This is a genomic window from Methyloversatilis discipulorum (assembly GCF_018780585.1).
Lineage (GTDB): Bacteria > Pseudomonadota > Gammaproteobacteria > Burkholderiales > Rhodocyclaceae > Methyloversatilis > Methyloversatilis discipulorum_B.
This window is the reverse complement of sequence record NZ_JADMJL010000016.1, coordinates 1-220,665: the sequence shown is the minus strand read 5'-3', so window position 1 is coordinate 220,665 and position 220,665 is coordinate 1. Positions and strand designations below refer to the sequence as shown.

Annotated in this window: 208 protein-coding genes and 3 tRNA genes; 81 read left to right on the top strand and 130 right to left on the bottom strand. The window is 67.0% G+C overall.

Annotated features, from left to right (window positions below; genetic code table 11):
- The 4 genes from IV112_RS07085 to IV112_RS07070 form a co-directional block, all read right to left on the bottom strand.
- Positions 1 to 311, bottom strand: a 311-nt coding sequence (locus IV112_RS07085; protein WP_304002259.1) for a hypothetical protein, incomplete at its 3' end; no start/stop codon positions are given.
- Positions 312 to 1,211: 900 nt separating this feature from the next.
- Entirely contained in the window at positions 1,212 to 3,296 is a 2,085-nt protein-coding gene (locus IV112_RS07080; protein ID WP_304002256.1) for an ATP-dependent helicase, read from the bottom strand.
- 59 nt (positions 3,297 to 3,355) lie between these two features.
- Positions 3,356 to 4,516 (bottom strand): MFS transporter, encoded by a 1,161-nt coding sequence (locus IV112_RS07075; RefSeq protein ID WP_304002254.1) that lies wholly within the window; start codon positions 4,514 to 4,516, stop codon positions 3,356 to 3,358.
- Between the two features lie 106 nt (positions 4,517 to 4,622).
- A complete protein-coding gene (locus tag IV112_RS07070) occupies positions 4,623 to 5,060 on the bottom strand; it encodes a RidA family protein (protein ID WP_304002252.1) in 438 nt (145 codons plus the stop codon).
- Positions 5,061 to 5,134: 74 nt separating this feature from the next.
- Here IV112_RS07070 and soxR point away from each other — a divergent pair, with 74 nt between their 5' ends.
- From soxR to IV112_RS07055, 3 genes are all read left to right on the top strand, one after another.
- Positions 5,135 to 5,602, top strand: coding sequence for a redox-sensitive transcriptional activator SoxR (soxR, locus tag IV112_RS07065; RefSeq protein WP_304002248.1), 468 nt, complete (start codon positions 5,135 to 5,137; stop codon positions 5,600 to 5,602).
- Positions 5,603 to 5,787: 185 nt separating this feature from the next.
- Positions 5,788 to 6,438 (top strand): OmpA family protein, encoded by a 651-nt coding sequence (locus tag IV112_RS07060; RefSeq protein ID WP_304002245.1) that lies wholly within the window; start codon positions 5,788 to 5,790, stop codon positions 6,436 to 6,438.
- Between the two features lie 65 nt (positions 6,439 to 6,503).
- Positions 6,504 to 6,983, top strand: a complete 480-nt coding sequence (locus tag IV112_RS07055) for an LEA type 2 family protein (RefSeq protein WP_296812717.1) — start codon at positions 6,504 to 6,506, stop codon at positions 6,981 to 6,983.
- 27 nt (positions 6,984 to 7,010) lie between these two features.
- On the opposite strand, the gene IV112_RS07050 is transcribed toward IV112_RS07055, so the two are convergent.
- From IV112_RS07050 to IV112_RS07025, 6 genes are all read right to left on the bottom strand, one after another.
- Positions 7,011 to 7,376: a bleomycin resistance protein gene (locus IV112_RS07050; protein ID WP_304002241.1), complete on the bottom strand. Its 366-nt coding sequence runs from the start codon at positions 7,374 to 7,376 to the stop codon at positions 7,011 to 7,013.
- Between the two features lie 46 nt (positions 7,377 to 7,422).
- Positions 7,423 to 7,707, bottom strand: a complete 285-nt coding sequence (locus tag IV112_RS07045; protein WP_304002237.1) for a hypothetical protein — start codon at positions 7,705 to 7,707, stop codon at positions 7,423 to 7,425.
- Between the two features lie 144 nt (positions 7,708 to 7,851).
- Entirely contained in the window at positions 7,852 to 9,624 is a 1,773-nt protein-coding gene (locus IV112_RS07040; protein ID WP_304002234.1) for a PHA/PHB synthase family protein, read from the bottom strand.
- 33 nt (positions 9,625 to 9,657) lie between these two features.
- Positions 9,658 to 10,668: an alpha/beta fold hydrolase gene (locus tag IV112_RS07035; protein ID WP_304002230.1), complete on the bottom strand. Its 1,011-nt coding sequence runs from the start codon at positions 10,666 to 10,668 to the stop codon at positions 9,658 to 9,660.
- Positions 10,669 to 10,768: 100 nt separating this feature from the next.
- Entirely contained in the window at positions 10,769 to 11,026 is a 258-nt protein-coding gene (locus IV112_RS07030) for a MoaD/ThiS family protein (RefSeq protein ID WP_304002228.1), read from the bottom strand.
- The gene (locus IV112_RS07025) at positions 11,023 to 12,162 is read right to left on the bottom strand and encodes a WD40/YVTN/BNR-like repeat-containing protein (protein WP_304002227.1); all 1,140 of its coding nucleotides are present in this window, start codon (positions 12,160 to 12,162) and stop codon (positions 11,023 to 11,025) included. Before IV112_RS07025 ends, IV112_RS07030 begins: the two co-directional genes overlap by 4 nt.
- A 163-nt stretch (positions 12,163 to 12,325) precedes the next feature.
- Here IV112_RS07025 and IV112_RS07020 point away from each other — a divergent pair, with 163 nt between their 5' ends.
- On the top strand, positions 12,326 to 13,978 hold the full coding sequence (locus IV112_RS07020; protein WP_304002225.1) for a phospholipase D-like domain-containing protein: 1,653 nt from the start codon (positions 12,326 to 12,328) through the stop codon (positions 13,976 to 13,978).
- Between the two features lie 10 nt (positions 13,979 to 13,988).
- Here the strand turns inward: IV112_RS07020 and IV112_RS07015 are convergent, their stop codons facing one another.
- Positions 13,989 to 14,831 (bottom strand): class I SAM-dependent methyltransferase, encoded by an 843-nt coding sequence (locus IV112_RS07015; RefSeq protein ID WP_304002222.1) that lies wholly within the window; start codon positions 14,829 to 14,831, stop codon positions 13,989 to 13,991.
- Positions 14,832 to 14,906: 75 nt separating this feature from the next.
- Between IV112_RS07015 and IV112_RS07010 the strand changes: the two genes are divergently transcribed.
- Positions 14,907 to 15,338 (top strand): helix-turn-helix domain-containing protein, encoded by a 432-nt coding sequence (locus tag IV112_RS07010; protein ID WP_304002220.1) that lies wholly within the window; start codon positions 14,907 to 14,909, stop codon positions 15,336 to 15,338.
- A gap of 2 nt (positions 15,339 to 15,340) precedes the next feature.
- On the opposite strand, the gene IV112_RS07005 is transcribed toward IV112_RS07010, so the two are convergent.
- The 3 genes from IV112_RS07005 to asd (IV112_RS06995) form a co-directional block, all read right to left on the bottom strand.
- Complete coding sequence (locus IV112_RS07005) at positions 15,341 to 16,078, bottom strand: RES family NAD+ phosphorylase (RefSeq protein ID WP_304002217.1); 738 nt, start codon at positions 16,076 to 16,078, stop codon at positions 15,341 to 15,343.
- Positions 16,075 to 16,470, bottom strand: a complete 396-nt coding sequence (locus IV112_RS07000; protein WP_020165410.1) for an MbcA/ParS/Xre antitoxin family protein — start codon at positions 16,468 to 16,470, stop codon at positions 16,075 to 16,077. The genes IV112_RS07005 and IV112_RS07000 overlap by 4 nt, the downstream gene beginning before the upstream one ends.
- A gap of 109 nt (positions 16,471 to 16,579) precedes the next feature.
- Complete coding sequence (asd, locus tag IV112_RS06995) at positions 16,580 to 17,443, bottom strand: archaetidylserine decarboxylase (RefSeq protein ID WP_304002214.1); 864 nt, start codon at positions 17,441 to 17,443, stop codon at positions 16,580 to 16,582.
- A 321-nt stretch (positions 17,444 to 17,764) separates the two neighbouring features.
- Between asd (IV112_RS06995) and IV112_RS06990 the strand changes: the two genes are divergently transcribed.
- Together IV112_RS06990 and IV112_RS06985 are read left to right on the top strand one after the other, a co-directional pair.
- Complete coding sequence (locus IV112_RS06990) at positions 17,765 to 18,421, top strand: PEP-CTERM sorting domain-containing protein (RefSeq protein ID WP_304002212.1); 657 nt, start codon at positions 17,765 to 17,767, stop codon at positions 18,419 to 18,421.
- A gap of 231 nt (positions 18,422 to 18,652) precedes the next feature.
- Positions 18,653 to 21,190, top strand: a complete 2,538-nt coding sequence (locus tag IV112_RS06985; RefSeq protein WP_304002210.1) for an excinuclease ABC subunit UvrA — start codon at positions 18,653 to 18,655, stop codon at positions 21,188 to 21,190.
- A gap of 21 nt (positions 21,191 to 21,211) precedes the next feature.
- On the opposite strand, the gene IV112_RS06980 is transcribed toward IV112_RS06985, so the two are convergent.
- From IV112_RS06980 to IV112_RS06960, 5 genes are all read right to left on the bottom strand, one after another.
- Complete coding sequence (locus tag IV112_RS06980) at positions 21,212 to 21,400, bottom strand: YjfB family protein (RefSeq protein ID WP_304002208.1); 189 nt, start codon at positions 21,398 to 21,400, stop codon at positions 21,212 to 21,214.
- Between the two features lie 95 nt (positions 21,401 to 21,495).
- Positions 21,496 to 22,782: a sulfate adenylyltransferase subunit 1 gene (locus IV112_RS06975; RefSeq protein ID WP_304002206.1), complete on the bottom strand. Its 1,287-nt coding sequence runs from the start codon at positions 22,780 to 22,782 to the stop codon at positions 21,496 to 21,498.
- 38 nt (positions 22,783 to 22,820) lie between these two features.
- The gene (cysD, locus tag IV112_RS06970; protein WP_304002204.1) at positions 22,821 to 23,771 is read right to left on the bottom strand and encodes a sulfate adenylyltransferase subunit CysD; all 951 of its coding nucleotides are present in this window, start codon (positions 23,769 to 23,771) and stop codon (positions 22,821 to 22,823) included.
- Between the two features lie 10 nt (positions 23,772 to 23,781).
- Entirely contained in the window at positions 23,782 to 26,382 is a 2,601-nt protein-coding gene (locus IV112_RS06965; protein ID WP_304002202.1) for a YbcC family protein, read from the bottom strand.
- Between the two features lie 18 nt (positions 26,383 to 26,400).
- On the bottom strand, positions 26,401 to 27,969 hold the full coding sequence (locus IV112_RS06960; RefSeq protein ID WP_304002200.1) for an NADH-quinone oxidoreductase subunit L: 1,569 nt from the start codon (positions 27,967 to 27,969) through the stop codon (positions 26,401 to 26,403).
- 97 nt (positions 27,970 to 28,066) lie between these two features.
- Here IV112_RS06960 and IV112_RS06955 point away from each other — a divergent pair, with 97 nt between their 5' ends.
- The 3 genes from IV112_RS06955 to IV112_RS06945 all read left to right on the top strand — a co-directional run bounded on the left by IV112_RS06955 (position 28,067) and on the right by IV112_RS06945 (position 30,237).
- The gene (locus IV112_RS06955; RefSeq protein ID WP_304002198.1) at positions 28,067 to 28,981 is read left to right on the top strand and encodes a LysR family transcriptional regulator; all 915 of its coding nucleotides are present in this window, start codon (positions 28,067 to 28,069) and stop codon (positions 28,979 to 28,981) included.
- Between the two features lie 139 nt (positions 28,982 to 29,120).
- A complete protein-coding gene (locus tag IV112_RS06950; RefSeq protein WP_296812741.1) occupies positions 29,121 to 29,537 on the top strand; it encodes a hypothetical protein in 417 nt (138 codons plus the stop codon).
- A gap of 10 nt (positions 29,538 to 29,547) precedes the next feature.
- Positions 29,548 to 30,237 (top strand): YMGG-like glycine zipper-containing protein, encoded by a 690-nt coding sequence (locus IV112_RS06945; RefSeq protein WP_304002195.1) that lies wholly within the window; start codon positions 29,548 to 29,550, stop codon positions 30,235 to 30,237.
- Between the two features lie 86 nt (positions 30,238 to 30,323).
- Here the strand turns inward: IV112_RS06945 and IV112_RS06940 are convergent, their stop codons facing one another.
- From IV112_RS06940 to flgK, 24 genes are all read right to left on the bottom strand, one after another.
- Positions 30,324 to 30,917 (bottom strand): discoidin domain-containing protein, encoded by a 594-nt coding sequence (locus tag IV112_RS06940; protein WP_304002193.1) that lies wholly within the window; start codon positions 30,915 to 30,917, stop codon positions 30,324 to 30,326.
- A gap of 134 nt (positions 30,918 to 31,051) precedes the next feature.
- Complete coding sequence (ispF, locus tag IV112_RS06935) at positions 31,052 to 31,576, bottom strand: 2-C-methyl-D-erythritol 2,4-cyclodiphosphate synthase (RefSeq protein ID WP_304002191.1); 525 nt, start codon at positions 31,574 to 31,576, stop codon at positions 31,052 to 31,054.
- Positions 31,573 to 32,268 carry a 2-C-methyl-D-erythritol 4-phosphate cytidylyltransferase gene (ispD, locus tag IV112_RS06930; RefSeq protein ID WP_304002188.1) on the bottom strand — a complete coding sequence of 232 codons (696 nt, stop codon included), beginning with the start codon at positions 32,266 to 32,268 and terminating at the stop codon, positions 31,573 to 31,575. The genes ispF and ispD overlap by 4 nt, the downstream gene beginning before the upstream one ends.
- 113 nt (positions 32,269 to 32,381) lie before the next feature.
- A complete protein-coding gene (locus IV112_RS06925) occupies positions 32,382 to 33,590 on the bottom strand; it encodes an O-succinylhomoserine sulfhydrylase (protein ID WP_304002186.1) in 1,209 nt (402 codons plus the stop codon).
- A gap of 257 nt (positions 33,591 to 33,847) precedes the next feature.
- Positions 33,848 to 35,377, bottom strand: a complete 1,530-nt coding sequence (gene purF / locus IV112_RS06920) for an amidophosphoribosyltransferase (RefSeq protein ID WP_304002185.1) — start codon at positions 35,375 to 35,377, stop codon at positions 33,848 to 33,850.
- 5 nt (positions 35,378 to 35,382) lie between these two features.
- The gene (locus tag IV112_RS06915) at positions 35,383 to 35,877 is read right to left on the bottom strand and encodes a CvpA family protein (protein WP_304002183.1); all 495 of its coding nucleotides are present in this window, start codon (positions 35,875 to 35,877) and stop codon (positions 35,383 to 35,385) included.
- Positions 35,874 to 36,560 carry an SPOR domain-containing protein gene (locus IV112_RS06910; RefSeq protein ID WP_304002181.1) on the bottom strand — a complete coding sequence of 229 codons (687 nt, stop codon included), beginning with the start codon at positions 36,558 to 36,560 and terminating at the stop codon, positions 35,874 to 35,876. The genes IV112_RS06915 and IV112_RS06910 overlap by 4 nt, the downstream gene beginning before the upstream one ends.
- 26 nt (positions 36,561 to 36,586) lie before the next feature.
- Positions 36,587 to 37,906, bottom strand: a complete 1,320-nt coding sequence (folC, locus tag IV112_RS06905) for a bifunctional tetrahydrofolate synthase/dihydrofolate synthase (protein ID WP_304002179.1) — start codon at positions 37,904 to 37,906, stop codon at positions 36,587 to 36,589.
- A gap of 55 nt (positions 37,907 to 37,961) precedes the next feature.
- Positions 37,962 to 38,831 (bottom strand): acetyl-CoA carboxylase, carboxyltransferase subunit beta, encoded by an 870-nt coding sequence (gene accD / locus IV112_RS06900; RefSeq protein ID WP_019917332.1) that lies wholly within the window; start codon positions 38,829 to 38,831, stop codon positions 37,962 to 37,964.
- Positions 38,828 to 39,640: a tryptophan synthase subunit alpha gene (trpA, locus tag IV112_RS06895; protein WP_304002176.1), complete on the bottom strand. Its 813-nt coding sequence runs from the start codon at positions 39,638 to 39,640 to the stop codon at positions 38,828 to 38,830. The genes accD and trpA overlap by 4 nt, the downstream gene beginning before the upstream one ends.
- 64 nt (positions 39,641 to 39,704) lie before the next feature.
- Positions 39,705 to 40,937 (bottom strand): tryptophan synthase subunit beta, encoded by a 1,233-nt coding sequence (gene trpB / locus IV112_RS06890; RefSeq protein WP_020165432.1) that lies wholly within the window; start codon positions 40,935 to 40,937, stop codon positions 39,705 to 39,707.
- Positions 40,912 to 41,526, bottom strand: a complete 615-nt coding sequence (locus IV112_RS06885) for a phosphoribosylanthranilate isomerase (RefSeq protein ID WP_304002782.1) — start codon at positions 41,524 to 41,526, stop codon at positions 40,912 to 40,914. The genes trpB and IV112_RS06885 overlap by 26 nt, the downstream gene beginning before the upstream one ends.
- A 38-nt stretch (positions 41,527 to 41,564) precedes the next feature.
- The gene (gene truA, locus IV112_RS06880; protein WP_304002173.1) at positions 41,565 to 42,359 is read right to left on the bottom strand and encodes a tRNA pseudouridine(38-40) synthase TruA; all 795 of its coding nucleotides are present in this window, start codon (positions 42,357 to 42,359) and stop codon (positions 41,565 to 41,567) included.
- Between the two features lie 4 nt (positions 42,360 to 42,363).
- Entirely contained in the window at positions 42,364 to 42,996 is a 633-nt protein-coding gene (locus tag IV112_RS06875) for a hypothetical protein (RefSeq protein WP_304002172.1), read from the bottom strand.
- Positions 42,997 to 43,177: 181 nt separating this feature from the next.
- Positions 43,178 to 46,063 (bottom strand): FimV/HubP family polar landmark protein, encoded by a 2,886-nt coding sequence (locus tag IV112_RS06870; protein WP_304002171.1) that lies wholly within the window; start codon positions 46,061 to 46,063, stop codon positions 43,178 to 43,180.
- A gap of 140 nt (positions 46,064 to 46,203) precedes the next feature.
- Entirely contained in the window at positions 46,204 to 47,319 is a 1,116-nt protein-coding gene (asd, locus tag IV112_RS06865; protein ID WP_304002169.1) for an aspartate-semialdehyde dehydrogenase, read from the bottom strand.
- A 21-nt stretch (positions 47,320 to 47,340) separates the two neighbouring features.
- On the bottom strand, positions 47,341 to 48,414 hold the full coding sequence (leuB, locus tag IV112_RS06860; RefSeq protein WP_304002168.1) for a 3-isopropylmalate dehydrogenase: 1,074 nt from the start codon (positions 48,412 to 48,414) through the stop codon (positions 47,341 to 47,343).
- Between the two features lie 18 nt (positions 48,415 to 48,432).
- A complete protein-coding gene (gene leuD, locus IV112_RS06855; RefSeq protein ID WP_304002166.1) occupies positions 48,433 to 49,071 on the bottom strand; it encodes a 3-isopropylmalate dehydratase small subunit in 639 nt (212 codons plus the stop codon).
- 20 nt (positions 49,072 to 49,091) lie between these two features.
- Positions 49,092 to 49,214, bottom strand: coding sequence for an entericidin A/B family lipoprotein (locus IV112_RS06850; RefSeq protein ID WP_019917319.1), 123 nt, complete (start codon positions 49,212 to 49,214; stop codon positions 49,092 to 49,094).
- A 29-nt stretch (positions 49,215 to 49,243) separates the two neighbouring features.
- A complete protein-coding gene (gene leuC / locus IV112_RS06845; RefSeq protein ID WP_304002163.1) occupies positions 49,244 to 50,650 on the bottom strand; it encodes a 3-isopropylmalate dehydratase large subunit in 1,407 nt (468 codons plus the stop codon).
- 70 nt (positions 50,651 to 50,720) lie between these two features.
- Positions 50,721 to 51,878 carry an MFS transporter gene (locus tag IV112_RS06840; protein WP_304002162.1) on the bottom strand — a complete coding sequence of 386 codons (1,158 nt, stop codon included), beginning with the start codon at positions 51,876 to 51,878 and terminating at the stop codon, positions 50,721 to 50,723.
- Positions 51,879 to 51,920: 42 nt separating this feature from the next.
- Complete coding sequence (locus tag IV112_RS06835; protein ID WP_304002161.1) at positions 51,921 to 52,376, bottom strand: hypothetical protein; 456 nt, start codon at positions 52,374 to 52,376, stop codon at positions 51,921 to 51,923.
- A 2-nt stretch (positions 52,377 to 52,378) separates the two neighbouring features.
- A complete protein-coding gene (gene flgL, locus IV112_RS06830; RefSeq protein ID WP_304002159.1) occupies positions 52,379 to 53,671 on the bottom strand; it encodes a flagellar hook-associated protein FlgL in 1,293 nt (430 codons plus the stop codon).
- Positions 53,672 to 53,682: 11 nt separating this feature from the next.
- On the bottom strand, positions 53,683 to 55,626 hold the full coding sequence (flgK, locus tag IV112_RS06825; RefSeq protein WP_304002158.1) for a flagellar hook-associated protein FlgK: 1,944 nt from the start codon (positions 55,624 to 55,626) through the stop codon (positions 53,683 to 53,685).
- A gap of 133 nt (positions 55,627 to 55,759) precedes the next feature.
- Between flgK and IV112_RS06820 the strand changes: the two genes are divergently transcribed.
- Positions 55,760 to 56,209 carry a hypothetical protein gene (locus IV112_RS06820; RefSeq protein WP_304002157.1) on the top strand — a complete coding sequence of 150 codons (450 nt, stop codon included), beginning with the start codon at positions 55,760 to 55,762 and terminating at the stop codon, positions 56,207 to 56,209.
- Between the two features lie 34 nt (positions 56,210 to 56,243).
- Here IV112_RS06820 and flgJ read toward each other — a convergent pair whose 3' ends face one another.
- The 9 genes from flgJ to flgB form a co-directional block, all read right to left on the bottom strand.
- Entirely contained in the window at positions 56,244 to 57,212 is a 969-nt protein-coding gene (gene flgJ / locus IV112_RS06815) for a flagellar assembly peptidoglycan hydrolase FlgJ (RefSeq protein ID WP_304002155.1), read from the bottom strand.
- On the bottom strand, positions 57,212 to 58,309 hold the full coding sequence (locus IV112_RS06810; protein WP_304002152.1) for a flagellar basal body P-ring protein FlgI: 1,098 nt from the start codon (positions 58,307 to 58,309) through the stop codon (positions 57,212 to 57,214). The genes flgJ and IV112_RS06810 overlap by 1 nt, the downstream gene beginning before the upstream one ends.
- An 88-nt stretch (positions 58,310 to 58,397) precedes the next feature.
- Entirely contained in the window at positions 58,398 to 59,096 is a 699-nt protein-coding gene (locus IV112_RS06805) for a flagellar basal body L-ring protein FlgH (protein WP_304002151.1), read from the bottom strand.
- Positions 59,097 to 59,116: 20 nt separating this feature from the next.
- Positions 59,117 to 59,899, bottom strand: a complete 783-nt coding sequence (gene flgG / locus IV112_RS06800; protein ID WP_024300873.1) for a flagellar basal-body rod protein FlgG — start codon at positions 59,897 to 59,899, stop codon at positions 59,117 to 59,119.
- Positions 59,900 to 59,917: 18 nt separating this feature from the next.
- Complete coding sequence (flgF, locus tag IV112_RS06795) at positions 59,918 to 60,658, bottom strand: flagellar basal-body rod protein FlgF (protein WP_019917305.1); 741 nt, start codon at positions 60,656 to 60,658, stop codon at positions 59,918 to 59,920.
- 19 nt (positions 60,659 to 60,677) lie between these two features.
- On the bottom strand, positions 60,678 to 61,895 hold the full coding sequence (gene flgE, locus IV112_RS06790) for a flagellar hook protein FlgE (RefSeq protein WP_304002147.1): 1,218 nt from the start codon (positions 61,893 to 61,895) through the stop codon (positions 60,678 to 60,680).
- Positions 61,896 to 61,909: 14 nt separating this feature from the next.
- The gene (locus tag IV112_RS06785; RefSeq protein WP_019917302.1) at positions 61,910 to 62,587 is read right to left on the bottom strand and encodes a flagellar hook assembly protein FlgD; all 678 of its coding nucleotides are present in this window, start codon (positions 62,585 to 62,587) and stop codon (positions 61,910 to 61,912) included.
- Positions 62,588 to 62,597: 10 nt separating this feature from the next.
- Positions 62,598 to 62,999 carry a flagellar basal body rod protein FlgC gene (gene flgC / locus IV112_RS06780; protein ID WP_020165452.1) on the bottom strand — a complete coding sequence of 134 codons (402 nt, stop codon included), beginning with the start codon at positions 62,997 to 62,999 and terminating at the stop codon, positions 62,598 to 62,600.
- 24 nt (positions 63,000 to 63,023) lie between these two features.
- Positions 63,024 to 63,431, bottom strand: a complete 408-nt coding sequence (flgB, locus tag IV112_RS06775; protein ID WP_019917300.1) for a flagellar basal body rod protein FlgB — start codon at positions 63,429 to 63,431, stop codon at positions 63,024 to 63,026.
- A gap of 310 nt (positions 63,432 to 63,741) precedes the next feature.
- Between flgB and flgA the strand changes: the two genes are divergently transcribed.
- The 4 genes from flgA to IV112_RS06755 all read left to right on the top strand — a co-directional run bounded on the left by flgA (position 63,742) and on the right by IV112_RS06755 (position 66,311).
- Positions 63,742 to 64,422 (top strand): flagellar basal body P-ring formation chaperone FlgA, encoded by a 681-nt coding sequence (flgA, locus tag IV112_RS06770; RefSeq protein ID WP_304002144.1) that lies wholly within the window; start codon positions 63,742 to 63,744, stop codon positions 64,420 to 64,422.
- A 411-nt stretch (positions 64,423 to 64,833) separates the two neighbouring features.
- On the top strand, positions 64,834 to 65,148 hold the full coding sequence (flgM, locus tag IV112_RS06765) for a flagellar biosynthesis anti-sigma factor FlgM (protein ID WP_019917298.1): 315 nt from the start codon (positions 64,834 to 64,836) through the stop codon (positions 65,146 to 65,148).
- The gene (locus tag IV112_RS06760; RefSeq protein ID WP_304002140.1) at positions 65,148 to 65,642 is read left to right on the top strand and encodes a flagella synthesis protein FlgN; all 495 of its coding nucleotides are present in this window, start codon (positions 65,148 to 65,150) and stop codon (positions 65,640 to 65,642) included. The genes flgM and IV112_RS06760 overlap by 1 nt, the downstream gene beginning before the upstream one ends.
- A gap of 117 nt (positions 65,643 to 65,759) precedes the next feature.
- Positions 65,760 to 66,311 (top strand): Spy/CpxP family protein refolding chaperone, encoded by a 552-nt coding sequence (locus IV112_RS06755; protein ID WP_304002137.1) that lies wholly within the window; start codon positions 65,760 to 65,762, stop codon positions 66,309 to 66,311.
- Here the strand turns inward: IV112_RS06755 and IV112_RS06750 are convergent, their stop codons facing one another.
- From IV112_RS06750 to flhA, 6 genes are read right to left on the bottom strand one after another with little or no spacing between them, the layout of a single operon-like run.
- A complete protein-coding gene (locus tag IV112_RS06750; RefSeq protein WP_304002135.1) occupies positions 66,312 to 67,148 on the bottom strand; it encodes a flagellar motor protein MotB in 837 nt (278 codons plus the stop codon). It lies immediately after the preceding gene.
- A complete protein-coding gene (locus IV112_RS06745) occupies positions 67,145 to 67,903 on the bottom strand; it encodes a flagellar motor protein (protein ID WP_304002133.1) in 759 nt (252 codons plus the stop codon). The genes IV112_RS06750 and IV112_RS06745 overlap by 4 nt, the downstream gene beginning before the upstream one ends.
- Positions 67,904 to 67,914: 11 nt before the next feature.
- The gene (locus tag IV112_RS06740) at positions 67,915 to 68,631 is read right to left on the bottom strand and encodes an RNA polymerase sigma factor FliA (RefSeq protein ID WP_019917293.1); all 717 of its coding nucleotides are present in this window, start codon (positions 68,629 to 68,631) and stop codon (positions 67,915 to 67,917) included.
- 32 nt (positions 68,632 to 68,663) lie between these two features.
- Positions 68,664 to 69,551, bottom strand: a complete 888-nt coding sequence (locus IV112_RS06735) for a MinD/ParA family ATP-binding protein (protein ID WP_020165459.1) — start codon at positions 69,549 to 69,551, stop codon at positions 68,664 to 68,666.
- Entirely contained in the window at positions 69,544 to 71,073 is a 1,530-nt protein-coding gene (gene flhF, locus IV112_RS06730; RefSeq protein WP_304002130.1) for a flagellar biosynthesis protein FlhF, read from the bottom strand. The genes IV112_RS06735 and flhF overlap by 8 nt, the downstream gene beginning before the upstream one ends.
- A complete protein-coding gene (flhA, locus tag IV112_RS06725) occupies positions 71,070 to 73,178 on the bottom strand; it encodes a flagellar biosynthesis protein FlhA (RefSeq protein ID WP_438362229.1) in 2,109 nt (702 codons plus the stop codon). Before flhA ends, flhF begins: the two co-directional genes overlap by 4 nt.
- Before the next feature lie 178 nt (positions 73,179 to 73,356).
- Between flhA and IV112_RS06720 the strand changes: the two genes are divergently transcribed.
- Positions 73,357 to 74,145, top strand: coding sequence for a glycine zipper 2TM domain-containing protein (locus IV112_RS06720; RefSeq protein ID WP_304002128.1), 789 nt, complete (start codon positions 73,357 to 73,359; stop codon positions 74,143 to 74,145).
- A 91-nt stretch (positions 74,146 to 74,236) separates the two neighbouring features.
- Here IV112_RS06720 and IV112_RS06715 read toward each other — a convergent pair whose 3' ends face one another.
- The 27 genes from IV112_RS06715 to IV112_RS06585 form a co-directional block, all read right to left on the bottom strand.
- Positions 74,237 to 75,874: a methyl-accepting chemotaxis protein gene (locus IV112_RS06715; RefSeq protein WP_304002126.1), complete on the bottom strand. Its 1,638-nt coding sequence runs from the start codon at positions 75,872 to 75,874 to the stop codon at positions 74,237 to 74,239.
- 123 nt (positions 75,875 to 75,997) lie between these two features.
- Complete coding sequence (gene flhB / locus IV112_RS06710) at positions 75,998 to 77,134, bottom strand: flagellar biosynthesis protein FlhB (protein WP_304002124.1); 1,137 nt, start codon at positions 77,132 to 77,134, stop codon at positions 75,998 to 76,000.
- 218 nt (positions 77,135 to 77,352) lie between these two features.
- Entirely contained in the window at positions 77,353 to 77,682 is a 330-nt protein-coding gene (locus tag IV112_RS06705; protein ID WP_020165465.1) for a DUF3135 domain-containing protein, read from the bottom strand.
- A 58-nt stretch (positions 77,683 to 77,740) separates the two neighbouring features.
- Positions 77,741 to 78,091: a hypothetical protein gene (locus IV112_RS06700; protein ID WP_304002122.1), complete on the bottom strand. Its 351-nt coding sequence runs from the start codon at positions 78,089 to 78,091 to the stop codon at positions 77,741 to 77,743.
- 187 nt (positions 78,092 to 78,278) lie between these two features.
- The gene (locus IV112_RS06695) at positions 78,279 to 80,159 is read right to left on the bottom strand and encodes a chemotaxis protein CheA (RefSeq protein ID WP_020165467.1); all 1,881 of its coding nucleotides are present in this window, start codon (positions 80,157 to 80,159) and stop codon (positions 78,279 to 78,281) included.
- Between the two features lie 138 nt (positions 80,160 to 80,297).
- Positions 80,298 to 81,125, bottom strand: coding sequence for a protein phosphatase CheZ (cheZ, locus tag IV112_RS06690; RefSeq protein ID WP_304002119.1), 828 nt, complete (start codon positions 81,123 to 81,125; stop codon positions 80,298 to 80,300).
- A 22-nt stretch (positions 81,126 to 81,147) separates the two neighbouring features.
- The gene (gene cheY / locus IV112_RS06685; RefSeq protein ID WP_304002117.1) at positions 81,148 to 81,546 is read right to left on the bottom strand and encodes a chemotaxis response regulator CheY; all 399 of its coding nucleotides are present in this window, start codon (positions 81,544 to 81,546) and stop codon (positions 81,148 to 81,150) included.
- 14 nt (positions 81,547 to 81,560) lie between these two features.
- Positions 81,561 to 82,505 carry a chemotaxis protein gene (locus IV112_RS06680; protein WP_304002115.1) on the bottom strand — a complete coding sequence of 315 codons (945 nt, stop codon included), beginning with the start codon at positions 82,503 to 82,505 and terminating at the stop codon, positions 81,561 to 81,563.
- A gap of 19 nt (positions 82,506 to 82,524) precedes the next feature.
- On the bottom strand, positions 82,525 to 83,496 hold the full coding sequence (locus IV112_RS06675) for a chemotaxis protein (protein WP_019917279.1): 972 nt from the start codon (positions 83,494 to 83,496) through the stop codon (positions 82,525 to 82,527).
- 145 nt (positions 83,497 to 83,641) lie between these two features.
- Positions 83,642 to 84,967, bottom strand: coding sequence for a methyl-accepting chemotaxis protein (locus IV112_RS06670; protein ID WP_304002112.1), 1,326 nt, complete (start codon positions 84,965 to 84,967; stop codon positions 83,642 to 83,644).
- Positions 84,968 to 85,205: 238 nt separating this feature from the next.
- Positions 85,206 to 87,227 (bottom strand): methyl-accepting chemotaxis protein, encoded by a 2,022-nt coding sequence (locus tag IV112_RS06665; RefSeq protein ID WP_304002110.1) that lies wholly within the window; start codon positions 87,225 to 87,227, stop codon positions 85,206 to 85,208.
- Between the two features lie 230 nt (positions 87,228 to 87,457).
- Positions 87,458 to 89,164, bottom strand: coding sequence for a methyl-accepting chemotaxis protein (locus IV112_RS06660; protein ID WP_020165473.1), 1,707 nt, complete (start codon positions 89,162 to 89,164; stop codon positions 87,458 to 87,460).
- Positions 89,165 to 89,338: 174 nt separating this feature from the next.
- Positions 89,339 to 89,644, bottom strand: a complete 306-nt coding sequence (locus tag IV112_RS06655) for an STAS domain-containing protein (RefSeq protein ID WP_020165474.1) — start codon at positions 89,642 to 89,644, stop codon at positions 89,339 to 89,341.
- Positions 89,645 to 89,691: 47 nt separating this feature from the next.
- Positions 89,692 to 90,765 (bottom strand): protein-glutamate methylesterase/protein-glutamine glutaminase, encoded by a 1,074-nt coding sequence (locus IV112_RS06650; protein ID WP_296812816.1) that lies wholly within the window; start codon positions 90,763 to 90,765, stop codon positions 89,692 to 89,694.
- 23 nt (positions 90,766 to 90,788) lie between these two features.
- Positions 90,789 to 91,418 carry a chemoreceptor glutamine deamidase CheD gene (gene cheD / locus IV112_RS06645; RefSeq protein WP_020165476.1) on the bottom strand — a complete coding sequence of 210 codons (630 nt, stop codon included), beginning with the start codon at positions 91,416 to 91,418 and terminating at the stop codon, positions 90,789 to 90,791.
- Positions 91,393 to 92,277: a CheR family methyltransferase gene (locus tag IV112_RS06640; protein ID WP_020165477.1), complete on the bottom strand. Its 885-nt coding sequence runs from the start codon at positions 92,275 to 92,277 to the stop codon at positions 91,393 to 91,395. The genes cheD and IV112_RS06640 overlap by 26 nt, the downstream gene beginning before the upstream one ends.
- A 68-nt stretch (positions 92,278 to 92,345) precedes the next feature.
- The gene (locus tag IV112_RS06635; protein ID WP_304002098.1) at positions 92,346 to 94,733 is read right to left on the bottom strand and encodes a methyl-accepting chemotaxis protein; all 2,388 of its coding nucleotides are present in this window, start codon (positions 94,731 to 94,733) and stop codon (positions 92,346 to 92,348) included.
- A gap of 11 nt (positions 94,734 to 94,744) precedes the next feature.
- Complete coding sequence (locus tag IV112_RS06630; protein ID WP_304002095.1) at positions 94,745 to 95,254, bottom strand: chemotaxis protein CheW; 510 nt, start codon at positions 95,252 to 95,254, stop codon at positions 94,745 to 94,747.
- 158 nt (positions 95,255 to 95,412) lie between these two features.
- A complete protein-coding gene (locus IV112_RS06625; protein ID WP_304002092.1) occupies positions 95,413 to 97,626 on the bottom strand; it encodes a chemotaxis protein CheW in 2,214 nt (737 codons plus the stop codon).
- Positions 97,627 to 97,657: 31 nt separating this feature from the next.
- Positions 97,658 to 98,023 (bottom strand): response regulator, encoded by a 366-nt coding sequence (locus IV112_RS06620; protein WP_019917265.1) that lies wholly within the window; start codon positions 98,021 to 98,023, stop codon positions 97,658 to 97,660.
- 12 nt (positions 98,024 to 98,035) lie between these two features.
- Complete coding sequence (locus tag IV112_RS06615; protein WP_304002087.1) at positions 98,036 to 99,157, bottom strand: methyl-accepting chemotaxis protein; 1,122 nt, start codon at positions 99,155 to 99,157, stop codon at positions 98,036 to 98,038.
- Positions 99,158 to 99,275: 118 nt separating this feature from the next.
- On the bottom strand, positions 99,276 to 100,223 hold the full coding sequence (gene motB, locus IV112_RS06610; protein ID WP_304002083.1) for a flagellar motor protein MotB: 948 nt from the start codon (positions 100,221 to 100,223) through the stop codon (positions 99,276 to 99,278).
- A 50-nt stretch (positions 100,224 to 100,273) separates the two neighbouring features.
- Entirely contained in the window at positions 100,274 to 101,131 is an 858-nt protein-coding gene (gene motA, locus IV112_RS06605; protein ID WP_019917262.1) for a flagellar motor stator protein MotA, read from the bottom strand.
- Positions 101,132 to 101,336: 205 nt separating this feature from the next.
- Positions 101,337 to 101,876, bottom strand: a complete 540-nt coding sequence (gene flhC, locus IV112_RS06600) for a flagellar transcriptional regulator FlhC (RefSeq protein WP_019917261.1) — start codon at positions 101,874 to 101,876, stop codon at positions 101,337 to 101,339.
- Positions 101,877 to 101,893: 17 nt separating this feature from the next.
- Complete coding sequence (gene flhD, locus IV112_RS06595; RefSeq protein WP_019917260.1) at positions 101,894 to 102,211, bottom strand: flagellar transcriptional regulator FlhD; 318 nt, start codon at positions 102,209 to 102,211, stop codon at positions 101,894 to 101,896.
- A gap of 218 nt (positions 102,212 to 102,429) precedes the next feature.
- On the bottom strand, positions 102,430 to 104,175 hold the full coding sequence (locus IV112_RS06590; protein ID WP_304002076.1) for a putative bifunctional diguanylate cyclase/phosphodiesterase: 1,746 nt from the start codon (positions 104,173 to 104,175) through the stop codon (positions 102,430 to 102,432).
- Positions 104,176 to 104,302: 127 nt separating this feature from the next.
- Positions 104,303 to 106,264, bottom strand: coding sequence for a diguanylate cyclase (locus IV112_RS06585; protein WP_304002073.1), 1,962 nt, complete (start codon positions 106,262 to 106,264; stop codon positions 104,303 to 104,305).
- Between the two features lie 204 nt (positions 106,265 to 106,468).
- On the opposite strand from IV112_RS06585, the gene IV112_RS06580 reads away from it, so the two are divergent.
- On the top strand, positions 106,469 to 107,008 hold the full coding sequence (locus IV112_RS06580) for an NUDIX hydrolase (RefSeq protein WP_304002070.1): 540 nt from the start codon (positions 106,469 to 106,471) through the stop codon (positions 107,006 to 107,008).
- 14 nt (positions 107,009 to 107,022) lie between these two features.
- Here IV112_RS06580 and IV112_RS06575 read toward each other — a convergent pair whose 3' ends face one another.
- A complete protein-coding gene (locus IV112_RS06575; RefSeq protein ID WP_304002067.1) occupies positions 107,023 to 109,515 on the bottom strand; it encodes an MASE1 domain-containing protein in 2,493 nt (830 codons plus the stop codon).
- A gap of 86 nt (positions 109,516 to 109,601) precedes the next feature.
- On the opposite strand from IV112_RS06575, the gene IV112_RS06570 reads away from it, so the two are divergent.
- Positions 109,602 to 110,300, top strand: coding sequence for a hypothetical protein (locus tag IV112_RS06570; protein ID WP_304002064.1), 699 nt, complete (start codon positions 109,602 to 109,604; stop codon positions 110,298 to 110,300).
- Positions 110,301 to 110,313: 13 nt separating this feature from the next.
- On the opposite strand, the gene IV112_RS06565 is transcribed toward IV112_RS06570, so the two are convergent.
- Positions 110,314 to 110,937, bottom strand: a complete 624-nt coding sequence (locus IV112_RS06565; protein WP_304002061.1) for a hypothetical protein — start codon at positions 110,935 to 110,937, stop codon at positions 110,314 to 110,316.
- 160 nt (positions 110,938 to 111,097) lie between these two features.
- Here IV112_RS06565 and IV112_RS06560 point away from each other — a divergent pair, with 160 nt between their 5' ends.
- Entirely contained in the window at positions 111,098 to 111,679 is a 582-nt protein-coding gene (locus IV112_RS06560; protein WP_020165490.1) for an HNH endonuclease, read from the top strand.
- Between the two features lie 3 nt (positions 111,680 to 111,682).
- Here IV112_RS06560 and IV112_RS06555 read toward each other — a convergent pair whose 3' ends face one another.
- Complete coding sequence (locus tag IV112_RS06555) at positions 111,683 to 113,803, bottom strand: HDOD domain-containing protein (protein ID WP_304002058.1); 2,121 nt, start codon at positions 113,801 to 113,803, stop codon at positions 111,683 to 111,685.
- A 324-nt stretch (positions 113,804 to 114,127) separates the two neighbouring features.
- Between IV112_RS06555 and IV112_RS06550 the strand changes: the two genes are divergently transcribed.
- Positions 114,128 to 114,700: a Spy/CpxP family protein refolding chaperone gene (locus tag IV112_RS06550; RefSeq protein WP_304002055.1), complete on the top strand. Its 573-nt coding sequence runs from the start codon at positions 114,128 to 114,130 to the stop codon at positions 114,698 to 114,700.
- 6 nt (positions 114,701 to 114,706) lie between these two features.
- Here the strand turns inward: IV112_RS06550 and trpC are convergent, their stop codons facing one another.
- From trpC to IV112_RS06530, 4 genes are all read right to left on the bottom strand, one after another.
- Positions 114,707 to 115,543: an indole-3-glycerol phosphate synthase TrpC gene (trpC, locus tag IV112_RS06545; RefSeq protein ID WP_304002052.1), complete on the bottom strand. Its 837-nt coding sequence runs from the start codon at positions 115,541 to 115,543 to the stop codon at positions 114,707 to 114,709.
- 8 nt (positions 115,544 to 115,551) lie between these two features.
- Positions 115,552 to 116,583: an anthranilate phosphoribosyltransferase gene (trpD, locus tag IV112_RS06540; RefSeq protein WP_304002049.1), complete on the bottom strand. Its 1,032-nt coding sequence runs from the start codon at positions 116,581 to 116,583 to the stop codon at positions 115,552 to 115,554.
- Positions 116,580 to 117,158, bottom strand: a complete 579-nt coding sequence (locus IV112_RS06535) for an aminodeoxychorismate/anthranilate synthase component II (protein ID WP_019917246.1) — start codon at positions 117,156 to 117,158, stop codon at positions 116,580 to 116,582. Before IV112_RS06535 ends, trpD begins: the two co-directional genes overlap by 4 nt.
- A gap of 261 nt (positions 117,159 to 117,419) precedes the next feature.
- Positions 117,420 to 118,100, bottom strand: coding sequence for a GntR family transcriptional regulator (locus tag IV112_RS06530; RefSeq protein WP_304002046.1), 681 nt, complete (start codon positions 118,098 to 118,100; stop codon positions 117,420 to 117,422).
- 197 nt (positions 118,101 to 118,297) lie between these two features.
- Here IV112_RS06530 and dctP point away from each other — a divergent pair, with 197 nt between their 5' ends.
- From dctP to IV112_RS06430, 20 genes are all read left to right on the top strand, one after another.
- On the top strand, positions 118,298 to 119,338 hold the full coding sequence (gene dctP / locus IV112_RS06525) for a TRAP transporter substrate-binding protein DctP (protein WP_304002043.1): 1,041 nt from the start codon (positions 118,298 to 118,300) through the stop codon (positions 119,336 to 119,338).
- A gap of 27 nt (positions 119,339 to 119,365) precedes the next feature.
- A complete protein-coding gene (locus IV112_RS06520) occupies positions 119,366 to 119,848 on the top strand; it encodes a TRAP transporter small permease (RefSeq protein ID WP_304002040.1) in 483 nt (160 codons plus the stop codon).
- Position 119,849: 1 nt separating this feature from the next.
- A complete protein-coding gene (locus tag IV112_RS06515; protein ID WP_020165499.1) occupies positions 119,850 to 121,199 on the top strand; it encodes a TRAP transporter large permease in 1,350 nt (449 codons plus the stop codon).
- A gap of 2 nt (positions 121,200 to 121,201) precedes the next feature.
- Positions 121,202 to 122,845 carry a malonate decarboxylase subunit alpha gene (mdcA, locus tag IV112_RS06510; protein WP_304002036.1) on the top strand — a complete coding sequence of 548 codons (1,644 nt, stop codon included), beginning with the start codon at positions 121,202 to 121,204 and terminating at the stop codon, positions 122,843 to 122,845.
- 13 nt (positions 122,846 to 122,858) lie between these two features.
- Positions 122,859 to 123,173 carry a malonate decarboxylase acyl carrier protein gene (gene mdcC / locus IV112_RS06505; protein WP_296812857.1) on the top strand — a complete coding sequence of 105 codons (315 nt, stop codon included), beginning with the start codon at positions 122,859 to 122,861 and terminating at the stop codon, positions 123,171 to 123,173.
- Complete coding sequence (locus IV112_RS06500; RefSeq protein WP_304002031.1) at positions 123,170 to 124,075, top strand: biotin-independent malonate decarboxylase subunit beta; 906 nt, start codon at positions 123,170 to 123,172, stop codon at positions 124,073 to 124,075. The genes mdcC and IV112_RS06500 overlap by 4 nt, the downstream gene beginning before the upstream one ends.
- Positions 124,072 to 124,794: a biotin-independent malonate decarboxylase subunit gamma gene (gene mdcE / locus IV112_RS06495; protein WP_304002028.1), complete on the top strand. Its 723-nt coding sequence runs from the start codon at positions 124,072 to 124,074 to the stop codon at positions 124,792 to 124,794. The genes IV112_RS06500 and mdcE overlap by 4 nt, the downstream gene beginning before the upstream one ends.
- 2 nt (positions 124,795 to 124,796) lie before the next feature.
- Positions 124,797 to 125,456, top strand: a complete 660-nt coding sequence (mdcG, locus tag IV112_RS06490; protein WP_304002025.1) for a malonate decarboxylase holo-[acyl-carrier-protein] synthase — start codon at positions 124,797 to 124,799, stop codon at positions 125,454 to 125,456.
- The gene (mdcB, locus tag IV112_RS06485) at positions 125,453 to 126,331 is read left to right on the top strand and encodes a triphosphoribosyl-dephospho-CoA synthase MdcB (protein ID WP_304002022.1); all 879 of its coding nucleotides are present in this window, start codon (positions 125,453 to 125,455) and stop codon (positions 126,329 to 126,331) included. Before mdcG ends, mdcB begins: the two co-directional genes overlap by 4 nt.
- A complete protein-coding gene (locus IV112_RS06480; RefSeq protein ID WP_304002018.1) occupies positions 126,328 to 127,215 on the top strand; it encodes an acyltransferase domain-containing protein in 888 nt (295 codons plus the stop codon). Before mdcB ends, IV112_RS06480 begins: the two co-directional genes overlap by 4 nt.
- A 461-nt stretch (positions 127,216 to 127,676) precedes the next feature.
- Positions 127,677 to 128,186 (top strand): sigma-70 family RNA polymerase sigma factor, encoded by a 510-nt coding sequence (locus IV112_RS06475; protein WP_019917232.1) that lies wholly within the window; start codon positions 127,677 to 127,679, stop codon positions 128,184 to 128,186.
- The gene (locus IV112_RS06470; protein WP_304002013.1) at positions 128,183 to 128,947 is read left to right on the top strand and encodes a DUF3379 family protein; all 765 of its coding nucleotides are present in this window, start codon (positions 128,183 to 128,185) and stop codon (positions 128,945 to 128,947) included. The genes IV112_RS06475 and IV112_RS06470 overlap by 4 nt, the downstream gene beginning before the upstream one ends.
- Before the next feature lie 79 nt (positions 128,948 to 129,026).
- Entirely contained in the window at positions 129,027 to 132,353 is a 3,327-nt protein-coding gene (locus IV112_RS06465) for a DEAD/DEAH box helicase (RefSeq protein ID WP_304002011.1), read from the top strand.
- 365 nt (positions 132,354 to 132,718) lie between these two features.
- A complete protein-coding gene (locus IV112_RS06460) occupies positions 132,719 to 133,282 on the top strand; it encodes a hypothetical protein (RefSeq protein ID WP_304002008.1) in 564 nt (187 codons plus the stop codon).
- A 460-nt stretch (positions 133,283 to 133,742) separates the two neighbouring features.
- Complete coding sequence (locus tag IV112_RS06455) at positions 133,743 to 133,895, top strand: hypothetical protein (protein ID WP_304002005.1); 153 nt, start codon at positions 133,743 to 133,745, stop codon at positions 133,893 to 133,895.
- A gap of 109 nt (positions 133,896 to 134,004) precedes the next feature.
- Positions 134,005 to 134,754: a hypothetical protein gene (locus tag IV112_RS06450; RefSeq protein WP_304002001.1), complete on the top strand. Its 750-nt coding sequence runs from the start codon at positions 134,005 to 134,007 to the stop codon at positions 134,752 to 134,754.
- A gap of 8 nt (positions 134,755 to 134,762) precedes the next feature.
- Entirely contained in the window at positions 134,763 to 134,969 is a 207-nt protein-coding gene (locus tag IV112_RS06445) for a hypothetical protein (RefSeq protein WP_304001999.1), read from the top strand.
- A 10-nt stretch (positions 134,970 to 134,979) separates the two neighbouring features.
- The gene (locus IV112_RS06440; RefSeq protein WP_304001997.1) at positions 134,980 to 135,465 is read left to right on the top strand and encodes a DUF2127 domain-containing protein; all 486 of its coding nucleotides are present in this window, start codon (positions 134,980 to 134,982) and stop codon (positions 135,463 to 135,465) included.
- A 25-nt stretch (positions 135,466 to 135,490) separates the two neighbouring features.
- Positions 135,491 to 136,126 (top strand): FMN-dependent NADH-azoreductase, encoded by a 636-nt coding sequence (locus IV112_RS06435; RefSeq protein ID WP_304001995.1) that lies wholly within the window; start codon positions 135,491 to 135,493, stop codon positions 136,124 to 136,126.
- A gap of 31 nt (positions 136,127 to 136,157) precedes the next feature.
- On the top strand, positions 136,158 to 136,961 hold the full coding sequence (locus IV112_RS06430) for an alpha/beta fold hydrolase (RefSeq protein WP_304001992.1): 804 nt from the start codon (positions 136,158 to 136,160) through the stop codon (positions 136,959 to 136,961).
- A gap of 153 nt (positions 136,962 to 137,114) precedes the next feature.
- Here IV112_RS06430 and IV112_RS06425 read toward each other — a convergent pair whose 3' ends face one another.
- A complete protein-coding gene (locus IV112_RS06425; protein WP_304001990.1) occupies positions 137,115 to 137,564 on the bottom strand; it encodes a hypothetical protein in 450 nt (149 codons plus the stop codon).
- Between the two features lie 239 nt (positions 137,565 to 137,803).
- Between IV112_RS06425 and IV112_RS06420 the strand changes: the two genes are divergently transcribed.
- The 7 genes from IV112_RS06420 to IV112_RS06390 all read left to right on the top strand — a co-directional run bounded on the left by IV112_RS06420 (position 137,804) and on the right by IV112_RS06390 (position 140,987).
- A complete protein-coding gene (locus IV112_RS06420) occupies positions 137,804 to 138,043 on the top strand; it encodes a YdeI/OmpD-associated family protein (protein ID WP_304001988.1) in 240 nt (79 codons plus the stop codon).
- A 107-nt stretch (positions 138,044 to 138,150) separates the two neighbouring features.
- A complete protein-coding gene (locus IV112_RS06415; protein WP_304001986.1) occupies positions 138,151 to 138,558 on the top strand; it encodes a VOC family protein in 408 nt (135 codons plus the stop codon).
- 186 nt (positions 138,559 to 138,744) lie between these two features.
- Positions 138,745 to 139,152: a DUF3597 domain-containing protein gene (locus IV112_RS06410; RefSeq protein WP_304001983.1), complete on the top strand. Its 408-nt coding sequence runs from the start codon at positions 138,745 to 138,747 to the stop codon at positions 139,150 to 139,152.
- Positions 139,153 to 139,226: 74 nt separating this feature from the next.
- The gene (locus IV112_RS06405; RefSeq protein ID WP_304001980.1) at positions 139,227 to 139,586 is read left to right on the top strand and encodes a GFA family protein; all 360 of its coding nucleotides are present in this window, start codon (positions 139,227 to 139,229) and stop codon (positions 139,584 to 139,586) included.
- Positions 139,583 to 140,005, top strand: coding sequence for a VOC family protein (locus IV112_RS06400; RefSeq protein ID WP_304001976.1), 423 nt, complete (start codon positions 139,583 to 139,585; stop codon positions 140,003 to 140,005). The genes IV112_RS06405 and IV112_RS06400 overlap by 4 nt, the downstream gene beginning before the upstream one ends.
- Entirely contained in the window at positions 140,002 to 140,580 is a 579-nt protein-coding gene (locus IV112_RS06395; RefSeq protein ID WP_304001973.1) for a peroxiredoxin, read from the top strand. The genes IV112_RS06400 and IV112_RS06395 overlap by 4 nt, the downstream gene beginning before the upstream one ends.
- The gene (locus IV112_RS06390) at positions 140,577 to 140,987 is read left to right on the top strand and encodes a DUF1499 domain-containing protein (protein ID WP_304001970.1); all 411 of its coding nucleotides are present in this window, start codon (positions 140,577 to 140,579) and stop codon (positions 140,985 to 140,987) included. The genes IV112_RS06395 and IV112_RS06390 overlap by 4 nt, the downstream gene beginning before the upstream one ends.
- Here the strand turns inward: IV112_RS06390 and IV112_RS06385 are convergent.
- On the bottom strand, positions 140,971 to 142,710 hold the full coding sequence (locus tag IV112_RS06385) for a sensor histidine kinase (RefSeq protein ID WP_304001967.1): 1,740 nt from the start codon (positions 142,708 to 142,710) through the stop codon (positions 140,971 to 140,973). The two genes, IV112_RS06390 and IV112_RS06385, sit on opposite strands and share 17 nt — an antisense overlap.
- A 245-nt stretch (positions 142,711 to 142,955) precedes the next feature.
- Here IV112_RS06385 and IV112_RS06380 point away from each other — a divergent pair, with 245 nt between their 5' ends.
- Positions 142,956 to 143,672 (top strand): prepilin-type N-terminal cleavage/methylation domain-containing protein, encoded by a 717-nt coding sequence (locus IV112_RS06380; RefSeq protein ID WP_304001963.1) that lies wholly within the window; start codon positions 142,956 to 142,958, stop codon positions 143,670 to 143,672.
- Positions 143,673 to 143,714: 42 nt separating this feature from the next.
- On the opposite strand, the gene IV112_RS06375 is transcribed toward IV112_RS06380, so the two are convergent.
- Entirely contained in the window at positions 143,715 to 145,685 is a 1,971-nt protein-coding gene (locus IV112_RS06375; protein WP_304001960.1) for a monovalent cation:proton antiporter family protein, read from the bottom strand.
- Between the two features lie 143 nt (positions 145,686 to 145,828).
- On the opposite strand from IV112_RS06375, the gene IV112_RS06370 reads away from it, so the two are divergent.
- The 6 genes from IV112_RS06370 to IV112_RS06345 all read left to right on the top strand — a co-directional run bounded on the left by IV112_RS06370 (position 145,829) and on the right by IV112_RS06345 (position 149,971).
- Positions 145,829 to 146,818 (top strand): KpsF/GutQ family sugar-phosphate isomerase, encoded by a 990-nt coding sequence (locus tag IV112_RS06370; RefSeq protein WP_304001957.1) that lies wholly within the window; start codon positions 145,829 to 145,831, stop codon positions 146,816 to 146,818.
- Positions 146,815 to 147,345 carry a KdsC family phosphatase gene (locus IV112_RS06365; RefSeq protein ID WP_304001954.1) on the top strand — a complete coding sequence of 177 codons (531 nt, stop codon included), beginning with the start codon at positions 146,815 to 146,817 and terminating at the stop codon, positions 147,343 to 147,345. Before IV112_RS06370 ends, IV112_RS06365 begins: the two co-directional genes overlap by 4 nt.
- Positions 147,342 to 147,923 carry an LPS export ABC transporter periplasmic protein LptC gene (gene lptC, locus IV112_RS06360; protein ID WP_304001952.1) on the top strand — a complete coding sequence of 194 codons (582 nt, stop codon included), beginning with the start codon at positions 147,342 to 147,344 and terminating at the stop codon, positions 147,921 to 147,923. The genes IV112_RS06365 and lptC overlap by 4 nt, the downstream gene beginning before the upstream one ends.
- Positions 147,920 to 148,477, top strand: coding sequence for a lipopolysaccharide transport periplasmic protein LptA (lptA, locus tag IV112_RS06355; protein ID WP_304001949.1), 558 nt, complete (start codon positions 147,920 to 147,922; stop codon positions 148,475 to 148,477). Before lptC ends, lptA begins: the two co-directional genes overlap by 4 nt.
- 137 nt (positions 148,478 to 148,614) lie before the next feature.
- Complete coding sequence (gene pqqA, locus IV112_RS06350) at positions 148,615 to 148,689, top strand: pyrroloquinoline quinone precursor peptide PqqA (RefSeq protein WP_008060153.1); 75 nt, start codon at positions 148,615 to 148,617, stop codon at positions 148,687 to 148,689.
- Between the two features lie 154 nt (positions 148,690 to 148,843).
- Complete coding sequence (locus IV112_RS06345; protein ID WP_304001946.1) at positions 148,844 to 149,971, top strand: HD domain-containing phosphohydrolase; 1,128 nt, start codon at positions 148,844 to 148,846, stop codon at positions 149,969 to 149,971.
- A gap of 4 nt (positions 149,972 to 149,975) precedes the next feature.
- Here the strand turns inward: IV112_RS06345 and IV112_RS06340 are convergent, their stop codons facing one another.
- Entirely contained in the window at positions 149,976 to 153,998 is a 4,023-nt protein-coding gene (locus IV112_RS06340) for a response regulator (RefSeq protein ID WP_304001943.1), read from the bottom strand.
- Positions 153,999 to 154,277: 279 nt separating this feature from the next.
- On the opposite strand from IV112_RS06340, the gene IV112_RS06335 reads away from it, so the two are divergent.
- A complete protein-coding gene (locus tag IV112_RS06335) occupies positions 154,278 to 155,147 on the top strand; it encodes an MBL fold metallo-hydrolase (RefSeq protein ID WP_304001940.1) in 870 nt (289 codons plus the stop codon).
- A gap of 34 nt (positions 155,148 to 155,181) precedes the next feature.
- Complete coding sequence (locus tag IV112_RS06330; RefSeq protein ID WP_304001937.1) at positions 155,182 to 156,981, top strand: SulP family inorganic anion transporter; 1,800 nt, start codon at positions 155,182 to 155,184, stop codon at positions 156,979 to 156,981.
- Here IV112_RS06330 and IV112_RS06325 read toward each other — a convergent pair.
- Positions 156,941 to 158,017, bottom strand: a complete 1,077-nt coding sequence (locus IV112_RS06325) for an ankyrin repeat domain-containing protein (RefSeq protein ID WP_304001936.1) — start codon at positions 158,015 to 158,017, stop codon at positions 156,941 to 156,943. The genes IV112_RS06330 and IV112_RS06325 overlap by 41 nt on opposite strands.
- Positions 158,018 to 158,100: 83 nt before the next feature.
- Here IV112_RS06325 and IV112_RS06320 point away from each other — a divergent pair, with 83 nt between their 5' ends.
- Positions 158,101 to 158,631 carry an energy transducer TonB gene (locus IV112_RS06320; RefSeq protein ID WP_304001933.1) on the top strand — a complete coding sequence of 177 codons (531 nt, stop codon included), beginning with the start codon at positions 158,101 to 158,103 and terminating at the stop codon, positions 158,629 to 158,631.
- Between the two features lie 128 nt (positions 158,632 to 158,759).
- Here IV112_RS06320 and IV112_RS06315 read toward each other — a convergent pair whose 3' ends face one another.
- The 10 genes from IV112_RS06315 to glnA form a co-directional block, all read right to left on the bottom strand.
- Positions 158,760 to 158,930 (bottom strand): DNA gyrase inhibitor YacG, encoded by a 171-nt coding sequence (locus tag IV112_RS06315; protein ID WP_304002770.1) that lies wholly within the window; start codon positions 158,928 to 158,930, stop codon positions 158,760 to 158,762.
- Positions 158,931 to 158,959: 29 nt separating this feature from the next.
- Positions 158,960 to 159,715 (bottom strand): cell division protein ZapD, encoded by a 756-nt coding sequence (gene zapD, locus IV112_RS06310; RefSeq protein WP_020165536.1) that lies wholly within the window; start codon positions 159,713 to 159,715, stop codon positions 158,960 to 158,962.
- A gap of 61 nt (positions 159,716 to 159,776) precedes the next feature.
- Positions 159,777 to 160,400, bottom strand: coding sequence for a dephospho-CoA kinase (gene coaE, locus IV112_RS06305; RefSeq protein ID WP_304001929.1), 624 nt, complete (start codon positions 160,398 to 160,400; stop codon positions 159,777 to 159,779).
- Entirely contained in the window at positions 160,397 to 161,086 is a 690-nt protein-coding gene (locus IV112_RS06300; RefSeq protein ID WP_304001926.1) for an SPOR domain-containing protein, read from the bottom strand. Before IV112_RS06300 ends, coaE begins: the two co-directional genes overlap by 4 nt.
- A 43-nt stretch (positions 161,087 to 161,129) precedes the next feature.
- On the bottom strand, positions 161,130 to 161,843 hold the full coding sequence (locus IV112_RS06295) for a type III pantothenate kinase (protein ID WP_304001923.1): 714 nt from the start codon (positions 161,841 to 161,843) through the stop codon (positions 161,130 to 161,132).
- A gap of 4 nt (positions 161,844 to 161,847) precedes the next feature.
- The gene (locus IV112_RS06290) at positions 161,848 to 162,651 is read right to left on the bottom strand and encodes a biotin--[acetyl-CoA-carboxylase] ligase (protein WP_304001920.1); all 804 of its coding nucleotides are present in this window, start codon (positions 162,649 to 162,651) and stop codon (positions 161,848 to 161,850) included.
- A 46-nt stretch (positions 162,652 to 162,697) separates the two neighbouring features.
- Positions 162,698 to 164,113 carry a nitrogen regulation protein NR(I) gene (gene ntrC / locus IV112_RS06285; protein WP_019917186.1) on the bottom strand — a complete coding sequence of 472 codons (1,416 nt, stop codon included), beginning with the start codon at positions 164,111 to 164,113 and terminating at the stop codon, positions 162,698 to 162,700.
- Entirely contained in the window at positions 164,110 to 165,201 is a 1,092-nt protein-coding gene (glnL, locus tag IV112_RS06280; RefSeq protein WP_304001916.1) for a nitrogen regulation protein NR(II), read from the bottom strand. The genes ntrC and glnL overlap by 4 nt, the downstream gene beginning before the upstream one ends.
- A gap of 55 nt (positions 165,202 to 165,256) precedes the next feature.
- On the bottom strand, positions 165,257 to 165,736 hold the full coding sequence (locus IV112_RS06275) for a DUF4124 domain-containing protein (protein WP_304001913.1): 480 nt from the start codon (positions 165,734 to 165,736) through the stop codon (positions 165,257 to 165,259).
- Between the two features lie 178 nt (positions 165,737 to 165,914).
- On the bottom strand, positions 165,915 to 167,327 hold the full coding sequence (glnA, locus tag IV112_RS06270) for a type I glutamate--ammonia ligase (protein ID WP_019917181.1): 1,413 nt from the start codon (positions 167,325 to 167,327) through the stop codon (positions 165,915 to 165,917).
- A 38-nt stretch (positions 167,328 to 167,365) separates the two neighbouring features.
- Between glnA and IV112_RS06265 the strand changes: the two genes are divergently transcribed.
- The 11 genes from IV112_RS06265 (at position 167,366) to IV112_RS06215 (ending at position 176,016) form a co-directional block, all read left to right on the top strand.
- Positions 167,366 to 167,518 (top strand): hypothetical protein, encoded by a 153-nt coding sequence (locus IV112_RS06265; protein ID WP_304001912.1) that lies wholly within the window; start codon positions 167,366 to 167,368, stop codon positions 167,516 to 167,518.
- A 162-nt stretch (positions 167,519 to 167,680) separates the two neighbouring features.
- A complete protein-coding gene (locus IV112_RS06260; RefSeq protein WP_304001911.1) occupies positions 167,681 to 168,130 on the top strand; it encodes a rhodanese-like domain-containing protein in 450 nt (149 codons plus the stop codon).
- A 20-nt stretch (positions 168,131 to 168,150) separates the two neighbouring features.
- Positions 168,151 to 169,257: a quinolinate synthase NadA gene (gene nadA / locus IV112_RS06255; protein ID WP_304001910.1), complete on the top strand. Its 1,107-nt coding sequence runs from the start codon at positions 168,151 to 168,153 to the stop codon at positions 169,255 to 169,257.
- A 13-nt stretch (positions 169,258 to 169,270) separates the two neighbouring features.
- The gene (locus tag IV112_RS06250; protein ID WP_304001908.1) at positions 169,271 to 169,756 is read left to right on the top strand and encodes a hypothetical protein; all 486 of its coding nucleotides are present in this window, start codon (positions 169,271 to 169,273) and stop codon (positions 169,754 to 169,756) included.
- Entirely contained in the window at positions 169,753 to 170,505 is a 753-nt protein-coding gene (locus IV112_RS06245) for an endonuclease/exonuclease/phosphatase family protein (RefSeq protein WP_304001907.1), read from the top strand. The genes IV112_RS06250 and IV112_RS06245 overlap by 4 nt, the downstream gene beginning before the upstream one ends.
- Positions 170,502 to 171,677: a cardiolipin synthase ClsB gene (clsB, locus tag IV112_RS06240; protein ID WP_304001906.1), complete on the top strand. Its 1,176-nt coding sequence runs from the start codon at positions 170,502 to 170,504 to the stop codon at positions 171,675 to 171,677. The genes IV112_RS06245 and clsB overlap by 4 nt, the downstream gene beginning before the upstream one ends.
- Positions 171,678 to 171,721: 44 nt before the next feature.
- Complete coding sequence (locus tag IV112_RS06235; protein ID WP_304001904.1) at positions 171,722 to 172,057, top strand: PepSY domain-containing protein; 336 nt, start codon at positions 171,722 to 171,724, stop codon at positions 172,055 to 172,057.
- 1 nt (position 172,058) lies between these two features.
- Positions 172,059 to 172,733: a response regulator transcription factor gene (locus tag IV112_RS06230; RefSeq protein ID WP_304001902.1), complete on the top strand. Its 675-nt coding sequence runs from the start codon at positions 172,059 to 172,061 to the stop codon at positions 172,731 to 172,733.
- Positions 172,730 to 174,100 carry an ATP-binding protein gene (locus tag IV112_RS06225; RefSeq protein ID WP_304001901.1) on the top strand — a complete coding sequence of 457 codons (1,371 nt, stop codon included), beginning with the start codon at positions 172,730 to 172,732 and terminating at the stop codon, positions 174,098 to 174,100. Before IV112_RS06230 ends, IV112_RS06225 begins: the two co-directional genes overlap by 4 nt.
- A complete protein-coding gene (locus IV112_RS06220) occupies positions 174,097 to 174,411 on the top strand; it encodes a PepSY domain-containing protein (RefSeq protein ID WP_304001900.1) in 315 nt (104 codons plus the stop codon). The genes IV112_RS06225 and IV112_RS06220 overlap by 4 nt, the downstream gene beginning before the upstream one ends.
- A 99-nt stretch (positions 174,412 to 174,510) precedes the next feature.
- Positions 174,511 to 176,016 (top strand): CoA-acylating methylmalonate-semialdehyde dehydrogenase, encoded by a 1,506-nt coding sequence (locus IV112_RS06215; RefSeq protein WP_304001899.1) that lies wholly within the window; start codon positions 174,511 to 174,513, stop codon positions 176,014 to 176,016.
- Positions 176,017 to 176,020: 4 nt separating this feature from the next.
- Here the strand turns inward: IV112_RS06215 and IV112_RS06210 are convergent, their stop codons facing one another.
- Both IV112_RS06210 and IV112_RS06205 read right to left on the bottom strand, forming a co-directional pair.
- Entirely contained in the window at positions 176,021 to 178,168 is a 2,148-nt protein-coding gene (locus IV112_RS06210) for a putative bifunctional diguanylate cyclase/phosphodiesterase (RefSeq protein ID WP_304001898.1), read from the bottom strand.
- 98 nt (positions 178,169 to 178,266) lie between these two features.
- A complete protein-coding gene (locus IV112_RS06205) occupies positions 178,267 to 178,833 on the bottom strand; it encodes a hypothetical protein (RefSeq protein WP_304001897.1) in 567 nt (188 codons plus the stop codon).
- A gap of 120 nt (positions 178,834 to 178,953) precedes the next feature.
- Between IV112_RS06205 and IV112_RS06200 the strand changes: the two genes are divergently transcribed.
- Entirely contained in the window at positions 178,954 to 179,520 is a 567-nt protein-coding gene (locus tag IV112_RS06200; RefSeq protein WP_304001896.1) for a histidine phosphatase family protein, read from the top strand.
- A gap of 15 nt (positions 179,521 to 179,535) precedes the next feature.
- On the opposite strand, the gene IV112_RS06195 is transcribed toward IV112_RS06200, so the two are convergent.
- From IV112_RS06195 to IV112_RS06180, 4 genes are all read right to left on the bottom strand, one after another.
- Positions 179,536 to 180,087 (bottom strand): cytochrome P460 family protein, encoded by a 552-nt coding sequence (locus tag IV112_RS06195; protein ID WP_304001895.1) that lies wholly within the window; start codon positions 180,085 to 180,087, stop codon positions 179,536 to 179,538.
- 85 nt (positions 180,088 to 180,172) lie between these two features.
- On the bottom strand, positions 180,173 to 181,108 hold the full coding sequence (locus IV112_RS06190) for a DMT family transporter (protein ID WP_304001894.1): 936 nt from the start codon (positions 181,106 to 181,108) through the stop codon (positions 180,173 to 180,175).
- A gap of 11 nt (positions 181,109 to 181,119) precedes the next feature.
- Entirely contained in the window at positions 181,120 to 181,500 is a 381-nt protein-coding gene (locus IV112_RS06185; RefSeq protein WP_304001893.1) for a YybH family protein, read from the bottom strand.
- Between the two features lie 66 nt (positions 181,501 to 181,566).
- On the bottom strand, positions 181,567 to 182,070 hold the full coding sequence (locus IV112_RS06180) for a MarR family winged helix-turn-helix transcriptional regulator (protein WP_020165562.1): 504 nt from the start codon (positions 182,068 to 182,070) through the stop codon (positions 181,567 to 181,569).
- Positions 182,071 to 182,226: 156 nt separating this feature from the next.
- On the opposite strand from IV112_RS06180, the gene IV112_RS06175 reads away from it, so the two are divergent.
- The 6 genes from IV112_RS06175 to IV112_RS06150 all read left to right on the top strand — a co-directional run bounded on the left by IV112_RS06175 (position 182,227) and on the right by IV112_RS06150 (position 187,475).
- The gene (locus IV112_RS06175) at positions 182,227 to 184,353 is read left to right on the top strand and encodes a TonB-dependent siderophore receptor (protein ID WP_304001892.1); all 2,127 of its coding nucleotides are present in this window, start codon (positions 182,227 to 182,229) and stop codon (positions 184,351 to 184,353) included.
- Between the two features lie 2 nt (positions 184,354 to 184,355).
- A complete protein-coding gene (locus tag IV112_RS06170; RefSeq protein WP_304001891.1) occupies positions 184,356 to 185,477 on the top strand; it encodes a PepSY-associated TM helix domain-containing protein in 1,122 nt (373 codons plus the stop codon).
- Positions 185,470 to 186,192: a hypothetical protein gene (locus tag IV112_RS06165; RefSeq protein ID WP_304001890.1), complete on the top strand. Its 723-nt coding sequence runs from the start codon at positions 185,470 to 185,472 to the stop codon at positions 186,190 to 186,192. The genes IV112_RS06170 and IV112_RS06165 overlap by 8 nt, the downstream gene beginning before the upstream one ends.
- Positions 186,189 to 186,533: a hypothetical protein gene (locus tag IV112_RS06160; protein ID WP_304001888.1), complete on the top strand. Its 345-nt coding sequence runs from the start codon at positions 186,189 to 186,191 to the stop codon at positions 186,531 to 186,533. Before IV112_RS06165 ends, IV112_RS06160 begins: the two co-directional genes overlap by 4 nt.
- 107 nt (positions 186,534 to 186,640) lie before the next feature.
- Positions 186,641 to 187,237, top strand: a complete 597-nt coding sequence (locus IV112_RS06155; protein WP_029143807.1) for a DUF4126 domain-containing protein — start codon at positions 186,641 to 186,643, stop codon at positions 187,235 to 187,237.
- A 67-nt stretch (positions 187,238 to 187,304) separates the two neighbouring features.
- Positions 187,305 to 187,475, top strand: coding sequence for a DUF3149 domain-containing protein (locus IV112_RS06150; RefSeq protein ID WP_019917152.1), 171 nt, complete (start codon positions 187,305 to 187,307; stop codon positions 187,473 to 187,475).
- 12 nt (positions 187,476 to 187,487) lie between these two features.
- Here IV112_RS06150 and IV112_RS06145 read toward each other — a convergent pair whose 3' ends face one another.
- The 4 genes from IV112_RS06145 to IV112_RS06130 all read right to left on the bottom strand — a co-directional run bounded on the left by IV112_RS06145 (position 187,488) and on the right by IV112_RS06130 (position 192,868).
- Complete coding sequence (locus IV112_RS06145) at positions 187,488 to 188,216, bottom strand: zf-TFIIB domain-containing protein (protein WP_304001886.1); 729 nt, start codon at positions 188,214 to 188,216, stop codon at positions 187,488 to 187,490.
- A gap of 94 nt (positions 188,217 to 188,310) precedes the next feature.
- Positions 188,311 to 190,251, bottom strand: coding sequence for a peptidase U32 family protein (locus IV112_RS06140; protein WP_304001884.1), 1,941 nt, complete (start codon positions 190,249 to 190,251; stop codon positions 188,311 to 188,313).
- A gap of 46 nt (positions 190,252 to 190,297) precedes the next feature.
- Positions 190,298 to 191,824: a sensor domain-containing diguanylate cyclase gene (locus IV112_RS06135; protein ID WP_304001882.1), complete on the bottom strand. Its 1,527-nt coding sequence runs from the start codon at positions 191,822 to 191,824 to the stop codon at positions 190,298 to 190,300.
- Positions 191,825 to 191,923: 99 nt separating this feature from the next.
- The gene (locus IV112_RS06130) at positions 191,924 to 192,868 is read right to left on the bottom strand and encodes a PEP-CTERM sorting domain-containing protein (protein ID WP_304001881.1); all 945 of its coding nucleotides are present in this window, start codon (positions 192,866 to 192,868) and stop codon (positions 191,924 to 191,926) included.
- Between the two features lie 416 nt (positions 192,869 to 193,284).
- Between IV112_RS06130 and IV112_RS06125 the strand changes: the two genes are divergently transcribed.
- The gene (locus tag IV112_RS06125) at positions 193,285 to 194,442 is read left to right on the top strand and encodes a GGDEF domain-containing protein (RefSeq protein WP_304001879.1); all 1,158 of its coding nucleotides are present in this window, start codon (positions 193,285 to 193,287) and stop codon (positions 194,440 to 194,442) included.
- Here the strand turns inward: IV112_RS06125 and ettA are convergent.
- The gene (gene ettA, locus IV112_RS06120; RefSeq protein WP_019917146.1) at positions 194,432 to 196,096 is read right to left on the bottom strand and encodes an energy-dependent translational throttle protein EttA; all 1,665 of its coding nucleotides are present in this window, start codon (positions 196,094 to 196,096) and stop codon (positions 194,432 to 194,434) included. The genes IV112_RS06125 and ettA overlap by 11 nt on opposite strands.
- A 457-nt stretch (positions 196,097 to 196,553) precedes the next feature.
- Between ettA and IV112_RS06115 the strand changes: the two genes are divergently transcribed.
- The 3 genes from IV112_RS06115 to IV112_RS06105 all read left to right on the top strand — a co-directional run bounded on the left by IV112_RS06115 (position 196,554) and on the right by IV112_RS06105 (position 200,403).
- Positions 196,554 to 198,515, top strand: coding sequence for a CHASE domain-containing protein (locus IV112_RS06115; protein ID WP_304001875.1), 1,962 nt, complete (start codon positions 196,554 to 196,556; stop codon positions 198,513 to 198,515).
- Entirely contained in the window at positions 198,512 to 198,667 is a 156-nt protein-coding gene (locus IV112_RS06110; protein WP_019917143.1) for a LiaI-LiaF-like domain-containing protein, read from the top strand. Before IV112_RS06115 ends, IV112_RS06110 begins: the two co-directional genes overlap by 4 nt.
- A gap of 83 nt (positions 198,668 to 198,750) precedes the next feature.
- On the top strand, positions 198,751 to 200,403 hold the full coding sequence (locus tag IV112_RS06105; protein WP_304001872.1) for a methyl-accepting chemotaxis protein: 1,653 nt from the start codon (positions 198,751 to 198,753) through the stop codon (positions 200,401 to 200,403).
- Positions 200,404 to 200,439: 36 nt separating this feature from the next.
- Here the strand turns inward: IV112_RS06105 and IV112_RS06100 are convergent, their stop codons facing one another.
- From IV112_RS06100 to gltX, 5 genes are all read right to left on the bottom strand, one after another.
- Positions 200,440 to 201,873, bottom strand: a complete 1,434-nt coding sequence (locus IV112_RS06100; RefSeq protein ID WP_304001870.1) for a mannose-1-phosphate guanylyltransferase/mannose-6-phosphate isomerase — start codon at positions 201,871 to 201,873, stop codon at positions 200,440 to 200,442.
- 97 nt (positions 201,874 to 201,970) lie between these two features.
- Positions 201,971 to 203,116: a hypothetical protein gene (locus IV112_RS06095; RefSeq protein ID WP_304001868.1), complete on the bottom strand. Its 1,146-nt coding sequence runs from the start codon at positions 203,114 to 203,116 to the stop codon at positions 201,971 to 201,973.
- Positions 203,117 to 203,136: 20 nt separating this feature from the next.
- Positions 203,137 to 208,551, bottom strand: a complete 5,415-nt coding sequence (locus tag IV112_RS06090; protein ID WP_304001866.1) for a DUF7379 domain-containing protein — start codon at positions 208,549 to 208,551, stop codon at positions 203,137 to 203,139.
- A 16-nt stretch (positions 208,552 to 208,567) separates the two neighbouring features.
- Complete coding sequence (locus tag IV112_RS06085; protein ID WP_304001864.1) at positions 208,568 to 209,635, bottom strand: toll/interleukin-1 receptor domain-containing protein; 1,068 nt, start codon at positions 209,633 to 209,635, stop codon at positions 208,568 to 208,570.
- Between the two features lie 190 nt (positions 209,636 to 209,825).
- Entirely contained in the window at positions 209,826 to 211,223 is a 1,398-nt protein-coding gene (gene gltX, locus IV112_RS06080; protein ID WP_304001862.1) for a glutamate--tRNA ligase, read from the bottom strand.
- Positions 211,224 to 211,327: 104 nt separating this feature from the next.
- Here gltX and IV112_RS06075 point away from each other — a divergent pair.
- Together IV112_RS06075 and IV112_RS06070 are read left to right on the top strand one after the other, a co-directional pair.
- Positions 211,328 to 211,402 (top strand) — tRNA-Val (locus tag IV112_RS06075).
- Between the two features lie 218 nt (positions 211,403 to 211,620).
- On the top strand, positions 211,621 to 212,256 hold the full coding sequence (locus tag IV112_RS06070) for a TetR family transcriptional regulator (RefSeq protein ID WP_304001859.1): 636 nt from the start codon (positions 211,621 to 211,623) through the stop codon (positions 212,254 to 212,256).
- Positions 212,257 to 212,340: 84 nt separating this feature from the next.
- Here the strand turns inward: IV112_RS06070 and IV112_RS06065 are convergent, their stop codons facing one another.
- The 7 genes from IV112_RS06065 to tig all read right to left on the bottom strand — a co-directional run bounded on the left by IV112_RS06065 (position 212,341) and on the right by tig (position 220,424).
- Entirely contained in the window at positions 212,341 to 214,245 is a 1,905-nt protein-coding gene (locus tag IV112_RS06065) for a SurA N-terminal domain-containing protein (protein WP_304001858.1), read from the bottom strand.
- A 78-nt stretch (positions 214,246 to 214,323) separates the two neighbouring features.
- Positions 214,324 to 214,400: transfer RNA gene (locus tag IV112_RS06060), tRNA-Asp, on the bottom strand.
- A 27-nt stretch (positions 214,401 to 214,427) separates the two neighbouring features.
- Positions 214,428 to 214,503 (bottom strand) — tRNA-Val (locus IV112_RS06055).
- A gap of 80 nt (positions 214,504 to 214,583) precedes the next feature.
- Positions 214,584 to 216,995 (bottom strand): endopeptidase La, encoded by a 2,412-nt coding sequence (gene lon, locus IV112_RS06050; RefSeq protein WP_304001856.1) that lies wholly within the window; start codon positions 216,993 to 216,995, stop codon positions 214,584 to 214,586.
- Positions 216,996 to 217,100: 105 nt separating this feature from the next.
- Positions 217,101 to 218,366 carry an ATP-dependent Clp protease ATP-binding subunit ClpX gene (clpX, locus tag IV112_RS06045; RefSeq protein ID WP_019917134.1) on the bottom strand — a complete coding sequence of 422 codons (1,266 nt, stop codon included), beginning with the start codon at positions 218,364 to 218,366 and terminating at the stop codon, positions 217,101 to 217,103.
- Between the two features lie 53 nt (positions 218,367 to 218,419).
- Positions 218,420 to 219,037, bottom strand: coding sequence for an ATP-dependent Clp endopeptidase proteolytic subunit ClpP (gene clpP / locus IV112_RS06040; protein ID WP_019917133.1), 618 nt, complete (start codon positions 219,035 to 219,037; stop codon positions 218,420 to 218,422).
- Positions 219,038 to 219,122: 85 nt separating this feature from the next.
- On the bottom strand, positions 219,123 to 220,424 hold the full coding sequence (gene tig, locus IV112_RS06035; protein WP_304001855.1) for a trigger factor: 1,302 nt from the start codon (positions 220,422 to 220,424) through the stop codon (positions 219,123 to 219,125).
- Between the last annotated feature and the right edge of the window lie 241 nt (positions 220,425 to 220,665).

Sequence of the window (220,665 nt, the reverse complement as noted above, 5' to 3'; positions counted from 1 at the left end):
GCCGGCTTTGCAGCGGCCTTCGCCGGTGCAGCCTTCTTCGCGGCCGGCTTTGCAGCAGCCTTCGCCGGTGCAGCCTTCTTCGCCGCCGGCTTTGCAGCGGCCTTCGCCGGTGCAGCCTTCTTCGCTGCCGGCTTCGCAGCGGCCTTCGCCGGTGCAGCCTTCTTCGCCGCCGGCTTTGCAGCAGCCTTCGCGGGTGCAGCCTTCTTCGCTACGGGCTTGGCAGCGGCCTTGGCCGGTGCGGCTTTCTTCGCAGCAGGTTTCGCCGGGGCACTCGCCTTCTTCGCCCCCTTCTTAGCTTCAGCTTCAGCCATGACTTCTCTCCTCTCGGATAACAGGATTGGACAGCACCTCAGCCCCTCCGGTGGCGGAAGGTCTGTTCGAGACGACGCACCGATGTGCGCCCGGTCAGGAACACCGCACGACATGCGCGGGCGACCTGCTCCCACGCACACCTCCGGGTCAACGACCCGAACGACACACGGGCGACGCATGCCGCCCGGATGCCGGATTCACACTCGCAAGCCATCGATGGACGCTTACGACATTCAACAGGACTAATGAAGGCTCGCTCGCCCCATACCGTGACATCCGTCGCTGTCGGCTGGCCTGACCGCCGACAGCACACGCGAGCATTCGAAACAGGGAGAGGTCGTACCGGCCATCAATGTGCCGACCACTCCGGAATGATGGACGCACTGACCCACAGAGCGCCGACGGCGACTCGCGAGGTCGAGTGGATTCCATGCGCGCAGCGTGTCGCGACGCATGAGAAACGAAGACGATTTTTCGGGGGAAAGGACTTCCGACGCGCCGACGAAATCGGCAGCAGATGTGAGGCTTGAAGATGACGTCGCAACGGACTGATTCATGGGCCGAAAGTATTGCACAACCATGAGCCGTTAAAGCAACAAACAGCACAAAAGTCCAGAAATATTTTCAACCTCAGCGCCGCGCAACTTATTGTTTTGGAATATTTTATTCAGCAACGAAACAACACCGAGCGTGCTGAAACCGTTATACGAAGCCACTTTCTGAACAATGACACCTGCACGAAAAGACGTCCACATCGTCAGCTGGCTCGAGGTCGGAGTGTTGCGCCGCGCAAACACCTTCTTACGCGTCAACGGCACCCGTAGTGTCCGATCCCGGGTCCGCTACTAGATGCAGTGTGCCGTGCGCGACACTGCGAACCGCCGAAAAACCTCGATCGGTCACTGCCACATCGCACGCATCTTCGCGGCGATATCGACCCGCGCTTCCGCCACCGTCATCGCCGGCACGCCGTCCATGTCGACGCGTGGCCAGCTCGTCTGTTCGAACAGCGAGAGCAGTCGATTCGGAACGAAGCGGGTGCGCCCGGCGTAGACGTGACGATCACCGGTCGACGCCTGACCGGTGATGTAGAAGCGCTGCGGCACCACCAGCTCGAGCTGTTCCTTCGCGCGCGTCATCGCAACGTAGAGCAGGCGTCTTTCCTCCTCGATCTCGGCCTGGCTGCCGGTCGACATCTCCGACGGAATGCCGCCGTCGACCGCGTTGAGCACCGAGACTGCGTTCCACTCGCGACCCTTGGCGGAGTGGATCGTCGACAGGATGAGGTAGTCCTCGTCGAGCAGCGGCGCGCCCGGCTCGTCGCTGGTCACTTCGGGAGGGTCCAGCGTGAGCTCGGTCAGGAAGCGCTCGCGACTCGGGTAGGTCGACGCCAGCCGTGCGAGTTGCTGGATGTCGGCCGCGCGCACGACGGCATCCTCGTAAAGACGATCCATCTGCGCTTCGTACCAGCGCGCCACGTGTTCGGCACTGGCCGGCCATTCGGCGCGTTCGGCACCGGCCGCTTCGACCAGCATCGAGAACTCGGACCAGCCGGCACGCACGCCCTCGGGCACTGGCCGCTCGGCCAGCAGCGCAGCACCCGGCGGCGCAGCCTGGATGTTGTCGAGGATGCGTGCGGCCGTCTTCGGACCGATGCCGGCCAGCAACTGGATTGCGCGGAATCCGGCGACGCGGTCGCGCAGGTTCTGCGCCCAGCGCAGCACCGACAGCAGATCCTTCACGTGCGCCGCTTCAAGAAACTTCAGGCCGCCGAACTTCACGAAGGGAATGTTCCGGCGCGTCAGTTCGATCTCCAGCCGCATGCTGTGACTGGAGGTGCGGAACAGCACCGCCTGCGACTTCAGTTTCATGCCGCCTTCGCGCCGCGCGAGTATCTGCGTGACGACGAACTCCGCTTGAGCAGCGTCGTCGCGCACCGACACCAGCAGCGGCTTCTGCGTGCCGGTGCGCGCGCTCCACAGCTGCTTGGCGAAACGCTCGTCGGCTTCACCGATCACCGCATTCGCCGCGTCAAGCAGCGGCGGTGTCGAGCGGTAGTTCTGCTCCAGCGTGATGCGCCGCGCCGGGGGGTCGAACTGCTGCGGGAAGTCGAGGATGTTGCGTACCGTGGCACCACGGAAGCTGTAGATGGACTGCGCGTCGTCACCGACCACGGTCAGGCCGCGGCCGTCGGGTTTGATCGACAGCAGGATGCTCGACTGCAGGCGGTTGGTGTCCTGGTACTCGTCGACCAGCACATGCGCGAAGCGCGCGCCGAGTTCGCGCGCGATGACCGGCTCGGCCGCCATCTGTGCCCAGTACAGCAGCAGGTCGTCGTAGTCGAGCACCTGCTGCGCCTGCTTGGCCTCGACATAGGCGCGGAACAGCGTTTTCAGATCGGCCTCCCACTCGGCACACCAGGGGAAGGACGACTGCAGCACATCGGCCAGCGGCGACTGCGTGTTCACCGCCGCCGAATAGATCGCCAGGCAGGTACCCTTCAGCGGAAAGCGCTTCGCCTTGCTGGACAGGCCGATGTCGTGCCGCACCAGATTCATCAGATCGGCAGAGTCTTCGCGATCGTGGATGGTGAACGCCGGATCGAGCCCGATGCGTCCGGCGTACTCGCGCAGCAGCCGCGCACCGACACCGTGAAAGGTGCCCGACCACGGGAAGCCGGCACTGGCCAGCGTGGCGAAACGCGGCGACACCTGCGCGACGATGCGCTGCACCCGGCGCGTCATTTCGTCGGCCGCGCGTCGCGAGAAGGTGAGCAGCATGACGGACTCCGGCTGCGCGCCATTGACCAGCAGGTGGGCAACGCGATGCGCCAGCGTATTCGTCTTGCCGGTGCCGGCGCCGGCGATCACCAGCAGCGGTCCGGCAAGAGCGTCGGGCGCAACGCCGAAGGTGGCGGCTTCGCGTTGCGCGTCGTTCAGGGAGGAGAGGTAATCGGGGCGACTGATGGTGCTGGATTCGGACACGGCGGAACACTTTCGATAGCTGTATCCATATACAGTACATCAAACAAAGCGGCGGCCGGTCAGCCTCGCCGCGCGAGGCGCCTGTCGTGCGCGAGCGCGACGGCAGTGAGCAGGCCGAGCCCGCCACCGACCGCGCAGGTGGCCGGCCAGCCGCCGTGTTGCCAGGCGAATGAGCCGAGCGCCGAGCCGCTTGCGGCACCGGCGAAATAGCAGGTCATATACACCGCGTTGAGTCGCGCCCTTGCCTCCGGTGCGAGCCGGAACACGATGTGCTGGTTACTGATGTGCACGCCCTGCAGGGCCATGTCGATCACGACGAAACCGCCGAGGAAGCAAGCCAGGCTGTCCGCACCCCACAGCAGTGCCACCCAGCTCGCGATCAGCAGCAGCACCGCGATCGCGCTTGCACGCATTGCGCCACCACGATCCGCTGCGCGGCCGACGACGTTGGCCATCAGCGCGCCGGCCGCCCCAGCCAGTCCGACCAGGCCGATGGAAACCTCGTCCATGCCGTGCCCCGGTCCGGCCAGCAACAGCGCCATCGTCGAGAACAGCACGCTGACCGAGGCGAAGGACAGCGCCCCGAGCAGCGCACGACTGCGCAGACGCGGCAGGCTGCGGAACAGTGTGCCGAGCGATGCCAGCGTCTGCAGGTAAGGCCGCGGCGACGGATTGCGCGATTGCGGCAGCGCCCTCCACAGCAGCAAGGCAACGACGAGCATGGCGAAGCCGGCGACCCGGTACACGGTCGACCAGCCGCCGAGCGGCGCGAGCAATCCGGCCACGCTGCGCGCCGCGAGGATGCCGGTCAGCAGACCGCTCATGACGACACCGACCGCCTGCCCCCTGCGCTGCGGTTCGGCCAGCGTCGCCGCCATCGGCACCAGTATCTGCGCCGCCACCGAGAACAGGCCGGCCACCGCGATGCCCGTCGACAGCAGCGAAAGCGAATCGGCGAAGCCGCTGATGAACTGGCCCAGTGCAGCGAGCAGCATGAGTCCCACCGCCAGTGCCCGCCGCTCGAGCATGTCGCCCAGCGGCACGAGCAGCAGCAGTCCGCAGGCGTAGGCGACCTGTGCGATGGTCACGGTGAATGCCACCGATGCCTCGTTCGCGTGCAGGTCGCGCGCGATGGCCGGCAGCAAAGGCTGGTTGAAGTAGTTGCCGCCGGCACACAGGCCTGCGGCCACCGCCATCAGCAGCAGAACCGGCGTCGACAAGGTGTCGCGTGCTGCGGACTGCGAAGAAGCGCTCGATCGATGCATGGAATCCTGGATCCGGAAGGTGTAGTCGTCCGCCGCGCGGCGGTGCAGGTCGATGGGCAACTCAGCCGTGGATGACCGCCGTCGCCTCGATCTCGAACAGCATGCCGTCGAGCGCCAGCCGCGGCACCGGTATCAGCGTGCAGGCGGGCGGAGGCGCCGCGCCCCACATCGCACGCAGTGCCTGCACGAACACGCCCAGCCGCTCCTGCGTGTGATCGACCACCAGCACCGTGAGCTTGACCACGTCCGAAGGCTTCGCCTGCGCCGCCTCCAGCGCGGTGGCGAGGTTTTGCAGTGCCTGCGCAACCTGCTGCGCGAAGTCGGGCGACAGTTCGCCGCGCGCGTTCTCGCCGCCCTGCCCTGCAATATATATATGGCGCGCCGGTGCTTCGGCGATCACCAGGTGCGAGTAGCCATTGGCCGTCGCGTCGTAAAGGCCTTGCGGCTGGATGAAGCGGGTGCGTCGGCCGTTCGGGGCGGCGGTGGAAGGCAAAGACATGGTGTGCTCCATTCGATGGAAGGACGCGTAGCATCAGACCTCAAGCAAGGTTGAGGTCAACCCCCGGAGATCGAATGTCAGAACTCGCCAAAGGCAACAAGTCCGTTACGGTCAGCCTGTCGGTCGGTGAAGTCGCCGCACGCAGCGGCGTCGCCGTATCGGCACTGCACTTCTATGAAAGCCGCGGGCTGATACACAGCACGCGCAACGCCGGCAACCAGCGGCGCTATCCGCGTTCGGTGCTGCGCCGCGTCGCGGTGATCAAGGTGGCGCAGCGCATGGGCATTCCGCTGGCCGCGATTGCTGAAGCACTGCAGGCATTGCCGAACCGGCGCACGCCCACCGTTGCCGACTGGCGCCGCCTGTCGGCGCGCTGGCAGCAGGAGCTGGACGCACGCATCCGCACGCTCACGCAGTTGCGCGACCAGCTCGACGGCTGCATCGGCTGCGGTTGCCTGTCGCTGAAGGCCTGCCCGCTGCGCAACGCGCAGGACGCACTGGCCGGCGAAGGCGCAGGACCGCATTTCGACGAAGGACGCTGAAGCGCGACCCGACGTCGGCGCGTGCGTACATCGGGCGTACGCGTTGTCTGACAGGAGTACATCGGGGAATCGCCGAGACTTCAAAGGTGCCGCTGCGACATAAGGCGTCAGCAATGCGCCGCGCAGCGCGCACGAACAACTCGGCGCCGCGTCGGACGCGGCCCGCATACCGGAGAGCACACATCATGAAAAAGACACTCATCCTGCTGACCGCCGGCGCCCTCATCGCCACCGGCTGCGCCAACATGACCGAAACGCAGAAGCGGACCACGATAGGCACCGGCGTGGGTGCCGCAGCGGGCGCGGCACTGGGCAGCGCGGTCGGCGGCAGCGGCGGCGCTACGCGCAGCGGCGCGCTGATCGGCGCCGCGGTCGGCGGCATCGGCACCTATATCTGGTCGCAGAAGATGGAAGAACAGAAGCGGGCGATGGAACAGGCCACCGCCGGCACCGGCGTCGATGTGGTGCAGACCGCCGACAACCAGCTGAAGCTCGAAATCCCGAGCGACATTTCATTCGACGTCGGCCGCGCCGACATCAAACCGAACTTCCGGCCGGTGCTCGACCGCTTCGCGCAGACGCTGAACGCGAATCCGACCACCACGGTGCGCATCATCGGTCACACCGACAGCACCGGCAGTGACGCGGTGAACGATCCGCTGTCAGTCAATCGCGCCGCCAGCGCACGCAACTATCTGGCCGACCGCGGCGTAGCGTCGTCGCGTATCGTGATCGACGGCCGCGGCTCGCACGAACCGCTGGCCGACAACGGCAGCGAAGCCGGCCGAGCCAAGAACCGGCGCGTCGAGATCTTCGTCGGCGAACCGGGCAAGTAAGTCCCGACCGATGAAGGAAGGCCGGGCGGCACCCGCTGCCCGGCCCGACGACTACAGAGGTGACCATGTACCGGAATGCCACACGTCTGCTCCTCGTCCTGTGTGCCCTGCTCGCGCTGTCCGGCTGTGCCGGCCTGAGCACGCGCGACCCGGTGCGCGTCAATCTGGTCGGGCTGGAACCGCTGCAGGGCGAAGGATTCGAATTGCGCTTCGCACTGAAGCTGCGGGTGCAGAACCCGAACGACCATCCGATCGACTACGACGGCCTGGCGCTGCAGCTCGATGTGAACGACCGTACCTTCGCCACCGGTGTCAGCGACGCGCGCGGCAGCGTGCCGCGTTTCGGCGAGGCGGTGGTGAGCGTGCCGGTCACCGTGTCGGCCCTGTCGGCCTTCCGTCAAGCGTTGGAACTGGGCAGCAGCGCCGACCTCGACCGCCTGCCCTACACGCTGAGCGGCAAGCTGGGCGGTGGTCCTTTCGGCGTGCAGCGCTTCAGCGAAAGAGGCACGCTCAGCCTTCCGGCTGCGACCGGCGGAAGTCAGTAATTCGGCGCCCGCGCCGCGATCGCCATGTCAGGTCGCGGCGCGCTCGTGGAAGGTGATCAGATTGCCGTCGCCATCGAGCGCGGCAAACTCGCGCGTGCCCCAGGCGGTGTCATGCAGCGGTGCATTCGGATGGACGATGCCCTGCCGCGTGCAGTGCGCGAACAGTGCATCCACGCCCTCGACGGCGATGCGGCAGCCGGTCGCTTCGGCGATGCGTCGGTCGCTGCAGGCCCAGAAATGGATGTGAAGCCCGTCCAGCGCCACGATGCCGTAGACGCCCTGGTCTGCGTGCACCGCCGTTGCGCCCAGGCGCTTCACGTAGAAATCGACGGTCTGCAGGATGTCGAGCGACGCCAGCACCGGCGTCGCCGCAACGAAGCGGATGTCGCTCATCGGCGGGTCCGGCGCAGCAGCGCCCGATGGAGCGGGCGCTGCACGCTCAGCGCTTCTGTCCGAAGTAGAAGCCGATCACCAGCGTGAGCAGCGGAGGAACGATCTGCTGGCAGGCTTCGAACAGCTTCTGCGCACGGTCGGCGCTACCGGCATCGGCCCAGTAGTACATCGCCATCGCGAGCATGAATACCAGCGCCAGCGCGGTCAGCACGACAGAACCGAAGTAGAGGTGACGGCTGTCCTGATCCTTGCCGTTGAGACGCGCGATCAGCGCCATCATGACGATCACGATGAACAATTCGCCTGCCGCAAAAAGCAGAACGTTATCCATGGAGCCTCCGTTGAGCGTGGCCAGGCTGGGCGAGATGACCATGTCCGCTATTGTTGTTGATCGGATGGCCGGCATCATCACACGGCGACGACATGGATTTCAATCTGCATCTGCACAAGTGCTGCCGGCGCGGCAGCGATCCGCTCAGCGCTCCATCACATAGCCGCCCGGCGCCGGCGCCAGTTCGGGGAAATCCGCGGTCGCCGCCGGGCGGGCCTTCACCAGCTTGCCGGCACGCGGCTTGAGCCAGGCCATCCAGTCTTCCCACCAGCTGCCGGGTTGCGCGTCGTTGTGCGCCAGCCAGCCATCGGCACGGTCGGCGCGATGCACCTCGGCCGCGCGGTAGCTGCGCTTGGGCGGCGTCACGACCGGATTGACGATGCCCAGGATGTGGCCTGAACTGGACAGCACGAAGCGCTTGTCGCCCGCCAGATGTCGATGGATGCGGAAGGCCTGCTGCCACGGCGCGATGTGATCGTCCTCGGCCGCCACCGCATACAGCGGCTGGGCGATGCGGTGCAGGTCGAGCGGCTCGCCGGCCACGGTCAGCGCGTCCGGCTTGATCAGCTTGTTGTGCAGGTAGAGCTCGCGCAGATACCAGCCGTGCATGGCCTGCGGCATGCGCGTTGCGTCCATGTTCCAGTAAAGCACGTCGAAGGGCGGCGGCGTTTCGCCGTACAGCCAGCCATTGACGACGTAGTTCCAGATCAGGCTGTTGGACCGCAGCAGGCGGAAGGAGGCGGCCATTTCCTTGCCGTCGAGATAGCCCTTCTGCGCCATCGCGTCGCACAGCGAACGCACGCTGGACTCATCGATGAACACCTCGATCTCGCCCGGCGCGCGGAAGTCGATCAGCGTGGTGAGCAGGGTCCAGTCGGCGACCGGCACCTCGTCCGGCGCGAAGCGGCGATTGGCCCAGGCCATGTACATCGCCAGCGCGGTGCCACCGATGCAGTAGCCGACCGCGTGCACCTTCGGCGCGCCGGTCAGCGCGCGCGCGGTTTCGACCGCGGCGTGTACGCCTTCGAGCAGGTAGTCGTCGAAGGTGACGTCACGCATCGAGGCATCGGGGTTCTTCCAGCTGGTGATGAACACGTCCAGCCCCTGGTCGAGCAGGTAGCGGATCATGCTTTTCTTCGGCGCCAGATCGAGTATGTAGAACTTGTTGATCCACGGCGTCACGATCACCACCGGTTGCGTATGCACCTTCGCCTGTGTCGGCGCGTAGTGGATCAGTTCCAGCAGGCGGTTGCGCATCACCACCGCACCCGGCGTGGTCGCCAGGTTCTCGCCGACCTTGAAGTCGTCCGGATCGGTCATGCGCACGTCACCGGCTTTCAGGTCGTCGAGGAAGTTGCGGAAACCGCGCACCAGGCTCTCACCGTGTGTTTCCATCGCCTTGCGCAGCGCCACCGGATTGGTGATCAGGTAGTTGGTCGGCGCCACCGCGTTGAGCCAGTTGCGCCACCAGAACGCCGCGCGTTCGCGGTCCTTCTCCGACATGCCCGGCGTGTCGTAAAGCATGTCCTGGGTGTGACGGGTGAAGGCGAGGTACCACTCCTTCATCAGGTCGAAGGTGGGCAGGTCGGTCCACGCCGGATCGGCGAAGCGCGCATCACCCTCGGTGACCAGAATCGGATCGGTGTCGGGCAGGCCGAGCAGCCGGTTCAGCGTGTGCTGCTGCAGCCGCCACAGATCGGACGAAAGGCTGACCAGGCGGTCACTCAGTTCCTTCGGGTGCGCCGCCCACGCCAGCTGCGCGTGCAGGATGGGCGCGGTCATGCCGAAGGGGTCGGTCGAGCGCGCAATGCCGTCGAGCAGTTCGTGAAAGGTCTGATGCCACAGTTCGACCGGCCCGGCGGGGGTGGCCCCGTTCTCGGCGTCGTTCTCGTACGGGCTGCGGGAAGTGTGGTTCATGATGCGGGACTCCTGATGACATCGACCTCGGGGTCACTGTACGCCGATCGCCTGGTCGAATACCTTGCTGAACGCCTCGAAATTCTCGATGTGCGGCATATGGCCCAGGCCCGGCAGTTCGAACAGCACGGCGCCCGGAATCGACGCCGCCGCCGTCCGGCCTAGCCGGTCGTAGCGCCCCAGTTCGTACTCGACGCCAGGACGCATCCAGTTGCGGCCCGGTCCGGTACGGTCGCGCGTGCCGATGATCAGACTGACCGGCACCGACAGATCCCCGAACTCTGTCACAACAGGCTGGGTGAAGATCATGTCGTAGGTCAAGGCATTGACCCAGGCGACCTGATTCCTGTCCGGTCCCTGCATCTGCCCGATCATGAAACGGGTGAGCGCCGCGTAGCGCTCGTTCCACTGACCGTCGTAATAGTTGTCGCGCTGGTACTTGGCGATGCTGTCGGCCGTCTGCTTCCGTTCGATGCCGTAAAAGAAATCGGTGTCCTTGTGCTCGACATACTTCAGGTAGTTCTCCAGCCCGATCGGATTCACCAGCACCAGGCGCTGCACCGCCTGCGGATACATCAGGGCGAAACGGCTGGCCAGCATGCCGCCCATCGAATGGCCGACGACGATGGAGCGCTCGATGCCGAGCGAGGCCATCAGCGCGCGGGTGTGGCGAGCCAGCGCCGGAAAGGAATACTGGTAATGGACCGGTTTGGACGACTTGCCGAAACCGATCTGGTCCGGAATGAGCACGCCGTAGCCCAGCTTCTGCAGATGACGCGCGGTGCCCGCCCAGTAATCGGCGTTGAAGTTCTTGCCATGCAGCAAGGTGACCACCGGCTTGCCGGCTTCGCCCGGAAGATGGATGTAGGCCATTTCGAGCGACTGCCCCTGCGACGACAGCGGGAAGACCTTCACGTCGAAGGCATAGGCATAAGTGCTGAGCCGCGCGTCGTAGGCCAGCGTCGACACGTCTTCGGCGCGGGCCGGGGAAGAAAGCGGCAACAGCGCCGCGAACACGAGGGCGCACAGTCTGGGCAGGAACACTGGATTCTCCGTATCGGCACACCCCCGGTCGACGCGAGGTCGCCGCCGGGGTTCCGGAGCAGTGTAGGCGAGTCGCGTGACGCCGGCGCTGGACCGCCGCTCAGCCTCCGCTAAGTGCCTGCACGATGACCAGTTCGCCGTCGGCATCGGCCGCCTGTGCCAGGTCGCGCACCTGCTGCCCGTCGACGAAGAAGCGGATGTGGCGGCGTATCCGTCCCTGCTCGTCGATCATGCGGAAGGCGATGCCGGGGTACTGCAGGTCGAGCGCGGCCACCACCTCGGCCAGCGTCGCGCCGTCTACTTCAGCGTGCGCGCTGTCGGTGTAGGAACGCAGCGCACTCGGTATCAGCACCTTCATGTGGCCGGCCGCTCCGCCACCTCGACCGCGTAGATGTCGGGCAGGTGGCGCGCGATGCAGTGCCAGTGCGCGCCCTCGTCGCTGCTCGCCCACAGTTCGCCGCTGGTGGTGCCGAAATAGAGTCCGACCGAGGGCTGGGTGTCCGCCGTCATCGCCTGCCGCTTCACCGTCCACCACGCCTGTTCGGCCGGCAGACCGGCGTCCTGACGCTGCCATTGCTCACCACCATCGCGGGTGACGAATACCGCCGGTTTTCCGCCCGGGCTGGTGCGCGGCCACACCGCGGTGCCATCCATCGGGAATACCCAAGCGGTGTCCGGATCGCGCGGGTGCACCACCATCGGGAAACCGATGTCGCCGACCTCCGCCGGCATGCCGCCGCCGATGCGCCGCCAGCGCGTGGCCGGCCGGTCGAGCCGGAAGATGCCGCAGTGGTTCTGCTGGTAGAGCCGATCCGGGTTGGCCGGGCACTGGCGGATGCAGTGCGGATCGTGAAAGGTGGGCTGCGTCACGTCGAAGCCCTCCACCACTTCGAGACCGTCGATCAGCGGCGCGAAGCTGCGTCCGGCGTCGAAGGACTCGTGCACCCCGCCGCCCGACATCGCCATATACATATGCATCGGGTCGCGCGGGTCGACGATGATCGAGTGCAGCTTGGGACCGTCCGGCGTACCGTCCTGCGCCGTACCCATCCACTCCAGATATCGCGGGTCGTCGTTGATCGATGAGCACGGCGCCCATGTATCGCCGCCATCCTCGGAGCGGAACAGGCCCTGCGGACTGGTGCCGGCGTACCAGACGCCGGGCTGGCTGGCGTGGCCCGGCGTGAGCCAGAAGGTGTGATCGACGCTGCGGCCCACGCCGCCTTCGACCTTCGCGAAGGCCGGCGGCCGCGCGGCCTCGCTCCATGTCTGACCGAAGTCGGTCGAGCGGAACATGGTCGGCCCGAGGTGGCCGGTCTTGGCTGCCGCCAGCAGCGTGCGGCCGTCACGCGGATCGAGTACCAGGTGGCTGATGATGTGACCGAGAAAATGCGGGCCATCGACCCGCCAGGTCTTGCGTTCGGCGTCGCCGTGATAGAGCCAGGCGCCCTTGCGGGTGGCGACCAGCAGGGTAACCGCAGATGGGGATGACATGGGCTTTCCTCCTTGTTCCGTGAGGGGCCGCGGCGCAGCACTGTGCCGCGGGACTACTCGGTCGACGAAGCACGCACCGGCATTTCGACATTGCAGCTCGTCATCGTTGCAGCTTTCGGCCCCCGGTCGCAAGATGACGTCATCGCATCGCCCCGGAGTTCCCATGCGTGTACTGGTCACCAATGCCCGCGACGACTTCCGCGTCAAGGCCTACGCCGGCACGAGCGGCGTGCTGCTGGCGATGGACGTCGACGCATCACGACGCGCCGGCCTGCTCGGTTTTGCGATCGAGCAGAAGGAAGGCACGAAGAAGTGGCAGTGGCTGCTGAACAGCCTCACCTTCCCGGGCCGCGCGCACACGCTGGAAAAATGGGCGGCCACCCCGAGCAATCTGGCACCGATACAGAAATTCCGCTGGGCCGATTACAGCATCGCGCCCGGCACGCGCTGCCGCTACCGCGTGCATCTGGTGTACGGCAGCGCCGAGCAGCCGGAACTGGGCGAATCACTGGAACTGGCGGTCACGACCGACGACGGCAAGCCCAGGGGCCACGACGTCGTGTTCAACCGGGCGGTCGCCGCCAGCCAGGCCTTCGGCCGCAGGTTTCCCGAACTCGATGCGCTGCTGAGCCGTCCCGAGAACAGGAACCTGCCGATCGAGGAATGGCCGGCCGCGCCGCGCGACTGGCTGCAGAACGGCCTGCTCGATCAGGTGCTCGCCTTCGTCGCCCGTGCGAAGGACTCGACCTGGGCGCTGGACATCGCGATCTACGAGTACGAACTGAAGGCCATCGCCAGCGCCGTGCGGGCGGCGCACCGGCGCGGCGCGCAGGTGCGCGTGCTTTATCACGGCAAGGCCGGCGACGAACAGACGGTGCAGAACGAGGCGGCGCTGAAATCGATTCCGAAGGCGAAGAAGCGGGCGCGCATCACTTCGAAAATCTTTCACCACAAATACATCGTGCTGAGCAAGCTCGGCCGCAGCGGCGCCCGCACGCCGCGCGCCGTGCTGTGCGGCAGTACCAATTTCACCGAGAACGGCGTGTACCGGCAGGCCAACGTCGTGCACACCGCCGACGACAAGGCGATGGCGGCCGACTATCTGGCGCTGTTCGAACAGATCTGGGCCACGCCCGGCGACGTTGCCGCCACCCGCGCGTGGATCAACGAACACAACCCGATCGCGCCGACCGGCCGCATCTGGACCGGCTTCTCGCCGCGCTCCGGCGGCGGCGACCTTGCCGCCTTCGCCGACCTGATAAACGGCGCCAAAAGCGACCTGCTGTTCGCCACCGCCTTCGCGCTGCCGGAACCGATACTCGACGCCCTGCTCGGCAAGGCCCACGACCCGGTGCTGCGCTACGGCATCCAGAACAGCGCCAGCCGGATTACCGGCTTCCACGCCGATCGCAGCGCCGAGTTCACAACGCCCGCATTGCTGACAAGCGGACTGGAAGGTTGGGTCAAGGAAGGTCTGCGCGGCCAGCGCGGCAACCTGCTGGTGCACCTGAAAGCCATCGTCACCGACTTCACCACCGACCATCCGGTCATCCTCAGCGGCAGCCACAACCTCAGCGCCTCGGCCAGCAGCGGCAACGACGAGAACGTCCTCGTCATCCGCGGCGACACCGACCTTGCCGACCGCTACGGTCTGGAGGTACTGCGCTTCTACGAGCACTACCGCTTCCGCTACTACGCGAAACTGCTGAAACTGAAGGAGGCGAAGCCGCTGTCGCCGGACGACAGCTGGGCCGACGCCTATTACCGCAAGGGCAATCTGAAGATGCTGTCCAGGCTGCGCTTCTCCGGTCGCTGAAGTGCTGCGCTCATGCGCGAGCCAATATCTCCCAGCACGCCGCCGTAAAGCGCACCATTCCGTCGTCTTTGTAGGGCCGGAAAGCTTCGTGTAGTGCCTCGATCACGCGTGCGCGGGTGTCTGCGTCGGCCTGCTGCAGCGCCACGCCCACCGGGCCGAGCAGGGTGAAGTAGCGTTCGAGCTCGGCGGCAGGCAGCGCGCATTCGATGTCGAGCGGATGGATGTCGATGTCCCGCCAGCCACTGCGCGCCAGCACCTCGCGAACAAGAGTCCGGTCGGCGAAGGCGAACTGGCCCGGAGCCCCCGGGCGACGCGCGGGCAAGTCGGGCAGCAATGGTGCGGCTGCGCGCTCGGCGGTGGTCATGAAGGTGTTCTCGTCGGTGCCGCGCCAGGCGATGGCGTGCAGCGCACCGTCGCTGCGCAGCGCCACGCGCAGGTGGGCAAACGCATCGACCGGACGCTCGAAGAACATGACGCCGAAGCGCGACACGATGAGGTCAGCGGCGCCGGGCGCGAAGGCATGCCGTGCGGCGTCGGCGCAGACGAAGTGCGCGGCCGAAGCGCTGGCCAGCGCGCGGGCACGGGCCGCGGCGATCATCGGCGCCGACACGTCGACACCGATACAGTGCGCCCCGCTGCCCAGCGCCTCGGCCAGCGCCAGCGTGGTGGCGCCGGTGCCGCAGCCGATGTCGATCACGCTGCGCGCGGAGCGCGTCCGTGCCACCTCGACCAGCCGTTCGGAAAAAGGCGCGAACAGCGCATCGAGTAGCGGCTGCGCCTGCACCCAGCCGTCGGCGGCCGGACCGTTCCACAAGGCGATCTGCGCGTCGGCGCGCGTATCTGAAGCATCCATCGTCGTCTCCCGTGACTTGCCCGCAACGTGCGGTGTGAGCACTATGCAAATTCAAGTCGACTTGAGGTCAAGCCCATGAGCGATCTGGATATCGCCGAAGTGGCACAGCGCGCCGGCGTCACCGCGGCGACCCTGCGTTTCTACGAGGAAAAGGGGCTGATACGTTCGATCGGCCGGCGCGGTCTGCGCCGCGTGTTCGGCAATGACGTACTCGAGAGATTGGCGCTGATTTCGCTGGGCCGCGCGGCCGGCTTCTCGCTGGACGAGATCGGCCGCATGTTCGCACCGGGCGGCACGCTGGACATCGACCGCGGCCTGCTCGCCGAGCGCGCGGACGAACTCGACCGTACGATACGCAGACTGGGTGCGCTGCGCGACGGCCTCCGTCACGCCGCCGCCTGCCCGGCACCGAGCCACCTGGAATGTCCGACCTTCCGCCGCATCCTGCGCGCGGCGGAGTCGAAGTCGCTGGCGCGACGCCTTCCTTCGACCCGCAGGTCGCTCTGAACTCAACCCGCAGCGCGCCGCCCGAAATCCGCCGCATCGATGCCGAACCAGGCGACGCCCGGCGTCTTCTCGACGACGATGCACTCGCCGTCGAGCCGGTAAGTCAGTTGCAGGTGGTGGCGCGGGCTCGACAGCACCGCCGGATTGAATACCGCAAAGTTCTCGCCCTCCGGCCGGCGCACCGACTGCACCACCAGGCCCGGGTGACCTTCGCGGTGGATGCGCGCGCCGACCGACTGCGGGAAGCTGTAATCGAGCGGATGCAGCAGATCCGGCCAGTCGGCCGTAAGCGGGCGGAAGTCGAGCAGCGCAGCGGCGCAGCCCACGACATAGACCTTGCGCTCGGCCGCCACCGACTCGCGCTCGAAACCGGCGTCAGCCAGCAGGCCGTTGCGCCAGTGCCAGGCCGACTCATACACCGTCGTATCGACCGACTCCGAGCCGTACCAGACACCGTGGCGACCGTCGGAAAAGCGGCTGGCCTGCCAGTTCTGGAACGGCCAGGCGATGGCGTTGAACCACTCGGCGTCCTCGAACGGACGGTGCAGCACCGGGGCCGGCGAGCGGTAGGGCGGCGGCTTGGCGTCGCCCTCCACCTTCTGCGCCAGCAGCCACTCGGCCGGATCGTCGGTGAGATCGTCGAACAGGTCCTGCGAACTGCGCAGCGACACGATGTTGCGGAACACGTCGCGCTGCACCTCGGCCAGCGCAAGGCGGGCGAACAGATCGCCGAGACTCACTGACCGCGCGCCCGATCCAGGTAGGCGCGCACCATCAGCAGCCCGGCAAAGCCCCACTCCTTCACCACCTCGACCGGGGTGAGGTTGTCGAAAGCACGGTTGCGGGTGCTCATCCAGCGGTAGGCGAGATCGCGGTTCTGGGGAAACAGCAGGCGCAGGTTCTTGTGGATGCCCAGCAGATGACCGACCCGCTCATACTGGTCGCGGCTGGTGCCGATCGGCTCACCGCGCCGGTAGCGCGCCAGCGCCGCCCGGTTGCTGGCGGCGATGCCGAGCAGTGCAGCCTGGTCTTCGGTGCCGAGTTTCCAGTGATCGAGCAGGGTCATGATCATGCGGGCCAGCGCGCCGCGGTCTTCCGAAGCGCTGATTCCCTTGTCTGCGATGGCGCCCATGGGAACAGTCCTGTGTGGAATCGAATCAGATTGAAGCATAGCCCATTTGTTGCGATTCACACCCAACTTGTTCCTATGGAAACAATATCGTCCATCCCCTCTGCGGCAGTCAGCGCGGCAACGCGTCAGCCATGGCCTCGCCCATGCGCACCGTGCGCCCGGGCACCCAGTCGGCGCAGGCCTGCAGCGCCCCCCTGGGGAACAGCATGACGACAGTAGAACCGAGCAGGAAGCGGCCCATCTCCTCGCCGCGGTCGAGCCGGATGTCCTGGTCGTCGTAGCGCCACTCGCGCAGCTTGCCGGTGCGCGGCGGATTGATCAGCCCATGCCACACGGTCTGCATGCTGCCGACCACCATGGCGCCGACCAGTGTCAGCACGAAGGGGCCGAAGTCCGAATCGAACAGGCAGACCACGCGTTCATTGCGCGCGAACAGGCCGGGCACGCCCGCCACCGTCGCCGGATTGACCGAATACAGGCTGCCCGGCACATGGATCATGCGCCGGAGCCGGCCCGCACAGGGCATGTGGATGCGGTGGTAGTCCTTGGGGCTCAGGTAGATCGAGATCGCTTCGCCGCCGTCGAATCGATCGACCAGTGCCGCGTCGCCGCCCACCAGGGCACGCGCGCTGTACGGGTGTCCCTTCACCTGCAGCAAGGTGTCGCCATCGAGCTTCACGCAGTCGATCACGGTGCCATCGACCGGGCTGACGAAGGGCGAGTCGGCCAGCGGACGGGCACCTTCGCGCAGCGCGCGGGTGAAGAAATCGTTGAAGCAGGCATAGTCGGCCGGGTCCGGCCGGGCCGCCTCGCTCATGTCCACGCCGTACTTGCGGATGAACCAGGGAATGATGCCGCGGGTCCAGGGTGCGCGCGAATTCGCCACGAATTCGGCGAAACGCGTCAGTGCCTGCTTGGGCATGCCGTGCTGGGCCAGCACGAAAAAGCGATCACGAAGATCAGGTGACGGCATTGTCGGGTCTCATGTGGGGGTGCCTCCCCGAGCGGATACGCAGGACGGATGGCGACACGGCCGCGAGCTGCTCAAGAGGAAAGCCCCGATTTTCTGGCCCCGCATATTAATTGAAGCATGGGCCACCGGCATGCGCCGCGCCGACCGATAAGCGCACCGTCTTCCCGCCAGCCGGTCGCAGAACGGCATCGCCACCGCCGGTCGGAAGCGCTATCGAAGCCCATGCCCCGATGCTAGGCTCATAACTTCATCCAACCCGACGCCCAAGCTGGCCTGCCGCAGCGTGCAGCCGAACGGATGTCATTGAAAGAGGAGCGGAACATGAAGAGCGCCACTTCGGCATTGCTTTGCCTCAGCCTGATCGCCAGTCCCTGCGCATGGTCCGCCAGCGGACAGATCGACAGCTTCGGCGCCAGCCAGACAACGGTGCAGGCCGGCAGCACGGTGGATTTCTTCGTATCTTTCAGCGTGAACACCTCGTCGCGTAACGACGGCGGGAATGACCCGGTCGAACCCCCACCGGTCGAGGGGTACCAGGAATGGATGATGAACTGGTACTGGTACGAGGCTGAAACGGTGACGGCCGTCTATCTGCAGGCCGCCGGCCAGAACTTCAACGACTATCCCTCGGCGGCGCCCGGCAGTGGTTATTCCAACGGCTGGACCTTCTCGCTGCTGTTCCCGACTGCCGGAACCTTCGAGATCGCCGTCGGCGGCGGCTGGAGCGCGACCAACTCGACCTCGTCGGGCAGCGAGATCGCATCCCGCACCTGCATGAGCGACGAAGGCGGCGGGCTGAGCTGCTCGTCATGGCAGTACAGCTATCCGCAGTACGAAGACTTCTCGTCGACCGACGGTTCATTCGATGGCAAGTCGATCACAATCAACGTGACAGCGGTGCCCGAGCCGATGACGGCCGCACTCTGGCTGGCCGGCCTCGGATGCCTGCTGACCGCCAGCCGCCGCCGGCGCCCCTGAACCAGCCCGCCTCCTCGCCAGCTGGAGGCATCACACCGGAACACGCGAGGCGCCGGGCGCCGGAGCCTGCACGGGACGGCCGGTAACGGCACGCGCCCGGCACAGGGACGGGCACAATGCGACGACATGGCAACACCTTCGCGCAGGCGCAGTCTGCCTGCAGCACAGGTGTCGGCCGCCCTTCCGTACCCTGTGCAGGCCCCGTCTCCGTCCAGCTTCCATCGCACGCGCATGAGCAAGACCCAGCCCTCCAACCGACTCGCCGCCTCCGCCACCATCCGCGTCCGCGGCGCCCGCGAACACAATCTGAAAGACATCGACGTCGATCTGCCGCGCGACGCGCTGGTGGCGTTTTCCGGTGTATCCGGTTCCGGCAAGTCCTCGCTCGCCTTCGGCACGCTGTATGCCGAGGCGCAGCGGCGCTATCTGGAATCGGTGGCGCCATACGCGCGCCGGCTGATCGACCAGGCCGGCGTGCCCGACGTCGAAAGCATCGAAGGCCTGCCGCCGGCGGTGGCCCTGCAGCAGCAGCGCGGAACGCCGGGCGCGCGCTCGTCGGTGGGCAGCGTGACCACGCTGTCCAGCCTGCTGCGCCTGCTGTATTCGCGCGCCGGCCGCTATCCGGCGCGCCAGCCCATGCTGCAGGCCGAGGACTTCTCGCCCAACACGCCACAGGGCGCCTGCCCGAACTGCCACGGTCTGGGCCGCGTGTTCGAGGTAAGCGAAGAGACGCTGGTGCTCGACCCGTCGCTGACCATACGCGACGGCGCAGTCAGCGCGTGGCCGCCGGCCTGGCACGGCCAGAATCTGCGCGACATCCTGGTCAGCCTTGGCATCGACGTCGACACGCCGTGGGCAAAGCTGCCGCGCAAGGTGCGGGACTGGATCCTGTTCACCGACGAACAGCCGGTGGTACCGGTCTATGCCGGCTTCACGCCGGAGGAAACGCGCGTCGCGCTGCGGCGGAAGATGGAGCCGAGCTATCAGGGCACCTTCACCAGCGCACGCCGCTACGTGCTGCACACCTTCGCCAGCACGCAGAGCACGCTGATGCGCAAACGCGTGTCGCGCTACATGCGGGCCGCCGACTGCCCGGTATGCGCCGGCAAGCGGCTCAAGCCGGAAGCGCTGGCGGTTACCTTCGCCGGGCTGGACATCGGTGCGCTGTCGCGCCAGCCGCTATCCGAGGTGGTGCGCCTGCTCGCACCGGCCGTCGCCGGCGAGGCGGATGCCCGGCTGCCGGAAGAAAAGCGCCTCGCCGCACAGAGGCTGGCCGGCGAAGTTGTCGACCGCATCGAGGTGCTGCTGCGGCTGGGTCTGGGCTATCTGACGCTGGAACGCAGCACGCCCACGCTGTCGCCCGGTGAGCTGCAGCGGCTCAGGCTGGCCACCCAGCTGCGCTCTCAGCTTTTCGGCGTCGTCTATGTGCTGGACGAACCGTCCGCCGGTCTGCATCCGGCCGACGGCGAAGCGCTGTTCGACGCGTTGCTGCAGCTGAAGCAGGCCGGCAACAGCGTGTTCGTGGTCGAGCACGACCTCGACATGATCCGCCGCGCCGACTGGGTGGTCGATGTCGGCCCGGGCGCAGGCACCGAGGGCGGACGCATTGTCTACAGCGGCCCGCCCGCCGGTCTGGCCGCGGTAAAGTCGTCGGCGACCGCGCGCTTCCTGAAGTCGGATCTGCCGCCGGTGCGCACACCGCGAACGCCATCAGGCTGGCTGTCGTTGCACGACGTGAGCCGCAACAACCTGGACCGGCTGGACGCGCGCATCCCGCTCGGCGTGCTGTGTGCGGTGACCGGCCTGTCCGGCTCCGGCAAGTCCAGCCTGATCAGCCAGGCACTGGTCGAACTGGTGGCGGAGCACCTGGGTCACGTGGTCGAGGCCGAGCCCGAGCACGACGACGGCGAGCAGCCGCCGGTCGACACCGCGCGGACCGAAGGCCGGCTGGGCGAAGGCGCGGACGCGATCCGCCGGCTGGTGCGTATCGACCAGAAGCCGATCGGCCGCACGCCGCGCTCCAACCTCGCCACCTACACCGGCCTGTTCGACGAGGTGCGCAAGCTGTTCGCGCAGACGCCCGCCGCCCGCAAGCGTGGCTTCGACGCCGGGCGCTTCTCGTTCAACGTGGCCAAGGGTCGCTGCCCGACCTGCGAGGGCGAAGGCTTCGTCAGCGTCGAACTGCTGTTCATGCCCGGCGTGTACGCGCCCTGCGCCGCCTGCCACGGCACCCGCTACAACCCGTCCACGCTGGCCGTGACCTGGCAGGGGCGCACCATCGCCGAGGTGCTGGACCTCACCGTCGATCAGGCCTGCGAGGTATTCACGGCGGAGACCCGGGTGCGCGCCCCGCTCACGCTGCTGAGCCGGCTCGGCCTGGGCTACCTTCGGCTGGGCCAGCCGGCGACCGAACTGTCGGGCGGCGAGGCGCAGCGCATCAAGCTCGCCACCGAACTGCAGCGCAGCGGACGAGGCGGCACGCTGTACGTGCTGGACGAACCGACCACCGGCCTGCATCCGGCCGACGTCGAACGCCTGCTCGCCCAGCTCGAAGTGCTGGTCGATGGCGGCAACAGCGTGGTGCTGGTCGAGCACGACATGCGACTGGTGGCGCGAGCGGACTGGGTGATCGACATGGGGCCGGGCGCTGGCGCCGAGGGTGGGCGCATCGTCGCCGAGGGGCGACCCGCCGACGTGGCGAAGGCGAAAGGCAGCCGCACCGCGCCCTATCTGCGGCGGGCGCTGGACGGCGGACGCGGAAAAGAGTGAGGGGCCCGGAGGGCCCCTGGTTCAGGCGTAGGTGTCGATGATGTTCTGACTGGAGGGCGCGGGCTGCGGTGTCGGCAGCGCCTGCAGCAGTTGCGCCGCGTTCGACGCCTGGATGTCCAGCGCCTTTCTGAGCACCAGGGTGCCGGCAGCGTCGGCCACCTTCTGCTGCGACATCGCGGTGGCGGCACTGGCGATTGCGGAAACGTCCATGTGATTCCTCCTGCGCCGACGACCGGCGCGCAGACAGTCTTAACGACCCGCAGCGCGCCGGCTTGAACGCGGACCGATCGCCGCCGCTCCTCGCATCACTCGGCGGCGTCGGCGTCCGCCACGATCATGCCCGCGGCCACCGTGTTGTAGGTGCTGTCGTCGATGACGACGAAAGCGCCGGTCGAGCGGTTCAGCGCATAGGGATCGGCAAACACCGGCTGCGCCAGCTTGAAGCGCACGCGCGCGATGTCGTTCATGACGAGCCGTTCCGCGGGCATGCGCTCCAGTGTGTTCACGTCCATCCGATGATCGATGCCCACCAGCTTCGCCCTGACTTCACGCGTCGTATGGCGGATCAGGTAGGTGCGGGCGCGGTCCATCGGCAGATCCGACAGCCAGCACAGATCGGCAGTGATCTGGCGCAGCACGCGCGGCGGCTTCTCGGGCGCCACGATCATGTCGCCGCGCGACACGTCGATGTCGTCGTCGAGCACGAGCGCGACCGACTGTTCGGCGCCGGCGTGCAGAAGCGCGTCGCCGCCGATCTCGATGGCCCGAACCGTGGTGCTCAGGCCGGACGGCAGCACGCTCACCGCATCGCCGATCGCGATGCGGCCGGCCTCCACCCGACCCATGAAGCCACGGTAGTCGTGCAGCAGGGGATTCGCCGCGTCCTGCGGCCGGCACACCCACTGCACCGGAAAGCGGAACGGGTGCGCGTGCGGCGCCGCCGCTGCCGGCGCGCTTTCCAGCATCTCCATCAACGTGGGCCCGTCGTACCAGTAGAGGTGCTCGCCACGGTCGACCACCATGTCGCCGCGCAGGGCGGACATCGGCACGAACCGCACCTGCTCGATGCCGGCACCGGCCGCGAACGCGAGGAAGTCGTCGCGGATGCGCTCGAACACCGGCTGTGCGAAGTCGACCAGATCCATCTTGTTCACCGCCACCATCAGCTGCGGAATGCCGAGCAGCGCCGCCAGCTGCGCATGGCGACGGGTCTGCGTCAGCACGCCGCGGCGCGCGTCGATCAGGATGATGGCGAGATCGGCGGTCGAGGCTGCGGTGACCATGTTGCGCGTGTACTGCTCGTGCCCCGGCGCGTCAGCGATGATGAACTTGCGCCGACCCGACGAGAAATAGCGGTAGGCCACATCGATGGTGATGCCCTGCTCGCGCTCGGCCTGCAGGCCGTCGGTCAGCAGCGACAGGTCGATCGCTTCCATGCCGCGCCGTGCCGACGTGCGCTCGATCGCCTGCAGCGTGTCGGCGAGGATGGCCCGGCTGTCGTGCAGCAGGCGGCCGATCAGCGTGCTCTTGCCGTCGTCCACGCTGCCGCAGGTCAGGAAACGCAGCAGGCCCTTGTCTTCAGGTGTACTCATATGCGCTCCTCGATGACCGGTCGCAGCGCGGCCGGTGCTCAGAAATAGCCTTCACGCTTGCGCTGTTCCATCGACGCGTCGCCGGTCTGATCGTCCAGTCGCGTCGCGCCACGTTCGGTCAGGTCGGTACTGGCGGTTTCGATCACGATGCGCGCGACGGTGTCGGCGTCCGATTCGACCGGCGCCGTGCAGGAAATGTCGCCGACGGTGCGGAAACGCACCCGCCGTAAGACGACCTGCTCACCCGGCCGCGGCAGGCTGGTCAGTTCGCCGCTGGCCAGCGGCACGTTCACCGGCACCGGCAGGCCGTTGCGCAGCACCACCTCGCGCTCATGCGCGAAATAGATGGACGGCAAGGCCAGCCGCTCGCGCTCTATGTATTGCCAGACGTCGAGCTCGGTCCAGTTCGAGATCGGAAAAGCGCGCACGTTCTCGCCCACATGGGTGCGGGCGTTGTAGAGGTTCCACAGTTCGGGGCGCTGGTTCTTCGGATCCCACTGCCCGAACTCGTCGCGGAAACTCATGATGCGTTCCTTGGCGCGCGCCTTCTCCTCGTCGCGCCGCGCGCCGCCGATGCAGCCGTCGAAGCCGAACTCCTCGATCGCTTCGAGCAGCGTGACCGACTGGTGCCGGTTGCGCGATTCGTCGGCGTGCTTGAGTACGACCGAACCGCGGTGGATCGAATCCTCGACCGAGCGCACGATGAGCCGCTCACCCAGTTCGGCGGCGCGACGGTCGCGGAACTCGATCACCTCGCGGTAGTTGTGGCCGGTGTCGATGTGCAGCAGCGGGAACGGAAAGCGTCCGGGCCGGAAGGCCTTCTCGGCGATGCGCAGCAGGCAGACCGAGTCCTTGCCGCCGGAGAACAGCAGCGCCGGGCGGGCGCACTGGCCCGCCACCTCCCGCATGATGTGGATGGCTTCGGCCTCCAGCCAGTCCAGATGCGACAGCCGGGCGTCGTCGCGGAGCGTGGGCAGGGGTGCATTCATGACAGGAACCTCACTGGACGGAAACGGCGGACGGTGCGGACGCCTCGGACGCCGCGCCGCACGAGATGAAGGGGAGCGAGTGCCACTGACCGCCTGCGTAGCGCAGCATCCGGGCGCCGTCGAAGCGCCACAGATGCAGCCAGCCGTTGTCGACCAGCTGACGCACCACGGCATGCTTGTCGAGCACGCGTTCGATGGCCGCCGCCGGCGCGTCGATGGCGACGGTCAGGCGCACCGGTTCGTGCACCCAGCGTTCGCCGTCGTGCAGTGACTGCCGCGACAGGCCGATGCGCAGATCGCCGCCGTTGCCTTCGAACACGCCGATGCGCCCGCCAACCACGTTGTGCAGCAGCTTGTTGCCGCTGCCGAAGTGCGCGGGCGCGCAGGTCGAGGCGTGGTACTGCCAGTTGATCCAGTGCGTCACCAGCATCGGCGCCGTCATCAGCAGTTCGAGCAGACTGCCGTCGACATCGCGCGCGCTGTCGTAGTCGTGCAGGAAGGTGCGCCCGCCGAGCACGGTCGCTTCGCTGCGCGCACGCGGCGCAATGATGAAGGCGGCATTGCCGGCGAGACCCCACTCCGGCCGCGTCTGCGCGCCATCGTTGGCACGGCGGCGCAAGCGCTCGAGCAGCACGCCGTGACCGGCGCGCGGATCCAGGCCGAGGCTGGCAGCACGCTCGCGCCTGACCTGGTCGCCGGCCTGAGCGAACACCGGCGCCAGACGTTCCCAGCGCATGCGGGCGTCGGCCGGCAACAGGTCGAGATCGAAACCTTCTATCTCGTCGGTCGTCGTGTTGTGCAGTCCGGCGACGAAAGCCGTGTGCGCTGGAATGTCGATACCGCGCTGCGCCAGTGCCGCACGCAAACCGGCGTCATTGAGCAGGCGTGCCAGCGCACGGGCATTCACCTCGCCGGTCTGTCCGCAGCAGGCGCCGCAATCGAGCGCCGCAGCGTGCGCGTTGTTGGCGCTCTGGCTGCCGTGACCGATCAGCAGCACCAGCGGCGCAAGTTCTCGCTGCAGTCCCATCGCCCGCAGCACGCGCTCCGCCAGCGCAACCCGTGCGTCGGGCTCCAACCCGTCCAGGGTCGGACGGCACAGTGCCCGATAGCGCGACGGCAGACCGTCGAGGTCGTCCCGAAGACGTGCCTCGCGTGACGGATGCAGCCAGCGCGCCAGCTTGCCGACATAGCCGACGCCGGCCGCTTCGACGAAGGAGAAAGCCGCGCCCGGCCAACGACTCGCCGACCGCCAGGAGCGCCGACCCGCGAACTGACGCTGGCGCGCCGCGACCGCCTCGGCGTCGAGCGGATCGCCGTCGCCGCCCCTGTCGATGCGGTCTGTTACCTCGATCACCGGGGCCAGCAGACCGGGCAGTTGCGGACGGCGGGCGGCGGTGGCAAACGGCGTGTAGGCGATGGGCAGACCGAAGAAGCCGGCAAAGCCGAGCGTGCGGATGCCGGGCCATGCCGCTTCGAGCGCCCGACGCATCGGCTCGCTGCGCACGTCGATACAGAAGGCTGCCTGGACTTCAGGCATCGTCGTCGGTGCGGCCAGCGCTTGCGGACTGCTGGCGCTGGCCAGCCGCTGCGCCAGATCGCGCTGGTAGGCGGCGTCGAGCGCCGATTGCCATATTTCATCGATGCGCAGCAGATCGCTGGCGCGGGCGAGGGTCGCCGGCGCCTCGGCCCAGGCCGCCTGCACTGCGACAAAGGAGCGCCCGGCCGACTGGTCGCAGCGGCCTTCGAGCAGCAGCGCGCCCCAGGCCAGCCGGATGGCCAGCAGATCCCGCAGGTGCGGGTCCGCACCGCCACGCTGCGCGGCTTCCCAACCGAGATAGGCACACCACGATGCCCAGCCATTCACCGTCAGCAGCACCGCTTCGAGGTAGTCGGCCCAGACCTGCTCCGGCAGGCCCAGACGCTGCAGCACCCAGCGCTCGGCCTCGACGCGGTCGACCGGCAGCGCGTGCAGCCGCCGGCTCAGATCGGGCAGACCCATCAGCACGCCGATGCCGTGGTCGTGGCTCAGCGTGTCGCGCCAGAAGGCATACAGCCCGCCGCCGCGCTCCGGCTGCCAATCGGCCTGGTGCTCGTCGAAATAGGCGGCGCAGGTCTGGCTGACCTGATGGGTAATGGCCTGCCGCCAGGACAGCCGCTGGTGGCGCGCCGGGTCGTCGTCGAGCACGTCGATCAGCAACGGCAGCCGGGGTAGTTCGGGTGCCAGGTCGAGGGCGGCGACGCAAGTGGCGGCGTCCAGTCCGTCTGTCGTGCCCGGCGGCAGCGAGGCCAATGCAGCCGCCAGGTCGGCGTGGGTAATGCGACCGCTGCGCCAGGCCTGCCTGAGAAGGTCGCGCGACGGGAATACCGGGATACCGGCCAGCACCGCCATCCGTGCCGCGACGGTGCGGACGCTGTGACCGATGCGCGACCAGTGCGGATTGACGGCAATCGCCCGGTCCAGCGGCCAGGCTGGCGCGATCGCCGCACAGGCGGCGGAACAGGCGGCATCGATACGGCGCTGCAGCAGGTCGTCATGCGCTGCATCGATCGTTGCGACGAGGTCGCAGGGCGGCTGCGCGGGGCCGGCTTCGGGGGTGGTGATCTGCATCATCTTCTCCAGGCGATCGAATCAGGGCTGTGTCGGGACCAGGCTGGCGTCGCCGGTGCGCGGTGCGGCGACCGGCGGAATCCAGCGGGTCGGCCACAGCGTCAGCGCGAGGCGGGTATAGAACTCATCGACGTAGAAGCCGGCGTAACTCAGACGGCGCCAGGCGGACAGCCACTGCGGCCGGGTCTGCAGCACCGCCATCCAGCCATACAGCAGCGTCATCCCGGACAGCGTGACGAGGCCGGCGACCTCGTCGGGCCGGTCGTTCAGTCCGAGCGGCAGGCGATGCGCGATACCAGCGGCCAGCGTCAATCCGGCCACGGCGACGAGGCCGGTGATGCCCTGCCAGAACGCACCGCGCGTGCGCTCGGTGGCAGCCGGCAACCACAGCAGCGGCGCCCAGGCCAGTGCCAGCACCAGCGTCCACCACTGCGGCCAGTGCGCACCCACGAGCCACGCTGTCGCCAGTACGGCTGCACCCGTGACGAGCGGCGCCAGCAGCAGGCTGGGCAGCGCGGCACGCTGTTCGCCCAGCATCATGCGCAGCCGCGTATCCCGGACGACGCCGGAGGCGGCGAGAAAGGCGTGCGCCTTGTAGAGCGAGTGGCCGATCAGGTGCAGCGCTGCGAACATGTACAGGCCGAGGCCGCATTCGAGCACCATGAAGCCCATCTGCGCCACGGTGGACCACGCCAGCCTGACCTTGATGCTCACCCGCGTCAGCATGACCATGCCGGCCAGCAGCGCGGTCGCCAGACCGGCGATCACCAGCAGCCAGCGCGCAGCGGGCACCGCATCGAGCAGTGGCGAGAAGCGGATCAGCACGACGCCGCCCAGATTGACGACGCCGGCGTGCAGCAGGGCCGACACCGGGGTCGGCGCCTCCATCACCTGGATGATCCAGCCGTGCGCCGGCAGCAGTGCGGTACGCAGGATGACGGCGATGGCGACGCACAGCGCGCTCGCCTGCAGCGCCATCGATGCGCCGTGCGCGTCCAGATGCCGCCACAGTTCCGACAGCGAACCGCTGCCCACCTCGTTCCAGGCCAGCGCCGCAGCGACGATCAGCAGGACGTCGGCGAGGCGGTCGGCCAGGTTCTTCTTGTGCGCCGCCAGCAGCGCGAACGGGCGGTCACCGTAGAAGCACAGCAGGCGCTGCAGCGCGACACCGACCAGCGTCCAGGCGCCGATCAGCAGAACCCAGTGGTCGGCGATCAGCATCAGGTGCACCGCGACCAGTACGCCCGACAGCGCCGCCACGTAGCGGCGCTGCCCGGCCTCGCCCTGCAGATAGCGCGACGAGAACACGCCGATTACGGTACCCACCGCCTGCACCAGAATGGCCATCGCCGCGGTGAACGGGCCGAGCGCGATCCAGCCGTCGAGGCGCGGCCCGGGCAGACCGGGCGCCAGCCACATCAGCAGCGGCGTCGCCAGCGACGCGAGCAGCGCAACCACGGACAGTTGCGTGAAGCGGCGCCACAAGCGCGCACCGTCGTGAGCGGGCAGACGGCTCAGTAATAGCGGCAGGGACATCAGCAGGGCGGGCAGCAGCGCGCCGGCCCCCGACTTCAGACTGTATGGATCCATTCCACATCTCCTCGATAGCACTGGCATCGATGATGTGGCGCAGCAACCGTTCTGTAAAATACAATGAAAAGAATATTTCGTTATTTATAATAGAACAATGAATCTCGAACAGCTCAACTTCCATCACCTGCTCTACTTCTGGCGCGTCGCCCGGACCGGCCACCTGACGCGCGCGGCGCAGGAACTGCACGTGTCACAGTCGGCGCTGTCGGCGCAGATCCGGCAGCTCGAAGAACGTCTCGGTGAGCCGCTGTTCGAGCGCAGCGGAAGAAGCCTGATACTTACCCACACCGGGCAGATGGTGATGTCCTACGCCGAGGACATCTTCGGATTGGGACAGGAAATGCTGGGCCGGCTGCAGGGCCGCGCCGACGGGATGATCCGGCTGCGGGTCGGCAGCGTCGCCACACTGTCGCGCAACTACCAGGAGAACTGGATACGGCCGCTGCTGACCGATCCGACGGTCGTTCTGACGCTCGAATCGGGCCAGCTCGACGGACTGATCGACCGATTGATCACGCATCAGCTCGACGTCGTACTCGCCAACGAAGCGGTCGCTGCCGACGCGAACCACCCGCTCCACTGCCGCTTCCTCGGCAGCCAGGAAATCTGTCTGGTCGGCCCTGCCGCCCGCGGCCGGACCAAGGCGATGCGCCTGCCGGACGATCTCGACGGCGTTGACGTCGCGCTGCCCGGTCCGCGCCACGCGCTGCGCGCGCAGTTCGACGCCCTGTGCATGGCGGCCGGCGTCCGCCCGCGGCTGCGCGCAGAGGTCGACGACATGGCCATGCTGCGCCTGATCGCCCGCGACAGCGGCTGGCTCACCGTGCTGCCCGAGGTGGTCGTGCAGGACGAACTGCGCACCGGCGCGCTGGTGATGCTGGGCCGCTCGGCCGAACTGCGGGAGCACTTCTACGCCATCACGACCGCCCACCGTCACCGCATCGAGCGGCTGGAAAGCCTTCTCGCGGGATCCAGCCCGCCGCCCGAACAGCCGGCCGGCGGCCGATGAGGTCAGGCGCGCCGCCATCCATTACCATCCTGTTGCAACTGCAACACGCCGCAACGGCTGTCGCACAGACGATTGACACGCCGGCGTGATGATCCGCAATGCACCGTACCGTCTCGCGGTGCCGGAAAGGTGATCGATCATGAATTCGCAGAGGGCAGCGGCCGCCGCACTGGCACTCGGACTGCTCGCGACCAGCAACGCGTGGGCGGACCGCGGCCACCGCCACGGTCATCGTCACGGACGCACCCACGTCGACATCGGCGTGGGCTTCGTCTTCGGGTCGGGCCACTACCGCCCCTGGTACGGCCCGTCGCCCTTCTACTACCCCCCGCCCTACTACTACGGTCCAGCCTACTATCCGCCGGTGGTGATCGAGCGCGCGCCGCCGGTCTATGTCGAACGCGATCCGCAGCCGGTCGCCCCGGCGCCTTCGATGTCGCCCCCGCCTCCGCCGCCGAGCACCTGGTATTACTGCGCATCGGTCGACGGCTACTACCCCTATGTCACGGAATGCCCGGAAGGCTGGCAGAGCGTGGCGGCTCAACCGCCGCGATGAGGTGCGGGCGATGAACAGTCCTCACCGGGCAGCACTTGCCGCACTGACGCTCACCCTGCTTGCCGGCTGCGCGACGACGCCCAGCGGTCCGAGCGTGATGGCACTGCCGGGCAGTGGCAAGAGCTTCGACCAGTTCCGTCACGACGATGCGCTGTGCCGCGAATACGCGCGCGAACAGACCGGCGGAACCGATGCCGACGAAGCGGCCCGCGACGCAGGCGTGCGCAGCGCAGCAGTCGGTACCGCGGTCGGCGCCGCTGCCGGTGCGTTGATCGGAGGCCGTGAAGGTGCCGGCGTCGGAGCCGGCACAGGACTGCTGATGGGTGGCGCGATCGGCAGCGAGGCGGCACAGAGTTCGGCCCGCGGTACGCAGCGCAGCTACGACCAGGCCTACATCCAGTGCATGTACGCCAAGGGCCAGCGCGTACCGACCTCCGGCCGCTTCGCCGACCGCGGCACCGGCGCCTCGAAACCCGCACCGGCGCCCGCGCCAGCACTGCCGGGACGGGCGAATGCGCCCTATCCGCCGCCGCCACCGGGGCATCAGCCGCCCGCAGCGTCGGCACCGCCCACTGCGGCGCAGTCCGGGCGCGGCAACTGGTACTACTGCGCGTCGGCACGCGAGTACTACCCCTATGTCAGAACCTGCCGGGAAGGATGGCAGGTGGTCGAAGCCAGTCCGCCGCCAGCGGCTCGCTGACCGCGTTCAAGCGGCACGACGCTGCGTGCCCGCAATAACGAAAAAGGCCGGCTGAACGCCGGCCTTTTCAATGCGCGCCGAAGAACTTAACGACGGCGTGCGGCGAAACCGACCAGCGCCAGCCCCGCCAGCATCAGTGCGTAGGCTTCCGGCTCCGGCACGACGGCCACGCCGCTGAAGCTCATTTCCGATACCGAGTAGGCGCTGTCGCCACCCATCGCGTAGATGCGCGCGTAGCGGGCGGCCACCGACGGGAAGTCGATGGTGGCCTGATACTCGGCGTTACCGGCGACGCTGGAAATGATTTCGCTGCCGAAATTGGATTGGCCTTCGAAAGCGAGATTGGTGAACAGCGTGTTCCAGTTCAGGCCGTCGGTCGACACCTGCACCTGGTAGAAGTCATTGTGATCGACGCCGAGCAGCACATCGGTCAGCGTGTAGAGCTGGCCGAAATCGAGCGTGAAGGTGGCGCCGGATGCGCCTTCCTGGCCCGACCACGATACGGCGGCGACGGTGTAGAGCGTCAGTTCGGGTGCCACGTAACCGTCGGCGAGGATGGACAGGTCGACGCCGTCGATCGAATAGCTGCCGGTGGCGGAGGCGTTGGTCGGCGTGATCGGGGCGGCGGCCCAGGCAGAAGATGCGGCCAGCAGGGAGGCGGCGACAAGCAGGGACTTCATCGGGGTGTCCTTATCGGTGAATTGCGTCCGCCACCTTGAAGCAAGACATGCACCACGCGAACAAGCCATTGATTCGAATCGGATTCACCACACATCCAGCGCCCTGATGTCAAAACCGCCGACATCGGTGGCGCTCAGCCCATGGCGGGTTCGGGCGGCCGCACCAGCATCGCCACGGCCTGGGCCGCGATGCCTTCGCCGCGACCGGTGTAGCCCAGCTTTTCCGAGGTCTTGCCCTTCACGTTCACCGCATGCGGCGGAATACCGCAGTCGGCCGCGATATTCGCCACCATCTGCGCGGCGTGCGGCGTGATCTTCGGGCGCTCGCAGATGACGGTGGCGTCGATGTTGCCGATCAGCCAGCCGGTGCCGTGCACCTTCTTCACCGCCTCGCGCAGCAGCACCCGGCTGTCGGCGCCGGCATAGGCGGCGTCGGTGTCCGGAAACAGGCGGCCGATGTCGCCCAGACCGGCGGCACCGAGCAGTGCGTCGGTGATGGCGTGCAGCAGCACGTCGGCGTCGGAGTGCCCGAGCAGGCCCTTTTCGTGCGGAATGTCGACGCCACCGATGATGCATCTGCGGCCCTCGACCAGCTTGTGCACGTCGAAGCCCTGGCCGATGCGGAAGGGCAGCGGCGATGCGCCGAGCAGCGGATTCATGCGACGTTCCCCCGTGTCTGCAGGATCAGTTCGGCCAGCTTCATGTCTTCCGGCCAGGTCACTTTCAGATTGGCCGCACCGGCGGCAACCAGGCGCGGCTTGAGGCCGACGGCTTCGATGGCCGACGCTTCGTCGGTCACGTCGGTGCAGCGGTCGAGCGCGTCGTGCAGCGTGGCCAGCCGGAACATCTGCGGCGTCTGCGCCTGCCACATCGCGTCGCGCGGCACCGTCGCCTCGACCCGGTCGGTGGCGTCGGCACGCTTCAGCGTGTCGGCCACCTTCTGCGCCAGCAGGCCGCCGACCGGGTCATCGGCCAGCGTGTCGATCAGCGTATCCAGCATGTTGGCGGACAGACAGGGACGCGCCGCGTCATGCACCAGCACCCAGTCATCCGGCCGCGCCCAGCCGGCGATTTCCCACAGTCCGTTGCGCACCGACACCGCGCGGCTCGGCCCGCCGCAATGCACCGGCATCAGCTTGGGACAGAGCGCCGACCAGTCGAAGCCCTGCCAGTAAAGGTCTTCCGGCGCCAGTACGACCACCACGCGGTCGATGCGCGGGTGAGCGCACAGCGTGGCCAGCGCGTGGCGGATCAGCGGCTGACCGGCCAGCAGCAGGTACTGCTTCGGCATCTGCGCGCCGAAACGGCTGCCGCTGCCAGCGGCCGGGACCAGGGCGATGTGGCGCGGCATAGGGACTCAACTCCTGCACTGACGCGTTTCGAAGCCGCTCGCCGCCCGCCGGGCCGCCCCAAGGGCGAGCGACGCCCCCTTGGGGGGCAGCGAACAAAGTGAGCGTGGGGGCATCACGCCAGCCAGCGACAGAGATCGCGCTTCATGTCCTCCACCGACTCCAGCCCGATGGCCAGCCGGATCAGGCTGTCGCGGATGCCGGAGGCGTCGCGCGCTTCCTGCGAAATGCGGCCGTGCGTGGTCGTTGCCGGGTGGGTGATGGTGGTCTTGGTGTCGCCGAGGTTGGCGGTGATCGACAGCATGCGGGTCGAGTCGATCAGCTTCCACGCCTCTTCGCGACCGCCCTTCACCTCGAAAGCCACCACCGCGCCGCCGCTCTTCTGCTGGCGCATCGCGATTTCGTGCTGCGGGTGCGACGGCAGGCCCGGGTAGAACACGCGCGCCACCCAGGGCTGCGCCTCCAGCCAGCGCGCCAGTTCGAGTGCATTGGCCGACTGCGCCTGCATGCGGATGGACAGCGTTTCCAGCCCCTTCAGGATGACCCACGCGTTGAACGGCGACAGCGTCGGGCCGGCGGTGCGCAGGAAGCGCAGCACCTCGTCCATTTCCGCCTTGCGCCCGCACACCGCGCCGCCGAGCACGCGGCCCTGACCGTCGAGGTATTTGGTCGCCGAGTGGATGACGATGTCGGCACCCAGTTCGATCGGCTTCTGCAGCGCCGGCGAACAGAAACAGTTGTCGACTGCCAGCAGCGCGCCCGCCGAGTGTGCGACTTCGGCCACCGCGGCGATGTCGATCACTTCGGTCAGCGGGTTGGACGGCGTTTCGATGAAGAAGAGCTTGGTATTCGGCTGCACCGCGGCGCGGTAGGCCGCGATATTGGTCGCCTCGACCAGCGTGGTGCTGACGCCGAACTTCTCGAAGTAGGTCGCGAACAGCTGCTGGGTCGAACCGAAGATGCCGCGCGACGCGATGATGTGGTCGCCGCTCTTCAGCAGCGCCATCAGCGTCGACAGGATGGCCGACATGCCGGAACTGGTGGCGATGCAGGCCTCGGCGCCTTCCAGTGCCGCCAGGCGGTCCTGGAACATCGTGACCGTCGGGTTGGTAAAGCGGGCGTAGACATTGCCAGGCGCATTGCCGGAAAAACGGGCGGCAGCCTCGGCCGCCGTGTCGAACACGAAGCTCGAGGTCAGGAACAGGGCTTCGCCGTGTTCGCCGAACTGGCTGCGCTCGATGCCGGCGCGCACGGCGACGGTTTCGGGGTCGTACTGCGCCGGGTCGAAGGGCGCGCGGTCTGTGCTGCTCATGATGTGCTCCATCCGGCCTCGCGGCCGGTCATGCGGAAGTTCGAGAACAAAGCGCGAGGCGGAAACGGAGCACGCAAAAACAAAAAACCCGTTCCGCCTCGGAGGCAAAACGGGTTTCCGCAGATACGTTCGTTTCGCCGCTTTAGCCGTATTTGTCCGGGACCGCCCTCTTTCGACGACGGCCCCGCGCGCCCGCAAGCTGGATTCAAATCGGCGCGTAGTCGGGACATTAGCGCCCGGCCGCTGCAGACGTCAAGCGCCTGCAGCCATCAGGCGTTCTCTTCCGACGCCACCAGATTCAGGTCGAGCTGGCCGCCGTCCTCGTCGGTCTGCTTGGGCGCGCCCTTGCGCTGGCTCTCGACGCCGTCGAGATAGGCGGCGGTCACGTCGCCGGTGATGTAGCAGCCGTCGAAGCAGGACGTTTCGAACTGGTCGATCGACGGGTTGCAGGCGGTGATCGAGGCCTTGAGCATGTCCAGCGTCTGGTAGATCAGTTCGTCGGCACCGATGGCTTCGCGGATTTCGTCGTCGGTGCGGTTCGAGGCGATCAGTTCGTCGCGGGTCGGCATGTCGATGCCGTAGACGTTGGCGAAACGGACCGGGGGTGCGGCGGAGGCGAAGTACACCTTCTGCGCGCCGGCTTCGCGCGCCATCAGCACGATCTCCTGGCTGGTGGTGCCGCGCACGATGGAATCATCGACCAGCAGCACGTTCTTGCCCTTGAATTCCTGGGTGATCGCATTGAGCTTCTGGCGCACCGACTTCCGGCGCACCGCCTGCCCCGGCATGATGAAGGTGCGACCGATATAGCGGTTCTTCACGAAGCCTTCGCGGTAAGGCACGTTCAGCACGCGCGCCAGTTCCATCGCCGACGGGCGGCTGGAATCGGGAATCGGGATGACGGCGTCGATCTGCAGGTCGGCGTGATCGCGCTGTATCTTCTGGGCGAGGAACTCACCCATCTTGACCCGCGACTCGTACACCGACACGCCGTCCATCAGCGAATCCGGCCGCGCCAGATAGACGTACTCGAACAGACAGGGCGCGTAGTTCGGGCGCTCGGCGCACTGCTGCGTCTTGATCGCGCCTTCCGGCGAAATCAGCACCGCTTCGCCCGGCGCGATGTCGCGCAGCAGCTTGAAGCCCAGCGTGTCGAGCGCGACGCTTTCCGAGGCCACCAGCCATTCTGTGCCGTTCGCGGTTTCATGGTTGCCGATCACCAGCGGACGGATGCCGTAGGGGTCGCGGAAAGCCAGCAGGCCGAAGCCGGCAATCATCGCCACCACCGCGTAGGCACCGCGGCAGCGGCGGTGCACGCCGGCCACTGCGCGGAAGATGGTTTCGTGGTCGAAGGTCGGGCGCTCGCGCAGCGCCTGCATCATTTCGTGCGCCAGCACGTTGAGCAGCACTTCCGAATCGCTGGTGGTGTTGATGTGCCGCAGGTCGGTGCGGAACATGTCCAGCTTCAGCTCTTCCGAATTGGTCAGGTTGCCGTTGTGCGCCAGCATGATGCCGAACGGCGAATTCACGTAGAAGGGCTGCGCCTCGGCCGCGTTGTAGGCGGAACCGGCGGTCGGGTAGCGCACGTGGGCGATGCCCCAGTTGCCCTGCAGATTGCGCATGTTGCGCGTGCGGAAGGCGTCGCGCACCAGGCCCGAGCCCTTGTGCATGTGGAACTTCGGCCCCTGCGCGGTGGCGATGCCCGCCGCATCCTGGCCTCGGTGCTGCAGCACGAGCAGACCGTCGTACAGCAGCTGGTTAACGGGAGAGGTGGCTACGACGCCGAGTATTCCGCACATGATGGTCAGGCCTTAAAACGAATCTTTTTCGCCACGGATTCCGGCAGCCAGGGCTTCAACGCGATGGCCGCCGTCTCGAGCGGTGGCGTCAGCGCGGCCGACTTCCACCAGGGCTGCTCAGGTGCCGGGGTGTAGGCCGCGCCGACGACGAGGAACATCAGTATAAGTCCCGCGCGCGCAAGCCCGAACAGCCCGCCCAGCACGCGGTCCGGAATGTCCAGACCGGTGGCATGAATGAGCGAGCGCATGAGCCAGCGCAGCGCGCCGCACAGCAGCAGTACGGCTATGAAGGTGAGGGCGAAACCGGCGACTGCAAGCAGGCCGGGGTCGGAAATGAGACCGGTCAGCCACTGGGCGACGTCGCCGCCGAACTGACGGGCGGCGATGAAGGCGAGCACCCAGGCCGCCAGCGCGATCACTTCGCTCACCAGTCCGCGCATCAGCCCGATCGCCGTGGAGAGGACCACGATGCCGATCAGGCCGTAATCCAGAATCGTCATGAACGCGGCGCGATCATCGACCGCATGCCGGCCGCTTCAAGCTTGCGCTGTGCCGCCTCGGCGGCCGCGCGGCTGGAGAAGGGACCGACCTTGACGCGGGTACGCGTCTGGCCGTCGGCCAGTTGCACGTCCTCGGTAAAGCTGGCGAAGCCCAGTTCCTTGGCACGCGAACGCAGCTTGGCCACATTGGCGGCGTCACTGAACACCCCGAGCTGCAGCGCAAAAGCCGTGCTCTGGCCGTCGAGCAAGGCGGCCGCACGCGCCGCTTCGGTCGGCGTCGGTTCGGGTTTCGCCACCGGTTTGACCGGCTCCGGCTTCGCTTCCGGCTTCGGCGCGGGCTTGGCGGGTTCCGCCGGCGGCGGCTTCGGTGCTTCGGGCTTCACCGCCGGCGCCGGTTTGGGCGCATCGCTTCGGCTGGCCGGCAGCGGCTCGGAATCGGGCGGTGCCGGCGGCGGTGCCGGTTCGGCATCCGGCTGTGCATCGCGCGCCGGCGACGCCAGCGGTGGTGCGGCGTCGCGCGGCGGAATGCGAACCGCGATGTCCTGCGCCGGCGGGCGCGGCTCGTGGTCCATCACGATGGGCAGCACGATGGCCGCGGTCAGCGCCAGCGCGATCGCGCCGAGAAGACGACGGCGCGCACGCTTGCGAAGATCGGTCTGCAGATCTGAATCGGTGGAAGCCACTTCGGGGCGAGTCCTGCGGGTGGGGATCAGCCCTTGGCGGGCGGTGTGGCGGCTTCCGGCAGCGGCGGCCGCGGCGACTGCGCGTACTCGCGCATCACTTCGGCCACGGTCAGGAAGGATCCGAAAACCACGATTCTATCATCGCCCCCCACGCGCTCCCGGGTCGCCCGCCAGGCCTCGACCGGCGACGCAAAGCAATCGACCGAGCCCGAAATGCCGCGTTCCGCGATCATCGCTGCGATATCCGAGGCCGGCGTACCGCGCGGGCCGCCCAGATCGCACAGCATCCAGTGGTCGATGCGTCCCTTCAGGCGGTCGAGCACGCCGGCGATGTCCTTGTCGCGCAGCATCCCCATCACCGCCCAGGTTTCCGGGTAGAAACCCATGCTGGACAGGTTCTCGTTCAGCACCGACGCGGCGTGCGGGTTGTGCGCGACGTCGAAGATGACCGCCGGACGTCCCGGCATGACCTGAAAGCGACCGGGCAGTTCGACGGTCGCCAGGCCGAGGCGAATGTCGCCGACCGTGACCGGCAGCCGGTCCGACATCGAATCGAGCGCGGTGATGACGGCCGACGCGTTCAGCAACTGGTTGGCGCCGCGCAGCGCCGGATAGCCCAGACCGCCGCGCTTGACCAGACGGTCGGGATCACGCCGCCAGTAGCCCCATTGCTGACGGTCACCGCCAAAACCGAAGTCACGGCCGGAAATCTTCAGCACTGCGCCGATGGATTCGGCGTAGTCGATCACGGTCTGTGGCGGCACCGGGTCGCCGACGATGGCCGGGCGACCGGCGCGGAAGATGCCCGCCTTTTCGCGGCCGATCAGTTCGCGCGTGTCGCCCAGGTATTCCATGTGGTCCAGATCGACGCTGGTGACGATGGCGCAGTCGGCGTCGAAGGCATTGACCGCGTCCAGTCGGCCGCCGAGACCGACTTCCATCACGATGGCGTCGAGATTGGCGCGCTCGAACACCTGCCAGGCGCCCAGCGTGCCGAACTCGAAATAGGTCAGCGCGATGTCGCCACGCGCGCGTTCGACTTCGGCGAAACCCTGGCACAGCGCTTCGTCACTGGCGGGCTCGCCGTTGATGCGCACACGTTCGTTGTAAGCCAGCAGGTGCGGCGAGGTGTAGGTGCCGACGCGGTAGCCGGCGCAACGCAGGATGCGCTCCAGCATGGCGCAGGTCGAACCCTTGCCATTGGTGCCACCGACGATGAACACCGGCACCGTCTGCACCACGCCGAGCGCCTTCTTGACGCTGAGCACGCGATCCAGTCCGAGCTGGATCACCTTCGGGTGCAGGCTTTCGAGATGCTGCAGCCACTCGGGCAGGGTCGAATACATGAATGGGCTGGGCAGGCCGGAATCTGGGCGGACGCGGATATTAGGCGAAGCCGGCTCAGCTCGCCAGCGCCGGCATGCGCTGCAGCGCCGCCAGCAGCCCGGCGATGCGGTCCGGCATCTCGCGGCGATCGACGATCATGTCGACAGCGCCCTTCTCCAGCAGAAACTCGGCGCGCTGGAAACCTTCCGGCAGCTTCTCGCGCACCGTCTGCTCGATCACGCGCGGGCCGGCGAAGCCGATCAGTGCGCCCGGCTCGGCGATCACCACGTCGCCCATGAAGGCGAAGCTGGCGGACACACCGCCCATGGTCGGATCGGTCAGCACGGAAATGAAGGGCAGGCGGTTCTGCGACAGCTGGGTCAGCGCAGCCGTGGTCTTGGCCATCTGCATCAGCGAGAACAGGCCTTCCTGCATCCGTGCGCCGCCGCTGGCGGCGATGCAGATGAAGGGCAGGCGCTGTTCGACCGCCAGACGCACGCCACGGACGAAGCGCTCGCCAACGACCGAACCCATCGATCCGCCGAGGAATTCGAACTCGAAACACGCCACGACCACCGGCACAGTCTTGATGGCGCCCTGCATGACGACCAGTGCGTCACCTTCGCCGGTATCGTCGGCCGCGGCGTTCAGGCGGTCCGCGTAGCGCTTGCTGTCGCGGAACTTGAGCGGATCGACCGGCATCACCTCGTTGCCGATCTCGAACCGTCCCTCACGATCGAGCAGGCCGTCGAGACGTGCCCGCGCGCGCATGCGCGAGTGGTGGTTGCACTTCGGGCAGACGTTCTGGTTGGCTGCCAGGTCGGCGGTGTAGAGCACGGCCTCACAGGCGGGGCATTTCGACCACAGGCCCTCCGGCACCGACTTGCGACCGGCGGCCTCACTGCGGTTGATCTTCGGGGGGAGAAGTTTCTGCAACCAGCTCATGCCGTGACCTCCTGGCTGTCCATCGCCTGACGGATGCTGCCGACCAGCGCCTTGACGCGCGGCAGCACCTGGTCTGCCGGGCTGCCTTCGATTTCCTCGATGATGCGGCTGCCGATGACGACACCGTCCGCCACCGCGGACAGGGCCTTCGCCGACGCACCGTCACGGATGCCGAAGCCGACGCCGACCGGCATGCCGACCGACTTGCGGATGGCCGGGATGCGCTTGGCCACCTCGCTCACGTCGATATGTCCGGCGCCGGTCACGCCCTTCAGCGATACGTAATAGATGTAGCCGCTGCCGATCTCGCCCACCGCCTGGATGCGCTTCTCGGTCGAGGTCGGCGCAACCAGGAAGATCACGTCCAGACCCAGCGCACGTATCTTGGCGGCAAAATCGTGCGACTCCTCCGGCGGATAGTCGACCACCAGCACGCCGTCTGCACCCGCTTTCGCGGCTGCCTCGGCAAACGCATCCACACCCATCGCCTCGATCGGGTTCGCATAACCCATCAGCACCACCGGCGTGCTCGCATTGGTCGTACGGAACTCGGCCACCGCGGCGATCACGTTGCGCAGCGACACCTTCTTCAGCAGCGCGCGCTCGGACGAGCGCTGGATGGTCGGGCCGTCGGCCATCGGGTCGGAGAACGGAACGCCGAGCTCGATGATGTCGGCGCCGGCATCGACCAGCGTGTGCATCAGCGGCACGGTCAGCGAAGGATCGGGATCACCCGCGGTGATGAAGGGAATCAGCGCCTTGCGGCCGGCCGATTCGAGTGCGGACAGGGTGGAAGCGATTCGGGACATGTATTGAAACCGCCGGCCGGACCGCTTGCGCGCCCCGACCGGCAACAGGTTGATCGGGAGCGCGTCAGAACTTGATGCCGGATTTCTCGGCCACGGTGTGCATGTCCTTGTCGCCACGACCGGACAGGTTCACCAGGAGGGCGGCGTCCTTCGGCATCGTGGCAGCAAGCTTCATCGCGTAGGCGATCGCGTGCGACGACTCCAGCGCCGGAATGATGCCTTCGGTGCGGCACATGCGGTGGAAGGCTTCGAGCGCCTCGTCGTCGTTGATCGTCACGTACTCGGCACGGCCGGTGTCCTTCAGCCATGCGTGCTCGGGGCCCACACCGGGGTAATCCAGACCGGCCGACACCGAGTGCGTTTCGATGATCTGGCCGTTCTCGTCCTGCAGCAGATAGGTGCGGTTGCCGTGCAGCACGCCCGGACGACCTGCGGTGAGCGAGGCCGAGTGCTGGCCGCTGGCCAGACCGTGGCCGCCCGCCTCCACGCCGATCAGGCGCACGTCCGGGTAGGGAATGTAGGGGTAGAAGATGCCCATCGCGTTGGAGCCACCGCCGACGCAGGCGATCACGGCGTCCGGCTGGCGCTGGATCATTTCCGGCATCTGCCACAGGCACTCTTCGCCGATGATCTTCTGGAAGTCGCGCACCATCATCGGGTAGGGATGCGGGCCGGCGACCGTGCCGATGATGTAGAAGGTGTTGGCGACGTTGGTGACCCAGTCGCGCATCGCCTCGTTCAGCGCGTCCTTCAGCGTCTTGGAGCCGCATTCGACCGGCACCACGGTGGCACCCAGCAGCTTCATGCGGTAGACGTTGGCGGCCTGACGCTTCACGTCCTCGCTGCCCATGTAGACCACGCACTCCATGCCCAGGCGGGCAGCGATGGTCGCGGTGGCGACGCCGTGCTGACCGGCACCGGTCTCGGCGATCACACGCGGCTTGCCCATGTGCTTGGCCACCATGGCCTGGCCGATCACGTTGTTGATCTTGTGTGCGCCGGTGTGATTCAGGTCTTCGCGCTTGAGGTAGATCTGCGCGCCGCCGCAGTGATCGGACAGGCGGCGGGCGTGGTAGACCGGGCTCGGGCGGCCGACGTAGTGCTTCAGCTCGTATTCGTACTCGGCGCGGAAGGCCGGATCGTCCTTGAGCTTGTCGTACTCGACACGCAGTTCGTCGAGCGCGGCAATCAGGGTTTCGGCGACGAACACGCCACCGTAAGGACCGAAATGACCCAGAGCGTCCGGATAGTTGTAGGCCGAGGCAGATACCTCAGCCGGCAGATCTTGCTTCCCCATGCTCCACTCCTGATATGAACGCCGCCACTCTGGCCACGTCCTTGATGCCTTTGGCCGATTCCACGCCACTGCTCACATCGACCGCCGACGGTCGGATGTTGCGGACCGCCTCGGCCACGTTGTCCGGATCGAGACCGCCGGACAGGATGAGGGGCATCGGCAGCGACGGCGGGATAAGGCTCCAGTCGAAGCGCTTTCCCGAACCACCCCATGCGTCCGACCAGGCGTCGAGCAACAACGCCCGCGCGCCGCGGAAACGATCTGCGCATTCTAGCAAATCCGTTTCCGGCCTCACCCGGACCGCTTTGATCCAGGGCAGGCCGAAGCGTTCGCAGTATTCGGCAGTTTCGTCGCCATGAAACTGCAGCAGATCGAGTGCGGCCTCGCGCGCCGCCTGCTCGACCGTGGCCGCGTCCTCATTGACGAACAGGCCCACGCGGGTGACGAAGGGCGGCACACGGCGCGCCAGTTCGGCCGCCCGCGCGACGGTGACCGCGCGTGGGCTCGGCGGGTAGAGCACGAAGCCGACGGCGTCCACGCCCAGCGCGAGCGCGCCGTCCAGATCGGCTTCACGGGTGAAACCGCACACCTTGATGCGAGTCCTGCGCACGTTGATTTCCCGTTTATTCAGTCAGACGGGCCGACCGGCGGCAGGCGGAAGAGGCCCTCTGCCGGCAGACCCCAGTGCGCATCGTAGCCGACACCGACCAGATAGAGGCCGGCGGCGGCAAAGGTTGGCGCGGCCAGCCGGCGGTCGCGCTGTGCCAGCAATGAAGGCATCCAGTCCGGTTCGCGCCGGGCGCAGCCGATCTCGACCAGCGCACCGACGATGTTGCGCACCATGTGATGGAGGAAGGCATTGGCGCTCAGATCGAAAGTGATCCAGTCACCGCGGCGCCGGACATCGAGTGCAGTCATCGTGCGCACCGGGCTCTTCGCCTGGCATTCGGACGAGCGGAAAGCGGAAAAGTCGTGCTCCCCAAGCAGCGCGGCAGCGGCCTCAGCCATGCGCGCCGCGTCCAGCGGGCGGTGGAACCAGCCGGCCAGCGAGGCGGCGATCGCCGGCCGCACCGGGTTGTTGTAGAGACAGTAGCGGTAGCTGCGTGCATGCGCCGAAAAACGCGCGTTGAAATCGTCGGCCACCGGCTGCGCCCATCGCACCGCGACGCCCTTTGGCAGCAGCGCGTTGCAGCCGCGCACCCACGCCGTTTCCGGCCGCTCGACGGCGGCATCGAAATGCACGACCTGGGCCGTCGCGTGGACGCCGGTATCGGTGCGACCGGAGGCCTGCACGCGCACCGGGTGGGCGGCGATGGCACCGAGTGCCGCTTCCAGCGCGTCCTGCACGGTCGGCCCGACCGGCTGCGACTGCCAGCCACGAAAGCCGGCGCCGTCGTACTCGACCCCGAGTGCAATCCTCATCGGCTCACCCCAGCTTCACCCAGGTGACGCATACGGCGAGCGCCAGCGCAATCGCCAGCACGTCGGCAGCACGCAGCGGCGCACAGGGCTCGACCGGCAGCGGCGCCCGTTCGGCCTCCGGCGGACGCAGCCAGCTGCGCCACGCGCCGCGCGCCGGCGGCTGTTCCAGGTCGCGCAGCACCAGTTGCAGGCGCAGCGCAAAGGTATCCGGTCCCGGGCGTTCGGACGACAGCGGGTGCAGCAGCCGGTGCATCGCACCGGCCAGTTGCGGCAGCGTCATGCGGTCGAGCAGCACGGCCACGCAGGCGGCCATCGCCGCGAGATGCAGCGCGGCATGCGCAGCGGCGCGAAGACCTTCGATGGTCGGCCCCGCGGTGAAGTCGTCGATCAGCAGACGCCCGGGCGTGCCGAGCGAAAAGGTGACGGCAATGGCGAGGAACAGCCAGCGCAGGCGACGAAGCAAGTGCAGCGCACGGCGCGGCGCGAGCAGGCTCGCCGCCAGCAGGCTGCACGCCACCCAGATCCCGTGACGGGACGATGCGGCGCCTTGCCCGGCCAGCAGCCACACCAGCCAGATGGCGAGCAGCGTGGCACCGTGCAGCGACAGGAATTTCGCCGCCGGAACGCGCAGCGGCATCGGGGGCCTTTGCATGGACACCGTCGATGAAGAGAGGGCGCCGAGCATACCGCGCCCGGCGGCGGCTGCGCATCAGCGTCAGCGGCGCCGCACGTGCATCAAACGAAAAAGCCGGCACGAGGCCGGCTTTCCGCGACGAAAGGCCGGCGGAACGCAGCGCGTCCCGGCCCGGCCATCCGGATCAGGCGAGGCGGCCGAGCATGTCGTTGGCCTGCGCCTGCTGTTCGGCCGTGCCTTCGCGCACGACCTCCTGCAGCAATTCGCGCGCACCTTCCTTGTCACCCATCTCTTCATAGGCGCGCGCCAGTTCGAGCTTGGTTTCGGCTTCCTCGGCCGCGGTCTGCGGCGGCTCCTCGCCACCCAGCATGTCTTCCGGATTGATCACCGTCGACACCGCAGACGGCGGCAGTTCGTCGGCCGGCGGCGCCGCTTCGGCCAGGGCCTTGCCGACATCGCCCACCACGTCGGTCGCGAGCGTGGACGGGTCGGAGCCGAGGTCGAGATTGATGTCCGACAGGTCGATCACCGGCTCGGCAGGCTGAGCCGGGACCGGCGCGTCGGCCGCGTCGAAGTTGAAATCGATCAGGTTGCCGATGTCGGTACGTTCGAGATCGACCACCGCTGCAGCGTCCTCACTCCCTTCTGCCGCCGGATCGCTCGGCAGGGACAGATCGAGATCGAAGGCGGGTGCGTCCTGCTGGGCCAGCGTCTCTGCGGTGTCGGCGACGTTCTTCTCCAGCACCAGCGTGCTGACGTCCTCGCCTTCCGGCTTGTCCGCAGTGAAGTCGAGACCAAGATCGAAGTCCAGCGACGATTCGCCTTCGGATTCCTCGCCCGGCTTGGTCAGCGTGGTCGCCACCCCGACGGTCGGCGACTGCGGTGCAGCCTCCGCCGGCGGCACGTCGAGATCGAAGTCGAGACCGGCATCGGCCGGCGATGCCGGCACATCGACATCGAGATCGGTCAGCACTGGCGGCGCATCCAGCGCCACGGTTGCCTGATTGTCGTCCGGTGCATCGCCCGAAACCAGCTGGCCGATGTCGCCCGGCAGCGTCCAGGTATCGCGCATCTTGTCGGCACCGGCGACCACCACCGTTGCGGCCATCGCCGCCTGTGCGTCGCTGTCAGGCTCGGCTTCCGGCGAACCGCCATAGAGCGGATTCGTCGGATCGACCGCGCGACCCATCTGCGCGGCCTTTTCCCAGTCGGCGCCTTTGCCGCCGGTCTGCGCATACAGCTCGGTGGCCAGCGTTTCGAACTGCTTCACCGACTTGCGCTGCGCGTAGATCTCGAGCAGCTTCAGATGAATGGCGTGCCGGCTGGGCTCGCTCTTCAATGCTTCGAGCAGAATTTCCTCGGCCTGGGCGTCGCGGCCATAGGCCATGTAAACGTCCGCCTCGGCAACCGGATCAACACCCTCGTCGGCATCGATCGACGACAGCGAGGACTGGCTGAAGTCGGTCTGGATCGAACTGGCACTGGTATCGACGCTCTGGCCACCGCCGGTCGCACCGATGATGGAGGTCGATACCGGCACTGCTTCCATGCCAGCCGTGGTCGACGGCGGCGCCACATCGGGCGCGGGCGCCTTCGCCTTGTACTTGCGGTAGCCGAGGTAGCCGAGCAGCAGTACGAGGATGCCACCCAGGCCGGCGAGCGTACCCGGATCGGACAGCAGCCCGGGCTCCTCGATCGCTGCTTCGGGTTCTTCGTCGGTCGCCGCCGGCGGTGCGGCCGGCGCTTCCTTCGGCGCCTCGGCAGCGGGGGCCGGGGTCGGAGCAGGCTCGGCCTTTGGCGCCTCGGCGGCGGGCTTCTCGTCCGCCAGCGCGATCAGGTCGGGAACCGGCTTGTCCTCCGCCTTCTCTGCGGGCGCTTCCGGCTTCTTGCTGTCGGCGCCGGCAATCAGGTCGGGCACCGGCTTCTCTTCGGCCTTGGGTGCCGGCGCAGGTGCGGGCGCCGGCGCAGGTGCGGGAGCGGCTGCAGGCGGCGTCGCCGCCTTCTGCTGCGCTTCGGCCATCGGCGTGCTCTTGAGCTCGACCAGCTTCTGCAGTTCGCGAACGTTGCGCTCGAGGTCGGCCAGACGACTGTTGGCGTCCTTCAGCGCACGATCCTTGGCGACCACTTCCTCTTCGAGCGCGCTGATCTTGCCGGACTCGGCAGCCGACTTCGACACCCTCACCTGATCGGAGGCGGCAGCGGCGGCCGGCGCCTTGTCTTCGACACGCGCCTCGATCTTGCCGCCGGAACTGCGGCCACCGGCATCGGCGGCCGACGACGGGGTCGCGACGCTGCCCGCCAGGCGGGCGCGGTAGGCGGCGAAATCGGCGGTCTGGGCGGCGACGATGCTACGCGCCTCCTGCGGCGACACGGCTTCGGCGGCCGACTGATCGGGAATGCTGAGGACGCGGCCCGCGCGCAGACGGTTCATGTTGCCGCCGTCGAACGCGTCCGGATTGGCGCGCACCAGCGCAACCAGCATCTGGTCGAGACTGACGCCGGACGGCGCGTTCTCGGTGGCGATACGGCGCAGCGTGTCGCCGCGGCGCACTTCATACGTGCCGTCCGCCGCCGGTGCGCGGGTCGGTGCAGCGGCCGGCGCAGCAGCAACGGCCCTCGAGGCGCTGCTGCCCGGTACGGCCACCGGTTCGACCGGCGCCGGGCGCGGCATGTCGGCTGGATCAAGCAGGAAGGTGTATTCGCGGACGAGTCGACCGGACGCCCAGTTCAACTCGATCAGCATGTCGAGATAGGGCTCGTTGACCACGCGGTCGCTGGTCACCACCAGCACCGGGCGGCCGCCGCGCTTGTCGACGGCGATCCTGACACCGGTGAGGCTGGACGCGAACTCGACGCCGGCCTGCTTGAAGGCGCTCGGCGAGGCGAGTTTGGCGGACATCGAGGAAAGTTCGTCTGCGTTGGCGGCGAGTTCGACTTCGGCGCGCAGCGGCTGGCCGATTGCAGACTGGACGGTGAGTTTGCCGAGACCGGCTGCCCCGACGGACAGCGGCAACGCCGACAGCAGCGCGGTCAGCAGGCGGATCGAATGTTTTTTATCGCTATGACGCACCGCGTTTTCCTCGCGCGCTAAAACCCAAATCTCAAAATAACATCATGGTCTTAGCCCTGCAAGCTAAACAGTCGCTTTATGTTGCGAAACTGTCTGTTACGACACGCTGCTTGCGGTGAAGCAGCGTGTCGGGTGCTACGTCAGGCTTCGACCAGGATACGCAGCATGCGGCGCAGCGGTTCCGCCGCCCCCCACAGCAGCTGGTCGCCGCAGGTGAAGGCACCGAGATAGTCCGGCCCCATGTTGAGCTTGCGCACGCGACCGACCGGAATGGTCAGCGAACCACTGACCGCTGCCGGCGTCAGGTCGCGCATGCTGTCCTCGCGATGGTTGGGCACGAACTTCACCCAGGCGTTGGCTTCGCGGATCATGCTTTCGATCTCGTCCAACGGCACATCGCGCTTCAACTTGATGGTTAGCGCCTGCGAATGGCAGCGCATCGCGCCAACCCGGACACAGATGCCATCAATCGGCGTGAGATCGGCACCGCTGCGACCAAGAATCTTGTTGGTTTCGGCCTGACCCTTCCACTCTTCCTTGCTCTGCCCGCCGTCCAGTTCCTTGTCGATGTAGGGGATCAGCGAGCCGGCCAGCGGCACCCCGAACTGGGCCTTCGGGAAATCGGCGCTGCGCAGGCTGTCGGTGACTGCGCGGTCGATGTCGAGGATGGCCGACGCGTTGTCCTTCAGCATCGGTGCGGCCACGCTGTGCAGCGTGCCCATCTGGCTCAGCAGTTCGCGCATGTTCTGCGCACCGGCGCCCGACGCCGCCTGATAGGTCATGGCGCTCATCCACTCGACCAGACCGGCCGAGAACAGCGCGCCGACGCCCATCAGCATCAGACTGACCGTGCAGTTGCCGCCGATGTAGTCCTTCACGCCACGCGCCAGACCGTCCTTGATCACGCCCATGTTGACCGGGTCGAGAATGATGATGGCGTCGTCCTTCATGCGCAGCGCGGAGGCGGCGTCGATCCAGTAGCCCTTCCAGCCGGCGGCACGCAGCTTTGGATACACCTCGTTGGTGTAGTCGCCGCCCTGGCAGGTGATGATGGCGTCCATCTTCGCCAGCTGGGCGACGTCGGTCGCATCCAGCAGCGGCGCACTGCCCTGCCCCACGTCCGGGCCGGCGGCGCCGACGCTGGACGTCGTGAAGAACACTGGTTCGACCAGTGCGAAATCGTTTTCCTCGCGCATGCGCTGCATGAGCACCGAGCCCACCATGCCGCGCCAACCCACCATACCGAGCTTCAACATGTCCGTTTCCTTGTCCGTCTGTTACAGGGCCGCGAGTACCGCGTCGCCCATCTGCTTCGTTCCGACCCGGGTCGTGCCCGGTTCGAAGATGTCGCCGGTGCGGTAGCCCTGGGCCAGCACCTTGCGTACCGCGTTCTCGATGCGCACGGCCGACGCTTCATCGCCGAAGCTGTAGCGCAGCATCATCGCCGCCGACAGGATGGTGGCCAGCGGATTGGCCACGCCCTTGCCCGCGATGTCCGGCGCCGAACCGTGACTGGGCTCGTACAGGCCCTTGTTGTTCGCGTCCAGCGAAGCCGACGGCAGCATGCCGATGGAACCGGTGAGCATCGAGGCCTCGTCCGACAGGATGTCACCGAACATGTTGCCGGTCACCACGACGTCGAACTGCTTGGGCGCCTTCACCAGCTGCATCGCCGCGTTGTCGACCAGCATGTGACTCAGTTCGACGTCCGGATAGTCCTTCGCCATGTCCGTGATGACCTCGCGCCACAGCTGGGTGCACTCCAGCACGTTCATCTTGTCGACCGAGCACAGACGCTTCGAACGCTTGCGCGCAGCCTCGAAGGCAACCCGGCCGATGCGGCGGATCTCTTCTTCAGCGTAGATCATGGTGTTCCAGCCCACTCGCTGCTCGCCCCACGGCGTGTCGCGCACTTCGATGCCGCGCGGCTGGCCGAAATAGATGTCGCCGGTCAGTTCGCGCACGATCAGGATGTCGAGGCCGGACACGATTTCCGGCTTCAGCGACGAGGCGTTGGCCAGTTCCGGATACAGGATGGCCGGACGCAGATTGGCGAACACGCCCAGTTCGGCGCGGATGCGCAGCAGGCCTCGCTCAGGGCGCTGCTCGCGAGGCAGCGTGTCCCACTTCGGGCCGCCGACCGCGCCAAGCAGGATGGCGTCGGCTTCGCGCGCCAGCTTCGAAGTCGCTTCCGGATAGGGGTCGCCGGTCGCGTCCACCGCGCCGCCGCCAAGCAGCGCGTGCTCGAACTCGATCTTCAGGCCGTCACTGCGCAGCGCCTCCAGCACACGCAGCGCTTCGGCGGTGATTTCGGGACCGATGCCGTCGCCGGCGAGAACACAGACTTTCACGGATTGCTCCAGTAGGGGTCAGGCAAACAGCCAGGGCTGTTCGATGCGACGACGCGCTTCGAACTCGCGGATCTTGTCGGCCTGACGCAGGGTCAGGCCGATGTCGTCGAAACCGTTGATCAGGCAGTACTTGCGGAAGGCATCGACGTCGAACTTGATGGCGTGGCCATCCGGGCGCACCACCACCTGCTTCTCCAGGTCGATGTGCAGGCGGTAGCCCGGCGTGCCAGCGCACTGCAGGAACAGCTGTTCGACTTCCTTCTCCGGCAGGCGGATGGGCAGCAGGCCGTTCTTGAAGCAGTTGCTGTAGAAGATGTCGGCAAAGGTGGTGCCGATGATGGCGCGAAAGCCGTAGTCCTCGATCGCCCACGGCGCGTGCTCGCGCGACGAGCCGCAGCCGAAGTTCTCGCGCACCAGCAGCACGCTGGCGCCCTGGAAGCGCGGCTGGTTCAGCACGAAGTCCGGGTTCAGCGGACGCTTCGAGTGGTCCTGACCCGGCTGGCCGACGTCGAGATAGCGCCATTCGTCGAACAGCGTCGGGCCAAAGCCCGAACGCTTGATCGACTTCAGGTACTGCTTCGGAATGATGGCGTCGGTATCGACGTTGGCGCGGTCCAGCGGCGCGACCAGGCCGTCAAGGGTGGTGAATGCTTTCATGACTGTCCTTGTTTCGCCGCTTACTTCGCGGACTTCTCGATGGCCTCGCCACCCTTCTTGATGTCCTTGCCGATGCCTTCGACGGTGTTGCAGCCGGCCAGCATCAGGGTCATCGCGCTCAGGATCACGGCAATCAGCTTCATGTTCTGCTTTTCCTCGATCAGACAGTCATTCAGACAATTTCACGGACATCGGCGAAACGACCGGCGATCGCCGCAGCCGCCGCCATCTGCGGACTGACCAGATGGGTGCGCCCGCCAGCACCCTGGCGACCTTCGAAATTGCGATTCGAGGTCGACGCGCAACGCTCGCCCGGCTCCAGCCGGTCGGCATTCATCGCCAGGCACATCGAACAGCCGGGCTCGCGCCACTCGAAACCGGCCGCCTTGAACACCTTGTCGAGCCCTTCGGCTTCGGCCTGCGCCTTGACCAGACCGGAACCCGGCACCACCAACGCCAGCTTCACGTTGTCGGCAACGCGGCGCCCCTCGACCACGCGGGCCGCGGCACGCAGGTCCTCGATGCGCGAATTGGTACAGGAGCCGATGAACACCTTGTCGATGCGGATCTGGTCGATCGGCGTACGCGGCGTGAGACCCATGTACTGCAGCGCGCGGGCCACGCCCTCGCGCTTGACCGGGTCGGCGAAATCTTCCGGCGCCGGCACCTGGCCGCGCACGTCGGTCACCATCTCCGGCGATGTGCCCCAGGTCACCTGCGGCAGGATCTTTCGGGCGTCGATGTCGACCACGCGGTCGAACTGCGCGCCCTCGTCAGATTTCAGCGTGCGCCAGTACTCGACCGCGCGATCCCACTGTTCGGCGCGTGGCGAGAACGGCCGGCCGCGCAGATACTCGATGGTGGTGTCGTCGACCGCCACCATGCCGGCGCGGGCACCGCCCTCGATCGCCATATTGCACAGCGTCATGCGGCCTTCCATCGACAGGCCGCGGATGGCCGAACCACCGAACTCGATCGCGTAGCCGGTACCACCGGCCGTGCCGATAACGCCGATGAAGTAGAGCGCGATGTCCTTGGCGCTGACGCCCTTGCCCAGTTCGCCTTCGACGCGGATGAGCATGGACTTCGACTTCTTCTGCAGCAGGCACTGCGTCGCCATGACGTGCTCGACTTCCGACGTGCCGATGCCGTGTGCCAGGCAGCCAAAGGCGCCGTGGGTCGAGGTATGCGAATCGCCGCAGACCACGGTCATGCCGGGCAGCGTGGCGCCGTTCTCAGGGCCGATCACATGCACGATGCCCTGGCGCTTGTCGCGGAAGGGAAAATAGGCCAAGGCGCCGAAGGCGCGGATATTGTCGTCCAGCGTCTCGACCTGGGCACGCGAGGTCGGATCGGCGATGCCCTGCTCCGAGCGGTCGGTCGGCACGTTGTGGTCGGCGGTGGCGACGATGGAGTCGACGCGCCAGGGCTTGCGGTTGGCCAGTCGCAGACCTTCGAAGGCCTGCGGGCTGGTGACTTCATGCACCAGGTGACGGTCGATGTAGAGCAGTGCGGTACCGTCATCCTCGGTATGCACCACGTGACTGGACCACAGCTTGTCGTAAAGCGTTTGCGCCATTGCAACGATTCCGGCTGATCAGCGAAACCGGGGATTATAACCTTGCGGCGCAGCATCCAGCCGGCAGCGATCAGCCGCTCCTGACCACTTCACCCGGTGGCCACATGCGCGCCAGCAGCAGACATCCGGCCAGCGCGAACACCGAACTGAGCACAAAGGCCCAGCCGCCGCCGAGCGGCGCCCACATCCAGCCGCTGATCAGCCCGCCAACCATGCCGCCAGCGCCGAAGGACACGCTGCCGTAGAGCGCCTGCGCCCGGCCCTGCTGGCGGGCGTCGAACCACTGGTTCAGCGCAGCCACCGAACTGGCGTGAAAGGCGCCGAAGGTCAGACCGTGGAGCAGTTGGGCCGCCAGCAGCCAGGGAAGAGAATCGACCAGCCAACCTATCATCGCAAAGCGCAGGACCGCCGCAGCCAGCGCCGCCAGGAGCATGGCGCGCAACGTGAAGCGGCGCATCAGCGAGGGCATCCACAGGAAAACGGCGATCTCGGCCAGTACGCCCAGGGTCCACAGAGCGCCGATCAGGCTCTTGCTGTAGCCATGCTCATCCAGGTGGATCGAGTAGAAGACGTACAGCGCACCGTGCGCGCAGCTCATGAAGAAGGCGGCGCCGAACAGGCCCGCCACCGGGCGGCGACGCAGGATGTCGCGCAGGCCCTCGGTGGCGCGCGGACGGTCGGCGTGTTCCGGCGCCTCAGGCAGGCTGAAGGCGAACAGGCAGATGCCGCCCAGTATCAGGCTGCAGGCCCACAGCACGGCACGCAGGCCGGTGCGGTCCAGCATCTCGCCCAGCGCAAGCACGGTGATGACGAAACCGATCGAGCCCCATACCCGGATGGCGCCGTAGCGGGCCACCTTCGATTTGAGGTGCTCCAGCGTCAGCGCCTCGACCAGCGGCAGCGACGCGCTCCAGAAGAAGGACATGAGCGCCATCGCGATGAACACACCGATGAACTGCTCGGTGCTGAAGAAGATGAGGAAACCTGCCAGGCTGGCCGCGCCTGCACCGCGGATGATGGGCGTGCGCGCGCCGATGCGGTCCGCCAGCCAGCCCCACATGCCGGGCGCGACGATGCGCATCACCTGCATCAGCGACATGACAACGGCAATGTCGGCGGCGGAAAAGCCGATCGAGGACAGGTAGAGCCCGAAGTACGGGGAGAACGCGCCGACGAACGCGAAATAGAAGAGGTAGTAGGCGGACAGTCGCCAGTAGGGGAGCGGCATCGCGCGAAGTGTACCGCAGCCGGCAGCGCGGCCGGCGGCGATTCAGCGCGTGCCGTGGCGCAGCTGTATCACCCCTTCGCCGACGCGCTGCGCGATCAGTTCGGACTGTATGCCCTCGCTGTAGCTGACGATGTCGTAGCCGGCGTAACCGCCGGCGCGCGCCAGCTGTTCCGCTCGACGGCGGAACACCATGCGCGCCTCACCCTCGCCGCCCGGCCGCGTGCGCATCTTCTTCATGCCGAGGTAGTAGGTGTCCTCGGACAGCTGTGCTTCCTCAATGGTCCAGTTCGGCGCCATCGGATCGAGCACGACGTAGGCGAGATAGGCAGCGCCAGCAAAATAGATGAGCTTTTCCGGCGTCGTCGTGTAGCCCGGCGTCAAGCGCAGCTTGGTATCCGGAATGACGGAACTGGTCGCACTTGGCAACGAGCGATCGAGCGACGAACAGGCCGCCGCCAGCGTGGCGGCAAGCAAGACTGCGGACAGGCGTGCCGTCATGATCAGGCTCCGATGAAGTTGAACAGCGACAGGCCGGACACCTTCAGGAAGGACTGCTGGGCCGCCTGCAGATAAGCCTGCTGCTGCGTCAGCTTGCTCAGCGCCTCAGTGTAGTTAAGGTCGCGCAGCGTGGACAGCGAGGACTCGAACTGCAGATTCACCTCTTCGCCCAGCGAATCGAGCGCCGCCAGCTCGGAGCTGCGAGCGCCGATGCGCGCTCGCGTGGTCAGCAGGTTGTCGGTCGACCGATCGATGTTGGAAATCGCCGAACCGATCGCATTGCTCACCTTGGCCAGCGCGTTCGCGTCACCGGAGGCCGGCTGTTCGAGCGCAAGAATCACGTCGCCGATGGTTTCGAACACGCTCTGCGACGTGCTGATCTGCATCGATACGCGATCGCCGTCGGCGGGGGCGCCGGTCATCGAGAAACGGGCACCGAAGTTGAAGGGCGGCTCGGAGCCGCCGTTCGAGCGCAGGTTGATCACGTCGCCCGGCAGGAAGGTACGCGGCAGCGGCGCGCCGCCGGGCGCGGCACCGGTCAGCAGCGAATTGCCGCTCGCGTTGTCGATGATGTCGTAAGTGGTCACGCCGCCGGACACCGCGAATACGACCTCGAAGTCGCCCGAGTTGGCCGGATCGTTCCACGCGCTCATGTCGGTGACACTGCCGGCATCGAGCACGGCGGTGCCACGGTTCGCCGGGTCCGGCGTCAGCGAGAAGTTGCCGTTGCCCGAGGGCACGCGCATGAACACGTTGGCGCCGGAATCGCTGATCGCCAGGCGGCGATTGCTGCCCACCTGTGCTTCGCGCTGACCGTCGTCGCCAGCGTAGCTCACACCGGCCTCGACACTGCCGGAGAAGGGCTGGGTCGTACTCTTGTAGCCGCTGAACAGATAGTCGCCGAACGCATCGCGCGAATTCGCGATACCCATCATTTCGGAGAACATCGCGCGGATGTCGGTGGCAATCGCCTTGCGGTCGGAATCGGCCAGCGTCGCGCTGCGCGACTGGATGAGTCGCTCGCGGATGGTTGCCAGGATGTCGCCAGCGGTGGCGATCTGCGATTCGGCGAAACCGAGCGCGCTGCTGGCGTCGCGACGGTTCACCGCGAACTGGTCGTTCATCGACTTCGATTGCTCGACTTCGAGCGCCCGCGCGGACGCCACCGGATCGTCGGATGGCGCCAGCACGCGGCGGCCGGTGGACAACTGCTGCTGCAACCTGAACAGGTCGCCGCTCTGACGCACGAGGCCGGAGGTACCGGTTTCGTAGATGGTGTTGGTGGAAACGCGCATTACAACTCTCCTCAGCCGCCCAGTTGCAGCACGGTGTCGAACAGCCGACTGGCGATCTCAATCATCTTGCCGGACGCCTGGTATGCCTGTTGATAACGGAGCAGATTGGCCGCTTCTTCATCGAGATTGACGCCCGACAGCGACTGCTGCGACTCGGTGACACGCGACAGCAGCACGTCCTGTGCCTTCTGGTTCACCTGGATTTCGCGTGCCTGCGAACCGATCTCGGCAACCATCTGCGCGTAGGCACCCTGGAAGCCGGTGGTTCCGCCGGCCAGCGTGTCCGCGTCCTGCAGCGCGGCCAGCGCCAGCAGGTTGCGGTTGTCGCCCTGACCGCTGGCATTGGCCTGTATGGTGAAGGTGTCACCGTCGCGCGGAATCCCCGACAGCTGGAAGGTGAAGCCGCCCTGGCCGGCGAAGGTGAAGCTTGCGCCGGCGGAATCGGTGGCCGGGTTGTAGGCGATGGTGCCGCCCGGCCCGCCGGTCACGTTGAACACATTGGTCGCGGCGTCGAAGGTCAGCGTGATCGGGCCGCCCAGCGGCAGGCCGGTGGTCGAGGTAACGGTACCCGCACTGATTGCGCCCGTGCCGGCGTTGGTCAGGCTGGCCGCGGTGCTGATCGGCATCGCCACTGCCAGCATGCGCGGGTCGGACAGCACGGTCCGGATGTCGGATGCGCCATTGCGCGTCGGCTGGATCAGGAAGCTGTCGCCGGCGGCCAGGGTAGTGGCGCCCGAATCCAGCGTGAAGCCCTGCGGGCTGCCGGCAGGCGGCAGACCGCCCAGCGTCGCCGCAGTCCAGCTCACGTTGTCGGACAGGCGGGTGAGCGTGTAGTTGGCGCCGTCGTAGCGCAGGCGATAGTCGCTGGTGGTCAGTTCAGACGAGTCGTTGATCGTCACGTTGACCTGAGCCGCCGCGACTGTGTCGTTGGTGCTCGCCGGCAGCGCGCTGCCCGACAGCGTATTGAAGAAGGCTGTTCCCAGCGCCCCGTTCAGGTCCTGGCCGAGCAGGTGTTGCGCGTTGAACTGCTCCGCCATGCCGATGGCGACGCGGCCGAGTGCGTTCTGCGCCTCGTCCAGCGTTTCGCGGCGGAAGGCCAGCAGGCCACCGAGCTTGCCGCCGCTGAGCGAGGACTCCTGCATGCGCAGCACGGTGCCGCCGGGCGCCGTGTAGGTGACTTCGGTGCGGCTGGCGTCCTCGACCGACGGTCCGGCGGTCAGCAGGAAGGCGCTGCCACCGACGACGACGGGCTGACCGTTGCCGATGAAAAGATTGATCGAGCCATCGCTCTGCTGCAGCTGGGTCACCCGAACCAGGTCGTTCAGCTGGCTGATCAGCCGCTCGCGCATGTCGAGCATGTCGTTGGCCAGACGGGTCGGACCAGTGCTCGCCTCCGCCACGGCAATCTGGTTGTTGTAGCGGGCGATCTGCGTCGCGAGCTGATTGATTTCCTCGACGGTGCCCGAGATTTCGCCATTGAGACCGGTACGGACCTCGTCCAGCCGCAGATCGAGCGCGTTGAAGCGTGCGGTCATGGCCTGTGCCGCCGAAATCACCGACTGCCGGGCGGCGAGCGAGGTGGGCGAGGCCGTCACGCTCTGCAGCGCATCGAAGAAGCCTGACATCGCCGGCGACATGCCCGCGTCGGCGTCGGCAAGCAGGTTGTCGAGGGCACCGATCTGGTCGGCGTAGGCGTTGTACTCGGCGCTCTGCGTACGCGCCTCCATCACCTGGGCCGTCAGGAACTGGCTGTAGATGCGGCGCACGGTTTCGATCCGGGCGCCCTGGCCGAAGAAGCCGGCGCCGGTCTGCTGTGGATCGTTGGTGCCGAAGATGACTTCCTGCCGGGTGTAACCGGTGGTCGCCGCATTCGAAATGTTGTGACCGGTCGTGACCAGTGCGGCCTGCGCCGCATTCAGTCCGGAGATGCCGATGCTGTAGAGCTGCGTTCCCATGATGTGCCGTCTCGTCAGAGTGCTTGGGACACGTCAAAGCAAAAGCTTTGCCAGCTCCGTTTTATGGGCGTCACACTGGACTGGAACAATGTCGGGGATGGTCACTCCCGCTCATCGCATATCGGCCACGGACGTGGCTTTCAAGACATCGGCCGGACGCGCCGAGGTGGTCCGGCGGGCACACCGGCTGACACCGCTCGAACGCGCGGTGCTGATAGTCGCCGACGGGCGGCAGGATTTTGCCGGCCTGCTTGCCGCTCTCGGCCGGGAGGCCAGCGGCGACATCGAGGCGGCGGCCGCGTTGACCCGGCTGATCGAACTCGGACTGCTCGACATCGAGCGACCGGCGCCGGTCGCCTCCGCCGGGCGGAAGTCGCTGGCGCTGGCCCGCCTCTATCTGATCGAAAGTGTGGAGCGCGCCTTGCGCGGACAGACCGACGCGCTGAAACCGCTGCTGCGCGACGCGACCGACGAGGCGGGCGTCCGCCGTGCGTTGCTGGCCTGCGAGAAGGCGCTTCTGGATGCGGGTGCGGCCCGGCAGGCCAGCCTGATCCGCGCGCGCTGTCTGGAACTGCTGCCGTGACCTGCGCGCCGGCGCTACCGCCCCGCCCGCAGGATCAGCCCGACAAGGCAGCGCGCAGCAGCGGCCCCTTGATGATGCGCTCGAGCTTGTCGGCGTAAGCCGGGTCGGTGGCGTAACCCGCCTGCTGCAGCCCGCGGGCGAAACTGCCAGCGTCCTGCGCACCGAGCACGCGGGCGTAGCGCGGTTGGTTCTGCAACAGACGGGCGTAGTCGGCGAAGCTTTCTTCGTAGGAGCCGTAACTGCGGAAGGCATCCGTCTGTTTGGTCCAGCGGCCGTCGATGAACTCGCTGGCCGAAACGGTGACGGTCTGCCCCTGCCAGCTGCTGCCGGCCTTGATATTGAAAAGGTTGTGGCTGGGCGTACCGTCGGCCGACGTCAGTTCGGCCCGGCCCCAGCCGGTTTCGAGCGCGGCCTGGGCAACCAGGAACTGCGCCGGAATGCCCGTCGCGCGACTGGCCGACAGCGCGGCCGGCCATACCCGCTCGACGAAGGCACGCGCGTGCTCCGGCACATCGCGGTTCCTGACCGGCGCAAGTTCGGCCAATGCCGCTTCGAGATCGGCAGCAGCGGCCGCTTCGCCCGGCTGCAGACTCTGCCGCAGGGCGGCAGAGCTTGCCGCCGCCGGCATCCGCGGCAAGCCCTGGAACAGTCCGGCTTCGGACAACGGCTTCAGTTCCGGCCTCACCGAGGTATCGGCACTGTTCGCGTTCGCCGACAGCTGCCGTTCGAGCACGCGCGCCAGCCCGGTACCGCCGCCTTCAGTCATGACCTGGGCCCACTGCTGGTCCAGCATGTCCTGGTACATCTTGCTTTCCTGCCCGCCGAACAGTTCGTCGCCGTGCGAGGCCTCGCGCATCGACTTGATCACCACCTGCAGGAACATCGCCTCGAACTGCTTGGCTGCGGCCTTCAGCGCCTCCGGCGAGTTGTCGCGCGCCGCGCGGCGCAGCACGTCCAGACCGCGCACGTCGGCGGCCAGCGTGTTGAGCGCGGCGTTCTCCATCAGATCACTTCCAGTTCGGCGCGCAGCGCACCGGCCGCCTTCATCGCCTGCAGGATGATGATGAGATCCTGCGGATTGGCCCCCAGCGCGTTGAGCGCACGGACGACTTCAGACAGGTTGGCGCCCTTCTTCACATTGATCAGCGCGCTGCCTTCCTGCTGGATGTCGATCTGGTTGCGCTCCGCCACCACGGTCTGCCCGCCGGACAGCGGTGCGGGCTGGCTGATCACCGGCTCGGAACTGACGGTGACCGACAGGTTGCCGTGTGCGACCGCACAGCTGTCGAGCGTCACGGCCTGATTCATCACCACCGAACCGGTGCGCGAATTGACAATCACCTTGGCAGCCTGCTGCGCCGGCGTGACGTCGAGATTCTCGATGCGGCTCATGAAGGCGACGCGCTGGTTCGGGTCCAGCGGTGCGCGCACCTGGATACGCCGGGCGTCGACCGCCACCGCGGTGCCGGGGCCGGCACTGGCGTTGATCGCATCGACCATGCGCTGCGTGGTGCCGAAATCGGTGGTGTGGGTTTCGAGATTGATGAAATCGCCCTCGCCCACCGCCGTCGGCACCGCGCGCTCGACCGTGGCGCCACCGGCAATACGGCCCACCGACAGATGATTGATGGTGACGGACGAGCCGCCGGCCGAGGCGCCAGCGCCGCCGACCACCACATTGCCCTGGGCCATGCCGTAGATCTGGCCGTCCGCGCCCTTGAGCGGCGTCATCACGAGGGTGCCGCCGCGCAGGCTCTTGGCGTTGCCCATCGACGACACGGTCACGTCCATCGCCTGACCGGGCCGCGCGAAGGGCGGCAGGCTGGCGGTCACCATCACCGCCGCGACGTTCTTCAACTGCAGGTTCTGCCCGGGCGGCAAGGTCACACCCATGTTGCCGAGCATGTTGATCACGCTCTGCACGGTAAATGGCGTCTGCGTCGTCTGGTCACCCGAACCGTCGAGGCCGACCACCAGACCGTAGCCGACAAGCTGGTTGTTGCGCACGCCCGACAGCGACGCGAGATCCTTGATGCGCTCGGCGCTGACCGGCATCGCGGCCAGCAGTGCGAGCAGGAGGAATGTGGTGAAGCGCTTCATTTCGGTTCGCCTTCCGGGCGGCAGTACAGTGCCTTTTATACGCCGGCGACCAGGAACCCGATGGCCGGAAAAGAGGGCTGATTCCTCATCACAGCGGCAGGAAGCTCAGGAAGAAGCGGCCCAGCCAGCCCATCACCTGCGCCTCGTCGATATAGCCGGTGGCGCGGTACTCGATGCGTGCATCGGCCACCTGGGTGGACTGCACCGTGTTCGCCGCGGTCACCTGGGTCGGATTCACGACGCCGGAGAAGCGGATGTACTCGTCGCCCTGATTGATCGCGACCTTCTTTTCGCCGGACACCAGCAGGTTGCCGTTCGGAAGCACCTCGATCACGGTGACGGTGATGGTGCCAGTGAAGTTGTTGTCGGCCGAGGACGCGCCCTTGCCGGCGAACACGTTCTCGCTGTTCGCCTGCACGCCGATGCCCTGTGCGCCCTTGAGCGGCACGCCGGCGATGCGCGGCACGCTGACCTCGATGTCCTGCGAGCGGTCCGCCGAGCTCGACGACTTCTTCGCCGCCTGCGTGCGCTCGCTCAGGTTGATCACCAGCGTGTCGCCGACCATGCGCGCGCGACGATCCTCGAACAGCGGTCGCACGGCGCCCGGCTGGAAGATCGCGCCGGCGTTGGTCTGATACTGCGGACGCGGCTCCGGACGTACCGTCATCGGCTGATGCACCGCGGTCGGCGGCGTCGTCGTGACGCAGCCGGCAAGCATTGCCGCAACGACCAGCACCACGGCAAAACCTGCGCAGCGGGCGGCAAGGTGAAGGCGTTGGGCATTCATGGTGGTCTCCGCCGGATCTCTTAGAGCTGGGTCAGTCGGGCCAGCATCTGGTCCGACGTCTGGATGGCGCGCGAGTTGATTTCGTAGGCGCGCTGGGTCTGGATCATGTTCACCAGTTCCTCGACCACGTTCACGTTCGACGTTTCAACGAAGCCCTGATTGAGCAGGCCGGCGCCATTGGTGCCCGGGGTGTTCGGCGTCGGCACGCCGCTGGAGGCGGTTTCGACGAACAGGTTCTCGCCGACGCTCTGCAGGCCTCCGGTATTCACGAAGGTCGCCAGTTGCAGCTGGCCGATCTGGGTCGGCGCATTCTGGCCGGCCTGCAGCACGCTCACCACGCCATCACGGCCGATGGTGACCGACACCGCGTCAGCCGGAATGGTGATCTGCGGCTGCACTGGGAAGCCGCTGGACGTCACCATGACGCCCTGCGCATCCTTCTGGAAGGCACCGTCACGGGTGTAGGACAATGTGCCGTCCGGCATCTGGATCTGGAAGAAGCCTTCGCCCTGGATAGCCACGTCGAGCGTGCCGCCGGTCTGCTGGATATTGCCTTGCGTGTGGATACGTTCGGTCGCCACCGGACGCACGCCGGTACCGATCTGCAGGCCCGACGGAATGGTGTTCTGCTGCGTGTTCAGCGCGCCCGGCTGACGCATGGTCTGGTACAGCAGATCCTCGAACACGGCGCGGGCACGCTTGAAACCGTTGGTACTGACGTTCGCGAGGTTGTTGGTGATGACATCGAGCTGAGTCTGATGTGCATCCATGCCGGTGCGGGCAATCCACAGCGAGCGAATCATGTTCGGTTACTCCGGTTGTCAGTTGTTGCCCAGAACCTGCGAGGCAGCCTGGTCGTTGCGTTCGGCGGTCTGCAGCATCTTGGTCTGCATCTCGAACTGGCGGGACAGCGAAATCATCGCCACCACCTGATCGACCACATTCACATTGCTGCCTTCGAGGTAGCCACCGACGACACGCACGTTCTGTGCCTGCGGCTGCAGTCCGGGTGCAGTGGAGCGGAACAGGCCGTCGTCGCCGCGCTTGAGTGTGTTCTCGGGCGGATCGACCAGCTTCAGGCGGCCGATCGGGTTGACCTGGTTCACACCGCCGGTGCGCTGCACGGCAGACAGCGTGCCGTCGGCACCCAGCGTCACCTCGGTGTCCGGCGGCACGGTGATCGGACCGGTCTCGCCCTGAAGAGGAATGCCCTCATGGTTCTGCAGGATGCCGGTCGGGCTGACCTGGAAGTGGCCGTTGCGCGTGTAGGCCTCGGTGCCGTCGGGCATGGCCAGCGTGAACCAGCCCTTGCCCTGAATCGCCATGTCGTACGAACGCCCGGTCTGCTGCAGCGCGCCCGGGGTGTAGTCGTTCTTGACGCTGGCGTCGATGACGAAGGCGCGCGACGCGAACGCCTCGGTCTGCACCTGAACGGCACGCAGACGATGTTCCTCCGCGCGATAGCCGGTGGTCGATGCATTGGCGAGATTGTGGGCGACCGAAGCCTGGCGCTCCATCGTCCATTTCGCGCCGGTCATCGCGGTGTAGATCACGCGGTCCATGACAGCTCCTCAGTGCGCGTCAGCGCAGGTTCACCAGCGTCTGCATGATCTGATCCTGCGTCTTGATCGACTGCGCGTTCGCCTGATAGGCGCGCTGCTGCGTGATCATGTTCACCAGTTCGGCGGTGAGATCGACGTTGGAATCCTCGACCGCGCCCGGCTGCAGACCGCCGCGATTGCCGGTGCCGGGTTCACCAACGGCCGGCGGACCGGAGAACGAGGTTTCCGCCCAGGCATTGCTGCCCAGTTGCACCATGCCATCCGGGTTCTGGAACGAGGCGAGCACGACCTGACCCAGCGTGCGCGATTGGCCATTGGTATAGCGGCCCTGGATGATGCCCTCCGGCGACACGCTGAGGCCGGACAGCCGGCCCGAGGTATAGCCATCCTGCGCCACGGCATTCACGCTGAACGTGGTGCCGTACTGGGTCGAGTTGCCGAGGTTGAGATCGAAAGTCAGCGGGCTGGTGGCACCGGTGGTGATTGCGAAGGACTGTGCCACCGTGGACGGCCCGACCAGACCGCCGTTGGAATTGAAAGTGAGGGTGGTCGCCGCCGTCGGCGCGCCACCGTCCAGCGTCGTGTAGAGATCCCACTCGTTCGGCGTGGCCGACTTCACGAAGTACATCGACATCACATGCGGATTGCCGAGCGAATCGTAGGTGGTCATCGAGGTCGAGTACGAGAAGCTCGACGTGTCGGCGGTCGAGAACGGCGCCGTTGCCGGCGGCGACAGTCGTGAATCGAGGTTGACCGCCAGGTCGGCCGCCGTGGTCGACGTCGGCTCGGCGCCGGACAGCGCGGTGTCGATGCGCAGGTCGATCGGCGCCGTCACCACGATGTTGTCGTTGGCGTCGGTGCCGTAGCCAGTGAGCCGGTAACCGGAGCCATTGACGATGTAGCCCTGCTTGTCGACCGAGAACTGGCCGTTGCGCGTGTAGAGCACGTCGCCGTTGTCGCTCATCCGGAAGAAGCCCTCACCGTTGATGGCGATATCCAGCGGATTGCTGGTGACGGTGATGTTGCCCTGCGAGAACTGCTGGGCAACGCCATTCACCCGCGCGCCGATACCGATCTGGGCCGAACCGCCGCCGCCCAGCGTGGTCGCGTAGATGTCGGCAAATTGTGCCTGCGACTGCTTGAAACCCACGGTGGTCGAGTTCGCGACGTTGTTGCTGATCGCGTCGAGCGCCTTGGAGGCGATGTTCAGTCCGGAAAGTCCTTGCTGGAAGGCCATGATTCAACTCCCGATCAGTAGATCTGCTTGATGTCGTTCATCGTGACCAGCCCTTGCTGGCCCACATTCAGGCGGGTAACGCCGCCGGTGCGCTCGACGCTGCCGACCACCGCGAGTTCGAGCGGCGTGCTGGTCAGCGTCTTGCCTCCCTGCACCGCTTTCACGGAGAAGGAGTACGAGCCATCCTGAGCAACTGCCGTGCCAGAGTTGTCCTTGCCGTCCCAGACGAATTGCGTGATGCCGGCCTCCTGATCGCCCAGTGCCATCTCGCGGACGATCACGCCGTTTGCGCCCTTGATGGTGACGACGACGTCGTCGGCAGGTGTGGTCAGCTCCACGCCGCCCATCGACTGTCCTTCGACCAGCTTCAGGTCTGAACCTTCGATCAGCACGGCGTGACCGACCAGCGCCGTCGCCTGCAGGTGCTGTGCATCGCTGGTGCTCTCCATCATCTTTTCCAGCGTGCTGTTGAGTTTGGTGATGCCATCGACGGTGCTGATCTGCGCCAGTTGCGAAGTGACCTGCGCGTTGTCCATCGGGCTGAGCGGATCCTGCATTCTGAGCTGCGTGGTGAGCAGCATCAGGAAGCGGTTCTGTGCCGCGTCGAGTTCGGACGTTGCCTGCTTCTGCGTAGTGTTCAGCGAGCTGTAGAGGTCGGCGGCAGAATTGCCATTGACGGGATTGGTGGCCATGGCGTTGTCCTTACTGTCCGATGGTGAGGGTCTTGAGCATCAGCTGCTTCGCGGTATTCATCATTTCCGCATTGGTCTGATAGGAGCGGGAGGCGGAGATCATGTTGACCATCTCCTCCACGACATTGACGTTGGGCATCTGCACGTAGCCGTCGGCGTTGGCGGCCGGGTTGGTCGGGTCGTAGGTGCTACGAAGCGGCGCCGCGCTCTCGACGATCTGCGTCACGCGCACACCGCTGGCTTCGCTGCCGTCGGCGATCGGCTTCATCTCGAACACCACCTGCTTGGCGCGGTAGGGCTGGCCGTTGGCCGTGGTGACCGAGTCGGCGTTGGCGAGATTGCTGGACGTCGTGTTCAGTCGCACCGACTGCGCGGTCAGTGCGGAACCGGCGATGCCGAACACGTTGAACATGTTTCCTGCCATGGTTCAGCCTCCTTACTGGCCCTGGATCGCCTGCTGCATCGTGCGCAGGCGACCGCTGATGAAGGTGAGCAGCGCTTCGTACTGCACCGAGTTCTCGGCAAATGCCGCGCGCTCGACGTCCATATCGACGGTGTTGCCATCGACGCTGGACTGCGTTTCGGTGCGGTACTTCATCGACTGGTCGAGTGCACCGCTGCCCTTGGCTTCGATGTGCGAGCTGGAAGTACGCGCCAGTTCCACCGGACCACCGAGCTTGCCGCCCAGCGCACTTTCGAGCGCGCTCCTGAATTCGATATCGCGTGCCTTGTAGTGCGGCGTATCCGCGTTGGCGATGTTCGACGCCAGCTGCTGCTGGCGTGCGGCACGCACGCCGAGGGCGGCTTGATGCAGGTTGAGATGTCGGTCGAGAGGTGTCGGCATGATGTGCAGTCCATTGCAGCTATCGTGCCAATGACTTTAAGCGCCGCGGTGCTGCCGGAAACGGCAAAAAAGGACTGTTCGCACCCCGCCTTTCCTCGTCTTCTGCCGCCTCGAAGCGGCAAGGTTTGCCGCGCAAAACCGAGCAACCCGCCTTCAAACCCTTGCCGGGAAAGGAATTTCTCTGCGGCAACGGACGCACGGCTCGCTCCGGGCACCGCGCAGCGGAACAGAACCGTGCTTCACCCGCTATTTCCGGCATCGACCTTGCAAGCAGCGTGATCGAATGCATCCATCGCCAGGAGATCCGCCCATGTTCCGTCGTCCTCTTCTCATGCTGCTGCTTGCCCTGTGCTCCAGCGCGCAGGCACAGACCTCACCGGAGGCGCTGCGCGCTACCGTGAGCCAGTTCCTGACCGCGCAGGCGGCAAGCATGCCGGGCAAGGCTGTGCTCGAAGTCGGTCAGCCGGACGCGCGTATCGCACTGGCTGCCTGCACGGCGCACGACGCCTTCCTGCCGCCGGGCGCCCGCCCCTGGGGTCGCGTCAGCGTCGGCGTGCGCTGCCTCGCCGGCGCCAACTGGACCATCTACATTCCGTCGCGCGTTCGCATCGAAGGTGACTATCTGGTCGCAGCGCGCGCACTGGGCCGTGGCCAGGTGGTGGCCGACGGCGATTACGCCTTCATGCGCGGCGACCTGACGGAACTGCCGCCGAACATGATTACCGATCCGCAGCAGGCCATCGGGCAGTCGGTGAATGTCGCCATCGGTGCCGGCCAGCCGCTGCGCGCCGACTGGCTGCGCGCACCGGTCGCCGTGCAACAGGGGCAGATCGTGAAACTGTTCGCACGCGGCAACGGCTTCTCGGTCAGTCACGATGGCCGTGCGCTGGCCACCGCGCAGTCAGGTCAGACAGTGCAGATCCGCACCGGCAGCGGTCAGGTGGTGAGCGGCGTAGCACGTCCGGGCGGTCTTGTCGAAGTGATCTATTAGGGTCTGTTGCCATTGAATCGCGAACCGCGTTTGCAGCGCGCGAGGCACGGGCAAGGCGTGCGACATAGTCGAGACTGGCCGTCTCGACAAGGAGCGCAACGCGGTCCGTGCCTCGCACGCTGCAAACCCGAAGGGCGCGAGTCCCGATGCGCCCAGCTCCGCGTTGGGCCTCCTGGCCTGACGGCCAGTCAGCCGGCGTCGGCCCGCCTTGATCCGGACGCATCGGGATTCGCGCGCGGCACGCGATTCAATGGCAACAGACCCTATGGGAACTGTTCAACTGCGGGCCGCCTCGGTGCTTGATATAGTGCGAATCAGGCATCGGTGTAAGACGGCTCCCTACAAAAAGTTCTAAAGTTTTGTCGTGTCGTCGTCGTAATACCGATCGAACGTCTTCTGAAAGGGTTCATCGTGAAAATCGACGGAACTGGAAAGCCGCTTGGTCCGACTTCAACTTCGACCACGCGCAACTCGTCGGGCAACACCCCGACCAATTCGACTTCGGCCACGCCTTCCGCGGGTGCCCAGGTCGATGTTTCGAGCACCTCCTCGCGTCTGCGCGAGCTCGAATCGACCATTGCCAATGTGCCGGTGGTCGACAGCGCTCGCGTCGATGAAATCAAGCAGGCCATTGCCGACGGTCGCTTCAAGGTCAACGCCGATCGCGTGGCCGACAGCCTGATCGAAAGCGTGCGTCAGATGCTGAATACGCGCCCGGCGACCTGATGACCCAGAACGAACTGGCCGCGCAGATTTCCGCGCGACTGTCCGTACTGATGACCGAGGAGGTCGCGTCCTTGCGCACCGCCATCGGCCATCTCGATGCCGAGCGCCGCGCGCTCGAATCCGGTGACGTCGATACCCTGCCCGTGCTTGCCGCACGCAAGTCGGAGGTCTACGGCCGCCTCGCGCAGTTGGGCGATGCGCGCACGGCGCTGCTCGCGCGTGCCGGCGTGAAGCCGGCGAAGGCCGACATCGACGCACTGTTCGCCAGCGGACCGGAATGGACCGCCTGCCGCAAACCTTTTGCCGACCTGCTCGAATTGGCCCGCGAAGCGCACGACGCGAATCTGGCGAACGGGTTGATGATCCGGGCGCAGATGAAGTCCAGCCAGCAGGCGCTGGCTGTGCTGATGTCGGCCGCCGAGCAGGCGTCGACCTACGGGCCGGACGGTCAGGCGATGGCACGCACCAGCCGTCGATCCTTCGGCAGCGCCTGAGCACTGCGGGGCGCAACACCCGCTTACACCCGCACGACATGGCTTGACCCGGCGACACAGCGTGTTTGCCGGTGGCTGTCATCGTGGCCGCCTGTTCCACAGCCCCGGCCACATGCCATGCCCGTTTCCCGCACCCTCCCGCTGCTCAGCCTCGTGCTGCTGATGACCGCCTGCGCCTCCGCACCGGACGGCGACTTCGACCGCTCACGACGCGGGCCTCCGGCCGAGGCGCGCAGCGGGGGCAGTGCCGGTGTCGTCGACGATCTGCAGACGCAACTGGCCGAGGTGGAGCAGAGCTTGGCGCTGACACCTCTTCAGCAGCCCCTGTGGGAGCGTTACCGCGAGACGATAGGCGCGTTGATGGCAGACCAGCTGCGGCTCGACCCGCGCCCAGTCACACGCGTCGACGCAGTGAAGCAGATCGGTCGCAAGGTCGATGTGGTCCGCAACCGGCTGGTCGCGATGGAAGACATCGCCGAGGCGGCGGAACTGCTGTACGGCACGCTCGACCCCAGCCAGCGTCGCGTCGCCGACCGGCTGCTGCCGGGCACGGTGCCGGCGCTGTACTCCGGCCTGCCCGGCCGGGGAGCCGAGGACGGGTCGGCGCGCGACCGCGGTGGCGAGCGCGGCGGACCGCCTCCGGGCGGGCGCCGCGAGCGGGCGCAGTGATCAGAGCCTGGGGAAGCTCGAACCGAGGCTGCCCTCGGGCACCTCGACCGGTGCGTTCGCAGGCGCACCATTGAGCGCCGCCCGGTCGGTCGAATAGGTTTCGATGCGGATGGACACACGACGATTCTTCGCCCGTCCCTGTTCGCTGTCGTTGCCGGCAATCGGCCGCTGATCGGCAAGTCCTGCCGCGGTCAGCCTTGCCGGAATGATGCCCTGCTCCTCGAACACCTGGGTCACCGCCGCCGCACGCAGCGCCGACAGCGACCAGTTCGACATGCCGCGCCCGGTGGCCGGCACGTTGTCCGTGTGTCCTTCGATCACCAGCGGAAAATCGCTGTACAGCAGCACGCCCGCCACCGCCGCGATGATGTCGCGCGCCGCCGGTTCCAGCGTCGCGTCGCCGCGGCCGAACAGGAAGGTGGCGTCGAGATCGACGGTAATGCCGAGCGCACCGTCGGTCACCGTGGCCTGGCCGTCCTGCGTCAGCGCCGACAGCGCCTGCGTCAGTTCGGTCATCGTGCGCTGCGCGCGCTCGCGTCTTTCTTTTTCCTTCGCTGCGGCTCGCGCCTGACGGACCTGGTCGAGCTCGATCTGCAGCGCGCTGCGCGGCGGCGCCACCGCAGGCAGCTCGATCAGCTGGACGCCGTCTCGGGCCGAAAACGCGCTGTTCAGCGATGCACTCAGCACCCGGTACTTGCTCTCGCTGACTTGGGAAATCGCGTACATGACGACGAAGAAGGCGAACAGCAAGGTGACCAGATCGGCATAGGAAACCAGCCAGCGGTCGTGATTCTCGTCCGACTCCGGCACGTAGCGACGCTTGCGTGGCGCGCTCACTCCGGCACCTGGGCAACGTAGCCGAGCAGCCGGCCCTCGATGATGCGCGGGTTGTCGCCGTTGGCGATGCCGACCAGGCCATCGACAAAGATTTCGCGCACCGCGATGAGCTGCGACACGTGGGTCTGCAGCTTGCGACCGATAGGCAGGAACACCAGATTGGCCGCACCAACGCCGTAGATGGTGGCGACGAAGGCGGTGGCGATGCCGGCGCCGAGCCGGGTCGGGTCAGCCAGGTTTTCCATCACATGAATCAGGCCCAGCACCGCGCCCATGATGCCTATGGTTGGCGAATAGCCGGCGGCAGAATCCCAGACACGGGCCGCCTGACGCAGGGTGTTCTCGTACGTCGTGATCTCGACTTCCATCACCTCGCGAAGGCGGGTTGCATCGGCGCCATCCACCAGCAGCTGCACGCCCTTGCGGTAGAACGGATCGGATTCGTTGCCCACCTGCTTTTCCAGCGCCAGGATGCCCTCGCGCCGCGACAGCTGCGCCCAGGCGACCAGTCTGCGGATCATGTCGTCCGGCACCTGGGACGGCGCGACGAAGGCCCAGCGCCCCATGCGCATGCCGCGCATGAAGATGGGGAAACGGGTCTGCAGCATGGTCGCGCCGAGCGTGCCACCGAGCACGATGACGAAAGCGGCCGGCTGGAACAGCGACGACAGGCTGCCACCCTCGAGCACCTGCCCGAGCATGATGGCAGCCAGACCGAGCAGCAGGCCGGCGATGCTGATGCGATCGACGCGCACGCGTACTCCGCTCAGCCGCGCGCCGCGATGCGGCTGCGCAGTCGGGCGATGGCCTGGCTGTGCAGCTGGCAGACGCGCGATTCGGATACGCCGAGGATTTCCCCGATCTCGCGCAGGTTCAGGTCTTCTTCGTAATAGAGACCCATCACCGTCTTTTCGCGGTCCGGCAGATCGCCGATGGCGCGTACCAGCACGTCGCGCATGTTCTTGTCGAGCAGTCGTTCGAGCGGATCGAGATCTTCCGTACCGACGCTGTGGCGGTCGAGGTAGTCATCGTCGTCGCCATCGGTGAAGTCCTCGAAATAGACCAGCTGATAGCCGCGCGCTTCCTGCAGCATCTTCTGGTACTCGGGCAGCGGCATGCCGAGCGATTCGGCCAGTTCGCCTTCGGTCGGCTGACGGCCCTTCTGCTGCTCCAGCGTGTGGATGGCGGTTTCGATGCGACGCATGTCGCGGCGCAGGCTGCGCGGCAGCCAGTCGTTCTCGCGCAGGCCGTCGAGCATGGCGCCGCGGATGCGCTGCACGGCATAGGTTTCGAACTGCGCGCCCAGCCCTTCCTCGTAGCGGCTCATCGCGTCGAGCAGGCCCAGCATGCCGTTCTGGATGATGTCCTCGACCTGCACGCTGGCCGGCAACTTGGCCATCAGGTGGTAGGCAATGCGCTTGACCAGCGGCGCGTAGTGCTTGGCAAGCTGGTCACGGTCCAGTGTTCCGGATGCGGTGTACATGTTTCGTCCTCTGCTGCGGGTCGCTTGTGCAGTCAGGCCACTTGGGCCGGGAATCCGTCTGCACGCCCTCCCCGGTCGCTGCGGTCACCCGCGAGCGCGTCGTCCAGGGCCGACAACATACCGGCTTTCTCCGCCTCGCGGGTCACGAAAAGCTTTTCGGCAAGATCGCGCCCGATCTTGAGGGCATCGTCACCCGCCGTGGCGAAAACCGGGCGCTGGTAGCCGCTCGGCAGGCAGCCCAGCCAGTGCAGCGCACTGCCCAGGTGTTCGCTCACCACGCCATTCAGGCTGGCAAAGGCCTGGCGGGCGTCGGCCACCGAGCGCGCGCGGCTGACGCCGACATGCACAGGACGGGCCGCCCCACCGGTCACCGGCGCATTCCCGGCGAGGTGACGCTTGATCAGCGCGTAGGCCGCGGTGATGCTGACGCCGGACGCGGCAGTGATCACCGCCAACCGGTCGGCACGACGGGCCAGCGCCGACAGCTGACCGTCGTCGAGCGCGCAGTCGATCACCAGCAGTTCGGTATCGCGGGTCAGTTCGACCAGCGCTTCGTCCAGCGCCTCGGTCTGCAGGCGGTTCAACTGTTTCGACGCGGCGGCGAGGCGGGCTGCCGGCACCACGGCCACGCCGTGTTGCGAGGCGATGCGCACCGAGGCGAGCGCGACGTCGCGGTTGATCGCCTGCAACAGGTCGATGCGCGAGGTCAGACCCAGCCGCGCGGTGGCCGAGCCGGCGCCCTGGTGTTCGTCGATCAGTGTCACGCGCAGGCCGCTGCGAGCCGCTTCGATGGCGGTCGCCAGCGCGATCGAGGTGCTGCCGACGCCGTCCATCGCGCCGGCGAAGGCGACGCGCTGCGTCGGGTAACGGCGGAACATGGCGCGCAGGCCAGCCGCCTGGTCGTGCATGAAATCAGCCACGGCTCACCTCGCTGCGCATGTCGCGACGCGAGGCAGCCATCAACAGGCCGGCGTCCTGCGGTGAGAGGTGTTGCGACGAGTCCTCGCCGGCGGCACGCAGCGCGCGGTGCATCAGGTAGGCGCGGTTGGGCAGGTGCAGATCTTCCGGCACGCGCTGGCCGTTGGCGACGTAGTACAGCGGCAGTTCGTGGCGCATCAGCACGTCGAGCACCGGGCCCAGCGTGACCGACTCATCGACCTTGCTGATGATGGCGCCAGCCAGATCGGCGCCACCATTCGGCGACGAGTAGGCGCGCACCACGTCGTCCAGCGCGTCGGCGCGGGCGACCGAGTTCAGCAGCAGCAGGCGGCGTACGTCGCCGCTCGACGACAGCATGGCGATCTGCTCGGCGACGGCGCGGTCGCGCTGGCTCATCCCGACGGTGTCGATCAGCACCATGTGCTTGTCGCGCAGTTCGACCAGCATGCGGCGCAGGTCGGAGGCGTCGCGCACCGCATGCACCGGCACGCCGAGGATGCGGCCATAGATGCGCAGCTGTTCGTGAGCGCCGATCCGGTAGCCGTCGGTGGTGAGCAGCGCCACCTTGTCGGCGCCGTGACGAACGACGCAGCGCGCCGCGAGCTTGGCGGTGGTGGTGGTCTTGCCGACGCCGGTCGGACCGACCAGCGCATAGACGCCGCCGCGGTCGATGATGTCGGCGTCGGAATTCAGCGTGATCAGGTCGCGGCCGATCAGCGTGCGCAGTTCATTGCGCGCGGCAGCCAGCGAGTCGGAACTGCTGAGCTGGTCGAGCAGCCGGTAGGTGGTTACCGCGCTGAATCCGGATTCAAGCATTTCGGCAGCCAGCGTGGTCTTGATCGGCGAGCTGCGCGACATTTCGCCCCAGGCGAAACCGGCCAGCTGCTGTTCGAGCATGCGACGGATGCTGCCCAGTTCCTCGCGCAGTGCGGCGTCAAGCTGCGGTGCCGGCTCGGACGCTTGCGCGGCGTGGCGTGGCGCCGCCTCGACAGCCGGTGCGGCACGACGCTGCGGCACTTCGGCGTGCGCTTCGAGGTGCTCGTTGGCCGGCACCTGCTGACGGCTGCGTGCCAGATCGCGCAATTCGCTCGGCGTCGCCGAACGCGGCTTGTACGGCTGCCAGGGCTTCGGCGCCCGCACTTCCTGCGCCGGAGCCGGCGCCAGTGCGACCTTGCGCGCAGCCAGGCTGCTCGACAGCGTCACCTCGAAATCCTCGTCGCCGTAGGGCCGGGACGAGGTCTGAAATGCGGACTGCGCTTCGGCGCGCGCGGCGGGTTGTGCGGCAGCACGCGCCACCGGTGCCACCGGCGCCGGTGCCGGCGCAGCGGCCGGCTTCTTCGTCGGTGCAGTCATGGCCTCCAGCGCATTCGCCGGCAGCGCGAGTATTTCCACGCCGCCCTCGACCGGTCGGTTCGACAACACGATGGCGTCGGGGCCGAGGTCTTCCTTGATGCGGCGCAGGGCGTCGCGGGCGGAGGCAGCGAGATATTTGCGAGGCGTCATGATTTGACTCCGATGACAGAGGTCACCTTGATGGTGCGTGTTTCAGGAACTTCGGAATTGGCGAGCACTTTCAGGCTGGGCACCGCCCGGCGCAGGAAGCGCGACAGCAGCCAGCGCAGCGGCGCCGGCACCAGCAGCACGGCCGGCAGACCCATTTCTTCCTGGTTCTGCGCGGTGCGCGCCACTTCATTCATCAGCGTGTCGGCCAGGCCCGGTTCGATCACCGAACCGTCGCCGCCGCCACCGAGCGCCTGACCGATCAGGCGCTCCAGACCCGGGTCGAGCACCATGACCTGGACGTCGGTATTGCCCGGGAACAGCTGCTGCACGATGGCGCGGCCCAGCGCCACCCGGACGCGTGAGGTCAGTTCGAGCGGGTCCTGCGTACGCGGCGCGTACTCGGCCAGCGTCTCGACGATGGAGCGCATGTCGCGGATCGCCACACCCTCCTCCAGCAGGCTCTGCAGCACGCGCTGCACCACCGCCAGCGGCAGCGCCTTCGGCACCAGATCCTCGACCAGCTTGGGCTGTTCGCGGCCGACGTGTTCAAGCAGCGCCTGCGCTTCCTGACGGCCGAACAGTTCGGCGGCGTGAGTCAGGATGAGATGGTTCAGGTGGGTGGCGATCACGGTGGCCGCATCGACGACGGTGTAGCCCAGCGCGTGCGCCTGTTCGCGCAGGCCTTGTTCGATCCACACCGCCGGCAGGCCGAAAGCCGGATCGCGTGCTTCGCGGCCCGGCAGCGAACCCGCCACGCGGCCCGGGTTGATCGCCATCAGGCTGCCCGGATAGGCCTCGCCACTGCCAACATCGACGCCCTTGAGCGTGATGCGGTAGCCGTTGGGTTTCAGTTCGAGGTTGTCGCGGATGTGCACCGGCGCAGTCAGGAAGCCGATTTCCGCCGCAAACTTCTTGCGCAGGCCACGGATGCGCTTGAGCAGCTCGCCGTCCTGGCCGCGATCGACCAGCGGAATGAGGCGGTAGCCGACTTCGAGGCCCAGCGTGTCGACCGGCACAACGTCGGTCCAGGCAGCTTCCTGCTGCTCGGGCGGCGTGACCGACTGCGCCGCTGCCTGCTCGGCCGCCTTTTTCTCCGCCGCCTCCTTCACCTTGGGCGACGCCGCCTTCTGCACTCCGCGCCAGGCGAGGTATCCGAGGCCGGCGGCGATCAGCAGGAAAACGAAATTGGGCATGCCGGGGATCATGCCCATCAGGCCCATGATGCCGGCGGAAATGCCGAGCACGCGCGGATCGCCGAACAGCTGACCGATCACCTGTCCGCCCACATCGCCGTCGTTGCCGACGCGCGACACCACGAGACCGGCGGCGATCGAAATGACCAGCGCCGGGATCTGCGCGACCAGACCGTCGCCGATGGTGAGCATCACGTAGGCCTTGGCGGCGCCGCCGGCGGTCATGTCGTGCTCCATCACGCCGATCAGCATGCCGCCCACCATATTGATGAGCAGAATGAGGATGCCGGCGATCGCGTCACCACGCACGAACTTGGACGCACCGTCCATCGAACCGTAGAAATCCGCCTCGTCGGCGATTTCCTTGCGCCGCCGGCGCGCTTCGTCCTCACCGATCAGGCCGGCGTTGAGGTCGGCGTCGATCGCCATCTGCTTGCCCGGCATCGCGTCCAGCGTGAAGCGGGCGCCCACCTCGGCGATCCGGCCGGCGCCTTTTGTAACGACGACGAAGTTGATGACGGTCAGGATGATGAAAACGATGATGCCGACCGCGTAGTTGCCGCCGACCAGGAAGTGGCCGAAGGCTTCGATCACCTTGCCGGCCGCATCCGGGCCGGTGTGGCCTTCGAGCAGAACGACCCGGGTGGAGGCCACGTTGAGCGACAGGCGCAGCAGCGTGGTCACCAGCAGGACCGACGGAAATACCGAGAAGTCGAGCGCCCGCGTTGTATACAGCGCCACCAGCATCACCATCACCGACATCGCGATGTTGAACGTGAAAAACACGTCCAGCACGAAGGTGGGCAGCGGCAGCACCATCATCGACAGGATGAGGACGATGAGCAGCGGCGCGGCCATCTGGGCGATGTTCGGGGAACCGATGACCTGACGGAACGAGAGGGACGTAGCCATGACGACATTTCATCGCAGGTGACGTCCATCAAACCGGAGAAAGAAGAGGGGTTTTCCCCGGCTATTGGGTCGACTGGATTGTTACGCAGCGCAAAACGCCCTTACAAACAGGGGGCGCTCCTGTTCACACCGGCGTGCGTTACTTGCACTGTCGCACCCCAGTCCCAGGAGACTACAGATGAACGCCCCGGCCCGTGCCGCTTCAGCCAGCTCGCTTCACCCCGTTCTATGGGTGGCCGCTGTCTCGGTCACCGCCTTCAGCGCAGTCGGCATCGCCAGAATGTCCGGCTTCTTCGAGCCGGCCACGCCGGCACCGGTCATCGCGGCCGCCGCACAGACCGGCACGACGCCGGCTCCGGCGACGCAGGCGCTCGTTGCCGCCCCCGAACCGGCTCACCCGGCCGCCGCCACCGTCGCTGACAAACCCGCCGAGAAGCGCAGCGAGAAGCCGGTCGTCAAGGCCGTGGCAGCGAAGAAGGTGCATGTCGCCGACGCTGGCGAAGCAGGTACGGTCAAGGTCGCGGACCGGACCTACGACTCGGGCATCGATGTCATTCCTGCCCAGCCGCGCACTACCTACGAGCAGACGCTGCCGCGCAGCGAAGCCGAGTATCGCGCTCCGGCGCCGGTTTGCGCCGACTGCGGTCTGGTCGAATCGGTACGCGAGGTGAAGGCGCCGGCCGACCCCAGCGGTCTGGGTGCCGCCGCCGGCGGCGTGGTTGGCGGTCTGCTTGGCAACCAGGTCGGCAAGGGCAGCGGGCGCACGATCGCGACGCTGATCGGCATTGCCGGCGGCGCCTATGCCGGCCATCAGGTCGAGAAGACGCAGCGCACGTCCTCACGCTGGGAAGTCGGTGTGCGCATGGAAAACGGCGAGTACCGCACGGTCACGCTGGACGCGGAACCGGTCTGGCGCACCGGCGACAAGGTCAGGCTGCAGGGCAACCGGCTCGTAATGGCCGACTGAACACAGGTTTCCTCCTTCCTCTCTGAGGACCCCTTTCGGGCACCCGCGTGGTGCCCGTTTTTTTTGCCTGCTCGCCCGCGTGCTGTCCGACTCAGGCCGCCGTGCGGAAGCGGCTGACCTCGCCCTGCAGCTGTTCCGAGAGGCTGGCCAGCTCGCTCGCCGAACTGGCGACCGACGCTGCGGCACTGGCGTTCTCCTCGACCACCTGCACGATCTGCTCGACGCGCCGCGCCAGATCCTGGCTGGCCACGGCCTGCTCCTGCAAGCCGCCGGATACCTCGCCTATCGTGCCGGCGACCTGTCGTGCGTGCGCGTCGATGTCCAGAACCTTGGCCCGTCCCTGTTCGGCCGTCGCCAGACCCGCATGCACCCGCTGAACCGTGCTCTGCATGGTGCTCGACACCTCGGTCGCGCCGCTCTGGATGCGCGTCACCATGTCGGTGATCTCGGTGGCCGAGCGCGCCGACTGTTCGGCCAGTTTGCGCACTTCGTCGGCGACCACCGCAAAACCCCGCCCCATCTCTCCGGCGCGCGCGGCCTCGATCGCCGCATTCAGCGCCAGCAGATTGGTCTGATCGGCGACGTCACGGATCACATGGACGATACGCGTGATGTGCGCCACTTCGCTGCCCAGTTCGAGCGCACGCTGGGCGCTGCTCTCGATGCCCTCGGTCACTTCGCGGATCTGCCCCACCATGCGGCCGATGTCGCCGGCACCGTCCGCGGCGTGCTCACCGGCCACGTGCGAGGCGTCGCGTGCTTCGTTGCTCAGCTCGCTGACGTGGGTGATCGAGGTCGACAGTTCCTCCAGCGACGCGGCCATTGCAGCCGCCAGTTCCGCCTGCGAATCCGAGGCAAGCCGCACCTGCTGGGTGGCGCCCGACAGATGAGCGGCCGAGTCGCCGAGCTTGCCGGTGGCGTCGCCTATCGTGCGCACCATGCCGCGCAGCGACTGCTGCATCGACTGGACCGCGCGCAATACCTGCGCAGGCTCGCTTTCGCCCTCCGGTCGCAGATCGGTGGTCAGGTCACCGTCGGCGATCCGCCGCACCGCGGCCAAGGTGTGGCCGAGCTGGCTGGAAATGCTGCGCGTGATGATGAGCGAGACGATGATCGCCGCCACAATGAACAGGGCACCGGCGATCAGCACGGCACGCGTCAGTGCGTCGGCCGAATCTTCGAGCGCTGCGATGGCGTGGTCGTTGCGCAGTCGGACGCGCTCGCGCAGCGCCATTGACGTCTCGTTCAATGCACTTGCCGCCGGGCCGTGCGTCGAGTGCAGCAGTTCGTTCGCCTCCGTATTGCGATTGACCAGCGCCAGGGCCAGCACCTCCTGCGAAATGCCGCGGAAGGCCTGCAGGCGCTGTTCGAGCTGGGCAAACAGCGCCCGCTCGGCCTCCTCGCTGCCGGGCAAGGCGACCAGTGCACCGAGGCGCTTGACCGCCGCGTCGGTCTTGCCGACATAGTCCTCCAGCTTGACGCGTACCTTCTGGATCGCGGCGTCCTCGGTTTCGATGATGGCGCTGCGCGAATAGACGCGCACCCGCTGTACCGCGTCGTTCAGATCGGCGATCGCATCGACCTTGGGCTGGGTCAGCGCGCGGATTTCGTGCGCGCTGGCACTCATGCGCACCGACTGGATTTCGACGAAAACGGCCACCGCAATGAAGATCAGTGCGATCAAACCGAAGCCGAGCGCAAGACGGGTGGAGATTCTCAGGTTCTTCATGGAGAGTCCCTCAGGAGCTGATTGTGTGCATGAAACTCAATGAGTTAACGGCTTCCGCACACATCGCTTGAGAGAAGAATCCATTCATACGACATGCGACCGGCCAGGACCCTGTACGGCTGCTCAGTCGCTGCCCGGGTCCATGTCGTCCGGCACCGGCAGATCGCCGGGCATCTTCGGAATGTCGCCGCCGCGGGCAAAGGCGTCGTTCAGCTGGTACACGTAGGCCAGCACCTCGGCCACCGCGCGGAACAGTCGTGCCGGCACCTCCTGCTCCAGTTCGCAGTGCTTGTGCAGCGCGCGCGCCAGCGGCGGCGCCTCGACCAGCGGCACGCCATGCTCGCTGGCGACGGTACGGATGCGCAGCGCCACTTCGCCCGCCCCCTTGGCGACCACGCGCGGCGCACCGCCGCGTGCCGCGTCGTAGCGCAGTGCGACCGAGTAGTGGGTCGGGTTGGTCACCACCACGTCGGCCTTCGGCACGTTGGCCATCATCCGGCTGCGCGCCATTTCGCGCTGTTGCTGGCGGATGCGCCCCTTGACGTGCGGATCGCCTTCCTGCTCCTTGAATTCCTGGCGCGCCTCCTCCTTGGTCATCTTCAGTTCGGAGTGGTAGTGCCAGAGCTGGAAGGGCACATCGATGGCGACGATGAGCGCCATGCCGGCGACCAGCAGCAGGGTTGCCGTCATGATGAGGTCGCCGGTGGCGCCGAGCGCGACGTCGACCGGCGCACCGAACAGTGCGAACAGCTTCTCGTGGTCGCGCATGACCACCCAGGCCGCGACGCTGCCCACCAGTGTCGCCTTGCCGATGCTCTTGCCCAGCTCGACCGCCGCCGTGGACGAGAACATGCGCTTCAGACCGGCGGCCGGATTCAGTTTCGAGAATTTCGGTTCGAGTGCCTTCGGCGCGAAATTCCAGCCCGCCATCAGGAAGGGCGACACGAAGGCGGCCAGCATCAGTGCGATGAACAGCGGCGCCAGCATCAGCAGGGCATCGGTAGAGCGCTCGATCAGCAGCGCGAACATCGCCGCCGGGTCGAAGATGGCGCGCCGGTCTATGGTCAGACCGTCGCGCAGCAGATCGGCGCTGCGCGGCCACATCCAGCCGGCGAGCGCAGACATGCCGGCGACCCCGGTGATGGTGACGAGAAAGGTCGCCAGTTCGCGCGAATTGGGCACCTGCCCTTCTTCGCGCGCCTTCTCCAGTCGCCGCTGTGACGCTGGTTCTGTCTTTTCGAGATCGCTTTCTTCTGCCACGTGCGCAGACCCGGTTCGGCAATGCGCAGGATGATGCGCCGCGGCGACCGGCGGCAATCGGCGGAACAGCGGCCGAAGATCACCCCATCTGCGGCCTCGGCCGGGTCAGCCGTGGAAGGAATGGTATGAGAGGTGGACGGCAGGAAATGGCAGCCCGGAGACCGCACAGCCCGCCCTGCAGTGCGCGCCGGACGCAAGGCCCGCCGGCGGCAGCGGACTCAGGTCGAGCCGCGCAAGCCCTGACGCAAGGAGGTCTGCAGCGCCGACGTTTCGCGATGCAGCGCCATCAGGCGCTCGGACAGCGCAAGCAGATAGTCCTCCATCATGCGCGACAGCTCGCGCACCGACTGGTTGGGTGAGCCCGCCATCGCCCGGCTGGCGTCGATGCGCACCTGCAGGTCGCGCAGAACCGCCTGCTTGTCCGGTGGGCAGGTGTTGATGAATTGTTCGATCACGCGCCGTCGCTCCGCGAAATAGGTCTGGGGATCTGAATGGGCCAGTTCCTTCCAGACGTCAAAATCGAAGTCCTGCTCAGGATTTTTCGACACTCGGTGTCCTCGCCTGCATCAATCGTGCTTCGGCGATTGGAACAGACAGTGATCGATCTCAGCGCGGCAGCGTTTCACGCGCCGCAACCAGGCGTGCCGCCTGCTCGACGCCCTGATAGGCGAGCTGACCCGACAGGTCCGGGCACAGCGCGTCGGTATTGACCATGTCGAGCGTGGTCTGCACCCAGGCGCGCACTTCCTGCGCACGCATGAAGAGGCCTCGTGCGTCGGCATCTGCGGCCTCGCCGGCGAGATTCATCGCGGTCACCATCGCCTCGTTGCCGAGCGTTTCGATCGCATCCATCAAACGCATGATTTCCGCGTGATGGGCCTGGATGCTGGCCGCAGGCAGCATCGCGGCGGCGGGGAACGGCGACGAAATCGGCTGGATCAGGGTAGCTTCGGCCATGGTTTGACTCCCTCGGTAGCGATCGGCGAAGTGCCGGGTATGCTTTCTTATCGACCCTCGAACTGAAGTCTTTAGGGGCAGAGAGATTGCGAGGCAGACAGCCCTGAAACCCAGGCTGGAAAAGGAAAAGAGCCCGCCCGGACCAGGCCCGGGCGGGCTTCTTGAAACAGCGTTGAAACAGTGGTCGTCAGGCGGCGCGGGCGACGTGACCGATCAGGCTGGAACGCGACACCCCGCGCGTATCGCCCATCGAGCCCAGCAGCTCCTTCATGTCGAGGATCAGCACGATCTGGCCGTTCGACAGCGTGGTCACACCGGCCACGCCCTTCGGACGGAAGTCGTCCAGGCTCTTGATCACCGCGTCCTCGCGGCCGGCGAAGTTGTCGATCGCCAGGATGAAGGACGACTCGGCAGACTGCATCAGCACGCCGTACTGCGGATGATTCTTCTGCGGCCAGCCGAGCAGGCGGGCCAGCGGCAGCACCGGCATCACTTCGCCGCGCACCACCATGGTGGCGCGACCGCCGACTTCCTGGATGTCTTCGTGCTGGATCGGCAGGATTTCGCGCACCATCGACAGCGGCACCGCGAAGTGCTGTTCGGCCAGACGCACCAGCAGCACCGGCAGTATGGCCAGCGTCAGCGGCAGCGAGATGACGAAGGTCGTGCCCTTGCCCTGCACCGAGCGGATTTCGATCGAACCGTTCAGCTTCTGGATATTGGTCTTCACCACGTCCATGCCGACACCGCGGCCGGACACGTCGGATACCGTCGCTGCGGTCGAGAAGCCGGGCAGGAACACCAGGTTCAGGCTCGAACGCTCGTCCAGCGTGTTCGCTTCCTCGTCGGTGATCAGACCCTTTTCAAGCGCCTTGGCACGCAGGCGCTCGGCGTTCATGCCGCGGCCGTCGTCGGCCACCATGATGACGATGTGATCGCCCTCCTGGCGCGCTTCGAGGCGCACGACCGACTTGCCCGGCTTGCCCTGGGCCATGCGCTCGTCCGGCGTCTCGACGCCGTGATCGACCGCGTTGCGGATCAGGTGGATGATGGGATCGGACAGATCCTCGATCATCGTCTTGTCGATTTCGGTCTCTTCGCCGACCAGCGCCAGTTCGACGTCCTTGCCCAGATTGCGGGCGAGATCGCGGGCGATGCGCGGGTACTTCTGGAACAGGCGGCCGATCGGCTGCATGCGGGTCTTCATCACCGCGTTCTGCAGGTCCGACACCAGCAGGTCGAGCTGGCTCACCGCGGCGTCGAGTGCGTGCAGCGTGTCGCTGTCGCTCTTGCCGGCCAGGATGTCGGCGCGCAGCGAGGTCAGGCGGTTCTTGGTCAGGCCGATCTCGCCCGACAGGTTCAGCACCTGGTCCAGACGCGAGGTATCGACGCGGATCGAGTTGTCGCGGCCCTTCTCGGCGTCGCGGCGGCCGCTCGGGGCGGGTGCGCCCGGACGGTCGCCGGCGCGGCGACCGAAAGCGGCGTTGACCACGGCGGCCACTTCACCGTCGTTGGCAGAACGGGCTGCAGCCGGTTCGGGCACCGCCTGCGGGGCGGACGGCACGACGCCGGTCACGGCCTGATGCAGCGCCACCCAGTCCGGCTCGGCGCCCACCGGGGCCGGCGCAGCAGTTGCGACCGGCTTCGCCACCGGTGCGGCCGGTGCGGCAGCCTTGGCCGGCTCGGCGGTCAGTTCGCCGGCCAGCGCGGCGCGCAGGCGGGCCATCAGGTCGGGATCGGCTGCAGTGGGCTGCATGCCGCGTTCCAGCGCGCCGAACATGTCGCGCACGATGCCGGTGGCGTCGAGAATGACGTCCATCAGCACCGGCGTCACGTTCATTTCGCCGTTGCGCAGCTTGTCGAAAAGATTCTCGGTCAGGTGACAGAGGGCGACCAGTTCGGCGGCGTTCAGGAAGCCGGCACCGCCCTTGATGGTGTGGAAACCGCGGAAGATCTCGTTCAGCAGGCCGCGGTCGCCCGGGGTCTTTTCGAGATCGACCAGCTTGTTGTCCACGCCGGACAGCAGGTCGGTTGCCTCGACCAGAAAGTCCTGCAGCAGATCTTCCATTCCCTGAAAGTCACTCATCTTTCGCTCCTGTGGCGACCGGATCGTCGATCCGTCCGCCCAACTGCACCTGTTGTCACGGTCCGGCAGAAACGGCGTTCTGCCTCACCGACCTTGTTGTGCGTCCATCCTTCGCCAGTCTCAGAAGCCGAGGCTTTCGAGCAGGTCGTCGACCTGTTCCTGGCTGGTCACCACGTCGCCGCGGCCTTCCGAATTGATGACCGGTCCGTTGAGCAGGCCTTCCGGCGCTGCGGCGCGCTTCTCCGCCGGCATGGCTTCGATCAGCACCTGCAGCAGACCGCTCTCCAGCTGTTGCGACATTTCTACGATTTTCTTGATGACCTGACCGGTCAGATCCTGAAAATCCTGGGCCATCATGATTTCGTTCAACTGTGCGCGCGTGTCGCGGGCGAAGCCCGGCACGTCGCCGAGGAAGCCGCGGGTTTCGGTCGCCAGCGCCTTGAACTCATCCACCGACAGTTCGTTGCGGTACAGCTTTTCCCAGCGATCGTGCAGCGCACTGGAGCGCTTCTCGACGTCGTCCTGCAGCGGGATCGCCACGTCGGTCGCGTTGAGCACGCGGCTCGCCGCGTTCTCGGTCATCTGGGCGACGTAGTTCAGGCGGCTGCGGGCATCCGGCATCTGCTGCGCCACATCCTCCAGCGCATGGTCGTAGCCGAGCTGGCGCAGCGTGTCGTGCAGCTGGCGGGCGAGATGTCCGACCTTGTTGAACACGTTCTCGCAGCTGTGTTCGAGTTCATGGGACTCGTCGACACCGTGCGAGGTGGTGTATTCGGTCGCTACGGTGTCGAACAGCGCCTCCAGGTCGGCAGAGTCGCCGCCGACGCTGTTCACCGCCTCGGGTACGACTTCGAGACGCACCTTCTGCGGCGTCTCGCTGGCAATGCTGTCGAACAGGGCCTGCAGATCGTCGGAATCGCCAGTTTCGTCAAGCTTCAGCTTCTTCACGGTTTCCTCTCCCGATGCAGGCTCAAGCGGCCTTCTGGTTCATCTTCTCGAAAATCTTGTTCAGCTTTTCGCTCATCGTGCCGGCGGTGAAGGGCTTCACGATGTAGCCCGACGCGCCGGCCTGGGCGGCCTCGATGATGTTTTCCTTCTTCGCCTCGGCCGTGATCATGAGCACCGGCAGGGCCTTCAGCGCGGCATCGGCGCGGATGGCACGCAGCAACTCGATGCCGGTCATGTTCGGCATGTTCCAGTCGGTCACCACGAAGTCGAATTCGCTGGCCTTGAGCTTCTGCAGCGCAATCACGCCGTCCTCGGCCTCGTCGACATTGGTGAACCCGAGTTCCTTCAGCAGGTTGCGCACAATGCGGCGCATGGTCGAGAAGTCATCGACAACGAGAAATTTCATCTTGGGATCAGACATGGGGCCTACCTCTCTCAGGCTTTATGTGTTGCCAGCAGCGGACGCAGCGTGTCGGCCAGCACTTCGGCATCGAACTTCGCCACGTATGCGTCCACCCCGACGCTCTTGCCCATCGCACGGTTGGCTTCCGACGACAGCGACGAGTGCATTACTACCGGTATGTCGGCAAAACGAGGGTCATTCTTGATATTGCGGGTCAGCACGTAGCCGTCCATCTCGGGCATTTCGGCGTCGACCAGGATGAGGTCGATCTCGTCGGTCAGCGGGATGCCGGTGGCCGACGAATGCGCGGCCATGCCCTGCAACCGGGACCAGGCCTCGGCGCCGTTGGTGGCGTGCTTGTGACGGATGTTCAGCTTGTCCAGCACTTCGGCGATCTTCTTGCGGGCGACCGCCGAGTCATCGACGAAGAACACGTTCGGTTCGTAATTGCCGCCCAGCGGCGGAATGTCGGAAATCGCCGCTTCGCCGAAGGTGCCGGCCATGATGCTTTCGACGTCCAGGATGGACACCAGGCGACCGTCGTCCAGTTCGGTGATGGCGGTGATGTAGAGCTGTTCGCTGGTCACCACGGACTCAGGCGCGCGTACGCGGTCCCAGTCGACGCGGATGATGCGATCGACCTCGTGCACCAGGAAGCCCAGCGTGCGCTTGCTGTACTCGGTCACCATCATGGCGCCGCCCATGCCTTCGGGTGCTCCGTCCAGATTCATGATGCGCGCCAGCGACAGCACCGGAATCACGTTGCCGCGCAGCGAAATGAGGCCCTCGACGCCGCCCGGCATATTGGGTGTCGGCGTTACGGTCGGGGTGCGGCTGACTTCACGCACCTTGAACACATTGATGCCGAACAGCTCGTGCGTGCCGAGCGAGAACAGCAGGATTTCCATCTTGTTCGAACCTGCCAGCTTGGTGCGGGCATCGACTTGTTCGAGCAGGTTCTGATCGGTTCTGTCCATCGTCTGTCTCCAGTCTCGTTCAGGCGGCGGCACGGTCGCCACCGTTGCCGCGGCGGATCAGGCGGCTGATCGTTTCCGCCAGACGCTGCGCCTCGAACTTCGATACGTATTCGTCGACGCCGACCGAGCGGCCCAGCTGCTGGTTGGAACCGGAGGACAGCGAGGAATGCATCACGACCGGGATGCCGGCGAAGCGCGGATCGGCCTTGATGTGCTTGGTCAGGATGTAGCCGTCCATTTCCGGCATCTCGACGTCGGTCAGGATCATGCTCACCAGATCACCGACCTTGCGGCCGCTGGCATCGGCGTAGGAGGCAATCTTCTTCAGTTCGGTCCACATCTGCGCGCCGTTGATCGCGCTGACGTAGCGCACGCCCATCAGGTCCAGCGTGCGCGTGATCTGGTTGCGGGCGACCGGGGAATCGTCGCAGAAGAAAACGGTGGCGCCTTCGATACCCAGCGGCTCGATGTCCTTGAACGCCAGGTCGTTGTCGATGTCCGCGGTTTCCGACAGGATCTTCTCGACGTCCAGCATCATCACCAGACGGCCGTCGGCCAGTTCGGTGACGGCGGTCACCAGGCCACCGAGATTGGCGGTCAGCATGGCCGGCGGCACGCGCATCTGCGACCAGTCCAGGCGCAGGATGGTATCGACCGATTCGACCAGGAAGCCCTGGGTGTGACCGTTGTATTCGGTCACGATCATCACGTCGCGCGGCGTTTCGCTGGGGAACTGGGCGAACTTGGCCAGATCGACCACCGGCACCAGCGCGCCACGCAGGCTCACCATGCCTTCGACGGCCGGCGGCATTTCAGGCGCCGCGGTCACCCCCGGCGTACGCATGACCTCGCGCACCTTGAACACATTGATGCCGAAGGTTTCGCGCTTGCCCGTTCGCGTATCGACGCCGAGCGAGAACATCAGGATTTCGAGCTTGTTGGTACCCGCGAGCTTGGTGCGGGCATCGATATTCTTGAGCAACTCTGACATGTCGGCCTCGTCTGTCTGGTCAGTGGCACGAAAAAAGCGGGGGTGATGCTGGGTTTACGGCAGGGGTCGGAAAGTCTTGAACGCAAGGTGACGATGCGGTGACGGGCACGCCGACGGTCAATCCCAGTCGGCGCGCAGCCCTGCCTCACCCATCGACGACCGACGAGAACTTGCTGACCGCCTGTACGACCTCACGCGCACCGTTGCTGATGCGTTTGATCGCCTGTCCGGCGCTACCCGCCAGTTCGACGCCGCTGCCGGCTTTCACCAGGCTGGATTCCATGCTCACGATGGCGCTGCGCGTGCCATCCTGTATGCGCTGCACCATGCCGCCAATTTCGGCCGTGGACAGGCTGGTCCGCTCGGCCAGCTTGCGCACCTCGTCAGCCACCACGGCAAAGCCGCGGCCCTGCTCGCCGGCGCGAGCCGCTTCGATGGCGGCGTTGAGCGCCAGCAGATTGGTCTGGTCGGCGATCTCGCGGATGGTCTTGACGATGCTGGTGATCTGGTCCGATTGCTTGCCCAGTTCCCCCACCCGCTCTGAAGTGAGCTGTACAGTTTCCGCAATGGCCTGCATTTCGGAGGATGCCCGCTCGATGATGGCCGCGCCCTCGGTCGCGATGGCATCGGTTTCGGTGGACACACGCCAGGCAACGCGCGCGCTCTCCTGCTCCGCCAGTTGCTGCACCTTCTTTTCGGTAACGTCGACAGCGAATTTCACCACCTTGTAAAGCTTGCCGTTCGGATCGAACACCGGGTTGTAGCTGGCCTCCAGCCATACTTCACGACCATCACGCGTGACACGCCTGAAGTCGCCTGCGACGAACTCGCCGGCGTTCAGACGCTGCCAGAAGGCCGCGTACTCGGGTGATTCCGTCAGCTCTGCCGCGCAGAAAATGCGGTGGTGGCGGCCGACGATCTCCTCCTTGGTGTACCCGACGGTCTTGAGGAAGTTGGCATTGGCGTCGAGGATGGTGCCGTCGGGGGTGAAAGAAATGACTGCCATCGAACGATTGATCGCGTTGAGCAAGGCAGTGGCTTCGCTCTCGGCCCGCACCTTGTCGGTGATGTCGCTGGCCACCTTGACCACCTTCACCACCCGGCCGTCGGCGCCCAGCACGGGGTTGTAGCTGGCTTCCAGCCAGATTTCACGACCGTCGCGGGCGACCCGCGGAAAGCGGCCGGACACGAAATCACCTCGCGCCAGGCGGGCCCACATGTCGGAATAGGACTTCGACGAGGCATAAGAGGGCTGACAGAAGCTCCGGTGGTGCATGCCCGGAAGCTCGGACGCTGCATAGCCCATCACACGGGCGAAGTTGGCGTTCGCTCCGATCACCTTGCCGTCCGGTTCGAACTCGATGATGGCCATCGAGCGGTCAATGGCGTCGATCAGTGCTTTCGCCGCAGCCGCCCGTATTTCACATTCACCGAGACGCGCTTCAAGTTGCCTGCCTTTGTTCCCGAACATGTTCTTTTCTCCCCTGTCGTCTCCAGCATGCTGGACGTATGAAGTTGCCCGGGCTCACCGGACACGGTCGGCGCAGAGCTGCGATCGCAAGGGAATAACGCCCTCAGGGTGTAAGACTTAAGTTATATCCCTGCTCGAAGTAAGGAAATTTCACGGTACCTGTCGGGCACGCACCTCGGAAAGCAGAAAAGCCCGTACCGGCAAGCCGGCACGGGCTTTTCGCGATGTTGCGATGCGCTCAGACGCGGAAGCGTGCGCCCGCCTCTTCGAGCCCCATCGCCAGTGCGCGCAGGTGCTGCGCCTCGCTGGCCATGGCGGTGATGGCCGAGCTGTTCTCTTCGCTCATCTGCGCGATCTGCTCGACCGAGCGCGCCACGTCGTGGCTGGCGATGGTCTGTTCGCTGACCGATTCGGCGATGCCGGAAATGCCCTGCGAAGTCGAGGCCGCCGCGTCGGCCGCACGACCGAGCGCGCCGACGACCTGCGACAGCTGGTTACGGGAATTGTCGATCGCCTGCACGCCACGGCGCACCACGCTCTCGACGCCGCCGGCGCGGGCGTCGAGCGCGCGCGTCACTTCGTCGATCTGCTGTGCCGACACCGCCGACTTCTCGGCCAGCTTGCGCACCTCGTCGGCCACGACCGCGAAGCCGCGGCCCTGCTCGCCGGCCCGCGCCGCCTCGATGGCCGCGTTCAACGCCAGCAGATTGGTCTGTTCGGCGATGTCCTTCACCTGACGGGTCATGTCGCCGATGGCACGGGTGCTTTCGATGAAGGCGCCGGCCGCCTGCGAAATCTCGCCCACCACGTGGCCGACCGCATCCAGTTCATGACTTACAGCGTCGATCGCATGGTGGCCCTGGGCCGCTTCTTCGCGGCTCGATTCGGCGTGGCGGCGCATTTCCGCCGCACTGTCGGACACGCTGTTGATCGACACCGACAGTTCCTCGATCGTGGCTGCCATGGCGGACGCCGACTGGCTCTGGCCGGCCGAGGCCTCGCTGATCTGCTGGGTTGCACTGGCCAGCGCCATCGTGACCTGGCTGACCTCACCGGCCGACGACTTCACGCGGGCGATCAGACCGGACAGGCTGTCGGCCATGCTGTTGAAACTGTTGGCGATGTCGCCGAACTCGTCCTGGCTGGCGACCCGGATGCGCGCCGTCAGATCGCCTTCGGCCAGACGACGGCCACCGTCTATCGTGTGGCCGATCGCATCCTTCAGCGACGCGTACAAGCCGAGCGCCAGATAGACCGACAGCAGCAGGCCGGCGGCGAGCAGCACGCAGGTGAGCACCAGTTCGCGCATCAGGTTCGCCGCATGCTGCGAGATGCCCTTGTCGGCAGCGTCGAGCAGGACCGTCATGGCCCTGACCGAGGCCTCCACCGGCACCGACGCGCGGGCGAACACCTCGGACGGCGGCAGATCGAAGCGCTGCGCCTTGACCGCGTCATCGATCATCGACGACGTCGTCTCGAAGGCGGCGCGCAGCTTGTCATATTCGGCCGAGAACGCCGGCGCCTCACTTGCGGCGAAGGCCTGCACCCGTTCGCTCACCCGCTGCATGGCATGGATGCGTCCGGCCGCAAGCTGGCGCAGCGAAGCGAGTTCGACCACCTCGTCCGGCGTCACCGTGGTGCGCGCACTGATCGACGCGGCGCGCCCGCGCAGCTTGCCGAGGTACTCGATGGTGTACGGGGCAACGTTCACGGCTGCTTCCAGCAGCGTGTAGGTGTCGGAGTAGGGGTCGAAGCTCAGACCTGAACGGTCAGCCACGGTGCGGAAGTCATTCAGCAGCGTGTCAACCAGGGCGGAATGCCGATTGAAATTATCGCGCCCGGTCGAACCGGTCATCTGCTGACGCACCTTCCCCCACTCAGCCGAGAGGCGCTCGATGCTCTCCCGCTGCCCGAGTGCGTCGGGGTGCGCCGTATCGAGCGCCTTCAGCGCGTCGATGCCCCGCGCAACATCGGCTGCCTTGGCCTCGACCTTGGCGGCCTGCGACGCATCCCCGTTCAGCATCGCCGACGAGAGGCCACGGTGCTGCTGGATGGCGCTCATCGTGGTCAACAGCGCACGCACGTACTGCGCGCCCACATGTTCGCGCTCCATCCTGCGCAGACTGTCGAGCCGGGACATCGCCACAGTGGTGGCCAGCGCTGCCAACGTGGCAAGCAGGATGCCCATCACGAGCATCATCTTCGGAGCGAACCGCAGGCGCGACATCAGGGCGCGGGCGGGGAAAAGCAGGGCGTTCATGGTTTCTCCTCGGTCGGCCGGGGCGCGCGGCACTGCGTGCATTGGCCGGATACGGTGTCGAGGCGGGCTCCCCGGGGTCGACACCCCTTCACGACCCGCCTGAGTCAGTTACGGCAGCGTGATACCCGGGTTGAGGGGACTTTCTGCAATGCAGCATTCATTTGACGTGAATCAAATGCAACGGGGCGCCCGCAGGCGCCCCGTCGTCCTTACCGCGTGCCGGCGGCGGTTCAGGCCGCGTAGCCGATGCGGAAGCCGCCCCATTGCCGACCGCCGACGAAGATCGGAGCCGAAATGTCGTGCACCACCTCGCCGGTGTCGCGGCGATAGGTCTGGATCAGGAAAGGCTGGCTGTGCGCACCGCAGCGACGTCCGACCGGGTCGTCGAAGATGCGCTTGGTGCGGTTGCCGGCGATGTCCTTCTTCTCGTCGCCGGTCAGCGGCTGCGAGAAGCGCTTGTTGTGCGTCGGGAAATAGCCCTTGCGGTCGACCGCACCGGCGTAGATCAGGCCGGCGTGCCGATCGAGCAGCGGTTCCTGGATCGCCGGGAAGAGTCGGTCCGTCAGCGCGTCGAACTTGGTGCTGTACTTGGTCGGCTTGGTACCGGCGATGGGCTGGTAGTTCTCGTCGAACAGGTCTTCCATCCTGATTTCGCCGCGCTTGACCGCCGCCTCCAGACAGGCACCGATCCGCTGCGCCGCATCGGCCACGATGTCCGGCATGCGGGCATGCGCAGCCACAGCCTGTTCGCCGTAGCTGCCGAGACGGAACACCTGCGACAGCTCGGCCAGATTGCTCGACAGCACGTCCAGCCGCGACGCCTCAGCGGCGGTCGAACTGGACACCTCGCGATTCGATTCCGCCATCGCGAAAATGCGCTGCACGTGCTGCTCGACCTGTTCGCCCAGCGCCCGGTTCTGACGCATGGCTTCGACCGTACCGCCCACGCGCTCCAGCGTCGCGTCGGCACATTCGCGGATGCTTTCCAGCGTGGCCACCGCCTCGCTGGTCAGGTCGGCGCCGGTGCGCGCCTCGACCGCGCTGGCGCGGATGACCGACGCAGCGTCGGCGGTTTCGCGCTGCACGGCGGAAATCATCGAATGGATCTGACCGGTGGACGCCGCCGTGCGCTCGGCCAGCTTGCGCACCTCGTCGGCCACGACCGCGAAGCCGCGGCCCTGTTCGCCGGCACGTGCCGCCTCAATGGCCGCGTTCAGCGCCAGCAGATTGGTCTGGTCGGCGATCTCGCGGATCACCTGCACGACCGAGCCGATCTCCTCCGAGCGCTTGCCCAGATGTTCGATCTGGCGCGCGCTTTCGGACACGCTGCCGGCAACGCGCGCCATCTCCTCGGCGACGCGACTGACCACCTGCGCGCCCTTCTGCGACAGCTCGCGCGATCGGGTCGCATCGTCGACGGTGCCGGCGGCCGCTTCGGTCGCCGTCTCCATGCTCATCTTCATGTTGCCGACGTCGCCGCTGGCGGCCTGCGAGGCAGCGCATTGCTGCTCGGCCGAGCCGGCGACGCGCTCCGCCCCCTTGCCGAGGCCGCTGCAGGTGTCCTGCAGGCGCTGCGAGGTGAACAGCATCTTGGCCATCGCCGCGCTGAACTCGGTGACCAGGCGGTTGTAGCTCTCTGCCAGTCGCGGCAGCGCACCGCCGCCACGCGCGTCGAGACGATAGGTGAGATCGCCCGACATGCGGGCTTGTTCGAGACCGGCGACCATGGTTTCGAGCGGACGCTCGAACATCAGGACGGCCGTTGTGCGTGCAATGAAAGCCCCCGTCGCGGCCAGGGCCGCGGCAATCAGTGCGCCGCTCAGGGTGAAGGCCGATGCGCTGTACGCGTAAAGGCCGAGGTGGGTGATCAGCAGTGCGGAAAAAAGGCCCAGCCAGGGCAAAATGCTGCGCGTCGCTGCGCGCTTGCTTGTTGTCATCGTTCCTCTCCTGTCCGGTAAGGGTCTTTCCGCGTCGCGCAAGCCCCATCGCCCGCGCGGCATGGTCGGACCCTGGGCATCGTGTGCCTGTCCGTGGTGAAGAGAGTTACGACCTGAAGCGTCCGAACTTGAGACGCTTGGCGTGGCAAGGCCTCGGCTAAGGTCCGGCCAGCCTCAGGTGATGGTGAACAGCTTCTGGAAATTGGCGACCTCGATGACCTGGCGTACCGGCGCACTGCAGTTCACGAGCCGCACCACGCAATGGGCGGCGCGTGCCTTGTCGCGCAGCATCAGCAGCATGCCCAGGGCCGAGCTGTCGAGATAGGTCACCGCAGAGAGGTCGATTTCCAGCGTGTCGATGGCGTCGCCCGCCATCATGCGCTCGGTGGTTTCACGGAATGCGCGATGCGAAGAGAAGTCGAAGCGGCCACCCAGCGAGATGCGGGCAAGTCGGTCGATGACGGAGGTGCGGATTTCCATGCGTGGTCTTGATCAGTGAGTGGTTGAATGAACGACGCGGCGACGGCTCATCCGTGAGCCGCGAGCCGGCGCCCGCCCTGCAATGCGGCGACGATGCGCTCGGCCACCTGGGTCAGTGGCGCCACCTCGCAGCAGGCGCCGATCTGCGCTGCCTCGCGCGGCATGCCATATACGACGCAGCTTTCCTGGTCCTGCCCTATGGTCCATGCGCCAGCGCGGCGCATGGCCAGCATGCCCTGCGCGCCGTCCTTGCCCATGCCGGTCAGCAAGGCGGCGACCGCACTGCCGCGAGCGTGCTGGGCAGCCGAATTGAACAGCACGTCCACCGCCGGCCGGTGCCTGTTGTAGGGCGGCGTCTGCAGCAGTTCGCAGACATAGCCGGTGCCACTGCGGCGGATTTCCAGATGCGAATGCCCGGGCGCCAGATAGGCATGGCCGGGCAGGATGCGCTCGCCCTGCTCCGCCTCCTTGACGCGGACACGGGCCAGCGAATCGAGGCGGCGGGCGAAGCTCGCGGTAAACATTTCAGGCATGTGCTGCACCATCACGATGCCCGGCATGTTCGCCGGCAGGCGGCACAGCACTTCCTTGATCGCTTCGGTGCCACCGGTGGAGGCGCCGATGCAGACGATGCGGTCGCCCCAGGCCGAGGTCGCGGCGGGCGCTGGCCGGGCAGCAGCAGCGGGCGCGGGCTCGGCCGGCGCGGCACGCAGCACTTTCAGTCGCGCGCCGTAGGCCGCGCGGATCTTTTCGTGTATTTCCTGCGCGTAGCTGACCGGCAGCCCGGCAAGCGATCCGCGCGGTTTGGCCACGTAGTCGACGGCGCCCAGTTCAAGCGCCTGCAGCGTCGTTTCCGATCCCTGCGCGGTCTGGCTCGAAATCATGATGACCGGCATCGGGCGCAGCCGCATCACCTTGTCGAGGAATTCCAGCCCGTTCATGTTCGGCATTTCGACGTCCAGCGTGAGCACGTCGGGCGACGTTTCCTTCACCTTCTGCCGGGCCACCGCCGCGTCGGGCGCCGTGCCGACGACTTCCATGTCGGGCGCCTGATTGATGATCTCGGTCAGCACCGCCCGCATCACCGCGGAATCGTCGACCACCAGAACCCTGATCTTCATTCCATGCTCCTCCATGCCCCCGATCAGGAGAACAGCTCGATGTCGCCCGAGGCGTCGTCGCGGGCGAGTCTTTCCTGGTACTCGCGTTCGCGGCGCGCCAGCGTATCGTTGTTCACGCGGGCAAGCTTCTTCATCAGCACACGCCCGGCGTGCGGGAAGAAGTAGATCTTCCGGGCATGACTGTCCAGCAGATCCTGCGCCAGCACCGGAATGCCCTCGTTGGCCAGATAGTCGAGCACGAAATCGGCATTGCGCTCGCCGACGTTGGCATTGGCCAGCGTTGCCATCACGCGCCCGCCACCGAACACCTTGGCCTGCAACGCCGAGCGACGTGCTCCGGCCTTGATCAGTTCGTTTACCAGCAGTTCCATCGCGTAAGCACCGTAGCGTGCCGAGCGGCTCATCACGCCGCTGCCGGCATCCGGCAGCATGAAATGATTCATGCCGCCGATGCCGCGCTCGGGATCGCGTATGCAGGCGGCGACGCAGGAGCCGAGCACCGTCACCAGCAGCATGTCACGGGTGGTGACGAAGAATTCGCCCGGCAGGATCTTGACCGCCTCGCGCGAGAAGTTGCGGTCGTAGTAGCGCTGCGCCGCCTGATGCTCGATCAGGCCGGGGCCATGGCTATCGACCGCCGTCAGCGCGCGCATATACCGTCCTACCCAGATTGCGGAACAGGTCGACCGCGTGCGAGAAGCTCTCCGAGTGGCCGGCAAACAGCAGCCCGTCGGGTCGCAGCAGCGGTACGTAACGCTTGAGGATGCCGTACTGCGTGGGCTTGTCGAAATAGATCATGACGTTGCGGCAGAAGATGGCTTCCAGCGGCCCGCGCACCGGCCAGTTCGGTTCGAGCAGGTTCACCCGGGTGAAGCGGATCAGCCGCTGCAGTTCCGGACGCACCCTCACCTCGCCGGAACGGCTGCCGGTGCCGCGCAGGAAGTATTTGCGCACCAGTTCCGGTGACAGCTTCTCGATGCGCTCTTCGCCATAGACGCCCGCCTGGCCCTGCGCCAGCACCTGGGTGTCGATGTCGGAGGCGATGATTTCGACTGGCGGCGTCATCGAGCCGTACAGCTCGCAGCAGGTGATGGCGATCGAATACGGTTCTTCGCCGGTCGAGGCGGCGCTGCACCAGATGCGCGCGTTGGGCTTGCCCAGCTTGGTCAGGTGCTGCTTCAGCAGATCGAAGTGGTGGGCCTCACGGAAGAAGGAGGTGAGGTTGGTCGTCAGCGAATTGACGAAGGTTTCCCATTCGGTGCGGTCGTTGCGCTCCAGCCGGCGGATGTAGTCGGCAAAGGTTGCGTCGCCGGTGGCGCGCAGCCGGCGGGCCAGCCGGCTGTACACCATGTCGAACTTGATCGGCGACAGCGAAATGCCGGCGTACTGGTGAATCATCTTCGCGATGCGATCGAAGTCCTCACGCGTGAAGCTGAACTCGCGCGTGCTGCCGGTCAGTGTCTTCACTTCGGACAGCTGGCGCGTGATCTGCGCTGCCGAGTGCGTGGTCATGCTTGCCTTGCTGCCTGTGTTCACGATGCAGATTCCATGTGGAACGACGATTCAGTGACTGCCTGCGTTCAGAACTCTTCCCAGTCCTCTTCGGCGAAGGCCGGCTGCGCCGTCGGCGCAATGCGCTTGACCTTGCCCAGCGCACCGCCGCGCGAACGCGGCAGCACCGGCTCGCTGTTCGCCGCCTCGCGCGCCGCCTCGAACGACGCGGTCACACGACCACCCTCGTCCAGCTTGAACTGACCCACCGCGCGCATCAGCGAACGCGCCTGCTCTTCCAGACTTTCCGCCGCCGCCGCCGCCTGTTCCACCAGTGCCGCGTTCTGCTGCGTCACCCCGTCCATCTGGCTCACCGCCTGCGTCACCTGCGCAATCCCCGTCGACTGTTCCTGGCTCGCAGACGCAATGTCGGTCACCAGACCCGTCACTTGACGGAAGCTGTCGACCACCTGTTCCATCGTCGCGCCCGCCTCCGCCACCAGGCGCGCGCCGCCATCGACACGCTCCACCGAGTCGGCGATCAGCCCCTTGATCTCCTTCGCCGCCTGCGCACTGCGCTGCGCGAGGTTGCGAACCTCGCTCGCCACCACCGCAAAGCCCCGGCCCTGCTCGCCCGCGCGCGCCGCTTCCACCGCCGCGTTCAGCGCAAGGATGTTGGTCTGGAACGCGATCGAGTCGATCACGCCGATGATGTCCGCGATCTTCCGGCTCGAGTCCTGGATGTCCGACATCGTCGACACCACCCGCTTCACCGTCTCCGCGCCGCGCATCACCGCTTCGTTGCTCTGACGACCCAGCTCGTTCGCCTTCTGCGCACTTTCCGCGTTTTGCTTCACCGTCGCGTTCAGCTCTTCCATCGAACTCGCCGTCTCTTCCAGCGAGCTCGCCTGCTCTTCGGTGCGCGAACTCAGGTCACTGTTGCCCGCCGCGATCTCCCGTGCCGCCGTGTTGATCGCTTCCGTCGAATCCTTGATCCGGCCAACCACTTCGCGCAGCTTCTCGACCGTCGTGTTCGTGTCGTCCTTGAGTTGCCCGAACAGGCCGCTGTAGTTGCGATCGATGCGCCGAGTCAGATCGCCGCCCGATACACCGCTCAGTACCGTCGCCACGTCTGACAGGCTGACCGACACCTGTTCGACCAGGCCGTTGAGCCCTTCGGCCAGTTGGCGGAAGAAGCCCTGCTTGTCGTCGACCGACAGCCGCTGCGTGAAATCACCCTGTCCGGCGGCCGCGACCACGTCGGTCACCTGCTGCTCGATCGCCACCTCTTCGGTGCGGTCTATCCATTCGCCAACCGTACCGATGCGTTCGCCCGATTCGCCGATGATCGGCGTCGATACCAGCTCGAACACGTTGCGGCCAATGACGAGTTCAGCGCGATAGCCGTCCGCTGTCGTCCTCGACTTGCGCACGAAGTCCGGATTGGTGCAGATCGCCGAAATATTGCAACCGATGAAGTTCTCCAGCGAGAAGCCGGGGATGTGACGACGCAGTTCGTCAGCGATGCGGGTCACCGTGCCGTGCATCGCGCGGTTGGCGTACAGCACCTTGCCGTCGTTGTCGGCGATGCGCACATTGGTGGTGACGAAGTCGAGCGCGGTGCGCGCGCGCAGGTTCTCCTCGGCGATTACCCGCTCGCGCTCCGCGCGCGCCTGCAGATCGGTGCGCATGCGCTCCAGCGCCGACATCAGCTGACCGACTTCATCCTGCGCTCCCGCATCGATGCGGCGGTCGAGCACGCCTGACGCAATCTCGTTGGCGTGGCCGCCGGCGATGCGCAGGCGGCCGGCGATGCTGCGACCGAGTCGCACGCCGATCACACCGATCACCGCGGCGATCAGCAGCGCGATCAGCGCGACACGGACCGCTTCCTTCAGCACCAGCGCATTCACGTCATCGACATAGATGCCGGAACCGACGATCCAGCCCCAGGGCTCGAACTGGCGCACATAGGACACCTTGTCCACCGGCTTGTCGGCGCCCGGCCGCGGCCACTGGTAATCGACGAAGCCGGCGCCGCTCGCCTTGGCCACGGCGACGAATTCGACGAACAGCGCCTTGCCGTTCGGGTCCTTCGAACCGCTGAGATCCTTGCCGTCGAGCTCCGGCTTGGTCGGGTGCATGACCATGCGCGGACCGAAATCGTTGATCCAGAAATAGTCCTCGCCGTTGTAGCGCATCGTGCGCAGCGTGTTCATCGCCTGCTTGCGCGCCTCCTCCTGCGTCAGTTCGCCGGACAATGCGCGCTTGTGGAAGGCATCGACGACGCCCCAGGCCGATTCGACCGCGAAGCGCGCGGCGTTCTTGCGGTCCTCGATCATGGTGCTGCGCATGCCGGCCAGCAGTACCGCGGCCAGCAGCAGGATGCCGGCCAGACTGGCGGCAACGATGACCATCAGCCGCTGCTGGACGGTCAGGCCGCGCGCGGCGGCCGGGGATGCGTTGGAAGAATCCATGTGTGCCACCTTCAGTGAACCTGATCGTCGACCAACGCCATGTCGGCCGACAGCATGAGCTTTTCGATATCGACGACGATGAGCATCCGCTCGTCGATGGAACCCAGACCATGGATGTAGCGGGTGTCTAGGCTGGACGAGAATTCCGGTGCCGGCAGGATCTTCGACGATTCGAGCGCAAGCACGTCGGACACCGAATCGACCACCATGCCGACGACACGACCGCCGACATTCAGGATGATGGTGACCGTGAACGGTGTGTATTCGACGACGCCGACACCGAACTTGATGCGCAGGTCGACAATGGGAACGATGGTGCCGCGCAGATTGATCACACCCTTGATAAAGGGGGGTGCGTGCGCAATGCTGGTGACCGCGTCGTAGCCGCGGATCTCCTGCACCTTGAGAATATCGATTGCGTACTCCTCCTCACCCAGCGTGAAGGTGAGGTACTCCTGGGCGTAACTACCCTCCGCGCCGTCGTCCGGCCGGTGCGACACCGCCTGCGCCGCCTGCATCATCTTCTGCTCCCTCGCTGCGATTACTGAAGTTGTAACGGCATGCAAGGCGGGCGCCTTGAGGCTGGGAAGCACCTAATTTTGCGGGTACGCAAGACGGGAGAACGACGAGGATGTCCCCACCCGATCGCTGGCAGGTGGGGCATCCAGCAGGACGCGGATCAGGCGGCGGCGGCCAGCCTGCCGCGTGCCGATTCGACCAGCGACGGCACGTCGAGAATGAGCCCGACGTGGCCATCGCCCATGATGGTGGCGCCGGAAATGCCAACCACCTTGCGATAGTTCGCCTCCAGGCTCTTGATCACCACCTGGTGCTGACCGACCAGTTCATCGACGAACAGCGCGATCTTGCCGCCATCCGCCTCGAGCACGACCAGGATGCCGCGTTCGAGATCCGTGGTGCCGCCGGCGAGGCCGAGCGCGCCCCTCAGCGTCAGGATGTTCAGGTACTCGTTGCGTACCTGCACCAGCCGCGGCTCGCCGCCGACGCTCTTGATCATGGCCGCGGTCGGCTGCAGCGATTCGACCACGTAGTTCAGCGGCACGATGTAGGTGTCAGCGCCAACGGCGACGGACATGCCGTCGAGGATGGCCAGCGTCAGCGGCAGGCGCACCGTCATGCGGGTGCCGACGCCGGTCATCGATTCGATGTCGACGCGGCCGCCCATCGCGGTGATGTTCTTCTTCACGACGTCCATGCCGACGCCGCGGCCGGACACCTCGGTCACCTGATCAGCGGTCGAGAAGCCGGCTTCGAAGATGAGTCCCCAGACCTCCTGGTCGCTCATGCCGTCGCTGACCGGCAGGCCGCGCTCGCGTGCCTTGGACAGGATGCGCTCGCGGTTCAGGCCGGCGCCGTCGTCACCGACCTCGATGACGATGTTGCCGCTCTGGTGCGAAGCCTTCAGCGTGATCGTGCCCTCGCGCGGCTTGCCGCGCGCTTCGCGCACGTCCGGCGTTTCGATGCCGTGATCCAGGCTGTTGCGTACCAGGTGGGTGAGTGGATCGGCGATGCGCTCGATCAGGCCCTTGTCCAGTTCGGTCGATTCGCCGGCGAGCACCAGACGTACCTGCTTGCCCAGCTTCTGCGACAGGTCGCGCACCACGCGCGGAAAGCGCGAGAACACGGTGGACATCGGCAGCATGCGGATGGACATGACCGATTCCTGCAGATCGCGCGTATTGCGTTCGAGTTGCTGCACGCCATTCATCAGGCGCTCGAACTCGACCGGGTCAAGCTTGGATGCAGCCGACGCCAGCATGGCCTGCGTGATCACCAGCTCGCCGACCAGATTGATGATCTGGTCCACCTTGTCGACGCCGACACGGATGGAGGTGTCGCCGCCCGTCGTCTTGGCGGTCCGCGTTGCTGCTGCGGGCTTTGCCGGCTCCGGCGCACTGTCGGCAGCCGGTGCGCCCGACTTGGCTACCGGCTGCGCCGCCAGCGGCAGCACCGCGGCAGATTCAACCGGCAGCGGCTCGAACAGCCCGAAACTGTCGTCCACCGCAGCCGTTTGCGGCACGGCCGTGGTCGGCACACCGGGTGCGGCGTCGAAGAAGCCGAAGCTGTCGTCCTGCGCATCCGCGGCAACGGGTGCCGGAGCATCGAAGAAGCCGTAACTGCCGTCGCCGGCGTCGTCTTGCGTGGCTGGCGTCGCGTCGAACAACCCCCACGCGTCGTCGGCAGCAGCAGCCGGTGCGGATGCCGCTTCGCCCTCGGCGTAGCTGCCGGGGCTGGCGATGAACTCGACGATGTCGCGCACTGCGGCGGCGTCGACACGGCCGCCCAGCAGGCACTGCCAGCGACCGGCGGCATCGATCGACACGTCCACGACGCGGCTGCCGAGCGCTTCGAGCTCGGCACTCATGTTCTCCATCACGCCAGCCGCATCGGCGCAGCTCTGCGGCAGCATGAAACTGAAACGGAAACTGCACGGCAGCGCCGCCGCCGACACCGGCTGCGGGTCCTCGTCGGCAACCGATACCGGATCGCTATACAGGCGCTTGATCGACGCACACACCTCGGCCACGCGTGCCATGTCGGCCGCGCCCTCGCCACGATGCGCCGCCACCAGGTCGCGCAGCAGGTCGCCTGCTTCGAGCGAGGCGTCGACCATCGCCGCCGTCATGACGACCTCGTGCTTGCGCACGCGGTCGAGCAGGGTTTCGAGTTCGTGCGTGACCTGGGCGAGGTCGTGAAAGCCGAAAGTGCCCGCACTGCCCTTGATCGAATGGGCGGCGCGGAAGATCGCGTTCATTTCTTCGTCATCGATGCTCTGCAGATCGATGTCGAGCAGCATCTGCTCCATGTTCGCCAGATGCTCCGCCGCTTCCTCGAAGAACACCTGGTAGAACTGGCTCATGTCCACCGTCATGGACTGTCTCCCCGCGCCAGGTAAGGGTGGATCAGCCGATGACTTTCTTCACCACCTCGACCAGCTTCTGCGGGTCGAAGGGTTTGACCAGCCAGCCGGTCGCGCCGGCGGCGCGCCCCTGGGCCTTCATCGCATCGGACGATTCGGTGGTCAGCATCAGGATGGGCGTGGCCTTGTATTGCGCCATGCTGCGCAGGTTGCGGATCAGCGTCAGGCCATCCATGCGCGGCATGTTCTGGTCGGTCAGCACCAGGTTGACCGACTTGGCCTTGGCCTTGTCCAGACCGTCCTGACCGTCGACGGCCTCGATCACCTCGTATCCCGAGCTCTTCAGCGTGAATGCCACCATCTGGCGGATCGACGCGGAATCGTCGATCGCAAGCACGGTCTTTGCCATGGTACTTCTCCTTCAGAACAGTTCTATTTCGCCTTCTTGGTAGGCCTTTTGGGCCACCGGATTCGTGCTGTCTACAACCGCCAGATGCGCCAGCGCGTCATCGACACGCTGTGCAAGTTCGGGTGATGCGTTGCCCAGCGCCGCCGCACGCGACAGTTCGCGCACGCTGGCGCACACGCCGTCGATCGCGCCGATGCGCTTCTGTACGTGGCCGATCAGCTGCGCGGTCATGTCCTGGAACTGCAGCGAGGTCACGGCGTGTGCCACCGCCTGATCCACACGTTCGACCGACGCGCCGAGATCGACGATGGACTGCTGGCGGCGCTGATGCAGCATTTCGAGGCCGCGCACGACGGTTTCGACGCGCGTCTTCGACTCCAGCGCGAAGGTCATGTCCTGGCCGGCCATGTTGGCGAGCGCCGATTCGGTCATCTTCACATTGGCCTGGACCCGATCGACCAGGGTGACGATCTGCTGGCTGAAGTCGCTGGTGCGCGCCGAGAGGTCGCGCACCTCATCAGCCACCACCGCAAAGCCGCGGCCCGCCTCGCCGGCGCGCGCTGCTTCGATCGCCGCATTCAGTGCGAGCAGATTGGTCTGTTTGGAAATGCCGCCGATCTCGCCGAGCAATGCGCGCACGCTCTCGGTTTCGCGGGCGATGCCCTCGGTCAGCTCGACCAGTTCCATTCCCAGCTTGCTGTTGTGAACCACGCTATCGACGACGCGCTGCATGGTGCCGGAGGTTTCATCGACGAAGCGCGCGAAGTCGAACTGCTGGCTGCCGTCGCCGCCGGTCAGCGCCATCGCCGTCTCGCGCTGGCTCGTGGTTTCGCCATGCATGTTGTGGAAGCTCTGGGTCAGACCGGTGATCGCTTCATGCAGCAGCTGCTGCACGCGCGTCAGCTCCTCGTTCATCCGGCTGCACTGGTCATGAACCGAGTCGGAGCTGCCCACCACCCGCTGATGCGCAGCGTCGGGTTCGGCCCCGACGCCGTGTGCCTCATCCGGTGTTTCCAGTGCCGGACGACCGGACAGCAGCATCGTCAGCGTCCACAGCATCGCGGCAGCGGCAACGGCCGCCAGCACGGGCAGCATGGACTGCGGCGCCAGCAGGGCGGCGGTACCGGCACACACTGCGGATCCGGTCCAGGCGGCAACAAGAGCGATCGGTTTTATTTTCATGACATCGGGCATCGATGGGCAACGATACGGACTGACTTCGATCTTTACGGCGATACGGGGTGAAACTTGATCAGGGCGGCGCGACCGCGCCCGCCGCTCCGGCCACGTCCTCGACGTTGACCGAACGTCCGTCCGACAGCATCGCCTGCTCGGTGTCGCGGTTCAGCACGATGATGCTGATGCGACGGTTGATCGGGTTGAACGGGTCGTCCTTGTCGAATGGAATGATGGAACTCATGCCGACCACCCGCAGCACCTTGTCCGGGTCCATGCCGCCGGCGATCAGTTCGCGCCGCGACGCGTTGGCGCGGTTGGACGACAGCTCCCAGTTGGAAAAGCCGCCGATGCCGCCGGCAAATGGCTTGGCGTCGGTATGCCCGGACAGGAAGACGCGGTTGTCGACCTGGTTCAGGATGAGGCCGATCTCGCGCAGGATGACCTGGGTATAAGGCTGCAGCCGGTCACTGGCCGAGGCGAACATCGGCCGGTTCTGCTCGTCGACGATCTGGATGCGCAGCCCTTCGGACGTCACGTCCAGCATGAGCTGGTTGCGGAAGGGGCGCAGGTCGGGATTGGCTTCGATGCGCGCCTCTATCTGGCTCTTCAGCTCGATCAGCTTGACGCGTTCCTGGCGCTGCTGCTCGCGCTTCATCTCCTCGGACTTCTGGTCTTCGCTGCTGGCGCTGAGATTGATCGACCGCTGCTTGGTCTCGACCGCGCCGTACTTCACCTGACCGGCCTGCCGCGTCAGGTCGCGTCCACCGCCCTGGATGACGCTCGAACTGTCGCCCGATCCGGAGCCGCCCTGCTGCGCCACCTTCAGCGGGTTCTCGAAGTACTCGGCAATCCCTTCGAGGTCGCCCTGCGCGGTCGAACCGAGCAGCCACATCAGCAGGAAGAAGGCCATCATCGCGGTCACGAAGTCGGCGTAGGCGATCTTCCATGCGCCGCCGTGCGCACCGCCGCCGCCCTTCTTGATCTTCTTGACGATGATTGGCTGCTGGGTATCGTCGGACATGATTCAACCGATGGTGGATGAGGAGGTCAGGAGATGAGCGATGCGCCCGCTCACTTGCCCTTGCGGCTCTTCACTTCGTCCTCCAGCTCCTTGAAGCTGGGGCGGTCCGGCGAGTACAGCACCTTGCGGCCGAACTCGATCGCCACCTGCGGCGCGTAGCCGTTCATGCTGGCCAGCAGCACCACCTTCATGCACTCGTAGATCTTGCCGCCCTCTTCCATCTTCTGTTCGAGCTGGGAGGCGATCGGCGCGACGAAACCGTAGGAGAGCAGGATGCCGAGGAAGGTGCCGACCAGCGCGCCGCCGATCATCTTGCCCAGCACGGCCGGCGGCTGACCGACCGAGCCCATCACGTTCACCACACCCATCACCGCGACGACGATGCCGAAGGCCGGCACACCGTCGGCCATCTTCGACACGCAATGCACGGCGACATGCTGTTCGGAGTGGTGGGTTTCGATCTCGGCGTCCATCAGGTCGGCGATCTCGAAGGCGTTCAGGTTGCCGCCCACCATCATGCGGAGGTAGTCGGTCAGGAAGTCCACCGCGTGGTGGTCGGCGAGAAAGTTGGGGTACTTGGAGAAGATGGGGCTGGATTCGGGATTCTCGACGTCGGCTTCGATCGACATCAGCCCTTCCTTGCGCACCTTGGCCAGGATTTCGTACAGCATGGCCAGCACGTCCACGTAGAAGGCCTTGTTGTAGGACGAACCCTTGAATACCGACGGCAGCGCGGCCACCGTCGCCTTGATTGCAGCCATGCCGTTGCCAGCCACGAAGCCACCGATCATCAGACCGAAGATGGCGACGTACTCGGCGGGCACCCACAGCGCGGCCAGACTGCCGTGCAGTGCGTAGGTGCCGACCGAAGCGGCAAGGATGATCACGTAGCCGATGATCAGAAACATGGAATTTCCCTGTGTATGACGGATGTTCGGGGCATCAATCACTGCGTGCCTGCTGGTCTAACGGCACCACCTCAGGAAACTTGACCAAGTCTGCTGCGCAGGTGAACAGCACCCGACGCACAAAAAAATGCCGCTGCGGGTTGCCCCGCAGCGGCGAGCTCCTTGCTCGCGCAAGGAGGAGGTCAGACAGGAGAGAGAAAACGGATCAGGCGGCGATCAGCGCCTCGCGGGCACGGCGCGTCTTGCCGGCGCGTGCGGGAATGTTGCACAGGCCGCAGACATAGCTGGCCTTCGGGTCGTAGGCGTGCGCCACGAAGTGGCCGCCGCAGCAGGTGCACTTCGTGTGCTGCAGCAGCTTGGCGTCGAAGAAGCGCACCAGCGTCCAGGCGCGGGTGAGACTCAGCACCTCTTCCATGTCGTGCGTCTGCACGTGTTCCTGGTAGAGCTTGAATGCCTTGACGATGCAGTCCAGCTGGTTGAGACCGGTGTTCTGCTTGAAGAAACTGAAGAAGGACATGAACAGCGAAGCGTGAATGTTCGGCTGCCAGGTCATGAACCAGTCGGTCGAGAAAGGCAGCATGCCCTTCGGCGGCGACACGCCCTTCACTTCCTTGTACAGCTTGAGCAGACGCTCACGCGACAGATGGGTTTCGGCTTCCAGCAGCTGCAGGCGGGCGCCCAGCTGGATCAGGTTCACCGCCAGCGCGATTTCGCGACCTTCGGAAACGATGCTCTTGTTTTTCATGACCTTGACTCCCTGACTCAGGAAACCGCTTCGACCGGCTGCGCGCAGGCCAGGATGGTCGCGTGCAGGTGGGAGGTCGATGCGTCACGACCGTGGCTGGACAACAGGCCGAGCAGGACGCGGTCGTCGAAACGCAGGCGGCACAGCATCATGTTGGCGCTGGCCATCTTCAGGACCTGTGCCGGGGAGAGCGACTCGATCATGCCGGCGACTTCCTCGCTGACACCGAGGCGGAACATCGCTGCATCGCGGTCCTCGCGGATCATCTGCTGAGCGAGCATCAGATAGGCAAGATTCAGTTCGCGAATCTCGTTGAGCAAGCCGGTCGTCTTCATGCCTCGATCCCTCCTTGGAGCAGGTGCAGAGTGCGCCTGTGTGTGGGATGCATTCTGCCGAGAGGGGCGCCGATGCCCAATCAGGGGCTGGCGAAACTTGCTGTACGAAGGGGCGAACGAAATCCTGTAAGAAAAATTCTTACATTTCGCGCGTGTACGGGGAGTGCCACCCTGAAAATCGGGCGGACAGGGCAGGTAACGGCAGCGCCGGGAAAAACTTAAATCAGAAGTGAGCCGTCCAGGATGCGGGCGCAGAGCACGTCTGCGTCCACCGGTCGCGAGAAGAAATAGCCCTGGAAGCGGTCGCACTGCTCGCGCATCAGGAAGCCCAGCTGTTCCGGCGTTTCCACGCCCTCCGCCACCGTGGTCAGGCGCAGGCTGCGGGCCAGCGCGATGATGACGCGGATGATGGCGGCGTCGTCCTCGTCCTCGTTGATGTCGCGGACGAAGGACTTGTCGATCTTGACGATGTCGATCGGGAAGCGCTTCAGGTAGGACAGCGATGAATAGCCGGTGCCGAAGTCGTCCATCGAGATTCGGACGCCCATGTTCTTCAGCGCCTTCAGCATGCCGATGGTCGTTTCGGCGTCCTTCATCAGCACCGATTCGGTGATTTCGAGCACCAGCTTGTCCGGCGGAAAACCGGTGTCTTCCAGCGTGGTACGCACGGTTTCCAGCAGCCGTGGCTGGGCGAACTGCACTGCGGACACGTTCACCGACATCGACAGGTCGGTCATGCCCTGTTCGTGCCACAGCCTGCCCTGGCTGCAGGCTTCGCGCATGACCCAGGCGCCGATCTCGACGATGAGTCCGGATTCGTCGGCCAGCGGAATGAAACGGTCCGGCGACACGACGCCGCGCTGCGGATGCTTCCAGCGCAGCAGCGCCTCCACGCCGGAAGGGCGGCCGGTCACGCCATTCAGGATGGGCTGGTAGTTCAGGAACAGTTCGCCGCGTTGCACCGCGTGCCGCAGGTGCGTTTCCAGCACCAGCTTCTCGGCCGAGCTGGCGCTCATCTCACGCGCGTAGAAGCTCATGCCGTTGCCGCCGGAGCGCTTCGCGCTGGCCATTGCCGCTTCGGCATTCATGATCAGGGACTGCGCATCGTCGCCATCGTCCGGCGTCATCGCCACGCCGACCGAAGCGGTCAGGAACAGTTCGAGGCCGTCCTTGATGATCGGGGTGGAAAAGGCGTCCATCAGCCGTTGCGCAAGTGCCGACGCCAGCGCACGCGTGGTGCAGGCCGGCGCGAACACGCAGAAACGATCGCCGCTGAGGCGGGCGATCATCGCGCCGTCGCCGGCGCGCTCGATCAGCCGGCGCACCGCTTCGCGCAGCACCGCGTTGCCCGCCTCGTAACCGAAGCTGGTGTTGATGCGCAGGAAGCGGTCGATGTCCACCACCATCAGCGTGGCGTGGCTGGCTTCGACGCTGCGGCGGGCGGTGTCGAGCCAGTCGTCGATCTGCGCGCGCAGCAGGGTCTGGTTGGGCAGTGCCGACAGCGTGTCGAAGAAGGCCAGCGCATGGATGCGCGCGTCCGCCGTCTGCACTGCGCGCCGCGTTTCGACGCCGCGCAGTTCGCGTTCGATCACCGGCACCAGGCGGGCGATATTGCCCTTCTGGACGTAGTCGGCGACGCCATTACGCATGGCCGAGAAGGCCATGTGGTCGGAAATCTTGCCCGAGTAGATGATGAAGGGAATGTCGCGCCCGCTGCGGCGCACGACCTCGAGCGCGGACGCCGAGTCGAAGCCGGGCATGGCGTGGTCGGAAATGACCAGATCCCATTCACGCTCTTCCAGCGCGCGGGCGAGATCGCCGGCGCTGTCCACGCGCTCCGAATACGTGTCCAGCCCGCGTGCGCTCAGTTGAGCGTTCAGCAGGAAGACATCGTCTTCATTGTCCTCGACCATCAATACCTTGATGGTTCTGAACCCTCCCATCTTGTCAGAGTGACGGTCCATCCACTTCATTCCGGGTCGTGAGCACGATCAACGGGATCAATGGACGGCAAGATCTGCCGAAACTTGAGCAACGACTTTTGCCGGATGCGGGCAAAAGTCTCTCTTTACCCTTTCGGTTGAGGGGGGATTAGGACCTGTTCACCGCCCATTCCGCCGCGTGCGCCCGGTTGCGCCCGGCACTCTTGGCCGCGACCAGCGCCTGGTCGGCGAAAGTGAGCAGCGCGTCGGCGTCCGGCATGGCCGGCAGGCGCTCGGCCACGCCGATGCTGATCGAACTGGTCAGGCGCAGGCGACCGGCCTGCACCGGTGCCGCGGCGACGCCGGCGCACACGCGCTGCGCGCAGGCCATCGCCTGTTCGAGATCGGTGTCCGGGCAGATGATCAGGAACTCGTCGCCGCCGGTGCGGCACACCACGTCCTGCGCGCGCATGCACTCGCGGATCGCCCGGGCGGTCTGTTCCAGCACCTGATCGGCGACGTCCCGACCGTAGGTTTCATTGATCTGACGGAAGTGATCGATGTCGATCAGAAGGCAGGACAGCGGGCGCTCACTGCGTTGCGCGATCGCCCATTCCTGAGCGATGCGGCTCATCGCGTAGCGGCGGTTCGGGAAACCGGTCAGCGCGTCGGTCAGCGCGACCTCCTGCAGCCGGCGGTTGCTCACACCCAGCTCAGCTGCGTAGCGGCGGATTTCCTCGCGCTCGCTCTCCAGTTCGCGCTGCATGCGCACCAGACGCTGACCTGCACGCAGCCGCGCTTCGAGCACGCGCGGCCGCAGCGGCTTGACCATGTAGTCATCGACGCCCGATTCGAAGGCCTCGATCAAGCGCTGATCCTCTTCGTGACTGGTGAGCAGGATGATGTAGATGTTGCGGCCCATCCGGGTCTGGCGCAGCGTGCGCGTCAGTTCGAGGCCGTTCATCTGCGGCATCACCCAGTCGACCACCATGATGTGCGGCTGGAACTCGAGCGCCAGATCCATGCCGCGTACGCCGTCCTCGGCCACCGCGACCTGATAGCCGCCGCGTACCAGCAAGGTCTGCAGTGTCAGCCGGGTGGCCGCGTCGTCCTCCACCACCAGCACGCGCAAGCCTTCGCTGCCCGGCGCGTCGTTGGCCGCCTGCTGCGCTGCCGGCGCTGGCGGCGCGGCCGGGACGGGCGGCGGAGCCGGCACCAGCGTGTCGGCCAGTCCGTCCAGGCTGGGCAAGGCATAGGCATCGACCGGCAGCATCTGCGACCAGTCCTTCCAGTCCAGGGCGACTTCCTCGCACAGCGCGGACACCTGTTCCGGCACCCACTCCATGCGCGCCGCCAGCGCGCGCGCGGCGTCCAGACTTTGCGCCCGGCTGGCTTCATCAGCCATGCAGGCGCTCTCGATGGCGCGGGCCAGGCCCAGTGCCATCGTCAGACCGTATTCGCGCGAGCCCGGATCAACCGGCGTGCTCAGTGCCGACTCGTGGCCCAGCACCGCGGCGACGAAGAAGCGCGGCATGCCCCAGTCGAGCAGCATCGCCGCACTCAGTTCGACGTGGGTCATCGCGAACGCCTGGCGCTCCTGTTCGAGCAGGCAGGCCGGGTCGCCGCGCGCTTCGTCGAGCACGCGCGAATACTGCACCGGAAACACGCTGGCCAGACCGAGGGCGCCGACCCCCGACAGCAGGCCGACGCTGAAGCTCTCCTCGACACCGGCGCTGCGCAGTCGCATGACGATCTTCTGCATCGCGATGGCGCGGATGACCGACCCGGTCCAGAAGCGTGTGTAGGGGAAGCTGCGGCAAAGACCCTCGCCGTTGCTCGAAATCAGCGAGAAGCCCAGCGCCAGGTTGCGCACCGCCGCCATACCAAGCACCGCCAGCGCATCGCGCAGCGCGACCACCGGGCGCGAGCCCTGCGGCAGCGTGCCGTTGGCGGCACGTACCAGACGCCCGACCAGTGCCGGATCACCCTGGATCAGCCGGGCCAGTTCAGCCAGCGAGGCGTCACCGCGCTGGCTCATGCGGGCGATCGACAAGGCGATGCCCTTGGGCGACGGCAATTCGCCCGCGGCCTTTATTTCCTGGAAGCGGCGTGTATCGATCAGGTCATTCATTCGTGAATCCGGGCTGTGCAGCAACCGTTGCAACGAGGCGGCGCGCGCGTGACCGCCCCGAATCAATCGGCATTGGCTTTCCTTACGGCCGGGGAGTCTCCCGACTTGAGGGCAGCAGCAAAAAACCGGCCACCCCATGCGCATCCGCCGGGGGCGGCGCTACACTCGTGGCCTGCTCAGCAACACGGCTTTGCCACCCGACACATGAAGTACTGCGCCCATTGCGGCAGCGAGGTCGAACTGCGCGTTCCGGCCGGCGACAACCGCCCGCGCCACGTCTGCCCGGCCTGCGGCAGCATTCATTATCAGAACCCGCGCATGGTGGTCGGTACGCTGCCGGTGTGGGAAGACAAGGTGATGCTGTGCCGGCGGGCGATCGAGCCGCGCCATGGCTACTGGACGCTGCCTGCCGGCTTCATGGAGAACGGAGAGAGCGCCGCCGAGGGCGCGATGCGCGAGACGCGCGAAGAGGCCTGCGCGCGGGTCGAACTGCTGGCGCCCTACACGATGGTCAGCGTGCCCTTCATCGACCAGATCCACCTGCTGTTCCGCGCGCGGCTGCTCGACCTCGATTTCGCGCCGGGCACCGAATCACTGGAGGTGAAGCTGTTCGGCGAGGCCGACATCCCGTGGGACGAACTGGCCTTCCGCAGCGTGTCGCTCACCTTGCGCACCTTTTTCGAGGAGCGCCGGCAAGGCAGCTTCGGCGTTCATCACTTCACGCTGCCGGCAGCGGCCGGCTGAGCGACTGCGCCGGCTCAGGCCTCGACCGCTTCGGCGGCGGCGCCGAAGCTGAAGCTGAAGGTCGCCCCCTGCCCTGGCACGCCCTCGGCCGCGACGCGGCCGCCATGCAGCCGGATGATGCGCTGCACGATGGCCAGACCGATGCCGCTGCCGTCGTATTCGCGATTGTTGTGCAGGCGCTGGAAGGGCGCGAACAGGCGCCCGACGTACGCCATGTCGAAGCCGGCGCCGTTGTCGCGCACGTAATAGGCGGTCTGTTCGCCCAGCCGGGACTGTCCGATCTCGATGCGCGGCTGCGGCTGCAGTCGGGTGAACTTCCACGCGTTGCGCAGCAGGTTTTCCAGCACGATGCGGGCGAGGCCGGGATCGGCGTCCACCCACAGGCCTTCCGGAATCACCCACTGCACCTGTCGTGACGGCGCCTCGGCATCGAGTTCGCGCGCGATGTCGCGGGCGACGTCCGACAGATTGGTCAGCGTGCGGCGCACCTCGGCGCGCGACACGCGCGACAGTTCGAGCAGGTCGTCGATCAGTTCGCCCATGCGCTGGCTGTTGCGACGGATGCGCGCGAGGTATTCGCGCCCCTGCTCGTCCAGCAGATCGCCGTAGTCCTCGACCAGCAGTCGCGAAAAACCGTCGAGCGCACGCAGCGGTGCGCGCAGGTCGTGCGACACCGAATAGCTGAAGGCCTCCAGCTCTTTGACCGCCGCTTCCAGCGCCGCGGTGCGCGCGCCGACACGTCGTTCCAGTTCGTCGTTCTGCGACTGCACACTTTGCACGTGCTCGGTCTGTATGCGCGCCGCCTCGCGCTGCGCGGTCACGTCGCGGCGTACCGACACCAGACCATTGAAGGCACCGTCGTCGTCGACCAGCGGAATGATGCTGACGTCGTAGACGCGCGGATCGTTGCCGGCCAGGTCGACCACCTGTTCCTCGAAATGCGGCTTGCAGGTGCGGGCGACCTCCTGCGCGATGGCGTGGTTGTGCAGCAGCACGTCGGACAGCGACGGCAGATGCGCTGCCAGTTCCTCGCTGGTCGCCCCCAGCCAGGCCGTCTTCTTCAGGCAACGCGTGTCGAGCAGCGCGCGGTTGGCCAGGCGCCAGCGCAGGTGCCTGTCCTTCAGCACGATCAGGTCGGGCAGCGCATCGACCAGCGCGCGCAGGCGGAACTCCTCTTCGCGCAGCGCCTCGCGCGCCTGCATTTCGGCGGTGATGTCGCGGCTGACGCCGCGATAGCCGGAAAAGGCGCCGGACGCATCGAACACCGGTTCACCGGACGAGGCGAGGTAGCGCCAGCGCGAACCGTCACGGCGGCGCGACAGGAAATCGCGGAAGGCTTCGTGCCGTTCCAGTGTCTGCCGCAGCAGGCCCCAGGGCTGGGTCAGCGCTTCCTCGCCGGAAATCTCCCACGGCGCGCAGCCATCCAGTTCGGTGTCACCGAAGTGTGCGTCGGTCAGTTCGTCCGGCAGCCGGTGATAGCGCAGTTCGGCGTCCAGTTCCCAGTGCCAGTCGGCCGACAGCAGGGTCAGCGCGCGGAAATGCGATTCGCGCTCGCGCAGCGCGCGTCGGGCCGCCTGCTTCTCCGACATCGCGGCGCCGATGAACAGCGCGGTCGCTGCGGTCAGCATGATCAGCCCATGCAGCACCAGCAGCTGCACCTGCATCGGGTGCGGGCTGAACGGCGACGTGCCGTTGGCGGTGCCGGCCAGCGCCATCATCGAAGTGATCAGGAAAGCGGTCCAGCCGACGCGCGGCGGGAAACGCAGCGCCACCCACACGACCAGCGGCAGCGCGACGTAGAGCTGCAGCATCGGATCCGGCAGCAGCGCGACACCGGCGAAGGTGACGCTGAGCAGGGCCATCAGCGCGCCGACGACAACGATCTGCTCGGGCAGGCGGCGCGTGAGCTGCTGCAGCGGCCGGCGCGCGCCCCAGGCCAGCAGCGGCAGCACGGTGACGATGGCGCCGAGCGCGTCACCGAGCCAGGCGGTGGAGCCGATCTCCAGCCAGCGCTCGGGCGGCACGCCGTGCGTCAGCACGCTGCCGGTCAGTGTCGCCACGGCACTGGGCACCGCCATCAGATAGATCACGGCCATCAGCTTGAGCGCGCCATCGGTGCGTTCGAGCAGATCGGTCGGTTGCACGGTCAGGCGGCGCAGCAGCACCGCACCGGCCCACGGCGCAAGGATCTGGCCGGCGGAGAAGAGCACGATCATCGCCGCGCCCTGACGCGCCAGCACCGCCGACGCAAGCACGCCGACGACCACGCCGGGCAGCCAGCGCGTGCCGCCCTGCAGCAGCGCGAACAGGGCGAGCCCCATCGGCGCCCACATCGGCATCTGACCCGACGCAACGTCGCGCAGCCGGAAGCTGAGAGCGGCGAGCAGGCAGTAGGCGACGGCGATCAGCAGATTGACCACAAACCCGTGCCCCGGCGCGCGAGCGCGCCCGGCCGACGGATCGGCCGGCTCCGACGGCGACGGCAGCGACTGCGGCGGCGTGCTCAATTCTGTCTCCGGCCGGCTTGACTACCGCGGCGGCACTTTCTAGTTTTCAACGACTGCCGCACGAATGTTTCCTGTGGAGCGTGATGATGGAAAGACGCAGCTTTGTCGCCGCGTGCAGCGCCGCCTGCGGACTGGCCGGACTGAACCTGCCCGCGCGCGCCGCCGTGGCGCGGGAATACCCGCGCAGCGTGCTGACCGACAGCGAAGGTCGGCCGCTGAAGGCGTCCTCGCTCAAGCCGGGCGTCAATTATGTATTCCAGTGGCCGTATCCGGCCACGCCCTGTTTCCTGCTGGATCTGGGCAGGAAGGTCGACGGCACGACGAAGCTGCGTACCGCCGACGGGCAACAGTACGACTGGCCCGGCGGCGTCGGCCGGGCCCAGTCCATCGTCGCCTACTCGGCCATATGCTCGCACAAGCTCACGCATCCGACACGGGACATCAGTTTCATCTCCTACCGTGACGAAGCGACTGCACACAGCCGCCGCGCCCGCGTGATCCACTGCTGTTCCGAGCACAGCCAGTTCGATCCGGCCGCTGGCGCGCGCGTACTCGAAGGCCCGGCGCCGCAGCCACTGGCCGGCATCGTGCTCGAATATGCGGCCGAACGTGACGAACTGGTGGCCGTCGCCACGCTGGGCGCCGACGTGTTTGACCGCTTCTTCCAGAGTTTCGGCTTCCGGCTGGCGCTGGATCACGGCGGCGACCGCGCGATGAAGCCGGTCGGCGCGACCACGCGGGTGGTCGCGATGGACAGCTTCTGCCGTCAGCAGGTGCGCTGCTGACGGTGTCGAAGGTTCAACCGGGTAGCGGTGGCTCGGCATCATCGGAACGGGCGGCATCTCCCGCTTCCAGCTCGAGTTCGACGGTAAACCCGTGCGCCGGAAGCGACGCCGGTATTACGGCCCGCCCGGCCGCTGCCTTGAAGGCGGCCAGCACCGCCGCGTCGACCTCGTCACGGCCGCTGCTGCGCGCGAGATCGACGCCGACCACCCGCCGCGCCAGCACGTGCAACTGCACCGACATCGACGCGGCGCGCCCCTCTGTCGTCCATCCATCGGCAACGACCGCCCGCGCCAGCGCGTAGCGCAACGCCCGCAATGCGTCCTCGCCCGGTGCCGGCAGCGCTGGCTCGGCGACCGGCGGCGGCGTGCGCCCAGCCGCGACGGGGGTTCCCGGGGCCGAGACCGGCGCCGGGCGGGGCTCGGCCGCCACCACGCCCGTCCCCACAGTCGCGCTGTCCTCCGCCGGCGAGGCGCTCTGGCCGACCGGCTTCAGCGCCAGCCGTAACACGCTGTAGCTGGGCTGCGGCGCCGCGGACGGCAGCGGCCAGAAAACAAGCAGGTGCAGCAGGGCCGACAGCGCCAGTGCACAGCCGAGGGAACGATGCGTCGCAAACGATTGACGCGGTTGCAAATTCATCTTCCTTTGCTAAAGTGTCCGAGCACCTTGCGCGGCAACGTTTCCCGCGTCGCCGGGCGGATGCGTGACGACACACGTTTCACTTCGACTGACCGATTTCAGACCGAGGACGCGTAAGACGATCATGCTGGAGCACCCACCCCGGAGCATAGTTTACGAAGTGCGACGCCCGTCGCACCCGTGGATACTGACCCTCGACGCCAACGGCGTTCCGCACCGCTGGGTCAGCTGGCAGCATGCCGTGTTCTATCACTCCAAGGATCTGGTGGCCTGGGTGGCCGGCAGTCACGAGTTCGAAATCCGCGGCGGCATCAATCGCGTCACCGGCGAACAGTCCTTCATCCGCACCAACAGCATCATCGCGATCAAGGGACGCAGCCACGCGCACAAGCTGCAGACGGCCGTGCCGCCGCTGAACAACCGCGAACTGTTCCACCGCGACCGCTCGATCTGCGGCTACTGCGGCGGCGAGTTCTCGTACCAGAAGCTTACGCGCGACCACATCGTGCCGGTGTCGCAGGGTGGCCGCGACCTGTGGATGAACGTGGTGACCTGCTGCCGGCCCTGCAACCAGCGCAAGAGCGGCCGCACGCCCGAGCAGGCGCGGATGCAGCTGATGTACGCGCCCTACGTGCCGAACAAGGCCGAGTACCTCATTCTCAGCAACCGCAACATCCTGGCGGACCAGATGGATTTCCTCGCCCAGCATGTGAACGCCAACAGCCGCTGGAAGGCGGCCTGACGGTCAGAGCGGAACGGCCCCCGCCGCTGCCGGGCGACGGGTAGTGCGCGGCAGCAGCAGCTGGAACACGGTGCCCTGACCGACCGCGCTCTTGCACGACAGCGAACCGCCGAGCGAGCGGGCCAGCGCCAGCGCGTGCGCCGGCGTCGCCCGGTTGCCGCCGCTGCCGTCCGGGGCGAACAGCCCCGCCACCCGTCCGGCGTCCATGCCGCGGCCGAAATCGCGTACCCGGACCTCGACGAACAGCGCGCCATTGAGGTTCAGACCTTCGGCCGTGCTGACCGCAATGCGACCGGAGGTGCCGACCTGTTCGGCGCTGATCGCCAGCAGCGCGTGCAGCAGCTCGCGCAGCACGCCGAGCGGCAGGTGCAGCGGCGGCAGCGCCGCGTCGAGATGCAGTTCGGTCGAGATCGAGCGGGCCCGCAGCACGCGCTCCTCGACCTCGGCCACCGTCTGTTCCATCAGCTGATTGAGGTCGATGCGCTGGGCGTCGGCCGACACGTCGGGCGGACGGCCCTCGAACTGACGCAGCACGGTGTCGATGCGCTCGATCTGGTCGCCGAACACCGTCAGTTCGGAATCGACCATTGAATCGGCGCCCATCTTCAGGCGCATCGACTTGATCTGGTGCCGCATCAGGCCGAGCGGCGTGTGCAGGTCAGCGCGCAACTGGCGGGCATGCACGGCGTACTGCTCGGCCATACCCTGGCGCAGTTCGTCCAGTTCGCGCAGACGCAGCTGCTGCTGGTGCAGGGCCCGCCCAGCCCCGTCGGCCAGCGCACGCAGTTCGTCGCTGCGGCGCATCAGCGCGGGCGCGAAACTGGCCGGGAAGTGGTAGAGCGCGAGCGCCTCGACGCCGGCTTCGCTGCACAGCGGCTGGATCAGGCCGGTCTGCCCGGGCGACACGCGCAGCAGGCGCTGCAGGCTGACCGGCAGCGCAGCGGCTTCGCGCGCGTCGCTGCACAGCCAGGCCGCGCCGGACGACAGCTGATGCCACACGCCTTCCAGCCCCGCCTGCGCGAGGTCGATACGCTGAACGTTATCGCCCTGCTCCGCGATGGGCATGAAGGCGCTGCCACCCTGCCCTGCTCGCAGGATCTGCGGCGCCGGCAGGTCGAGCAGCAAGGCCGACGCCAGCTTCAGCATGGTCCACAGCGCGGACTCGTCGCCCCGCGCATACACCTGGCCGAACAGCCCGGCGCGGGCGAAGCTGGTCAGCGCGGCGCTGTCGTCCGGCTGCGCGTCGGCGATGCCGAAGGTCGGACGATAGGGCGCACCGGCCGGAAGCAGCGTGTCGGCAGCGTCCACCTCGACCAGCCGGCAGCGTTCAAACGCCCGGCTGTGCGCCGCCTGCAGCGCGCTGTCGAGCGCATCGGCCGGCAGCCCGGTCAGGCGTTGTGCGAGCGCCCGTTGCTGCGACGTGTCGGTGGCACCGCCACCCGCCAGTTCCTCGGCGGCACGCGCCAGGCGCAGGTGCTCGGGTGCATCGACGAAGAGCGCGCCGTCGGCGTGTGAGAAGCGCAGCGCATCCGCCAGTCCGGCTGACCATTCGGCAGACAGCAGCGCGGCGCCGACCTCGCCGTGATGTTCGCCGCCATAGGCGGTTTCGAACGCGGCCAGTTCGTGTTCGGTCGGCCGCTGCGCGTGCCGCTCGCCACCACCGGGTGCCGCCGCCAGCAGCGGCAACGCGACGTCGAGCAGCAGGCCGGCGATGAAGCTCTCGTCCGGATCGCAGCGACCGCCCGCAGCAGCCAGTTCGCGGGCGATTTCGGCGCTCAGTATGGAGTGCGCCCAGAACGCGTGGTGTCCGGCAAGATCGACGCCGCTGCGCTTGACGCGCGCGCGGCCGTCGAGCAGCGCCACCTGTATCAGCGCATGTCCACAGGCGTCGATCACCGCGTCGATGCGCCGCCCCGCGCCGCCGTCGCCGGTGGGCGTGGCGATCAGCTGCGACGCGCGCAGCAGGCGCAGCACCCAGGCCGGATCGTGGCGCAACAGCGCATTGAGGGACGGAACGCCGGCCGGCAGCGCACGCAGTCCGAGTGCCACGTCCGCGAGAAGCGGCAGCGAAGGCAGACCGGACAGCATGGCACAGTCGATCGCGCGGGCGGCGGGGGCTGTCATGCGGACTGGACGATGTTATTGGACGCCGGGCCTGAGCCCGGCGCTGACCTCTTTGGTTTATCGGCCGTTCTTGAGACGGTATCTGCGATTGATCATACCGCAGCAAATCGACGGAAACCCGCGCCAATACTGGGATGCGGCGTGGGTCACGCCGTCGTTGCAGAGCAACGTCGCCCATTTCGCCCGCAACTCGAACGCCGGTGCCGGAATCACGTTCCGGGCGTCAACCTTTACAAATGGTTACGCCACTCGAAATCGGGGTTCACAGCAGCGGCACAAGCTGGCTTCGCTGCCGGAGCGTTCCGGCGAACGGAGATACCGAACATGAAAACCCCTGAAAAATCATCTGTCCGCGGCCGCTGGTTTGCCGGTCTTGCCACCGCCGGTGCACTGGCCGGACTGGTTGCCGTCAATCTGCCGGCACAGGCCCATCCGGGCGCCGAGGGCGGTGCCCACCCGGTGAAGCACGGTGAGCGCCACCACGGGCCCGAAGCGATGGGCCAGCGCATGGAACAGATGGTCGAGCGCGTGTTCACGAAGGTCGGCGCCAGCGAGGAACAGAAAGCGCGCGCCCGTGAGATCGTCAAGGCGTCCGGCGAGGAAATGAAGAAGCTGCACGCCGGTCACTCGGACGACCGTCAGCAGATGCTGGCGCTGCTGTCGGCCGACACGATAGACCGCGGCCAGATCGAGCAGCAGCGCGCCGCCCGCCATGCGCAGATGGACGAAGCGTCGAAGGTGATGACGCGCACGATGGCCGATCTGGCCGAAGTGCTGACGCCGGCACAACGCAAGGAAGCGGCAAAGTCGCTGGCCAGCATGGGTGGTCGCCACGGCCACCATGGCAAGCACCGCCACGGCGACGGCCCGCGCGCGCCGGAAGCGACGCGCGGCTGAGTCCGCTCAGGCGATGTCGAACAGGCGCGCCAGCTCGGCCCCCGGGTCGGCGGCGCGCATGAATGCCTCGCCCACCAGGAAGGCATGCACGTCGCGGGCCCGCATGGCCGCGACGTGTTCCGTTGCGAGGATGCCGCTTTCGGTGATGACCACGCGGTCGGCCGGAATGCGCTCGAGCTGCGACAGCGTGAAGTCGAGCGATACCTCGAAGGTGCGCAGGCTGCGGTTGTTGATGCCCATCAGCGGCGTATCCAGCTGCAGCGCGAGGTCCAGCTCGCCGGCGTCGTGGCTTTCCACCAGCACCGCCATGCCCAGTTCCGTCGCCAGCGACTCGAGCGCGCGCATGTCGGCGACCGCGCGGGCCTGCTGCGCCGCGTCGGCTTCGCCCGAAGGCGGCAGGAAGGCGGCGACGATCAGCAGGATGCAGTCCGCGCCCATCGCCCGCGCCTCGACCACCTGATACGGGTCGATGATGAAATCCTTGCGCAGCACCGGCAGGCTGCAGGCGGCGCGCGCCTCGACCAGATAGTCCGGACTGCCCTGGAAGTACTGGCGGTCGGTCAGCACCGACAGGCAGGCCGCGCCCCCGGCCTCGTACGAGCGGGCGATGTCGGCCGGCCGGAAGTCGGCGCGCAGCACGCCCTTGGACGGGCTGGCCTTCTTCACTTCGGCAATCACCGCCGGCTTCTTTGCCGCCACGCGCGTCTTCAGTGCGGCGACGAAATCTCGCGTGGGCGTCTGCGCGTCGGCCCGCGCGCGCAGCGCTGCCATCGTTTCCGCGGCAAGACCGCTGGCGATTTCCTCGCGCTTGGTGGCGAGGATTTTCTGCAGGATGTCGGACATGGGCGGCCTCAGTTCGCGAACGAGCGCGACAGCTCGACCAGCTTGTCGAGACCCTGCCGCGCCGCGCCCGATTCGATGGCTTCGCGCGCCCGGTCGACGCCGTCGCGCAGGCTGTCCGCCACACCAGACACGTAGAGGCTGGCGCCGGCATTGAGCAGCACGATGTCGCGCGCCGGCGGGAGCGTGCCGTCGAGTGCGGCCAGCAGCATGTCGCGCGAGGCCTGCACGTCGGCCACGCGCAGCGTGTCGAGCGCGTGCACCGCCAGCCCGAAGTCGGACGGATGTACGGTGTATTCCTTCACCTCGCCGTCGCGCAGTTCGCCGACGAAGGTGTCGCCGCTGATCGACAGCTCGTCCAGCCCGTCTCGACCATGCACCACCATCACGTTGCGCGAGCCCAGTTCCTTCAGCACGCGCGCCAGGATGCCGACCAGATCGGCGTGGAACACACCCATCACCTGGTTGGCCGCCCCGGCCGGATTGGTCAGCGGGCCGAGGATGTTGAACATGGTGCGCACGCCCAGTTCGCGCCGTACCGGCGCCGCGTGCTTCATCGCGCTGTGGTGATTGGGCGCGAACATGAAACCCACGCCCACCTGTTCGATGCAGGTCGAAACCTGGGCCGGCGTCAGGTTCAGATTGACGCCCAGCGCTTCCAGCACGTCGGCCGAACCGCTCTGCGACGAACTGGCGCGCCCGCCGTGCTTGGCCACGCGCGCGCCGGCCGCCGCGGCGACGAACATCGACGCGGTGGATATATTGAAGGTGTGGGCACCGTCGCCGCCGGTGCCGCAGGTGTCGACCAGGGTCTGGGTGTTGTCCACCGGCACCTTCATCGACAGTTCGCGCATCACCATTGCCGCGGCGGCGATCTCGCCCACTGTTTCCTTCTTTACCCGCAGACCGATCAGGATGGCGGCGATCAGCGTCGGCGACACCTCGCCGGTCATGATCTGACGCATCAGTGCGGTCATTTCGTCGCGGAAGATTTCGCGGTGCTCGATCACGCGTTCGAGCGCCTGTTTCGGGGTGAAGCTCATGCGCCGGCCCTCCACTCGTCGAGGAAGTTCTTCAGCATCTGATGACCGTGCTCGGTCAGGATGGATTCCGGATGAAACTGCACGCCCTCGATGGCCAGCGTCTTGTGCCGCATGCCCATGATTTCGCCGTCGTCGGTCCAGGCAGTCACTTCGAGGCAGTCCGGCAGGGTGTCGCGCGACACCGCCAGCGAGTGGTAGCGGATGGCGGTGAACGGGTTGGGCAGACCGCGGAACATGCCCTTGTCCAGATGGTGGATGGCCGCCGTCTTGCCGTGCATCACCACCTTGGCGTGCACGACGTCGCCGCCGAAGGCCGCGCCGATGCTCTGGTGGCCGAGGCAGACGCCGAGGATGGGGTACTTGCCGGCAAAGGCCTTGATCAGCGGCACCGACACCCCCGCCTCGTTCGGCGAACAGGGGCCGGGCGACACCACGATGTGGTCCGGCTTCAGCGCGTCTATCTGTTCCAGCGTGATCTCGTCATTGCGGAACACGCGCACGTCCTCGCCGAGCTCGCCGAAGTATTGGACGAGGTTGTAGGTGAAGGAGTCGTAATTGTCGATCATCAACAGCATGGTGGCTTCTTCCGATGGCCGTGTTTCGGAGCATTCTCAACCTTCGCGGCATCCGGCGCACGGACAGGCACGGCCGGCGACGACGGGCGGATGGTGAAGGGAGGGCTGGGGCGCACGCAGGGCGTGCAGGGGGGGCGGTTCAGGCGGCAGGCTTGCGCCAGCGCAGGCCGGAATACGGGGCGGGAATGATGATCGTCGGGCGCATGCCGCGGATTATGGCGTGCGGCGTGGCCTTGTACAAGGCGGCACCGCAGCTGTGCGTCAGGCGCCCGCCGCGCTCAGCTGCCTGACCGACGCCACCAGATCGGTGAAGCGCTCGCCCTGCACCTGGATGTGGCCGCGGATGCGGTCGGCCGCCAGATCACCCTCACCCGCGACGATGGCATCGACGATGGACTGGTGTTCGGAGTAGGAAACCTTCATCCGGTTGCGCACGCGCAGCTGCAGCCGGCGGTAGGGACGCAGCCGGCGGTGCAGGCTGATCGCCTGTTCGGCGAGAAAGCCGTTGTGGCTCGCCATATATATCTGCCGGTGGAACAGTTCGTTGAGCCAGTAGTAGGCGTCCGGGTTGTCGGCGTCGCGGGCGGCCTCGCAGGCCTGGTGCGCCGCGCGCAGCGACGCGATCTCGTCCTCGGTGATGCGGCGCGCCGCCAGCCGGGCGCACATCGCTTCCAGTTCGGCCATCACGTCGAACATTTCGCACAGGCGGTGTGGCTCGATCTCGGCCACCACCGCGCCCCGCCTCGGGCGCGTATCGACCAGACCGGCCGACGCCAGCTGGATCAGCGCCTCGCGTATCGGCGTGCGCGACACGCCGAATTCAGCCGCCAGCTCCTGCTCGTCGAGCCGGGCGCCGGGGCGCAGCGCGCCCGTGACGATCTGTTCCTCGATCTTTTCGCACAGCTGTTCGGACAGGCGCAGTGGCGCCGGGGCGTGATCCATGTCGGGCTCCTTGCTCATTACAAAAAAGTATAGACAAAGCTTGACTCTGAATACACCGAATCCTATCGTGTATACACGTTTGACTTTTATACATACATGAACTGATCTGACGTATTCGCCGCGTATCAGCCCCCACCGAACAAAACAAGGGGGCGCGGCACCACCACCATGCATCCAATCGACTGGAGGAGACTTGCATGAAATCCCAGCGCCGTTCCGTCCTGCGCGGCTTTGTCGCGACCACCCTTTCCGCATCCCTGCTGGCCCTCGGCCTGGGCGCCGCCCAGCCGGCGTTTGCCCAGACCACCCTGAAGCTTTCGCACCAGTTCCCTGCCGCCACCACACCCGACGGTGACTTCCGCGACCGCCTCGCCAAGCAGTTTGCCGCCGAAGTCGAGAAGCGCACCCAGGGTCAGGTCAAGATCACCGTCTATCCCGGCAATTCGCTGATGAAGACCAACACCCAGTTCGGCGCGCTGCGCAAGGGTGTGCTGGACATGTCGGTCCTTCCGCTGGCCTACGGCGGCGGCGAGGTGCCGGAAGTGAATCTGACGCTGATGCCGGCGCTGATCACCTCCTACGAGCAGGGCCTGCGCTGGCGTACCTCGCCCATCGGCCAGCGGCTCGAAAAGCATCTGGAAGAAAAGGGCATGAAGATCCTGACCTGGGTGTGGCAAGCCGGCGGCATCGCCTCGGCCGGACAGCCCATGGTCGCCCCGGCCGACGTGAAGGGCAGCAAGTTCCGTGGCGGCAGCCGCGAAATGGACGTGATGCTGAAGGAAGCCGGCGCCGCCATCACCAACGTGCCGTCGAACGAGATCTACAGTGGCATGCAGTCAAAGGTGCTCGACGCCGCACTGACCTCCTCCACCTCGCACATCAGCTTCCGCCTGTACGAAACGTCGAAGTCCTTCACCACCGGTCGCGATCACAGCTTCTGGTACATGTTCGAACCGCTGCTCATTTCGATGAACACCTTCAACAAGCTCACGCCCGAACAGCAGAAGGTGCTGGTCGAGGTCGGCCTGAGCCTGGAGAAGTTCGCGATGGAAGAGGCGAAGAAGGACGACGAGCGCGCCGCCGAAGTGTTCGCCAAGGCCGGCATCAAGGTGGTGGACATGGACGAGGCCGCGTTCAACCAGTGGCGCGCGCTCGCCCAGAAGACCGCGTGGAAGGACTTTGCCGAGAAAGTGAAGGACGGCAAGGCCTGGATGGACATGGCCACTTCGGTCAAGTAACGCGACCGGCCTGGGGAGGGTTCCATCATGTTCTCGCTGATTGCCGGCGCGCTGCGCCGGTTCAACCGGCTTGCCGCCTATCTGTCGGGCGTCGTCATCATCGTGGCGGCCGGCATCCTGGTGTGGCAGGTCGCGGTGCGCTACTGGCTCAAGTGGCCCACCGACTGGGAAATCGAGCTGTGCGTCATGCTGCTCATCATTTCCACCTTCATGAGTGCGGCCCACACCCAGGCCGAACGCGGCCACGTGGCGATCGACCTGCTCGACACCATGCTGCCCGCCGGCATCAACCGGCTGCGGCAGAAGCTGGCCGACGTACTCACCTTCGCCTTCTGCGGCTTCGTTGCCTTCAACGCCTGGGAGTTCTTCCATGAAGCCTGGGCCGACGGCAAGACCAGCTCCTCGCTGTGGGGCCCGAAACTGTGGATTCCGTATCTCTTCGTCGCGCTCGGCATGACCACGCTGACACTCGAACTGGCGCTGCAGACACTGCGCCGCAAGGAGGCCTGACATGGACATGCTCACACTGTCTCTGCTGTTCGCCGTCGCCACCTTCGTCGGCCTGTTCTCGGGCATGCCGATCGCCTTCGCGCTCGGTGGCGTGGCCCTGCTGTTCATGCTGTTCTTCATGCCGCTGTCGTCGCTGGCACTGGTGACCGAAACCATCTACGCCGAACTCGACAACTTCACGCTGCTCACCATCCCGCTGTTCGTGCTGATGGGCGCGGCGATCGGCAAGTCGCGCGCCGGCGAAGACCTCTACGCTTCGCTGAATCGCTGGCTCTACCGCGTGCCGGGCGGCCTCGGTGTCGCCAACACCCTGGCCTGTTCGGTTTTCTCGGCAATGTGCGGCTCCAGCCCGGCCACCTGCTCGGCCATCGGCAGCTCGGGCATTCCGCAGATGCGCAGCCGCGGCTACTCCGATGGCCTGTCCACCGGCCTGATCGCCGCCGGCGGCACGCTGGGCATCCTGATCCCGCCCAGCCTGACGCTCATCCTCTACGGCCTGGCCACTGAACAGTCGATCGGCAAGCTGTTCATGGCCGGTGTCGGTCCGGGGCTGCTGCTGACGCTGCTGTTCGCGCTCTACGTCATGTGGCGCTACAAGAAGGAAAAGGCGCAGGCGCGCGCGTCGGCCGACGCCGGTGGCGACGGTTCGCACGCGCTGCTGCAGGAGGAGCATTACAGCTGGGCGGAACGTCTGGAATCGCTGCCGCGCTTCGCGCCCTTCCTCGCCGTCATCGCCATCGTCATGATCGCGCTGTACGGCGGCTGGGCGACGCCGTCGGAAGTGGCCGGCATCGGCGCCTTCTTCTCGCTGCTGATGGTGATGACCATCTACAAGTGCTACCGCTGGGCCGACCTCAAGGTCATCCTGAACGGCACGGTGAAGGAAAGCTGCATGATCATGATGATCATCGGCATGTCCTTCCTCTACACCTGGGTGATGAGCAACCTCAACATCACGCAGGAAGCGGCGCAATGGCTGGTGACGCTGCCGATCGGCAAGTGGGGCTTCTTCCTCGCGGTGTGCGTGCTGCTGCTGGTGCTCGGCTTCTTCCTGCCGCCGGTGGCCATCATCCTGATGGTGACGCCCATCATCCTGCCGGCGCTGAACACGCACGGCTTCGACCTGATCTGGTTCGGCGTCATCATGACCATCATGCTGGAAGCCGGTCTGGTCACGCCGCCGGTTGGCCTGAATCTGTTCGTCATCAACGGCATCGCACCCGACATTCCGCTCAAGGCCATCATGAAGGGCGTGCTGCCCTTCATCTGGCTCATGCTGCTGGCGGTACTGCTGCTGTGCCTGATGCCGGGCATCGCGATGTGGCTGCCCGACCACTACCAGGGGAGCTGAGTATGGGCGCGCCCTGGAATCAACGTGCGGCGCGCCGGGCGCGCCGGCTCGAACGGCTGGCGCCGCTGACCCGCGGCCGCGAAATCGCCGCGGCCGACATCATCGCCGCGCTGGAAGCGGCGATCGAGCCGGGCGACCGCGTCTGCCTCGAAGGCAACAACCAGAAGCAGGCCGACTTCCTCGCCGAATCGCTGGCCGACTGCTCGCCCGAGCGCCTGCACGATCTGCACATGGTGCAGTCGGTGCTGGCGCTGCCGGCGCACATCGACGTGTTCGAGCGCGGCATCGCGAACCGGCTCGACTTCTCCTTCTCCGGCCCGCAGGCGAACCGGCTGGCGCGACTGGTCGAGGAACGGCGCATCGCCATCGGCGCCATCCACACCTACCTCGAACTGTTCGGCCGCTACTTCGTCGATCTGACGCCCGACGTGTGCCTGATCGCCGCGCAGGCGGCGGACGCCGACGGCAACCTCTACCTCGGCCCGAACACCGAGGACACGCCGGCCATCGTCGAGGCGACCGCCTTCCGCCACGGCATCGTCATCGCCCAGGTCAACGAGAGGCTCGAGCGCCTGCCCCGCGTCGACATCCCGGCCGACTGGACCGACGCCTTCGTCGTCGCCCCCCGCCCCAACTACATCGAACCGCTGTTCACCCGCGACCCGGCGCAGATCACCGAAATCCAGGTGCTGATGGCGATGATGGCGATCAAGGGCATCTACGCCGAGTACGGGGTACAGCGCCTGAACCACGGCATCGGCTTCGACACAGCGGCGATCGAACTGCTGCTGCCCACCTATGCCGAATCGCTGGGCCTGCGCGGCAAGATCTGCAGCCACTGGGCACTGAACCCGCACCCGACGCTGATCCCGGCGATCGAGGCGGGCTTCGTCGAATCGGTGCACAGCTTCGGCTCCGAAGTCGGCATGGAGAACTACGTCGCCGCCCGCTCCGACGTGTTCTTCACTGGCCGTGACGGCAGCATGCGGTCCAACCGCGCCTTCTGCCAGACCGCCGGCCTGTACGCCTGCGACATGTTCATCGGCTCGACGCTGCAGATCGATCTTGCCGGCAACAGTTCGACCGCCACGCTGGGGCGCATCGCCGGCTTCGGCGGTGCGCCGAACATGGGCTCGGACGCGCGCGGGCGGCGCCATGCCAGTCCGGCCTGGCTGCGCGCCGGCCGCGAGCGCGCAGGCGACGCCATCGCTACGCGCGGCCAGAAGCTGGTGGTGCAGACGGTGGAAACCTTCCGCGAACACATGGCGCCGGCCTTCGTCGACAGGCTCGACGCCTGGCAGCTGATGGAGGACATGGGCATGGACCTGCCGCCCATCATGATCCACGGCGACGACGTGACCCACATCGTGACCGAAGAAGGCATCGCCAACCTGCTGCTGTGCCGCAGCGCCGCCGAACGCGAACAGGCGATACGCGGGGTGGCCGGCTACACGCCGGTGGGCCGCGCGCGCGATGCGCGAATGGTCGAGAACCTGCGCGACCGCGGCGTGATCCGCCGCCCGGAAGACATCGGCATCGACAAGCGCGGCGCCACGCGCGATCTGCTCGCCGCGCGCAGCATCAAGGACCTGGTGCGCGCCTCCGGCGGCCTGTACGACCCGCCGCGCCGCTTCCGCAACTGGTGAACGGAGACCCGACATGGAACGCTTCACCCTCTCGCTGCCGAGCACGCCCTGCGCGCGCGCCGACGCGGCCGCCGCGCTGTGCGGCGTCGTGTCCTCCGGCAACCTCGAAATCCTGGTCGACCGCGGCAGCATGGCCGACCGCTGCGACATCGAAGTGAACACTTCGGCACACGGCTTCCGCGACACCTGGGAAGCGGTGCTCGCCGACGCGGTCGCCCGCCACGCCGCCGGCGGCCTCGCCCTCGCGATCAACGACGCCGGCGCCACGCCGGCCGTAGTGAGCCTGCGCCTCGACCAGGCGTTGGAAGCGCTGGAGGACCGCGCATGAGCCGCCTGCACAGACACTCCTGGTTCGAAGCGGATGCCCGCGCCCGCATCGCTGGCCTGGTTGACGCCGGCAGCTTCCGCGAACTGTGCGGTCCGCACGAACGGCTCACCAGCCCGCATCTGGCGGTGCTCGACCTGCCGGTCGCCTTCGACGACGGTGTCGTCGTCGGCGAAGCGACGCTCGACGGCCGCCCGGTACTGGTCGGCGCCCAGCAGGGCGAATTCAATGGCGGTGCCGTCGGCGAAATCCACGGCGCCAAGCTGCGCGGTCTGTTCGAGCGTGCGCGTCGCACACGGCCGGCGGCGGTGCTGCTCGCCATCGACTCCGGCGGCGTGCGGCTGCACGAAGCCAATGCCGGCCTGATCGCGATCTCCGAACTGATGCGCGCACTGCTCGCCGCACGCGCCGAAGGCATCCCGGTGTACGGCCTGATCGGCGGATCGTGCGGTGCCTTCGGCGGCATGGGCATCGTCGCCCGGCTGTGCGACGCACTGGTCATGTCGGAAGAAGGCCGGCTCGGCCTGTCCGGCCCGGAAGTGATCGAGACGGTGAAGGGCGTGGACGAATTCGATTCGAAGGACCGCGCACTGGTGTGGCGGGTGACCGGCGGCAAGCTCCGGCGCAGCCTCGGCGACGCCGCACTGCTGGTGGACGACGACGTCGCCGCCTTCCGCGATGCCGCACGCACCTTGCTGGCAAGGCCAGTCCCTGCGCGCGACCTCGCCGCACTCGCCGCCGACCAGCAGGCGCTGACGCAGCGCGCCGCACGCCACGCCGACGCGCGCGACGGACTGGATATCTGGCGCGCGCTCGGCCTGCCCGACCCCGCCGTCATCCCGATGCTGGACGCGGCCGATTTCAACCGCCTGCTCGCACCTCTTTCGCCGACGGAGGCCGCATGAACGCCCTGCTCGACCGCCTGTTTCCGGCCGGCCACACGGTCGCCTTCGACGGCCACAACCTCGCCGGCCACGCCGTATCGGCCACCGGCCGCGTGCACGTGATCGGCACCCGCGACCGTGCCGCCCTCACCACCGACATGGCACTGAAGCTGTCGCAGGCGGTGCTCGACGCAGTGCGCACCGACCAGGCGGGCGGCGATCCGCGCCCCATCGTGTTCATCGCCTCGACCCAGGGTCAGGCGCTGTCGCGCCATGAGGAATTGCTGGGTCTGAACGGCTATTTCGCCCACATGGCGCGCTGCGTCGACCTCGCCCGCCGCAGCGGACACCGGCTGGTGACGCTGATCCACGGCGAAGCGGTCAGCGGCGGCTTCCTCGCCTTCGGCCTGCTGGCCGATCGCATCTGCGCACTGCCCGACGCCCAGGTGAAGGTGATGGATCTGCGCGCGATGGCGCGCGTGACCAAGATCGCGCCGGAGCGGCTGGAAGCGCTGGCGCAGAGTTCGCCGGTGTTCGCGCCCGGTGCGAGCAACTACGCACGCATGGGCGCCATCCACGCGCTGTGGTCCGACGCCGAAGACTGGCCGCAGGCGCTGCAGCAGGCCATCGCCGAAGCGGGCGGCGAGGACCGTCGCGCCGCACTCGGACGCGAACGCGGCGGCCGCACGCTGGCGCAACCGGTGGCCGAGCGCGTCGCCGGCGTCCCGCTCGGCGCCTGACCATGCGCCGCCTGCGCCGTCACGACCTGGTCTGGCTGCGCGCCGGTGCGGTGGTGGATCTCACCGCCTGCAGCGCAGCCGCTGCCGCCGATGTCGAAGCCTGGCGCAAGGCCGGCAGGCCGCTGGTCAGCGCGCGCAGCGACGGCCTGTCCGCCGACCGCCTGCGGCTCGGGCTCACACTGCCCGGCACCGGCGAGCGCCGCCGCGTATCGCTGACCGCGGCGCGCACCGACGTCGAACGCAGCACGCCGCCACCACCGCTCGACACGCTGGTCGACACGCTGCCGGCCGCGCACCGACCGTCGCTGCATGCGTTCGCCGAGCGCTGCACCGCGCTTGGCATCGCGCCGCGCGTCTACGGTTCGTTGCTGTGGCAGTCGCTCAGCGGCGAGCCCTGTCTGCGCGCCGACAGCGACCTCGATCTGCTGTTCGACCTCGAAGGCCCCGCGCCCCTGCCCTCGCTGCTCGAGCTTCTGCGTGACGCCGACGGCGCGCTGCGCCTCGACGGCGAGATCCGCTGCGGCGCGCACGCGGTGGCCTGGCGCGAACTGGCGGCCGCGTTCGATGGCAGCGGCCCGCGTCGCGTGCTGGCGAAATCGGACGACGGCATCGCGCTGATCGACGTCGCAGCGCTGTGGCCGGCACGGAGCCGCGCGGCATGAACGCACCTGCACGGATCACCGCTGCACGCGCCGCAGTCGACTGCGAGCGCATCGGCCGGCTCGCCGTGCGCAGCCTCTACCGCGAGGTCGCGCTGGCGCCGAAGCCGGGCCTGGTCAGCCCGGTCGACAACGGCAGCCACGACGACATGGACATGTCGACCTTCTTCCGCAGCCTGTTTGCGCTGCGCCACTATTTCCGCGACATCGCGCGCGCCGGTGCCGACGGCGCCGGTTTCGCCACGCTGCAGTCGCTCGGGCAAGCCGCCGAGACGCAGATGCTGGCCGCCACCGGCGGCATCAACACCCACCGCGGCGCCATCTTCAACCTCGGCCTGCTGTGCGCCGCCGCCGGGCACGTCGCTGCGCAGGGCGGAACGACCGACACCAGGCACGTCGCGCACACCGTCGCCCGCTGCTGGGGCGCCGACATCCTCGCCGCGCGGCCGGCCGACGGTACGCCACAGGCCGACAGCCACGGCCTGCGCGTCGCCCGCCGCCACGGCACGACCGGCGCACGCGAACAGGCGGCCGCCGGCTTTCCCGACGTGATCGGCGCTGCGCTGCCTGCGATGCGCGAAGTGCTTGCCACATCGGGTGACGACCGCCAGACCCGCGCGGCGGTGCAGGCGCTGTTCGTGCTGATCGCGCGGCTGGACGACAGCAACCTGCTGTGGCGTGGCGGCCGCATCGGTCTCGACTACGCGCAGGGCGCGGCGCTCGCGTTCATCGAAGCCGGCGGCGTGTTCGCTGACGACTGGGCCGCGCAGGCGCGGGCCACGCACGAGGCCTTCGTATCGCGTCGGCTCAGTCCGGGCGGCGCGGCCGATCTGCTGGCGGTAACGCTGTTCCTGCACGAGCTGGAGTGTGCGGAATGAGGCTGATCGTGCTGTTCAGCGGACAGGGCGGGCAGACGGCAGAGCACCTGTCCGAACTGCGCGCCGACGCGGAAACGCGTGCCCGGCTGCCGGCACTCGACGCGCTGCGCGACAACGATCTGGCCAGCAACGTCACCGCACAGGTCGTGATCAGTGCGCTGCACGCGCTGCGCTGGCGCCGCCTCGCGCAGCGGCTGCCGCGGCCGCTGCTGTTCGCCGGTTACTCGCTGGGCGAACTGAGCGCGTTCGCGGTCGCGCGCGGATTGCCGCTGAAGGACTGGTTCGATCTGGCCGCCCGGCGCGCCGCACTGATGGACGCCGCCACGGCACAGCCGTCTGGCCTGCTCGCCGTGCAGGGCCTGACCGAAGCCGCGTTGCGCGCAGCGCTCGACGGCAGCGGCTGCAGCATCGCCATCCACAACGGCGACGCCCACTTCGTCGTTGGCGGCGCACGCACTGCGCTGATCGAGCTCGAACACACTCTGCCCAGGCACGGCGCCCGGCGCTGCGTGCGCCTCGCGGTTCGCACGCCGTCGCACACCCCGCTGCTCGCCGCCGCACAGGCGCCGCTGGCCGAAGCACTCGCGCCGTGGGCCGACGCCCGCCTGTCCGTTCCGGTCATCGCCGGCATCGACGGCCGCGTACAGCGCGACGCCGCCGATGCGGTGCGCGCGCTGACTGCCCAGGTCGCACAGACCATCGCCTGGTCCACCTGCATGGACACCGTGCTCGAATACGCACCCGGGGCCGTGCTCGAAATCGGCCCCTGCAACGCCCTCGCCCGCATGCTGGCCGAGCGTGCGCCGGAGTTGCCGGTGCGCGCCGTCGACGACTTCAGCAGCGATGCCGCGGTGGTCGATTGGCTGGAGCGGATGGCCGGATAGACGCTGCCCGGCTCGCCACGCGCGAACAAGCGCCGCTGTCGGGGTCAGAAGACCCCTCCCACAGAACCCGGGCCCCGGCCACTGGTCGGGGCCCGCTCCCTGAGAGAGCGGCCCCTGTGGGAGCGGCCCCTGTGGGAGCGGCCTTGGCCGCGACTTGGCTGTCGCTGGCCGCCGGCTTCGATCAAGGCCGCAATCGCGAGCAAGCTCGCTCCCACAGCAAGCTCGGTCCCACTGTTTTCGGCGCAGGCCCGAGCAAAGGCCCCCGTGAGAGTTAGGCATTGCTGCCGACGGGGCCGCAAGCCGGCGCCGCGCGCTGCCCACCGCCGCTGTCGGGGTCAGAAGCCCCCTCCCACGCACCCCCGGCCCCCGCCATCGGACGCGCGCGATTCCTGTGGAAGCGATGTAAGGTTGCTCCATGCCTCCCGGTCTTCAGGGTTGTCAGCGCACACACGGACGATGTCGTGATACTCGGATTCAGTAAACGCAAGAGCTTCGAACAGGCGGTGCGGGCCTTCAGCCCGGATCTGTACCGCTTCGCCTGGTGGCTGTGCCGCGACAAGTTCGTCGCCGAGGACCTGGTGCAGGAAACCTTCGCCCGCGCGTGGAAATCGTGGGACGACATCAAGGATTCCGCCGCCACCAAGAGCTGGCTCATCACCATCGTGCGCCGCGAACACGCGCGGCTGTATGAGCGCAAGCAGTTCGACTACGTCGACGTCGAACTGGAAGACCTGCAGATCGCCGCCGACCACGAACCGATAGAGCTTTTTGAAATGGAAAACCTGCTCGGCAGCCTGCCGCTGACGCTGCGCGAACCGCTGGTGCTGCAGGCGCTGGGCGGCTTTTCGTGCGCCGAAATCGCCGACATGCTGGACACCACCGAAGGTGCGGTGATGACCCGTCTGACCCGCGCCCGTCAGGCGCTGCGCAGCGCACTGACCGGCCAGCCGGCGCGGAGGGCCGAATCGTGAGCAGCTTCGACGACAAGAACATGACTTTCAACTGCATCGACTTCCGCCGCGAAAAGCTGGCCGACCCGCGCCGCCTGACCGAGGCGGCCGAGGAACACCTGATCGCCTGCCCGGCCTGCCAGACCTTCTCGCGCCGCGTGAACGCCGGCGAACGCATGCTGCAGCAGACGGTGGCGCTCGACGTGCCGGACGGTCTGGCCGAGCGCATCCTGGTCGGCAGTCGGGCGCGCACCCGTTCTCCGTTCAAGCTGTGGGCACTGGCCGCCAGCGTCGTGTTCAGCCTCGGACTGGGCGTGCAGTACTGGCACGCCGCGCCTGATCGAGAACATGTCGCGCTGGCGGTCGAGCACGTGATGCACGAGCCGGAGGCGCTGATGAGCACCCGCCTGATCGAACCGCAGCGCGTCGCCCAGGTACTGGAAAGCTTCGGCGCCGAGGTGAAGGTGCCGCTCGCCGCCGTGCGCTACGTGAAGCTCTGCCCGGTTCCCGGTGGCACCGGCTGGCACATCGTGTTCGACACGCCGGACGGTCCGGCCACCGTGCTGCTGATGCCGCAGAAGGACAGTCGCGTGCGCACGCTGACCACGCAATACCGCGGCATGGGGGTGCATGTCGAAGCCGGGGGTCAGGGCGTAGTGGCCGTGGTGGCGCGCGACCCCGATCGGGCGCGCGGCGCCGCCGGCCTGCTGCACCAGCACGTCAGCTGGACACCGACGGCGGCACTGACCGCGCACGACCGGGGCATCCGGCCGCGCAGCTGACACCGCAGTTTCATGGCACGACGGGGCGCAGGGTTTACAATCCTGCGTCCATTTTTTTGGCTGCCGTGCCTCGCCCGCGATGGAACTGACCCGCCTGCTGTCCCAGCTCGACAACCGGATGCTCGGAGAAATGTTCTCCGAAGACACCATCGTGCGCGGCAGCCAGTATGTGACACGGGTCGGCGACATCGACGTGCAGGGGCCGACGTTGCGCGCGCTGGTGCGTGGCACCCGGCCGCAGCCCTACCAGGTGACGGTGCGGCTGGAGCGGCGCGAATACTTCGGCGAGCGGACGCTGGAAATCGCCACCCGCTGTTCCTGCCCGGTCGGCAACCGCTGCAAGCACGCGGTCGGCCTGCTGCTGGCGGCGAAGAAGCAGGGCGAACTGATCGAGCGCCCGCGCGCGGAGGTGCTGCGCTGGGCGCAGACGCTGCAGAAGCGCCTGAGCGAAGAACCGACAGGCGCGTCGCGCAAGCGCGCCACACCCAAGGAATCGATCGCCTATCTGATCACGCCGCGCGGCAGCCAGCCGGCCGACCTGCGCCTGCTCAAGGCCAAACTCACCGACCGCGCCGGCCGCGACAGCACACCGGGCGGCGACAGCCAGCCCTGGTTCAACTTCGAGCAGGCGCTGCTAAAGCCGCCCGCCTTCGTGCAGGACAACGATCTGCCGGTGTTCCGCACGCTGCGCGACGCCATCCGTAAACGCGCGACCAGCGTGTTCGTGCCGTTCGAACTGCGCGGCGCCGACGGCCTCGCCGTGCTGCGCGCCGCACTCGACACCGGCCGCTGCTTCGTGCGCGCCGACGAGGGCAGCGACGACGCGCGTCCGCTGAAGCCGGGCGAAGCGCGCGCCGGTCAGCTCGAATGGCAGACCGAAAAGCTCGGCGTGCGCGCCCTGCTCGCCTGCACGCCGCCGGCCGACTGGACGCTGCCGACCGACCCGCCCTGGTATCTCGACGTCGCCCGCGGACGGGCCGGCGAAATCACCCACCCGGCGCGCGAAGCAGTGCAGGCGGTACTCGAACTTCCGCTGCTCACCACCGCCGAACTGCCGCTGGTGGCCGAGGCGCTGGCCCAGGCCGCGCCCGCGCTGCCGTCGCCGCTGGGCCGCGACGCCGCCAGCCTGCCGCTGATCGAAGAGGCGCTGCGCCCGGTACTGAAGTTCGCCAGCCTGCCGGTATGGCACGTGAAGCCGCACCGCCGCTACGACAAGGCGCTCGGCCACGCGCTGTACGACATCGCCACGGTCGCGCTCAGCTACGGCCAGGCGAAGTTCGCCGCTACCGACAGCTCCGACCTGGCGACGCTGCCCAACGGCCGCGCGGTGCGCGTGAAGCGCGACAGCGCGGCCGAACAGGCGGCGCTGGCCTTGCTCGGCGAAGTCGGCTTCGCGCCGGTGCAGGCGCGCTGGCTGCAGATGTACGAATCGCTGCCGGTCGGCGCGCTCGGCCTGGAGAGCGAAGAGGCCTGGGCGCGCTTCTTCGGCGACGCCGCCGGCCGCCTCACCCGCGCCGGCTGGCAGATCGAGTGCCCGCCCGACTTCCGCCACCGCGTGCTGGTGGTCGATGAGTGGCACGCCGAACTGGACGAGAACGAGAACGGCTGGCTCGAACTGTCGCTCGGCATCGACGTCGGTGGCCGCCGGCTCGACCTTGCGCCGCTGCTGCACGCGCTGTTCAAGCGCGACGGCCGCTGGCTGGACCCGATCGCGCTCGACCGCATGCGCGACGAGGACACGACCGATCTGTTCACCGCCGAAGGCGAACGCATCATCGTGCCAGCCGGCCGCATCAAGCCGCTGGCGCGCACGCTGGTGGACCTGTTCGACAGCCCGGCCGGCGGCGCGCTGCAGGTGTCGCGCATGGACGCGCCGCGGCTGGCCGAAGCGCTCGATGCGAAGTGGACGCGCGAAGGCTTCAAGCCGCTCGAACAGTGGGTCGAACGCCTGCGCGGCATGCACGGCGTAGCGCCGGTCGACGCGCCGGAAGGCTTCGGCATCGAACTGCGCCCCTACCAGCGCGAGGGCTTGGCCTGGCTGCAGCACCTGCGCGCGCACGACCTCGGCGGTATCCTCGCCGACGACATGGGCCTGGGCAAGACCGCGCAGACGCTGGCCCACCTGCTGACCGAGAAACGCGCCGGCCGGCTCGACCGCCCAGCGCTTGTCGTGCTGCCGACCTCGCTGGTGTTCAACTGGCAGCGCGAAGCCGCGCGCTTCGCGCCCGAACTGCGCGTGCTCAAGCTGCACGGCCCGGACCGCGGCGAGCGCTTCGCCCAGGTGCCCGAGCACGACGTCTGCCTCACCACCTACCCGCTGCTGTGGCGCGACCACGAAAAGCTGGCCGCGCACGACTACCACCTGCTCATCCTCGACGAAGCGCAGACGGTGAAGAACGCGGGCAGCCAGGCCGCCCGTGCGGTGCGCCTGCTGCGCGCCCGGCACCGGCTGTGCCTGACCGGCACGCCGCTGGAAAACCACCTCGGCGAGCTGTGGGCGCAGTTCGATTTCCTGCTGCCGGGCTTTCTCGGCGAACAGAAGGACTTCACGCGCACCTGGCGTACGCCGATCGAAAAGCACGGCGACCCCATACGGCGCGAGCTGCTGGCGCGTCGCGTCGCCCCCTTCATCCTGCGCCGGCGCAAGGACGACGTCGCCGCGGACCTGCCGCCGAAAACCGAGGTGCTGCGCACGGTCGAACTGACCGGCCGCCAGCGCGACCTGTACGAAACCGTGCGCGCCGCGATGGACAAGCGCGTGCGCGACGAAATCGCCACCCGCGGTTTCGCCCGCGCACGCATCGTCATCCTCGACGCGCTGCTCAAGCTGCGCCAGGTGTGCTGCGACCCGCGCCTGCTGAAGACCGACAGCGCCGCCCGCGTGAAGGAACGGGCCAAGCTCGACCTGCTGATGGACATGCTGGAGAACCTGCTGGCCGAAGGCCGCAAGGTGCTGGTGTTCTCGCAATTCACCGGCATGCTCGACCTGATTCACGAACAGCTGGTCGAGGCCGGCATCGGCTGCGTCATGCTGACCGGCGACACGCAGAACCGCGAGGCGGTGGTGCGCCGCTTCCAGGAGGGCACGGTGCCGGTTTTCCTGATCAGCCTGAAAGCCGGCGGCGTCGGCCTCAACCTCACCGCCGCCGACACGGTGATCCACTACGACCCCTGGTGGAACCCCGCCGCCGAAAACCAGGCCAGCGACCGCGCCCACCGCATCGGCCAGGACAAGCCGGTGTTCGTCTACAAGCTCATCGTCGCCGGCAGCATCGAAGAACGCATCGTCGCTCTGCAAGAGAAGAAGGCCGCCCTGGCCGAAGGCATCCTCGGCAACGACGAAGCGGCGCTGGAGAAATTCGGCGAGAACGATCTGGCGGCGCTGCTGGAGCCGCTGGCGGACTGAGCGCCTCCGGACGTTCAACTCCGCGACCGCCCGGTCCATGCATACAGAGTACGACTGATGGGGACAGGAGGAGGCGCCCATCCCATGAAGCACAGGAAGCGCGGGCCGGGCTTCCAGGCAGACATGGAGGTCGCACGGGTATCCGCGCTGGACCACACCTGCATCGATGCCTTTAGCATGGTAGCTAGGGCAATTGGCTGATTGCGGCAGCCCTGTCGATAGCCGATTATGCGGCGTGATTCATACGGCATACCTGCCGAACGATCTTTGTGCGGATGCAGGAATCCGGAAGTCCTGATCCGTTCCATCGCACCTTGATGTTCGGGCGCAAGCATCCTCCTGTCACGCCCCAGAAAGGATTGAGAATGAAAAAGGCCCTCTATGCCGCTCTCCTGTTCCTGGCCTCATCCAGCGCGAGCGCAGCACCGGTCAGGTGGGAACTCGTGGATTTCCAGTTCAGTGACGCGGCTACCGCCTACGGGTCGTTCACATACGACAGCGACACGGAAACCTTTCACGACATCGACATCCGTACGACCGATGGCCCGACACAGGCAGGGCGTCACTATGTGTCCACTGCAGGCACCTGGGGCATGCATGCGCCCCAGGGAACCTTGGCTTTCAGCGACAGCACCGGGCCGGATTTCACGGACGCAGGCTGGTTCCGAATGGATATCTACGTTCACTTCAACGCGTCCCCAGGGACCATCGCCACACAGTGGTTTCCAGCCAGCGCCGAGAGCTTCTGCATGAACGAGTCATGCTGGACAGCAGCGAGTGAAGACATTGCTCCGGGCAAATCCCGCAGGCTGACGGCGGGCTACCTGATCGCGGCAGCGCCGGTTCCGGAGCCCGCGCCATTCGTACTCGGAACTGCGGGCCTGTTGGTCATCGCCGCGCGTCTCGCTTCACGCCAGCGCCGGATCTAGCCCCAATCCGGCAAGTGGCCTGCCTGTTCTGGACGAAGCGGTATGCCGCTTCATCTAGAACGGAGGGTGGCCAGCGCTTCCTGGAGCAGCCGTACTCGGGTTCCCCTATTGACTGAAATGGAAGGGGACAGACGGCACTTCGTATGGCTCTACGCAATTTGTAGATATGGGGACGGACCACGCTTTCGTTCCGCGAGATGCGCGTTCCAGGCGTCTCAATCTCTTGTTGCCCCGTGTTTCCCTTCTCGCCCTGAATCCTGGCCGCGCTCACGCGCTCATGCGCGGCCGCTTTCCGGTGATCGAAGCGGCGGCTAGCCTGCTATCAGTCACCCTCTCACAAACCGAACCGGAGTGATGGCGGCCCTGGAACGGCACCGTGTCAGGCGCGTCCTACCCGACGTCTGCGCACCGCCCGTCGCGGCTACACTGGCGCGCATCGACACCCCGAAAGACTGAACACATGAAGTCACTGATCGTCCTGTTTGCGCTCACGTCGTCCCTCGTCGGCTGCGCGGTCTACACGCCGTCGGGTGCCGTCATCGTCGATCCGGGTCGCAGCGGCTCGGGCGGCGGCTTCTGTCCGCCGGGTCAGGCGAAGAAGGGCAACTGCTGACCCGTCGTACCGGCTGCGGCGCGCTCATCGGTGTCGCGGCGGTCCGTCCGTCAGCGCCTCGTGTCCGTTCCGGTCAGTCCGATTTCCAGCAGTGAGGAGGAAATTTGCGATGTGGAGTCTGTTCGTCCGCTTCGTGATGGCCTGCGCCCTGCTCCCGGCCAGCGTCTGGGCTGCGGACACCATCGAATCCATTCCGGTGCGTTTCGCGAAGGGTGCTTCGTCGGCCACGCTGACCGGAACGCTCAAGGGTGACCGCATCGTCGACTACCGCCTGCGGGCCCGCGCCGGACGGACGCTGAGCGTCAGGCTCGAGACCGGCCACACGGCGAACTACTTCAATGTGCTGCCACCCGGTTCGCGCGACGAGGCGATCTTCATCGGCTCCACCCAGGGCACGGAATGGACCGGGCAGCTGGCGTCCGATGGCGAGTACACGGTGCGGGTCTATCTGATGCGCAGTGCCGCGCGCCGCAACGAGACGGCGCGCTACGCGCTGACCGTCAGCATCACCGGCAGCGGACAGAGCGCACCCTCGCTGGGCCGTGCGCCGGCGAGCGATGCCCGGGTCGCCGGCACGCCCTACCATGCCACCGGTCAGGTCCCCTGTTCGATGGGTGCGGCGCCCGCTGCGTCCGCCCGGTGCGACTTCGGCGTGATCCGCGGCGCGCCCGGCAACGCCGAAGTGCACGTGACACCGCCCGGCGGCTTCCGGCGCGTGCTCCGCTTCGTCGGTGGCACGGTGAGCGCCGACGGCGATGCCCCCCGCGTGCAGACCGGCAGGGAGGGCGATGCATGGCTGATCGACGTGAATGACTACGAGCACTACCGGATCCCGGACGCGGTGATCAGCGGCGGCTGAGGCGCGACGTGATGCTTTCCCATGTCATGGTCGGCACGTCCGACTTCGAGCGCGCGATGATCTTCCACCGACCGGTCACCGATGCGCTGCGCCAGGGCAGCCGCGGCGACGTCCCGCCTGGCCTGCGCCCGGAGAAACCCGCTCACCACGACGGCGCGCCTTTCCGTAACCGCGATGGCATCACGTTCCGTATCGTCAGCCATCAGCCCGGGTAAGTCGGGCTCGATGCACCCACCCTCCTCGCGAGACCGGCGGGCGCTCGCGGTCGTCGCCACCTTCGAGGCCCTGAAGGGCGTACTGGCGCTGATCGGCGCGTCGGGCCTGCTGCTGTGGGTCCACGCGAGCCTGCACGACGCCGCCCTCCGTCTTCTGGCGCATCTGCACCTGAATCCGGCCTCCACCTATCCGCACATCTTCGTCGACGCGGCCACCCATCTCGACAACACGAACCTCACGCTGCTTGCGGTCGGTGCGGCGGGCTATGCCGCCCTGCGCTTCGCTGAGGCCTGGGGTCTCTATCGCCACGCGGCGTGGGCCGAAGTGCTGGCCGCCGTCAGCGGGGCGATCTACGTACCGTTCGAGATCGTCGGCCTGTGGCACGGCGTGAATGTGCTCGGTGTCGGCGCGCTGGCGCTCAACCTTGTGGTCGTGGCGATCATGGTGGCGGCGCTGTTGCGCCGCCGGCGTCACGCGGCTGAGAATGCCGGCTGAACCCGATCCGTCTCCGGAGCCCCGCATGCCCCACCTCCTCCACATCGAATCCTCCCCCCGCAAACAGCGCTCGGCCTCCATTGAGGTCGCGCGCGCCTTCATCGACGCCTGGCAGGCGGCGCACCCCGACGGCACGGTGGATGTGCTGGACGTGTGGTCCGAGGCTATGCCCGAATTCGACGGCGCGGCGCTGGATGCGAAGTACGCCGGCCTCACCGGTACGCCGCTGACCGACGAACAGGCAACGGCCTGGGCGCAGATCCGGGCGCTGGCGGCGCGCTTCCAGAAGGCGGACCGGCTGGTCATCAGCGCACCGATGTGGAACTACTCCATTCCGTACAAGCTGAAGCACCTGATCGACGTGGTGTCGCAGAAAGACCTGCTGTTCACCTTCGACGAACGCGGCCAGCTCGGTACGCTCGGCCACTGCAAGGCGATGCTGGTGCTGGCGCGCGGCGTGGAGGTGGGTGATGCGCCGGATGCGTTGAAGTCGTCGGAGTGGGATCTGCAGCGCCAGTATCTCGACCTGTGGCTGCGCATGGTCGGCATCACCGAGGTCGGCCACATCGTCGTGCAGAAGACGCTGTACGGCCCGGAGGTCGACGCCGGTTCGCGCGCCGAGGCAGCAGCACGGGCCCGGGCGATGGCGGCGACCTTCTAGCCACGGCTGCGATCCCCCGGCGGAGCGCGCGATGACCACGGCCACCCCGCATGTCCGCACGACCGGCACCGGTCCGGCGGTGATCTGCCTGCATGCGAACGCGAGCACGTCGTCGCAGTGGCGCGACCTGGGCGACGCGCTGTCCGCCCGTCACCGGGTGCTCGCGCCGGACCTGTATGGCGCCGGCCGCAGTCCGGACTGGCCTTCGGACAGCCGGATCGCGCTGCGCGACGAAGTCGATTTCCTCGCGCCGGTGTTCGATCAGGCGGGCGAATCCTTCGTGCTGGTCGGCCACTCCTACGGCGCCGCGGTGGCGCTGATCGCCGCCCTGACCTGGCCGGAGCGCGTGCGCGCGCTGGCGATCTACGAGCCCACACTGTTCGCGGTGGTCGACGCGCAGCAACCGCAGCCGAACGGCACCGAGGGCATACACGCTGCAGTAGCGGCATCGGTGGCTGCGCTGGAAGCCGGCGACCTGCACGAGGCGGCCCGCCATTTTATCGACTACTGGATGGGCGACGGCAGCCTTGCGGCGATGCCCGAGCAGCGCCAACAGCCGGTCGCGGAATCGATGCGCAATGTGCGGCGCTGGGCGCACGCGCTGACCACCGAGCCGACGCCGCTTGATGCGTTCGCCGCGCTGGATATGCCCGTGCTCTACATGCTCGGCGCGTCGTCGCCCGAGTCGGTGCACGCGGTGGCACGAGCGCTGATCCCGCGGCTGCCGAAGGTGAAGGTGGTCGAATTCGCCGGGCTGGGGCACATGGCGCCGGTGACGCATCCGGACATCGTCAATAAGGAAATCGTGCGCTTCGTTGCGGCGATGGCGCCCTGATAGTTGAGGCCGGCGCGGTTTCTCTGCCGGGTCGCGGTCAGAAGACCGCTCCTACAAGAACCCGCCGACGAGTGATCGAGCGCGACCGAAAGCGCCAACACGCACGTGCAGCCGATGGCGACGTTGGTCGCGTGTCGCAACTCGCACCCCAGTTCAGGCTCTGCCGCCGCCCGCGCCGACGATCAGATTGAACACCTCGCGCGCCAGCAGCAGTTCCACCGGCGTGCCGCCGCGCAGCGCGCTGATCGGCCGGAACACGCCGCCGTGCGGTTCGAGTGCGGCCTTGGGCGCCTCGAAGGTGGTGAAGCGCAGCAGATGCACCCTGACCGGGCCGTCTGCAGTCGACACCCAGTGATTGAAATCGCCGGCCCGCACCACTTCGGCCGGGTTCAGGCCCAGCCGTGCGATGGCCGCTGCTTTCACTGCCTCGCCGTCGTCCGCCGCGTCGGCGGCGGGCGCGGACATCATTTCGGCCGACGGCGGAAGCGGTGCCGGCAGCAGCAGCGTATCGTTCCATTTCGCGAACACGAGCGCGGTGCTGTAGCTGTCGAAATGCACCAGCATCACCCGATTGGCGACCAGTACGTCGTCCTGTGACTCCACGGTTCGCTCCCTTGCGGCAGCCACCGTCGGCTGATCCGGCGCGAGGTCTGCTCACCGGTCCGACGGCAACTGCATGGCTTCCTATCGATGGCCGCACGCCTGCGCATGCAGCGTTCATGCGCCGCCTGCGGAACAATCGCTGCACCACACGGCACTCGCTGGGGAGTATGCCCTCGCGGCGAAGCAGTGCAGCGCCGTCGGCACTCATCCGATCAACCCTGCCCGGCGAAGGAGGATGCATGCTGAAGCGCCCGCCCAACCCGATGCCCGATTTCGTCCGCGCAGCGCTCGATGCGCGCGGACTGTGGGCCGCCTACAGGGCGCGACCGCCCTACCAGCAGAACGACTATCTCGGCTGGATCGCCCGCGCCCGGCTCGACGCGACGAAGCGCAAGCGCCTGGCACAGATGCTGGACGAGCTGGAAGGCGACACGCTGTACATGAATATGGCGTGGGCACCGCGCACAACGAAGCCCTGACCATCCGGAGATGAAGGACCGAGAGGCCGGCCTGTCGATTCGCGCGCGCCTGCTTCGTCGACCCTGCAATGCGGCGGATGCCCCGCCGCCCAATCGAGGAGAAGCACATGCCCCAGCACATCTACGTCAATCTGCCGGTCAAGGATCTCGAACGCTCGAAGGCTTTCTTCGCCGCGCTCGGCTTCAACTTCAATCCGCAGTTCTCGGACGACAAGGCCGCCTGCATGGTGGTGTCGGACACCATCTACGTCATGCTGCTGACCGAGCCCTTCTTCGCCGGCTTCACCGACAAGCCGATCGCCGACGCACACAGGAGCACCGAGGTACTGGTCTGCCTGTCGCGCGATAGCCGGGCGGCGGTCGATGAACTGGTGGCAAAGGCGAAAGCCGCGGGCGGCGCGGTGCGACGTGCGCCGCAGGATCTCGGCTTCATGTACGGCCACGGCTTCGAAGACCCGGACGGCCACATCTGGGAACTGTCGTACATGGACATGAGCGCGATGCCCAGCGACTGAAGGCAGGCCTGCACGACGGGCCGCGCTGCAGGGTGACGGTCGACGCGCAAGGCTGTTAGCATGAACCCGCCTGACCCGGCCTCACGCCGGATGCATCGCCCGCCCCCACGCCCGACACCGGGCGCTCCGCCCGGCTTCACGCGCACCTCCGGGGGCTTCACTCACCTGCATAGAGAGGAATCCGTCATGGGCCTGTTCAACACCATTCTGGAAAAGCTCGGTTTCGGCAAGAAGGAGGCAGCACCCGCTGCCGCCGCGCCCTCTGCGCCCGCACCGGCGCCGACACCTGCCAGCGCACCCGCCGCACCGGTCACCCCTGCACCGGTCGCCATTTCGGCGGTCGATGTGGTGTCCAAGCTCGAAGGACTGGCTGCGGCCAACTCGCAGAAACTGAACTGGAAGGTGTCCATCGTCGATCTGATGAAGCTGCTCGACCTGGACAGCAGCCTGGCCGCACGCAAGACGCTGGCGACCGAACTGGGCTGCCCGCAGGACAAGATGGGCGACTCGGCGCAGATGAATATGTGGCTGCACAAGACCGTGCTGCAGAAGCTCGCCGAGAACGGCGGCAACATCCCGAAGGAATTGCTCTAGGGTCTGCTGACATTGAAGCTCATCGGCCCGACGCTTCGATCGCGAACACCGGGCCGCACTGCAAGGAGTCCTGCATGAACTACACCGGAAGCTGCCACTGCGGGCGGATCGCCTTCGAGATCGATCGCGAGCTCGGCGGTGAACTGACGGGCGTCGTCGCCTGCAACTGTTCGATCTGCCGGCGCAAGGGCGCGCTGATGTGGTTCGTGCCACGCGCGGCGCTGAAACTGAAGACGTCCGAATCCGACATGGCGAGCTACTCGTTCAACAAGCACGTGATCAAGCACCGCTTCTGTCCGCACTGCGGCATCCACCCATTCGGCGAGGGTACGCGGCCGGACGGCGTGCAGAGCGCGGCGATCAATGTGCGCTGTCTCGACGACGTCGACATCGAATCGCTGCCGGTGAAGCACTACGACGGGCGCGCACTTTGAAGCCGCGCATCACGCTGATCACGCTGGGCACCGACGACCTGGTGCGCGCCGTCGCCTTTTACCGCGACGGCCTGGGCTGGTCGACCGAGGGCATCGTCGGCGCCGAGCACGAACACGGCGCGGTGGCCTTCTTCGATCTGCAGCCCGGGCTGAAGCTCGCGCTGTGGCCGCGCACCAGCCTCGCCCACGACGCCGGGATCACCGCCGGCGCGGCCGACCCGGCCGGCTTCTCACTGGCGCACAACGTCGCGTCGAAAGCCGAGGTCGATGCGCTGATGGCGGAAGCAAAGGCCGCCGGTGGCCGCATCGTCAAGCCCGCCCGCGACACCTTCTGGGGTGGCTACGCCGGCTACTTCGCCGATCCCGACGGCCATCTGTGGGAGGTGGCCTGGAATCCGCACTGGGAACTGCCGGAATGACCGCCCCGCTGACCGCGCAGCTGACCACACTCCCCGCCGACCTGCCGGTGCCAACCGACGACGGCGCTGCCACCCACCTCGAAGGCCTGCGCCTGCCGGCGCTCGCGCTGCCGGCGACCGACGGCCGCACGGTGCAGCTGTCGACGCTGCCCGGCCTGCAGGTAATCTACATCTACCCGATGACCGGCCGCCCCGGCGTTCCGCTGCCCGAGGGCTGGGACGCGATACCCGGCGCGCGCGGCTGCACGCCGCAGTCCTGCGCCTTCCGTGATCACCACACCGAACTGGCGGCGCTCGGCGCCGGCGTGTTCGGCCTGAGCACGCAGGACAGCGACTATCAGCGCGAGGCGGCCACGCGTCTGCATCTGCCCTTCCCGCTGCTCAGCGACAGCGACCTCGCGCTGCGCGACGCACTGTCACTGCCGGTGTTCGAGGTCGACGGTCGCCTGCTGTACCGCCGGCTCACGCTGATCGCCGACGCGGCGCGCATCGTCAAGGTGTTCTACCCGGTGTTCCCGCCAGACCGCAATGCGGCCGACGTCGTCGACTGGCTGCGCGCACGAGGACAGCCATGAAGGTCACGCCCGCCCTGGTGTTCGCAATGCTTTCGGCCGCGGCGCTCGCCGCGCCGCCCGCGCTGACCCCCTGCCCCGACAAGCCGAACTGCGTGTCGACCGAGGCCTCCGGCAAGGCGCAGATGGCACCGATACCGTTCGCAGGCACGGTGGCCGAGGCACAGGACGCACTGCGCCGAGCGATCGCCGCACAAGCGCGCAGCACGATCACGCGCGAAGAGCCGGGCTTCATCGCCGCGGAGTTCCGCTCGCGCGTGTTCGGCTTCGTGGACGCCGCGGAATTCGTCATCGATGCCGATGCGCGCGTCATCCGCTTCCGCAGCGGCGCGCGCAGCGGTCATTACGACTTCGGCGTGAACCGGGAACGCATTGACGCGCTGCACGCCGCACTCAGCCCGGCGCACTGAGCGGACGCGGCGCCGGCTCAAGCGCGAAGCGCACGCAGCCCTCGTGGTTGTGGTCCAGCCGCAGCGCGAAGCCGGCCGCCTGCGCCTGCTTGGCCGCCTGGTAGAGCCCGACGCCCAGGCCGGCGGCCGAGCTCACCGGCTCGCGCAGCAGCGAATCGGCGAGCGCCGGCGCAATCACGCTGCCGCTGTCCTCGACCGACAGGCGCTCGCCACCCAGCCGCATCACGATGGCGATGCCCGGCTCGGTCTGCCGCTTGTGCAGCGCGTTGGCGATCAGGTTTTCAGCGACCGTCGTATACAGCGCGCCGGGCAGCCACAGGTCGGGTTCGGTGGCGCCCTCGACCGTCACGCCGTGACCGGCGAAACGGGCGGACATCGACTGCAGCCACTCCGGCGCCGGCATCCATTCGCCGTCGGCCGGCTGCGGCCGACGCAGTTTGTCGAGCGTCGCTTCGAGCCGCGCGGTGATCACCGGCAACTGGCGCGCCAGCAGCGCGTTGGCGCGCTCCGCCGCGTCCGGGCCGTCGGCTTCGCGCGCGGCGTAGCACAGCGTGTTCAGCGACTGCAGCAGGTTCTTCACGTCGTGCGTGAGGCGCGCACCGGTGTCATGGATGGCCGACAGGTAGCTCAGGCGGCGCAGTTCCTCGGCGCGCAGGCGGGCCTGATAGAACTGGCCGAGCAGTTGCACCAGCAGATTGAAATGCCACACCAGCCCACCGGACAGCGGCCGCTGCGTGAAGATGGCCAGTTCGAGCAGCGGGTGCTCGAAGTCGTAGCGCTGGGCACCGCGTCGACCGAACTGACCTTCATGCGCACGGCCGCCGCCGCGCGTGCGCCACTCGCCGCCGGCAACCAGCGGCAGTGCCGACAGGCGATTGGCGGCACGGGCGACGAAATCCTCCGGTCGGCCGTCCTCCTCCGCCAGCGCGGCCAGGCTCTCCAGCCATCGTTCATAGGGCAGCGCCAGCGACAGCACGTAGCGGGTGAAGGCCACGCCCAGGCCGCCGAAACCGCCGCGCGGATTCCACGCCCAGCTGAGCAGCATCAGCATCGCGGCCAGTACGGTCAGCGTGCCGAGCAAGGCGCGCAGATAGTCGACGCCAGCGATCAGCATGGCGGCCAGCGTGCCCAGCGCCAGTACCGCCAACAGCAGCAGCACGAACAGGCCGGACACGAAATCCAGCACTTCGCGGTCGCGGTCGGCGCGTTCGTGGCCGGGCACGGCGAGCATGACGGTCAGCGCCAGCGGCGACAGCCACAGGCCCAGGGTGTCGATGCCGGCGGGCAGTGACAGCCCGGGCGGCAGCGCGCGCGGCAGGGCGACGGTAAACAGCGCGGTGATCAGATAGGCGAGCGCACCGAGGTAATAGATGCGCGGCCCGCGCGAGGTCGAAAAGAACACCTTGCCGCCGACCAGGCCGGCCAGCAGCAGCATCCACAGGCTGAGCACCGCCGGCCCATAGAACACGACCATCGCAAGCACCGCGACGGCGAGCAGGATCAGGGCGCGGGCGTTCAGCCTGCTCTGCGCGCCGACCAGAGGCTGCCATATCAGCAGCAGGCCGATGTGCGACAGCAGTGCAACCCGCGCCACCGTCAAGTCATCGCCGATCCACAGCAGGCCGTGCAGACTGGCCAGCACGCACAGCAGCAGCCAGGGCCGTACGCGCGTCAGCCAGTCGGGCAGGCGTGGCGTCTGCGGCGCCGCGTCGCGCGGGCTCACCGCTGCGCCCTGCCCGCGCGTCGACGCTCGACCGGGCCGCCATGCAAGTGACCGGAACATGACGGACCTGTCGAGATACGGTCAGTTCGCGGCGACCGCGCGGCGCGGGCTGACGCATCTGCGCAGCCCGATCGCCCCGACAAGGAAAAAAACTGTATCGGATTCAGCATGATGCACACCGCCGCTGCAGGAAGGCGGCAATGGGCACGGATCGTGCAGTGGTGTGGCTATCAAGGAGAACTTTCATGAGATCCACGCAAAACGGTTTCACACTGGTCGAAATTGCCATCGTTCTGGTCATTATCGGTCTGCTGCTCGGCGGCGTGCTGAAGGGTCAGGAACTGATCAACAGCGCCAAGGCGAAAAGTCTGGTCAATGATTTCCGCACGATATCGACCGCCGTGTATGCCTACCAGGACCGCTTCCGCTTCATGCCGGGCGACGATCCGGCCGCCACCCAGCACGTTGCCGGCGCGAACGCCAGCAGCCCGTCCGGCGAAGCCCGCGGCAACGGCCGCATCGGCGGCAACTGGAACTCGACCACTGCGACCGACGAATCCTTCCTCGTCTGGCAGCACCTGCGCAGGGCCAATCTGCTGACCGGCACCAGCGACACCAGCGATACCAGTGCCACCAGCAATTACTACCCGAGAAACGCCGACAACGGCCGCATCGGCATCACCGGCGCCGTGCCGATCAGCGTCGGTACCACCTCGGCGACCTCCTCCAGTTCCGCCTCGGTAGTAATGACCGGCGCCTTCTTCATCTGCTCGGACGGCATTTCCGCCCGACTTGCCCGCCAGGTCGACTCGACCATGGACGACGGCGCCACCAACACCGGCAATGTGCGCGCGATGGCCCAGGTCAGTGGCGCTGGGGCGGCCACCGGTACCGCGATCGAAATCACGCCGGACCTCGAACGTAACAGCAGCGATCTGTATACGGTCTGCGTCGCCTATTGACCGTCCCGCCGGGCGGCATCCGCCGCCCGTTTCCTGCCTCGACTAACCCTTCAGTAGCTTCGATTCCGCCCGCGCCAGTTCGGCCGGCTCACCGAGCAGCACCACCACGTCGCCATTCTCGAAGGCCAGGTCGGAACTGGGTTCGAGCGCCCGGATGCCGCGCCGGCGTATCGCGCTGACCTCGACCCGCACGTCCTCGAAATGGAATTCGTCGATGCGGTGGCCGATGGCCCAGGCGCCGGGCGCCAGCGCCACCGAGTGCAGCCGCTTGTGCTGCGCCTCGCTGACCGCCTCCTCAGCCAGATGCTCGGCACCGCGATACAGGCCGCGCAGCAGGTGGTAGCGGTCGCCGCGCAACTGGCGGATGCGCTTGAGCACCCGCGCCAGCGGAACGCCCAGCAGCACCAGCGCGTGCGTCGCCAGCATCAGCGACGATTCCAGCGATTCCGGCACCACTTCGGTCGCGCCGGCGGCCGACAGCTTGTCGTAGTCGCGCTCGTCAAAGGTGCGCACGACCACCGGTATGTCGGCGCGCAGCTCGTTAGCCAGGCGGATCACCCGCATCGCCGCGTCAGTGTCGACAAAGGTGACGACGACGATGGATGCCCGAGCGATGCCGGCGGCAATCAGCGTTTCGCGCCGGCCGGCGTCGCCGAACACCACCGTTTCGCCCGCCGCCGCCGCCTCGCGCACGCGCTCGGGGTCGAGGTCGAGCGCGATGAACGAAATACCCTCGTTTTCGAGGAAGCGGCCGAGGTACTGGCCGTTGCGGCCGTAACCGCAGACGATGGCGTGACCATCGGTCGCCAGCGACTGGGCGGCGATGGAGGTCAGCTGCATCGAGCGCAGCAGCCACTCGGACGGCACCAGCCGCAGCACGATGCGGTCGGCGTAATGAGCCAGTATCGGCGCGACGAGCAGGGTGAGCAGCAGCGAGGCGAGCACGATCTGCAGGATGCGGTCGGGAATCAGGTGAGCCGCGTCGGCCAGCGCCATCAGCACGAAGCCGAATTCGCCGCCGGCGCACAGCCACAGGCCGACGCGCAGCGCATTGCCGGGCGACGAACCGAAGAAACGCGAGGCGGCGGCGGCCACCGCGAACTTGCCGATCAGGATGAACAGCACCGTCACCAGAACGAAGAACAGCTCGGAAAACACCAGCGCGAGGTTGAGCTTCATGCCGATGGTGACGAAGAACAGCCCGAGCAGCACGTCGCGGAAGGGCTTGATGTCCTCTTCCACCTGGTAGCGATACTGCGTCTCCGAAATCAGCATGCCGGCCAGGAAGGCGCCCAGCGCCAGCGACAGGCCGGCCACCTCGGTGGCGAAGGCCATGCCCAGCGTCACCAGCAGCACGTTCAACATGAACAGTTCGGGCGACTTGCGCCTGGCCACGATGTGGAACCAGCGCTGCATCAGCCGCGGGCCGAGATAGAGGATGAGGGTCAGCGCCACCGCCGCCTTCACCGCGGCCAGCCCCAGCGCCTCGACGCTTTCCTCGGCGCCCAGCGCCAGCACCGGGATCACCACCAGGAAGGGCACGACCGCCAGATCCTGGAACAGCAGCACGCCCACCACCTGCCGGCCGTGCGCCGAATCGAGCTCCAGCCGCTCGACCAGCAGCTTGATCAGCACTGCCGTCGACGACATCGCGATGGCGCCGCCGACCGCGATCGCGCCCTTGAATCCGAGACCGAACAGCCAGGCGAAGCTGACCACGCCGAGCACGCTGAACGCGACCTGGGCGGCGCCCAGGCCGAACACCAGCCGCTTCATCGAGAACAGCTTGGGCAGCGAGAATTCAAGCCCGATGGAGAACATCAGGAAAACGATGCCGTATTCGGCAAAGTGGCGCGCTTCGTCGGTATCGGGAATGAAGGCCAGTGCGTGCGGGCCGGCCAGCGCCCCCACCAGCAGATAGCCCAGTATCGGCGGCAGGCCGATACTGCGGAAGAGGCCGACCACCAGCACCGAAGCGGTGAGCAGCAGTAGAACCAGCTCGAGGGCAGACATGGTGACGATGTGTTCGGCCGTCAGCGCTTTCCGGGAGCGGCCGCCTGTCGGAGCAGGTTGTTATAATCCGCGCCGATCATAACCGATCGTTCCTGCGCCCGTAGTACGGGCGATTACACGCCTCCGCACACCCCGCCCCGCGCATGACACAGCCTGCCCCACCGAAGAACGAAGACATCCTGGCCTGCGCCCGCCGCGTGCTCGCCATCGAAGGCAGCGCGCTCGAAGCGCTGTCGGCGCGCCTCGGCGACGAATTCGCAGCGGCGGTGCGGCTGATTCTCGACAGCCCGGGGCGCGTCATCGTCAGCGGGCTGGGCAAGTCTGGCCACATCGCGCGCAAGATCGCCGCCACCATGGCCAGCACCGGCACGCCGGCCTATTTCGTCCATGCGGCGGAAGCGCTGCACGGCGACCTCGGCATGATCCACCGCGACGACGTGCTGATCGCGCTGTCCAATTCCGGCGAAACCGCCGAACTGCTGGCCATCGTGCCGCTGGTGCGCCGCCAGGGTGGCCGCACCATCGCGATGACCGGCAAGCCCGCATCGACGCTGGCCACGCTGGCCGACGTGCATCTGGACGCTGGCGTGGCGATCGAAGCCTGTCCGCTCAACCTCGCCCCGACCGCCAGCACCACCTGCGCGCTGGCGCTGGGTGACGCGCTGGCCGTTGCACTGCTGGAGGCACGCGGCTTCCGCGAGGACGACTTCGCGCGCAGCCACCCGGGTGGTGCACTCGGCCGCCGCCTGCTCACCCACGTGCGCGACGTGATGCGCGCCCGCGACGCGGTGCCCAGTGTCGGCGTCGCCGCCACCGTCACCGAAGCGCTGCTGCAGGTGACCCGCGGCGGCATGGGCATGACCGTGGTGCTCGACGACGCTGGCGCTGTCGCCGGCGTGTTTACCGACGGCGACCTGCGCCGCGCCATCGACCGCCTGGGCGACGTGCGCACCGTGCCGGTGGCCGACGTGATGAGCCGCCACCCGCGCACCATTCCGGCCGGCCGGCTGGCGGCCGAAGCGGCCGACCTGATGGAGACGCAGCGCGTGAACCAGCTGCTGGTGCTCGACGAACACGGCGCGCTGGCCGGCGCGCTGACCATGCACGACCTGATGCAGGCCAAGGTGATATGAGCGAAACCTCCGTACTCGATGCCGCCCGCAACGTTCGCCTGATGGGCTTCGACGTCGACGGCGTGATGACCGACGGCACCATCTGGTTCGGCCCGGACGGCGATTCGCTGAAGGGCTTCAACACGCTGGATGGCCACGGTCTGAAGATGCTGGCCAGCGCCGGCGTCGAGGTGGTCATCATTTCCGGGCGTTCTTCGCCCGCGGTACGTCACCGCGCCGCCAACCTCGGCATCACCACCGCGCTGCTCGGCGTCGAGAACAAGCGTGAGGCGATGCGCGAACTGGCGGCCGAACGCGGTATCGCGATGGAGCACTGCGGCTACATGGGCGACGACATCGTCGACCTGCCGGTGCTGCGCGCCTGCGGCTTCTCGGCCGCGCCGGCCAACGCCCACTTCTTCGTACGCCAGCACGTCTCTTGGGTGGCCGAAGCCGACGGCGGCCGCGGCGCCGTGCGCGAAGTCTGCGAATACCTGCTCGACGCCCGCGGCGCGCTCGACGCGCTGCTGCAGGACTGCCTGCGTTGAACCTTCAGCGCAACGTCCAGCAGGCACTGCCGCTGCTGATCCTGATCCTGCTGGTCGGCCTGACCATGTGGCTGGATCGCGCCACGCGCGTCGACGACCGCCCGTCCTCCGGCAAGCTCAGACACGACCCGGACGTGATCGTCGACAACTTCACCGTGCGCCGCTTCGACCCCACCGGCCAGGTGCAGCACACGCTGACCGCGCAGCAGCTGCGTCACTACCCGGACGACGACACCACCGAACTGGACCAGCCCTTGCTGCTCTACCGCGGCAAGCAGTCGCCGACCCGCATCAGCGCCGACCGTGCCCAGCTGATGAAGGATGGCAAGGAAGCCATCCTGCGCGACAATGTGCGCGTGCTGCGCGAGGCCAGTCCCGGCAATCCCGAGATGACGCTGGAAACCAGCGTGCTGAACGTGTACCCGGACGACGAGATCGCCCGCACCGACAAGCCGGTGAAGCTGACGCAGGGCAAATCGGTCGCCCACGGCGTCGGCATGGTCGCCGACCGCGTCAAACAGACCTACATACTCGAATCGCGCGTCAAAGCCACCCTCGAAAGAACCCGCCGCCCATGACTCTGCGCCCTGCCCTCACCGGCCTGATCCTGCTCAACCTCGTGCTGGCCGCCGGCCTGAGCACGCCCGCCCGCGCCGAGCGCGCCGACCGCGAAAAGCCGGTCAATCTGGAAGCGGACAAGGTGACGGTCGATGACCGCACCCGCACGCACACCTTCGAAGGCAACGTGGTGTTCACCCAGGGCACGCTCACCATCAAGGCCAACCGCGTCGTGGTGACCCAGGACGCCACCGGCTACCAGAAGGGTGTGGCCACCGGCGGCGAAGGCGGCCTCGCCCGCTTCCGCCAGAAGCGCGAGGGCCAGGACCTGTGGATGGAGGGCGAGGCGGAGCGCATCGAGCACGACGCCAAGACCGAAATCACCCGCTTCTTCGTGCGCGCCCACGTAAAGAGCGGCGGCGACGAAGTGCGCGGCCAGTACATCGAGTACAACTCGATCAGCGAGAACTACACGGTCACCAATTCGGGCGACGCCAAGTCGGTGCCGTCGGCTGGAGACCAGTCCAAGCGCGTGCGCGCCATCATCCAGCCGAAGTCGGCGCCGAAGGAGTGAGGCGTCACCGGGTCATGAAAATCATGACCCGGTTTTCAGCGGCGGCTGGAGGTCGCACCTTCGCTCCCTGTCCATACTCTGATCCAGACACGGCAACCGCTGTGTTTTTCAAGAAGTACAACATGACGGAGAGAGATATGAACTGGGAAACCCCGAAGGCCACCGACCTGCGTTTCGGCTTCGAGATCACGATGTACGTTGCCAACCGCTGATACGCGGCTGCAACAGGAAAAACGGCGGTGTCCCCGCCGTTTTTTTTCGTCCGTACATCCCGCACAGGGCGGGAACTGCATCGACCGCAGGTGTTCCGATATCAGCGAACCGTGATTAACATGCCGAAGGCTTAGGGCCTGATCACAGGAGACGATGGTGACGGACGCAGATCAGAGCGCGGGGCGGACGACCAGACAGACCATACTGGTTGCCGACGACACGCCGGAAAACATCGACCTGCTGAGCGCCCTGCTGCGCCAGGACTACCGGGTCAAGGTGGCCACCAGCGGCGAGAAGGCGCTGGCCATCGTCAATTCGACCGAGCCGCCCGACCTCATCCTGCTCGACATCATGATGCCCGGCATGAACGGTTACGACGTCTGCCGTCGCATCAAGGCCAACCCGGACCGGCGCGGCATTCCCATCATCTTCGTCACCGCGATGACCTCGATCGAGGACGAACGCCTCGGGCTGGAGGTGGGCGCCGTCGACTACATCACCAAGCCGATCAGCCCGCCCATCGTCAGTGCGCGCGTGCGCACCCATCTGGCGCTGTACGACCAGACGCGGGCGCTGGAAGACCGCGTACGCGAGCGCACCGCCGAACTGTTCGCGTCACGCCAGCAGATCATCCGCCGGCTCGGCCGCGCCGCCGAATTTCGCGACAACGAGACCGGCAATCACGTCATCCGCATGAGCTATTACGCGCGGCTGATCGCGCAGGCGATCGGCCTCGGACCGGAGGCGACCGAACTGCTGTTCAACACGGCGTCGATGCACGACATCGGCAAGATCGGCATTCCCGACGCCGTGCTGCTGAAACCGGGCCCGCTGAACAAGGCCGAATGGGCGGTGATGCGTCAGCACCCGGAGATCGGCGCCGAAATCATCGGCGAGCACGACGACGAACTGCTGCAGACCGCGCGCACCATCGCCCTCACCCACCACGAGCGCTTCGACGGCAGCGGTTATCCGCGCGGCCTGATCGGTGAGGACATTCCGCTGTTCGGCCGCATCGTCGCGATTGCCGACGTGTTCGACGCACTGATGACCGCGCGCCCCTACAAACCGGCGTTGCCCATCGACGAAACGCTGCAGGTGATGGGTCGCAACACCGGCCTGCACTTCGACCCGGCACTGATGGCGGTGCTGCCGTCGGTGCTGCCGGACATGCTGCGCATCAACGCCACCTACGCCGACACGCACGGCCCGATGACCGACGTCGACGTGCCGGTGGCCGAACCGGGCGACAGCGGCGAAGGCGCCGCCCAACCGGCCTGAGACCTCAGGACTGGACGCCGGAGCGCTCGTACAGCGCGGTCAGCCAGGCGTTCGCCTGGTCGAAGTCGTAGCGCTTCAGCGCGTCGCCGAGCGAGGCGGCCAGCGACTCCAGCGATGATCCAGCCAGCAGGCGCTGCAGCTCGAGCGCGCGTGCCACCGCTTCGGCGTCGCTGTCGGCGATCAGTTGCGCCAGTGCGCGCAAGGGCTCCACCAGCTGGCGGGGGTCGGGCGGTGCACCGTCGGCGACGGCCTCGTCGGCCACCCACGGATGTGGCAGCAGTGAGCCGATCAGCGCATCGAGCTCGCGGGTGAGTGCCGTCGCCGCGGCGTCGATGTCGGCGTCGGCCGATTCGCGCGCCAGCAGCCCTTCCAGTTCCGATGCCAGCCCGTGCAGCGTGTGCGCGCCCACGGTGCCGGCCAGGCCGCGCAGCGTGTGCGCCAGCCGCGCCGCCGCCTGCGTGTCCGGTCCACGGCGCGCCTCGTCGAACTGCGCGGCGAAATCGCGCTGTCCGCGCAGGAAGGCGCGCAGCACGCGCCGGTACAGCTGCGGCTTGCCCATGCAGTGCGCCAGCCCGGCCGCGGTGTCGATGCCGGGCAGCGCGGGCACCGCGTCGTCGGGCGCCGCCGGCGCCGCCGCGCCGGACTGCCTGTCGGCACCGGGCTGCGGATGGACCCAGCGCGCCAGCGTGGCGAACATCTGCGGCACGTCGAGCGGCTTGGGAATGCAGTCGTTCATGCCGCAGTCGTACATGCGCGCGCGGTCCGCCTCCAGCACGCTGGCCGTCATCGCGATCACCGGCAGATTCTGCAGACCGGGCAGGCCGCGCAGCGTGCGGGTGGCGGTATAGCCGTCCATCACCGGCATCTGGCAGTCCATCAGCACCGCATCGAAGCGGCTGCCGCCAGCCAGCAGGTCGACCGCCTGCTGACCGTCGCCGGCGATCACCACCTCGACGCCGGCGCGCTCGAGCAGGTCGTGCGCCAGTTCCTGGTTCAGTTCGTTGTCCTCGACCAGCAGCACGCGGGCACCGGCTACCGCCGCCATGCTGGCTTCCAGCCGTTCGTCGCCGGGCGTCGGGGCGTGTGCGTCGGCACGCCGGCCGTAGGCCTGCGACACCGCGTCGAGCAGCGCCGACGGGGTGACCGGCTTGTGCAGCACCGCCTCGAAATGGCGGCCGGCCGACTGTGTAGCGACGTCGTCGCGGCCCAGCGCAGTGACCAGAATGAGCCGCATGCTGCGCTGCGGCCAGCGTCGCCGCAATTCCTCGGCGAGGCGTACGCCGTCCATGCCCGGCATCTTCCAGTCGATCAGCATGAGACCGTGCCGACCTTCGTCGGCGGCCAGCATGTTCAGCGCCTCGTCGCCACCGCTGGCGACGTCGACTTCGAGGCCGATGCCGCGACAGAGTGCCGCCAGTACATCGCGCGCGCCCGGGTGGTCATCGACCACCAGCACGTGCGAGCCGGGCATGGTGTCGGGCAGGCGCTCGGGTACGGCGTCGGCGCTGGCCTGCAGGCCGAAGCGGGCGGTGAAGTGAAAGGTCGAGCCGCGGCCGGGTTCGCTGTCCACCCAGATGCGGCCGCCCATCAGTTCGACCAGCTGGCGCGAAATGGTGAGCCCGAGGCCGGTGCCGCCGTAACGGCGGGTGATCGAGCTGTCGGCCTGGGTGAAGGGCTGGAACAGGCGCGCGATCTGCGCCTCGTCCATGCCGATGCCGGAATCCCGCACCGTGAAGTGCAGTTCGACCGCACGCTCGTCGCGCGCCTTCAGTTCGACGCCGATGATCACGTCGCCGTGCTCGGTGAACTTGATCGCGTTGCTGCCGAGATTGATCAGCACCTGACCGAGTCGCACCGGGTCGCCGATCAGCGCCGTGGGCAGCCCGGGTTCGGCGCTGAACAGCAGTTCCAGCCCCTTCTCCTCCGCCCTGACGCCGATCACGTCCACCATGTGGTTGATCACCGTGTCGAGCCGGAAGTCGATGTGCTCGATGTCGAGGCGGCCGGACTCGATCTTCGACAGATCGAGGATGTCGTTCAGGATGGCCAGCAGGCCGTGCGCCGAGCGGTGTGCCTTCTCGATGTAATTGCGCTGGCGCGGCGACATCTCGTCGCGCAGCGCCAGATGTGTCATGCCGAGGATGGCATTCATCGGCGTGCGGATTTCGTGCGACATGTTGGCGAGGAAGCTGGACTTCAGCTGCGCCGCCGCCTCGGCGGCATCGCGCGCGCGCAGCATCGCGGCCTCGGCTTCCTTCTTCAGCGTCACGTCGTGCGCGATCAGGCAGTACAGCCGGCGCGCGCCCTGCTGGATGGGGATGACCGCCAGTTCGACCGTGAAGACGCGATCGCCGGCGCCGGCAAACTGCCATTCGCGCATCTGCGGTCGCCCCGCCTCGCTGGCGTCCGACAGCAGACGGCGCGCGGCGACGGCGCTCGATTCGCCGTCGGGCTGGCGCTCCGGCGACAGTGGCGTGTTCCACGGCACGCGGCCACGCAGCGCCTCTTCCGACGGCAGGCCGAACAGCGCAAGCGTGGCCGGGTTGCAGCTGATGACGCCATCGTCCTCGTCGTAGAAAAAATAGCTGTCGAAGGAGTGCTCGAACAGCGCGCGGAACTTGGCTTCGCCGAGCTTGCGTTCGGTGATGTCGAGCCAGTAGCCGTTGTAGATCGTACCGCCGCGGCCGTCGGGCATCGGCGTGCTGTCCACGCGCAGCCAGCGCGGACCGGACGGCGTACGCACCTGCAGTTCACGCGAGCGCACCGGCGGGCTGTCGTCGTCGATGCCGCAGGCGCGCCACAGCGCGCCCGGGTCCTCCGCGACTTTCTCCGCCGTCCGCCCGAACAGTGCCTCGACGCCATGACCGAGGAAGGCGAAGCGTCCGCCGCGGCCGAGCGGGCGGTGATAGCGGAACACGGTGAGCGGCAGCGCATTGGCCAGTTCGAGCAGTTCGCGGCGCGTGCGCTGGGTGTCGATATTCTGCCGTTCGCGCCGGAACCACAGCGCGATCAGCGCCAGTCCGAGCAGGCCGACCACGAGGCCGCCGGCGATGTGACGCCGCCACAGGGCCGCCTCCTCGCGCAGCGGGAGCAGCACCCAGACGGTGTAGGGCGAGTCGTCCATCGCGCGTCCGAGCACCAGATGGCGCAGGCCGTCCACCACCTGCAGATGCACCGTCGTCTCGTCGTCCAGCCGGGTTTCGTCGCCCTGCCACGGCAGCACCGGCGGTACCACGCCATAGCGCGCCTTCAGCGTGGCGTCGTCGATCGGATCGTCGATCGCTGGCGCGAAGCGCTTGAGCACCAGCTCGGGCGGCGACCCCAGCACGATCACGCCGTTGTTGTCGGCCATCAGTGCCAGCTGGTCGTAGCCGCCGAACAGATGGCGCATCGTCTCGGCGTCCTGCTTCAGCACGAGTACGCCGGGCGGGCGCCCGACCACGTCCACGCGCGCCGAGAAGTAGAAGCCGGGCACATTCGTCGTGCGCCCCATCAGGTACTGCAGGCCGATCCCGCCGTCGACCGCCTGACGGAAGTACTCGCGATCGGCGTAATTGAGCCCGAGCACCGCGTACGGCAGGTGGAAACCGCTGTCGGCGATGGCATTGCCGTCGGCGTCCAGCAGATAGACCAGCCCGAGATTGAAATCCTGCGCGACGGCGTTGAGCAGGCTGCTCACGCCGAGCGCGTCGCGCCGTTCCATCAGATGCTGCCGGAGCGCCGGACCGGGCGGCAGCGCGCGGATCGCCTGTTCGCCCGCCTGCGCCGCCAGATACTTCTGCAGCGCATCCTGCCGCGCCAGGGTCACCGGCAATGCGGCCAGCTGACGGAAGGTGGAGGACAGCGATTCGTTCAGGCTGTCCAGGCGCAGCGCGCTGCGCGCCTGCGCGTCGAGCAGGTATTCGTGGCTGGCGCTGCGCGCCGCGAACAGCGTAACCAGCGCACAAAGGACGACCCAGATCGCGACCAGCGCGACGAAGCGACGCTGGAAGGCAACGGTGTCCTGTTCGAACGGTGGTTCTTGCATCGGCTGTATTCTCTTTGGCGCGGGGCATCCGGCATCGGATCCGTCGACAGGACGGGGCCGCCGCGTGCGCACCGGTGACCCCTTGTTATCGGCCGGCGGCCGCACATCTTGACCAAGCTGGAGCCTACCCCTTCGGGGCCGTTACCGGGGCACGATGACCCCCGTGGCACGGCGCAGGGTGACCTAGGTTACGGATCAGGAGACGGCAGAGAGGCTATACATCGTCGCGTACCGCAGCGCCGGACGGCATTCCGGCCGCACACGAGGAAGAACCGACCCATGACCCGAGACAGCCTGCAGATCGAGAGCTTCTTCGACGAAGCAACCAACACGGTGAGCTACATCGTGTTCGACCGCGCCACCCTGGCCTGCGCCGTGGTCGACAGCGTGCTCGACTACGACCCCAAGTCCGGGCGCACCTCGACCGCGTCGGCCGACCGCATCGTCGCCCGCGTACGCGAACTGGGCGCGCGGCTGGAATGGATACTGGAAACCCACGTCCATGCCGACCACCTGTCGGCCGCACCGTGGATCAAGCAGCAACTGGGCGGCCGGCTGGGCATCGGCGAACACATCGTCACCGTGCAGCGGGTGTTCGGCAAGCTGTTCAATGCCGGCACCGAATTCGAACGCGACGGCAGCCAGTTCGACCATCTGTTCCGCGATGGCGAAACCTTCAAGATAGGCAGCCTGCAGGCGCGCGCACTGCATACGCCGGGGCACACGCCGGCCTGCATGTCCTACCTGATCGAGGACGCCGCCTTCGTCGGCGACACGCTGTTCATGCCGGACTATGGCACCGCACGCTGCGACTTCCCGGGCGGGGATGCGCGCACGCTGTATCGCTCCATCCGCACGCTGCTGGCGCTGCCGCCGGAAACCCGGCTGTTCATGTGTCACGACTACATGCCGGACGGCCGCGCGCCGCGCTGGGAAACGACGGTGGCCGACGAACGCGCGCACAACATCCACGTGCATGACGGCATATCGGAGGACGACTTCGTCGCCATGCGCACCGCGCGCGACGCGACGCTGGACATGCCGGTGCTCATCCTGCCGTCGGTGCAGGTGAACATGCGCGCCGGCCATCTGCCGCCGCCCGAGGACAATGGCACGCGTTATCTGAAGATTCCGCTCGATGCGCTCTGACGCGAAGGCCAGCGGGCGCGGCACAATCGACGCCGTGAACACCGGAACTTCGCACTCCGACGGCCAGGCCGCACGGAAGGCCACGCACGCACCGGCCCGCCGCGTGCGCGGTCTGGCGCGCTGGCTGCCGGTGCTCGACTGGGCACCGCGCTACGACCGCCCGGCCTTCGGCGCCGACCTGCTGGCTTCGCTCATCGTGACGCTGATGCTGATCCCGCAGAGCCTGGCCTACGCCCAGCTCGCCGGCCTGCCGCCGCACATCGGTCTGTACGCGAGCATCGCACCGCTGTTCGCCTACGCGCTGTTCGGCAGCAGTCACGCGCTGTCGGTCGGCCCGGTCGCGGTGGTGTCGCTGATGACGGCGGCGGCAGTCGGCGGACTGGGCATCGCCGACGAGGCGGCGCGGCTGCAGGCGGCGCTGACGCTGGCCGCGCTGTCCGGCGCCCTGCTCGTCGTGATGGGCGTGCTCCGACTGGGCTTTCTCGCCAGCTTCCTGAGCCACCCCGTGGTGTCGGGCTTCCTCACCGCGTCGTCGCTGCTGATCACGCTGAGCCAGCTCAAGCACCTGCTGGGCATCCGCGCCGACGGCGACACGCTGCCGGAACTGCTGCCGACGCTGCTCGCCGGGCTGCCCGCCACCCATCTGCCGACCGCGGCGCTCGGCGGCGCCGTACTGGCCTTCCTCTACTGGACGCGCACGCGCCTCAAGCCATTGCTCGTGCGACTCGGCGCCGGGGCGCGCACCGCCGATACCTGTGCCAAGGCCGGGCCGGTGCTGGCCGTGCTCGGCAGCACGCTGCTGATGTGGGCGCTGCAACTGGACGAGGCGGGCGTGCGCAAGGTGGGCGACATTCCGGCCGGGCTGCCACCGCTGACGATGCCCTCACTCGATCCGGCGCTGCTGTCGCAGCTGGCGCTGCCGGCGCTGCTGATCAGCATCATCGGTTTCGTCGAATCGGTGTCGGTGGCACAGACCTTCGCCGCCAAGCGCCGGCTGCGCATCGAGCCGGACCAGGAGCTGATCGGCCTCGGCGCGGCCAATCTGGCGGCGGCGGCAACCGGCGGCTATCCGGTAACCGGCGGGCTGTCGCGTTCGGTGGTCAATTTCGACGCCGGTGCGGCGACGCCGGCGGCCGGCGCGTTCACCGCCGTCGGCATCGCGCTGGCGTCGCTGACGCTGACGCCGGCGCTGCACTATCTGCCGCAGGCCACGCTGGCCGCCACCATCGTCGTGGCCATCCTGACCCTGGTCGATACCGACACGCTGCGCAGGACATGGCGCAGTTCCCCTCCCGACTTCCTGGCCGCCGCCACGACGCTGGTCGTCACCCTGCTGTTCGGCGTGGAAGCCGGCGTCAGCGCCGGCGTCGTGCTGACGCTGCTGAATCACCTGTGGCACGCCAGCCGCCCGCACATGGCGGTGGTCGGCCGGGTACCCGGTACCGAGCACTACCGCAACGTCGAGCGCCACGCGGTCGATACCGATCCGTCGCTGATCGGCCTGCGCGTCGACGAAGGTCTGAACTTCATGAACGCACGCCAGGTGGAGGACCGCATCCTGGCGCTGGTGGCCGCGCAACCGTCAGTGCGCAACGTGGTGCTGATGTGTTCGGCAGTCAACGACATCGACGCCAGCGCGCTCGAAATGCTGGAGAGCGTGGTGCACCGTCTGAAGGACATGGGGGTGCTGCTGCACCTGTCGGAAGTGAAGGGGCCGGTGATGGACAAGCTGGAACGCACCGACCTGCTGCCCCATCTGGGCGGCCGGGTGTTCCTGTCGCATCACGCGGCGGTCACTGCGCTGACTGCCGGAGCTTGTCCACCTCGGTCCTGAAGCGGCGGCGCAGTTCTTCGGTCGGCTGCCCTTTCGCCTGCGCCGCCTGGATGGCGCGCAGGATGTCGACCGCGCCAGCGTCCTCGGCCAGGGTCTGTACTGCCGGCGTAGCCCCGCCGGCGACCAGTTCGGCGCGCTCGGCACCGGCCTTGCCACGTTTCGCCGAGATGACCAGCGCCGACGGCGGCGCCTTCACCGTCTGTTTCGCCGACGCCTTGCGATGGCGATCGACTGCCGCCATGAACTGGCGGCGCAATGCTTCGGTCGGCTTGCCCTGGGCCTCGGCCTGACGCAGCTTGTTCAGCAGTTCGCTCACTTCGGGTGGCGCCGGGATCGATGCCTGCGGCGGCGGCGTCGGTGCGGCCACCGGCGGTGCGCTGACCGCCTCGGCCACGTTCTCCTGCGGTGCCACCAGCGTCGCGATCTTCAACCGGTTGTAGCGCAGCGCCCAGGCCAGCGCGTTCTCGCCACGGTCGGACACCGCGGTGGTGCTGGCGCCGGCGTCGACCAGCGCCTTCACGATGCCCTCGTTGCCCTCGCGCACCGCCATCATCAGCGGCGTCGCCAGATTCGGCGCACGCGCGTCCAGCTTCGCGCCGTGACGCAGCAGCAGATCGACGATGCGCGTCTTGCCGGCGAAGGCGGCGTAATGCAGCGCGCTCCAGGTCTTGTCCGGCGGATTGAGCGACGCACCGCGCTCGATCAGCCACTCGACCGCCCGCTGGTGGCCCTTCCACGCCGCCAGCGCGATCGCCTGCTCACCGATGCGGCTGACGTAGTCGATATTGGCGCCGCGCTCGACGAACAGCTCCATCAGCCGGATATTGCCCTCGGCCGCCGCGATCATCAGTCCGCTGCCGGTGACGTCGGCCTCGAAATCGGGCGGCAGCCCTTCGTCCAGCCAGCGGGAGGCGGAACGGATGTCGCCCATTTCCATCGCCCGTCCGAAGCGTGAAGGATCGGGCAGTTCGGCCTGTGCCGATGCCATGAAGAAGGCTGCGCTGACGGTGATCAGCGCGCGTGCGGCTGCATTCAAATCGTGAGTCCTTGTGAGGGCCACAGCCGCGCCGACGCGGCTGCGGCAAAATGGGAAGGAGTTTACCGACCCCGCCTGACGGTTTGTCCCGCCTGAAACTTCCTTTCGCACTTGCACTGTCCGCACTGCTGCACGCCGCTCTGCTGCTCTGGCCCCGCGCGTCCGACGCGCCGGCGGCGCCGACGGTCGAGCGACTGCAGGCCCGCCTGCTCGCGCCGCGTCCGGCCGAAACGCAGCCGGAGCCGCCTGCGGCCACCCCACTGCTGAAGGACACGCGCAGCGAGCGCGCCGACGAGGCGCCGCCGGCGCCGGCGGTCGTGGCCGCGCCGCGCGCGGCTCCGGTCGCCAGCGCACGGGCGCGCGAACGCGCGCAACGGCAGCTGAACACGCACGTGTTCTATCCGCAGGAAGCGATAGACCGCGGGCTCGAAGGCGAAGTGAGACTGCGTCTGGTGCTCGACGACTCGGGCCGCGTGATCGACGCCGCCGTGCTGGCCGGCAGCGGTCACCCGCTGCTCGACCGCGCCGCCCTCGACGCCGCCCGCCAGATCGGCCGCATCGACGCCGGCGGTGCACGCGAACTGCTGCTGCCGGTCGTGTTCAGGCTCGAGTAGTCGGCCTCGACGGCGGATCGAGCGTGCTTTCGTGGGAGCGGCCTTGGCCGCGACACGGCCGCTGCGGTCCGCCGGCTCTGATGCAGGCTGCTCTCGGGGTCAGAAGACCCCTCCCACAGGACCCTGGCTCAGACCGGGTCGTCGTCCTGCGGCAGCTCGGGCGTGGTGTCGGGGACGCGGTATTCCTCGTTCGCCCAGGCACCGAGGTCGATCTGCTTGCAGCGCATGCTGCAGAAGGGTCGCGCCGGGTTGGAGGGTGCGTACAGCGCGGGTTCGCCACAGCGCGGGCAGACCACCATGCGGCCGGCGGGGGGTGTTGCGGACGTACTCACAGATTGCAGAAGGTCAGTTCGAAGCCGACGTCGGTGTCGGTGACGCGCGGACGGGCGTGGCCGCCGTGCGCGATGAAGCGGATGTTCAGCGCGTACTTGTTGGCGCTGATCTCGGGTGTGAAGGGCTCGTTCAGCGGCACGCGCAGGCGCAGCATCTGCGCCGACTTGCCACCCATCATCATCTGGAACGCGCCATTGCCGGCGATCTGCCGCTCCGGCCGCCCGCTGGCACGCAGCAGGCGCAGCACGATGGTGAGACCGTCACGGATGGGCAGCATCGGGTTAAGCCAGCTGGCCAGATCGGCCTGCCGCGCCGACGCCTCGCGATGCCGCCAGTAGTGGTAGGACGGCAGATCGAATTCGCACAGCCCGCCCGGAATCGCGGCGCGGCTCTTGATGCTCATCAGCCACTCGTTCTCGCGCAGGTACTGGCCGATCTTGCCGGCCATCGCGAGCAGCGCGGCACTGGCCTGCTCGATCTCGTACAGCGCGCCGGACAGCGCCTCTTCGGAAATGTCGGGGTTGTTGCGGAAGGACATCAGCGTCTGACGCTGGCGCTCGAGCTCCTGCACCAGATCGACCTTCAGATCGGCCCGCGACGCGACTTCAAGGATTTCGAACAGACTCACCAGTGCGACATGGTGTTCGTGCGCCCCGTCGCTGCGCATGAAATGCTGCGTGCGCTCGAACAGATCCTCCAGGCGCAACAGCGTGCGTATGCGCTCGTTCAGAGGATATTCGTAAGTGATCACAGGGGCTTGTCCGGCACAAGTTCAAGCAAATTCTGATGATTCTGACCGAAAAGCCGCACAGTCACAACGCTCCGGCGGGCTTTTCTGCTGCAGCCAGTGTCAGATAGCGACGATGCAGCGCGTCGACCCGGGCCGGCAGCGTCTGCGCCGGACCGCTGTTGTCGATCACGTCGTCGGCCGCCGCCAGCCGCTGCGCCCGCGTCGCCTGGGCGGCGATGATGCGGTCCGCCTCGTCAGCCGTCAGGCCGCTGCGCGCCATCGCGCGCACGCGCTGCTGCTCGACCGGGCAATCGACGACCAGTACGCGGTCGCAGCGCTCGCGCCAGTTGCCGGCCTCGACCAGCAGCGGTACGGCCAGCACGACATAAGGTGCATCGCTGGCCTCGACCCGGCGGCGCGATTCGGCGCGGATCAGCGGATGCAGCAGCGCCTCGAGCCGGCTGCGGGCGGAGGGGTCGGCGAATACGTGGGCACGCATGCGGACGCGGTCGAGCGCGCCATCGGCAGCGATGAAGTCGTCGCCGAAGGTCGCGCGCAGCGGCTCGATCGCGGCGCCGCCCGGTGCGGTCAGCGCGTGCGCGATGGCATCGGTATCGACCAGTCCGGCTCCGTGCGCGACGAACAGGTCGGCCACCGTCGACTTGCCGCTGCCGATGCCGCCGGTCAGACCCACCACGAAGGTCATGGGCAGTCCGCCGCCTCGACGCCCTCGACGGTCGCCTGCGGCTCGGCCAGCAATGCCGTCAGTTCGGCGTCGTCGCCGCGCAGTTCCAGGCGCAGGCGTCCGGCCTTGCCCTCGCGCATCGCGATGCGCGCGCTGCGCACCCCCTGCCCGTTCAGGCTGGACATCAGTTCCTTCGCCGCCATTTCGGTCTTGAACAGGCCGAGCGAAATGGCGAACTTCTGACCGTCGGCGTCCGGCATCAGCGCCATCTCGCGCACGCCCAGCGCGCGCAGTTCGGCCTGCTTGCGATCGGCCAGCTGGCGTGTCGCGAGATCGGGGATATGCACCCACCACGACGGGCTGCCCGGCTGCTCGCTTTCAGTGACTTGCACCGCCGGGTAGGCCTCGCGCGCGCGGGCGACGAACGGGTCGGCCTGCTCGCGGGTGAAGCCGGCCAGCACGCGACAGACGGCGGCCGGCGCCGCTTCGGCGTCTGTGGCCGCCGGCTCGCTGGCGACGACCGGCGCAATGGCCGCCACCGGCGCCACTGCACCACCATCGACCGGAACGATGCGGATGCGCTCGGGATCGATCTGGCTGGTCAGGCGCAAGGGCTCGGCGCCGTCATTGCCCAGCACCAGCATGCCGGACGCAAAGGGCCACAGCGCGATATTGATCAGCAGCAGGAGGAGAAAGGCGAGACGCATCGGTATCAGCGCAATGACGGACGCAGCGCGAAGCAGTGATCCGTCATTTCATCACATCCGCCGCGACGCGGGCCAGCCCACGCAGCACCAGATTATCGACGCGGCGATGGGCGCAGACCAGATAGGGCGACAGCGCCTCGGCACCGCCGCCCGACAGCAGGATGGTGGCATCGGCGCCAAGCCGCGCCTGCACGCGCTCTATCAACGCCGCCTGGGCGCCGGCGCAGCCGTTGTGGATGGCATCGTCGGTATTGCGCGGCCACTCGACCGGCGCGCCCTGCGCGTGCGGCAGACCGGCCGTGTTGCGCGCCAGCGATTCGAGCATCAGATGCAGGCCAGGCAGGATGTAGCCCCCGAGAAAGCGGTCGTCGGCGTCGAGCACGTCGACTGTGGTGGCGGTACCCGCGGTCGCCACCACGAGCGGACCGCGCTCCAGCGTGCGCGCGCCGATCAGCGCCGCCCAGCGGTCGGCGCCGAGGCGTGACGGCGCCGCATACATATTGGTGATGCCGCAGGCCGCCGACTGCGACTGCACGCGATGCGCCACACAGCCGGACGGCAGCGCGGCGCGCAGCGCGGCATCGACCGCGTCACCGGCGACGCAGGTATAGACCGCGGCCGTCGCGTTGCGCCAGGCCGAGGCGAGCGGCGCGCCATCGATGTCGGCAACGTCGATGCCCGATTCGGTACCCGGCGCGTCGCCCTGCAGCCACGCCCATTTGATCCGGCTGTTGCCGGCATCGATCAGCAGCACCATGGACTCAGTTCCGGACCGGCGCGCGCAGCGACACGTCACCCGCCAGCACGCGCTCGATGCGGTCACCACAGTCGAGCAGCAGCGCGCCGTCGGCGTCGGCACCGACGCACAGGCCGCCCAGCGCGCGCATTTCACCTTCGACCTCGACCGCACAGCCGGCATGCAGATTGAGTCGGTTCCAGCGCTCGGCGAAGGCAGAGAAACCCTGCGCGGCAAATACCGGCAGCGCTGCGGCCAGCGCGTCGAGTGCGGCGGCGGCGATGCGCAGCCAGTCCTGCTGCGGCGGTGTGCCGTCGAACAGCGCGGCCGGTGGCAGCGCATAGTGGCCGGACGGCGGCGGCGCCAGATTGATTCCGACGCCGATTACCGCGTCGGTGTGTGTTGCCGCCGACGCCAGTTCGATCAGTACGCCGCCCAGCTTGCCGGCGCCCTCCCCGGTGGCGCGCATCAGGTCGTTCGGCCACTTCAGTGCCAGCCCGTCGAAACCCTGCGCCGTCAGCGCCTCGGCCAGCGCGACGCCGACCGCCAAGCTGAGGCCGGACAGCCGGTCGGCGCGGCCGTCGAAGCGAACGCGCAGCGAGAAGGTGAGGCTGTCGCCGGGCTGCGCCGTCCAGCTGCGGCCGCGGCGGCCGCGGCCACCGGTCTGTGCCAGCGCGAACAGTGCGCACGGCACGCCGTCGCGGCGCTCCAGCAGGTCGCTGTTGGTGCTTCCGGTGCGCGCACAGACATCGACGCGCCAGTCGGCAGGTACGGAGGGTGCGCGATCGCGCAGTGCTTCGGCGAAAGTGGAGGCGTCGTCGGCAGTCATGCGGCGGATTGTAGCCGCGCCGCCGGGCCGACGCCCGGCTGCGTCCTCACTCGCTGTCGCCGTCGGCGTCGCGCCCGCCTTCGATGTTCAGCTCCTGGATCTTGCGCGTGATGGTGTTGCGACCGATGCCCAGCAGCTGCGCCGACTCGATGCGGCGGCCGCCGGTACTGGCCAGCGCGCGGCGGATCAGCGTGCGCTCGAACTCCTGCACCAGATGGTCGAACAGCGCCGGCTGCTTCAGCGCGATCAGGCGATCGACCTCGGCAGCGAGCGAAGCGACCCAGTCGCCAGTCACTTCGCGCGCCGGCTGGGCGCGCAGTTCGGCCGGCAGATCCTTCACGTCCACCGTCTGGCCGGGCGCCATGACGGTGAGCCAGTGGCACAGGTTCTCCAGCTGGCGCACGTTGCCGGGGAAATCCAGCCCCTGCAGGTAGCGCATCGCCGGCTCGGACAGGCGCTTGGCATCGACGCCCAGTTCCTGCGCGCTCTTCGTCATGAAGTGCTGGGCCAGCAGCACGATGTCCTCGCGCCGCTCGCGCAGCGGCGGAATGCGCAGCCGGATCACGTTCAGCCGGTGGAACAGATCCTCGCGGAACAGCCCCTGCTTCACCCGGTCTTCGAGGTTCTGGTGGGTAGCCGCAATCACGCGCACATTCGACTTGATCGGCGAATGGCCGCCGACGCGGTAGAAGTGGCCGTCGGACAGCACACGCAGCAGGCGGGTCTGCAGTTCCGGCGGCATGTCGCCGATTTCGTCGAGGAAGAGCGTGCCGCCGTCGGCCTGTTCGAAGCGGCCGCGTCGGGTCGCGGTAGCGCCGGTGAAGGCGCCGCGCTCGTGGCCGAACAGTTCTGATTCGAGCAGGTCGCGCGGAATGGCCGCGGTGTTGATCGCGATGAAGGGCGCTTCGCGGCGCGGACTGTGCCGGTGCAGCGCGCGCGCCACCAGTTCCTTGCCGGTGCCCGATTCGCCGTTGATCAGCACGGTGGCGTGACTCTGCGCGAGCCGTCCGATGGCGCGGAACACGTCCTGCATCGACGCCGCCTTGCCAAGGATTTCCGGCGCCATGTCGGCTTCCGCCGGCGCCCCACCCTGGTGCATGCTTTCTTCGATTGCACGCCGGACGAGTTCGATCGCGTGATCGACGTCGAAAGGCTTGGGCAGGTATTCGAAGGCCCCGCCCTGGAAGGCGGCGACCGCGCTGTCGAGATCCGAATACGCGGTCATGATGATGACCGGCAGACTGGGGTGACGCGCCTTCACTTTCTCCAGCAGAGACAGTCCGGACTCGCCCGGCATGCGGATGTCGGACACCAGCACCTGCGGCTGGCCGCCGGCGTCGAGCGCATCGAGCGCCTCCTGCGCGGTGGAATAGGCTTCAAAGGGAATGGACTCGCGTGCAAGGGCCTTTTCCAGCACCCATCGTATCGAGCGGTCGTCGTCGACGATCCAGACCGGATTCATGGTTTCTCCGTCGTGCCCTGCTTGAAGGGCAGAAGTATTGTGAAAACTGTATGGCCGGGCCGGCTCTGCACCTCGATGGTGCCGTGGTGCTGGTGCACGAAGCTCTGCGCCAGCGTCAGCCCGAGGCCGGTGCCGCCATCGCGGCCGGACACCAGCGGATAGAAGATGCGATCGAGCAGTTCCTCCGGGATGCCGGGGCCGTTGTCGATCACTTGCAATTCGAGTGCCAGCTTGTGGCGCCGCTTCACCAGCGTGGCCTGGCGGTAGGCGCGCGTACGCAGCCGGATCACGCCGTCGCCCTGCATCGCCTGCGCCGCGTTGCGGGCGATATTGAGCACCACTTGGATCAGCTGTTCGCGGTCGGCCACCAGATCGGGCAGGCTGGTGTCATAGTCGCGCTGCACCGCCACCTTCGGGAATTCGGCGCCGATCAGCAGGCGCACGCGCTCCAGCACCTCGTGCACGCTGACCGAACTGACCTGCATCGCGCGGTGCGAATGCAGCAGCCGGTTCATCAGATCCTGCAGGCGGTCCGATTCCTTGATGATGACCTGCGTGTACTCGCGCTGATCGGGCCGCTCCAGTTCGCCCTCCAGCAGCTGTGCGGCCCCGCGGATGCCACCCAGCGGGTTCTTGATTTCATGCGCGAGGTTGCGGATCAGCTCGCGGTTGGCCTGTTGCTGCTGCAGCAACTGTTCCTCGCGCGCAACGCGCAGTTGCTGGTCGATCGGACGGAACTCGAGCAGAATGCGAGCGGCATCGGCATGCACCGGCGACACCGTGCAGTCGAGCTGCAGCGGACCGCCGAGCAGACGCTGCACAGTGAGGTTGTGGCCGGTATAGCTCCAGTCCTTGGCCAGCGCATTGTCCAGTGCGGTGTCCAGGCCGTGATCGGGGCCGATCAGGCGTTCGCAGTGCTTGCCGACCAGCTTTGACGAACTGACCGCGAACAGATTTTCCGCGGCCGGATTCAGATAGACGATGTTGCGTTCCGCGTCGAGCAGCGCGACCGCGCTGGCGAGAAGTTCGAGCCCGTTGAAGCGGTCGGGCCAGACGCGGGTAGGGGTACGGGGCGAAGGCAGGCTCATGGCGCCAGATTACGCAAGAAGCGCGCCAGGGCCGATGCGCCGGAGCGCGGGACGCTCAGGGCAGTTTGGAAATCTCCTTGCGCAGCGCGTCGACGTTGCGTTCGTGCAGAGCGACATTGTCCTTGAGCCCCTGGATGCGATCGAGATACTTCTGGTAGTTGCGTTCATCGCCCAGTCGCACCGCTTCGCCCTCGGTGAGCGCCTTGCGCGCCGCTTCGAGATTCTTCGTTTCGGTGTCGAGTTCGGCTTCGAGTATGCGCCGGCGTTCGCCGTCGCGCGCCTTCTGCTGGTCGCCGCTGACGCTCGGAAAGCCGCCCGACGGGGCGGCCGGCTTGGGCTGCGTCGCCGCCGGCCCGGGCACCGAACTGACCGGCATTTCGCTGGAAAGCAGCTTGCAGCCGCGCGCACGCGACTTGTCGTTGGTATAGGTGACGTGACCATCGGCATCGACGCACTTGTAGACGTCAGCCGATGCCGGCAGCGCCGCAAGCGCGGCAGCGGTGGCAATCAGGATGCGGTTGAAACCTCGGAACATGTGGGTCACCAGAACGGATCGGGTCATTGCCGGGCGAGTGTAGGACGCCCGCCCGCGCAGTGACAATGAAAAAGGACGGCAAGTTGCCGTCCTTTTTCTCGGGCCGGAACGCACATGCCGTCCCGACCTTCAACGCCACGCGTGCGGCTTTCGCCGACACGCGTTCCGGAAAACCGGATCAGAGGCTGTAGTACATCTCGAACTCGACCGGGTGGGTCGTCATGCGGGTGCGGTTGACTTCGCCCATCTTCAGTTCGATGTAGGCAGCGATGAAGTCTTCCGAGAACACGCCACCCTTGGTCAGGAAGGCGTGGTCGGCTTCCAGCGCGGCCAGTGCTTCGTCGAGGCTGGCGCAGACGGTCGGGATGAGCTTGTCCTCTTCCGGCGGCAGGTCGTACAGGTTCTTGTCAGCCGGGTCGCCCGGGTGGATCTTGTTCTGCACGCCGTCCAGACCCGCCATCATCAGTGCGGCGAAGCACAGGTAGGGGTTGGCCAGCGGATCCGGGAAGCGGGTTTCGATGCGACGGGCCTTGTCGCTGGCCACGTGCGGAATGCGGATCGAAGCCGAACGGTTACGCGCCGAGTAGGCCAGCTTGACCGGTGCTTCGTAGTGCGGAACCAGACGCTTGTACGAGTTGGTACCCGGGTTGGTGATCGCGTTCAGCGCCTTGGCGTGCTTGATGATGCCGCCGATGTAGTACAGCGCGAACTCGGACAGGCCGGCGTAGCCGTTGCCCGCGAACAGGTTCTTGCCGTCCTTCCAGATCGACTGGTGAACGTGCATGCCGGAGCCGTTGTCACCGACGATGGGCTTGGGCATGAAGGTCGCAGTCTTGCCGTAGCTGTGGGCGACGTTGTGCACGATGTACTTCAGCGTCTGCGTCCAGTCGGCGCGGCGGACCAGGGTGTTGAACTTGGTGCCGATCTCGTTCTGGCCGGCGGTCGCCACTTCGTGGTGATGCACTTCGACCGGGATGCCGACGGCTTCCAGTGCCAGCACCATGGCGGCACGGATGTCGTTGTGCGAATCGACCGGCGGAACCGGGAAGTAGCCGCCCTTCACTGCCGGACGGTGACCGGTGTTGCCGCTCTCGAACTTCTCGCCCGACGACCAGGCGGCCTCTTCCGAGAAGATCTGCACGCGGCAGCCCGACATGTCGATGTTCCACTCGACGCTGTCGAAGATGAAGAATTCGGGTTCCGGACCGAAGTAGGCGGTGTCGCCCAGGCCGGAGGACTTCAGGTAGGCCTCGGCGCGCTTGGCGATCGAGCGCGGGTCACGGTCGTAGCCCTTGCCGTCCGACGGTTCGACCACGTCGCAGCTGATGACCAGCGTGGTTTCGTCGAAGAACGGGTCGATGAAGGCGGTTTCCGGATCCGGCATCAGCAGCATGTCGGAAGCCTGGATGCCCTTCCAGCCGGCGATCGACGAACCATCAAACGCGTGACCTTCGGTGAACTTGTCTTCGCCGAACGCGCTGATGGGCACGCCGACGTGCTGTTCCTTGCCACGGGTGTCGGTGAAACGGAAGTCGACGAACTTGACTTCCTTTTCCTTGATGATGTCGAGAACCTGCTTCGCGGTGGTCATGAATCTCTCCTACGAGGTATGTATGTGCAACAGTCGGCTTGAAGGGTCACGACGAGCTGTCGCCGGTGTCCGGCGACAGCTCCGGCGCAGCCATGGCGAACGACCCGATCGAGGGTACGCCCCGGCTGCGACTTTTCCTGCTGCGCGGCCTGAAGCAGAACCCGTGCCACGCGATCATTTCAACCTTGTGATTGTGCCACATGCGGGCTTGCGGCCGGTGACATGCACAAAACAGGCGCAGCAACGCACCAACATGGGGATATCGACAAACGCAACGCACCACTTCGGTGCCTTTCTGTCCGCAGGAATGGCGCGCTATATACTTCCGTCCATTCAATAGATGGGCGTACGCCATGGCAACACTCGGACAAATCCTCGGACTCGCGCGCGAGCGCGCGCAACAGCTGCAACTGCCCTATGCCGGCGCGGTCACACCGACCGAAGCACACGAACTGTTGAAACTGGCCCCCGGCGCCCGCATCGTTGACGTGCGCACGTCGGCCGAATGGCAATGGGTCGGCGAGGTGCCGGATTCGGTGCAGATCGAATGGAATATGTCCAACGGTCAGCGCAACCCGGATTTCCTGACCCAGCTGAAGCACCAGGTCGATCCGGAGGCGCTGGTGATGTTCCTGTGCCGCAGTGGCGGACGTTCGCATGGCGCGGCCGCGGCCGCGGCCGAAGCCGGTTACAGCAACGCCTACAACATCCTCGAAGGCTTCGAGGGTGACGCCGACGCCAATGGCCACCGCAATACGGTTGGCGGCTGGCGCAAGGCCGGACTGCCCTGGCACCAGGGCTGAACGCAGTTCAAGGACACCGCATGCAAGTCGCCACCATCAGTTTCGACCGCTTCAACGCACTTGCCGACGAACAGGCGCAGGCGCGCATCCTCGCCGCGCGCGAAAGGCTGGGCCAGCGCGCGGTCATCCTCGGTCACCACTACCAGCGCGAGGACGTCTATCGCCACGCCGATCTGACCGGCGACTCGCTCAAGCTGTCGCGTCTGGCCAGCCAGACCGATGCGGAGTACATCGTGTTCTGCGGCGTGCACTTCATGGCCGAGGTGGCGGACATCATGTCCAAGCCGGAGCAGATCGCCATCCTGCCCGACCTCGCCGCCGGCTGTTCGATGGCCGACATGGCCAACCTCGCCAAGGTCGAGCGCTGCTGGCGCGAACTGCGCGGCCTGCTCGGCGACGACCCGGACAACACCTTCACGCCGGTCACCTACATCAACTCGGCAGCCGATCTGAAGGCCTTCTGCGGCGAGCACGGCGGCATCGTGTGCACCTCGTCGAACTGCGGCAGCATTCTCGAATGGTCGCTGGCGCGGCGCGAGAAGGTGCTGTTCTTCCCCGACCAGCACCTCGGCCGCTGGACCGGCTACAACATGGGCATTCCGCTTGAGGACATGCTGGTGTGGGACCCCGATCTGGAGAACGGCGGCCTCACCGCCGAACAGGTGGCGAAGGCGAAGATCCTGCTGTGGAAGGGTCACTGTTCGGTGCACCAGATGTTCCAGCCCTCGCACATCCTGCGCTGGCGCAACCAGAATCCGGACGGCATCGTCATCTCCCACCCGGAAAGCGCTTTCGAGGTGTGCCGCCAGTCGGACTTCGTCGGCTCGACCGAATACATCCTGAAGACGGTGAAGGCCGGCGCGCCCGGCACCAAGTGGCTGGTGGGCACCGAACTGAATCTGGTGAATCGCCTCGCCGACGAAGTGAAGCACGAGGGCAAGACGGTGCAGTTCATGGCGCCCACCGTCTGCATGTGCTCGACCATGCAGCGCATCGACCCACAGCATCTGGCGTGGACGCTCGAAAATCTGGTCGAGGGCAATGTCGTGAATCGCATCAGCGTGCCCGCGCACGAGGCCGTGCCCGCCAAGCTCGCGATGGACCGCATGCTGGCTGCTTCGCCATAAGGTCTTCCGCTTCATGGACTGGATGCAGGCCTGGGAACTTGCCAGCTATGTCGTGACGACACTGGGCCTGCCGCTTGCCGTCATCACCTTCATCTATCAGCAGCGGCGCGAGCGCGACAACGAGGACGAAGAGGCGTACCAGATGCTGTCGGACGCCTACATCGACTTCCTGAAGATCGTGCTCGCCAACCCCGACCTGCCGCTGCGCGAGAACCATGCGCCGGAACAGCTCAGCGACGAGCAGCGCCGGCGCATGCAGACCATCCACCAGATGCTCATTTCGCTGTTCGAGCGCGCCTATCTGGTCGCCTGGACCGACGAACCCGACGGGCTGGCGGCGCGGCGCTGGGCCTCGTGGGACGACTACATGCGCGAATGGCTGGCGCGCGACGCCTTCCATGCCGAACTGCTGATGCTGCTGCGCGGCGAGGACCCGGCATTCTGCCGCCATATGTTGAAGCTGGCCGACGAAGTGCGCGGCCACCCGCTCACCTCATGACCGAACTGCGCATCTGCACCTGGAACATCCACAAGGGGTTTTCGCAGTTCAATCGCCGCATGGTGATCCACGAACTGCGCGAACGCCTGCACGCATTCGGCGCCGATCTGGTGTTCCTGCAGGAGGTGCAGGGTCAGCACCACGGTCACGCCGAGCGCCACGCCGACTGGCCGACCGAGCCGCAGTACGAATTCCTCGCCGACCAGATGTGGCCGGCCACCGCCTACGGCCGCAATGCGGTCTATGACCACGGCCACCACGGCAACGCCATCCTGTCGCGACACCCGATCTCGCAGAGCGGCAACGTCGACGTGTCGGCGCATCGTTTCGAGCAGCGTGGCCTGCTGCACTGCGTGATCGAACCGGACGGCGCCCACCGCGTGCACGCGCTGTGCGTGCACCTCGGCCTGACCGCGCGCGGGCGACGCCAGCAGTACGCGATGCTGGCCGAGCACATCCGCCGCACCATCCCGGCGGAGGACGGCCTCATCGTCGCTGGCGACTTCAACGACTGGTACAACCGGGCCGAAGAGCAATGGTCGCGCGCACTCGGTCTGCACGAGGCGCACAGCGTCATACACGGCCGCCCCGCGCGCAGCTTTCCCGCCGCCTTTCCGCTGCTGCGGCTGGACCGCATCTACGTGCGCGGCGTCGACGTACGCGAGGTGAAGCTGCACTCCGGGCCGCCCTGGTCGCGCGTGTCGGATCACGCCGCGCTGACCGCACGTCTGGTCCTGCCGACGCGATGACCCGTCTGCTGCCCGGCAACGACATCCAGCTGCTGGTGTGCGGCATGCAGTACTTCCCGGCGCTGGAAGAAGCGATCGACCGTGCGCACAGCGAAATCTTCCTCGAAACCTATATCTTCGACGACGACGACACCGGCCGCCGCATCGCAGCCGCACTGGCGCGCGCCGCGCGACGCGGCGTACGCGTTCGCGTGCTGGTCGATGGATTTGGCGCGCGCGACTTCGAGGTCACGCACCAGAGCGCACTCGAAGCCGCCGGCGTGCATGTGCTGATGTTCCGCCCGGAAGTCGGCCGCATGAGTTTCCGCCGCAACCGTCTGCGCCGCATGCACCGCAAGATGGTGGTGGTCGACGCACAGACCGGTTTCGTTGGCGGCATCAACATCATCGACGACATGCACACGCCCGGCCACACGCCGCCACGCTTCGACTACGCGGTACGCGTGCGCGGGCCGCTGGTGGCGCGCATGCACCTCGAATGCCAGAAGCTGTGGGAGCGCGTCGCCTGGGCGACGCTGCAGTTCCGGCCGCGCCTGCCGCGCACCAGCCGCTACGCCAACCGTCACACCGGGAAGATGCGTGCAGCGCTGCTGGTGCGCGACAACCTGCGGCACCGGCATGACATCGAGAACGCCTACCTGCAGGCGATAGACGGCGCCTTCGAGGAGGTGCTGATCGCCAATGCGTACTTCCTGCCCGGCCGGCGCTTCCGTCAGGCGCTGATCGCCGCCGCCGCGCGCGGCGTCAAGGTGACCCTCATCCTGCAGGGGCGCGTCGAGTACGCGCTGCTTCATTACGCCTCGCAGGCGCTGTACGGCTCGCTGCTGTCGCAGGGCATACGCATCTTCGAATACCGGCGCAGCTTCCTGCACGCCAAGGCGGCGGTGATCGACCAGCACTGGGCCACCGTCGGCTCCAGCAACATCGACCCCTTCAGCCTGATGCTGGCGCGCGAAGCCAATATCGTCGTGCACGACATCGGCTTCGCCAACGAACTGCGCCAGAGCCTGCGCGCCGCCGCCCGCCACGGCGGACGCGAGTTGCGGCACCGCCAGTGGAAGACCCGCCCACTGCACGAACGGCTGCTGCGCTGGATCGCCTACGGCATGGTGCGGCTGATGATCGGCCTGGCCGGCGAACGGGTGAGCCGGCACATGCTGCGCAAGAAATAGCGCGCTTTCAGCGTGATTTCAGCTTCCTTCCCTACACTGGGGGCATGAACCTGAAACGCATCGCACTTTTCGTTTTGCTGCCCGCCGTGCTCGTCGTATCCGCCGCCGGTGTCGTGCTGCTGCACGCGCCCGACACGCTGGCCGGCGACGACCAACAGCAGGCACGCGCACTGAGCCAGCGCGGCGACATCCTGCCGCTGGAGAAGATCGCCGAACGCGCGCGCGCAGAAAAGCCGGGCAAGCTGATCGACATCGAACTCGAACAGAAGAAAGGCATCTGGGTGTATGAAGCCGAGATACTCGACGACGCCGGCCGCGTGTGGGAACTGAAGCTGGATGCACGCACCGGCGCACTGCTGAAGATGGAGCAGGACGACTGACATGCGCCTGTTGCTGGCCGAAGACGACGAAACACTGGTTGCCGGACTGAAGCCGCTGCTCGAACGCGCCGGCTACGCGGTCGACGTCGCGACCGACGGCGTGTTCGCGCAGCTGTCGGCGGAAGCCATCGACTACGACCTCGTGATACTCGATCTCGGTCTGCCGCGGCGCAACGGCGTCGACGTGCTGCGCCAGTGGCGCGACGCGCGGCGCGCGATGCCGGTGGTGGTGCTGACCGCGCGCGACACCTGGCAGGAAAAGGTCGAGGTGCTCAATGCCGGCGCCGACGACTACGTCTGCAAGCCCTTCCACAGCGAGGAACTGCTGGCGCGCATCGCCGCCGTGCTGAAGCGCAGTGCGGCACGCCGCGCGCCGGGCCCGCTGGCACGCGGCCCCTTGAGGCTCGACGAAGCGACGCAGAGCGCGGCACTCGATGGCGGCGCCCCGATAGAACTGAGCAGCATCGAATTCCGCCTGCTGCGCTGCTTCATGCTGCACGCCGGCCAGGTGCTTTCGCAGCAGCGCCTGAACGAACACCTGTATGACCACGCCACCGATCACGACAGCAATGTCATCGAAGCCCACATCACGCGCTTGCGCCGCAAGATAGGGCGCGACTGGATACAGACGCGGCGCGGTCAGGGCTACGTGTTCGACGCCCCGGAGGCGCCGTGAAGTACGCGCTGCGCACCCGTCTTGCCGCCGGCCTGGCGATCAGCTTCGTACTGCTGGCCGGGCTGCAGTGGCTGCTCGCCGGCATCGCCATCGAACGCCTGCTCAAGGCGCAACTGGCCCAGCGACTGGAGCGCGACGCCGAGAACCTGCTGGCGGCGCTCGACGGCGACGCCGGCGCACCGCTGCAGCTCGACGACGCGCGTATCGGCGGCGAATACCGTCAGCCCTTCTCCGGCCATTACTTCCGCATCGTGATCGACGGCGGTGACGACATTTCGTCGCGCTCGCTGTGGGACGGCACGCTGGCCCTGCCATCCGCCGGCAGCGAGCGCATCGCGCAGAGCGAGGCTGCCGGCCCGCAGGGACAGTCGCTGTGGCTGCTGTCGGCGCGCTACGAAAAGCGCGGCCAGTCGGTGCGCATACTGGTTGCCGAGGACCTGTCGGCGCTGCGCGCCGGGCTGCGCGAGTGGCATCTGCTGTATGGCGTGCTGACGCTGGCCGTGGTCGCGCTCGTGCTGGCCGTACAGCAGTGGGTGGTGCGCCGTTCGCTGGCGCCGCTCGATACGCTGCGCGCGCAGATGCAGGCGCTCGAACGCGGCGAACGCGAGCGGCTCGACGTCGCGCTGCCGGACGAGATCGCGCCGCTGGTCGATCAGTTCAACGCGCTGCTCGGCATGCTGCTGCGCCGCTCGCAGCGCTCGCGCGACGCGCTCGGCAACCTGGCGCACGCTCTGAAGACGCGGCTGGCGGTGCTGCTGCAGGTGGCCGAATCGCCGGCGATGGCGGCCCACCCCGAACTGCAGCAGCGCATGACCGACAGTACCGAACTGATGCGCCGCGCCATCGAGCGCGAACTGCGCCGCGCGCGACTGATGGGCGGCACCCACCCGGCGCGGCGCAGCGACCTGCGCGACGCAGCCGAGCGGCTGGCGGCCACGCTGGCCATCCTGCACGGCGAACGCTCGCCGGACATCGCGCTCGACATCGCTGCCGACGTCACGCTGGCAATGGACGCGGAAGACCTGATGGAGCTGCTTGGCAACCTGATGGACAACGCCTGCGCCTGGTGCCGCCGCCGCGTGCGGCTGTCGGTCGAACGTGGCGCGGACCTCAAGCTGCTGATCGAGGACGACGGCCCGGGCTGCGCGCCCGAACAACTCGAATCGCTCAGCGCGCGCGGCTTCCGCGCGGACGAGACGAAACCGGGCCACGGCCTCGGCCTGTCCATCGTGCGCGACCTGGTCGACAGCTATGGCGGCGCACTCGAATTCGGACCGTCACCGGTCCTCGGCGGACTGCGCGTCACCGTGCATCTGCCGTCACGCATGGCGCTCGACGCGCCCTCACCCGAAGGAGTACGGCCATGAAGAACGTCCTGATCGCCACCACGCTGCTCGCTGCCCTGCTCGCACCGCCTGCCTTCGCCGACGACGACGATCTGCCGAAGATGCGCGCCATCGCCGAGGCGATGAAGCTCATCTCGCTGGAAGATGCGACCGCCAAGGCGCTCGCCGCCAAGCCGGGCACGGTGATCGAAGCCGACCTCGAACGCCGCTTCATGAGCGACGACTACGATTACGAGTTCGAACTGATCGACACCACGGGCAAGGAGTGGGACGTGCATATCAACGCGCGCGACGGCTCGGTACGCTCGATGCGACGCGACTGGTTCGACTGAGCGCCGGCGGAAAGGGACGGCTGCGCTGACGCACTGCACGCAGACCGCAGCCGCGCACGGGCGCACAATATCGTCTTTCAACGCAGGCTCCGAAAGACGATGAATACGCCCACCTCCGACACCCTCTCCCACTGGATCGACGGCCAGCGCAGCGCGCTGGACAGCACCCGCAGCGCCGACGTGTTCGATCCGGCGCACGGACAGGTGGCCAGGCAGGTGCTGCTGGCGTCCGATGCGGACGTGAGCCGCGCGGTCGCCAGTGCCGCTGCTGCGCAGCCGGCCTGGGGCGCGCTGGCGCCGCAGCGCCGGGCGCGCGTGCTGTTCCGGATGAAGGAACTGGTCGAGCGGCACAGCGCCGACATCGCGCGACTGATCACGCGCGAACACGGCAAGACCTTCCCGGACGCACAGGGCGAAGTGCAGCGCGGGCTGGAAGTGATCGAATTCGCCTGCGGCATTCCGCAGTTGCTCAAAGGTCAGTATTCCGACCACGTCGGCGGCGGCATCGCCAACTGGAGCCAGCGCATGCCGCTCGGAGTGGTCGCCGGCATCACGCCGTTCAACTTCCCCTTCATGGTCCCGATGTGGATGGCGCCGGTCGCGCTGGCCTGCGGCAACAGCTTCATCCTGAAGCCGTCCGAACGCGACCCGTCGCCGTCGCTGCTGACTGCCGAACTGTTCCGCGACGCCGGCCTGCCGGACGGCGTGTTCAACGTGCTGCAGGGCGACCGCGTCGCGGTCGATGCGCTGCTCGAACACCCGGACGTGCGCGCGGTGAGCTTCGTCGGCTCGACGCCGATCGCCCGTCACATCTACGAGACGGCGGCGAAGCACGGCAAGCGTGCGCAGGCGCTGGGCGGCGCGAAGAACCACATGGTGGTCATGCCGGACGCCGACCTCGACCAGGCGGCCGACGCGCTGATCGGCGCCGCCTACGGTTCGGCCGGCGAGCGCTGCATGGCGATTTCGGTCGCGGTGGCGGTCGGCGACATCGCCGACGCGCTGGTCGAGGCGGTGCGGATGCGCGCGCAGAAGCTGAACATCGGCGACGGCGAAGCCGACGGCACCGACATGGGTCCGGTGGTGACCGCCGCCCACCGCGAACGCATCGTGTCGCTGATCGACGCTGGCGTCGCCGAAGGTGCGCAGCTGGTGCTCGACGGCCGCCGCCACACGGTGGCCGGCCGCGAACAGGGTTTCTTCCTCGGCGCCACGCTGTTCGATCGCGTCACGCCGGCGATGCGCATCTGGAAGGAGGAAATCTTCGGCCCAGTGCTGTGCGTCGTGCGCGCGGCAAACCTCGCGGACGCGATCGCACTGGTGAACAGCCACGAGTACGGCAACGGCGTGTCGCTGTACACCCGCGACGGAGCCGCTGCGCGCGAATTCGGCCAGCGCATCGAAGCGGGCATGGTGGGCATCAACGTCCCGATCCCGGTGCCCATGGCCTGGCATTCCTTCGGCGGCTGGAAGCAGAGCCTGTTCGGTGACCTGCACGCCTACGGCGAAGAGGGGGTGCGCTTCTACACCCGCTACAAGAGCATCATGCAGCGCTGGCCGGACAGCGGTTCGAAGGGGCCGGAGTTCGTGATGCCGGTGAACTGAGCGGTCAGGCGGCGCCGCGCGCCAGCAGCGCGGTCGCCTCGTCCGCCGGCATCGGTTTGCCGAACAGATAGCCCTGACCGATGCGGCAGCCCTGCTCGCGCAGGAAGGCCAGCTGGTCTTCGGTTTCGACGCCCTCGGCGACGGCCTCGATGCGCAGGGAACCGGCCATCGCGAGTATGCAGGCGCAGATGGCGGCGTCATCGGCGTCGTGGCCGATGTCACGCACGAAGGACGCGTCTATCTTCAGCACGTCGATCGGAAAGCGCCTGAGGTAGGCGAGGCTGGAATAGCCGGTGCCGAAATCGTCGATGGCGACCGCGACGCCCAGCCGCTTGAGGTCGCCGAGAAGCTTCACCGTCTGGCCGATGTTGTGCATCAGCATCGATTCGGTCAGTTCCAGTTCGAGATTGCGCGGCGACAGGCCGCTGCGCTCGAGTTCGCGCGACACGGTACGCACGATGTCGCTGCCGACGAACTGCCGCGCCGACACATTGACCGCCACCCGCAGTTCCGGGTCGAAGCGTTCCGCCCACAGCTTGCCCTGCTCGCAGGCTCGGCGCAGCACCCACTGTCCGAGTGGCACGATGAGGCCCGTTTCCTCGGCCAGCGGTATGAAGTCGAGTGGCGATACCAGCCCGCGTTCCGGATGGCGCCAGCGCACCAGGGCCTCGAAGCCGATGACGCGGCGCCCGTTCAGCAGATCGACCTGCGGCTGGAAGTGCAGCTCGAACTGCTCCTGCGCCAGCGCGGTGTGCAGTTCGGCTTCCAGGCGCAGCACACCGGAGGCGGCGTTCTGGTCCGGCTCGTGAAAACGGATCGTGTTCCGCCCCGCCTGCTTGGCGCGGTACATCGCGGCGTCGGCATGGCGCAGCAGCGTCGCCACGTCGCGGCCGTCGCGCGGAAACACCGCCACACCCATGCTGGCGGTGCAGTGGATGTCGTGATTCCGTATCGACACCGGCGGCGCCAGCGCGCCCAGCATCTGTTCGCATACGGCCTGCGCGTCCTGCGCCTGGCGGATCTCCGGCAGCAGCACCACGAACTCGTCGCCGCCCAAGCGCGCTACCGTGTCGCTGGCGCGCACCCGCTGCGACAGGCGACGCGACAGCACGCGCAGCAGTTCGTCGCCGGCGTCGTGCCCCATGCTGTCGTTGACGATCTTGAAACGGTCGAGGTCGATGAACACGACCGCCATCATCGCGTCGGTGTCGATCGCGGCGTCGATCGCCTTCTGCAGCCGCTCGTTCAGCAGGATGCGGTTGGGCAGGCCGGTCAGCACGTCGAAGTGGGCGGCCTGACGCAGCTTGGCTTCGCTGCTGCGCTGCTGCGTCACGTCGCGGGCGATGCCGTCGAGGCGTATGCGCGCACCGTGCTCGTTGAACACCACGCGCGCCCGGTCGAGTATCCAGCGCACTTCGCCATCGGGCCGGACAACGCGGTACTCGGTGGTCAGGCTGCCGCTGGTGGTGGCCTCCTTCAGCGAGCGCAGCATGCGTGCGCGGTCGTCCGGATGCACCATGTCCAGCCAGTCGACCTCACCGTGGAGGAAGGCCTCAGCGCTCACGCCGTAGATGGCTTCGGCCGACGGGTTCAGATAGACCAGCTTCTGCGACGGCAGCTCGATCGACCAGATGATGTCTTCCAGCGTGGCCAGAATGCTGTGCAGCCGCAGTTCGCTCTCGCGCAGCTTCTGCCGTTCGGCACGCAGTGCGCGGGCGGTGGCCGACTTGGTCAGTTCGCGATCAACCACGGCACCGAGGCGCAGCAGGTTCTGCTTGAGCAGGTAGTCCTGTGCACCGGCGCGCATTGCATCGACGGCGACCGCCTCGCCGATGCCGCCCGACACCAGGATGAAGGGCAGATCGGGTTGCATGCGCCGGACCGCGGTCAGCACGTCCAGACCGTCGCAGTCGGGCAGCACGTAGTCGGAAATCACGATGTCCCAGTGCAGCTCGCGCAGCGCCACTTCGAGCGCGGCCACGCTGTCTACGCGGCAGTGTTCGACGGCAAAGCCCGCGGCGCGAAGCTTGGCCAGCACCAGGAGTTCGTCGACCGGATTGTCCTCGACGATGAGCGCGCGCAGCCGTCTCGCGACGACGCCTGCGTCGCGAGACGGTGGATACTCAACATCACGGCCATGCAAGGGGGGCATCGATGCCAGCCTTGGTTCGACAATGGTCCGTTAACGGCGGACAGTGTCCTTGCTTGAACCCTGACTGAACGACGCACGGGTGGGTGGGCTACACCGCCCTACTCGATCAGCAGCGTCGGCAACCAGTGCGACCTCGGGTCACCCGCGCTCAGGTCGGCGTCACGCAGCGGCCGCGTACGCCGTTCCGCCGGCACGCTGTCCGGTGTGATGAAGGGGTCCATATCGACGTCGTGCACCCGACCTTCGATGCGCTCGCCAACCACCTTCATACGATAGTACACACCGTTGAACGGATCGATGTGCAGCGAGGCCGGCGCGGTGCGCATGAACATCAGCGCGTATTCCAGCGGCACCAGATCGCCCGCGCTGACCACCTGCGGCTCACGTTCGACCGGAAAGCTGCACAGGCGCTGTGTCGGCCCGGTCAGACAGCGGAAGGGTCGCATCGCGAGGAAGTACTCTTCCAGCCGCGAGTCCAGCGTCACCTTGAAGGAGGAGCGGCCGTCGCCCAACGGTGCAAACACCACCTGACCGATCACTTCGCGCCCTCCGCTGGCATTGGTGAGCACGATGGATCTAACGCCGGACAAGGGATCGGCCTGCGCCGGCAGCGCACTCATCAGCGCGCACAGCACCGTCGCAATCACCGCTTTGCTCGATTTCATCTTCGCCTCTCGTCGTCAGGAGGTTTCAGTTCGGCTCACCCGTGGTGCCTCGCGGCCGGCCGGAAACTGCCACGAGTATGACCGGTCGACAGCCCAAGTCCTTACTTTGGCTCGCCGCCCATGAACAGACGTCACGCCCTCCAGGCGCTCGGCTGCCTGATGCTGCGACCGGCCGGCTCGCACGCCGGCAACGGAATCGCGCTGGACGCGCTGCGCTCGGGCGGCGCCCTGCTGCTGCGTCATGCGCTGACGGAGCCCGGCATTGGCGATCCGCCGGGCTTTCGCCTCGATGACTGCAGCACTCAGCGCAACCTGTCCGCAGGCGGCCGCGCGCAGGCTCGCGCGGCAGGCGAGGCGCTACGGGCGCGCGACGTGAAGATGGACGCGGTGTACAGCAGCGCCTGGTGCCGCTGCATCGATACCGCGAAGGAGATGTTTCCGGAACTGCAGGTGGAGGTGTTGCCGGCGCTGAATTCCTTCTTCGCGGGCCAGGGCGACCGCGAGCGGCAGACCGCGGCGCTGCGCCAGTGGATCGCGGCGCTCGACGACGGACTGCGGGTTGCGCTGGTGACGCATCAGGTGAACGTGCTGGCGCTGACCGGCGACAACCTCGCGATGGGCGAGGCCGTCGTCGTGCAGCCGGACCGCCGCGGCGGTGTGCGGGCCGCCGGCCGGCTGGCGCTGTGAGGCGCGGGCGACGGATCAGTACTTTCCGGCCTTCACTGCGGCGAAGTGTTCGTCATAGCGGAACACGAAATCCTTGTCCTTCAGTGGCGCATGGCAGCCGCGACAGGCGTCGTACTTCGCGTCGCCGTTCAGCTCGCCATTGCCCTTGAACGCGGAATAGATCCAGTTGCCGTTGCGCTGCGCCTCCGGCACCGCGCCGCCCCAGCCGGCGTTCTTGCCCATGACGAACACGGCGGCCAGCTTGTCCTTCACCAGCTTGCCGTCGGCGCCCTTGACCGCCTTGCCGTCGGCATCGAGCTTGACTGACCAGTTCTCCATCACGAACACCGATCCGTCGGGAAAGCCCTTTTCGGCACTGCCCTTCTTCGCATCCGCGTTCATGTAGATGTCGCGTATCTGTTTGACGTCCTCGCGCTGTACCGCGGTCAGGAAAGCGGGCCAGGACTTGTAGTCGGTCGGCAGCGGCAACTGGCCGTCGTCGAGCCGGGCGACCGGCGTGCTGCCCATCTGGCTGCAGCCGGCGACCAGCGCCCCGAGAACGAGTGCGGACAGCAGATTCTTCTTCATCGGATAACTCCTCGCATGGCACGGGTGGTTGAACGGGTACCAGCGCTGCATCGCGTCTGCAGCGCTGGCACCCTGTGTGCCCTGTCTACGCGCGGGAGGCGTTTCCGGATGCAGTCGAGGTCGGAGAAATCTGCGCACGACGCCGACGCAGGCCTTCGACCGACAGCAGCAGCAGGCCGACGCCGATCAGCAGCATGCCGGTCAGTTCGTTCGCCAGCGGCCGTTCGCCCAGCTGCAGCGCCGCCGCCAGCACGCCGATCACCGGCGTCAGCAGCGACACCATGCTGGTGGTCCCGGCCGACAGCCGGCGCAGCGCGTACAGCCACAGCAGCCAGGCCAGTGCATTCGCCAGCACGATGTTGAAGCCGAGCGCGCCGATCAGCGACGGCGTCCAGTTCGCTTCCCGCGCCGGCCAGAACAGCGCGAAGGCGACCAGCGGCAACGAACCGAACAGCATCTGCCAGGCCGTCATCGACAGCAGATCGATGTCCGGTGCGCGGATCTGCAGACGCTTGGCGACGATGACCGCCAGCGCCCACAGCGCGCCGGCACAGGTGGCCAGCGCCATGCTGGTCAGGTCGCCCCCCAGATGCGCCGGATCGAGGATGAACAGCAGGCCGGCCAGCGTGGCGACCGCCGACGGCCACTGCCAGCCGTGCAGCCGCTCGCCCAATAGCGGCCAGGCAAACACCATGACCCAGAAAGGCATGGTGTAGGTGAGCACCGCCGTCTTGCCGGCGCCGCCGCTGACCAGCGCGAGGATGATCAGTCCGGTGAAGCCGGTGGTCTGCAGCACGCCCATCGTCGCCACCCAGGGCAGGTGCTGTGGCCGGAACGGCCGGCGCAGCACCGCCATCAGCGCGAACAGGCTCAGCGCGCCGCCGAAGGTGCGCCAGGCGCCGAACTGGAAGGCGTCCATATCGACCAGCGCGATCTTCATGACCACCCAGTTGTAGCCCCAGATCACCGCCAGCAGCAGCAGGGCGGCGACCGCGCGCAGCGACGGCGAGCGGGTATTCATGCCGGTGCTCCTCAGTTCCAGGTATGGGTCAGCGCGCGCCAATTGCCATCGGGCTGGCGGCGATAGACCACGGTGATGTGGCCGGAGAAGGTCTGCAGTTCGCCGTCGGCGTTCTTCGCCTGCGCACTCCAGCGGCCGCGCTGGGTGGCGAGCGCGTCGTCGCCGGCGACCGCATGCAGTTCGATGCGGTGGTTGTGGATGCCACTGGCGATGGCACCGGCAAACAGCGCCTGGATGGCCGCCGGGCCAATGGCCGCGTCGCCACCGGCGGGCAGCACGGCCGCTTCGGCGTCGTACAGCGCGGCGACGGCTGCGGCGTCGCCGCGGTTGAAGGCGGCGTCCCAGCGGGTGTTGATGTCGGCAATGGCGGTCTGGAGTGCGCTCTGGGTCATTTCAATATCCTTTCAGTGTGCAGGGTTGATACGGAGGCTAACTATTCAGGCAAATTTTTTTACGGGTCACGTGAATGCATCGAGCCCAGCATGCACGGCTCCCAGCATCGACTGCAGCAGCACGCGCTGGTTCTCGTCCAGCCCGGCCATCAGCGTGCGCACCCGCCGGTAGTAATCCGGCATCACGGTGTCGAGCACGCCCTGCCCCGCCGGGGTCAGCCGCACTGTGGTGCGCCGGCGGTCGGCGGTGTCGAACACCCGCTGCACCAGACCGTCGCGCTCCAGTCCATCGATCAGACCGGTCATCGTCGCCCGCGTCACGCCGGCCTTCTCCGCCAGCACCGACGGTGAGGATTCCAGCGTTTCCTCGCGGAACAGCAGGATGAGCACCCACCACCGCCCCTGCAGCAGACCGTGCCGCGCCAGGAAGGCATCGAGGGCCTGCGACAGCTCGGTCGCCGTACGCAGCAGCGTCAGAAAGCCGGTGACGGCGCTGACATCGGCGTCCGGATAGCGCTGCGCAAAGCGACGCAGGATGTCGGGGGTCGGAAGATCGCGTACCTGGAGCATATACGGAACAATATCATAAGGCACCTAACTATAGCAACAAGTATGAGGCGGGTTGCTCAAGGGCAATGACAGGGCGAGACAAAAGAGTTCACTTCGCGGCAGCATTTCCGAGATAATTAACAAGAATCATTCTCGTACGCATTAAAACAAATAGCCATGACTGCCCCAATCCTGCCGCTGCGCCTTCCGCTTCATCTTCTCGCGGCCTCGATCGCCGCGCTGCTCGCCCCGCTCGCCTCTGCCGAAGACGCGGTCGCAACCCTGCCTGCCGTCCGCGTCGACGCCGCTGGCGACATCGGCTTCACGGCGCGCAAGGCAAGCAGCAGCACCTTGAAGTCCGATCTGCCGCTGAACGAGACCGCACAGTCGGTCACCGTCGTGACCCGCGAACAGATGAATGCGCGCGGCGTGCAGTCGCTGACCGACGCGCTGCAGGGCGTGGCCGGCGTGGTGTCCGGCTACTACGGTCGCCGTGGCTGGGACGACTTCATCATCCGCGGCCAGCGCGCGACCGAATCGGTCTACGTCGATGGCCTCAGGGTAGAGATGGACGCGCGGGTCGCGCAGGAAACCTTTGGCGCCGAGCGCATCGAGGTGCTGAAGGGCCCGGCCTCGGTGAACTTCGGTCTGGTGCAGCCGGGCGGCATGGTCAATATGGTCAGCAAGCGCCCGCGGGCGGAGGCGTTCACCGAGGTCGCCCTCACCGGCGGCAGCGACAACTTCCGCCAGTTCACCTTCGACTTCGGGCGTCCGCTGTCCGACACCGGCCGCAGCGCAGTGCGCATCAACGGCCTGATGCTCAACAGCGACGACCCGACCGACTTCGTCTATTACAAGAACCGCTGGATCGCGCCGTCGATGTCGCTCGACCTCGGCACGCGCACCGACTTCACGATACTGACCAGCTTCCAGACGCGCGAGTACGTCCGGCAACAGGGGCTGCCGGTGCGCGGCTCGGTACTCCCGAACCCGAACGGCCGCGTAGACCGCAGCCTGTTCATCGGCGAACCGGGCTTCGGGCCCTACGAAGCAAGCCAGGCGCGCATCGGCTACGCGCTGGAACATCGATTCGACAGCGGCTGGACACTGCGGCAGAACTTCCGCTGGCAGGACTACGACATGGACGGGCGTCTGGTCGCCGTAGATAACGGTGCTTCGGGCGGCCTGCAGGCGAACAACAGGCAACTGAAGCGCCAGGGCACGCTGCAGGACTTCCGGGGCCACGGCTTCGGGCTGGACACCCATGTGTCCCGTGCGTTCGATACAGGCTCGATACGCCACACCGTGCTTGCAGGCGTCGACGTGAACCGGCACGCCAAGCGTGAAACCACGACTCGTTGCGCGGTCGGAATGCTCGACGTCTTCACGCCCGTGTATGGCTCGACAGTGAGTTGCAACGTCACGCCGCTGACTGATCTGGACGAAACCATCCGCTACACCGGTTTCTACCTGCGTGATCAGGTGCGTCTGACCGATCGGCTGAACGCCTCGGTCACACTGCGCCGTGACTGGGCGTCGATTGACTCGGTCAACATGCGTACCGGCGCCTCGATCACCGACGAGAACTACGCAACCACCACCGGCAGCGCCGGCCTGATCTACGAGGTGATCGACGACGTGTCGCCGTACGTGAGCTATGCGGAGTCCTTTCTGCCCCAGGGCGGATACGCGGCCAGCGGCGAGGCGGTGAAGCCGGAAAGCGGCAAACAGACCGAAGTCGGCGTCAAGTTCAGCTTCGCGCAAGGGCGCATCCAGGCGACCGTCGCCCACTTCGACCTCGAACGGCAGGACGTGCGCGCGAGCGACGGGTCCAACCCGGGCTTCTACATCCTGATCGGCGAGCAGCGCACGCGCGGCTACGAGCTGGAACTGCTGGCCGACCTGCGCAACGGCTGGAACCTGTCGGCCGCCTACGCAAACACCGACAGTGAAGTGGTGAGCGATGACACCGCCGCGAACATCGGCAAGCCGCTGGACAACGTGCCGCGCCACAGCGCCTCGCTGTGGGCGCAGTACCGCGTGCGCAGCGGCGCACTGACCGGTCTCGGCCTCGGTGCCGGGCTGCGCTACGAGAGCGAGAAACAGGGCTACAGCTTCGCCTACACGATTCCCGACTACACCGTGTTCGACGCCAGCGTGAGCTATATCGGCCAGGGTTACCGGCTGAGCCTGATCGCGAAGAACCTGTTCGACCGCGACTACTTCGCCGGCGGCCTCAACAACAACGTCATTCCGCTCGGCGACCCGCGCCGCGTGCTGGCGTCGGTCACGCTGGACTTCTGAGTGTGGCTTCGCAACGCACGCTCACCCTGCTGTTCACGGTGCACTCGTGGGCCGGCATCGTCACCGGCCTGCTGCTGTTCGTGATCTGCATGTCCGGCGCGCTGGCAGTGTTCAAGCACGAGATCGACCTGTGGGGCAATCCGTCGCTGCGCCACCTCGAACATGCGCAATCGCCGGTCGGGCCACAGGCCGTTCTGGCGGCCGTGCAGAGCGCGCTGCCCGGCAGCAAGGTAGAGAACATCGTGCTGCCGACCGACACCAGTCCGGCCTACTTCGCGCAGGTGCGGCATGAGAACGGTCTGCGCAGCAAGATCGCCGTCGACGCCGGCAACGCGGCCGTCATCGGCCCGGTGGACAGCGAACTGGGGCAATTCGTGCGCATGCTGCACGTGTTCCTGTTCTTCGCACCGCGCTGGATCGTCGGCTTTCTCGGTGCCGTCATGCTGGTGCTGGCACTGACCGGCATCGTGATTCACCGCAAGATCATGCGCGAGCTGTTCACGGTGCGCTGGCGCCGCAGCAGCCGGCTGGCCGCGTCCGACCTGCACAAGGCGTCCGCCATCTGGGGCCTCGCCTTCCATCTGCTCATCGCCTTCACCGGATGCTGGCTCGGCCTCGCACCGGTGTTCGAACAGAGCTGGCGTTACCTCAGCGGCGGCGCCGACCCCGCGGTCGCGCTGCCGAAGGACGCGCGCAAACAACCCATGCAGTCGCTGGACGCACTGCTGCTTCAGGCGCGTCGCGACCTGCCCGGACTGGAGCCGGAAACGATCTCGCTGCGCAACGCTCAGCGCGCCGATGCCGTCGTCACCATCTCCGGCGACCTGCCGCAGCAACTGATCAGCAGCGCCCGCGTCAGCTACGCCGGCGCGGATGGCCGCACGCTCGACCTGCGCGACCCGCGCCAACGCGGATTCTGGAGCCGCTTCGACGGCTGGATGGAGCCGCTGCACTTCGGCGATTTCGGCGGCCTCATGCTCAAGGCGCTGTATTGCGTGCTCGGTCTCAGCGCTGCCGGCCTAGCCATCAGCGGTACCGTGATCTGGGCCGACCGACGCCGCCAGCAGCACCGCTCGGGCGACGCCGCTCACAGTTCGGCCATGGCTGGAGGGCGCCTTGTTTGACCGCATCATGGCGGCGCTCCTGACCGCCGCACCGACTGCGCTGCTGCTCTGTGCCGCGACCAGCCTGTGGCTGGGCCGCCGTCTCGAACTGCTGCCGGGCAATCAGGGCCTGGGCCCCTGGCTGTTCATCCTGCTCTGGCTGCTGCTGACGGCGCTGAATGCGCGGGCCACACGGCCCGTTGCGGTCTGGCGGCGCGGCCTGCACGGCAACGCCGTCGGCAGCGCGACGGTCGCACTGAGCGGCCTGCTGCAGCATTCGCCGCAGGCCGGCGCCATGGCCGCCGCCTGTGCCGTCGCAGCACTGGCCTGTTCCGCCGGCGCAATGGCGCTGCCCCGCGCCGGCACTGCACCCGTGCGGGCCCCTGCCAGAGCGCGCCGCCCCACCCTGCTGCGTCGCTGCATGAACGACCTGCCCTGGTGGGTGCTCGCAGCCTGTTTCGTCGAAAGCTTCCGCATCGCCCAGACCGCTGGCGACGGTCGCGGCGCCGGTCACACCGGCATGCTCCTCGCCTTCTTCGTGCTGCTGCCGGCGCTGTCCCTGGTCGCCTGGTTCCGTGGTCCGGCCCGGCTCGCGTGGTTGATCGGCAGCGCCCTGCTCGGCTGGCTCGCACTCGCCGCCGATCGCCCGGTGCTGGCCGCGCTGGCGCTGACGGCGCTGCTATGCGCGCGCCCCTTGGGCGGACGGACACTGCCCTCGACAGGCGCGGCCACATGATCGCCGGCTTGACCGAATGCGGACTCGCGCTGACCGGCGCGGTGCCGGTGGCCGCACTGTTCGCCGCCGGCAACGCACGCGCCGCCGCCGACGCTGCGCCGCCGCGCTGGCTGATCGAACACGGTCGGCAACTGGCGCTGGCGAGCGCACTGGTGCAACTGCTGCTGGCGATGGCGAGCAGTGGCCCGATGGCCGGCAGCGTGCTGGTGCTGACGGCCTGGATGGTCGGCGGCAGCCTGTTCGTCCCCCTGGTGAATGCGTGGCCTGCGGTCACGCTCAGGTCCTCGGCAGCGCTGGCTGCCACCGGCGCGTTGATGGCGCTGACGGGTGCGCTCGCCTGAGGCGGCGCTGTTCGGCCCCGCACGCTTCGGCTAGCATGAATATCGTGTGCCGCATGCCAGTCGGGCATGCGGGCGCGACTTCCGATAACCGAAGCGATGCCCACGCCATGGACCTGACCGAAGCCATTGCCGCCGCCGCCGGCCTCGCCTGGGCCAGCGGCCTGCGGCTGTATGCCGTCATCTTTCTCGCCGGACTGGCGGGGCGGATGGAATGGGTCGAGCTGCCTGGCGAACTGGACGTGCTGGAACACCCGCTGGTACTGGCCGCCGCCGGTTTCATGCTGTGCGTCGAGTTCCTCGCCGACAAGGTGCCGGCGCTGGACAGCCTGTGGGACGGTCTGCACACCTTCATTCGCATTCCGGCCGGTGCGCTGCTTGCCGCCTGGGCACTGGCCGATCAGAGCACGCCGGTGGTGCTGGCCGGCGCGCTGCTCGGCGGCACGCTGACCGGCGCCACTCACCTGACCAAGGCCGGCAGCCGGGTGGCGATCAACGCCTCGCCGGAGCCGGTCAGCAACGTACTCGCCTCGACCAGCGAGGACGGCCTCGCGGTCGGCGGACTGTGGCTGGCCTTCGCCTACCCGGTGTTCTTCCTGGTGCTGCTCGCCTTCTTCGTTCTGCTCATGCTGTGGCTGCTGCCGCGCGTGTGGCGCTTCCTGACCGGATTGCTGTCCTGGGTGGCGGGCAAGCAGGCGCCCGGTTGACCTGCATCAGCCCGTCATGACCCGGCCGGCGCTTCAATGACGAAAACACGTCGAAAGGGAGGGAATCATGAAAGCGCTGTCCGATCTGCTGTCGACCGACTACGGGCTGATGAGCTTGGTGGTGATCGCCATCGTCATCTTCATGAGCATCTGGTTCGGCCGCTTCTTCAAGCGGCACATGGACGAGGATGCGGCCGCGGCGGCCAAGGCCGAACAATCCGGCCGACCGGCGCCGTGAACGCGCCCGCGTTCAGCGGGTAAGCACCTTCCACACGAGGCCGACGCCGGCCACCAGCAGGTCGGCCACGTCCAGGCCGCCGGCATCGCGAGCGCCTTCGATCTGGCGCTGCCGGTCGGCGCGGGCGCGTGTGCGCTCGCTCTCGACAATGGCGTCGGCCATCGACACCGGGTCGCGCGTGGTGCGCTTCACTTCCGCCTGGTGGTAGCCCTTCAGCGCATTTTCGACGGCGTCCGGATCGAGCAGCGAAAAGGCCGAGCGGCAGTGCGGGCAGGCGTGGTCCTTGCGGATGTCGACCGGCGCCCCGCAGCCGGTGCAGTAGATGGCGCCGACCCGCTTCGCCAGGTCGGCGATTTCGGCCGGCGTCATCTGCCGCACGAAGCCCTTCTCGACCATGAAGGACGAAAAGCTGCTGTAGCGGCCGTGCTTCTCGGGGCAGCGGTAGGTCATGTAACGCCCGCTGCGCACCAGATCGTAGCCCTTGTCGAGCTTGCGGCTGCAGCGCGGGCAGGCCATCACGTTGGCGACCGGATGCTGCATTTCGTCGCGGTGCGCGTGCAGCTGCTTGAACAGTTCGTTGACCGAGCCCGGCGACAGCTGCAGGTTCTCGAAAGTGTCGAACCACAACCCCTGGCAGTGCCAGCAGATGTCGAGTTCCATGTCCTCGCCGCCGTGATTCTTGAAGCGGTGCACCTTCATCGGCACGCGGCAGGACGGACAGTGCGGCGCTGAATTCTGCATGATGGTCGGTATGACGTCGGATCGCGATCTATCGGCGCGGGCAATGCCCGCCTGGTCTTGTCAGCGGCATGCGGGCACGCAAGGTTGAGGGCGATCAGCGCGCCGAGCGTGTCACCTTGACGCCTTCCGGCGCGCTGCGGTGAAAGGTGACCGGTACCGCCTGCGCCTTCAGTACGTTCTTGCGGATGCGGCCGACCACGTGCATTTCGCATTTCTTGCAGTCGAAACGCAGCGTGAGCTTGTCGTTGCCGTTCATCAGCGTCATCGGCTCGGCCTTCACCATGCCGCGCAGGTCGTACTCCTTCAGTTCCTTCGGGCACAGGTTGTGGCTGAAACGCAGGCAGTGCTTGGTGATCATCAGCGACACCTCGTCCAGCTCCTGGTTCGCCTCGTAGGCGTCGGCGATCAGTTCCACGCCGTGCTTGCGGTAGAAGGCGCGCGCCTTCTCGTTGTAGACGTTGGCCAGATAGGACAGCTCGGTGTCGGTGAAGCGCACCGGCGGTTCGACTGGCACGCCGGGCTGCGGTCGCTGGTGAGCGGCGATGCGGTTCGCCTCGAGCAGCGCCACCGCGTCGCGACGCAGGCCGTTCAGGGTCGACGCCGGCAGGAAGCGCGCCTCCGGCAGATCGATTGCGATATCGCCTGCTTCGAACAGCGTATTGCCCAGCTTGCCCAGGCTGTCGCGGATGCCGGCCAGCGCCCGCTCGACGTCACGCGCCGGCTGCTTGTCGTGCGCCAGTTCGACGCGGGCGCTGACGCCGTTCTCGTCGGTCATGGTCAGTGCGAAGCCGTCCGCCGTTTCCTCGAAGCGCAGGTCGGCACGGATGCGGCGGTCGGCCGACTTCTTCTCAAGTGCGCGCTCGAAAGCCTGGTCGCGGTTGCGGTACAGCGTCATGCCCGGCTTCAGATCGTCCGGCATCGCGTTCGGGTAGAGCTTGCGGCCCTGCGCGACGTTGATGCGCAGGCCCATCAGTTCGCGGTGGCTGTCGTAGTAGCTCAGGCCGTCGCCGTTGTGGATGTCCACCGCCGCATCGACCTCGATGTGATCGGCCGCCACCTTGCTGATCGTCGCCGCTTCCTCGCCGACAAAGCTCGGCGACTCGAACGCCTCGCTGCCGTGCTGGCGGCCGTTCGCGAAGTAGTCGGTCGAGCCGCGGTTGAAGGTTTTCTCCGGCTGCGGTACGAAGGTATAGGTGCAGCGGCCGCTGGAGGCACGGCGGTAGCCCGGCAGGTCGGCCAGCAGTTCGTTCAGCAGCGTGCTGTAGTGGGCGGTGATGTTCTTCACGTAGCCCAGGTCCTTCAGCCGGCCCTCGATCTTGAACGAGGACACGCCGGCATCGATCAGCGCACGCATATTGGCCGACTGGTCGTTGTCCTTCATCGACAGCAGGTGCTTGTCGTGCGCCACCACCCTGCCCTGGGCGTCGGTCAGCGTGTAGGGCAGACGACAGGCCTGCGAGCATTCGCCGCGGTTGGCGCTGCGGCCGGTATGCGCGTGGCTGATGAAGCACTGGCCGCTGAAGGCGACGCACAGCGCGCCATGCACGAAGTATTCGAGCGTACAGGAGGTGTTCGCCGCCACCTTGCGCACGTCCTCCAGCGTCATTTCGCGTGCCAACACGATCTGCGTGAAGCCGACGTCCTGCAGGAAGCGCGCCTTGGCCGCGTCGCGGATGTCGGTCTGCGTGCTGGCGTGCAGCTGTATCGGCGGCAGATCCATCTCAAGCAGCGCCATGTCCTGCACGATGAGCGCGTCCACACCGGCGTCGTACAGCTGCCAGATGGCGCGGCGGGCCGGTTCCAGCTCGTCGTCGCGCAATATCGTGTTGAAGGCCGTCAGCACGCGCGCGTGGTAGCGGTGCGCGTGCGTACAGAGGCGGGCGATGTCGGCGATGTCGTTGTCGGCGCCCTTGCGCGCACCGAAGGACGGGCCGCCGATGTAGACGGCGTCGGCGCCATGGTTGATCGCCTCGATGCCGAAATCGGCGTTCTTGGCGGGCGCGAGCAGTTCGAGTGTGCGACGGTCGGCGTTCATGATGCAGGGCCTGCGGGAAAGGCGGGATTATCCCTGATCCTGCGCCTCAGGCCATCGCCACGCGATCACGGCCGTCGCCCTTGGCCGCGTACAGCGCGCGGTCGGCACGGTCGACCAGCCGCACCGGCGTATCGTCGTCGGCGAAGGCGGTGACGCCGACACTGACCGTCGCCGTCACTGCCGCGCTACCGATCGGCAGCGGGCTGGCGCCGATCAGCGCACGCAGGGTTTCCGCCCGCTGGCGCGCGTCGTCGGCTGCGCAGTCCTTCAGCACCACCAGGAATTCCTCGCCGCCCCAGCGGCAGGCCATATCGGATGCGCGCAGGCCGCTGCGTATCAGCGCGCCGACGTGCTCGATCATGCGGTCGCCGGCCAGATGACCGTAGCGATCGTTCAAGGATTTGAAGTGATCGATGTCGATCAGCAGCACGGCCGACGGACGGCGGCTGCGCTGCACCTCGGCCACCGCGTGTTCGAGCATGATTTCGAAGGCGTGACGGTTGAGCAGGCCGGTCAGCCGGTCGGTGGTGGCCATCTGCTCCAGCCGGCGCTGGTAGCCACCCAGCGTCAGGCTGGCGAGCCACAGCACCGCCGCCGTCACCAGTGCGCAGATGAGCAGGTTGATGTAGAGCGTGCGGCGGATGTCGGCCAGCGCCTCGTTCTCGACCTTTTCGACGAACAGGTACCAGTCCAGCTCCGGCACGTAGCGCACATTGAGCAGGTAGTCCTTGCCGCCCTCGCGGTACTGGTAGGAACCGCTGTCGCGGGCCAGCACCTCGTGCGCGATGTCGCCCAGGCCTTCGACCTCGCCGATGCGCAGCGTGCCGTGCGAGGGCTGGTCGCCGTACAGCACGATGTTGCCGCTGCGGTCGACGAAATAGACGCCGCGGTGATAGCGCTGCTGGTAGCCGGACAGCAGCCGCCGCACCGTGTCGACGGTGAGGCCGACGCCGGTCACGCCCACCGTCTTGCCGGCGTAGTCGAACACGCGGTAATTGACGAATACGGTCAGCGTGTCGGGCGAAGCGGTGTCGGAATCGACGTTGATTTCGTACGGCGCATCGAGGTCGCGCGAACGGAAATACCAAGCATCGCGTTCGCTGCCCTGCTCCACCCGGCGCAGCACGCCGTCCGGGTGATAGTAGTTGCGGGTCGCTTCCGATACGAAAAAGCTGGTGAAGGTGCCGTAGCGCGTGCGGATTTCGCCGAGAAACTTGGTCATCGCCGGCACGTCGCGTTCGCCCTGCAGCACCCAGTCGCGGACGAAGGTGTCGCCGGCCATCACTGACGACACGAACACCGGCCGGATCAGATCCTTCTGGATCTCCGAATAGATGGTGTCGGAGGTCAGCGGCAGTTCGTTCTCGACGATGGAGCGCTGGATTTCGCGCTTCGACACCGAGTAGCTCAGCAGCGTATTGGCCAGAAAGCCAAGCGCGAGCAGCAGGCCCAGCATCAGCACCAGACGGCGACGGCCGGTCACGCCAGGCGAGGCGCGCACCTCGGCGGCCGGAACGACGGCTGCCGGGTCGCCGCCGGCAGGAACCACCGTGGCCTCTGCCTGGATCTTCATCGTTTCGGACATGCGGCCGCGCACAGGAGATTGACGTCCCCTGTTTTCGGCAATCCTGCGCCGGACTTTACCGCCGTGTGCAGCGGGCGCGCCGCGGCATCAGGCCGCACGGCGTCGGGCGGCCGCGCCCACCAGCAACAGGCCGCCCGCCATCAGGCCCCAGGTGGCCGGCTCGGGTATCGGCGCCGGCACGGTCGCCTGCAGGCTGCCAACCTCCCAGCCGATGTCGCGCAGCGCCGCCCAGTCGAGTTCGGTCATGTACCGGCGCGCCCCGGCGGGAATGACCGGCGACAGCAGCGGCACCTGATCGACGCCGTTCGCGGCCGCCCGCAAGGAGGTATCGAAATGCGCGTCGCTACCGTCGTTGCGCAGCAGCGGCGCGACACCGTCGTTGACCGCGGAGGCGCTGGCGCCGATGAAGCTGCGGTTGCTGACTTGGGCGAACCAGCTGTCGGCGGTGCCTATGCCCAGCACGTGCGCCGTCTCGTGCGCCGCCACCGTGTACAGGTCGAACAGCCCGGCGAAGTTCTCGACGGTGCCGACATCGTCGTCGGCGTACCAGCCGACGTTGGTGCCGAAGGTGATGGTGCCGCCCCAGGGCGCGAAATCGGTGGGCGGCGACGCCAATGCCTCCGGCTCGCCACGCCCGTCGGCCAGCGCAACGAAGTCGCCGCTGCCGCCCGCCACGTGAAAACCGGGCCCGCCCACACCCAGCGTCTGCCCGGAGAAGGCGCGCGCGCCAACGAAGATGCGGATCTCGTCGGCGGCCACCGTCAGCCCGGGCACCAGCACCGTACTGTTCAGCGGATCGACCGGATCGAAGATGCGGGCCTGGAACACGTCGTCGCCGGTGGGCGCGATGGCCGCCAGCGTGTCGTCCAGATTGCTGCCGAACAAGCGTGCAACGTCGTCGAGCACGGCACGTCGGTCGTCGGTGAAGAAGCCACCGCTGTCGTAGCGGTAGTCGAACACCACGTCTACGGCCCGCGCAGGCGCGCTCAGGCACAGGCTGGCTAGCGCGGCCGCGCAGAAGGTTCGCATCATCGTCCTGGCTCCCGGTGGGGCCGCACGGCGCGGCCCGGAAAACGCGAAGCGTACGCCCCCGCTGCCGCAAACTGAAGCCCGCGCAATCCCGGCGGCACACGGGCTCAAGCCCGCCTTTCCGGCAGGTATCGCCGAATCCGGTCCGTCGACAGTCTCGAACAGGCGACCGCGGGTGCGCCGCGTCGAACCGGGGGCAACGCGAAAGCCTACGCCGGAGCGAGCTCCCGGCTGATCCGGCGCAGCGCCCAAGCGGCGAAACTCTTATTCACGGACAGACACCTTTCGACATCCCGAGACTTGACCTCGCGCAGCGACAACGCCGGCCGGCGGCGCTAGTCTGAATCCCGACGCGAATGAAATGCGCACACCGTCTGCCGCAACGCCGCGGCAGGCAGGGCATTCCGGACGAGGAACGAATGGACAAGGAAAACGACGGGCCTCACCCGCAGCGAGACGTGCCCCCGCCCGGGCACACGTCAAGGCGTCTGCTGAGTCTGGTGCTGGACGACGAGCCGCGACAGCGCCTGCGCATATCCCGCGCATTCACGTCCATGCTGGTGTACGTGGTATGCCTTGGTCTGGCCGAATACGCGCTGGCGCACGACATGGCCGACCCGGTCGCGACCCGCCTGCTGCAGGGCGGCCTGATCGTGTGGATGGTGGTCGTCTACGCCACGCTGCGCAGCGGGCTGAACCTGCGGTTTCGCGATCCTTCGCTCACCTTCCTGCAGGTCATGGCGGCGGGCGCCTGGATCACCGCCGCCTACATCGTGTTCACGCCGGTCCGCGGTGCGCTGCTGATGCTGCTCGCGCTCACCCTCGTGTTCAGCATCTTCAATCTCGACCGCAGGGGACGCCGCATCTACAACGGATGCGTCGTCGTCGGCACCGGACTGACCATGTTCACGCTGTCCACGCTGCGCCCGGATGACTACCCGTTCCAGGTGGAGTGGGTGCACTTCGTGCTGACGGCCGTCGTCCTCGCAGTCATGGGCCAGCTGAGCGAACAGTTGCTGGCCATCCGGGCCCGCCTGCGCACCCAGCGCAACGAACTGGAGGCGGCGCTGAGCCGCATCCAGGAACTGGCCACGCGCGACGTGCTGACCGGACTGCCCAACCGCCGTTACGCCACCGACCTGTTCGCGCAACTGGCCCGCGGCGCAGAGCGGAACGGCTCGCCGCTCTCCGTCTGCCTGATCGATCTCGACCACTTCAAGCGCGTCAACGACACCTACGGACACAAGGCGGGTGACATCGTGCTGCAGCGCTTCGCCGACACCGCGACCGGTGCGCTGCGCGAGTCCGATGTGCTGGCGCGCTGGGGCGGCGAGGAGTTCCTCGTGCTGCTACCCGACACGCCGGTAAAGAAGGCCGATCAATCGATGGCGCGCGTGCGCGCGGCGCTGGCGCAGACCCGGCTGGTCACCGCCGCCGACGCGGCCGCGGTCACGTTCTCGGCTGGACTGGCCCAGTTCCGCCCCGGGGAATCGATCGAACACGCGGTGGAACGGGCGGACTTCGCGCTCTATCGCGCGAAGTCCGACGGGCGCAACCGCTGCGTGATCAGCGACTGATCGGCTTGTAGCGGATGCGCTTCGGTTTGGCGCCCTCTTCGCCGAGGCGTTTCTTCTTGTCGGCCTCGTATTCCTGGTAGTTGCCGTTGAAGAAGGTCCATTGCGAATCGCCCTCCGCCGCCAGGATATGGGTGGCGATGCGGTCGAGGAACCAGCGGTCGTGCGAGGTGACGAGCACGCAGCCGGAGAACTCGAGCAGCGCGTCTTCCAGCGCACGCAGCGTTTCCACGTCGAGGTCGTTCGACGGTTCGTCGAGCAGCAGCACGTTGCCGCCGGAAATCAGCGTCTTGGCCAGGTGCAGCCGGCCGCGCTCACCGCCCGACAGGTTGCCGACGATCTTCTGCTGGTCGCCGCCCTTGAAGTTGAAGCGGCCGATATAGGCGCGGCTGGGCATTTCGAAGCGACCGACGGTCAGGATGTCGGCCCCGTCGGACACCGCCTCGAACACCGTCTTCGTGCCATCCAGCCCGTCGCGGGTCTGGTCGACGGCGGCGATCTTGACCGTCGGGCCGACCACGATTTCGCCCGAATCCGGCGTGTCCTTGCCCTGGATCATCCGGAACAGCGTCGATTTGCCGGCGCCGTTCGGGCCGATCACACCGACGATGGCGCCCGGCGGAATGCTGAAGCTCAGGTTGTCGATCAGCAGGCGGTCGCCGAAGCCCTTCGAAACGTTGTGGAACTCGATCACCTTGTCGCCCAGGCGCTCGCCCGGCGGGATGAAGATTTCGTGCGTTTCGTTGCGCTTCTGGTACTCGACGCTGCTCATTTCCTCGTAGCGGGCCAGACGCGCCTTGCTCTTGGCCTGGCGCGCCTTCGGGTTGCCGCGCACCCACTCCAGTTCGGTCGCCAGCGCCTTCTGCCGCGCCGATTCCTGTGACTCTTCCTGGCGCAGCCGCTCACCCTTCTGGTCCAGCCAGCTGGAGTAATTGCCCTTCCACGGAATGCCGTGGCCACGGTCCAGTTCGAGGATCCACTCGGCCGCGTTGTCGAGGAAGTAGCGGTCGTGCGTCACCGCCACCACGGTGCCGGGGAAGCGCACCAGGAACTGCTCCAGCCAGTCCACCGATTCGGCGTCCAGATGGTTGGTCGGCTCATCCAGCAGCAGCATGTCCGGCTTGGACAGCAGCAGCTTGCACAGCGCCACGCGGCGCTTCTCGCCGCCGGACAGCGGGCCGATCTTCGCGTCCCAGGGCGGCAGGCGCAGCGCGTCGGCGGCGATTTCCATCTGCGTCTCGACGTCGGAACCGGCCGCCGCCAGCACGGCCTCGTACTTCGCCTGCTCTTCCGCCAGCTTGTCGAAATCGGCGTCCGGCTCGGCGTAGGCGGCGTAGATCTGCTCAAGCTTCTGGCGTGCCTCGACGATTTCGCCGAGGCCGGACTCGACCTCTTCCTTCACCGTCTTGTCCGGATCGAGTTCAGGCTCCTGCGGCAGATAGCCGATGCGCACGCCCGGCTGGTGCTGGACCTCACCGTCGTACTCGCGGTCGGCATTGGCCATGATGCGCAGCACCGTCGACTTGCCCGAGCCGTTCAGGCCGAGCAGGCCGATCTTGGCGCCGGGGAAGAAGGACAGCGATATGTCCTTGATGATCGTGCGCTTCGGGGGTACCACCTTGCTCACGCGGAGCATGGACATCACGTATTGGGCCATTTTCTGCAACTGCACCGACAGGGAAAGGGCGCAAGTATAAGCCGGGGCACAGGCGCCCAGCGGACCGGAGGGGTCAAGACCGGCCGCCGGCTGTCGATAAGTCCTTGACGCACCAGAAAGGTCACTGCGGCCCTAGGGTCTGTTGCCATTGAATCGCGAACCGCGTTTGCAGCGCGCGAGACACGGGCAAGGCGTGCGACGAAGTCGAGACTGGCCGTCTCGACAAGAAGCGCAACGCAGTCCGTGCCTCGCACGCTGCAAACCCGGAGGGCGCGAGTCCCGATGCGCCCAGCTCTGCGTTGGGCCTCCTGGCCTGACGGCCAGTCAGCCGGCGTCGGCCCGCCTTGATCCGGACGCATCGGAATTCGCGCGCGGCCCGCGATTCAATGGCAACAGACCCTAGCCCGCCGCCCCGACCTTGGTGACACGCCCGGAAAATGCAGGTTCAATACTCGACATGAGCGCAGCGCCCGACACGCGAGCTTCGACGGACCGTTCTGTCTGGCAGATCGGTCTGCCCGTTCTGCTTGCCACGCTCGGCGCGACGCTGGCTGTCTATCTGGTGTGGAACGAGATGGACCGTCGGCACCGCGAGCGCGTCGACGAACGTCTGGCCTTCGAGGCGCGCGACATCACGCAGCAGGTCGAACAACGCATGCGCGCCTACCGTCAGGTACTGCGCGGCGCACGCGCGCTGTTCGACGCATCGGACGAGGTCACGCAAGAGGACTGGAAGACCTATGTCGGCGCACTGTCGCTGCAGGAGGACTTTCCCGGCATACAGGGCGTCGGCTTCTCCGCCTACGTGAAGGCGGAGGATCTGGACACCCACATCGCGTCGATGCGCGCCCGCGGCCTCCGCGATTACGACATCCGTCCGCCGGGCGAACGTCCCGAGTACAGCAGCATCGTCTATCTGGAGCCGCAGGACTGGCGCAACCAGCGCGCCTTTTCGTTCGACATGCTGTCCGAGCCGGTACGCCGCGAGGCGATGCAGCGCGCCCGTCGCACCGGCGAAGCGGCGCTGACCGGCAAGGTCAGGCTGATCCAGGAAGCTGACCGCGACATCCAGACCGGCGTACTGCTCTATCTGCCCGCCTACCGCCGCGGCCTGCCCACCGGCACCGAGGCGGAACGCGCAGCGGCGCTCAGCGGCTGGGTCTACAGCCCCTTCCGCATGCTCGACCTGATGGCCGGCACACTCGGCCGCATGCAACCCTCCTTGCGCCTGCGCATCTACGACGGCGGCGCCGCCGAGCCGGAGGCGCTGCTGTTCGACAGCCATGGGACGGATTCGGTCCGCTTCGACGCGCCGACGCATTCCATCTCGCGCGACATCGACGGGCGACGCTGGTTGCTGGTGTTCGAGCAACGGCGGGAGGCGGCGGCCGACCTTGATCGCTGGCACACCGAACTGGCGCTGGTCGTACTGTTCGGCGCGCTCGTAGTAGCACTCACCGCCAGTCTCGGACTGGCCCGCCGCCGGGCTGCGCGGCTGGCCGAGCTGGGCGCTTCGCTGGCGCGCAGCGAAGCGCTGTACTCGACGCTGGTCAACCTGTCCGGCGAGAGCATCCTCGCGCTCGACGCACGGGGCCATATCGAATACGCCAACCCGGGCCTGCACCGGATGCTCAACCTCGACGCGCGCGACGTCGGCGGCCGCTCGCTCGGCGAACTGGCCTTCGACGGCAACCGGCACGCACTGCAGTCGATGGCGGATGCGCTGCTCGGGGGCGACACCGTACGCATGGAACTGACGCTGCAGAGCCGCGACCGCGGCGAAGTCGCCGTCCTCGCCTCCGGCGTACCGCGCACCGACAGCGCCGGCCGCGTCACCGGCGCCATCATCGTCATGGCCGACATCAGCGAACGCAAGGCGGACGAGGCGAGGATCGCCTGGCTGGCCACGCATGACAGCCTGACCGGCCTGCCCAACCGCTCGCTGCTGGTGGAGCGGCTGAACCGGACGCTGGCGTCCGCCAAGCGTTACCGGCGGCGTTTCTGTCTGCTGTTCATCGACCTCGACCACTTCAAGGAGGTGAACGACCGCATGGGGCATCACGCCGGCGACGAGGTGCTGATCGAAGCGAGCCGCCGCATGCTCGCCTGCCTGCGCGCAGCCGATACGCTGGCCCGCCACGGCGGCGACGAGTTCGTCGCCCTGCTGCCGGAAACCGGTTCGATCGAGGCCGCATGCGCGGTGGCGGATAAAATACGGCTGCGTCTCGGCGAACCGTTCCCGCTCGAACAGGGGCAGGCGCAGATATCCGCCAGCCTGGGCGTCGTGATGTGCCCGGACCACGGCGACGACTTCGACACCCTGGTCGCCCGTGCCGATCAGGCGATGTACGCGGCAAAGGCAGCGGGACGGAATACCATCGCGGTGTGGACCGCCCCGGACAACAAGGACACTCAATGATCGGATCGATCGGCCTCATCGTCATCGGCGCACTGCTGCTGGCGTCCAACCTCAATCTTTTTTCGCTGCGCGAGCTGGCCGAACTGTTCGGCACCTGGTGGCCGGCCCTGCTGATCGCCGCCGGCGTCGCCGGCCTGATCAAGCGCAAGTAGGTCTCGCCACCGCGGCCGTATCGAACCGTAAAGAATTCACGTTTTTTTCCGATATTCAGGCACTTGCCTCTGGAGTGCCCGACATGAACGGACTGAAAACACTGCGCGGCCGCCTGCTGGCCCTCGGCTTCGTCGCCCTCGCCGGGCTGCTTGCGGCCGGCGGCTTCGGCCTGCTGCAGCTCTACCGACTCGACCGCGGCGTCGGCGAGGATCTTGCGCGTCTGCAGCGCACCGTCGCCATCGGCCTCGACGTGCAGAACGCCAGCATCGACTTCAAGACCCAGGTGCAGGAATGGAAGAACATCCTGATCCGCGGCAACGACGTCGAGCAGTTCCAGCGCTACAGCAAGAGTTTCGAAAAGCACGCGCAGGAGGTGTCATCCCGTCTGGGCGACATCTCCGGTCGCCTGCAGGCCGAAGGATCGCCACGTGTCGCGGAAGTGAAGGCTCTGGCTGCCGCCCACGCCGCCATGCATGAGCGCTACGTCGCGGCACTGAAGAATTTCGACGCGGCCGACCCCGAATCCGGCAAGAAGGTCGACCGCGCGGTGAAGGGCATAGACCGCAGCGCGACCGAGGCGATGACCGCGCTGACCCGGCTGATCGAACAGGACGTGAAGGCGCTGGGTGACGACACGCGCGCCCGCACCAGCGCGCTGTACCGCACCGGTCTGATCACGCTCAGCGTCGCCATCGCCGTGCTGTCGCTGCTGCTGATCGTCGGCATCGTGCTGACGCTGCGCCGACTGACCACCAGTCTGTCCTCGCTGCAGGGTGCGCTGGGGCAGGCACGGGCACGGATGGACCTGACCGTGCGTGCGCCTGACAGCCGCGGCGACGAACTGTCGGCGGCCGGCGCGTCGATCAATGCGCTGTTCGCCGAGCTGCAATCGACACTGAAGTCGATGCGCGACAACGCGCAGCAGGTCGCCAGCCATTCATCGTCGCTGCACGGTTCCGTCGATACGCTGGCCGGCGCCGTGGCGCAGCAGAACGACTCGACCTCGAACATGGCGGCGGCAGCCGAACAGCTCGCCGTCAGCGTGGCCCACGTCAGCGAAAGTGCCGGTCACGCGCGCGACGTATCGCGCAGTTCGCTCGAACGCGCCGACTTTGGCGGCAACGTGATCGAAACCACCGCATCGTCGATGCGCGACGCCGCGGTCGACGTTCAGGCGGCCGCCGGCGGCATGGAAGAACTGAGCCGTCAGGTGGAACAGATCGGCGAGATCGCCAGCACCATCAAGGGCATCGCCGACCAGACCAATCTGCTGGCGCTCAACGCCGCGATCGAGGCCGCACGCGCCGGCGAACAGGGCCGCGGTTTCGCGGTGGTGGCCGACGAGGTGCGCAAACTGGCCGAGCGCACGACCGAAGCGACCAAACAGATCGACAGCGTGGTTGGCAACGTGCAGTCGGTGACCGAGCAGACCCGTACCAGCATGCAGGAACTGGTGTCGCAGTTCGATCACATCGGCAGTTCGACGCAGCAGGCGGCGCAGGCGATGGACGATATCAAGAGCGAATCGCGCAATGCTGTCGGTGCCACCGATGAGATTTCACGCGCGCTGCGCGAACAGACCAGCGCCAGCGAAAGCATCGCGCAGCAGGTCGAGCGCATCGCCGGCATGAGCGAGCACAACAGCGCGGCGGTGCGTCAGGTCAGCCACGCGGCCGACGCGATGAACGCGCTGTCGCAGTCGATGCGGCAGCGGCTGGAAACCTTCGTCGTCTGATCCGGCGACACGGCCCGCTCGCGCGGGCCGGCGCCCTCACTTGCGACCGTAGGTGTCCTCGAAGCGGACGATGTCGTCCTCGCCCAGATAGCTGCCGGACTGCACCTCGATCATTTCCAGCGGCAGCTTGCCCGGGTTCTCCAGCCGGTGCGTGGTGCCCAGCGGAATGTAGGTGGACTGGTTCTCCGACAGCAGCAGCACGTTGTCGCCGCAGGTCACGCGCGCGGTGCCGCTGACCACGATCCAGTGTTCGGCGCGGTGGTGGTGCATCTGCAGCGACAGCGAAGCACCCGGATTGACGACGATGCGCTTGACCTGGAAGCGCGGGCCGGCGTCGATCGAATCGTAATAGCCCCACGGGCGATACACCTTGCGGTGGTTTTCCGCCTCCGGCCGCTTGCGCGCCTTCAGTTCGGTCACGATGCGCTTGACGTCCTGGGTGCGGTCCTTGGCCGCCACCATGACAGCGTCGCTGGTTTCGACCACCACCACGTCCTTCAGGCCGAGGCAGCTCACCATGCGCGTTTCGGCGAACACCAGACTGCCGGAGGTGTCCTGCAGCAGCACGTCGCCACGCGCCACGTTGCCGTCGGCGTCCTTGTCGGCAACCTGCCACAGCGCATCCCAGGCGCCAACGTCGGACCAGCCTGCGTCCAGCGGTACGACCACCGCCGGCGCCACGCGCGGTTCGCCAGCGGCCAGCGGTTCCATGATTGCGTAGTCGATCGAATCCGACGGGCAGGCGGCGAAAGCGGCCTTGTCGACGCGATAGAAGTCGCGATCGGCCGCGCCGCCCTCGTAGGCGGCGCGGCTGGCCGCCTCGATGTCCGGGCGGAAACGCTTCAGCAGATCCAGCGCGACGCTGGCCTTCATCATGAAGATGCCGGCGTTCCACAGATAGTTGCCGCTTTCCAGGTAGGACTGCGCGGTCGGCGCGTCCGGCTTCTCGACGAAGCGGTCCAGCGTGCGCGCCGGGCTGCCGGCCAGTGCGGCACCCACCTTGATGTAGCCGTAACCGGTTTCGGCGCGGTCCGGCGTGATGCCGAAAGTGACCACCGCGCCCTGCTGCGCCTGGGCGGCACCGATGGCCACCGCATCGCGGAAGGCAGCGGTGTCGCGGATGACGTGGTCGGACGGCATGACCAGCAGCACGGTATCGGGGCCGGCTGCGGCCAGCGCGGCCAGTGCCAGCGCCGGCGCGGTATTGCGGCCGACCGGTTCGAGCAGCAGCGCGGCCGGATGCACGCCGATCTGACGCAGCTGTTCGGCCGTCAGGAAGCGGTATTCCTCGTTGCACACCACCAGCGGCGGCGCCAGTTCGATGCCGGGCGCGCCGGCGCGCAGCGCGGTGTCCTGCAGCAGCGTGTTGTCACCATCGAGCGGCAGCAGCTGTTTCGGGTAGCGTTCGCGCGAAAGGGGCCACAGGCGGGTGCCGGAACCGCCGCACAGGATGACGGGCTGCAGGGACATGACGGAAACCTGAAAGGATGTCGGAAGCGCCCGAGTTTAAGCGACGCCTGCACGCCGTCTGCGATAAATCCGTTACAGCCGGTGTGCCGGCCCCAGTTCAGGCGAGCCAGCGCTCCATCTGATGGACCGGCGCGTTGCGCAGCAGGTGGAGCTGCGGATTGTCGCGCTGCGCGCTCTGGCCGGATTCGATCACCCTGACCGGCTCGCGCTCGAGGATGCACAACCGGCGACTGATGCAGTCGGCGCGCCACTGCGCATTGGCGGCCCGGCCCCGCTCCTCGACCGCGATCCGGGTCAGCGCGAACTCGTCCTGCGGGTTCTCCCGCTCGATGCGCCGGCGGATGGCGGCGTGCGCCTTGTCCAGGCTGCCCTGCTGCACACAGAGGTCGTACAGCGCGGCCAGGCAGCGGAAATTGCGTATCGGTATCGGCCGCACGCCCTTCAGCCAGGCCAGCGCGACGACCAGTTTTCGGCCGTAGGTATCGTAGGCGTAGTGCAGCCATTCGGCGCGGAAAACGGGCTGTCGGCCAACCGCCTGCAGCGCCCGCGTCCACGCCGGATCGAAACCGGCCTTGCGCGGGCCACGGCTCAGCGCGTCGGCCCAGCGCACCTGGGCGGCGCGCGACGGCAACCGCAGCATGCGCTGCCATTCGTCCCACAGCGCGCCGAAACAGGCGCGCAGCGCGGCCTCGTCGCGCGCGGCGAAACGGCGGAACAGCGCCTGCAGCGTGCCGGTGCCCAGATTGACCTGCAGAGGCCCGAAGGACAGACCGGCGCCGTCGAAATTGCCGGTCACCTGCAGATAGGGATCGCCACGGGTTTCGAACGCGGCCGTCACCGCGATGGCCAGATCGAGCGCACGCTCGGCGGCCAGCGCAGGCAACTTCGACGGGTCGTGCATCTCGACATAGATCAGGTCGCCGCGCAGCTCGACCCGCGCCAGCCAGCCGTCGCGCGCGACACGGCGGGCGGCGTCGGCCAGCGCCACCGGGTCGGCCGCCTTCAGCCAGACGAAAAGCCCTTCGATCCCTGCGCCCAGACCACCGCGGGGCGCAACGCCGGCAATGCTGACACCGGCCCCGAGCTCGTCGCGTACCCGCTGCACGGCCGCCAGCAGTTCGCGATGCACGCGCACCGTGCCGTCGGCGCGCGCGTATTCCGACAACTGGAAGTTGGGCGTGACGCGGGCGCGCGCCGGGCCACCGATCAGATAGTCGTCCGCGTACTTCAGTCCGCTGGCCATGTGTCCTCCTTGAGTCCCGGTCAGGCGCCGAGCGCCTCACGCACCTTTTTCAGGCCGCTGCGCAGCACGCCCAGATCGATCAGGAAATCGACCTGATCGAGCACCGACGCGCGTTCTCGTGCGCTGCCGCCGCGGGCGAAGGCGGCGCGATAGGCGCCGACGATGCCCGCCTGTTCGGCGGCAGCCAGTCGCCCGTCGAGCAAGGCGCACAGCAGTTCGCAGTCGCCGACCACGGCCGTACTCCAGAAGTCCGGATGGGGGTGGGCGGCGGCATCCCGCTGCACGCGCTCGCATCCGTCGCGGACGGTGCGCGCGTCATCCGCCGGCAGTACCGCACCGCTCAGCCGCGCATGCAGCAGTCGCGCCGTCCACAGATTGACGAAGGCATAGCTGTCCACGGTCTGCCCCTCGTTGCGCGCGGCCAGCTCGAATGCCCGCCCGTAGTGCTTCGCCATGTCGGCCAGCGCCGCCAGCCGCGCGTCGCCATCTAGCATCCAGGCCAGCCGCTTGTGCGCACTGCCGAGCAAGGCGCAACGCTTGGCCGATGGCGTCAGCAGTTCGAGGTCGGCGATGGCGCGCCGGATGCCAGCAACCAGGTCGGTTACGTCACCGCGCTTCTCGCGCATCAGCGCCCACTCGTCGTCGGCCGCCCGAACCCTGAAATTGGCCGACTGCTCGAGCACGCGCAGCGGGCAATCACCGTCGTCAGCCTCGCGCGCGCGGTCCAGCCACTGCGCCGCCAGCGCGTAATGGCCGGACTCGCCGAAACAGAGACCGATCGCCGCGGCGACGTCGGCGCGCGCCAGCCAGGCGGCACGGGCGGCGGCCGGCACGCGCGCGGTGTAGCTGTCGAGCCAGGCCGACGGATCGGCATCGCCACCGTTCGCCGCAGCGCCGCCGCTCATCAGCGCGCTGCTGCGGTTGTCGATCTGCACCACCAGTTCGGACGGTGTAGTGAAGGGCGGCGGCGCGCTGTCGCGGCGCGCCGGGCCGGTCGGGTCGAGGCGGTAATCCGGATCGCCGTAACACTGGTAGGCGCCCCAGGTATTCACCTTCGGGTGACGGGTCCAGGTCGCCTCGCGCGCGATGCGCACCGCGTCGCCGAAGCCACGGCCATCAAGCAGGCTGCCGTACAGGGTTTCGGCGAAACAGCGCGCGGCGGCGTCATCGACCGCCCAGCCTGCGGCGACGACGGCGCGCACGCCCATGCGGATGAACTGCGTCGCCAGGTTCGCGGCCAGTCGATTGAGATCGGGGGAGCCGGCGGCATCGTCGCCGCCGGTATTGCCGAGATGGCAGCAGTTGATGAACACCAGTTCCGGCACGTAGCGCATCTGCTCGACGTCGCCGGGCGTCAGAAACCAGCCGTCGCCGATCACCATGCCGGACACCTTGCGCGTGCCGCCGCCGCCGTCCGCTGGCGTGGTGGTGGGCACCACGTACTCGTGAACGCCGTGGCCGGCCAGATGCAGGATGCGCCATGCGTCCTGGTGCAGCGCCGCCATGATGGCGCGACCTTCGGCGTGGATCAGCTCGGTCACCGCGCAACCGCCGGACGACAGTACGCCGGCCACCGCACGCGCCTCGGCGGCGGCATCCGGCAGTGCGGAAAACCCGCGGCCCAGCGGCGCCGGATCGCCGATCACCAGTGCGCTGGCGCGTGTCGCACCCAGCGGTCGCTCGCGATACTGCGACGTGCGCAGCTGGCGCAGCATGCCGGAGGCCACGGCCGGCGGACGCTGACCGGCCTGCCAACGATCCTCGAGCAGTTCCCACGGGAAACGGCCGGACACCTCGTCGACCAGCAGCACCACGCTGCGCCGCTCCGGGGCCAACTGCTTCATCCGGTGCGGCAGCAACATTTCGAACAACGTGCGCGACGTGTCGGCATCGGCGGCGCAGGAGCGGCAGGCCTGGCTGACGAAGGCATCGACCTGCTGCAGCTGGCCGCCGACCAGGCTGATTTCGGCACGCGCGCGGTCGGTCAGCGCGATGAAGCGCAGTTCGTCGCGACGCGCGTCGTGGGAGATCTCCAGGCGGTGCCACCAGCTCGCGTCCTCGTCGAAGCAGACGCGACGACGCCCACCGTGCCCCTGGCCGAGCACCTGTTCCGGCCATACGAAGTCGCCGGCCAGCGGGCCATCGACCACCTCGCGCAATGCGCCAGCGGCCTGGATGGCGATGTCCTCGTACAGCTCAATGAATTCGACCTCGCCGATGACGACGCGACCGGCGAGCGCCCCCTCGCGCAGCGCGCGCTGGGCGTCGCCGGTGCCGCGCAGGATGGACTCGACCGAATCGCGCGTGCGCATGCCGCCGGCACCGGTGCCGACCAGCAGCGTGGACACGCAGATGCTGCGCGTCGCGTCGGCCGGGCCGAAGCGCTCGTCCGGCCACTCGATCACCTGCAGTGCAAGATCGAGCAGCGCGCGGCGCACGCCGTCCTGCAGCAGCCCCGGGCTCAGCTCACCTACCTCGCCCAGGCCGACCACGATGGCGCCCTGCGGGTGCTGGTGCATTTCGCGCGGAATGAAGATGCCGTGAGTGCCTGCCGCACCCGGATAGCGCCCCAGCTGCAGGCTGCGCGACAGCGCACCGTGCATGCGCCGGTCCATGCTCGCCTCGGCACTGACGATGGTATCGCCGGCATAGTGTCCGACCATCACTGGGTGGCGCGCATAGCTCAGTTCGCAGTGGCGCACGCGCACGGTGATCGGCGTGCGCGTGCTGCGCTCGACCCGACGCGGCGGCGTCCCGCCGCCGAAGCCGAAGCTGGCGATGTCGGCCGCCTGCGGAATGCCGTCGGCCGGCGGCAGCGGCTTCAGCACGAACAGCTCCTCGCCGGTGCCGCCCGTGCGCGCGCCGGCCGGCGGCGCCGACGGCAGCCGGGTCGTGCTGCCGGTGGTCAGGATGTCGAGGTAGCCGTCGAAGGCGCGCGTCTGCGCGCACAGGAAGTCGTGCGCGGTGTCTTCGGCGTACCACATCGGCACGCCGGGCAGCGCGCCGGAGGCCCAGCTCACCGTGCCATCGCCACGCGCGGTCGCAACGAAGTCGATGCGCTTGCGGCCAAGCGGCCAGGGGTCATCGACATCGTCGACGCGGTAGTCGATGACGGTGGCCGGCTGGCAACCGGCCACGTAGCGGACAACGCGCGTATCGACCGCGATCGCCTTCAGCTGCGTCCAGGTGTCGCGCGCGGACTTCAGTGTTTTCGCGTCGGCCGGCTTCCAGCGCGCGCCGAGCTGCTTGCGCAGCGCCTCCCAGCGCGCCACGTCGGCGAAGTCCGGATCGCTGTCGGCAAAGGGCAGCAGTTCGAGCAGGCCGGGATAAGTGCGCACCAGATCGATGATGTCGGTGGTGCTCTGCGTGAAGTCGAGCAGCGCAAGACGCGCCTGCGTCGGATTGTGGCCGGTGAGCCAGCGCACCGCCTCGTGCGAGCCGGCGTTCGGTGTACCGAGCATCAGGAATCGGCTGCCCGGCAGCCGGGTGATGCGCGCCCACACGGCCGCACCGCGACCGCCGTCGCTCATCAGCGCGCGCACCACCAGTCCGCCCATCGAGTGGGCGACGATATGCACCGGTTGCTGCTCGGCCTCGGCGCGCGCGACCACCGCCTCCAGCCGCTCGGCCAGCCGCGCTGCGGCAGCGCGCACCGACTGGCGCCAGTCGTAGGCGAAGAATTCGACGCGGTGACTGCGCGCAAGGAATTCGAGCAGCGGCCCGTAGAACTGATCGACCAGTCCGCCCGGCTCGACCTGCGCCGCCGCCATGTGCAGGCGCTTGAGTCCGCCCTTGAACAGCGCGAGATAGTCCAGCCAGACGCGTTCGCCGTCGACGCTCAGCTCGCTGCCCATGGTGCCCGGCAACACCACCGCCAGCGGCCGCGGTTCGGCGGCACTCTGGCTGCGCGCCAGCGCGCTGCGCCAGCGCGGCGGATCGTGCGGCGCCTCGGCGATCGGCTGGAAACCGGCATCGTCACCCTCGACGCGCAGCAGGCCGGCGGCCAGCCAGCGCACGCTCTTCTCGTTGACGAAGTAGCGGAAATGATTGACCTGAGCGCCCGCGTCGCGACCGAAGCGCGCGCCGTTCGCCGGACGGCGCAGCCCGCCGCTCATCGATCCGGTGTTCACCACCAGATCGTGGTCGGCGCCGTAGAACCAGTCGGTGGCAAGCAGCTTGATCTTCTGCCACAGCGATTCGCCCTCGACGTCGCCGGCGATCACCGTGAGGTCGGCAGCGGTCTCGAGTTCTGCGTGATTGAGCAGCCGGGTCAGCGCCGAGCCGGGCATCATCGCCTCGGCACCGGGCAACGTGCGCGGATCCGTGCGTTCCTTCACCACGGCGAGCAGGAAGTCGACGGCGTCGCCGAACAGCGCCTTGCCGGACACGAAGTCGAGCACCGACAGCCAGCGGTCGAGGCGGCCCGACGCCAGCGTGGTACCGCGCGCCGGGCAGGCGACGCGGACGAAGCGGCTGACGCGGAACTGCTTGGCTTTCAGCTCCGCCAGCAGCGCCGCCAGATCCGCACGATCGGCCTGATAGGCGGCGTGGCGCGCCGCCTCGGCGGCATCGTCGAGCGCGCCGAGGCCGATCTGCTCGGCCAGCGTGCGGTCGGCGGCGAACAGTTCATCGAGCCGGCCGACGACCGCGTCCAGCCCGCGACATTCGCCCAGGCACATCAGTTCACCCACCATGCCGCCGCGCGAATGACTGACCAGATGCAGCTCGGCCCCCTTGGGCAGGCGCTTGGCCAGCGCCAGCGCATTGCTGATCGGGCTCTCGGTCAGCGAACGGTGTTCGAGCGCGAACACCCGCTCGCCGTAGCGCGCACCGAGCCGGCGGCGCAGCGCGGCGCCCTCGCGATTGGCGGCATCCCACAGTCCGCCGAAGCTGCCTTCGCAGCTCGAGCCGGTGCCATGAAGGAAAACCAGCAGCGGTCCGGCGTCGGCAGCGATCGCCGCGCGCGCGGCCAGCGGCGTCAGCGCAAAGGCGTCGAGCGCACAAAGGTGCAGGCCAGGCGGGCGGCCAAGCCGCTTCTCCTCGAACCACTTGCCGAGCGCGGCGGCCGACTTCTTCTTCAGATCGATGCCGAAGAAGTCGAGCACGCGAATGCCCAGCCCGAGCACACCGCGCGAGGTCGGCGCCGCTGCGGCGGTGTCGAGCGCGTCAAATTCCCAGGCGCTGTCGCCATCACGCGACACCGAACGACGGCCGTGCTCGCGCACCAGGTCGTCGGTGCGGCTCCACAGCACGAAGCCGTTGTCGAGTTCGATGCGCACGACCTCGTCGGCAGCCACCTCCAGTTCGCCGGTCACACCGTCGCGCGCGCGGCCGGGGATCAGCCGGCGGCCGTGCAGCACCGCGACACCGGCGCCGGCGTCCAGCGTGGCCGCGTCGCTGACGGTGCCGCGTATGCGGTATCGGGCTGCACTCATGTTCCGTCTCCTCGGTTCAGGGTCGGCGCGACAGCACGACCGTATTCTGTTCGCCACTGTTCAGTTCGACCTTGCCGGCCAGCACGCGGCGCTCCGGGCCGATGCGCAGCGTGAGATTGCCGCTGTCGACCAGAAAACTGCCGTCGGCGCTGACGACACGCACGGCCAGATCGGCGAGGTCGCCGAATACGGCGCCCTCGGCGGTAAAGACGATATGGGTGAGCGGCGGTCCCTCCATCGCGGCAAGCGACGCGATGTAGTCGCGCCAGGCCGGATCGTTGTCGACGCGCACCGGCTCGGAACGCAGCGACAACCGATCGTCACGGTGTCGCAGGTGCAGCGGAATGCGCTCGCCGTTCTGCGTGGTGAGCAGCCAGCGGCCTTCGAGCGACGGCCGATCGGCGGCGAGTGCGGCCACCGGCTGCGTTTCGTCCGCCGGCGGCAACGACGTGGTGGTGCCGACGCCGGCCGCGGTGGGCGGCAGCTGCAGTTCGGCGTCGTCCTCGACGGCGAAGCGAACGAGTGCGGTGATCGCCAGCACGCCCGCGGCGGCAAGCGCCCAGCGACGTGCATTGCTGCGCACCGGCCGCACGCTCTCCGCCGCGGTGACGTCGCTGCGCGGCACGCCCAGCCGCTCGATGTCGGCGACGACGCGCGGCAGATCGAGGCGGGTCCAGTCGTCGGTGCGCAGCGGCAGCGCGTGACGCTCGGTGATGAGGCGCAGGGGTTCGGGCAGGCTGCTGGCCGGCGGCATCGGCGTGCCATCGACGCGCAGTGGCATCAGCACTGCGCCGGCGTCGATGGCCGACTGGATTTCCATGCGCACCGGGTCGTCGGCGTCATCGATGCGCAGCCGGCCGTCGGCGTGACGCGCGCCTGCGAAACCGGGCGTGACCAGCAGCAGCACGATGGGCCGGTGGCCGATAGCACGCTCGATCTCCTGCCGCCAGCTGCTGCCGCCGCGCAGATCCTGCCGGTCGAGGAACACATGGTCGGCGCCGAAAACGCGGCCGAGATCGTCGGCCAGCCGGCTGGCGTCCTTGGCCCCATCGGCGCTGCGGTAGCTGATGAAGATGCGGTTCATGGCCCGTACCGGACTGTGACATCAGACTGTCCGCGCTTCAGCCTCGAAGCGGCGGATCCGTCTTCAGTCTATGCCCGATGCAAGACGAGAACCACCCCGACCGATGGACGATGCGCGGGGCCGTTCAGGACCTGCCGGCGCCACTCATCGGGGATGCCCGTGCGCAGATGATCCGCGCACGGTGACCGGATCAGAGCACGCGGCTCAGCCGGGCGAGCACACGCTCGCGGCCGAAGGCTTCGAGCACCGCGTCGATCGACGGCGTCTGCGGCTGGCCGAGCAGCGCCACGCGCAGCGGAATCGCGACCTGCGGCATCTTCAGGCCGCACTCGGTACAGGTTTCCTTGATCGCGGCGGACAGCGCGGCCTTGTCCCAGGCGACCGCTTCGAGGCGGGAGGACAGCTTGCGCAGCGCCTCGCGCGCCGGGTCGGTCAGATGCTGGGCGAGCAGTTCGGGCGCCACGTGCAGGTCGATGTAGAAGGCTTCGAGCGCATCGGCCAGTTCGACCAGCGTGGACACGCGATCCTTGTACAGCGCGATCAGCGGCTCGAGCGAGGGCCCGGTTTCCGGGTCGACACCGCGGCGTGCCAGCCGGCTTGCGACGTCGGCAGCCAGCCATGCGTTGTCCGCCTGCTTCATGTAATGGGCGTTGAGCCAGCGCAGCTTTTCAGTGTTGAACTGGGCCGCCGACGGCGTGATGTGGTCGAGATCGAACCACTGCACGAACTGCTCGCGCGAGAAGATTTCGTCGTCGCCGTGGCTCCAGCCAAGACGCGCCAGATAGTTGATCACCGCCTCCGGCAGGTAGCCGTCTTCGTCGTACTGCATCACGCTGACCGCGCCATGACGCTTGGAAAGCTTCTGACCGTCGTCGCCGAGGATCATCGACAGATGCGCGTATTGCGGCACCGTGGCACCGAGTGCGCGCAGGATGTTGATCTGGCGCGGCGTGTTGTTCACGTGATCGTCGCCGCGGATGACGTGGGTAATGCCCATGTCCCAGTCGTCGACGCAGACGCAGAAGTTATAGGTGGGCGTACCGTCGGCACGGGCGATGATGAGGTCATCCAGCTCCTCGTTGGCGATGGCGATGCGGCCCTTCACCTGATCCTCCCAGGCGACGACGCCATCCAGCGGATTGCAGAAGCGGATGACCGGCTGTACGCCGGCCGGCGGTGCCGGCAGCGTCTTGCCGGGCGCCGGGCGCCAGCGTCCGTCGTAACGCGGCTTCTCGTTGTTGGCGCGCTGACGTTCGCGCAGCGCATCGAGTTCCTCGGGCGTGGTGTAGCAGCGGTAGGCATGCCCCTGCTCCAGCATCTGCGCGATCACCGCCTTGTAACGATCCATGCGCTGCATCTGGTAGAACGGGCCCTCGTCATGGCCCAGATCCAGCCACTTCATCCCATCGAGAATCGCCTGCACGGCCTCCGGGGTCGAGCGCGCGACGTCGGTATCTTCGATGCGCAGGATGAACTGGCCGCCATGCCGGCGTGCATAGGCCCACGAGAACAGCGCGGTGCGGGCGCCGCCGATGTGCAGATAACCAGTGGGGCTGGGGGCGAAACGGGTACGAACGACCTGGGACATGGCAGGAGACACGTAAAAGTGAGCGCGCGATTGTAGCGCGTCGCACAACAGCATTTGACGCGCCGACGTTCACCGGCTAGTATTCGCGCCCTGTCACGAATACAGGGCAGTTAGCTCAGCGGTAGAGCACCGCCTTCACACGGCGGGGGTCAGTGGTTCGATCCCACTACTGCCCACCACATTCAGGGCTCAGACCTCACGGTCTGGGCCCTTTTCTTTTGTCCCGGCGCCATGCCGCGCCAGGCATCGCCGACAGTACGTCGTTTCAAGCTTTTTGCCATGCACGCTGCGATGGCCGCTGTTACGCTGCGCGCCTCGCAGCTTGTTGCACCACTTTGACGCGGGCGCGAAGAAAATATACATTCACGTCTGTTTGTATAAATCCCTTACAGCTCATATGGTCAGACGCACCAAGGAAGAAGCCGAAGCGACGCGCATTCAGTTGCTCGACGCGGCGGAGCGCTGCTTCCGCGAAAAGGGGGTCGCCAGCACTACGCTGGACGACATCGCCAAGAGCGCCGGTCATACGCGCGGCGCCGTGTATTGGCACTTCGAAAACAAGGCGGACATTTTCGAAGCCGTATGCGAACGCGTGAGCACGCCGATGCAGGCCATGCTCAGCGATCTGGCGGCCGACCCCGGCAACGATCCGCTGGGCTATCTGCGCAACGACGCAATCCACGTGCTGCGCATGCTGGCCGAGTGCGAACGCGTGCAGTCGGTGTTCGAGATCAAGTTCTGCAAGCTCGATGGCGGCCCCGACTTTGATCGCCTGCGCTCGCGCGAACTGGAGACGCACACGCGCTGCCTGTCCATGCTGGAAGTGGTCTTCGCGGCGGCCGTGCGCCAGGGCCAGTTGCCGGCGCACCTGCCGCCGAAGGAAACCGCCGAGGCCATGCACGCATTCATCGGCGGGCTGATGCGCAGCTGGATCGAACGCCGCGATTTCGATCTGCGCGCCCGGGCGCCCTGGCTGGTCGACACCTTCCTGACCGGTCTGCGCAACGCGCCCGACCCCACCGCCTACGCCTGAACGTAGGCCGGAACATCGGCCGGAACCTTAGGGACGAAAAAAAGGCCACCCTCGAGGTGGCCTTCTTGTTCAAGCTGCGCGCGCTCAGGGCTGCTTGGCGTTGTCGATCAGTTTGCGATTGACGGTCACCGGATACTCCTTGCGCAGCGAGGCAAGATAGGCGGCGAAATCGTCCTGCGACACGGTCTGTTCGAGTTGCGCCTTGATCGCTTCGACGCGCGCGGGATCGAGCGCTTCCTTCGGCTGCTTGACGGCGGTGATGCGGAAGATCGCAAAACCACCGTTATCCATCGGGAAGCCCAGATAGGCTGGCAGCTTGTTGGCCGGTGCATTGAAGATGGCGCGCACCATAGTGGCGGCCGGACCCTGCGCCTGGGCGCGCGAGATGTCCTGCGGCGGCGACCAGTTCAGCGGCGCCTCCTCGCCGGCACGCAGCTTGGCGAGCGACGCTTCGCCCCGCTCCAGCGCCATCTTGCGGCCCGCTTCGAAGCCCAGCTTCTTCTCGATGTCGGCCTGCACTGTTTCGAAGGGTTTGATCGACGGCGGCAGCTGTTCGATCACGCGCGCCGACACCAGGGTGTTCGACGCGGTCTCGATCGCCTGCGTGTTGCGACGGTTCTTGACCGCATCTTCCGAAAAGATCGCCTCACGCAGCTTCTCGTTGTCGAACGGCGCCGGCATCAGCAGCCCCTTGGGGATCAGCGGGCTGGTCTTCACCTGCAGACCAAGCTTTTCGGCAGCCGGTGCAAGACTGTCGGCCTGCTCATAGACGGTATTGCTGAAGGTTTCCGCCAGTTCGGCAAAGCGCCGACGGGCCGCCTGCTTCTTCAGATCGTCGGTAATCTCCGCGCGTGCCTGCTCGAGCGTTTTGCCCTGACCGCCGCGAACGTCCTCGACCTGGATGATGTGGTAACCGAAATCGGTCTCGACGACACCGCTGACTTCGCCCTTCTTCAACGCGAAAGCGGCCTCCTCGAACGGCTTCACCATGGTGCCGCGGCCGAAGAAGCCCAGATCGCCGCCATTGTCCTTCGAGCCCGGATCTTCGGAGTTGGCCTTGGCCAGTTCGGCGAATTTCGACGGATCGGCCTTGACCGTCTTCTGCAGGGCCTCGGCCTTGGCCTTGACCGCCTTGCGATCTTCGGCGCTGGCGCCCGCGTCCACGGTCAGCAGGATATGACGCGCCTTGCGTTCCTCGCCCTGCATGTAGCGCGACTGGTTGGCTTCGAAGGTCTTGCGCACCTCTTCCTCGCTGACCTCCTGTGCCGCCGCAAGCGCGGCTTCGCTGAGCACGAGATACTCGACCTTGACCTGCTCCGGGACCGAGAACTCCTTCTGGTTGTCGTCGTAGTACTTGCGCACCTGCTCCGGCGTGATCTTGAACTGCTCGATGAACTCGAACGGGGTGATGATGGCTTCGCTGACCTCGCGCTCTTCTTGCTGCATCTGTGCCCAGCGACGGGCAAGCGAGGCCGGCACGAAGGAACTGCCGGCGACACCGGTGTACAGCTGGCGGATCACCAGATCCTGACGGATGCGGGCGAGCAGGCCGTCGCGGCTGTAGCCCTGCGTCTGGGCAACCTGGTCGAAGCGTGCTTCGGAAAACTTGCCGTCGATCTGGAAACCGGGAACGCCGGCGATGATCTGGCTCATGCGCGCATCGGAAACCGTCATGTGCTGACGCTGCGCCTCCTGCAGCAGGATGCGCTGGCTCACCAGGCCGTCGAGCGTCTGCGCACGCGCCTGCGGCGTTTCCATCATTTTCGGGTCGAACTGTTCGCCCGCCATGTCGCGCAGGCGATCGGTCTGATCACGCAGCGCCTGTTCGAACTCTTCCGGAGCGATCTTCAGCTTGCCAACGACCGCCGCGTCCTCGCGCACCGCATCGTTGTTCATGTAGGACTCGACGCCGAAGAAGGCGAAGGGCAACACCATCAGCAACAGGACGGCCTGGACCACGCGCTTGTTGTTGCGGACTGCATCGAACATAGGAACCTTTCGCGGAGCCCGGGCTTTTCGGGCGCAGGAAATGAAAAAGGCGAACAACCGTTCGCCCGCTGTCAGTTTTGGCGGAGTGGACGGGACTCGAACCCGCGACCCCCGGCGTGACAGGCCGGTATTCTAACCAACTGAACTACCACTCCAGTTTTGCGGGGCAACGAGGCAGGGACTGGTGGGTGCTGACGGGCTCGAACCGCCGACATTCGCCTTGTAAGGGCGACGCTCTACCAACTGAGCTAAGCACCCGCTGCCTGAAGGTCGCTGCAAAAAACAGCCCGCGATAATACCTCACAAGAGGCGGTTCGCGGGCTGTTGTCAGGCAGCGATCAGTGCGTAACGACCGAGCCGGCCGCTGCGGGTTCCTCAACCTTGGCGACCACGGTTGCCGGATCGGCCTCGGGCAGTGGATCGGGCTTGCGCTCGAGCGCGCGCTCGAGCACGTCGTCGATCCACTTCACCGCCACGATCTCGATCGAGTTCTTCAGCGTGTCAGGCATGTCCGCGAGGTCCTTCACGTTCTCCTGCGGAATCAGCGCCGTATGGATGCCGCCGCGTACCGCCGCGAGCAGCTTCTCCTTCAAGCCACCAATGCCCAGCACCTCGCCACGCAGCGTGATCTCGCCGGTCATCGCGACGTCCGCACGGACCGGAATGCCGGTCAGCGCAGACACCAGAGCGGTGGTGATCGCGATGCCCGCCGACGGACCGTCCTTGGGCGTCGCGCCTTCCGGGAAGTGCACGTGCAGATCGGACTTCTCGAACACCTCGTCCTTGATGCCCAGGCGACGTGCGCGCGAGCGCACCACCGAGCGCGCAGCCTCGACCGATTCCTTCATCACGTCGCCGAGCGAGCCGGTACGCTGCACCGCGCCCTTGCCGGGCATGGTCGCGACTTCGATGGTCAGCAGTTCGCCGCCGACTTCGGTCCAGGCCAGACCGGTCACCTGTCCGACCTGATTGTCCTTCTCGGCGATGCCGAAGGTGTAGCGACGCACGCCGAGGAACTTGTCAAGGTTCTTCGCGTTGACGATCACCTTGGATGAACGCTTGCGCATCACCAGGCCCTTCACCACCTTGCGGCAGATCTTGGACACTTCACGTTCGAGCGCTCGCACGCCGGCCTCGCGGGTGTAGTAGCGCACGATATCGCGCAGCGCGTCTTCGGTGACCGACAGCTCTTCCTTCTTCAGGCCGTTGTTCTTCATCTGCTTCGGCACGAGATAGCGCTGGCAGATGTTGACCTTCTCTTCTTCGGTGTAGCCCGACAGCCGGATCACTTCCATCCGGTCGAGAAGCGGCGCCGGAATGTTCAGCGAGTTCGCCGTCGCGACGAACATCACGTCCGACAGGTCGTACTCGACCTCGACGTAGTGGTCGACGAAAGTCGAGTTCTGCTCCGGATCGAGCACTTCGAGCAGTGCCGACGACGGGTCGCCGCGGAAGTCCTGCCCCATCTTGTCGACCTCGTCGAGCAGGAAGAGCGGGTTCTTCACCGCGACCTTGGTCATGTTCTGCAGGATCTTGCCCGGCATCGAACCGATGTAGGTGCGACGGTGGCCACGGATTTCAGCTTCGTCGCGCACACCGCCCAGCGCCATCCGCACGAACTTGCGGTTGGTCGCCTTGGCGATCGACTGGCCGAGCGAGGTCTTGCCGACACCCGGAGGGCCGACCAGGCACAGGATGGGCGCCTTCAGCTTGTCGACGCGCTGCTGCACCGCCAGATATTCGAGAATGCGCTCCTTCACCTTCTCCAGACCGTAGTGGTCCTTGTCGAGAATCTTCTCGGCTTCGGCCAGATCCTTCGAAATGCGCGATTTCTTGCGCCACGGCAGGCCGACCAGCGTCTCGATGAAATTGCGCACAACGGTCGCTTCGGCCGACATCGGCGACATCAGCTTGAGCTTCTTCAGCTCGGACTGCGCCTTGGCGATGGCTTCCTTGGTCATGCCAGCGGCCTTGATCTTCTTCTCGATCTCCTCGAGATCGGCGCCGTCCTCGCCCTCGCCCAGTTCCTTCTGGATGGCCTTGACCTGCTCGTTCAGGTAGTACTCGCGCTGGCTCTTCTCCATCTGCCGCTTCACGCGGCCGCGGATGCGCTTTTCGACCTGCAGGATGTCGAGTTCGGTTTCCAGTTGCGACAGCAGGCGCTCGATGCGCTCGGCCGTACCGAACAGCTCAAGGATGTCCTGCTTCTGCTCGAGCTTGAGCGGCAGGTGCGCAGCCACCGTGTCCGCCAGACGGCCCGCTTCCTCGATGCTGGACAGCGAGGTCAGGATTTCCGGCGGAATCTTCTTGTTGAGCTTGACGTACTGATCGAACTGGCTGATCAGCGCACGACGCATCGCCTCAATTTCGTGCGAGGTCTGCTCGACGGCGGGCACCGTGGTGACCTGGGCCATGAACAGCGTCTTGATATCGACGATGTCCTCGACCGTTGCACGCTGCGTGCCTTCGACCAGCACCTTTACGGTGCCGTCCGGCAGCTTGAGCATCTGCAGGATGTTGGCAACGCAGCCAATACGGTAGAGATCTTCGGGATTCGGCTCATCCTTGGCGGCAGACTTCTGTGCCACCAGCAGAATGCTCTTGCCGGCTTCCATGGCCGACTCGAGCGCCTTGATGGATTTCGGGCGACCGACGAACAGCGGGATCACCATGTGCGGGAAGACGACGACGTCCCGCAATGGCAGAAGCGGCAGTTCGAGTTGCTCGGGAACGGTTTGGAGGCTGGACATTGCTATTCCTTAACGCGACAGTGTCAGACAGATTGGGGCGGCACTTCCCGAATCAAGCCGCCCCGGCTCCGGCACCCGCGCAGCGCGCAAACCGACGCGCGGGTATCAGTTCGAACCGGACACCTTGGGCTGATCGGCGAACAGCATGATCGGCTTGGTCTCGCCGTCGATCACGCCCTCGTCAATCACCACCTTTGCGACATTCTCGATGCCCGGCAGTTCGTACATCGTGTCCAGCAGTGCCGACTCGATGATGCTGCGCAGACCACGTGCCCCGGTCTTGCGCTTCAGTGCCTTGCGGGCGATCGCCTGCAGCGCACCCGGGCGCACCTCGAGCTCGACGCCTTCCATCTGGAACAGCTTCTGGTACTGCTTGATCAGCGCGTTTTTCGGCTCGATCAGGATCTGGATCAGCGCTTCCTCGTCCAGCTCCTGCAGCGTCGCAACGACCGGCAGACGGCCAACGAACTCGGGAATCAGGCCGAACTTGATCAGATCCTCAGGTTCGACATTGCGCAGCGCCTCGCCTGTGCTGCGGTTATCGCGGCTCTTCACCTCGGCACCGAAGCCGATGCCAACCTGCTCGGTGCGATTGCGAATGACCTTCTCCAGACCGTCGAACGCGCCGCCGCAGATGAACAGGATGTTGGTCGTATCGACCTGAACGAAGTCCTGGTTCGGGTGCTTGCGACCGCCTTGCGGCGGCACGCTGGCGACCGTGCCCTCGATCAGCTTGAGCAGCGCTTGCTGCACGCCCTCGCCCGATACGTCGCGAGTGATCGACGGGTTGTCGGATTTGCGCGAAATCTTGTCGATTTCGTCGATGTAGACGATGCCCTGCTGCGCGCGCTCGACTTCGTAGTCGCACTTCTGCAGCAGCTTCTGGATGATGTTCTCGACGTCTTCGCCAACGTAGCCCGCTTCGGTCAGCGTCGTGGCGTCAGCCATCACGAAGGGCACATTGAGCAGGCGCGCAAGCGTCTGCGCGAGCAGCGTTTTGCCCGACCCGGTCGGACCGACGAGCAGGATGTTGCTCTTCGACAGTTCGACCTCGTCCTTGCGCGACATGTGGCGCAGGCGCTTGTAATGGTTGTAGACGGCAACCGCGAGAATGCGCTTGGCCGGCGATTGCCCGATCACGTACTGATCGAGAATCTCGCAGATCTCCTTCGGAGACGGCAGATCACCGCGCGCACTCTTGCCCGCCTGCTCGCTGCTGATTTCGTCTCGAATGATGTCGTTGCACAGATCGATGCATTCGTCGCAGATGAAGACCGACGGCCCGGCGATGAGCTTCTTCACTTCATGCTGACTCTTCCCGCAAAACGAGCAGTAGAGCAGCTTTTCGGAACCCGATTTCTTGTCGGTCATGACTCAACTCCAAACTTGACAGGTACACCTGCGTTGCATGCGGACACCCGCACTCAGGCGGCACTCTCCGCCCGCGTTGTCAGTACCTTATCAATAATGCCGTACTCGCGCGCCTGTTCCGCCGAAAGGAAATTGTCGCGATCCGTGTCGCGTTCGATTGTTTCGATCGGCTGACCGGTGTGGTGCGCCATGATGTTGTTCAGCTTGGCGCGCAGCGTCAGGATTTCCCGGGCGTGGATTTCGATGTCCGACGCCTGCCCCTGAAAACCGCCCATCGGTTGATGAATCATCACGCGCGAGTTCGGCAGGCAGAAGCGCTTGCCCTTCGCACCCGCCGACAGCAGGAACGCGCCCATACTGGCGGCCTGACCGATACACAGCGTAGACACGTCCGGCTTGATGAACTGCATCGTGTCGTAGATCGACAAGCCCGCAGTGACCGAGCCGCCCGGCGAGTTGATGTAGAAGAAGATGTCCTTGTCCGGATTCTCGGATTCAAGGAACAGCAACTGCGCAACGATCAGGTTGGCCGTAGTGTCATTCACGGGTCCGACCAGGAACACCACGCGTTCACGCAGCAGACGCGAGTAAATGTCGTAAGCGCGCTCGCCCCGACCACTTTGCTCGATGACCATGGGCACCATGCCCAGACCGACTGTTTCCGACATCATTCGATACTCTCCCGGACGAGGCCGCCGGTGCGGCCTCTCGTATTCATACAAGCAAGCATCGGACCCGACACGTCGTACCGATCAATCAGTTCGTTGCCATCAGGTCGTCAAACTCGACAGCCTTGTCCGACACCTTTGCGACGCCCAGCACCCAGTCGACCACGTTGTCTTCGACAACGAGCGCTTCGACTTGTGCCAGACGTTGCGTATCGCTGTAGTACCAGCGAACGACATCGGCGGGATCTTCATAACTTTGAGCCTGCTCTTCCACCACGGCGCGGATTTGTTCCGGCTTCGCATACAGCTCGTTCTTCTTGACGATCTCGGCAACAACGAGGCCGAGACGGACACGGCGCACAGCTTGTTCGGCAAACCATGCCGGCTCGACCGGAATGTCCTTCACGTTCATGCCGCGTGAGGCAAGATTTGCACGCGCTTCTTCCGCCATGCGCTGCGACTCCTGCTCGACCAGCGCGCTCGGCACGTCAAACTCATGCGTTTCGAGCAGCAGATTCATGACCTCGTTCTTGACGCGTGCCTGCAGGCGCTTCTTGACTTCACGTTCCAGGTTGGACTTGACGTCCGCCTTGAGCTGTTCGACGTCGCCGGACGGAACACCGAGGGACTTCGCGAAATCGGCGGAAAGCTCAGGGAGCACCGGGGCCTCCACCGACTTGATCTTGACCTCGAACTGAACCGTCGTACCGGCCAGATCCTTTGCCTGATAGTCCTCGGGGAAGGTCAGCGAGAACGTCTTGGAATCGCCCGCCTTCAAGCCTTCGACATTCGTCTCGAACTCGGGCAACAGCGCGCCCGCACCAAGAACGACAGGGAAGTCTTCCGCGGTGCCGCCGTCGAAAGCTTCGCCTTCCCGCGTTCCGCGGAAGTCCATGACAATCCGATCATCCTTGGCGGCAGCCTTATCCGCAGCAACGTAGCTGACACGCTGCTTACGCAGAACTTCGAGCGTCTTTTCGACCTCCGCATCTCCGACGGTCAATACCGAGCGCTCGAGCGTCTTGCCGCTGAGGTCCACCGCAACGATCTCCGGGTACACCTCGAAGGTAGCACTGAAGAAAACCTTGCCAGGTTCGGTGGATTCTGCGGGTTCGATCTTCGGAAAACCGGCAACGCGGAGGTTCTGCTCGCGCACTGCGGCGCCGAAAGCTTGCTGAACGGCTTCTGTGAACGCCTCGGAGCGAGCTTGCGCCGAGTATTGCTGCTCGACGATCTTCATCGGCACCTTGCCCGGGCGGAAGCCGGGCATCTTGACCGTGCGCGCCATCCGCGCAAGGCGAACCGCAACGCTCTTTTCGACATCCGCGGCAACCACCGACATGTTGATCTTCCGCTCGAGTGTGTTCACGGGTGAGGTGTTCTGCGCCATTAGCGAATGTCCTTGAATCGTAGGGAAAAATTAGGCGTGATTGTATGAAATTCCGCGATCGCGGATAGCTTTCTAGGATAACACAGCACGCAACGCTCTGAGCCTTACGCCTGGTAATCCGATCGACCAAGTTTGGCGATCATTCGATGCCGCACCTGCGAGCTGGCATCCGCGTTCGTCGCACCGCGGCGACGTTATCGAGGTCGATGATGTTGATGTTGTGGATGCCGTGTCGTGCGAT

Coding starts and splice junctions, on each gene's coding strand:
- IV112_RS07070 (WP_304002252.1), bottom strand. CDS start 5,060: ATGTCTTTGCCTTCCACCGCCGCCCCGAACGGCCGACGCACCCGCTTC.
- soxR (WP_304002248.1), top strand. CDS start 5,135: ATGTCAGAACTCGCCAAAGGCAACAAGTCCGTTACGGTCAGCCTGTCG.
- IV112_RS07060 (WP_304002245.1), top strand. CDS start 5,788: ATGAAAAAGACACTCATCCTGCTGACCGCCGGCGCCCTCATCGCCACC.
- IV112_RS07055 (WP_296812717.1), top strand. CDS start 6,504: ATGTACCGGAATGCCACACGTCTGCTCCTCGTCCTGTGTGCCCTGCTC.
- IV112_RS07050 (WP_304002241.1), bottom strand. CDS start 7,376: ATGAGCGACATCCGCTTCGTTGCGGCGACGCCGGTGCTGGCGTCGCTC.
- IV112_RS07045 (WP_304002237.1), bottom strand. CDS start 7,707: ATGGATAACGTTCTGCTTTTTGCGGCAGGCGAATTGTTCATCGTGATC.
- IV112_RS07040 (WP_304002234.1), bottom strand. CDS start 9,624: ATGAACCACACTTCCCGCAGCCCGTACGAGAACGACGCCGAGAACGGG.
- IV112_RS07030 (WP_304002228.1), bottom strand. CDS start 11,026: ATGAAGGTGCTGATACCGAGTGCGCTGCGTTCCTACACCGACAGCGCG.
- IV112_RS07025 (WP_304002227.1), bottom strand. CDS start 12,162: ATGTCATCCCCATCTGCGGTTACCCTGCTGGTCGCCACCCGCAAGGGC.
- IV112_RS07020 (WP_304002225.1), top strand. CDS start 12,326: ATGCGTGTACTGGTCACCAATGCCCGCGACGACTTCCGCGTCAAGGCC.
- IV112_RS07015 (WP_304002222.1), bottom strand. CDS start 14,831: ATGGATGCTTCAGATACGCGCGCCGACGCGCAGATCGCCTTGTGGAAC.
- IV112_RS07010 (WP_304002220.1), top strand. CDS start 14,907: ATGAGCGATCTGGATATCGCCGAAGTGGCACAGCGCGCCGGCGTCACC.
- IV112_RS07000 (WP_020165410.1), bottom strand. CDS start 16,470: ATGGGCGCCATCGCAGACAAGGGAATCAGCGCTTCGGAAGACCGCGGC.
- asd (WP_304002214.1), bottom strand. CDS start 17,443: ATGCCGTCACCTGATCTTCGTGATCGCTTTTTCGTGCTGGCCCAGCAC.
- IV112_RS06990 (WP_304002212.1), top strand. CDS start 17,765: ATGAAGAGCGCCACTTCGGCATTGCTTTGCCTCAGCCTGATCGCCAGT.
- IV112_RS06985 (WP_304002210.1), top strand. CDS start 18,653: ATGAGCAAGACCCAGCCCTCCAACCGACTCGCCGCCTCCGCCACCATC.
- IV112_RS06980 (WP_304002208.1), bottom strand. CDS start 21,400: ATGGACGTTTCCGCAATCGCCAGTGCCGCCACCGCGATGTCGCAGCAG.
- IV112_RS06975 (WP_304002206.1), bottom strand. CDS start 22,782: ATGAGTACACCTGAAGACAAGGGCCTGCTGCGTTTCCTGACCTGCGGC.
- cysD (WP_304002204.1), bottom strand. CDS start 23,771: ATGAATGCACCCCTGCCCACGCTCCGCGACGACGCCCGGCTGTCGCAT.
- IV112_RS06965 (WP_304002202.1), bottom strand. CDS start 26,382: ATGATGCAGATCACCACCCCCGAAGCCGGCCCCGCGCAGCCGCCCTGC.
- IV112_RS06960 (WP_304002200.1), bottom strand. CDS start 27,969: ATGGATCCATACAGTCTGAAGTCGGGGGCCGGCGCGCTGCTGCCCGCC.
- IV112_RS06955 (WP_304002198.1), top strand. CDS start 28,067: ATGAATCTCGAACAGCTCAACTTCCATCACCTGCTCTACTTCTGGCGC.
- IV112_RS06950 (WP_296812741.1), top strand. CDS start 29,121: ATGAATTCGCAGAGGGCAGCGGCCGCCGCACTGGCACTCGGACTGCTC.
- IV112_RS06945 (WP_304002195.1), top strand. CDS start 29,548: ATGAACAGTCCTCACCGGGCAGCACTTGCCGCACTGACGCTCACCCTG.
- IV112_RS06940 (WP_304002193.1), bottom strand. CDS start 30,917: ATGAAGTCCCTGCTTGTCGCCGCCTCCCTGCTGGCCGCATCTTCTGCC.
- ispF (WP_304002191.1), bottom strand. CDS start 31,576: ATGAATCCGCTGCTCGGCGCATCGCCGCTGCCCTTCCGCATCGGCCAG.
- ispD (WP_304002188.1), bottom strand. CDS start 32,268: ATGCCGCGCCACATCGCCCTGGTCCCGGCCGCTGGCAGCGGCAGCCGT.
- IV112_RS06925 (WP_304002186.1), bottom strand. CDS start 33,590: ATGGAGCACATCATGAGCAGCACAGACCGCGCGCCCTTCGACCCGGCG.
- purF (WP_304002185.1), bottom strand. CDS start 35,377: ATGTGCGGAATACTCGGCGTCGTAGCCACCTCTCCCGTTAACCAGCTG.
- IV112_RS06915 (WP_304002183.1), bottom strand. CDS start 35,877: ATGACGATTCTGGATTACGGCCTGATCGGCATCGTGGTCCTCTCCACG.
- folC (WP_304002179.1), bottom strand. CDS start 37,906: ATGTATTCGACCCTGCCCGAGTGGCTGCAGCATCTCGAAAGCCTGCAC.
- accD (WP_019917332.1), bottom strand. CDS start 38,831: ATGAGCTGGTTGCAGAAACTTCTCCCCCCGAAGATCAACCGCAGTGAG.
- trpA (WP_304002176.1), bottom strand. CDS start 39,640: ATGTCCCGAATCGCTTCCACCCTGTCCGCACTCGAATCGGCCGGCCGC.
- trpB (WP_020165432.1), bottom strand. CDS start 40,937: ATGGGGAAGCAAGATCTGCCGGCTGAGGTATCTGCCTCGGCCTACAAC.
- truA (WP_304002173.1), bottom strand. CDS start 42,359: ATGAGGATTGCACTCGGGGTCGAGTACGACGGCGCCGGCTTTCGTGGC.
- IV112_RS06875 (WP_304002172.1), bottom strand. CDS start 42,996: ATGCCGCTGCGCGTTCCGGCGGCGAAATTCCTGTCGCTGCACGGTGCC.
- asd (WP_304002169.1), bottom strand. CDS start 47,319: ATGTTGAAGCTCGGTATGGTGGGTTGGCGCGGCATGGTGGGCTCGGTG.
- leuD (WP_304002166.1), bottom strand. CDS start 49,071: ATGAAAGCATTCACCACCCTTGACGGCCTGGTCGCGCCGCTGGACCGC.
- IV112_RS06850 (WP_019917319.1), bottom strand. CDS start 49,214: ATGAAGCTGATTGCCGTGATCCTGAGCGCGATGACCCTGATGCTGGCC.
- leuC (WP_304002163.1), bottom strand. CDS start 50,650: ATGGCGCAAACGCTTTACGACAAGCTGTGGTCCAGTCACGTGGTGCAT.
- IV112_RS06840 (WP_304002162.1), bottom strand. CDS start 51,878: ATGCCGCTCCCCTACTGGCGACTGTCCGCCTACTACCTCTTCTATTTC.
- IV112_RS06835 (WP_304002161.1), bottom strand. CDS start 52,376: ATGACGGCACGCCTGTCCGCAGTCTTGCTTGCCGCCACGCTGGCGGCG.
- flgL (WP_304002159.1), bottom strand. CDS start 53,671: ATGCGCGTTTCCACCAACACCATCTACGAAACCGGTACCTCCGGCCTC.
- flgK (WP_304002158.1), bottom strand. CDS start 55,626: ATGGGAACGCAGCTCTACAGCATCGGCATCTCCGGACTGAATGCGGCG.
- flgJ (WP_304002155.1), bottom strand. CDS start 57,212: ATGGAGAACGCCGCGCTCAACACGCTGGCCGCCGACGTGCGCGGTCTG.
- IV112_RS06810 (WP_304002152.1), bottom strand. CDS start 58,309: ATGAAGCGCTTCACCACATTCCTCCTGCTCGCACTGCTGGCCGCGATG.
- IV112_RS06805 (WP_304002151.1), bottom strand. CDS start 59,096: ATGAATGCCCAACGCCTTCACCTTGCCGCCCGCTGCGCAGGTTTTGCC.
- flgG (WP_024300873.1), bottom strand. CDS start 59,899: ATGATTCGCTCGCTGTGGATTGCCCGCACCGGCATGGATGCACATCAG.
- flgF (WP_019917305.1), bottom strand. CDS start 60,658: ATGGACCGCGTGATCTACACCGCGATGACCGGCGCGAAATGGACGATG.
- flgE (WP_304002147.1), bottom strand. CDS start 61,895: ATGGCCTTCCAGCAAGGACTTTCCGGACTGAACATCGCCTCCAAGGCG.
- IV112_RS06785 (WP_019917302.1), bottom strand. CDS start 62,587: ATGGCCACCAATCCCGTCAATGGCAATTCTGCCGCCGACCTCTACAGC.
- flgC (WP_020165452.1), bottom strand. CDS start 62,999: ATGTTCAACGTGTTCGGCATCGCCGGTTCCGCACTGACCGCGCAGTCG.
- flgB (WP_019917300.1), bottom strand. CDS start 63,431: ATGCCGACACCTCTCGACCGACATCTCAACCTGCATCAAGCCGCCCTC.
- flgA (WP_304002144.1), top strand. CDS start 63,742: ATGTTCCGTCGTCCTCTTCTCATGCTGCTGCTTGCCCTGTGCTCCAGC.
- IV112_RS06760 (WP_304002140.1), top strand. CDS start 65,148: ATGACCCAGAACGAACTGGCCGCGCAGATTTCCGCGCGACTGTCCGTA.
- IV112_RS06755 (WP_304002137.1), top strand. CDS start 65,760: ATGCCCGTTTCCCGCACCCTCCCGCTGCTCAGCCTCGTGCTGCTGATG.
- IV112_RS06740 (WP_019917293.1), bottom strand. CDS start 68,631: ATGTACACCGCATCCGGAACACTGGACCGTGACCAGCTTGCCAAGCAC.
- flhF (WP_304002130.1), bottom strand. CDS start 71,073: ATGACGCCTCGCAAATATCTCGCTGCCTCCGCCCGCGACGCCCTGCGC.
- flhA (WP_438362229.1), bottom strand. CDS start 73,178: ATGGCTACGTCCCTCTCGTTCCGTCAGGTCATCGGTTCCCCGAACATC.
- IV112_RS06720 (WP_304002128.1), top strand. CDS start 73,357: ATGAACGCCCCGGCCCGTGCCGCTTCAGCCAGCTCGCTTCACCCCGTT.
- IV112_RS06715 (WP_304002126.1), bottom strand. CDS start 75,874: ATGAAGAACCTGAGAATCTCCACCCGTCTTGCGCTCGGCTTCGGTTTG.
- IV112_RS06700 (WP_304002122.1), bottom strand. CDS start 78,091: ATGGCCGAAGCTACCCTGATCCAGCCGATTTCGTCGCCGTTCCCCGCC.
- IV112_RS06695 (WP_020165467.1), bottom strand. CDS start 80,159: ATGGAAGATCTGCTGCAGGACTTTCTGGTCGAGGCAACCGACCTGCTG.
- cheY (WP_304002117.1), bottom strand. CDS start 81,546: ATGTCTGATCCCAAGATGAAATTTCTCGTTGTCGATGACTTCTCGACC.
- IV112_RS06680 (WP_304002115.1), bottom strand. CDS start 82,505: ATGGACAGAACCGATCAGAACCTGCTCGAACAAGTCGATGCCCGCACC.
- IV112_RS06675 (WP_019917279.1), bottom strand. CDS start 83,496: ATGTCAGAGTTGCTCAAGAATATCGATGCCCGCACCAAGCTCGCGGGT.
- IV112_RS06670 (WP_304002112.1), bottom strand. CDS start 84,967: ATGTTCGGGAACAAAGGCAGGCAACTTGAAGCGCGTCTCGGTGAATGT.
- IV112_RS06665 (WP_304002110.1), bottom strand. CDS start 87,227: ATGAACGCCCTGCTTTTCCCCGCCCGCGCCCTGATGTCGCGCCTGCGG.
- IV112_RS06660 (WP_020165473.1), bottom strand. CDS start 89,164: ATGACAACAAGCAAGCGCGCAGCGACGCGCAGCATTTTGCCCTGGCTG.
- IV112_RS06655 (WP_020165474.1), bottom strand. CDS start 89,644: ATGGAAATCCGCACCTCCGTCATCGACCGACTTGCCCGCATCTCGCTG.
- IV112_RS06650 (WP_296812816.1), bottom strand. CDS start 90,765: ATGAAGATCAGGGTTCTGGTGGTCGACGATTCCGCGGTGATGCGGGCG.
- cheD (WP_020165476.1), bottom strand. CDS start 91,418: ATGCGCGCGCTGACGGCGGTCGATAGCCATGGCCCCGGCCTGATCGAG.
- IV112_RS06640 (WP_020165477.1), bottom strand. CDS start 92,277: ATGACCACGCACTCGGCAGCGCAGATCACGCGCCAGCTGTCCGAAGTG.
- IV112_RS06635 (WP_304002098.1), bottom strand. CDS start 94,733: ATGGATTCTTCCAACGCATCCCCGGCCGCCGCGCGCGGCCTGACCGTC.
- IV112_RS06630 (WP_304002095.1), bottom strand. CDS start 95,254: ATGATGCAGGCGGCGCAGGCGGTGTCGCACCGGCCGGACGACGGCGCG.
- IV112_RS06625 (WP_304002092.1), bottom strand. CDS start 97,626: ATGACGGTGGACATGAGCCAGTTCTACCAGGTGTTCTTCGAGGAAGCG.
- IV112_RS06620 (WP_019917265.1), bottom strand. CDS start 98,023: ATGGCAAAGACCGTGCTTGCGATCGACGATTCCGCGTCGATCCGCCAG.
- motB (WP_304002083.1), bottom strand. CDS start 100,223: ATGTCCGACGATACCCAGCAGCCAATCATCGTCAAGAAGATCAAGAAG.
- motA (WP_019917262.1), bottom strand. CDS start 101,131: ATGTTTCTGATCATCGGCTACGTGATCATCCTTGCCGCTTCGGTCGGC.
- flhC (WP_019917261.1), bottom strand. CDS start 101,876: ATGAAAAACAAGAGCATCGTTTCCGAAGGTCGCGAAATCGCGCTGGCG.
- flhD (WP_019917260.1), bottom strand. CDS start 102,211: ATGAAGACGACCGGCTTGCTCAACGAGATTCGCGAACTGAATCTTGCC.
- IV112_RS06590 (WP_304002076.1), bottom strand. CDS start 104,175: ATGGACCGTCACTCTGACAAGATGGGAGGGTTCAGAACCATCAAGGTA.
- IV112_RS06585 (WP_304002073.1), bottom strand. CDS start 106,264: ATGAATGACCTGATCGATACACGCCGCTTCCAGGAAATAAAGGCCGCG.
- IV112_RS06580 (WP_304002070.1), top strand. CDS start 106,469: ATGAAGTACTGCGCCCATTGCGGCAGCGAGGTCGAACTGCGCGTTCCG.
- IV112_RS06570 (WP_304002064.1), top strand. CDS start 109,602: ATGGAAAGACGCAGCTTTGTCGCCGCGTGCAGCGCCGCCTGCGGACTG.
- IV112_RS06565 (WP_304002061.1), bottom strand. CDS start 110,937: ATGAATTTGCAACCGCGTCAATCGTTTGCGACGCATCGTTCCCTCGGC.
- IV112_RS06555 (WP_304002058.1), bottom strand. CDS start 113,803: ATGACAGCCCCCGCCGCCCGCGCGATCGACTGTGCCATGCTGTCCGGT.
- IV112_RS06550 (WP_304002055.1), top strand. CDS start 114,128: ATGAAAACCCCTGAAAAATCATCTGTCCGCGGCCGCTGGTTTGCCGGT.
- trpC (WP_304002052.1), bottom strand. CDS start 115,543: ATGTCCGACATCCTGCAGAAAATCCTCGCCACCAAGCGCGAGGAAATC.
- trpD (WP_304002049.1), bottom strand. CDS start 116,583: ATGAGCTTCACCCCGAAACAGGCGCTCGAACGCGTGATCGAGCACCGC.
- IV112_RS06535 (WP_019917246.1), bottom strand. CDS start 117,158: ATGCTGTTGATGATCGACAATTACGACTCCTTCACCTACAACCTCGTC.
- IV112_RS06530 (WP_304002046.1), bottom strand. CDS start 118,100: ATGGATCACGCCCCGGCGCCACTGCGCCTGTCCGAACAGCTGTGCGAA.
- dctP (WP_304002043.1), top strand. CDS start 118,298: ATGAAATCCCAGCGCCGTTCCGTCCTGCGCGGCTTTGTCGCGACCACC.
- IV112_RS06520 (WP_304002040.1), top strand. CDS start 119,366: ATGTTCTCGCTGATTGCCGGCGCGCTGCGCCGGTTCAACCGGCTTGCC.
- IV112_RS06515 (WP_020165499.1), top strand. CDS start 119,850: ATGGACATGCTCACACTGTCTCTGCTGTTCGCCGTCGCCACCTTCGTC.
- mdcA (WP_304002036.1), top strand. CDS start 121,202: ATGGGCGCGCCCTGGAATCAACGTGCGGCGCGCCGGGCGCGCCGGCTC.
- mdcC (WP_296812857.1), top strand. CDS start 122,859: ATGGAACGCTTCACCCTCTCGCTGCCGAGCACGCCCTGCGCGCGCGCC.
- IV112_RS06500 (WP_304002031.1), top strand. CDS start 123,170: ATGAGCCGCCTGCACAGACACTCCTGGTTCGAAGCGGATGCCCGCGCC.
- mdcE (WP_304002028.1), top strand. CDS start 124,072: ATGAACGCCCTGCTCGACCGCCTGTTTCCGGCCGGCCACACGGTCGCC.
- mdcG (WP_304002025.1), top strand. CDS start 124,797: ATGCGCCGCCTGCGCCGTCACGACCTGGTCTGGCTGCGCGCCGGTGCG.
- mdcB (WP_304002022.1), top strand. CDS start 125,453: ATGAACGCACCTGCACGGATCACCGCTGCACGCGCCGCAGTCGACTGC.
- IV112_RS06480 (WP_304002018.1), top strand. CDS start 126,328: ATGAGGCTGATCGTGCTGTTCAGCGGACAGGGCGGGCAGACGGCAGAG.
- IV112_RS06465 (WP_304002011.1), top strand. CDS start 129,027: ATGGAACTGACCCGCCTGCTGTCCCAGCTCGACAACCGGATGCTCGGA.
- IV112_RS06460 (WP_304002008.1), top strand. CDS start 132,719: ATGAAAAAGGCCCTCTATGCCGCTCTCCTGTTCCTGGCCTCATCCAGC.
- IV112_RS06455 (WP_304002005.1), top strand. CDS start 133,743: ATGAAGTCACTGATCGTCCTGTTTGCGCTCACGTCGTCCCTCGTCGGC.
- IV112_RS06450 (WP_304002001.1), top strand. CDS start 134,005: ATGTGGAGTCTGTTCGTCCGCTTCGTGATGGCCTGCGCCCTGCTCCCG.
- IV112_RS06440 (WP_304001997.1), top strand. CDS start 134,980: ATGCACCCACCCTCCTCGCGAGACCGGCGGGCGCTCGCGGTCGTCGCC.
- IV112_RS06435 (WP_304001995.1), top strand. CDS start 135,491: ATGCCCCACCTCCTCCACATCGAATCCTCCCCCCGCAAACAGCGCTCG.
- IV112_RS06430 (WP_304001992.1), top strand. CDS start 136,158: ATGACCACGGCCACCCCGCATGTCCGCACGACCGGCACCGGTCCGGCG.
- IV112_RS06420 (WP_304001988.1), top strand. CDS start 137,804: ATGCTGAAGCGCCCGCCCAACCCGATGCCCGATTTCGTCCGCGCAGCG.
- IV112_RS06415 (WP_304001986.1), top strand. CDS start 138,151: ATGCCCCAGCACATCTACGTCAATCTGCCGGTCAAGGATCTCGAACGC.
- IV112_RS06410 (WP_304001983.1), top strand. CDS start 138,745: ATGGGCCTGTTCAACACCATTCTGGAAAAGCTCGGTTTCGGCAAGAAG.
- IV112_RS06405 (WP_304001980.1), top strand. CDS start 139,227: ATGAACTACACCGGAAGCTGCCACTGCGGGCGGATCGCCTTCGAGATC.
- IV112_RS06395 (WP_304001973.1), top strand. CDS start 140,002: ATGACCGCCCCGCTGACCGCGCAGCTGACCACACTCCCCGCCGACCTG.
- IV112_RS06390 (WP_304001970.1), top strand. CDS start 140,577: ATGAAGGTCACGCCCGCCCTGGTGTTCGCAATGCTTTCGGCCGCGGCG.
- IV112_RS06380 (WP_304001963.1), top strand. CDS start 142,956: ATGAGATCCACGCAAAACGGTTTCACACTGGTCGAAATTGCCATCGTT.
- IV112_RS06375 (WP_304001960.1), bottom strand. CDS start 145,685: ATGTCTGCCCTCGAGCTGGTTCTACTGCTGCTCACCGCTTCGGTGCTG.
- IV112_RS06370 (WP_304001957.1), top strand. CDS start 145,829: ATGACACAGCCTGCCCCACCGAAGAACGAAGACATCCTGGCCTGCGCC.
- IV112_RS06365 (WP_304001954.1), top strand. CDS start 146,815: ATGAGCGAAACCTCCGTACTCGATGCCGCCCGCAACGTTCGCCTGATG.
- lptA (WP_304001949.1), top strand. CDS start 147,920: ATGACTCTGCGCCCTGCCCTCACCGGCCTGATCCTGCTCAACCTCGTG.
- IV112_RS06345 (WP_304001946.1), top strand. CDS start 148,844: ATGGTGACGGACGCAGATCAGAGCGCGGGGCGGACGACCAGACAGACC.
- IV112_RS06340 (WP_304001943.1), bottom strand. CDS start 153,998: ATGCAAGAACCACCGTTCGAACAGGACACCGTTGCCTTCCAGCGTCGC.
- IV112_RS06335 (WP_304001940.1), top strand. CDS start 154,278: ATGACCCGAGACAGCCTGCAGATCGAGAGCTTCTTCGACGAAGCAACC.
- IV112_RS06315 (WP_304002770.1), bottom strand. CDS start 158,930: ATGGTGGTCTGCCCGCGCTGTGGCGAACCCGCGCTGTACGCACCCTCC.
- coaE (WP_304001929.1), bottom strand. CDS start 160,400: ATGACCTTCGTGGTGGGTCTGACCGGCGGCATCGGCAGCGGCAAGTCG.
- IV112_RS06300 (WP_304001926.1), bottom strand. CDS start 161,086: ATGCGTCTCGCCTTTCTCCTCCTGCTGCTGATCAATATCGCGCTGTGG.
- IV112_RS06295 (WP_304001923.1), bottom strand. CDS start 161,843: ATGGTGCTGCTGATCGATGCCGGCAACAGCCGGATCAAATGGGCGTGG.
- IV112_RS06290 (WP_304001920.1), bottom strand. CDS start 162,651: ATGACTGCCGACGACGCCTCCACTTTCGCCGAAGCACTGCGCGATCGC.
- ntrC (WP_019917186.1), bottom strand. CDS start 164,113: ATGAATCCGGTCTGGATCGTCGACGACGACCGCTCGATACGATGGGTG.
- glnL (WP_304001916.1), bottom strand. CDS start 165,201: ATGAGCCTGCCTTCGCCCCGTACCCCTACCCGCGTCTGGCCCGACCGC.
- IV112_RS06275 (WP_304001913.1), bottom strand. CDS start 165,736: ATGTTCCGAGGTTTCAACCGCATCCTGATTGCCACCGCTGCCGCGCTT.
- glnA (WP_019917181.1), bottom strand. CDS start 167,327: ATGACCACCGCGAAGCAGGTTCTCGACATCATCAAGGAAAAGGAAGTC.
- IV112_RS06260 (WP_304001911.1), top strand. CDS start 167,681: ATGGCAACACTCGGACAAATCCTCGGACTCGCGCGCGAGCGCGCGCAA.
- nadA (WP_304001910.1), top strand. CDS start 168,151: ATGCAAGTCGCCACCATCAGTTTCGACCGCTTCAACGCACTTGCCGAC.
- IV112_RS06250 (WP_304001908.1), top strand. CDS start 169,271: ATGGACTGGATGCAGGCCTGGGAACTTGCCAGCTATGTCGTGACGACA.
- IV112_RS06245 (WP_304001907.1), top strand. CDS start 169,753: ATGACCGAACTGCGCATCTGCACCTGGAACATCCACAAGGGGTTTTCG.
- clsB (WP_304001906.1), top strand. CDS start 170,502: ATGACCCGTCTGCTGCCCGGCAACGACATCCAGCTGCTGGTGTGCGGC.
- IV112_RS06235 (WP_304001904.1), top strand. CDS start 171,722: ATGAACCTGAAACGCATCGCACTTTTCGTTTTGCTGCCCGCCGTGCTC.
- IV112_RS06230 (WP_304001902.1), top strand. CDS start 172,059: ATGCGCCTGTTGCTGGCCGAAGACGACGAAACACTGGTTGCCGGACTG.
- IV112_RS06220 (WP_304001900.1), top strand. CDS start 174,097: ATGAAGAACGTCCTGATCGCCACCACGCTGCTCGCTGCCCTGCTCGCA.
- IV112_RS06215 (WP_304001899.1), top strand. CDS start 174,511: ATGAATACGCCCACCTCCGACACCCTCTCCCACTGGATCGACGGCCAG.
- IV112_RS06210 (WP_304001898.1), bottom strand. CDS start 178,168: ATGCCCCCCTTGCATGGCCGTGATGTTGAGTATCCACCGTCTCGCGAC.
- IV112_RS06205 (WP_304001897.1), bottom strand. CDS start 178,833: ATGAAATCGAGCAAAGCGGTGATTGCGACGGTGCTGTGCGCGCTGATG.
- IV112_RS06200 (WP_304001896.1), top strand. CDS start 178,954: ATGAACAGACGTCACGCCCTCCAGGCGCTCGGCTGCCTGATGCTGCGA.
- IV112_RS06195 (WP_304001895.1), bottom strand. CDS start 180,087: ATGAAGAAGAATCTGCTGTCCGCACTCGTTCTCGGGGCGCTGGTCGCC.
- IV112_RS06190 (WP_304001894.1), bottom strand. CDS start 181,108: ATGAATACCCGCTCGCCGTCGCTGCGCGCGGTCGCCGCCCTGCTGCTG.
- IV112_RS06185 (WP_304001893.1), bottom strand. CDS start 181,500: ATGACCCAGAGCGCACTCCAGACCGCCATTGCCGACATCAACACCCGC.
- IV112_RS06180 (WP_020165562.1), bottom strand. CDS start 182,070: ATGCTCCAGGTACGCGATCTTCCGACCCCCGACATCCTGCGTCGCTTT.
- IV112_RS06175 (WP_304001892.1), top strand. CDS start 182,227: ATGACTGCCCCAATCCTGCCGCTGCGCCTTCCGCTTCATCTTCTCGCG.
- IV112_RS06160 (WP_304001888.1), top strand. CDS start 186,189: ATGATCGCCGGCTTGACCGAATGCGGACTCGCGCTGACCGGCGCGGTG.
- IV112_RS06155 (WP_029143807.1), top strand. CDS start 186,641: ATGGACCTGACCGAAGCCATTGCCGCCGCCGCCGGCCTCGCCTGGGCC.
- IV112_RS06150 (WP_019917152.1), top strand. CDS start 187,305: ATGAAAGCGCTGTCCGATCTGCTGTCGACCGACTACGGGCTGATGAGC.
- IV112_RS06145 (WP_304001886.1), bottom strand. CDS start 188,216: ATGCAGAATTCAGCGCCGCACTGTCCGTCCTGCCGCGTGCCGATGAAG.
- IV112_RS06140 (WP_304001884.1), bottom strand. CDS start 190,251: ATGAACGCCGACCGTCGCACACTCGAACTGCTCGCGCCCGCCAAGAAC.
- IV112_RS06135 (WP_304001882.1), bottom strand. CDS start 191,824: ATGAAGATCCAGGCAGAGGCCACGGTGGTTCCTGCCGGCGGCGACCCG.
- IV112_RS06130 (WP_304001881.1), bottom strand. CDS start 192,868: ATGATGCGAACCTTCTGCGCGGCCGCGCTAGCCAGCCTGTGCCTGAGC.
- IV112_RS06125 (WP_304001879.1), top strand. CDS start 193,285: ATGGACAAGGAAAACGACGGGCCTCACCCGCAGCGAGACGTGCCCCCG.
- ettA (WP_019917146.1), bottom strand. CDS start 196,096: ATGGCCCAATACGTGATGTCCATGCTCCGCGTGAGCAAGGTGGTACCC.
- IV112_RS06115 (WP_304001875.1), top strand. CDS start 196,554: ATGAGCGCAGCGCCCGACACGCGAGCTTCGACGGACCGTTCTGTCTGG.
- IV112_RS06110 (WP_019917143.1), top strand. CDS start 198,512: ATGATCGGATCGATCGGCCTCATCGTCATCGGCGCACTGCTGCTGGCG.
- IV112_RS06105 (WP_304001872.1), top strand. CDS start 198,751: ATGAACGGACTGAAAACACTGCGCGGCCGCCTGCTGGCCCTCGGCTTC.
- IV112_RS06100 (WP_304001870.1), bottom strand. CDS start 201,873: ATGTCCCTGCAGCCCGTCATCCTGTGCGGCGGTTCCGGCACCCGCCTG.
- IV112_RS06095 (WP_304001868.1), bottom strand. CDS start 203,116: ATGGCCAGCGGACTGAAGTACGCGGACGACTATCTGATCGGTGGCCCG.
- IV112_RS06090 (WP_304001866.1), bottom strand. CDS start 208,551: ATGAGTGCAGCCCGATACCGCATACGCGGCACCGTCAGCGACGCGGCC.
- IV112_RS06085 (WP_304001864.1), bottom strand. CDS start 209,635: ATGAACCGCATCTTCATCAGCTACCGCAGCGCCGATGGGGCCAAGGAC.
- gltX (WP_304001862.1), bottom strand. CDS start 211,223: ATGTCCCAGGTCGTTCGTACCCGTTTCGCCCCCAGCCCCACTGGTTAT.
- IV112_RS06070 (WP_304001859.1), top strand. CDS start 211,621: ATGGTCAGACGCACCAAGGAAGAAGCCGAAGCGACGCGCATTCAGTTG.
- IV112_RS06065 (WP_304001858.1), bottom strand. CDS start 214,245: ATGTTCGATGCAGTCCGCAACAACAAGCGCGTGGTCCAGGCCGTCCTG.
- lon (WP_304001856.1), bottom strand. CDS start 216,995: ATGTCCAGCCTCCAAACCGTTCCCGAGCAACTCGAACTGCCGCTTCTG.
- clpX (WP_019917134.1), bottom strand. CDS start 218,366: ATGACCGACAAGAAATCGGGTTCCGAAAAGCTGCTCTACTGCTCGTTT.
- clpP (WP_019917133.1), bottom strand. CDS start 219,037: ATGATGTCGGAAACAGTCGGTCTGGGCATGGTGCCCATGGTCATCGAG.
- tig (WP_304001855.1), bottom strand. CDS start 220,424: ATGGCGCAGAACACCTCACCCGTGAACACACTCGAGCGGAAGATCAAC.